This is a genomic window from Herbidospora solisilvae (assembly GCF_009901565.1).
GTDB classification, from domain to species: Bacteria; Actinomycetota; Actinomycetes; order Streptosporangiales; family Streptosporangiaceae; genus Herbidospora; species Herbidospora solisilvae.
The window spans coordinates 281655-509106 of record NZ_WXEW01000007.1; the positions used below are offsets into that span (position 1 = coordinate 281655).

The following is a 227452-nucleotide window of genomic DNA, read 5'->3' on the forward strand; positions in this document are numbered from 1 at the left end:
GTGAGGAGCGGGTTCTGCGCCTTCGCGTAGGGCACCGCCACCGCCCCGGCCGGCACGTCGGGCCGCCGCAGCAACCACCGGCCGACCGACACGAGCCCGTCGACCTCGAACCGCAACAGTCGCACGATCATCGGTTCCGCTCCCTCGCCATCGCCATGACCTGGTGGAAGACCGCCGCCTGGGCGGGGAGGATCTCGACTCCGAGCTCGCCGAGCCAGCGTTCCCCGCTCTCCTCGCCGAGCCCGCCCAGCATCGACGCGGGCAGGGCACGCAGCAGGTCGGCGGCCAGCGCGGCCACCCGGGGGTCGTCGGGCGCGGCGTCGTGGAGGGCGTCGAGACGGGCGTAGAGGTCGGCCGCGCCCTCGACCATGGGACCCAGTTCGGCCAGCACCTCGGGCGGGAGCAGCGACATCATCTCCCGGTCGAACTTGGCGAAGCCCTCGCCGGGCAGCGCGCGCAGCACGTCGGCCATCTCCGGAGAGACCACCGCGTCGGCGCTCAGATCACCCTCGATCGCCAGCAACCTGGACAGGCGCGCTCGTTTCGCCGCGATGGCCTGCTGCTCGCGGGCCAGGTCGGCGTCGAGCTCCAGCAGCACCTCGCGCAGCTCCCGGCCCTCGTCGTCGGCCAGCACGTCGCGGATCTCGTCGAGCGACAGGCCGAGCTCGGCCAGCCGCCGGATGCGGGCCAGCACGACCGCGTCGCGCAGGCGGTAGTCGCGGTAGCCGTTGGCCCGCCGGGTGGGCTCGGCCAGCAGGCCCGTGTGGTGGTAGTGCCGGATGGTCCGGGTGGAGACCCCGGCGATCTCGGCGAGTTCCCCGATCCGCATGCCTCCGATTAGAAACGTTGCCGCTACGTCATGGTCAACAGCGGCGTGATCGCGGTCGTCGCCGAGTGCTGGAAGACGACCAGGGTCCGGAAGCCGACCACCTCCTTGCGCTTGGCCAGGTGGTCGATGAGGAAGCCGTGCAGGCGCTCGTTGTCCTGGACGGCCACCCGGATCAGGAAGTCGTCGCCGCCCGCCACGACCAGCACCTCCAGCACCTCGGGCCGGGACGAGGCGAAGTCGTGGAAGCTGTTGATGACGGTCCGGCTCGACGGCCTGACCTGCGCCGCCACGATCGCCTGCACGCTCCGGCCGATCTTCGACAGGTCGAGCCGGGCGTGGTAGCCGGTGATGACGCCGCGCTCGTGGAGGCCGCGGACCCGCTCCAGGCAGGTCGAGGCGGCGATGCCGACCCGCCGGGCCAGTTCCCGGTTCGACTGCCGTGCGTCGAGCTGCAATTGGGCGATGATCGCCGAATCTATGTCGTCCAAATCCATGAATTGGACCCTAGCGCCGATCATACGTTCGGTTGGGACGCTTGAGCGCCAGATGAATGTCTAGAGTCGTCGGCGTTGACCACCCGATTGAACGGAGTTCACCGATGGAGACCAAACTTGTCATGGTGCTCCGCGACGACCTGCCCGCCGGCCTGGCCGTGAACGCCGCCGCCGTGCTGGCCCTCAGCCTCGGCGACGCGCTGACCGAATGGCTCGGCTCCGACGGCAAGGACGCCGACGGCAACGTCCACCCCGGCCTCAACACCCACCCGGTGCCGGTCCTGACGGCCTCCGGCGGCACGCTGCGCGAGCTGCACGACGCCGTGCCGGAGGAGGTGAGGGTGGTCGGCTTCACCGAGGTCGCCCGGCGGGCCCGCGAGTACGGCGAGTACCTGCGGATCCTGGCGGAGACCCCGGCGGCCGAGATCGACTACGTGGGCCTGGTCGTCTTCGGGCCGAAGGCGCCGGTCACGAAGCTGACCCGGCGCCTGGCCCTGATGCGTTAGTTCGGGTTCCTCGCGTGGGTCAGCGTCTCCCACGCCACGAACAGGTAGTTCGTGCCGGCCGGGCGCTGGCGCTCGGTCAGCGTCTGGGTGTTGGTCATCGCGATGCCCATGCGGGTGTTCAGCGCGTTGAAGCCGACCTCGGTCACCGGGCCGAGGCCCAGCTTGAGCGAGCCGCCGCAGAGCCAGGAGGGGACTGCGGCGCCGAGCTGATACTTGGCGTGCAGGCCCAGCGCGTGCCGGAGCCGGTCGGCGAGCTCGGGATAGAGGTCCTGGCCCTGGATGCGGCTGGTCTCGGCGACGTGGGAGATGGCGCTGATGCCGTAGCCGGTGTGGGTGAAGTCGCGGCAGGTCTCCTGGCTCAGGCCGTCGACGAAGGTGGTCTGGCCGTGCCAGAAGTTCACCAGCTCGGCGTAGGTGTCGACGCTCCCCACCGGCGGATACTTCGGCTGGGGGCCGTCGGCGGCGACGTACAGGAAGGCCGCCGCGCGGGCCCGGAAGCGGGCGACCGCGCGGTCGTAGACGGCCTTGTCCTCCAGGAAAACGGCGATGCCGATGGCCGCCTCCATCATCGACAACTCCCAGTTGCCGTTGCTGGAGGAGCCGTTGATCACCTCGGGCAGGTAGACATCGCGCAGCATGGTGGCGAACCGCTGCATGTTCGGCCATCCGCCGGTGTAGGTGTACCTGATGATCTCCGCGGCCCTCGGCCACGTGGAGGCGGCCCAGGCCGACTGGAGCGGGGCGTTGCTGTTGGTGTGGTCGCGTAGCACGGCCGACCAGGCGTCCATGATCGAGATGGCCTTGGTCGCGTAGCGCGCGTCACCGGTGATGTACCAGCGCAGCGCCAGCGTGTACGCGGCCAGCGCGTCCTGCCGCTCGTCGGTGCAGCCGATGTTCGGGTTGGAGTAGGAGCCGCACTCGACCACCGCGCGCGGCGTCGGGTTGCGGGTCAGCGAGGCGAACGGCGAGGCCGCCATCTGGTCGAACGCGGCCTTCCATGGCTGGGCGTTCGCCGCGACCCGGCCTTTGACGAAGTCGAGCTGGGCCCGGCTGACCATGACCCCCGGATGGGCGAACACGGCGGGGGCGGCCTGGGCGGGCGTGGCGACGAGGGCGGACAAGAGCACCAGGAGTGCGCATAACGAGCGTGCCATCGGCAGACTCCGTACAGAAAAGAGACGGGTGGGACGAGCGCGCTTGAGCGCTCATCAAACACAGTCCTGACTGTCCGGGTCAATATGGTTAGGAAAGTTTCCTAAGAAATCGAGGCATGAAGAAGGCCCCGGGAGGCGTCAGGCCTGCCCGGGGCCGGGTTGGAAGCGGGGCGTCCGCTTGCTCATCGTGGTGTCCTCCCTAGGCGAGCACCTTCGCGACGAAGTCGTCGAGGTTCAGGACCAGTCGGGCGACCCTGTCCTCCAGCGACAGCGTCTCGGAGCCCGACAGCCGGTCGGTGGCCTTCTTGCCCCGGACGTACAGGGAGCACGCCAGGTCGGAGCACAGGTAGGCGCCGACCGTGTTGCCCTGCCGTCCGGCCGCCCCGACGCGGGGCGCCACGAACAGCGCCACGCCGGTGCCGCCGTGGGAGGTCACGCAGACCGAGCAGACGGTCGTCTTGACGACACTGCGCTTGACGCCCTGCGGGAAGCGCATGACGATGCCCGTCAGCCTCCCGGCGTGCTCGGCGACCAGATAGCCCCGCTCGGGGGACTGCGGGTCGCGCCAGCCGAGGAAGTCGAGCGACTCCCAGTCGAGCTCACGCAGGTCGCGCGGGAGGTTGAGGCGGGAGGCCTCACCCTTGGAACAGTTCACGAACGAGGCACGTATCTCTCGTTCTACCAGCGGAATCACCCGGTGACGCTACCCCGCCCGCCGGGGTGTTTCACCTGGTTTTTCACCGCCGGACGACCTCGGTGTGCTCGGGCACGGTGATCCGGTAGCTGACCGAGCAGCCCATGCAGCCGCCGGAGTCGATGACCAGGGTCTGGCCGTCCCACGACTGCGACTGGTCGGGCCGGTCACGGGCCCACGTGGTCTCGCGCTCGATGATCACCCGGTCGCCCGCGCCGTGCTGGACGTGGATCGTGACGGCCGGGCCGCTGCGGTCGACCAGCACGAACCGCTGCGCGTAGAGGAGGTATTCGTCGCGGACGGTCTCGGTCGTGCGGGTGTCGACCAACGCCATCGGGACACCCGGCTCGTCGAGCGCGGCCGTGGCGAAGCCCGCCGCGCCGAACACCAGGATCGCGGTGGTCAGGACCCCGCCGGCGACCCGCCAGCGCAGCCGCGCCGCCGCGTTCACGAGACCCTCAGGAAACGGAGCACGGCCAGCACGCGCCGGTGGTCCTTGTCGTCGCCGGACAGGTCGAGCTTGGCGAAGATGTTGTTGATGTGCTTGCCCACGGCGCTCTCCGAGACCGACAGGGCCTCGGCGATGCCGGTGTTGGAGCGGCCTTCGGCGATCAAGGCCAGCACCTCCTTCTCTCGGCGGGTCAGACGGTCGAGCGGGTCGCTGTGGCGGCGGACCAGGAGCTGGGCGACGACCTCGGGGTCGAGGGCGGTGCCGCCCGCCGCGACCCGGCGCAGCGCGTCGAGGAACTCGGGCACGTCGGCCACCCGGTCTTTCAGCAGGTAGCCGACCCCGGTGGTGGTCGTGGACAACAAGGTGGTGGCGTAGCGCTCCTCGACGTACTGCGAGAGCACCACGATCGACAGGTCGGGCCACTGCCGCCGCAGCACCAGGGCGGCGCGCAGGCCCTCGTCGGTGTGGGACGGCGGCATGCGCACGTCGGTCACGACCAGGTCGGGCCGGTGTTCCTCGGCGGCGCGCAGCAGCCCCTCGGCGTCTTCGACGGCCGCCACGACCTCCATGCCGGCCGACCGGAACACCCAGACGAGGCCCTCGCGCAGCAGCACCGAGTCTTCGGCGAGCACTACCCGCACGGCAGATCGGCCCGGATCGTGGTCGGCCCGCCCTCGGGGCTGAGGATCGTGATCACCCCGTCGACGGAGCCGGCCCGCTGGATCAGGCCGCGCAGGCCCGAGCCCTCGGCGGGGTCGGCGCCGCCCCGGCCGTCGTCGAGCACCTCGACGATCAGCCGGTCGCCCTCTCGCCGCACGGTCACGAACGCCTCGTGGGCCTGGGCGTGTTTGGCGACGTTGGTCAGCGCCTCGGAGACCACGAAGAACGCCACCGCCTCGATCGTCGGCGACGGCCGCCGGTCGACGTCGACCGTCAGCCGCACCGGCACCGGAGAGCGCGCGGCCACCCCCGACAGCGCCGCGTCGAGGCCCTGCTCGTCGAGCACCGCCGGGTGGAGGCCGCGCACGAGGTCGCGCAGTTCCTTCAGCGCCAGCTTCGCCTCGTCGTGGGCCTGCGCGATCACCTGCCTGGCCGGTTCGGGCAGGTCGGTGAGGGTGGTGCGGGCCATGCCGAGGTTCATCGCCAGCCACACCAGCCGGCGCTGGGCGCCGTCGTGGAGGTCGCGCTCCATCCGGCGGCGCTCGGCGTCGGCGGCGTCGATCACCTCGGCGCGGCTCTCGCGCAGGCTCTCGACCCGTTCGGTCAGCACGTCGGCGGCGCTCGGGCCCAGCAGCGACACGGCTGCCACCTCGTCGACCGAGCAGATCAGCCGCGCCGCCCAGGGCCCGGCCACCGCCAGCGCCCCCGCGAGGATCAGCATCAGCCAGCCCTCGCCCTCGACGGTGCCCCGGTCGGTCCAGTAGCCGATGGCCACCGCGAGGGAGGCCAGCGCCCCCGACCAGGCCACGATCATGGCGAACAGCCCGACCCCGGTGATGAGGGGGGCGAGCAGGTGGTAGGCGAGCTGCCGCCAGGTGCGGGGGTCGCGGATCTCGGCGTAGAGGAACCTGATGGGGTTCCGGGTGCCCGGCCTGCGCCGGGCCGCCGGGATCTCGACCGACAGGAACGCCGCGAAGCGCCCGCGCTGCAGCCCCGTCAGCTTCGGCAGCAGCCAGAACATCAGCGGCAGCGCGATGAGCGGGACCACGATCGTCCAGATGAAGATGATCGAGACGGCCGCCAGGCCGCCGATCACGGCCAGCGCCAGCAGCGCGACCGGGGCGCCGGTCACCACGTGTGCGGTGCGCAGCCAGGCCGGGGCGGCCCAGTGGGACCGCAGCCGGTCCCAGGGGGTGAGCGTCTGGGTGAGGGCCATGGGGACAACCGTAGAGACCGGGCGGGGGTGGTCACCATCCACGAGGTATCCGGGAAAAAGGTGGTGCTGGCACCACCCCGGCGACGCCGATGTGGCGGGCGTCGGGGATGAGTGAAAGAGTGGGGAATGTGGAGGATCATCGTCGTGCCGCCGAGCGTGTCCGCCAGGACCAGCGGCAGCGCGCCGCCCACCCGGCCGAACGCCGCTACGCCGCCGCCCATCATCTGGCGCACCTGGCGGAGTGGAGCGGCGGGGTGGACCTCCGCGAGGCCGCGCGGGCCGTTCTGGAGAGAGAGCGCGAATTGACGGCGGAAGACGACGGCGAGCCCGGTCTGTCGGGCCGCACCTTCCAGGTGACCGCCCACCGGCGTGGGGGCGACGTGGTCATCGTGGTCCGGGGCGAGATCGACGCCCTGGCCGAACCGGCGTTCCACGACTACGTCCGGGAGCGGTCCGGCGAGCGGGTGGTCTTCGACCTCGCGGGCCTGACCTTCATCGACAGCGCGGGCCTCCAGGTCCTCCTCGACGCCCACCGCCGGGGGCCGGCCGCCTACTGCGGCCTGACCCCCCGGGTGGCCCGCCTGTTCGACCTCCTGGGCCTGCGCACCCGGCTGAAGGTCTACGACTCGGTCGACGACGCCTTCGCCCGGTAGCGGGCTCAGCTCTGCCGCAGCACCTCCTCAAGGGCGTCCCGGTAGCGTCGCGCGTCCCGTTCCGGCAGGCCCTTGTAGACGCGCAGCACGACGTTGCCCAACTGGTAGGTGTGCGCCGGGGCCTCCCCGGAGTGCTCGGCCGCCGCGGCCGTGTCCGCGAAGACCTGGACCAGCCCGCCGGTCGCGAGGTCGGCCGGGCCGCCGCCCGGACCCGTGGCGGCGATCGCGTCGGCCTGGAACGAGGCGCCGCTGACGCCCTCCTCCTGGTAGGTCGCGCCGAGGTGCGCCTCCACACCGTGTTCGGGCAGTTCCCTGACGATGTCCGCGGCACTCAGGCCGGTGTGGAGGGGGCTCGGAGGAGCGGTGGAGCCGCAGGCGGTGACGACGAGCGCGATGGCGGCGTAGCCGAGGAATCGGATCACGTCACAGGCATACAAGCCGGGCGCGTCCGCCGCAGTCGGATCGCCGCGTTCCGCCGCGAAGGGAAAAGCCCCGTGACCGCCGTCACGGGGCTTCTCCGGCCGGGTCACACCGGGCAGGTGCTGCGGTACTCCTCGATCGCCAGGCCGCTCGGGCCGGGGCAGATGAACTGGCTGTAGCGGGTGTCCTCGTCGACCCAGCGCTTGAGCCAGGCGACGAACTGCTTGGCGAACGGGGTGTTGGTGGTCTGCGGGAAGAAGTGGCTGGCGCCGTTCAGCTCCAGGTACGCCTTCTCCGTCTGGGAGATGCTGTTGTAGAACGGGCTGGCGTGCGACGTCGGGGAGGCGACGCTGTCGCTCTCGCCGGCCACGATCAGAGTCGGAACCCGGACCGAACCCCAGGTCTTGTCGAGGTTCCACGGCGCGATCGGCACGGCGGCCTTCAGCGACGGCCGGTCCTCGGCGGCGTGGAGGGTGCCGCCGCCACCCATCGAGTGGCCGGCCACCGCCAGGCGGTTGCGGTCGATGCGGCTGCGTACCGTGGTGGAGCTGCTGTTGACCAGGTAGTCGAGGGCGGCCAGGAGCTGGCTGCCGCGGCTGGCGGGCTGGTCGAGGGTCGAGTTGGTCTCGATGCCGATGACGACGAAGCCGTGCGAGGCGATGCGCGGGCCTAACCACTCCAGGCTCGACCACCGGGCGGTGTAGCCGGGGGAGATCGCGATCGCGCCGAAGGTGCCCTGGCTGGTGTCGGTGGGGTAGTAGATCGTGCCGCCGCCGAAGCCGGAGACGAGGGAGGAGACGCTCGTGGTGGCGACGGAGAACGGGCCGCGCGAGGCCTCCAGGATCGCGCTGGTCGGGTTCGGGCCGCGCTCGAACCCGGCGGCCTGCGCCGAGGGGGCGAGGGTGACGGCGGTCCCGGTCGCCAGGGTGAACGCGAGGGCGGCGGTGGCGAAGCGGGACAGTCGGGAGGAGAAGTGGGGTCGCAAGGGGGTGTCTCCCGGTTCTCGGAAGGGCCGCTGGTGTTGCGGGCACGTTTCCGGCTCCGCACGACGGCCCTGTCGGAATTGCTGACTGCGCCATAGTCAGGAGCGAACCGGGGGCCGCGCATCGGCGAAATCACCGGTCGGGCGACGCCGGATGCGGGCATGAAAAAAGGAGCTATCCTGGTGAGTCGCAGCCCTTGCGCCGCACAAATCACATAGCTCCGTTGGAGAGGATAGCACTCGCGTGGCCAATCGTCAAGTGCTCGAATTGGAGCAGAGCCGGATCACCCAGCTTTACGACCGGCTCGACACCGTCCGGCGCCGGACGGCCGAGGCGCTCAGGGCCGAATACGCCAAGGGCACCTCGGGCGGCACCCACCAGGCGCGGGTCGAGCGCGAGGTGTCGGCCAAGGAGCACGCCCGGCGGCTGGCGCAGCTCAACGCGGTCGAGCGCGGCCTGTGCTTCGGGCGCATCGACGACGTCCTGGAGGAAACCCTCTACATCGGCCGCGTCGGACTGCGCAACGACGACCACGAGACGATCCTGGTCGACTGGCGGGCCCCCGCCGCCCGGCCCTTCTACGCCGCCACCCCCTCCTACCCGGGCACGCTGGTGCGCCGCCGCCACCTGCGGACCAAGGGACGCACGGTGGTCGGCGTCGACGACGAGGTCTTCGACCTCGACCGCGAGGACGTCGAGGGCGGCTTCGTCGGCGAGGCCGCCCTGCTGGCCGCCCTCCGGCGCAGGCGCACCGGCCGGATGGGCGACGTCGTGGCCACCATCCAGACCGAGCAGGACCGGGTCATCCGGTCGGGCCTGCACGGCACCCTCGTCGTCGAGGGCGGCCCCGGCACCGGCAAGACCGTCGCCGCCCTCCACCGCGCCGCCTATCTCCTGTACGCCTACCGCGAGACCCTCGAACGCCGCGGCGTCCTGGTCGTCGGCCCCAACACGACCTTCCTGCGCTACATCAGCCAGGTGCTGCCCTCGCTGGGCGAGACCGACGTGGTGCTGGCCGGCGTCGGCGACCTGTTCCCCGGCGTCACCGCCACGGCCGACGACGAGCCGTTCCAGGCCGTCATCAAGGGCGACCTCGGCATGGTCGAGGCGGTCGCGTGGGCGGTGGCCGACCGGCAGCGGGTGCCGGAGGGCGACCTGGAGATCCACGTCGACGGCATGGACCTGGTGGTGCCGCACCACCTCTGCGTCCAGGCACGCGACCGGGCCCGCAGGTCGGGCCGGCCCCACAACGTGGCCCGCAAGCTGGTGGTCCTCGACCTGCTGCGCGCCCTGGCGATCGACGAGACGGCCAAGCTCGACCGGCCGGCCGACGACGACGAGCTGGCGTACATCAGGAAGGTCCTCTGGCACGAACCCCCGGTCAGGGCGGCCATCGACGCCCTGTGGCCGGTCGTCACCCCGCAGGAGCTCGTGCGGGGCATGCTCGGCAAGGCGCCCGGCGACCCGTGGACGATCGGCGACATCCCCCTTCTGGACGAGGCCGCCGAGCTGCTCGGCGAGGAGCCCGCCCCGGCGCGGCGCGACGACGACCGGGCCGAGCAGGAGCTGTTCGCCCGCGAGGTGCTCACCGTCACCGGGGTCGAGGAGGTCGAGGCGGCGCTGCTGGCCGACTGGAACGCCACCCCGGGCGAGGAGGTCACCACCGCCCAGCGGGCCGAGCGTGACCGCAAGTGGATCTACGGCCATGTGATCGTGGACGAGGCCCAGGAGCTCTCCGCGATGGCCTGGCGCATGATCATGCGGCGCATCCCGACCCGTTCGATGACCATCGTCGGCGACATCGGCCAGACCGGCTCCCCGGCCGGCGCGACGAGCTGGGGCGAGATGCTCGACCCCTACGTCTCCTGGCGCGGGGAGCGCCTCACCGTCAACTACCGCACCCCCAAGGACGTCATGGACGCCGCCGCCGAGGTCCTGAAGGAGGTCGCCCCCGACCAGGAACCCCCGATTTCGGTACGTCCCCCCGAGGAGCCGCCCCGCGTGGTCAAGGCCACCCGGGCCGGGCTGAACGACGTGCTCAGGGCGGAGATCGCCGCCGCGGCCGACGAGCTGCTCGCCGACGGGGAGGGCCGGCTGGCGATCATCACGTCCGGTGATCGCCATGCGGAAGTCGCGTCGCTGGTCCCGGAAGCCGTTACGCTCGATCCGCTGGACTCGCCGGTGGCGCTGCTGACCGTGACGACCTCAAAAGGGCTCGAATTCGACGGCGTCATCGTGGTGTGGCCCGAGGAACTGGCCGGTCGCGACCTCTACGTGGCGATGACCAGGGCGACCCGCCGCCTGGTGCTGATCCATGAGCGAGAGCTGCCGCCGCCGCTCGCGGGGCTCGATAAATAGGACTATCCTTGTAGGAAATACCGGGAGGCGACATGGGGCGGACGGAAGCCGACACGCCGGTCACCGCGGCGATCCACGCCGCCCGGTGGATCCGCGAAGCCGCCGTCGACGACGACCACGGCCACCACTGGCTCGCCAACCCCGACCCCGGCGGCCGTTCCGCCAACGCCGGCCACTCCGCCACGCTCTATTCGGGCGCCGCCGGGATCGTCCTGTTCTACCTGGAACTGGCCGCCGCGACCGGCGACCAGTCCTACCTCGACGACGCCCTCGCCGGGGCCGACCACCTGGTCACCGTCTCCGGCACGATCACCGACCCGACCTTCTACCACGGCCTGATGGGCCTGGTCTTCGCGCTGACCGAGTCCTACTGGGCCACCGGCGACGCGACCCACCAGGTGGCCGCCGAGCGCATCGCCGAGCGGGTGCTCGCCGCGCAGCGGCCGTCCAGAGAAGGGCTGACCTGGACCGGCGACGTGTCGCAGCGCGGCGACGGCGGCATCGCCCTCGGCCTCCTCCACATCGCCGGCATGCTCGGCCGCGACGACCTCGAAGAGGTCGCCGTCATGACCGGCCGCACCATCGCCGGGCAGGTCGTGCCCGGCCACCAGTTCGGCGGCGAGGGCGGCGACCTCCCGGTCGACGCGGTGACCCCCGGCTTCCTCTCCGGCACGGCCGGGTCGGGCTTCCTCATGGCCCGCCTCTACGGCGTGACCGGCGACGGCATGTTCCTCGCGGCGGCCCGCCGGGCGGCCGACTTCGTCCGGATGGTCAGCTCCGTCAGCGACAAGTGCGCCCTGGTGCCCCACCACGTGCCCCACGCGCGGGCGCTCAACTACCTGGGCTTCTGCTCCGGCTCGGCCGGGGTGGCGCGGCTGTTCCACGAGCTCTACCGGGTGACCGGCGACCCCGGCGACCTCGACTGGGTCGAGCGCCTGGCCCGCGGCGTCATCAACAGCGGCGTCCCCGAACGCCGCAGCGAGGGCTACTGGAACGTGGCATGCCAGTGTTGCGGCGCGGCCGGGCTGATCGAGTTCTTCGTCGGCCTGTGGGCCGCGACGGGCACCCGCGAGTACCTCGACGTGGCGAGCGACCTGGGCGACGACCTGATCGAGCGCGCCACCCGCGACGACGGGCGGGGAATGCGCTGGTATCAGGCCTACCGGCGGCTGCGGCCCCACGAGATCACGGCCGACACGGGCTACATGGTGGGGGCGGCGGGCATCGGCGCGGCGCTGCTGCACCTGGCGGCGGCCCGTGAGGGGCGGGACGCCCGGCGGGTGATCCTGCTGCCGGACAACCCGTTCCCGGCGATCCCGGTCCCGGCCGACTCCCTCTAGACACACGTTGACGCCCGGGGGGAGGGGCGTCCTCCCTCCTCCCGGGCGCCGGTCACGTGGTCCGAGCTAGGAGCCGTACACCTCGAACTCGGACAGTTGCGCCGCCGGCCAGCCGGTGTTGCCGGTGACGTTCAGGCGCAGGTAACGCTGACTGCTCGCGGTGAACGTGATGGTCACCGTGTTGCCGCTCGCGGGGTTGAAGACCCGTCCGGCCGAGGCCGAAAGGGTGTTCCACGTCGAGTTGTCCTGCGAGCCGAGGACCGACAGGGTCTGGGTGCGGGTCGCCCAGGCCGTCGCCGGGGGCAGCTTCAGGACGACGCGGCCGACCGTGCGGTTCTGGCCGAGGTCGACGGTGATCGTCTGGGGGAAGGCGTTGTTGGTGCTCTCCCAGTAGCTGTTGGCGTTGCCGTCGACCGCGTTGCCGGGGCCGTAGGTCTGGGCGACGCCGCTGGCGGTGGCCGGGCGGTTCAGCGCCAGGTTTCCGGTCGGCTGGGTGGGGGTGGGGCTCGGCGAGGGCGAGGGCGACGGCGACGGGTTCGTGCCCGGGGTGCCGAAGACCTCGACCGACGAGAGCTGCGCGGCCGGCCAGCCGGTGTTGCCCGTCACGACGACGCGCAGGTAGCGGACGGTCGCGGGGGTGGTGTTGATCGACACCGTGTTCCCCGTGGCCGGGTTGAAGGTCCGCCCCGCCGAGGCGGAGAGCGTCGTCCACGACGAGTTGTTGGCCGAGCCCTCGATCGCGATGGTCTGGGTGCGGGTGTTCCAGGCCGACGCGGGCGGCAGCTTCAGTTCCACACGCTGGACGTTGACCGGTGCGCACAGGTCGACGGTCAGCGTCTGCGGGAAGGCGTTGTTGGCGCTCTCCCAGTACGTGTCGGCGTTCCCGTCGATCGCGTTCTGCGGCGTGAAGGACTGGTTCTGGCTGGTCGCCGTGGCCGTCCTGGTACACGGCGACGGACTGGGCGACGGACTGGGCGACGGAGACGGCGACGGGCTGGTGGGGGGAGACGGGCTGGGCGAGGGGCTGGGGTTGCCTCCGCCGCCGCCCGGATAGATGTAGTTCGGGTTCGGCCACGTCCCGGTGCAGGTCGTGCTGCTCGGAGACCAGCCCGAGTTGCCGCCCAGGTCGGTCGCCACGAACGAGCCGCCCACGCAGTTGTGGATCGCCGTCCCGGCGCCGAGGTAGGACGCCCGCACGTTCTCGAACGTCGTCCGGGCGCCGGACTGGGCCTGGATCATGTACGTCCCGGTGCCGGCGATGTTGACGTTCTTGAAGTTGACCGTCTGGGTGCTGCCCTCGATGAAGTGGATGGCGGCGTACGAGCTGTCGATGATGTCGGTGTCGGTCACGTTGATCGTGGCGTTGACCGGCTCGTTGAGGCCGGAGAACCAGATCGCGCCGACGCCGAAGCGCCAGTTGTAGTCGTTGTTGCCGGTTCGGATCAGGGTGTTCCTGGCGACCGTGTGGGTGCCCGCGACGGCGGTGCCCTGTCCGGAGTTGACGCCCGGATAGCGGTTGGCGATGTGGATGCCGCCGCCGTTGGTCAGCGTGTCGGAGACCACGTTGTCGGTGATCTTGATGTCCCGGCCGCCGTAGGTGACGATGTTGTTGGCCAGGATCGGCGCGACCACCGTGTTGAAGCTGAAGGTGTTGTTGACGTTGGCCATCCGGTCGGGCCACATGGCCAGGCCGTCGTCGCCGCTGTTGCGGACGAAGGTGTTGGTCACCGTCGAGTTCGTCACGCCGGTGTGGAAGTTCACGCCGTCGGCGATCTGGTCGACGATCCGGCTGTTGCGGATGACGAAGTTGTTCATGGGGCCATCCATCCAGGCCCCGACCTTGGTGTTCTCCATCCAGACGTTGTCGACGACCGAGTCGGTCATCGCGCCGCCCATGGCGTTCACCTGGTCGTCGTCCACCCGCTCGCGGATGTCGCCGAGGATGTGCAGGTCGCGGACGACCACGTTGCGGCTCGGGCCACCGGCCTCGTGGGGGCGGATGCCGCCCTGGTAGCCGCCGCCGGAGACGTACTTGCCGTAGATGCCGACCGCGCGGTTGCGCTGGGTCGGGTGGCGGCCCGTCAGCTTGGTGTACCAGGGGCCGGCGCCGCGCAGCGTGACGCCGTCGACGACGACGTGGTCCCAGAGGGTGTACGTGCCCTCGGGGACGTACACCTCCTTGCCCTGCGCCCTGCCCGCGTCGACCGCGGCCTGGAAGGCGGCGGTGGAGTCGGTCGACGAGTTGCGGGCGGCGCCGAACTCGTCGACCGACAGCGAGCCGGCCGGCCTCTGGATCGCCCCGGGGGCGACCTCGAAGTCGGCCACGTCCACCGTGATGGGGATGTTCGACTGGGCCTGGACGCGGATCTTCGTGCCGGCCTGGTAGGTCTGGCCGAGAAGGGTCTGGGTCTCGTCGTAGAAGTGGTGGGGGTTGGTGTCACCCGGGTTGTTGTTGAACGGGTAGCCGCCGTAGAACCAGCTGTACACCGAGGTCAGGGAGATGTCCTTGAGCTTGGCGCCGCCGACGCGGATGTCGGCGTTGATGGTCTGGCCCTGGCCGCCGTTCGCGTCGGGGATGCTGTAGCGCACCGTCATCGCGTTGGCCGGCTTGGTCAGGGTGAACTCGACGTACTCGCCCGGGGAGTCGATCGTCACGGCCCGGCGGCCGGAGGCCTCGGAGGGGAGCGTCGTGTAGATGCGGCTGGGCCCGATGACGGTGCCGGTGTGGGCGACGTCCTCGGCCTCGAACTCGGTGAACGGCACGGTCGCGCCGCGGCCGGGGATGCCCCACACGGAGTCGGCGGAGGCGGCCGCGGCGGCGGTGCCGGAGAGGCTGGGAACGGCCACCACACCTGCCGCGATCAGGGCGGCACTCGCGAGGGCGGCGGACAGACGACGTGATCGGATTACCGATTCAGGCATCGGCGGACCCTTCTGTCAGGTGCGGGCCCGCGCCGCCGCCGGGGGGTCGGCGGACGGAACGAGCCTGAGGGGTGCCTCGCCACCTCCGTCGCGATCGGCGGTGCGAGATGAGCACACCATAGGATGGCGAACAGAAGTCCGCAATATTTCAACTTGATTTCGCAAAAGCACTCGTCGGGTGACGTCTGACACGACCTGACCCCTGCGGTCATGGGGTCCGGGGTGCCCCACGTGCCCGTGCTTGCTCTCCGACGGCGCCACTGAGCTGGCCTTTTGACTGCTCTGATAGGTCCGGTACGCAAACTTTCGCCCGGACGGTCAAAGGTCGGAGGTGTGTAACGTTCATGTGTCCCAGCCCCGGTGTAAGGAAAACGTAAGTGCGCGTATCTCCTCGCAAACGATCGTTTTCCGCTCACGACCTGGAGTGTTGGTCGGCGGGTGGGCATTCCATGATCCCGGGCCGATGGGTGGAAAACGCTCTCATGGCGAGTTGGCATCGGTGGAATGCAAGCAGGTTGCGTTCTCTGGGCGTATGATTTGCGCTGTGACACGTCGACTTGCAGAAGTGGCGAAGAAAGTCGGAGTCAGCGAGGCGACCGTCAGCCGCGTGCTGAACGGCAAGCCGGGCGTCTCCGACGCGACCCGCGCGGCCGTGCTGACCGCCCTTGACGTCCTCGGCTACGAGCGCCCGACGCAGCTCCGGGGGGAGCGCGCCCGCCTGGTCGGCCTGGTCCTGCCCGAACTCGGCAACCCCATATTCCCGGCCCTGGCCGAGGTCGTCGGCGGCGCCCTGGCGCAGCGCGGCTTCACCCCCGTGCTCTGCACCCGCACGGCGGGCGGGCTCTCCGAGGCCGACTACGTCGAGATGCTCCTGGAGCAGCAGGTCTCCGGAGTGGTCTTCGCGGGCGGCCACTACATGGAGGCCGACGCCCCCCACGAGCACTACCTCCGGCTGCTCGACATCGGCCTGCCGGTCGTGCTGGTGAACGCCGCGAGCGACAACCTCGACTTCCCGCGCGTGTCCACCGACGACGCGGTCGCGGTGGAACAGGCCTTCAGCCACCTGGTCTCGCTCGGCCACGAACGGCTGGGCATAGTGCTGGGCCCCGACGACCACATCCCCTCCCGCCGCAAGCTGGCGGCGATCAACGCCGCCGCCGAGAAGGCCGGCCTCGCCGACGTCGCGGTCGAGCACGCCATGTTCTCGCTCGAAGGCGGCCAGGCGGTGACCAACCGGCTGATCCGGCTCGGCGTCACCGGCATCATCTGCGCCTCCGACCCGCTGGCGCTTGGAGCGATCCGGGCCGTCCGCCGGATGGGCATGTCGGTGCCCGAAGACGTCTCGGTGGTCGGGTTCGACGACTCGAACTTCATGAACTGCACCAACCCGCCGCTGACCACGGTCCGCCAGCCGATCGAGGCGATCGGCCGCGCCGCCGTCACGCTGCTGGTGAACCAGATCGACGGAACGCCGGTCACGGCGGAGGAGCTCCTCTACGAACCGGAGCTCGTCGTCCGGGGCTCCACCGGCCCCGCCAAGATCGGTGTCGGCGTCGGAGTCGCGGTCTGACGTTCGCCGCACCACCACAGCCCGAAGCCCCGCCCTTCCTCGGAAGCGCGGGGCTTTTGCATGCCCGTGCGGCGAAAGCCGCGTCGTTCCGGTTCATCTGATCGTCGACTCCGTGCGTGCTGACAGGAGCTTGTTTGCGGCTGTTCCCCGGTGTTTGACTGGAACGGTCACGACCCTGTCAGGCGCCATCTCAAGCATGACAGCGCACCGAGAGCGACCATCGAGGCAGGTCATCTCTGTGACCTGCGAGTTCTTGTTTCGAGGGTGTTCGCTGCGTCGCACTGTCACTTTTTTGCATCTTGAGTACATGACTCTTGCTAGGCCTTGTTCGTCTCTGTATGTTTCTCGCAACCGGTAACACGAAGCGGACTCGTAACTCCACCTTCATCGATCGGGCCTTCGGGGGGCTCGTTCCGGAACTTGCCAGACGGACAGGTGCTCTCAAGGTGTCGTGGTTGGCCACGGCAGGAGGGAATCATTGATGCAATCCCGTAAAATCGCGACGTTGCTGGCCGTGGCGGGGCTCACCCTCGCCGCTGCGGCGTGTGGCACGGAGGAGACCCCGGCCCCGGCCGCGAACCCCTCTGCCGGTGGTTCGGCCCCGGCCGCCGCCGAGAACGCCCCCGTGACGATCAGCGTCGGCTGCCAGCCTCCGAAGACGAACCCGAAGGAGCGCGCGCAGTGGGACGCGGACGTCACCGCGTTCCAGGCGAAGTTCCCCTACATCACGATCGAGAGCAAGGACGCGTTCCCCTGCATCGTTCCTGAGACCTTCCAGGCCAAGCTCGCCGGCGGCCAGATGGAAGACCTGTTCTACGTCTACTACACCGACGCCGCCCGCATCATCGGGGCCGGCCAGGCCGCCGACATCACGCCCTACCTGAGCGAGGCCCCGCACTTCGCGGAGATCCGCCCCGACGTGAAGGGCGTATTCGAGTCGGGCGGCAAGACCTACGGCGTGCCGCGCACCAACTACGCCACCGGCCTGGTCTACAACCGCGCGCTGTTCACCCAGGCCGGCCTCAACCCGGACATGCCGCCCAAGACCTGGGCCGAGGTCCAGGACGCCGCCAAGAAGATCGCCGGGCTCGGCGCCGGCTACGTCGGCTTCGGCGAGTACTCCGCCGGCAACACCGGCGGCTGGCACTTCACCTCGTCGATCTACGCCCGCGGCGGCTCGATCGTGAGCGACGACGGCAAGACGGCCACCTTCAACAGCCCCGAGGGCAAGGCCGTGCTGGAGAACCTCCGCAAGATGCGGTGGGACGACAACAGCATGGGCACCAAGCAGCTGCACCGCTGGGAAGACCTGATGCGGCTGATGGGCTCCGGCAAGCTCGGCATGATGATCGGCGCACCCGACGTCGTCCAGGCCGTCAACAACGACTTCAAGGGCAAGTTCGAGGACTACGGCGTGACCGCCGTGCCCGAGTCGACCCAGTCGCTGTCCGGCGGCGACGGCTACATGTTCAACGCGAAGGCCACCCCCGACCAGATCAAGGCCGGTCTGAAGTGGCTGGAGTTCAAGTTCCTCACCCCGGGCCAGGGCCAGTTCGACTACGCCCGCAACAAGGCCGACGGCCTCCCCACCGGCCTGCCCCTCACCGACCTGTACGGCAGCGCCGCCCCCGGCGCCCAGATCCAGGCCGACCGCGAGGCCAACGCGAACGTCCCGACCGAGCACTTCGCCCCGTACGTCGAGGGCACCAAGTCGGTGACCTTCAAGCTGGAGCCGCCGAAGGCCCAGGAGATCTACGCCATCCTCGACACCCCGATGTCGGCGGTCCTGACGCGCAAGGACGCCAACATCGACGAGTTGCTGGCGGACGCGGAGGAGAAGGTCAACAAGCTGCTGGCAGCGGGCTGACCTGAAGTTCGGGGGCCGGTCTACGGGGCCGGCCCCCACTTTGAGATTGCGAGCGCAAACCGATGACGACACTCTCCGCGAAGGGCGCCCGGCGGCAACCCCCAGGGGCCCTGCGGCGCGCGGTCAGCCGGAACCTCACGGCCTACGGCTTCCTCTCCGGGGCGCTGATCTGCTTCGCGTTCTTCTCCTGGATCCCGATGGTCCGGGAGTTCATCCTGTCCTTCCAGAAGACCAACTTCGTGAACTCGACGGAGTGGGTCGGCCTGGAGAACTTCCGCACCGTCCTGGACGACCCGGCCTTCATCTCCGCCTGGGTCAACACCGCGATCTTCACCCTGCTGGCGCTGGTCTTCGGCTACATCGTGCCGTTCGTGTTCGCGGTCGTCCTGAACGAACTCCGGCACGCCCAGGGCTACCTCCGCCTGATCGTCTACCTGCCGGTCATGCTGCCGCCCGCCGTGGCGGTGCTGCTGTTCAAGTGGTTCTACGACCCGGGCGCCGGCCTGTTCAACCAGGCCCTCGGCGTGGTCGGCATCCCCCCGCTGAGCTGGCTCGACTCGACCACCACCGCCCTGCCCTCGCTCGTCATCGTCTCCACCTGGATGAACCTCGGGACCGGCACGCTGATCTACCTCGCGGCCCTCCAGAGCATCCCCAGCGAGTTGTACGAGGCGGCCGAGCTCGACGGCGCGGGCCTGTTCAAGCGCGTGTGGCACATCACGATCCCGCAGACGCGGCTGATCCTGCTGGTCATGCTGCTGCTCCAGATCGTGGCGACCATGCAGGTCTTCATCGAGCCCTTCCTGCTGACCGGCGGCGGCCCCGAGAACGCGACCGTGACCGTGGCCTACCTGATGTACCAGTACGCCTTCAGCTTCGGGAACTTCGGCGGCGGCGGCGCCCTCGGGCTGATGCTGATGCTCGTCCTCATCGTCTTCTCCGCCTTCTACCTGCGCGTCTCGCGCGACCGTACCTAGCCGAGACCGGCAGAGAGGAGGAACACCGATGTCGCAGAGCACCGTCCAGCGGCCCGTCCGGGCCGTGAAGGACACCCCGCCCCCGCCGAAGCACACGCGGCGGCGCCGGAAGACGAAGGAACGGCCGCAGCAGTTCCGCGGCCTGGTGTCGCCCCACACCTTGACCACCCGGCGGGGCAAGATCGTCTACTGGACCGTCCTGACGTTCGTCATCACCGGGTTCACGCTCGCCTTCGTGTTCCCGCTGTACTGGATGGTCACCGGCGCGATGAAGTCGCCCGACGAACTCGTCGCGGTGCCGCCGACCTTCTTCCCGAAGGAACTGAACTTCTCGGTGTACGCCGAGGCGTGGGAGCTGCTCGACCTCGGCACGTTCCTGAAGAACACCCTGATCTACGCCGCCGGCGCCTGGTTCTTCACGCTGACCTTCGACGTGGCCGCGGCCTACGCGCTGTCGAAGCTGCGGCCGGTGTTCGGCAAGGTGGTCCTGGCGCTCGTCCTGTCGACGCTGATGATCCCGCCGATGGTGATCCTGCTGCCCGCCTACCTGAGCGTGGTGGAGCTGCCGATATTCGGGTGGAACCTGCTGAACACCCCGTGGGCGATCTGGCTGCCCGCGGCGGCCAACGGGTTCTTCATCTTCCTGCTCAAGCGGTTCTTCGACTCGATCCCGCGTGAGCTGCTCGAAGCCGCCCAGATCGACGGCGCGTCGCCGATGCGTATCCTCTGGTCGGTGGTCCTTCCGGTGTCCCGGCCGATCCTCGGGGTGGTCTCCATCCTGGCGGTGGTCAACGTCTGGAAGGACTTCGTCTGGCCGCTGCTGGTCCTGCCGGACAGCGAGAAGATGTCGATCAGCGTCGGCATCTCCTCTCTGTCTGCCCAGATGCCGCAGAACGTCCTGATCGCGGCTCTCGTCATCGCGAGCATCCCGGCGATCCTGGTGTTCCTGGTGTTCCAGCGCAGCATCATGGCCGGTCTGACGGCGGGAAGCCTAAAAGGCTGACCCTGCCGCCCACTCTCCAATAAAGCCTAAGGAGTTGTTCCAGCATGCCCGAAACGTGGTGGCGGGGGGCCGCGATCTACCAGGTCTACCTGCGCAGCTTCGCCGATGGAAACGGCGACGGCATCGGCGACCTCGCCGGTCTGCGCAGCCGCCTGGCCTACCTGGCCGACCTCGGGATCAACGCCGTCTGGCTGAATCCCTGGTATCCGTCGCCGATGGCGGACGGCGGCTACGACGTGGCCGACTACCGGGCCATCGAGCCGTCGTTCGGTGACCTGGAAGAGGCCGAGAGGTTCATCGAGGAGGCCCACGAGCTGGGCATCAAGGTGATCATCGACGTCGTCCCGAACCACCACTCCGACCAGAGCGAATGGTTCAAGGCGGCGCTGGCGGCCGGGCCCGGCTCACCGGAGCGGGAGCGTTTCTGGTTCCGCGACGAGCCCGGCGACTGGAAGTCGATCTTCGGCGGCCCGGCGTGGACCCAGGTGCCCGACGGCCAGTGGTACCTGCACCTGTTCGCGCCCGAGCAGCCCGACTTCAACTGGACCAACCCGGAGGTCCACCAGGAGTTCCACGACGTCCTGCGGTTCTGGTTCGACCGCGGCGTCGACGGCATCCGGATCGACTCGGCGGCCGTGCTGGTCAAGAACTTCGAGGGCGGCGACCCCGACGGCTACACCGACCTGCCCGAGGTGCACGACGTGTACCGGAGCTGGCGGCGGCTGGCCGACACCGAGTACACCGACCGGATCTTCATCGGCGAGGTGTGGTTCCCCGACCAGGAGCGGTTCGCCCGCTACCTGCGCCCCGACGAGCTGCACACGGCGTTCAACTTCGACTTCCTCGCCTGCCCGTGGGAGCCGGCGGCGCTGCGCGCCTCGATCACCCAGACGCTGGCCACCCACCTGCCGCTGGGCGCGCCGCCCACGTGGGTGCTCTCGAACCACGACGTGACCCGCGTGGTGACCCGATACGGCCGCGAGATCACCTCATGGGACCACGGCGCCCGCCGTGACGGCTTCCCGTCGGACCTGGAGCTCGGCTACCGCCGGGCCAGGGCGGCGGCGCTGCTGGCCATGGCCCTGCCCGGTGGCGTGTACGTCTACCAGGGCGAGGAACTGGGCCTGCCGGAGGTCGACGACATCCCCGGCGAGCTGCGCCAGGACCCGATGTGGGTGCGTTCGGGCTACACCGTGCCCGGGCGTGACGGCTGCCGGGTGCCGCTGCCGTGGTCGGGCCAGGAGAAGCCGTTCGGGTTCGGCAGCGGCGAGCCGTGGCTCCCCCAGCCCGCCGACTGGAACAAGCTGACCGTCGAGGCGCAGAGCGAGGACCTCGGCTCGATGCTGAGCCTCTACCGTTCGGGCCTCAGGCTGCGCCGCGAACTGCTCGGCGACGGCACCCTGACCTGGTGCGAGTCGCGCGACGACGTGCTCGCCTTCCAGCGGGAGTCGGGCCTGGTCTGCGTCGTGAACCTGGGCTCCGAGCCCGCGCCGCTGCCCCCGCACACCGAGGTGCTGCTGGCCAGCGGTCCGCTGGAGGGCGACGAGCTGCCCTCCGACACAGCCGTCTGGCTGCGCTGAGAACTCGGGCCCGTGACCGCTCGTGGGAAGGCGGTCACGGGCCCGCGCCAACGGGGGTCTTGAACATGGCACTGATCGAGGCCGAAAGGCTGGAGAAGAGATACCCCGGGACCGACTTCACCGCCGTCGCGGGAATCGGGTTCCAGGTGGAGCGGGGGGAGGCCTTCGGCTTCCTCGGGCCGAACGGGGCCGGCAAGTCGTCGACGATGCGGATGCTGGCGTGCGTGTCGCAGCCCAGCGGCGGCAGCCTGCGCATCCTCGGCGAGAACCCCGTCACCCACGGCCGGGCGTTACGGGCCCGGCTCGGCGTGGTCCCGCAGGACGACGCGCTCGACCTGCAACTGACGGTCCGCGAGAACCTGATCGTGTACGGCCTCTACTTCGGCCTCTCCCTGAAGCACATGCGGGCCAAGAGCACCGAACTGCTGGAGTTCGCCCAGCTCGCCGACAAGGCGGGGGAGCGGGTCGAACACCTCTCCGGCGGCATGCGGCGCCGCCTCACCATCGCCCGCTCCCTGGTCAACGACCCCGAGATCCTGCTGCTCGACGAGCCGACCACCGGCCTCGACCCGCAGGCCCGCCACATCCTGTGGGACCGCCTGTTCCGCCTGAAGAGCGTCGGCGTCACCCTCATCCTCACCACTCACTACATGGACGAGGCCGAGCAGCTCTGCGACCGCCTGGTCATCATGGACAAGGGCCTGATCGCCGACGAGGGCACCCCCCGCGAGCTGATCGACCGCCACGTGACCCGCGAGGTCCTGGAACTGCGCTTCCCGCCCGGGGAGCAGGAACAGGCCGCCGAGAAACTGGGCGGCGACGTGGAGATCCTCCCCGACCGCCTCCTCTGCTACGCCGACGACGGCGACGCCGTCCTGGCCCGCGCGACCGAACTGGGCCTGCGCCCGCTGACCGCCCTGGTCCGCCGAGCCACGCTGGAGGACGTCTTCCTCCGCCTCACCGGCCGATCGCTGACCGACTGATGGTGAGCCGATGATCCGGGCCTTGGCCTATTGGCTGTTCCGCTATCGCCGGACCTGGCAGGGCACCGTCGTCGTCTCGGTGGCGAACCCGCTGCTGTTCCTGCTGGCCATCGGGGCCGGCCTCGGGTCGCTGGTGCGGGGCGACGTCGAAGGTGTGTCCTATCTGCAGTTCTTCGCGCCCGGGATGCTGGCCGCGGCGGCGTTCCAGAACGCGTTCATCGACGCGGGGTTCGGGGTGGCGTCGGCGCGGGGGCGGGAGCGGGTCTACCAGACCGCCGTCGCGACGCCGCTGTCGCCGGGCGAGGTGATGGGCGGGCACCTGCTGTTCGTCGCGCTGCGGGTGTTCGTGGGAGCGCTCGCCTTCGTGGTCGTGATGGCCCTCTTCGGGCTCGTCTCCTCGGCCGGCACGGCGCTGGCACTCCTGCTGGCCGCCACCCTGACCGGTGTCGCGCCGGCGGCGGCGGTGGCCGCCTGGGCGGTGACCGTGACCGACTTCCCGCGCCTGAACACGGTGTTCCGGTTCGTGGTCATGCCGATGTATCTGTTCTCCGGCACGTTCTTCTCCGTCGGACAACTGCCCGCCGCCCTCCAGACGATCATGTACGCCCTCCCGCTCTGGCACGGCGCCGACCTCTGCCGCTCCCTGGCCCTCGGCACCGCCACCCCCGGCATGACCCTGCTGCACGTCGCCTACCTGGGCGTGCTGGGGGCCGTCGGCGTCCTGATCGGGCGGGTCACCTTCCGGAAGGTGCTCCATGTCTAGGCTCCCGGCCGCCGGCGGCGCCCAACTGGTAGTGCTGCGCAACGTGTGGGTGCACAAGGGCGGCACCCCGTGGACGATGGCCCTGTTCTCCGTGTACGAGCCGGTCCTCTACCTCCTGGCGATGGGCGTCGGCGTGGGAGCGCTCGTCGGCGACGTCCCGGGGATCGACGTCCCGTACGCCGCCTTCGTCGCCCCCGCCCTGCTGGCCGCGGCCATGATGAACAGCGCCCTGGAGGAGACCACCAACACGGTCTACGGCAAGCTCAAATTCGACCGCTACTACCACTCGCTGCTGGTCACCCCGATCACCGTGCGCGGCATGGTCGCCGGGGAGCTCCTCTGGGCGGCGGCCCGCGCGCTGGTCACCGGCGTCGGCTTCCTGGCCGTGATCGCGGCCTTCGGCCTGGTCAGGTCGCCGTGGGCGGTGCTGGCGGTCCCGGCGGGCCTGCTGACCGCGTTCGCGTTCGGCGCGTTCGGCCTGGCGGCGGCTGGCTACGCGCGTGGCTGGCACAGCTTCCAGTACGTCCAGCTCGTGATGCTGCCCATGTTCCTGTTCGCGACGACCTTCTATCCCGTCACCGTCTACACCGAGTGGGTGCGGGCGCTGGTGGAAGCGCTCCCGCTGTACCACGCGATCGAGCTCTCCCGGGGGCTGGCGCTGGGCGAGCTGGGTCCTGGGCTGCTGCTGAACGCCGCCTACCTGCTCGTGTTCGGCGGCGTGATGCTGGCGGTGGCCCAGTCACGCTGGGCCACCCTGATGGCCAGGTGACGCCGGGGCGCCGACGTCCGAACAAACAGACCTTCTTAGAGTGACCTGACGGAACCCCTTCTGACCTGGGCATATAGGGCGCTTGCAGGGGCCTAACCGTGACCTGGCGCCTCGTCAGGTGGGCGAGTCCGGCAGCGCGCTGGGGTCTGGCTCGGCGTCTCTGGGCGGCTTCGCCGCGTGTGCCACTCCCGCTTGCTGCCCTCTCCTGGTCTATCAGGCGGAGGTCAGTCAAGGATGGCCTCGCGTGTACGTTGCCCGGTGACCTTCCAGGGTCACTGGTTGCCCTGCGTGCAGGGCCGTCCTTGACGGAACCCGGCTGACCCGGACAATGGGGCGGCGGGTGCAGCGCCTCTACCCGTGCCTGTGAGAGGACGGGTCTCGCCTGCGCATGGCACCTACGAGTCAGCCGAATTCGCCGTCTTTGACGCCACCGAGGAATGCCGACCATTCACTTGGGGTGAAGACGAGCGCTGGTCCGTGGGGGTTCTTGCTGTCGCGGACCGCGATGATTCCGGGAAGGTTGTCCGCGACTTCGACGCAGTCTCCGCCGTTGTTGCCGCTGCGGGAGCTCTTTCGCCAGACGGCCCCAGAGAGGTCTGCGCCCGTCAGGTCTGATGCGTCCATTGGTCCACAGCTTTCTTGATCATTCTTTCCGGCCGAGGTCTGGTTGTACGGCGGTGAGGGATGAGGGTGCTCGAGGCGGGCTGAGACGGCCGCCGGGCCGGCGGTCCCTCTCCCGGGTACTTGGCAGCGGATTGGTGGCAGCTCCTTAGCCGCTGTATAGGTCGGTTCTCGCGGATGTTTAGGAACTTGGAAGTAACGTCTATCCGCTCTTCTATCGGCTTGCCGACAAAGGGTCGCTCATCAGTGAGGGTGATTCGCCTCCTGAGGCTGGTCGGCGTCGTCGTCTCTATCGGTTGAGCGCTGATGGTCGGCGGTCGCGTTAAAGCTGCTGGCCCTATATAGGGCAGAGGTCTGATGGGTCCGGCCGGGGCAAATGTGTTCGGCAACCCGTGGCGGTCTTGTTGATCCCGTGCAGCTGCGGAAAGGGTGGCGCCATAGTTGATCATTTTCCCGGGCGCTCTGGTCGCCGTGGCGAGAGGGGGCCGGGGGTGTCTCCTTGGAGGAGTCGGCCGTTTGCGAACTCGGCTGTGATGGGGTGTTCGCTCCAATCGATCACTTCATCCCCCTCACGCAGTAGCCATGCTGTCTGTTGCTGGGCGAGGCGTTCCGTACCAGGGATCGGGGGGTGCAGGTATGCGAGATAGGAGGCGGCTCCTTGGAGGTCTTCTGTTGGGTCCTCTTTGGGGCGGTCCGGTCTCTCGGGTGTCGGCCGCCATCCCGCTTCCCTGGCTGCCGCGATGAGTCGTTCGGGATCGAAGACGTGGAGCTCTTGAAGGTGGACGATTCTGATTACATGCCCAGGTAGGTCGGCTCTGCGGGCGTCGTAGTCCATGGAGTCAGTATGGCTTTGGACCATGGCTGGTGGCCGGAATGGGTGGGCGGCGTTCTGCCGCCCGCGCGGGCGGCAGAACGCGCCTTGACATCTATAAGAACAATTCGGCGATGCGGCCGGGACTAGACATGTCCTGTCCCGGGACATGCTTGACACATCAGTCCCAGGACATGTTTGACAGGTGCCGTCGTCGGCCGATCCTTCGTGCGTCCTTTGCGGGTGGCGTGGCCATTCCGACGAGCTGGCCGCCCAACGCCGTGAACGCGCTCGTATCGGCAGGGGAGAAGGGGATCCGCTGGGGCGGACGCCCTGTCGCGCCGGCGGCTTGAGCAACGACTACCGAGCGGAGTCGGCATGGCAGTTGAGATCGTCTATGAGACCCATTCGCTCACCGAGGACAACGAGAACGGCGTCGCAACCGGCTGGCTGCCGGGCAAACTGTCCGAGCAGGGGCGACAACTTGCCGCCGAACTCGGTGCCCGGTATCGGGACGCCGGCCTGGCAGCGGTATTCGTCTCCGACTTGCATCGGGCGATCGAGACCGCACAGCTCGCCTTCGCCGATGCACCGGTCCTCATCCACCAGGACCGGCGACTGCGCGAGTGCGACTATGGCGAGCTCAACGGCTGCCCCGTCACCGTCTTGGCCGCTGAGCGTGCCAAGCACATCGACGATCCCTTTCCCGGCGGCCAGAGCTACCGCCAGGTCCTGGAAGCCACCAGCGATTTGCTGCGGGACCTTGCCACCGACTGGGACGGCAAACGCATTCTCGTGATCGCCCACTCGGCCAACAAATGGGCGCTCGATTGCCTGCTGACTGGAGCCTCGATCGAGGACCTGATCGACGTGCCTTTCAGATGGCAGGAAGGCTGGCACTACATCCTTCCCACCGGCTGGCCCGGGTACCAGTCCAGCCCTACCGCCAGCCAACCCGGTGCACCTTCCCGATCACAGCACTAGCCCACCTGTAAAGCAGGTGCTGGGACAGAAAGGTCCACCATCTCGTGGGACTAGACAAATGGAGGCGCTGGGACTGGACAGTGTGCCGGTCCTCTTCGCCGACCTGGGTTGCCTACGATAAGGACCTCGGCTGACCCTGTATGCGTATTCCCGCCGGCAGTGCAAGCAGGCAGCTGATCGAAGGAGTCGGCATGCGCGACGAGGTTACGTTGTCGGGGTGGCGGTTCTTCGTCGAGTCGTTTCCTTCGGGTCTTCTGCGTATGGGTTACGGACATGCTTTGTGGCCCGAGCTGACCAATGTCACGGATCTGGATGAGGCGGCTCAGCGTCGTGCTGCGGCTATTGGGGTGATGGGTTATCGTCGGCGCGCCCACCGCGACGGCCGGACTCGGTGGTCGCGTAGGACCTGGGTATGGGGACTCAACCCCGGGGACGTACATGTCGAGGTGGCGCGGTGGGTGAGTCGCCCCCAAGCCTTGATTGTTCACCGTCTCGGTTCGCAGTTTTGGGTGGCGGAAGCAGCGGGCCGATTCCGCCACCTGACGGTACGCGCCAGCGGTCTCCCTGAAGTTCGAGTCCCGGGGCGACGCTCGTCTTTGGCCCGCTCCCTCCGGCGAAGGAGAAACGGTGGTGAACCCTTAGCCCCGTTGCGTTAGAGCAGGTGGCGCGGTTCGCACGCGGGGCCTTTCGCCGTGGCGGGCATGGTGACAGCGGAACTGACGGAGCGCCGGGAGCGCCGCGGCCGTGGTCACGTGATCCGCCGGACGAAGTCGGCGGCCAGGTCGGCGATGGCGGCGGCCTCGTAGGCGTGCCGGTTGTAGATGAGCTGGCCGCGCAGCGTCCCGTCGTGCGCCTCGCTGATCAGGATCTCCGGCGGGTGCAGGTCGGGGTCGTCGTCGGGCAGCGTCCACTCCATGATCGGCCCGGCCGGGACGGCGAACTCCTCCGACGGCACCCCCGGCAGGTGGGCCGGATGCCCCCAGCTCTCGAACCGGAAGTACGCCGGGAACGGCACCGCCGCGTGCAGGCGGCCCCAGTCGTGGAACTGCCGCTCGGCGGCGGCGAGCGACTCCCGCCGGACGTGGTCGACCACGTCGGGCAGCGCCCCCGTCCCCGGGACGGTGATCAGGTTCCACCGGAACAGGCAGCCGACCGCGTTCTCGAACCCGGGCTTCGACCGCCCGCTGACCGGGGTGGCGACCACGAGTTCGGGGGCGCGGGCCCACGCGCCGAGGGTCAGCGCCCAGGCCGCCGCCAGCGTCATCGACACCGTGGCGCCCCGCGACCGGGCCAGCTCCCGCACGTCCGGGACGGCGAAGTGATGCGCGTCGGCCAGGTAGCGCCGGACGTCCCTGGCCCGGCCCGGGAGACGCTCCAGCGACGCCGGAGCGCCTTCCAGGGCGGCCTCCCACCACGCGCGGTGGCGGGTCCATTCGAGGCGTTCCCACGCCACCACGTCGCCGTAGGAGACCGCCGGGGGCAGCGGCGACGGCGCGCCGTGCCGGAAGGCGGAGTAGAGCACCCCGAGCTCGCGCAGCAGCACCGTGGCCGACCCGCCGTCGAAGACCAGATGGTGGACGGAGACGACCAGCACGCACCCTTCGGGCAGCTCGATCACCTCGACCCGCAGCAGCGGCCCGTTCTCGACGTCGAACGGCGCCCGCACCCGCTCGGCCGCCAGCGCGGCGGCCTCCTCGGCGGACGCGCATCGGCGCACGGCGACGGGGACGTGCATGGTCTCCAGCACCGGCCCCACCCCCGGATCGCGGAACACGGTCCGGAGGCTGTCGTGCCGCCGGACGAGCTCCGCCACCGCCCGGCCGAGCACGTCGAGGTCGAGCCCGCCCGGGACCCGCACCGCGACGTGCACCGGCGGCATGTGACGCCGCTCTCCGGAGGCGTGCATCCACCGCCACCAGTGGGCCTGCACTCCGGAGAGGGCGCCGTCCGCCGGAACCACGTGGTCGTCGCCCGCGGCGGTGGCGACGGCGTCGCGGATCTGGCCGGCCTGATGGCCCAGCACGGGCCGGTCGAAGGCGAACGTCCCTTCGACGGGCACCCCGAACCTCTCGGCGACCCGCGCGGCGAGCTGGGCGGCCCGCAGGGAGTCCCCGCCGAGAGCGAAGAAGTCGTCGTCCGCGCTGGCCGCGGGCACCCCGAGCACCCCGGTCCACAACCGGGCCAGGGCGCGCTCCTCGTCGGTCTCCAACGGCCGACCGGCCGGCTTGGCGACCGAGAACAACGCCCGCACCTCCGCCTTGACGACCTTGCCGAGCTCATTGCGCGGCAACGCGTCGACGAAGACGTAACGAGAAGGCACCTCATTGCGCGCGAGCCGCTGATGAAGAAAGGCCCGCAGCCGGTCAGCAGTGAGGACGTCGTCGCCTGTTCGGGCCGGTTTTCGGACGACCGCGGCGGCGATCATCTGGCCCATCGTGGCGTGCGGGAGCCCGACGACGGCCGCGTCGGTGACCGACGGGTGTTCGCGGATCGCCGTCTCGACCTGTGGGAGGGAGATCTTGAGGCCGCCCGACTTGACGACGTCGCTCTCCCGGCCGATCAGGTAGAGGTAGCCCTCGGCGTCCAGACGGCCCAGGTCGCCCATTCGGGTCCAGCCGTCCCTGAAGGTCCTGGCGCTGGTGCCCGGGTCGCCGTAGTAGGTGCGCTGGGCGGCGGGGGCCCGTAGCCAGACCTCGCCGACCTCGCCGGGGGCGACGGGCGTGCCGTCCTCGTCGGCGATCATCAGGTCGCCCCGGGTGGTCGCGCGGCCGACCGAGTCGGGGCGGCGGGGGTCGACGATCATCGTCGTGGAGGCGGGCACCGCCTCGGTCGAGGTGTAGTAGTTGACGATCGTGGCCTTCGGGAAGGCCTCCGGCAGGCCGGCCGCCACGCGGAGCGGCAGCGCGTCGGCCGAGGAGCTCAGCAGGACCACGCTCGACAGGTCGTGGCCGCGCCAGGCCCCGGAGTCGAGCAGTTCGGTCGCCATGGCGGGCACCACGAACACCGTCCCGGCGCGGAACTTCTCGATCAGCGCGCAGAAATCGTCCGCGTCGAAGCGGGCCGCCACGACCGCCGCGGGATGGGCCGTCAGGGTGTTGACCAGCATCATCTGCCCGGCGTTGGTGCCGATCGGGAACGCGTGCAGGAAGTGCTCCGAATGGGCGAACGCCCGGAAGGGCGGCTTGGCGGAGTGGCCCCAGGCCAGGTTGGCGTGGGTGGCCATGACGCCCTTCGGCGTCCCGGTCGTGCCCGAGGTGTAGAGGATCTGGGCCGGGTCGCCGGGGGAGAGGCCGACGTCGGGCACCCCCGCGCCCGACGGCGGCCCCTCCGGGACCTCGGTCAGCACCCACCGGGCCGCGCAGTCGTCGGTCATCACCTTCAGGGTGGCGGCCGACTGACGGGCGGAAAGTGGCACGGCGACGCCACCCGCCCGCAAAACAGCCATGCAGGCGACGGCGAAATCCACCCAACGATCGTTGTCGAAGAGCAGACCGACCCGGTCACCTCGTTGCAAGCCCTTGCCGAGCAGGGCGTGTGCCCCGGAGTCGGCGCCCGCGTCCCATTCGCCGAACGTCAGCTCCCTGCCGTCTGTGCTGATCAGGGCGGTTCTGTCCGGTTGTTCGACGGCCCTCGCTCGAAGTAAGTGGGGGAGGGTCGCGGTCATGGGCCCACCTCTTCCGCGTCCAGCAGGCGGTCGGAAGGGGAGTAAATCAGACCAGACGAATCCTCACAAGTATCTAGCAAGTGAATGCAATTTCTGGTCATACTCACGAAATAAGCGAAGCGTTGGGGCAGGCAATGTCACGAGTACCACTTTCGGTGCCGCAGAGCGGCATCTGGTTCAACGAACGTCTCGGCGGCGCGGGGGCCGTCCACCACATGCCTTTCGCGATCCGGTTCTCCGGGGATCTCGATGTGGACGCGCTGCGCCACGCCTGCGCGGGCGTGGTCACCCTGCACCCCGCCCTGCGAGCGGCGGTCCGCGAGGAGGCCGGCGCTCCCTACCAGGTCGAAGGGCCGCCGGTGCCCTTCGAGGTCGTCGAGATCGATCCCGGCCGATTAGCCGGGGCGCGGCGGGAGGCGATCCTGCGGCCCTTCGACCTGGCCGCCGGGCCGCTCACCCGGATCACGCTGTTCCGGCTCGGCCCGGCCGAGCACGAACTGCTGGTCGTCGCCCACCACCTGGTCTTCGACGGCCAGTCGACCGACGTCTTCGTCGCCGACCTGGCCCGCCTCTATGGGCAGGCCGTCCCGGTCAGCGCGCCGGAGCCGTTCGACCTCGCCGCCGAGGCCCGCCGGGTCGCCGAGGGGCTGCCGGCCGCGCGGGCCTACTGGTCGGGGCGGCCGACCGAGTTCCCCGACGTCGTGCTGCCCGGTCTCGACCGGCCCGACGACGCCGTGCAGCCGGGGGAGTCGGTCGAGTTCTTCCTGACCGAGCCGATCCTGGAGAAGGCCGCCGACCGGCTCGGGGTGACCCGGTTCGAGCTGGTCGTGGCCTCGGTGCACGCGCTGCTGTTCCGGTACGGCAACGCCCGGCCCGTCACCGCCCTCGACCTCGGCACCCGGCAGGCCGGGGCGGCCGAGCGCATCGGCGTCCACGTCAACGAACTGCCGTTCGCCTCGGACCCGCGGCCCGACCAGACGTTCGGCGACCACGCCCGGCAGGTCAGGGCCGGGCTGCGCGAGCTCTACCGGGTGCGCGAGGTACCCCTCGGCCGGGCCGCCCCCGGCACCCGGCCGGGCATCGCGCTGGCCCCCGTCTCCCTCACCTACCGGCGGCGGATCGCGCCCCCCGAGTTCCCCGGCCTGCGGACCGAGGTGAAGTGGGTCGAGTTCAACCACGTCGCCCGCAACGCCCTGCGGTTCCACCTGGTCGAGGGCCCCGACGGGCTCGGCGTGATGCTCCAGTTCCCGCCCGCGTCGATGCCCCGCCCGGACGCCGAACGCGTCGCCGCCCACCTGCTCGACGTGTTGCGCCACGTCACCGACGAACCGGCGACGCCGCTGAGCGCGCTGCCGGTGGCCGAGGAGCCGGCGGGCCTGTGGTCCACCCGGGCCTACCCGGAGGCCGCCGCCGTCCCCGACCTGGTGGCGGCCCAGGCCACCCGGAGCCCGGACGCCGTCGCGGTCGTCGGCGAGCACCGGCTGACCTACCGCGAGCTGGTCGAACGGGCCGACGCGGTGGCGGGCCGCCTCAGGCGGGCGGGGGTCCGTCCCGGCGACCTCGTGGCCATCTCGGCGGCCCGGTCGGAGCGGCTGGTCGCGGGCGTGCTGGGCATCTGGCGGGCGGGCGCGGCCTACCTGCCGCTCGACCCGGCCTACCCGACCGAACGGCTCGACTACGTGCTCGCCGACAGCGGCGCGAGCGCGCTGCTGGCCGACGCGGGCAGCGACCTGTCCGGGCCGGTCAGAGTGGCCCTCGACGGGTCCGCGAGCGGCGAGGAATCCGCACCCGCGTCCGGCCTGCTCGGGGAGCGGGCCTACGTCATCTACACCTCCGGGTCCACCGGCCGCCCCAAGGGGGTCGAGGTCGGGCACGCCGCGCTGACGAACCTGCTGCTGTCCATCCGGGACGAGACACGTTCGGGCCCCTCGGCCACGTGGCTGGCGGTCACCTCGTTGTCGTTCGACATCTCCGGGCTGGAACTGTGGTTGCCGCTGGTCACCGGCGGCCGGGTCGTCGTCGCGACCGAGGCCCAGGCCGCCGACGGGGGCGCGCTGCGGGCGCTCATCTCCGCCCACGGCGTCACCCACGTCCAGGCCACGCCCTCGACCTGGCGGCTGCTGGCCGACGCCGGGTTCGAGGCGCCGGTCACCGCCCTGGTCGGCGGCGAGGCGTTGCCGTTGCCGCTGGCGGCCCGGCTCCGGCCGAGGGTGGCCCGGCTGCTCAACGTCTACGGGCCGACCGAGACCACGATCTGGTCGACCGTTTATGAGGTGCCGCCCGACCCGGCGCGGATCTCGATCGGCGGGCCGCTGGCCGCGACCGGTCTGCTGGTGCTCGACGACGACCTGCGGCCGGTGCCGACCGGGGTGCCGGGGGAGTTGTACATCACCGGCGCCGGACTCGCCCGCGGCTACCTCGGCAGACCGGGGCTGACGGCCGAACGGTTCCTGCCGTGCCCGTTCGGCTCTCCGGGGGCCCGCATGTACCGGACCGGCGACCGGGTGCGTGTCAGGGACGGCGGGCTGGAGTTCCTCGGCCGGACCGACGACCAGGTCAAGGTGCGCGGGCACCGCATCGAGCTCGGGGAGATCGAGGCGGTGCTGCTCGGGCACGCGCAGGAGGCGGCGGTGGCCGTACACGAGGAGGAGCTCGTCGCCTACACGGTCGGCGCCGTCGGCGACCTGCGGCGGGAGGCGGCGCGGGTGCTGCCCGCCTACATGGTGCCCAGCGTGTTCGTGGCGCTGGACCGGATGCCGCTGACCCCCAACGGCAAGCTCGACCGGGCGGCGCTGCCCGCGCCCGACCTGACTCCCGCGGGCGAAGCCGGGACCGCCGCCGACGAGACGGTCGAGGTCGTGCGGGAGATCTGGGAGGAGGTTCTCGGGCTCGACCACATCGGCGACGACGAGAGCCTGTTCGAGCTCGGCGGCCACTCGCTGACCATCGCCAGGATCGCCGCGCGCGTGCACGACCGGCTCGGCGTCGACGTGCCGTTCTACGTGTTCTTCGACGTGCCGACCGTGGCCGGGATCGCCGCCGACGTGGCCGATCGCCGGGCCTCCCTGTGAGTGCGCTGTGACGTCGCTGTCGGCCGGGCAGCGGCGGCTCTGGTTCCTGCAGCGCCTCGACCCGGCCGACGCGTCGTACAACATGCCGGTGGCCCTGCGCATCCGGGGCCGCCTCGACGACGCGGCGCTGGAGGCCGCGCTCACCGCGATCACCCTGCGGCACGACGTGCTGCGCGGCCGGTACGCCGAGGACGACGACGGGAACCCGGTCCGGCTGGTCACCCCGGCCGGGCCCGTCCTGGAGCGCATCGAGACCGCCGACCCCCGGGCGGCCGTGGCCGAACGCGCCAACCGGCCGTTCGACCTGGCCGCCGGCCCGGTCGCCCGGTTCACCCTGATCAGGGCCGCCCCCGACGACCACGTGCTCTGCCTGGTCGTCCACCACATCGCCGCCGACGGCTGGTCGGTCGACGTGCTGCTGCGCGAGCTCGACGTCCTCTACCGGGGCGGCACGCTCCCGCCGCTGCCGATCACCTACGCCGACCACGTGGCACGCGGGGACCGCTCCCACCCCGGCTACTGGGCGGAGGAACTGCGCTGCCTGCCGGTCCTCGACCTGCCCGGCGACCGGCCGCGCGCGACCGGGGAGGGCGGACAGGTCTTCGCCACCCTGCCGCCGGAGCTGGTCGGCGGGCTGGAGGACCTCGCCCGGAAGGAGCGCGGCACCCTGTTCATGGTGCTGCTGGCCGCCTTCCAGGTGTTCCTGGCCCGGCACGCCGCCCAGCACGACGTCTGCGTCGCCGTCCCGACGCTGGGCCGCGACCGGGTCGACACCGAACCCCTGGTCGGCTACTTCACCGGCCTGGCGATGCTCCGCACCGACCTGGGCGACGACCCGCCGTTCACCGAGGCGCTGCGCCGGGCGCGCGGCGCCGTGCTGCGCTCCTTCGACCACGGCCCGGTGCCGGACGGGGTGCCGGACGGCGCGCGGTTCCAGGCGATGTTCCAGTACACCCGCACCACGACCGAACGCCCCCGGCTCGGCGACCTCGACGTCGAGATCTACGACTCGGGCCTCGCCTCGGCCAAGTGCGATCTGGCCCTGGACGTCTACCAGGGCCCCACCGAGACCGGGCTGGTCCTCACCTACGACAGGGGCCGCTTCGACCGGGCCACGGCGGAGCGGTTCGCGGCGCGGTTCCACGCCCTGCTGACCGACGTCACGCGGCGGCCCGGCGAGAGATGCGGCGACCTCGACCTGTTCTGCGCCCTCGACAGGCGTCTCCCGGACGTCGACCTCACGCCCGAAGCCGATCGGCCGCCCGAGATCGACCCCGGCTCCCCGGCCGTCGCCTGTGACGGGGTCGAGCTCACCTATCGGGAACTGGGCGAACGCGTCGCGCGGATGGCGTCGGGGCTGGCCGCGCGCGGGGTGCGGCCCGGTGACGTCGTGGGGGTGAGCCTTAAGCGGACCCTCGACCTGGTCCCGGTCCTCCTCGCCGTGTGGCGGGCCGGGGCCGCCTATCTGCCGGTCGATCCGGCCTTTCCCGCCGCCCGCGTCTCGGCCTTGATCAACGACGCCGGCGCGCGCATTCTGGTGGGCGACGCGGCCTTCGTCCAGGGAATCGCGGCGGTACGGCCGGGGGATTTGAGCGGGCCTTTCCTGACAGAAATCTCCGACAATTCCTTACCGGCATATGTGCTTTACACGTCGGGGTCAACCGGTCTGCCAAAAGGTGTCGTGATCGATCGCCAAAGCGTATCGGAACGCGTTTCCTGGATGCGCAAGGCCTATGACCTGCGGCCCGGCGACCGTGTGGCGCAGTTTTCCGAGCTGGGATTCGACGCCCACGTGGAAGAGATCTTCCCATCCTTGGAAGCGGGGGCTACGGTCGTGATGCTGCCCAATGGCGGGCGCACCCTGCCGGATTTCCTGACCACTTCCGAAGGGGCTCGAGTAACCGTGCTCGATTTGCCGACCTCCTTTTGGCATGCCCTCGTCGAGGAGATCGACGAGATCGCCTGGCCGCCGAGTCTTCGGCTCGTCATTCTCGGCGGCGACCCCGTCGCCGCCTCCGCGGTCAAGCGCTGGCGCAGCCGGTTCGGCGATCGGATCCGCCTGGTCAACACCTACGGCCCCACCGAGGCCACCGTGATCGCCACGGCCACCGACCTCGGCGACGGGAAACCGTCGATCGGCCGCCCGATCGCGGGCACCACGGTGACCGTCCTCGACTCCTCCGGCCGGGAGGTGCCGCCGGGTGTCCCCGGCGAGCTGGCCATCGGCGGCGCCGGTGTCGCGTGGGGATACCTGAACCGGCCGCGCCTGACCGCCGAACGCTTCGTCCCCGCCCCGAAGGGGCGCCGCTACCTCACCGGAGACCGCGCCCGCGTCCGGGCCGACGGGAACCTGGAGTTCCTGGGCCGCCTCGACGACCAGGTCAAGATCAGGGGTGTACGCATAGAGCCCGCCGAGGTCGAGGCCGCGCTGACCGCCTTCCCCTCGGTGCGGAGCGCCGCCGTGATCGCGCTCGACGGCTCCCTGGTCGCCTATGTGACGGGCGACCCGGACCGCGACGACCTCCGCGCCCACCTGCGGCGCACCCTGCCCGAGCACCTGGTGCCGGGCCACATCGTGCCGCTGCCCGAGCTGCCGCTGACCCGGAACGGCAAGCTCGACCGCGCGGCGCTGCCCGCCCCCGACGCGGCCGGAGAGGCGTACGTCGCCCCCCGGACCGACGCCGAGGAGCTGGTCGCACAGATATTCGGCGAAGTGCTCGGGGTGCCCCGCGTGGGGGCCGCCGACGACTTCTTCGCCCTCGGGGGGCATTCGCTGCTCGCCACCCGCGTGGTGGCGCGCATCCGCCGGGCCGTCGACCTGGTCGTCCCGGTGCGCACCCTGTTCGCCAGCCGTACGGTCGCCGAGTTCGCGGCCGCGGTCGACGAGATCCTGGAGGAGGCCGAGCGCTGATGCGCGACGACCTGAACATCCATTTCGCGGTGGTCGGTGCGGGGCTGGCAGGTTCCCTGCTGGCCGTGTACCTGGCCGGGCAGGGCCACCGCGTCGACGTCTACGAACGCCGGGCCGACCCGAGGGTCGCGCCGCCCGACGAGGGCCGTTCCATCAACCTGGGCCTGTCGGCCCGGGGCATCGGCGCCCTGCGCAAGGCCGGGTTGTGGGACGCGGTGCGCACCCACACCGTGCCGATGCGCGGCCGCTACGTGCACCCGAGGGAGGGCCGCCCCTTCTTCCACCCGTACGGGCGCGATCCCGGCGAGATCCTCTACTCGATCCGGCGCGACGCCCTCAGCCGGACCCTGGTCGAGCACGCGGAGAAGCTGGCGGGGGTGCGGTTCTTCTTCGGCACCCCGGTGACCGCGATCGACCGCGACGCCCCGTCGTTCCAGGCGGGCGGCGAGACGATCACCCCCGACGTGATCGTCGGCGCCGATGGAGCGTTCTCGGCGGTCCGTGCCGAACTCCTGCGCGGCTGGCCGGCCGACTTCCGGCAGGAGTTCCTGCCGTGGGGCTACAAGGAGCTGCACCTGCCGTACACCGAACGGCTGGAGGCGCTGCACGTCTGGCCCGGCGACCAGGGCCTGATGGTCGCCCACCCCAACGTCGACGGGTCGCTGACCTGCACGTTGTTCATGGACCACCACGATCTGGTCCGGCCCGACCTGGCAGCGTTCGTGAAGAGCGTGCTCCCCGCCGCCGACCTGCCCGACCTGGCGGGGCAGCTCGCCCGCAACCCGGTCGGCCACCTGGTGACCGTGCGGACCTCGAAGTGGCACGAGGACGGCCGGGCGGTGCTGATCGGCGACGCCTGCCACGCGGTCTACCCCTTCTACGGGCAGGGCATGAACTCGGCGTTCGAGGACTGCGTCGTCCTCGCCGAGTGCGTCGAGGCACGGCCCCACGATCTCGGCGCGGCGTTCGCCGCGTACCAGCGGCGCAGGAAACCGCACACCGACGTGCTGGCCGACCTGTCGGCCGACAACTTCCTCGAACTCCGCGACCGGCTGCGCTCCCCGCTCCACCTGGCCCGCAAGCAGGTGGACACCGTGCTCAACCGGCTGCTGCCCGACACGTGGCGACCGCTCTACACGATGGTCAGCCACACCACCATGCCGTACGGCGAGGCGCTACGGCGTGCGCGAACGCAGGACCGGATCGTCCGCGCGGGAGGGATGACGGCGGCCGTGGGGCTGGCGGCCGCGCTCCTCTGGCGCCGCGACAGGAGGCACCCGAAGTGATCACCCACCCCGACGAGCCGACCTTACGCCTCTTCGACGTCAAGGACGTCGAGAGCGGGCGCCCCCTCCACCCGCTGGGCGCCATGTACATCCGCCAGCTCCGCACCGTGACGACGTGGGCGCGCGAGTACCTGTGCCGTCCGCATCCCGAACTGGGCCGCCGCGGCCCGGTCTGCCCCTACGCCCAGGGTTCCATCGACCGCGGGCGGTTCCTGCTCGCCATCCGCCCCGGGCGGCCGGAGACGGTCGAGGAGGTGGTCGCCGCCGTGGAGCCGTACCGGCAGTGGTTCGGCGACCTGGCCCCCCGGTCGATCGCCGACTCGATGCACACCGCCGTGCTGGTGCTGTTCCCCGACGCCGGCCGGCGGCTCGACCTGATCGACGCCGCCCAGGAGATCCTCAAGGACCGGCACGTGCCCTCCGGGGTCATGGTCGGCGAGTTCCACGACGGTCCCCCGGACAAGGGCGGGCTCTGGAACCCGCTGCTGCGCCCGCTGGAGGCGCCGGTCCCGATGCTGGTCGTGCGGCACATGGTCAGCACCGACCTGCCGTTCCTGACCTCGCGCGAGCAGCACGTGTCGGCCTACCGCGCCATCTTCGGCGACCGCGTCCCGGCCCATCTGCGGGACGTGGTGCCCTCGTGAGCAGACTGTCCGAACGCATGGCGCGGGTCGCGGCCCAGCGGTCCGGCATCCCGCGCCGCCCGCCGGGGACCGACGCGCCGCTGGCCCCGTCGCAGGAACGGCTCTGGTTCCTCGACCAGGCGGGGTTCGACGGCGACCGCTACCTGTGCTGGGCGGCCCACGAGCTGACCGGCGACCTCGACGTGCCCCGGCTGCGCCGGGCGATCGACGCGCTGGTCGCCCGGCACGAGTCGTTGCGGACCGCGATCGTGGTCCGGGACGGGGTGCCGCACCAGCACGTCGTGCCGTCGGCGGAGGTGCCCTTCTTCACCGAGGGCACCATCGAGGAGTTCCTCGCGTACGGCTTCGACCTCGCCCGCGCCCCGCTGATGCGGACCCTGCTGATCCCGCACGGCAACGGGCACGTGCTGGCGATGTGCTGGCACCACATCGTGTGCGACGGGGAGACCACCGGCATCCTGTTCGACGAGCTCTACGCCCTCTACCGGGGGGAGCGCCTGCCGCCCGTACAGGTGCAGTACCCCGACTACGCGGCCTGGCTGGCGACCCGCGACACCGGCGCGGCCGACCGGGCGTTCTGGGCGCAGCGGCTCGACGGCGTCAGCGGGCTGCTCGACCTGCCCCTCGACCGGCCGCGCCCGGCCCGGCCGACCTTCGACGGCGAGCGCCGGTCGGTCGTCTACCCCGACGGGTTCGCCGGGGAGCTGCGGTCGTGGGCGCAGGCCAACCGGACGACCGTGTTCATGGTCGTGCTGGCCGCGCTGAACGTCGTGCTGGCCCGGATGGCCGACACCGACGACGTCGTGATCGGCACCCCGGTCAGCGACCGCGAACTGCCGGAGCTGGAGCGCACGGCCGGGATGTTCGTCAACACCGTGGCGCTGCGCACCCGCCTCACCGGGAACCCGACGCTGCGGGAGGTGGTCCGGCTCGCCCGCGAGACGACCATGACCGCGCTCGACCACCGCACGCTGCCGTTCGACTCGGTCGTCGAGCTGACCGGCGGGCGGCGCGACCTCAGCCACAACCCGATCTTCCAGGTCATGCTGGTGACCGGGGAGCCCGGCGGGGCGATCGAGGTCGCGCCGGGGCTGACCGGCCGGGCCTACGCGCTGTCCGCGCCGCCGGCCCGGTTCGACCTGACGCTCGTGGTCGAGGGCGACGGCGTGCACATCGACTACGCGACCGACCTGTTCGACCCCGCCTCCATCGACGCGATCGGCCACCACATGGTCGCCGTGCTGCGCGCGACCGTGGACGACGCCGACCGGGGCATCTGGGACGTCCCCCTCCAGACCCGTCCCCCCGGCGCCGTCTCCGGCGAAGCGCCGCCCTGGGAGATCAGGCCCTCCGACGAGCCCGCGGTGATCACCGACACCGAGACGATGACCTATCGCGAGCTGCTGCGGCGGGCGGCCGCCCTGGATCTGGCCGGCCTCACCCCGGGCAGTGTCGTCGGGGTACGTCTCCCGACCGGCCCCGACGCCGTCGCCGCCATCGTGGGCATCCTCCAGGCGGGCTGCGCCTACCTGCCCCTGGACCCCGGCCACCCGTCCGAACGGGTGGAAGGACTGCTGGAGGCGGCCAACGCCGTGGGCGTCGTGGACCACGAGGGTTTCCACCCACGCGCCCACGCCCCGGTGGAACCGAGCTCGCTGGCCTACGTCATCTTCACCTCGGGCTCGACCGGCACGCCCAAGGGCGTCGCCGTCGGCCACGACTCGCTGCGGAGGTTCACCAGGGCCTTCGTGGACGTCCACGGGTTCACGGCCGCCGACCGGGTGCTGATGATCCCGCCGCTGACCTTCGACGCGTCCGTCGGCGACCTGTTCCCGGTGCTCTCCACCGGCGGCGCGCTGGTCCTGCACGACGAACCGGCCCGCCTCGACGCCGACGCATTGCTCGCCTTCGTCGAGCGGCACGGGATCACCGCCGTCGACACGGCGGCCTCGCTCTGGCGTCGCTGGGCCGACGAGCTGGCCGGACGGAAGATCGACTGGCCGGTGAGGCTCATGATGGTCGGCGGCGAGTCGGTGCCGGGCTCCGCGCTGGAGACCTGGCTGGCCGCGACCGGCACCCCGCTGGTCAACCACTACGGCCCGACCGAGGCGACGGTGTGCGCGACCACGCACACCGCGACCGAGCCCGCCAACCTGCTGCACCTGCCCATCGGGACCGAGCTGCCGCACGTGCGGGCCTACGTCGTCGACAGCCACGGCGGGCTCGCCCCCGACAACGTCTACGGCGAGCTCTGCCTCGCGGGCGACTGCCTGGCCTGGGGCTACCTCGGGCAACCAGGGATGACGGCCGACCGGTTCGGGCCCGACCCGTTCTCCGGCACGCCGGGGGCGCGCATGTACCGGACCGGCGACCTGGTCCGGCGGCGTCTCGACGGCAGCTTCGAGTTCGCCGGGCGCAAGGACCGCCAGCTCAAGGTACGCGGCCACCGCATCGAGCCGGGCGAGGTCGAGGCGGCGCTGACCGCCCATCCCGGCGTGCGCGACGCCCACGTGACGTCGGCGGGCGACCGCCTGGTCGCGTTCGTCGCGGGAGAGTCCGACCTGCGCTCCTACCTGCGTGAACGGCTGCCCGACCACCTCGTGCCCGACGTGTTCGTGGCGCTGGAGACGGTGCCGCGCACCAGCCACGGCAAGGTCGACACGGCCGCCCTGCCCGAGGTCACGGTCACCGCCCCCTACGAGGCCCCGCGCACCCCCGCCGAACAGGCGGTCGCGGACGTCTGGTCGGTGGTCGTCGCGGGCGACCGGCGGGTCGGGCGGCGGGACAACTTCTTCGAGCTCGGCGGCCACTCCCTGCTCGCGGCCCGAGTGCTGGCGGCGCTGAAGGACCGGCTCGGCGTCGCCCTCCCGCTGCGCGCCCTGTTCGAGACCGCCGACCTGGCCGAACTCGCCGCCACGATCGAGGGCACCCACGCCACCTCGGACGAACCCGACCTGCTCGCGGAGGCGGTGCTGCCCGACGACATCCGGGTGACCGTCCCGAGGAACCGGTCGGGCGTGACGGTCCTGCTCACCGGCGCGACCGGCTTCCTGGGCGCGCATCTCGCCGCCCGGCTGGCCCCCGTCTCGGAACTGCTCTGTCTCGTCCGGGCCGGCGACCCCGGCGCCGCCGAGGCGCGGGTCCGGGCCGCGCTCGCCGCGCAGGGGCTGCCCGAGGCCCGGGTCGTCGGCGTCCCCGGCGATCTCGGCTCGCCCCGGCTGGGCCTGTCGGAGGAGGAGTTCGCCGCCCTCGCCGAACGGGTCGACGTGATCTGCCACAACGGCGGGCTGATCAACTTCGCGGAGCCGTACCACCGGCTGAAGGACGTCAACGTCGGCGGCACCCTGGAGGTGCTGCGGCTGTCGGCGCTCGGCGGGGGCGTCCCCGTCCACCACGTCTCGACGCTCGGGGTCCACCTCGGCAAGGCCTACCAGAGCCGCCGGATCACCGAGGCCGACGTGCCGGAGGACCCGACCGGCCTGGGCGGCGGCTACAACCAGACCAAATGGGTCGCCGACCGGCTCGCCGCGCAGGCGCGGGAGCGCGGCATCCCGGTCTCGATCCACCGCCCGGCCAGGATCGGCGGCGACAGCCGGACCGGATGGGGCAACGACGGCGACTACTTCAGCCGCCTGCTGGCCACGATGACGCGCCTCGGCATGGCCCCCGACATGCCCTTCGACGAGGACGTCTCCCCGGTCGACCACGTCGCCGACGCCATCGTCCACCACGTGCTGCACGGCGCGGGGGAGGACCACCACTACTTCAACGAGGCGACGATCAGCTACGCGGAGATCGCCGAGGCCCTCGGGGTGCGGCTGGTGGCGTGGCCGGAGTGGCGGGCGGCCGTCCACGACGGGCTGCCCGACCTGCCGCTCGCGGCGTTCGTCACCGAACTGCCCGAGGAGCGGCCGGTCTTCCCCCGGCCGTGGTTCGACTGCTCGCGCACCCGCAGGGTGCTGACCGCCGCCGGGATCACCTGCCCGCCCGCCGACCGGGCGCTCATCCGGCGTTACGTGGAGGCGATGTGCCTGACCTCGTGAGATTCGGCATCGTCTGGTTGTCCTCGCTGGTCTCCGGCGTCGGATCGAGCCTGACGGGCTTCGTGCTCGGCGTCTGGGTCTACCAGAACACCGAGTCGACCACCCTGTTCGCGCTGGTCATGCTGTCGGGGCTGCTGCCCGCCATCCTGGTCGGCCCGTTCGCCGGGGTGATCGTCGACCGGTTCGACCGACGCCGCGTCCTGATCATCAGCGACTGCGTCGTGGCGCTCAGCACCGGCGCGCAGGCGCTGCTGCTCTACAACGACGCGCTGCAGGTGTGGCACATCTGCCTGGGCTCGTTCGTGGGCGCGGTCTGCGGCACGCTGCACATGACGACCTACCAGGCGATGACCCCGCTGCTCATCCCCGAACGCCACCTCGCCCGCGCCAACGGCCTCATGCAGATCACCATGGCCACCCAGATCGCCGCGCCGCTGGCGGCCGGGGCGCTGCTGGCCGCGATCGGGATGACCGGCGTGCTGGTCCTCGACCTGGTGACCTTCGCCATCGCGGTGACGACGCTGCTGGTCGTGAAGCTGCCGGCGTCGGTGGTGAGGGCGCCCGGCGCGGGGTCGGCGAAGGCGCCGCTGAGCGACCTGTCGTACGGCTGGCACTACCTGCGGCGGCGCGGCGACCTGATGCGGCTGACGCTGACGTTCACCGCGTACAACTTCTGCTTCGCCGTGGCCGGGGTGCTGGTGCAGCCGCTGATCCTGTCGTTCGGCTCCCCGGCCGTGCTGGGCGCGCTCATGTTCGCCGGCGGGTCGGGGGTGTTCCTGGGCGGCATCGTGATGGGCCTGTGGGGCGGCCCGAAGAAGCGGGTCCGCGGCATGGGCGTGTTCATGCTGCTCGGCAGCGTGTTCCTGGTGCTGCACACCCTCCAGCCCAACCCGTGGCTGGTCGCCGGGGCGGCGGCCGCCTTCCTGTTCACGCTCCCGGTCGTTCAGGGCTCCGGCAACGCCGTGCTCCAGAGCCGGATCGAACCCGACAGCCTGGGCCGCGTGCTCGGCACCGTGCACACGATCGGCGGCATCGGCAGCCCGTTCGCCTACCTGCTGGCCGGGCCGCTGGCCGAGTTCGTCGCCGGTCCGCTGCTGCGGGACGGCGGCGCGCTGGCCGGGAACGTCGGCCGGCTGATCGGCACGGGGGAGGGGCGCGGCATCGCCCTCGTCATCCTCGTGGACGCGCTCATCCTGGCCGTCGTCGCCGTCACCGTGCTGCTGCGCAAGGAGCCCGCGCCCCGCGAGAAGGAGGAGGTGTCCGATGCCGTTGAACCCGCCACCGCATGAGACCCCGCCGATGCCGTTGCTCGACATCGTCGGCGCGATGTCGACCCACGCGGCGTCGGCGGCCGTGCGGCTCGGCGTCTTCGACGCGTTGCCCGGCACGGCCCCCGACCTGGCCAAGATGCTCGGCGCCGACGAGGAGGGCCTGACCCTCCTGCTCGACCTGCTCGTGACGACCGGCTACCTGACCCGCGACGACGACGTCTTCGCGGCCTCGCCCGGCTGGGTCTCCGCCGGATACGGCACTCCGCTGGTCCTGTGGTCGTCGATCCTCGGCGAGTTCTGGAAGGACCTCTTCGACGGCGTCTCCACCGGGCGGCCCCGGGCCGACTTCTACCGCTGGCTCTCCGGCCGCCCGGACGAACTGGCCGTCTTCCACCAGCTCCAGTCGGGCCTGGCGGGCTGGCTCGCCGAAGAGGTCGTCGGCCTGATCCCGATGACCCCCGGCCGGCTCGCCGACGTCGGCGGCGGCCACGGCGTCTTCGCCAAGGCCTTCGTGGACGCCACCCCCGGCCTGGACGCGGTCGTCGTCGACCTGCCTGGCACGCCCAGCGCGCTCCCGCTCGTGGAGGCCGACCTGTCGGAGCCGCTGACGCTGGAGGGCTACGACCACGTGCTGCTGTTCAACGTCGTCCACGGCTTCTCCCGCGAACGCGCCCGGGGGCTGGTGCGGGAGGCGGTGGCGTCGGGAGCCGACGTCCACATCCTGGAGACCACGACGACCCCGCGCGGCGGCGTGGCCGACCAGGCCTTCACCGAGGGCTTCGCCCTCAACCTGTGGCTCACCCAGGGCGGCCGCCTCTACACCGCCGACGAACTGGAGGCCTGGCTCCGCGAGGCGGGAGCCGCCGACGTCACCCGAACCGACCTGACCCGTTCCCCCACGCACACCCTCATCACCGCAAGGAGCACGTCGTGACCCACCTGGTCGTCCGCAACGACGAGGAGCAGTACTCCCTCTGGCCCGCAGGGCGGGAGATCCCCGACGGCTGGCACCCGGACGGTTTCGAAGGCACCCGCGAGGAGTGCCTGGCCCACATCGAGGAGGTCTGGACGGACATGCGCCCCAAGAGCGCCCGCCCGGCCTGACGAACCCCCGTCCGGGCGAGCCTGGCGCCGGCCCGCCCGGACGCGTTCCTCCTAGTGGGCCGAGTGGTCGTGGCAGTGGCCGGGACCACAGGCGGCCTCGGCGCCGCAGTCGAGCTCGTGCTCGTGGTCGGCGTCCTCGTGGTCGTGATGCGGGTGGTCGTTCATCGATGTCCCCTCCGTCTGAACGATGATGGTTACGGAGAGTTATCGACGGTTCGACCATCGATCAAACGTCTGAGCAAGTATTCACATGTCATGGGATCGGGCCGTGCCGCGCAGCACGCGGTGGTCGGACATCCAGGGCCGCCAGCCTCCGCCGCTGGCCGTGAAGCCGGAGAAGTGGTTGCTGAACAGGATGTAGTCGATCTTCAGGTCCTGTTCGGGGAAGGTCACCCGCGCCAGCGGGTCGATCTCGTGGAACCGGCGGTAGAGGTTGCGGATCGGCGCGGTTCCCGGGCTCAGGTTGAGGTCGCCGCCGATGACGAGCGGGCCCGTCCAGCCCCGGATGACCGTGTTGATGTAGTTGACGTGCATCTCCCGGTTGTGGCCCTTGTAGTCGACGTGCGTCGTGCAGAGGCGGGTCGGGCGGTAGGCGAGGACGGCGTCCACGCAGAGGAGGGCGCGGGGTTCGTCGTGGTGCGGGTTCGGCAGCGCCCAGACCCCGCGGGCGAAGACCGGTCCCTTGACGAAGACGGCGATGCCGAAACGGCGGTCGCCCCAATTCCGGCGGCACGCCTTGTTCTTGCGCACGGTCACCACGTAAGTGGCCTGGTATTCGCCGGAGAGCCGGTTCCGCAGGGCGTCGAATTGCCGGCCGCACAGTTCCTGGAGAAAGAAGGCGTCGGCGTCCTGGGTCTCGCGCACGAGGGACGACGTCCACCTCGCCAGGGAGAACGCGTTCTCGCACAGGCCTCCGCACACGTTGAAGGTGAGGAACTTGAGCGGTTCGGCGGCGGGCTCGGGGATGGGCGCCGGCGTGGTCACGGGCGTCGGCGCCGGAACCGGTGCCGGGGCCGGTGCGGGCGCTGCGGGCACCGGTGACGGCGGTGTCGGTGTCGACGCTGGAGTCGACAAAAGCCCCATTATGGTAATTACTCGCAATATCACGCTTTACCTCCCCCAAAGGCACTTCTAATGGTACAGAAGTGCCTTTTTGGGCTGGTGGGAAGGTGTGCCCGCGAAGGCGCATGATCTGCCAGAGTTGGAGTCTGAGGAGGTGGGCGTGCTCGAAGCGGCCAGTCTCGTCGAGCTGTCGATGAACCAGCTCCGCGAGGACATCCTGAGTGGCGCGCTCCAGCCGGGGGAGCGCCTGATCGAGGAGCAGCTCACGCGGCGTTTCGGCATCAGCCGGGCGCCGCTGCGCGAGGCCCTGCGGCTGCTCGACGAGCAGGGGCTCGTGGAGCACCTGCCGCGGCGCGGGGTCCGGGTGGCGCAGTTGTCCGAGCGCGACGTCGACGAGCTGTTCGGGCTGCGCGACGTGCTCGAACAGTACGCCGTCTCCCTCTTCACGCCCCTCGCCGAGGGAACCCACGTGGGCGACCTGGAAGACGCGCTGAAGGCCATGGACGTCGCCGCCCGCAAGGGCGACCTCCGCGAGGAGAACGACGCCCACTGCCGGTTCCACATCGCCATGGTCGCCCTGGCCGGGCAGCGCCACCTGCTGCTCGCCTACCGGCCCGTCATCCACAAGCTCCAGCTCTACATGGCCGCCAACCTGCGGCGCGAGGTCGAGCACGTCGGCGACCCGGGCGACGGCGTGCGCCGCCACCGCAAGCTGTTCGACGCGGTGGTCAGCCAGGACGCGCCGACCGTGCTGGCCGCACTGGCCTCCCACGGCGCCCGCACCTATATCGGGTAACCCGGCGTTAACGCGGCGCGGCGGCAGCGGATACATATTCTGTCGACAATCGACGAATAGACCGCCCGGCCGGTCCGGCGTCGGGGGACGTACCGGTTGTGGCTCGCGCTGTGAATCTGCCTCACATGACACAGAGGAGCCGGTCGTGCCCACTGTCGACGCGTCCCCCTATTCGTTCACGTTCGAGCCCGAGTCAACCGCGCTGCTGGTCATCGACATGCAGCGCGACTTCGTCGAACCCGGTGGTTTCGGAGAGACCCTCGGGAACGACGTCAGCAAGCTCCAGAAGGTCATCCCGCCGCTGGCCCGGCTGCTCGGCGCGGCCCGCGCGGCCGGGCTGCTGGTCGTCCACACGCGGGAGGGCCACCTGCCCGACCTGTCCGACTGCCCGCCCGCCAAGCTGAACCGCGGCGCGCCCTCGATGCGCATCGGGGATCCCGGCCCGAAGGGCCGGATCCTCATCAGGGGTGAGTACGGTCACGACATCGTCGACGACCTCAAGCCCCTCGGAGACGAGCCGGTCGTCGACAAACCCGGCAAGGGCTCGTTCTACGCCACGAACCTCGGCGAACTGCTGGCCGAGAAGGGCGTCACCTCGCTCGTCGTGACGGGTGTCACGACCGAGGTCTGCGTCCACACGACCGTGCGGGAGGCCAACGACCGGGGCTTCGAGTGCCTCGTCGTGTCCGACTGCGTCGGGTCGTACTTCGACGAGTTCCAGGAAGCGGGACTCGCCATGATCGCCGCGCAGGGCGGCATCTTCGGCTGGGTCGCCCCCTCCGAGAACCTGATCGAGGTGCTGTGATGACGACTCCCGCGGTGAAGGTGCCCTGGTGGGTGCCCGGCGACACCAACGCCTTCTTCGGCCTGGGCTTCAACGTCCTGGTCAACGTCCTGACCCTCACGGCCCTGTGCGTCGGCGTGGTGCACATCTCCGAGGGCGACGTGTACGGCGTGATCCTCCCGGCCCTCGGCATCCAGCTGCTGATCGGCAACGTCTACTACACCTACCTGGCCAGACGGCTGGCGAAGAAGGAGAACCGCCTCGACGTCTGCGCGATGCCGTACGGTCCGTCGGTCCCGCACATGTTCATCGTCGTGTTCGTGATCATGCTGCCGACGTACCTGGCCACGAACGACCCGATCGCCGCCTGGCAGGCCGGCCTGGCCTGGTGTTTCATCATCGGCTTGATCGTCCTGCTGGGCGCGTTCGTCGGCCCGGTGATCAGGAAGTACACCCCGCAGGCGGCCATGCTCGGCACGCTGGCGGGCATCTCGATCGCCTTCATCTCGATGCGCCCGGCCGCCCAGATGTGGGAGGCGCTCTGGATCGCGCTGCCGGTGCTGGTCATCATCCTGGTCGGCTTCTTCACCGACCTGAAGCTGCCCGGCAACATCCCGGTCGGCCTGGCCGCCCTGCTGGTCGGCTCGGCCATCGGCTGGATCGGCGGCTACATGGAGCCCGCCGCCGTCGGCGCGGCCATCAGCGACATCGCGGTGGGCCTGCCGACACTGAAGATCGACCTGCTGGTCAGCGGCCTGAGCGAGGTCGCGCCGCTACTGGCGACGGCGATCCCGCTGGGCATCTACAACTTCACCGAGGGCATGACCAACGTCGAGTCGGCCGCCGTGGCGGGCGACACCTACAACCTCCGCTCGGTCCTGCTCGCCGACGGCGCCGGCGCGGTGGTGGGCTCGGCCCTGGGCTCCCCGTTCCCGCCCGCGGTCTACATCGGCCACCCCGGCTGGAAGGAGGCGGGCGGCCGGGCCGGCTACTCGATGGCCAGCGGCGTCGTGATCGCCCTGTTCTGCTTCCTCGGCCTGTTCAGCGTCCTGGCGACCCTGCTGCCGACCCCCGCGATCGTGCCGATCCTGCTCTACATCGGCCTGCTCATCGGCGCCCAGGCCTTCCAGGCGGTGCCCCGCGTCCACGCGGTCGCGGTCGTGATGGCCATCATCCCCAACATCGCCGCCTGGGCGGCCGGCCAGATGAACAACGTCATCGCGGCCTCGGGCGTGGCCGTGACGAGCGAGCAGATCGCCGCGGCGGGCTCGGTCTACCACGGCACGGTCCTGCTGGGCGGCGGCGCGATCCTGGCCGGGCTCGTGCTGGGCGCGATCGTGGCGTTCATCATCGACCGGAACTTCTACTGGGCGGCCGGCTACGCCCTGTTCGGCGCGTTGTTGTCGTTCATCGGCCTGGTCCACGCGGAGAAGGTCGGCTGGAACGTCGGCGGCCAGATCGCCCTCGGCTACGTCTTCGCCGCACTGGTCCTGGCGGGCTTCGGCCTCTGGCGCGGCCGCTCCCCGGAACCGGCCGAGACCAAGGAGGAGACCCCGGTCGAGGCCTGACACACAAAGAAAGGGACCTCCCGCCGGCCGGTCGGGAGGTCCCTTTTCTTCGCCCTGGATCAGGTGCGGTGCCACCGGCTCTCGGCGAAGCAGTAGGCGGCGAAGAGGATCAGGCCGATCGCGACCGCCGCGAGGAGCCACGGGCCCATCGGGGTCTCCGACAAGGACTTGAGGGCGTCGTCGATGCCGGCCGCGCGGTCGGGGTCGTAGGTCAGGGCGGCCTGGCCGACCAGGACGCCGGCGGCGATGGCGACGATGCCGCGGGAGATGTAGCCGGCCTTGCCGAGGCGGACGACCGTCGTGCGGGCCTTCGGCTCGGTCACGTGCATGTCGCGCATGAACTTCTCGGTCCAGCCCTCGTGGATCCAGTACACGCCGAGGGCCATGAGGCCGAGCGCGAACAGGCCGACCAGGAACTGGCCGCCGGGCAGTTCGAACAGGGCGCGGGTGGCGTCCTGCGACTGGGAGTCGGTGCTGGAGGCCTCCTTGCCCTTCAGCAGGAGGCTCGTGATGGAGACCACCAGGGTCACGTACACGACCGCGCGGGCGATCGACTCGACGCGCTGGCGCATCTTCGGGTTGCCCCAGATCGCCTCGCCGATCTGCCAGACGGCCAGGCCGGCCAGGCCGACGGCCATGATCCACAGCAGCACCGAGCCGAACGGCTGCTCGGCCACCATGTGGATCGCGCCTGACTTGTCGGCCTCTTCCCCGCTGGACCCGCCGAAGGCGATCTGCAGCGCGACCAGTCCGATCAGCGCGTAGAGGACGCCTCTGGCGGCGAATCCGACCTTCGCCAGCTTGTCGAGCAGGGGGTGCTGTACGGCCCTGCGGGCGGCGCCGCCGACCGTCTCCGTGGTCGTCATGGGAGGTCCCTTCGTTGTGGCTGGACCCCCTCTTCCTTCAAGGACGATCAGTAAACCCCAGGCAAAGTTTTGTCAGGTTCTCTTATGGTTTGTCGTAAAAGGGGCCTAATGTCCGGTTACTCGCATGTGACCAAAGGAGATTCCCCCATTTCCCCCATCACCGACTCGCTGCTCGATGCGGCCCGGCAGGAGCTGGGTTACAGCGCGCAGGCGGGCAAGCAGAGCAAGTACGGCGCCTGGTACAGCGAAGGCAAAGACCCCGCCCTCGCCTCCGCCCCCTGGTGCGACACGTTCGTCTCGTACGCCGGCCAGTCGGCCGGAGTGCTGAAGCAGGTCGGCAGCTTCGCCGCCTCCGCCGACCACGCCGCCTGGTTCAGGTCGAAGGACGCCTGGACCACCGAGCCCCAGCCCGGCGCGATCGCCTTCCTCAAGCACCACGGCCAGGTCGGCGTGGTCGAGAAGACGGCCGACGGCAAGGTCACCACGATCGAGGCCCTCAACGGCTCGGTCCAGCGGGTGACCCGGCCCTCGTCCGATTTCTCCGGGTATGGCGTGCCGGACCTGGTCGTCCATCCCCTGTACGAAGGCTCGACCACCGCGTCCTACTTCTGGGACGACGGTTCGGGCCGCAACGGAGACACCGGCGCCCCCGCGTCGGGCGAGCCCATGCAGAAAGGACTGGCGGCCAGTCCGAGCTGGCCCATGGGCACCGAAGGTTACGTCATGCACGACGGCAAGAAGGCCCCCTTCTTCGTCGGCGACCGAGGGCCGGGCTCGCCGTCGAGCAACGGCGTCATGCTCGACCTCGACGGCAAGACCTTCGCCGAACTCACCGGCGGCACCTGGAACGAGGGCAGCCTCACCGTCGAGGGCGACGGCGGCGCCGGCCACATCGACGTCGACTACGTCATCACCAAGTGGGGTGACGGCCTGGGCAAGAAGGGCGCCCCCGAGCCCTTCTCGTCCGGTGCCTACAACTCCCGCGGCGGTTCCGGCGAGGCGCCGCCGGTCAGGTTCAAGGTGTCGGACGTCCAGGACGTCACCTGCACCCCCGACGAGGCGCCCATCGCCGCCCAGAAGATCGCCCCCGCCAAAGACCCGGCCAAGGAGACGGCCAAGGAAACGGCCAAGGCCGCCCCCCGGCCGAAGGCCACGACGACCCCCGTGAAGGAGAAGACCATCGCCATCCCGTCGGCGAGCCACGTGGCCGCCGACACCACGACACCACGGCCGGAGACGCCCGTGCCGGTCATCGCCTCCGGGCTGGTGGCCTGCGCGCTCGTCGCGGTCGGCATGCGCTTCCTGATCGTCCAGGCCAGGAAGGGCAGGCACGAGAAGACCGGGGCATAAGGAAGAAGCGGGCCCCGAACCGGCGATCCGCGCCCCTTCTCCCAGGGGGCGCGGATCGTCTCATGTGCGGCGCTGAATTCGCGGTGAATTTCGAGCGACTCGAAATCTTCGCGGCGATTTGCCTATTTCTGCCAATGGCGCGTTCCACCTCCTCGGCGGCCTTGCGTGCCGCTGATCGCCGGTTGAGGATGACCGGAGTAGCGGCAATTCCCCGCGCAGCCACAGGAAAGGCAACACCATGAAAGTTCTGAAAAGGGCGTTCGTCGGTCTCGCCATCGCCGGAGCGGTTTTCTCCATGTCGGGAACCGCCCACGCGGAAAGCAAGTTCTACGGCGGCTACCCCGACTCGGGTAACTGCAATTACTGGCGATCCGCCGTGAAGGCGGCCGGGTGGAATGTGTCGTCGTGCACCTACTCGACCGCGAACAAGTGGCACTTCACCGCGTGGCGGTAAATCCGCGTAAACGATAAGGGGTCCGGCCCGGAAGGGCTCGGACCCTTTTTCACGCGACCACTCCGGTCAGCCTTTCCGAGACGAGCCGGAGCCGTTCGGAGTCGCCCCGTACTCAACCTCTGTGGTCAGTACATCTAGCCCTTCTTGCGGCCGCGCAGCGCCGAGGAGACGCGGCGCAGCACCCGGTCCCAGTCGCTGCCGAACGGGTTCTCCGAGACCAGATAGGTCCACGTCGCCGACGGCCGCTTCAAGCCCTGTTCGGCCAGCGGGGAGGACAGGTCGAGGGCGTCGAAGCTCGCCGTCGAGCGCTTCTCGATCTCCTCCAGGAGTTTCCGGTAGGCGGGGAGCGCCTCCCGGTTGAACTCGTCGATCGGGCTGAGCCGTCCGAGCGCCCGCAGGTGGATGCCCTCGCGCAGGTCGGCGAAGTAGCCCAGGTGGTCGGTCCAGCAGCGGTCGAGGTGGAACAGCACGATCTGGCGGGCCGCTGTGGCCACGGCCTCCTCCGACGACTGCTCGACCAGTTCCCGGTAACGCTCGGGACGGGCCTCGCGGAGGGCCTCGGCGCCGGCGTCGCCGTAGAGGATGCGGTCGCGGTGGTCGAGCAGGCGGGCGCGCTGCTCCTCCAGGACGCGGGTGTAGCGCCAGGTGTTGCGGTGGATCTCGGTGTTGACGCCCTCGGCGATGCGCTGGGCGTGGCCGACCAGGTAGGCGGCCTGCTTGTCGCGGATCCGGCCGTCCTTGTCGGCCTTCGGCAGGGTCTCGTCGGGCAGGTAGGCCTTGAGCAGGTCGTCTTCGCCGCTGACGAAGAACACCGACCGGCCGGGGTCGCCCTGGCGGCCCGACCGGCCGCGCAACTGGTCGTCGAGGCGGCTGGACGGGTGGCGGCCGGTGCCGATGACCAGCAGGCCGCCCAGTTCGGCGACCTCGGGGGAGCCGAGGCGGATGTCGGTGCCGCGCCCGGCCATCTGGGTCGACACCGTCAGCGCGCCCAGCTCGCCCGCCCTGGCGATGATGGCCGCCTCCTCGGCGTCGTTCTTGGCGTTCAGCACGACCGGTTCGAGGCCCCGCGAGCGCAGCTCCTTGGCCAGGGATTCGGACTCGGCGACGTCGAGCGTGCCGATCAGGATCGGGCGGCCGGTGGCGTGCTGGGCGACGATCTCGTCGGCCAGGGCCAGTTCCTTGTCGATCAGCGACGGGTAGATGCGGTCGGGCTCGTCCTCCCGCACGCACGGGCGGTTCGGCGCGATCACGGCGACCTTGAGCTTGTAGAACTCGCGCAGGTTCTCGCCGACGGCGACGGCGGTGCCGGTCATGCCGCAGATCTCGGGGTAGCGCGTCAGCAGGCCCTGGATGGTGATCGAGTCGAGGATCTCGCCGGTGTCCGAGGGGGCCAGCTTCTCCTTGGCCTCCACCGCCGCCTGGAGGCCGTCGGGCCAGCGCTGGAGCTGGGCGACCCGGCCGCGCGAGGCGTTCACGAGCTGCACCCGGCCGTCGCGCACGATGTAGTCGACGTCGCGCACCAGCAGCGCGTGGGCGTGGAGGGCGAGGTTGACCTCGGTGACGGTGCCGGGGTGGTCGTACAGGGAGATGCCGAGGGCGCTCTCGACCGTGTCGGTGCCCTTGGCGGTCAGGAAGACGTTGCGGCCCTCGTCGTCGATCTCGAAGTGGTAGCCGCGGGACAGGCGGCGGACCAGCGCGGCGATCTCGGGCACCGCCGCGCCCGCGTCGGTGGCGCCGGCCAGCACGAGCGGCACGCGGGCCTCGTCGACGAGCACCGAGTCGGCCTCGTCGACCAGGGCGACCTGGGGGACCGGCTGGACGGTCGCCTCGGGGTCGGTGGCCAGGCGGTCGCGCAGCAGGTCGAAGCCGATCTCGCTGACGTTGGCGTAGGTGATGTCGCAGGCGTAGGCGGCGCGGCGCTCCTCGGGCGTGGACGCCTCGGCGATCCAGCCGACGGTCAGGTTCATGGCCGCGTAGAAGGGCGCCATCCACTCGGCGTCGCGGCGGGCCAGGTAGTCGTTGACCGACATGGCGTGCACCGACTTGCCGCGCAGCGCGAAGCCCGCGGCCGCCAGCGCGCCCGCGAGGGTCTTGCCCTCGCCGGTGGCCATCTCGACGACGTTCCCCGACAACATGGCGAGCGTGCCGACGAGCTGCACGTCGAACGGGCGCTCACCCAGGGTGCGGTCGGCGACCTCGCGGACCGCGGCGCAGAACTCGGCCGAGCCGACTCCTCCGGCGGCCATCTCGCGCAACTCCTCAAGGGAGAGGTCGCGCGCGCGGTCGGCGAGCGCCCCGGCGGCGGCGACGGTGCGCTCGAAGGGCGCGATGTCGACGCTGCCGGGCTTCTCCAGGAAACGCCGGATCATCTGGGATAGAGAGGCCACGCCCGCTCCAACGCGCCGCACGAGTAGGTCGTTCCAGGGCACCCCGTAGGAAAAACCCCGGAATGACCGATGCTAGACCCACGGGCGGCCCTTGCGCTTTGACTGGTTATCCAGTCAGTGTTGGTGAATGAACGAGATCGCCGCCCAGCTCGGGCGGGTGGGCCTCCCCGAACCCGTGAAAGACCTGGCGCGTCGCCGCTGGGACGTGGTGGTGGTCGGCGGCGGTCACAACGGCCTGACGTGCGCCGCCTACCTGGCACGGGCGGGCAAACGGGTGCTGGTGCTGGAGGCCCGCGAGCGCCTCGGCGGCGCGTGCACCCTGGAACGCCCGTTCGAGGATCCCCGGTATGTCGTGAGCCCCTGCGCCTACGTCGTCGGGTTGCTCGACGAGACCGTCATCCGTGAACTCGACCTGAAACGACGGGGCCTCGATTTCACGATCGCCGACCCCCAGCTCTGGATCCCCTACGACGACGGCACCGCCTTCGCCCAGTGGCTCGACCACGACCGGACCACCCGGGCGCTCCACGACCTCGGCCTGCCCCAGAAGGAGATCGACGGCTACTTCGCGTACGAGGACCTGTTCGACCGGATGCGGATCAAGCTCCGCAAGGGCGCCAGGGACACCTGGATCGGCGACTCGCCCAGCCGCGAGGAGCTCGGGGAGATCCTCGGCGACACCTATATGACCGACGTCCTCTTCCACGCCTCGATCGCCGACGTGATCGACGACTTCGTCACCGACCAGCGTCTGAAGGACGCCCTGTTCGGCCAGGGGATCATCGGCACCTACGCCGGCCCGCGCGACCCCGGCACCGCCGCCGTCAAGCTGATGCACTTCATCGGCGAGCTCGACGGCGTCGGCGCGGTCTGGGGCTACGTCAAGGGCGGCATGGGGATGGTGAGCTTCGCCATCGCCGACGCCGCCCGCGAGGCCGGGGCCGTGCTGGCCGCCGGGGCGCCGGTGGCGCGAGTGCTCCCGGGCGAGGGAGTCCGCCTCGACGACGGCACGTTCATCGCGGCCGGCAGGGTGGTCTCCAACGCCGACCCCAAGCGCCTGATGACCATGGTCGGCGACGCCCCGGACGACTACCGGCTGCGCGTCGCCGAATGGGACGTCCGCAGCCCCGTGGTCAAGTTCAACGCCGCCCTGCGCCGCCTGCCCTCCTGGACGGCCGCCCCCGGCCAGACCTTCATGGCCCGGGGTGTGGTCGACGTGACGACCGGCCTCGACGAGGCCCAGCGTGCCTTCGAACGGTGCCGGGCCGGCGAACCGGCGGTGGGGTTCGGGGAGATCTACGTACAGGACGGACTGATGAGCGTCTTCGGGCAGTACGCCCCCTACGCCCTGAAGGGCGGCTGGGAGGCCCGCCGCGACGAGGTGGCCCGCCAGTTCGTCGACCTCATCAGCCGGTACGCCCCCGACTTCGCCGACTGCCTGGCCCACTACGAGGTGCTCGGGCCACCCGACATCGAGGCGCGCGTCGGCCTGACCGGGGGGCACATCTTCCAGGGCGAGGTGCGGCCGGACCAGATGTGGGACCGGCGGCTGACGCCTCGCACCCCCATGGAAGGGGTCTATCTGTGTGGCGCGGCGACACACCCGGGCGGCAGTGTGATCGCCCTGAATGGGCGGAATGCCGCAATGGCCGTTCTGGTAGATATGGGAGACTCGACCCGGGGAACAGGAGATTGTCCCTAAGCTGAATCGGGTGACCCGCACCCACGAATTCTCCGGAGCATGCCCATGACCTGGCTGGGGTTCACCATCGCCCTGCTGGGCGCTCTCGGATACGCCCTGGGAGCGGCCCTTCAGCAGTTCGAGGCCGTCGCCCAGGGGGCCACCCTACGGCTCGTCCGCCGGCCGCGCTGGTGGATCGGCGGGGTCATCGGCTTCAGCGGCGCCTGCCTCCACGCCGTCGCGCTCAGTTTCGCGCCGCTCATCGTCGTCCAGCCGATCAGCGTCGCCACGCTCGTGTTCGCGGTGCCGCTCGCGGCCTGGCTGCACGGGCGCAGGGCCAAGCGGGCCGAGTACCTCGGCTCGCTGGCCGTCGCGGTCGGGTTGTTGTGGCTGATGCTGCTGGTCCCGGCGCACAACGTGAAGCCGTCGATGTCCACCGGCGAGGGCGTCGGCATGATCCTCGTGGTCGGCCTGATCGCCGCCGCCAGCTTCGTGTCGGCGCGGTTCTTCGCCGGGCCCGGCAAGGCCATCTGGATGTCGATCGGCGCCGGGGCGGTGACCGCGACCGTGTCGACGTTCGTGCGCGTCGTGGGCGCCAACTTCGACGGCGCGTGGGGCGGCTTACTGCACTGGTTCGCCTTCGCCATCCCCCTCCTGCTGATCGCGGCCGTGGTGCTGCTGCAGAAGTCCTACGAGGTCGGCTACTTCGGCATCGCCTACGCGACCGTGCAGATCGTCGACCCCATCACCTCCATCACCGCCGGGACCGTCCTGCTCGGCGAACCCCTGCCCGCCGGGGTCGGCCAGGTCGTCCCCGCCCTCGTCGCGACCGCGATCCTCGTCTGGGGCACCATCACGCTCAGCCGGCTGGCGCCCGACCACTCGCCCGTGGCGCAGGAGACCAAGCCCGAGCCCGTCACGGTCTGACGGGCGGTTCCCAGGCGAAGACCGAGTCCATCTGGCGCAGCGCCGCCGTGGTGCCGAGCCTGCCGACGAGGCTGATCATCGTGTTCCGCGCCGCCGTCGCGACCGGGTTGCGCCACGAGGTGATCCGGGCGATGGCCCGCGACCGCTTCACGATCGGCGCCGTGCGCGGCATCCGCGCCGCCGAGTAGCTCTCCAGATCGTTCGTGTACGCCAGCGTGACCGCGTCCTCGATCGCCTGGCAGGCCCCCTGACCGAGGTTGGGGGTCATGGCGTGGGCGGCGTCGCCGAGCAGGGCCACCCTGCCGGAGTGGAAGGCCGGGGGAGCGGTCTCCAGGCTGAAGATGTCGGTGCGGATGACCTTCGCCGGGTCGGTGCGGTCGAGCACGGCCGGGATGGGGTCGTGCCAGCCGGCGAACAGGCGCTTCAGGTCGCCGAGTTCGTCGGGAGACGATCCGCCGGGCGGGGCGGGGGCGGTCGCGTAGGCGTAGACCTGGTCGCCGGCGAGCGGCATCACGCCGAAGACCTGGCCGTCGCCCCACGACTCCGACGGTTGCGCCCCGGCGGTGGGGGTGATCAAGCGCCAGCTCGTCACGCCCGTGTAGACCGGGCCGGGCAGCGACGGGAAGAGTTGTCCCCGGATGCGTGACCGGAGGCCGTCGGCGGCCACCACCAGGTCGGCGCTGAGCTCGCCCTTCGCCGTGGTGACCACGCCGTCGGGGGTGACCGACTCCACGGTGGTGTTGAGCTCGATCTCGGGGGCCTGCGCGGCCAGCAGGTCGACCAGCACGGCCCGGTGCAGCAGCACGGTCGGGTCGCCGTAGCGCTCCTGGGCGGCCTCGGCGCTGGTGCGCGACAACCACTTCCCGGTCTTGGTCCTGATGCCGCCCGACCCCTGGAAGGCCGCCAGCTTCCGCACCTGGTCGCCCACCCCGATCACGTCGAGCGCGCGCAGCGCGTTGGGCGCCATCGCGAGCCCGGCGCCGACCGGTTCGATCGAGGCGGCCCGCTCCAGCACGGTCACCGCCCACCCCTGCTGCCTGAGCGCGGCTGCTGCGGTCAGCCCGCCGATTCCGGCGCCGACCACCACGGCGTGTCTCATGATGCCTCCTTGGGAAACTACATCTGTAGTATGCACTACATGTGTAGTCTGCGGAAGTGAGCACTGAGCGGGCGCGGATCATCGGGGACGCCGCGATCGAGATCCTCGCCGACCTGGGCATGCGCGGGCTGACCCACCGAGCGGTCGACGCGGCGGCCGGGTTGCCGTCCGGGTCGACGTCGAACCTGGCCCGCAGCCGCGCCGCGCTCCTGGAACTGGCCCTGGCCCGGCTCACGGAGCTGGAGGACGAGCACTTCGCCGAACTGCTCACCCGGCCGATGCCGGCCGACGGGCGGGAAGCCATGGTCGAGCTGCTGTCGGTGTCGACACACAAGATGATCGTGGTGGACCGCCGGCGCAGCATCGCGCGCTACGAACTGGCTCTGGAGGCCACCCGGCGTCCGGAGCTGCGGGCCGTCTACGACGACATCGGCCGCCGTTACCGCGACCAGGGCGTGGCCGTGTTCACCGCCGCGGGCACCGCCGACCCGGTGCGGCACGGGCGGCAGCTCGTCGCGTTCACCGAGGGCCTGCTGTTCGACGCCGTCGTCGGTGCCGGGGTGACCCCCACGCTCGACGACCTGCGGGCCGCCTTCGGCGAATACCTGTCGGCCTTGTTCAGGGACGGGTCACCGACTTGATGCGGCGGCCCGCCCCCGAGTCCTCGATGAGGGTGGCCAGGCGGCGCAGCCGGGTCTCCTCCCTCTTGGCGCTGATCACCCAGTAGATGGCCGTGCGGCGGTACCAGGGGGCCTGTCCCTCGAACCAGTCCCAGGCGGCCTTGTCCTCCTGGAAGCGGGCGGCGTACTCCTCGGGCAGTTCGGCGGCCTGGCGCTGCTCGTAGCTGTAGATCTCCGAACGGTCGGCGCTGCGGGCCTCGAAGGCGGCCAGGCCAGACGGGTGGACGGCCCCCAGCTCGATCAGCTCGCGGATGCGGTTGATGTTCACCGAGCTCCAGGTGCTGCGCGGCTTCCTGGGGGTGAAGCGGATGACGTAGGACTCGGGGCCGAGGCTCTTGCGCACGCCGTCGATCCAGCCGAAGCAGAGCGCCTGGTCGACCGACTCGGGCCAGGTGAGGCTCGGCCTGCCGGTGGAACGCTTGTGGAAGCCGACCCACAACTCCGTCTCGGTCGTGTGGTTGGCGGCCAGCCAGGCGTAGAACTCGTCGGGGGTTTCGAAGAACGTCGGTTCCATGGGCAATCACCTATGGTCGCGGGGGCGGGCCGGTCAAGACACCATGACCTGATGTATCCATGTCCTGATATATCCAGAAAAGTCCTCTCGGTTGCCTCTGTCACCCCCGGGTGTCGTCGACACTCATACCGGCTGGTCGGTATGCTCGCGAGCTGTGACAGTGCCCGGACTCGATCTCGACCGTCTCGCCGCCCGCCTCTCCGAGGCCGGTGTCACCGACGGCCCGCTGGCCGCCGAGCTGATCGAGGGCGGCAAGTCCAACCTCACCTACATCGTCCGCGACGGCGTCCGCACGGTCGTCGTGCGCCGCCCGCCGCTCGGCCACGTGCTGGCCACCGCCCACGACATGGGCCGGGAGTTCCGCGTGATGGGCGCGCTCCAGGACACCGACGTGCCGGTGCCGCGCATGTACCACTTCTGCGACGACGCCGAGGTGGTCGGCGCCCCCTTCTACGTCATGGAATACGTCGAGGGCACGCCCACCCGCCTCACCCCCGAGGTGGGGGAGCATCTGGCCGACGTGCTGGCGCGGCTGCACGTGATCGACCCGGCCGAGGTCGGGCTGGGCGACTTCGGGCGGCCCGAGGGCTTCCTCGACCGGCAGGTCAGGCGCTGGAAGCGGCAACTCGACGCCTCCCGCAGCCGCGAGGTCGCCGGGATCGACGAGTTGTACGCCCGGCTGGCCGAAGACCTGCCGGTGTCGGGGGCGCCGGCGATCGTCCACGGCGACTTCAAGCTCGGCAACACGCTGATCCGCGACGGCCGGGTCGCGGCGGTGCTCGACTGGGAGATGTCCACACTCGGCGACCCCCTCACCGACCTGGCCCTGTTCCTGCTGTACACCGACTTCGCCGACCTCGACGTCGGCGCGCCCGGCGGCGAGGTCGACGTGACCGCGCTGGCCGCCCACTACGCGGAGCGGTCGGGCCGGGACACCTCGCGGCTGGGCTGGTACGTCGGGCTGGCCTGCTTCAAGCTCGCGGTCATCACCGAGGGCATCCACTTCCGCTTCACCCAGGGGCTGACCGTCGGCGACGGGTTCGCCGGCATCGGGGACATCGTCGCGCCGCTGGTCGAGCGCGGCCTTCGGGAGGTCTGACAGATGGATTTCGCCTTCGACGCGACCACTCGTGAATATCGCGAGCGGCTTGAGGCCTTCATGGCCGAGCACGTCTACCCGGCCGAACCGGTCTTCGAGGAGCAGGCGCGGGAGAGCGGCTGGAGCGCCCCGCCGATCGTCGAGGAGCTGAAGGCCGAGGCCCGGCGACGCGGCCTGTGGAACCTGTTCCTGCCGGGCGAGGGCCTCACCAACCTCCAGTACGCCCCCCTCGCCGAGATCATGGGCCGGTCCCCGGCCATCGCCCCGGTCGCCACCAACTGCGCCGCCCCCGACACCGGGAACATGGAGGTGCTGCACCAGTTCGGCACCGACGACCAGCGCAAACGCTGGCTCGAACCGCTGCTGGACGGGGAGATCCGCTCGGCGTTCGCGATGACCGAACCCGACGTGGCCTCCTCCGACGCGACCAACATCGCCACCTCGATCGTCCGCGACGGCGACGAGTACGTGGTCAACGGCCGCAAGTGGTTCATCACCGGCGCGATGAACCCGAACTGCGCGGTCTTCATCGTCATGGGCAAGACCGACCCCGAGGCGCCCAAGCACCGGCAGCAGAGCCAGATCCTGGTGCCCCGCGACACCCCCGGCCTGACCGTGAAACGCGGCATGTCGGTCTTCGGCTACACCGACAACGACCACGGCGGCCACGCCGAGGTGATCTTCGAGGACGTCCGGGTCCCGGTCGCCAACCTGATCGGCGAGGAGGGCGGCGGCTTCGCCATCGCCCAGGCCCGTCTCGGGCCGGGCCGCATCCACCACTGCATGCGCCTCATCGGCATGGCCGAACGCGCCATCGAGATGATGTGCCGCCGCGCGCTGGCCCGCACGACCTTCGGCAAGCCGGTCGCCCAGCAGGGGGTGGTCCAGGACTGGATCGCCGAGTCGCGGGTCAGGGTCGAGCAGCTGCGGCTGCTGGTGCTGAAGACGGCCTGGCTGATGGACACCGTGGGCAACCAGGGCGCGCACACCGAGATCCAGGCCATCAAGATCGCCACGCCGGTCGCCGTCGAGTGGATCCTCGACAAGGCCATCCAGGTCCACGGCGCCGGCGGCGTCAGCCAGGACTTCCCGCTGGCCGCGCTCTGGGCGGGCGCCCGCAGCCTGCGCTTCGCCGACGGCCCCGACGAGGTCCACAAGCGCTCGCTGGCGTACCGGGAGCTGAAGAAGCACACGTGATTCCACCGATACCGGACCGAAGAGCGGGTGCGGTACGACTGCTTTTCCAAGGCAGATTCACGAGCGCGAGCCACGGCCGGCCTGCGGCCGTCCGCGTCTCGCTTGGCACGGCACCTAAGAACAGGGGAACCACGTGGTGGACGCGACGACGGTCAGGCAGCGCGCGGAGGCGTTCCTGGCCGGGCACGACCCTTCCGAGCTGAGCCCGCTCGACTGGCTGAGGGCCAGGTTCGACGCCGGGCTGGCCTGGGTGCACTTTCCCGAAGGGCTGGGCGGACTGGGCGCCCCGCGCGACCTCCAGGGGGTCGTCGACCAGCTCTTCCGGGGCACGCCCGACAACAATCCCGGCCGCATCGGCATCGGCCTCGGCATGGCCGCGCCCACGATCCTCGCCTACGGCACCGAGGAGCAGAAGAGACGTTTCCTGCGCCCGCTCTGGACGGGGGAGGAGGTCTGGTGCCAGCTCTTCTCCGAGCCCGGCGCCGGGTCCGACCTGGCCGGGCTGGCGACCCGGGCGGTCCGCGACGGCGACGACTGGGTGGTCGACGGGCAGAAGGTCTGGACGTCCAGCGCCCACCTTGCCCGCTGGGGCATCCTGGTCGCCCGGCACGACCCCGACCTGCCCAAACACCGGGGCCTGACCTACTTCGTCTGTGACATGGAGGCCCCCGGGGTCGAGGTCAGGCCGCTGCGCCAGATCACCGGCGAGGCCGAGTTCAACGAGGTCTTCCTGACCGGCGTCCGGCTCGGCGACGACCTGCGGCTCGGCGAGGTCGGCGACGGCTGGCGGGTGGCCCAGACGACGCTGATGAACGAGCGCGTCGCCATCGGGGCGTCGGGCTCGCCGCGCCGCACCATGATGAGCGTCTTCACCGAGGCCTGGCAGGCCCGCCCCGAGCTGCGCACCCACGACCTGCACCGGCGGGCGCTGGACCTGTGGGTGCAGGGCGAGGTGATGCGGCTGACCGGCCAGCGCCTGCGTGAGCAACTGCTCGCCGGGCACCCCGGCCCCGAGGGGTCGGGCATGAAGCTGCTGTTCGCCCGCCACCACCAGGAGGTCTCGGCTCTGGAGGTCGAGTTCCTGCGCGAAGACGGCCTGACCTACGACGACTGGACCTTCCGCCGCCCCGACGGGGTCGACTTCCTCGGCCGCGGGGCGGGCTACCGCTACCTGCGGGCCAAGGGCAACTCGATCGAGGGCGGCACCTCCGAGATCCTCCGCAACATCGTGGCCGAGCGGGTGCTCGGGCTGCCGGCGGAACCCCGAACCGACGTCGCCGCGCCCTGGAAGGACCTGCCTCGATGACGCTGCTCTACACGGAGGTCGAGGAGGAACTCCGGACCGCCGTCCGCGACCTCCTCGCCGACAAGGCCCCCGTCGCCGCCGAGGGCGAGAACGCCGCCGCCTGGCACGGCCTGGCCCGCGACATCGGCGTGGCGGGGCTGCTGGTGCCCGAAGACCTCGGCGGCGCGGGCGCGTCGGCTCGTGAAGCCGCGGTGGTGCTGGAGGAGCTGGGGCGCGCGGGCACGCCCGCGCCGTTCCTGACCTCGTCGGTGCTGGCGACCCGGGTGCTGCTCGACGCCGGCTATGCCGACATCTCGCGATTGGCGTCGGGGGAGGCGACGGCGGCGTTGTGCGTGTCGCTGGCCGCGTCGCCTTATCGGGACGTCCCGGTGGGAGTGCTTGAAGAAGGGGACGGCGGCTTGGTCGCGCCGGGTGGCCCGACGGTCGCGGCAGATGGCGCCGAGGCGGGTGTCGCGGGGAAGGGGCGCGGTCTCGGAGCCGGTGGCGCTGGAGGCGCGGCCGGTTCGCTGGCGGGTGTGGTCAGTGGGCGGTTCACCGGGGTCGCCGGGGCCGTCGGGGCTGATCTCCTCGTGGTGCCGCTCGACGGAGGCCGGGTCGCCGTGGTGGAGAGTGAGCGGGTTCCCGTCGAGCCGGTGGTCTCGCTCGATGTGACGCGTCCGCTGGCCACGGTCACGTTCGACCGTGCTCCGGCCGTGGTGCTCGACGGGGGGTCGGTGGACGAGGCGCTGCTCCTCGCGGCCGGGTTGCTCGCGTCCGAGCAGGTGGGGGTGGCCGAGTGGTGTCTCACCACGACGGTGGCCTACCTGAAGGAGCGGCGGCAGTTCGCGCGGCCGGTGGGGTCGTTCCAGGCGCTCAAGCACCGGCTCGCCGATCTCTGGCTGGAGGTCGCGGGGGCGCGGGCGGCCGCGCGCAACGCCGCCGATCAGCTCGCCTCGGGGGACGACGCCCGGGTGGCCGTGGCGGTCGCCGCCGCCCACTGCGGTGAGGTCGCGGTACGGGCCGCGGAGGAGGCCCTCCAGCTTCACGGAGGTATCGGGATGACCTGGGAGCATCCCATCCACCTCTACCTGAAGCGCGCCAAGGCCGACGCGATCGCCTTCGGCACCCCCGGCGACCATCGGAGCGCTCTCGCGCCCTTGGTAGGCCTTCCGGGGCCGGAGTAGTCGTCACGGCTAGGCGGGCTCGGCCCGAGGGGTCGCCGGGGCGGCTTGGCTTAAGGGAGGTCGTCACGGCCGAGGCGGCTCGGGTCCAGCGTGGTCGTCGGGGCCGGGTGGTTCGGCCCAGCGTGGTCGTCGCAGGCGGGGGCGGGCGCGGCCGGGTGGCGCCGGTTGCGGCCGCGGCGGGGGCGGCGGGCGGTGCCGGGGTGGGCGGAGCCGTAACGGAAGATCGGCTCTTAAGGGGTGAGGGAGCGGAGGAGGAGGTCGGCGAAGTAGCGGCCGACCTCGGTGCCCGTGAGGGGGCCGTCGGGGTGGTACCAGGTGCCGAGGTGGTGGACGGAGCCGAAGAAGAAGTCGACCACCATCTCGGCCGGGACGTCGTCGCGGAACACGCCCTGCTGCTGGCCCTCGATCACGAGGTCGCGGAAGCGTTCGTGGTAGCGGCGGCGTTCGGCGCGGACGATCTTGCGGGTGTCGGGGGCCAGCTGGTGGTTGGACCTGAAAAAGATCTTGGAATCGTCGAGGTTGTCGACTGTGGTGTTGATCACATCGGCGGCCGCGGCGTGCAGGCGCTCCGTGACGGTTCCCTCACCGTCGGCGAAACGTCGCAGGCGGTCCATCTGCATGCGGAGGACCCGTCCGTAGATCTCATGAAGAAGATCATCTTTCGAGTCGAAATAGTGGTACATCGCCCCTTTTGTGACGCCGGCGGCCGCTACGATTTCCTGGACGGAAGTGCTCTCGAAGCCCTTCTCGGCGAACAGGCGCGTCGCCGCCGACAGCAACCGCTGGCGTACCGGTTCTTCGACGGACGTGCCCAACCGCGCCATGTCGACCCCCTCTGATAGGCGACCAGCATACCGACTGGTCGGTCAAGACGAGGTTGTTATACCGGTGGTGGCGTAACCGTGCTAGTTCCCTCACCATCGGGAGCTGGGATTCCTGTTCGGGTACGCCTTAGGCAAAGCAGTCCTAACTTGCAGGGAGTGCAGGGTGCCCAACGGGTCCATCTACGTCCCGCGCGACGACAAGTTCACCGGTTCGTCGCCGCAGAACCTGTACTTGACCTTCTGGCTCGCCGGCCGGAAGAACCGCCTCCGGCTCCGGGCCGCCTACGCGGTCGCCGGTCTCATCGCCGGAAGCATCCTCGCCGGCAGATTCGGCTGGAACGTCGTCGTCACCGGGCTCCTCTTCGGAGCACTGGCCGGCGGCACCGACGCCTTCATCGCCTGGCGGTCCCACGAACGCACCGCCGTCTGGCGGGGCAAACGCCGGGGCGAGGTTCGCACCGGCCGCCTCCTCCGGGTGATGTTGCGCCGCCGCGGCTACCACGTGATGGACGGCCGCGCCGTGCCCGGCAAGGCCTCGGTCGACCATCTGATCATCGGGCCCGGCGGCCTGTGGATCGTCGACAACGAGGCCTACTCACCCGACACGATCGTGGCCAAGCACGGCAAGCGCCTGTTCTTCGACGAGAAGTACGGCACCAGCGTCGCCAAGGGCCTCATCGGGGCCGCGACCGACCTGGCCGAGGTCCTGTCGAAGGAGACCGGCATCCAGGTCACCATCAGCCCGGTGCTCGCGTTGCACGGGTGCACGATCGCCAACAGGGCAGGCGTGGTCAGCGGCGAGGGCTTGACCGTGGCCTACCCGAGGCGCATCCCCGGCTTCATCCGGCGCAACCCGACGGCCGAACTGACGGCCGATCAGGTCGAGCTACTCGGCCGCACGGCTGCGCGCATCCTCCGCCGGATGCGCTAGCAGTTCCTTCGCCAGCAGGGCGACCACGATCAGGGCCGTGACCAGCGCCGTCCACGGCCCGCCGATCACCGTCGCCAGCGGCGTGACCGCGAGCACGACCACCCCGGTGACGGCGAACACGACCGGCTTCAGGTCGCGCCTGCCGTTCGCCAGGGCGTCGATGGCGGCGTACGCGAACAGGAACACCGCGACCGGAGCGGTGAACGCCAGCGCGGCCCCCCACTCGGGCAGGTGCGCGCCGTGCCCGCCGACCGACCCGGCCACCACCGCGACGCCCGCCCCGCCGGCCGCGATGGCGGCGAGGATGAAGTAGTGGCCGTACGACCAGATGTAGGTCGTGCGCGGGTTGGTCGTCAGCGCCTTGTGGTCCATGTAGCCGAAGTAGAGCCACCAGACCGACAACGAGGTCAGCAGCGCCGCCACGGCGAGCACGATCAGTTCGGCGACGTGGCCCTCCGCCGCGAACGCCCCCTGGATGGCCAGCGTCGCCGCGGTGACCGACTCGCCGATGACGATCAGGGTGAACAGGCCGAACCGCTCGGCGATGTGGTGGGCGTGGTAGCCGCCCTGGTCGGCGTTCCAGCCCGCGAACCACGGCACCGACAGGTCGAGGAGGAACAGGGTGATGAACGCCAGGATCCGGTAGTCGTCGGGCAGCAGGAGCTGCAGCACCCACAGGACCTGCACGGCCGTGGTCCCCACCGCGAGCCTGACCGCCAGCCTCCGGACCGCCGGATGCTCCCGCCCGGCCCGCAACCACAACGCCACGTAACCGATCCGCATGATCACGTAGCCGAGGACGGTCCACCGGAAGTCGAGGTCGTTGAACGCCGCCGGCACCCCCGCCGCCAGCACGAGCGACCCGGCGATCTGGACGAACGCGAGGATGCGATAGGGCCCGTCGTCGGTGTCGAAGGCACTGGCGAACCACGTGAACGCGATCCAGGCCCACCAGATCGCCCCGAAGAGCATCAGGTAGCCGACGACGCCCTCGGCGGTGTGCCCTTCGAGGAGCGCGTGGTCGAGCTGCGCGGCGACCTGGGCGACCGCCGTCACGAAGACCAGGTCGAAGAGCAGTTCGAGGGGCGTGGCGGCGCGGTGCGGTTCGGACGGGTCGCGGGCGACCATCCCGGTCTTCCAGGGCATGCACCGCATCGTAGCCAGGGGCGGCACAGGCGGACCGTGCGGGCGCGGACTGGGCACGGCCGGTCGGGCGGTGGCGCCCGTGGCCCCTTTCCCGGTCGTCCGCGCCCGAGTCGCTCGTTGCGGTGGGGGCCTGCGCGGCCGGTCGGCGCCGGTTACGGCGGTCGCGCCCAGTGGGGGCGGTGCCGGGGTGGGCGGAGCCGTAACGGGATCAGACGACGTCTTCGATGAACGCCGCGAGCTGGTGGACGTTTCTGCACTCGTGCATCGGGATCACGGCGGCGTAGCCGCTCGCCACGGAATCGCCGGTGTCCCACTGGTTTCTCGGTTCGGGGTTGAGCCAGTAGGCGTGCCGCACCTTTTCGGTGAGGCGTTTCAGGGTCTCGGTGTTCGGCGGCTGGTAGTTGGATCGGGCGTCGCCGAGGATGAGCAGGCTCGTCTTCGGGGTGAGGACGCTCGCGTGGCGTTCCTCGAACGTTTTAAGCACGTGGCCGTAGTCGGTGCGGCCGAACCGTGAGATGTCGGCCTCGGTGGTCATGCGGGTGATGGCGTCGAGGACGTCGGCGCCCGGGGCGAAATACTTGGTGATCTCGTCGACGGTGTCGACGAAGGCGAACGCCCGGACCTTGGTGAACTGCTCGCGCAGCGCGAAGGTGAGCAGCAGGGTGAACTGCGCGAAGCCGGCGACCGAGTCGCTGGCGTCGGTGAGGACGACCAGCTCCGGTTTGTGCGGACGCCGGGGCTTCAGGTGGGTGATCAGCGGGACGCCGCCCGACTGGAGTGACGCGCGGACCGTCCGGCGGAAGTCGAGGCGGCCCCGGTCCCCCTTCTTGTGTTTCATCGAGAGACGGGTGGCCAGCCTCCTCGCCAGGGGATGGATCTCTCTGCGCATCTCGGCGAGTTCCGCCTTGGTGACGCGGAGGAAGTCGCGGCGGTCGATCGGCGGCCTGACGGCCGATCTGGTGATGCGTTCGCGTCCCTGTTCCTCGGCGATCCTGCGTCTGACGTCGGCGGCCACCTCGGCCTCGAAGGCGGCGATGTTCGTGGTGACACGCCGACGGGCGAGCTTTTCGGGGAGGCCGCCGCGTTCACCGAGGAGTCCGGCGATCAGGGTCTGCGGTGAGAGCGCGCGTATCACCGGATAGGAGAACCACGACTGCCGCCCCGGCCCCGCCTGCACCCGGCCGAAGCGCTCGACCATGGCCTGCGCGAAGGCGCTGAACTCGGGAGCGGCGGGATCTCCCCTGAGCAGTTCGGCCAGTTCCGATCTGAGGTCCTCGGGGTCGTCGTCGCGGTGCTTCGGCGGGCCCTGCGTCGTGGACGGGAACCAGAGGTCGAACAGGACGTCGAAGCCCTCCCGGTGCTGGGGCCGTTTCACGAGCGTCGCGGCGTAGGCCTCACGGAGGGTCCGCCGGTCGGCGAGGTCGATGTGCCGCAGGGCGTGGGCGGCGTCCAGCCCTTCGGCCAGGGAGACCGGAAGCCCGGTCTCCCTCAGGGCGTGGACGAAGCCGATGTGCCGGTCGATCACCGCAGACCCAGTTCCTTGGCCGCCCGCTGCTGGTCGGAGTGGTGTTTCAGCACGACCCCCAGCGTCTCGGCGACGGTCCGCTCGTCGAGCACCTCCCGGCCGAGGGCCAGCAGGGTGTGCGCCCAGTCGACGGTCTCGGCGATGCTCGGCGACTTCTTCAGCTCCAACGCGCGCAACGTGGCAGCCGTGCGCGCGAGCTGCTCGGCGACCGTCTCGGCGATGCCGGGGACCTGGGCGAGCACGATGTCGCGCTCGCGTTCGGGGGTCGGGTAGTCGAGGTGGAGGTAAAGGCAGCGGCGCTTGAGGGCCTCGCTGAGTTCCCTCGTGGCGTTCGAGGTCAGCACCACGAAGGGTCTCCTCGCGGCGGTGATGGTGCCGAGCTCGGGGATGGTGACCTGGAAGTCGGAGAGGATCTCCAGGAGAAGGCCCTCGACCTCGACGTCGGCCTTGTCGGTCTCGTCGATCAGCAGGACGGTGGGGCGATCTGACCTGATGGCCTTCAGGAGGGGTCTTTCCAGGAGGAACTCCTCGGCGAAGATGTCGTCCCAGGCGTCGTCGTCGGCCTGGATCCTGAGGAGCTGCTTCTTGTAGTTCCACTCGTAGAGGGCTCGCGCCTCGTCGAGGCCCTCGTAGCACTGGAGCCTGACCAGGTCCGACCCTGTCGCCTCGGCTATCGCCTTGGCGAGCTGAGTTTTCCCGACGCCCGCGGGGCCTTCCGCCAGGAGCGGTTTCTGCAGTACGCCGGCCAGGAAGACGGAGGTGGCGATGGCGTCGTCGGAGAGGTATCCGGTCTGGCGGAGACGGGTGACGGCTTCCGACGGTGAGGCGAACCAGGTCACGTGGGCTTCCCCTTGGGTGAACCGAATGATGTTCTACTGTAGCCCGATTTGGTGGGGGTTCGGAGTCGCGGTAACCTACAAGGGCTTCAAGCGCCGCTAGCTCAGTTGGTTAGAGCAGCTGACTCTTAATCAGCGGGTCCGGGGTTCGAGTCCCTGGCGGCGCACAGCGAGAATCCCAGGTCAGAGCTTTTCTGGCCTGGGATTTTTCTTTGTTGTCGGTGGTCTCCGATAGACGTGTGGCCATGGGAACCTGGGACATCGGGCCATTCGACAACGACTCCGCCGCCGACTGGTGCGGCGACCTGCACGACACCCCCGCCGCCGAACGGCCGGCGGCGCTCCGCGCGGCCCTCGCCGTGGCCGCCGACAACGACGACTATCTCGATGTCGACGACGCCGCCTCCGCGATCGCCGCGGCCGCCATCGTCGCCGCCCACCGGGGTGGCACGCCGATCACATCGGTCTACGCACCCGACTTCCTGCTCGAAGGCGGCCGGGTGCCGATCGGCGACGATCTGCCGGGCCTGGCCCTGAGAGCGCTCGACCGGGTCACCGCCGACGGGTCGGAGTGGCGGGAGTTGTGGGAGGAGGGGGGCCACTATCCCGACGCGGTCGGCGTGCTCGACGGTCTCCGCGTCCATCTGTCAGCCGTATGAGGCGATCTCGACGAGGTTGCACCGCCGGTGTCTTTCAGAAGCGGGCGCGTTCCCGCCACGACGTCCAGATCCCCGCGTCCCCGAAGATCTCCAGATCCCCCTCCCGCCGGTTCACCAGTGCCAGGAACAGGTCGGCCGCCGGCCCTCTCACCGCCAGGTCGCCCTTCCCGTGCCCGACCTCCCAGGCCACCCGGTCCTCCTCGCCGCGCAGCATCCACTCGCCCGGGACGTCGGTCGTGTGCAGGTGGACGGTCACCCCGGGGTCGAGGGTCGGGCGGGAGGAGGCGACGGTGTCGATCCACTCCTCGATGCCGTCGGCGGCGACGTCGGCCGACAGGTCGTAGGGCCGCCCGAGGGCGAAGGCAGCGTCGGCGCGGTGGACGGTCGCCTCGTGGAGGCGGCGGCGCACCCACCACTCGGCGGGGCGGGGGCCCAGGAACGTCCACACGTAGGTGTCCGGGCCGATCGAGTCGACGGCGTCCCGCAGGATGCGGGGGCCTTCGCGGAACCAGGCCAGCGCGCCTTCGGTGTCGGCTGGGGGCTTGCCGTCGCGGACCTGGCGTGGGTCGAGGTATTCGCCGACGCGGTCGCTGATGATCTGGGCCGACCAGCGGTCGCCCCGGCCGACGTGGCGGAAGAGTTGCTGCAGGGTCCAGCCGGGGCAGGTCGGCACCTCGGTCGCCGGGTCGGCGTCGCCGATGAGGTCAGCGAAGCGGGCGTTCTGGTCGATCAGGGCGGTCATGTGGTCCATGGGCACGATCATCCCTGGTCGGCTCGCCGTCCGACAGGAAGAGCAGGCCCGGACCCGGGTGGCGGAGCGTGGAGCGGATGCGGCGGGCGAGCGCGGCCTCGGTGAGGCCGGCGATCTCGTCGAGCGCGACGAACCGGACTTCGGCGATCTCCTCGTCGACGAACCGGATCTCCGCCACGTCGGCGGTGGTCAGGACGCCGCCGTCGAAGATGAAGTGCAACAGCGGGCGGCGGTCGGGGCGGGCGGGGCGGACGTCGATGCTGAGCAGTTCGCCCACGGGGCGGTCGAGGCCCAGTTCCTCTCTCAGTTCGCGGCGGGCCGCCGCTGCGGGGGTCTCGCCGCCGCCGACCTCGATCACCCCGCCGGGGATGTCCCAGTCGTTCTTGTACGTCGTCCGCACCAGCAGCACCCGGCCGTCTTCGTCGGTGAAGAGCACACCGGCGGCGGAGACGGCGACCGGGAGCGCGGCATACCACGCGGGGAGATTCACCGGCCGATGCTACAGCCGCCGCGGCGGGTGGACCGCGGCGTCCACGACGGTCCTGTCGCCCAGCGGGCGGGAGAGTTCGACGGTGAACGGTGTGCGTGGATTGCCCTGGCAGGTGACCGACCCGTCCACCGGCCGGACCGCCACGACGACCCGCACCTCCTGGTCGGTCTCCTCCAGGGCGGCGAGTTTGATCCGGCCGGTCGCCGGACGGCCGCTCGCGCAGTCTTTCTCGGTCACCCACAGATTCAGGCGGGTGCCCGTCGCCGAGGCGAAGGCGAGTGCGGCCTCGCCGTGGCCGGGCACGACCTGGCGCAGGTCGCAGCGGCCCGACATGCGGAGGTTCCAGGCGTCGTCCCGGCCATACCGTTCGATCAGCAGGTACTGGTGGGTCTGCAGGATGCTGCCGTGCTGGACCGGCGTGTCGAGTTCGCGGATCAGCGCCACCCGGTCGTCGGTCTCCTCGACGATGCGCCAGGCTTCCAGGTCGGCGGGCGCGCGGACCTCGCCTCCCTTGAGCGCCGCCTGCCCGTTCGGACCGAGCCGGGTCGTCGGGGGACCGTCGAGCCCGGTCAGCGCGACGGGTTCGCCGCCGCAGGCATAGGTGTGACTGGGAACAGGGGCCGTCGCGACGGGCGGCGGGTCGCCGCCGCAGGCGGCCGCGAGAAGCAGGACCGGCAGGATGCGTCTCATGTCGTTCAGGCGTATCCGGGATGGGCGCTGATCCGCTGCCAGACGCCGAGCGTGGGGGAGGGCACCCGGCCCCATTCCCGCGCGAACACCTCAGGCGGGGGAAAGTGCACGCATGCGCCCGGCAGATGGGCGAATCCGGTGGGGGAAATCAGAATTTCGGGCGGAGGTGAGGTTCGGACCGGAATTCCGCCGCACGAACAACCTTCTCCCACGACGAGGTCGCAGCGGTCACATCGAATTCTCGACATGTTCGCGATTATCTGACATGTGCCAATAGTCGCGGGTCGCGACGGCCAATCCCGCTGCATTGAACGTCACGAACACGCAGCCCGCCAGGTCTCCCTCCCTCGCGCGCACCCGGAACTCGATCGCCGCCGTGTCGCCGTCGACCAGCGGCTCGCCGAACCGCACGTCGAGCACGTGCTCCTCGGAGAACGACCACGTCAGGTACTCCCTGAGCGCGTCGAGACCCTGGTGCGGCTCGCGGAAGGGCATCGAGTGGTGGACGATGGCGGGGGCGTACAGAGAAAGAAGCAGGTCGACGTCGTGGGTGGCCCAGCCGGTCTGCCAGGTCCGGGCGAAGCGGCGGGCGATCTCCCTGGTGTTCACCCGCCGAAGCCTAGGCTGAGGGAATGTTGGTGGGGACGTCCGGCTGGCAGTACGCCGATTGGCGCGGGGTGCTCTATCCGCCCGGCCTGCCGCAGAAACGCTGGCTGGAACACTACGGCGAGGAGTTCGCCACCGTCGAGAACAACGGCGCCTTCTACCGGCTGCCCCGGCGGGAGACCTTCGAGGAATGGCACGACCGCACGCCCGGCCATTTCGTCATGGCGGTCAAGGCCAGCCGCTATCTGACCCACGTCAGACGCCTGAGAGACCCGAAGGAGCCGGTCGCGCGGCTGATGGGGGTGGCCGAGGGGCTGGGCGACAAACTCGGCCCGATTCTCATCCAGCTTCCGCCCAATCTCCCTTACGAAAGAGACGCCCTCGACGACTGCCTGAAATGTTTCCCCAAAGGCGTCGAGCTGGCCGTCGAACCCCGCCACGAATCGTGGTGGAACGACGACCTGCGGCGGACCCTCGAAAACCGGTCCGCCGCCCTCGTCTGGGCCGATCGGCTGGGCAGGATCCAGGGCCCGCTGTGGCGGACGACGACCTGGGCCTACCTGCGCTTCCACGAAGGAACATCGAGGAAGAACCCGCCCGAATACGGCGACCGCGCGATGAAGACCTGGCTCGAACGACTGCCCGGCGACGCCTACGTCTACTTCAACAACGACGCCACCGGCGCGGCGGTCAGAAATGCCCGCCGATTCCAGAAACTGGCGACAAAATAAGACGTATGCACATCGTCGGCCCGGGCCGCAGGAGGCTGCTGGGTCCGGCCGAGCTGGACGCCTCCTCGGTCGTCGCCAACAACGCCATGAACCGGGGCCGCCGCCTGCGCGGCTACTCGCGTGAGCTGGGGCTGAACCTCACCGCGACCCTCAGCGGCAAGACGTGGCTGGATCTGTGCTGCGGTGAGGGTCATGCGCTGGCCGAGGGCGTCATCGCGGGCGCCGACGTCACCGGAGTCGACCTCGTCGGCCACTTCGCCGTCCCCCCGGCGGCCAACCTGCGGCTGGTCGTCGCGTCGATTCCGGGCTGGCAGCCGGAAAGGGATTACGACCTGGTCACCGTCGTCCACGGCCTCCACTACCTCGGCGACAAACTCAGGGTCCTCACCGACATCGCCGGATGGCTCACCGAGCATGGCAGGTTCGTGGCCAACTTCGACATCGCCTCCGTCGAGGCCGGATCGCCCCGGAAGCTGCTGGCCGCGCTGCGGAGCCAGGGGTTCGGCTACGACCCCAGGAACAGACGCATCTCGCGGACCGGCCCCGCCGTGGTCGAGCTGCCCTACGAATACCTCGGCGCCGACGACACGGCCGGGCCCAACTACACCGGTCAGCCGGCCGTCGTCTCCCACTACCGGGCATAGACGAACCCGTACCGGATCAGGAGGTTCGCCTGCCGTGTCCCGGGCGACGCCTTACGGAGTGGAGGACCATAGGAGCGGTGTGCAGGCGGTCCTGGGCTCGCTCAGCCCGGCGGCCATCTTCATCGTGGCCACGATCAAGCCGACGGGTCACCAGGCGGTCAGGGACCTGGGCGAAGACCTCGCGGGGCTGCTGCGCACGGTCGGGTTCCGGTCGCTCGACCCGGGATTGTCGTGCGTGCTGGGGTTCGGGTCCCAGTTCTGGGACCGGCTCTACCCGGGGCTGCTGAAGCCGCAGGGGCTGCACCCGTTCCAGGAGATCCGGGGCGCCCACTACGCGCCCTCGACGCCGGGCGACCTGCTGATCCACATCCGGGCCAACCGCCACGACCTCTGCTTCGAGCTGGCCATGCTGATCATGAGCCGGATCCGGGACGCGGTCGCGAGCGCCGACGAGGTTCACGGCTTCCGCTACTTCGACGCCCGTGACCTGCTCGGCTTCGTCGACGGCACCGAGAACCCCACCGGCGACCTGGCGTCGGAGTCGGTGCTCATCGGCGACGAGGACCCCGACTACGCCGGCGGCTCCTATGTCCTGGTCCAGAAGTACGTCCACGACCTGGCCACCTGGAACGGGCTCGCCACCGAGGACCAGGAGAAGGTCATCGGCCGCCACAAGCTCTCCAACGTCGAGCTCGACGACGACGACAAGCCGCCGAACGCGCACAACGCGCTCACGGTCATCGAGGAGGACGGCAGGGAGCTGAAGATCCTGCGCGACAACATGCCGTTCGGCAACGCCTCGCAGGGCGAGTTCGGCACCTACTTCATCGGCTACGCGCGCAGCTCCGCGCTGCTGGAGCACATGCTGACCAACATGTTCATCGGGGACCCGCCCGGCAACTACGACCGGATCCTCGACTTCTCCACCGCGCTGACCGGTTCCCTCTACTTCGTTCCCTCAGGTGCCTTCCTGGAAGACCCGCCCGAGCCGGTGCGGTCGGGCCGGTTGATCATCGGAGACCTCAAGGGAGTGCCGCAGTCATGAACAACCTCCATCGGGAGCTGGCCCCGATCTCCGGCGCCGCCTGGGCGCAGATCGAGGAGGAGGCCGCCCGCACCTTCAAACGGCACATCGCCGGACGCCGGGTGGTTGACGTGCACGGCCCCGGGGGGACCGAACTGTCGGCCGTGTCGACCGGGCACACGACCCCGATCCAGCCGCCGGCGCACGGCGTGCAGGCCTGGCAGCGGGAGGTGGCGCGGCTGGTCGAGCTGCGCCGGCCGTTCGAGCTCGACCGGGAGGCGGTCGACGACGTCGAGCGCGGCTCCAACGACTCCGACTGGCAGCCGGTCAAGGACGCCGCCGCCGCGCTGGCCATCGCCGAGGACCGGGCCGTCTTCGAGGGGTACGCCCCCGGCCACATCTCGGGCGTCATCCCGCTCAGCGCCCACGCGCCGCTGGTGCTCCCTGCCGACGTGCGGGGCTACCCCGACGCCATCGCGCAGGCGCTCGGCATCCTGCGCATGGCCGGGGTCGACGGCCCCTATTCGGTGCTGCTGTCGGCTGACGCCTACACCGGGGTCGCCGAGACGGCCGACCACGGCTATCCCGTGCTGGAGCACATCCAGCGGCTCGTGTCGGGCGACATCATCTGGGCCCCCGCGATCAGCGGGGCGGTCGTGCTCACCACCCGGGGCGGCGACTTCGACCTGCACCTCGGGCAGGACGTCTCCATCGGATATCTGAGCCATACCGACTCCACGGTGACGCTCTATCTCCAGGAGTCGTTCACCTTCCTGCCGTACACGGCTGAGGCGGCCATTCATTTGACGAGTCCCTAATTGGTTCTTCGGCAATTATTGACAGGTCAACGGATACCCACCAGTATTGCCCGGCGGGGGCCACAGCTTTAAACACGGGGAGACATGCGGGTATTCGTCGTGGACGAAGATAGTCAGACGGCGGCCGAGATCGAGGCCGCGCTGGGGAAATCCGGTTATTCGGTCACGGTCGGTTCCGACCGGACGGCGACTCTCGGATATGACGTCGTCTTTCTCGGCGTGCGGGGCGACGAGGGGAGCGCGGCCTGCCGGGAGATCCGGCGGGTCAGCGACGTGCCGATCATCGTGTTGTCGGCCCGCGACGACCGGGCCGAACGGGTCCGCGGGCTGCGCGCCGGCGCCGATGACTACCTGGTGAAACCCCTCTGCATGGACGAGCTGGAGGCCCGCATGGAGGCGGTCCTGCGGCGCACCAGGGGCGGCAAGACCGACGTGCTCCAGGCGGGCGACATCCAGATCGACGCGCGGCGTTATCTGGTCTGGCGCGACGGCCGGAATGTGCCGCTCACGCCGAAGGAGTTCGCGTTACTCCGGCGGCTCGTGCAGACGCCCGGAGAGGTCGTCACCAAGCAGACCTTATTGCTGGAGAACTGGAAGGACCTGAGCCGGTCGGCGGCGCGAACTCTCGACGTCCACATCGCGCATCTGCGCGCCAAACTCGGCGAGCCGAATGTCGTGGAAACGGTGCGCGGAGTGGGGTACCGGTTGCTTCCCTGAGAATCCTGGCAGTTGTTGCCAGGAGCGTTCCAACGGCTTCTGGGGTGTGATGTGCCCATGAGAAAGAAGCCGTTCCGGCTGTTAAGCGCTCCACTGCTCGCCCTCACGATGGTCCTGTCCGTCATGAGCTCGCCCGCCAAGGCCGACTCCGACCCGCTGATCGCCCTCCAGTGGGAGCTGGCCCGCACCACGTACACCCTGGTCGAAGCCCTGAACCACCCCAACCCCGCCCTGGGCCGGGCCGCCCGGTCGCAGAGCATCTCGGTCGACATCGCCGCCCCGCGCGACCAGGTCTTCGCGATCTACTCGAACTTCGAGAACCACATCGGCGCCAACCCGCTGCTCCAGCGGGTGGTCGTCCACTGCGACACCACCGCCGGCGGGGTCCGGACCATCAACCAGACCGCGATCGAGAACACGCCGCTCCAGCCGGGGCTGCCCGCGACGCCGATCAACACCCACGCGCAGCAGCGCGTCAACGCGGCCGGCTACTTCTACGAGGTCGACTCGTGGACGCTGCCCAACGTCATCACCCACCAGACGATCACCTTCGAGGACCTCGACGCGGCCGGGACCCGGGTGACCGAGAACCTGAGGTTCGAGGCCAGCGTCCTGCTGATCGACTACACGGTGTCGCAGGGCGTCATGGCCCACCAGGGCATCCAGTCGGTGTTCAAGCAGCGCATCGAGAGCGGCTACTACGGCTAGTCCCGCGGGTGCACCGCCAGGGCGCCCGCCGCGTTGCGGATCGCGAACGTCACGCTGCCGGCCCGGTAGCGGTCGTCCGACCACTCCGCCGGGCGCCCTTCCCGCGTCGTGGTCACCCGCCGCTGCCGCAGCAGCGGCCCGCCCCGCCGTACTCCGAGCAGGCGGGCGTCCTCGGTCCCGGCCGCGACGGCGTCGATCAGATGCTCCCCGTACGCGAACACCAGGCCCTGCGACTCGTAGAGGGCCCGCGTGACCGAGTCGCAGTCGGCCGGTAACCGCTCGACCGACGGGGCGAGCCAGCCGGCGTACACGGTCCGTTCCAGCAGCACCGCGACGCCGTCGAGGCGGCGCAGCCGCAGCACCTGCAGCACCGGATCGCCGGCGGCCAGCCCGAGCCGGGCCGCCTCGGCGGCGCCGGCCGTCCGACGGCGCTGGCCGATGACCTGGCCCGTCACCTCGTGCCCGGCGGCCCGCGCCCACTCCGCGAAACTGTGCAGCACCGCGAAGTTCTGGCTGCGTTCGCGCCCCAGCACGATCCGTCTGGCACCCTGGCGGGAGCCCACCAGTCCCTCGGCGGTCAGCACCGCGACGGCCTGGCGGATCGTGCCCCGCGCGACCTTGTGCCGGGCGGCCAGCACGGTCTCCGAGGGCAGGGGCGCGCCGACCGGGAGCTCACCGCCGAGGATGGCCGCCCGGAGCTCGTCGGCGATGCGCGCGTAACGCGGATGCACAGGCGCTCCCCGCTGTGTGTGTACAGGTCCGGCTCAACCGTACGGTCGACGAATCGTCCGGAAAAGTAGGGGTTTAGCCATTTGACGAATGGTCTCCGACTGTTCACCGTCAGGACGGTGGCGGGCGATGTGGTGTCCCTAGCTTGTTTGGACAAGTTCTGTGCACATCGCTCCAGTGGGAGTTCACCGTGGTCTCTTCCCGAGTCCGTCTCACCGGCCTCACCGCCGGTCTGCTGATCGCCGTCGCGGCCTGTGGGTCCGCGCCCGGCACCGAGGCAACCTCCACCTCCTCCGCCGCCGCCCCGGGCGGCGCCGCCGCGGTCGACGCCCGCACCGCCACCTCCGCCGCCGACTTCGGCGGGATCGACAAGCTGTACGAGGCCGCCAAGGCCGAGGGCAAACTGCACGTCATCGCGCTGCCCCCGGACTGGGCCAACTACGGCGAGATCCTGGCCGCGTTCAAGGCCAAGTACCCCGGCATCGAGATCGAGGAGGAGACCCCCGACGCCTCCTCCGCCGACGAGATCAACGCGGTGAAGACGCGCAAGGGCCAGGACCGCGCCCCCGACGTCCTGGACATCGGCCAGTCGTTCGCGATCAGCGGCGCCGCCGAGGGCCTGTTCGCCCCGTACAAGGTGGCGAACTGGGACAAGATCCCCGAGGGCCAGAAGGAGCCGACCGGCCTCTGGTTCAACGACTACGGCGGCTACGTCTCCATCGGCTGCGACGCCAAGAAGATCGCGGCCTGCCCGCAGACCTTCGCCGACCTGCTCAAGCCCGAGTACAAGGGCAAGGTCGCGATGAACGGCAACCCGACCAAGTCGGGCTCGGCCTTCGCCGGCGTGTACGCCGCCGCGCTCGCCAACGGCGGCTCGTTCGACGACATCCAGCCCGGCATCGACTTCTTCAAGAAGCTCAAGGACGCCGGCAACTTCAACCCGGTCGAGACCACCCCGGCCACCATCGAGAAGGGCGAGACCCAGATCTCGATCGACTGGGACTACAACAACGCCGCCTACGCACCGATCATGGCCGGCAAGGGCCTCGACTGGAAGACCGTCGTCCCGAGCGACGGCAAGTACTTCCAGCTCTACGCCCAGGCCATCAACAAGGACGCCCCCCACCCGGCCGCCGCGCGGCTCTGGCAGGAGTTCCTCTACAGCACCGAGGGCCAGAACCTCTACCTGAAGGGCTTCGCCCGCCCGGTCCTGCTGCCCGCGATGATCGCCGACGGCTCGGTCGACCAGGCCGCCTCCGCCGCCCTCCCGCCGGTCGACGGCGAGCCGACCTTCCCGACGCCCGACCAGGTCACGAAGGCGAACGAAGCCGTCGCCTCCGGCTGGGGCGCCGCGGTCGCGGGCTGATGGCCGGTCTCACGAATTCCCGGCGCCGCGGTGGCGGCGCCGGGTGGCTGGCGGCGGCCCCCCTGCTGGTCGTCACCCTGATCGCGTTCGGCATCCCGACGGTCGTCCTGGTCGTCGGCGCGTTCTCGGTCAAGGGCGGCGGGTTCGGGTTCGAGAACCTGTCGGCGACGATGCGGGAGCCGTATCTCGGGGCGTTGTGGAACAGCGTCACGTTGTCGGCCGTCGTCGCGATCCTGGGCGCGGTCCTCGGGGCGTTCCTCGCGCAGGCGGTGCTGACCTCCCGGTCGGGGCTGCTGCGCGAGGCGGTGCTGACCGCGTCGGGGGTGCTGGCCAACTTCGGCGGCGTGCCGCTGGCCTTCATCTGGATCGCCACGCTGGGCAACTCCGGCGTGGTCACCGCCGCCCTCGGCCTCGGCTCGGGCGTGCTCTACAACTTCTGGGGCCTGGCCCTGGTGTACCTCTACTTCTCCGTACCGCTGATGGTGCTCGTCATCGCCCCCGCGCTCGACGGCCTCAAACCGCAGTGGCGGGAGGCCGCGCTCAACAACGGCGCGTCCACCTGGCAGTTCTGGCGGCACGTCGGCATCCCGGTGCTCGGGCCCGCGCTGCTCGGCGGGGCCGTGCTGCTGTTCGGCGGCGCGTTCGCCGCCTACGCGACCGCCGCCGCGATGGTCGGCGCGTCGGTGCCGCTGGTGACGCTGCAGATCGCCGACGCCCTCACGGGCAACGTGCTGATCGGGTACGAGAACATCGCCCTCGCGCTGTCCCTCGACATGATCGTGATCGCGCTGCTGGTGATGGCCGTCTACCTGCCGCTGCAGAAGAGGAGCTCACGATGGCTGGCGTGACGTGGCGGCGGCTGACGCTGGGCGTGGCGGCGGTCTACTTCCTGGTGCCGCTCGCCATCGCGGTCTGGTTCACCGTCTACAACGAGTCGCGCGGCTTCTCCCTCGGCGCCTACGGCCGGATCGTCTCGGCCCCCGGCTTCGGCGAGAGCCTCCTGAAGTCGCTGCTGCTGGGCGCCGCCGTGATCGTGCTGGTCCTGCTCCTGGCGCTGCCGGCCCTGCTGGCCGTACGTCTCGGGGCCCCCGGCCTGCGCCCCGTGCTGGAGACCATCACGACGCTGCCGCTGATCGTGCCCCCGATCACCTATGTGGTCGGCATCGCCAACGCCCTGCGCGGCGGCACCGACGCCCTGGCGGCCACGCCGTTCTGGCAGACCCTCATCTCCATCCAGGACGAGAACTTCCCCGTCGTCCTGGTGCTGGCGTACGTCATGCTCGCGCTGCCGTTCGCCTACCGTTCGCTGGACACCGGCCTGCGGGCCGTCGACGTGCGCACCCTCGTGGAGGCGGCCCGGAACCTGGGCGCCTCGTGGCCGTACGTGCTGTTCCGGGTGATCCTGCCGAACCTGCGCTCGGCCGTGGCCGGCGCCTCGTTCCTCAGCCTGGCGCTCGTCATGGGCGAGTACACGATCGCGGCCCTGATGGGCTACCGCACCTTCCCGGTGTGGATCGTCACCGTCTCCGGCAACGACGGCCAGCTCTCGGTGGCGCTGTCGGTGCTCAGCCTCGGCCTGATCTGGTTGCTGTTGCTCACCCTCTCGGGGGCGGGAAGGAAGTCGAAATGACCGTTGAACTCCGTGAGCTGCGCCGCTCGTTCGGCGGCACGGTCGCCCTCGACGGCCTCAGCCTGACCATCGAGCAGGGCGAGCTGATCGCCTTCCTCGGCCCGTCGGGCTGCGGGAAGACGACCGCGCTGCGCTGCGTGGCCGGGTTCGAACGCCCCGACACCGGCGCCGTGTTCATCGACGGCGCCGACGTCACCCGCGTGCCCGCCAACCGGCGCGACGCCGGGATGGTGTTCCAGAGCTACTCGTTGTTCCCCAACTTGAACGTGCGCGACAACGTGGCGTTCGGGCTCCGTGTCCGGCGGCGGTCTGCCGACGAACGCCACAGCCGCGCCGCCGAACTCCTGGAGCTCGTCGGCCTCGGCGGCTTCGGCGAGCGCTACCCCCACCAGCTCTCCGGCGGCCAGCAGCAGCGGGTGGCCCTGGCCCGAGCGTTGGCCCTCCAGCCGAAGGTGCTGCTGCTCGACGAGCCGCTGTCGGCGCTCGACGCCAAGGTGCGGGTGAACCTCCGTGAGGAGATCCGCCGCCTCCAGCTCGAACTCGGCATCACGACGATCTTCGTCACCCACGACCAGGAGGAGGCCCTGTCGGTCGCCGACCGGGTCGCGGTGCTGAAGTCGGGCAGGCTGGAGCAGGTGGCCCCACCGGCCGAGGTGTACGACCGCCCGGCGACCCCGTTCGTCGCCGAGTTCGTCGGCACGATGAACCACCTGCCGGGCCGCGTGTCGGGGGAGACCGTCGAGGTCTTCGGCCAGACCCTCCCGCTCGACGGCACCGCCCCCGGCGCGGAGGTCGACGTCCTGGTCCGGCCGGAGGCCGTGCGGGTCACCCCGTCGGGCGACGGGCGCGGGTTCATCCTCGCGTCGTCGTTCCGGGGCTCGATCGCGCGACTGCGCGTCCAGCTCGACGGCGGCGGCGAGGTGCTGGCCGACGTCCCGGGCCACGAGGCGGTGCGCCTCGCGCCCGGCCTGAAGGTCGACGTCACGCTGGTCGAACGCCCGGTCCTGACGGCCCCGCGCACCGCGGTGGCCGCCCCGGTGGAGCCGGTCGGCTGACCCCAAGAGGCCGATCGCCACCCCGGCGATCGGCCTCACTTGTGCACGACCCTCTTCAGCGAGCGGCCGGGGAACGTGACGATCAGGTGCTGCTCGGCACGCAGGCCCTCCACGGCCAGGTCGCGGGTGTAGATCCGCATCCGCTGCCCGTCCTCGCCGATCTCGTCCATGAAGTTCGGCTGCACCCCTCTCAACTGGACCGTGCCGTGGGAGCTCAGCGGCACCTCGACGACGCTCCGCCACCCGTTTGCCCGCAGGGGCGGCGGCTGCTTCAGCATCTTGTACGTCACGCACACGCCCTGAACGCCCTGCCCGACGGGGATCGGCTCCTCGTCGAGCCAGCCCGGTGGCTCCCCGCGCAGGCGGTTGGTGACCACCTGGTAGCCCTCGCCGGGCTTCTCCAGCAGGTAGGGCACAGTGGGGAAGCGCCCGCGCGACCGGACGCGCGGCCAGGGATCCCTGCACGCCGCGTGGATCGCGTCCACGACGGCCCGGCCGAGCAGCAGTCCGGGGTCCGCCGCGCCCGCCTTTTCGGGACAGAGGTAGACCAGTTTCTCCAGGGTGCCGCCGTAGAGCGTGTCGGCGGCGCAGAGGGCCCGGCCCTCCGCCAGCAGGGCGGCGTCGGACCGCTCGTCGTACTGACCGGCCAGGCACAGGTAGGCCTTCTCCCGCTCGTTGGGCGGGGTGGCGACGTACTCCTGCCCGAGCAGGGTCCAGGGCTCGCACCCGGCAGCGAAGTCCGGTGGGTCCTCTTCGCCGCTCGTCAGTTCGTTGACGACCAGCGTCTCCACCGGCGGACGCATCGCCGCCACGACCACCGTCCCCGCCACCACCGAGGCCAGCACCACCGCGCCCATCCGGAACGCGAGCGGCGCGGTCGTGTGGTCGCGGCTCAGGTCGGCGGCGGTGTGGGCCAGCCACAACGCCTGAACGACCGCGAAGGCGCTCAGCAGCAGGAACCACCGGCTCAGATCGACGAACGTCGTGAACTGACCCGGCAGCATGCTCATCACGCCGGCGTGTACGAGCGCGGCCAGTCCGAGCCACCGGGTGAGCGGGCTCCACCCGCAGAAGACCTGGAGCAGCACCACCGCGATCGGCCACCCGACCGCCGCCCCGGGCAGGTCCAGGACGACCGCCACGACGAGCGAGGCCACTCCCGCGACCGCGACGACCACCCGGACCGCCAAGGGCACCTGGCGGAACACCAGGGGCGTCATAACGACCACCGGAAGGGTCACCAGGAGGGCGGCGTATCCGGCGATCGGAACGGACAGGGCCACCACGACCAGGACGGCGTTCACGTAGAGCAGGACCCGCAGCACCCGCATCCACAGCGGACCCTCGAACGGCGGGCGGACCAGCACCGTCCAGATCAGCCAGCCGCGTAACCCGGCCGCGACCAGCTTCAGGAGGACCAGCGTCAGATCGGCGGGGTCATAACGCTCCCCGAGGGTCGCGAGGAAGAAGACGTGCCAATCCCCGGTGATTATCGCCCATGCGAGAGCACCCAGCATGGCGACGGCGTAAATCCCGACAATTACCGTCGCAATCCGAATTGTCACGTCATTCCCCGACTATTGACGGCAGGGCGACGATCGTAGCGCGAATACATCCAGACGAATGTTGCCGTTTGGCGCGCCTTGGAAATTAGGGCCGGCGATAACGACATGACCCATTTCGCTGCGCGCCGACGGCGATGATCCGGCGGCCACTGCTTCCGGACACGAGGGTGCCCGCGGGCCAACTGCGCCGGTGTCCCCGCGCGTCAGGTGTGGGGTGTCCCTGCGCGTCAGGTGTGGCGGTGTCCCCGCGCGTCAGATGTGGCGGTGTCCCCGCGCGTCAGGTGCGGTGTTGTCCTCCCACGTCAAGTGCGGCAGGGTCCCCGCCCGTCAGGCCGGTGCTGGTTCCGCCGGTCTGGCTCAGCGGCCGGGGAGGCGGGTGGTGATCTCCTGGAGGTACCAGCCGTTCCCGTCGGGGTCGTCGAAGGACAGGAACGAGCCGTAGCTGGCGCGGTCGGGCGCAGGACCGGGGAGCCGGGCCTTGCCGCCGCCGTGGTGGAAGACGCCTCCCTCGTCGTGGAACACCTCGCTCGGGTTCGCCCCCCGGTCGGCCAGTTCGGACCGGGCGGCCTCGATGTCGTCGACGACGAGGTGCAGGCCGCGTGCCGAGCCGGGTGGCGCCGAGGTCACCCCGGTGCCGAAGATGATCGAGCAGGGCGAGCCGGGCGGGGTGAACTGGACCACGCGGAAATCGTCTCCGGTGGCGAAGTCGGCGTCTTCGCGCCAGCCCAGCCCCGTGTAGAAGTTCTTCGCCCGGTCCACATCGGCCACGGGCAGGACGATGACTTCGAGCTTCATGTCCATTGTCGATGTCCCCTTCTCGATATCCCCCGAGAGGTCAGCGGACCCCTCTCACCCGGAACTGGATGCTGATCCGCGGGCCCAGCGCCTTCGCCGACTTCGGGATGGCGTGTTCCCACGTGCGCTGGCAGCTGCCGCCCATGACGATCAGGTCGCCGTGGCCCAGGTCGTGGCGGATGGTCGTGCCGCCGCCCTGGGGCCGCAGCAGCAGCGCCCGGGGCGTGCCGACCGAGACGATCGCGACCATCGTGTCCTCGGTCGAGCCGCGGCCGATGCGGTCGCCGTGCCAGGCGACGCTGTCGCGGCCGTCGCGGTAGAGGCACAGGCCGGCGGTGCGGAACGGCTCGCCGAGCTCCTCGCGGTAGTGGTCGTCGAGCATCGCCTTGGCCTGGTCGAGCAGCGGGTCGGGCAGGGGCTCGCCCTCGTCGTAGAAGGCCAGGAGGCGGGGGACGTCGACGACGTTGTCGTACATGCGGCGGCGTTCGGCGCGCCAGGGGACGGTGTCGGCGAGGCGGGTGAAGAGGGCGTCGGCCCCGGAGATCCAGCCGGGGCGGACGTCGATCCAGGCGCCGTCAGACAGAAGGGTGCGGTGGACGTGGCCGCCGAGCGGCCCCGGCCCTTCGTGGTCGGCCGTCGCGTCGAGCAGCGACGGCTGGAACACAACGCTCATAACTCGTCAGGCTATCAAACACCTGTTCGATCATGAGGAAAGCCCGCAGGTCGCGGCGATGTCCGCCGGGAGCGGGTAGGGGCGCTCCACCGGGAGTTCGGCCGCGCGGGAGCCGGGGTCGAGCGCGTGCAGCCGGTGGGCGAGGTCGGTCACGTCGTCGATCCCGACGATCCACTCGTCCACATACCGGTCCACCGCCTCGCGCGACAGGCCCATCTGGAGGGAGCGGTGCGGCAGCGCGTGCAGGGCGGGCGAGCGCTCCGGGTCCCACTGGACGCGGACCGGCCGGTGCCGGGTGGCCGTCCACTCCGCCCGGTCCCCGTGCACGGAGGAGTCGAAGTGGCTGAGCCCCGAATGGGCCAGCGCCCACTCGAAGCCCTCCCGGGTGATCCGGACGGCCAGCACCCGCTCCTGGCCGGGCTTGGTCGCCCAGCCGGAGCGGTACATCATCCACAGGAACGACGGCTTCACCCAGGTCATCCGGTTCCTGTTGTAGTCGGGCGCGAACCGGCCGTGGGTGGCGGCGTACTCGCCGATCTCGGGGTTGTAGGCCTGGTAGACGGTGATCGTGTGCTCGTCGTGGCGGGCCCGGATCTGCCGCAGCGGAGTCATGCGGGGAAGTTCTCAGATCGGGCGTTCCGCCCGCAACGCGAATTCGGCCAGCAGGCCCGCGTAGGGCTTCGGCGGGGGAGCGGCGTACTCGCCCTTCCTGCTGGTGGTGAGTCCGAGCCGGACCAGCGACTCGGCCAGGGTGACCGCGGCCTGGACCCCGTCGATCACCGGGGCGTCGATCCTGCGGGCGATCTCCTTCGTGTACGCCCCCATCCCGGCGCACCCGAGCACGATCGCCTCAGAACGGTCCTCCCGGAGAGCGGCCTCCGCGACCTCCGCGACGAGGTCGCACGCCTCGTCGTCGAGGTCGAGCACCGGGATCTCGCACGCGTGCACGCCCCGGCAGGCCGCCGCGCAGCCGTAGCGGTCGGCCAGGTCGCGGGCCCGCTGGACGGTCCGGCCCAGCGTGGTGACCACGCTGAAGCTCCGGCTGACCAGGGTGGCGACGTGCATCGCCGCCTCGGCGAGGCCGAGCACCGGGCCGTCGGCGACCTCGCGGGCGGCGTCCAGGCCCGGATCGCCGAAGCAGGCGATCACGTAGGCGTCGGCGCCGTGCAGTTCGCTCAGCACGCCCGGCACGGCCAGCGCCTCGTCGTAGTGGCTCTCGATCGAGGCCGGTCCCATGGCGGGGCTGACCGCGGTGACGTGGGCCGCCACCTCCCGGGCGCACGCGCCGATGGTCTCGGTCATGTCCCGGGAGGTGTTGGGGTTGATCACCTTGACGTGGATCACACGAGGATCCGGGGGTTGCGCCGCTCGAACACGATGAAGGCGGCGAAGCCGAGCCCGCACCCGATGAACCACGAGTAGTCGGCGATCCACAGGCCCGACCCGATCAGCTTCGGCACGACGACCGACAGGATCGCCGGGATCCCGCTGGCCAGCATCGCGTAGATCGCGTTGGGGTTGTAGCCGCCGCTGAAGTAGTAACGGCCGGTCGGCGACATGGTGAACATCGCGTCGACGTCGACGAACTGCTTGCTGATCACGTAGTAGCCGGCGATCAGGATGCCGAACAGCGGCCCGATCAGCGCGCCCAGCACGCCGAGCGTGTAGTGGATGGCGTCGGGGTTGCTGTACCAGTTCCACGGCGTCAGCAGCACCGACCCGACCGCGGCGATCATGCCGCCCATCCGCCACGAGATCTTCTGCGGCGACACGTTGGAGAAGTCGAACGCCGGCGAGATGAAGTTCGCCACGATGTTGATGCCGATCGTGGCGATCACGAAGGTCAGCCCGCCGAGCAGGATCGCGAACGGCGTGTCGATCCGCTCGACCGTGTGGATCGGGTCGGTGATCAGCTCCCCGAACACCGGCACCGTCGCCGAGGCGGTGATGACCGTCAGGATCGAGAAGAACAGGAAGTTCACCGGGAGCCCGAGCAGGTTGCCCCGCTTGACCGCCTCGAACGACCTGCCGTATCGGGAGAAGTCGCCGAAGTTCAGCATCGGCCCCGAGAAGTACGACACCACCAGCGCGATCGCGCCGAGCATGACCGGGATCGACTCGGCGAATCCGAGGCTCTCGCCCGCGCTCAGGTCGAGCGAGATGTTCTCCCATCCGGCCTCGCTCACCAGGTAGACCGCCAGGACGACCATGACGACGTACACGGCGGGACCGGCCCAGTCGATGAACCGGCGGATCGCCTCCATGCCCTTCCAGAACACCGCCGCCTGGGCGACCCAGAGGATGGCGTAGCAGATGTAGCCGAGGGGCGAGAGCCCCAGGAAGGTCGTCTCGTTGAGCGAGGCCGTCGACGGCCAGAACTTGAGGAAGATGATCAAGAGCGACTGCGAGGCGAGGTAGGTCTGCACGCCGTACCAGGCGATCGCGATGGCGCCCCGCACGATCGCCGGGATGTTCGCGCCGAGCACCCCGAAGATCGCCCGGTTGATGACCGGATAGGGCACGCCGGTGACCTGGCTGGGTTTGGCGACCAGGTTGCAGAAGACCTGGACGATGACGATGCCGACGAGCAGGGCCAGCAGCACCTGCCACGACGCCAGCCCGAGCGCGAACAGCGAGCCCGCGGTGACGTATCCGCCGACGCTGTGCACGTCGGACATCCAGAATGCGAAGATGTTGTAGGACGACCAGGTCTGGTTCTGCAGCGGAGCGAGGTCCTCGTTGGCGAGGCGGGGGTCGTAGCCGGGTTTGATGAGGCCTGTTCGGACGTCGGTCATCGCGGCTTCCTCGGGGGGTATGCTGGTGTTAAGCAATGACTTAACGCCCGCCCCGTTTCGGCGTCGTTAACCCGTTGTGACAATCGGTAAGGAGCCATGGACGCCGAGGCCCTCGGAACCGAACAGCTCGGGGCCCGGCTACGTGAGCTGCGCCGGCGGTCCGGGCTTTCCCTGCGCGCCGTCGCCAGGGCGCTCGACATCTCCCCGTCGGCCGTCTCGCAGATCGAACGCGGCCTCATGCGCCCGTCGGTCTCCCGCCTGATCGCCTACGTGACCGCCATCGGCGTGCCGCTCGCCGACGTGTTCGACCCCGCCGACGTGACGCCGGTGGCCTTCGCCGTACGGCGGGCCGGGGAGGTCGCGCCCATCCTGCTCAGCGGCGGCATCACCTTCCGCCGCCTGTCGCCGTCGCCCACGCCCGACGTCGAGTTCTTCGAGTCGACCTATCCGCCGCTGTCGATCTCCAACGCCCACGGCCAGTTCCTCAAGCACGACGGCTACGAGGTCGGCACGGTCACGGCCGGGGAGCTGACCGTCGAGTTCGAGTCGGAGACGGTCACCCTCGGCCCCGGCGACTCGGTGACCTTCCCGTGCGACCGCCCCCACCTGATCGGCAACCGGTCCGACCGGGTGACCGCCGTGGCGACGTGGCTGATCGTGCACCGCTGAGAACCTTTTCCCGGGCGGGCCGGTAGCAGGGGTATGACACGACGAATTCTGGCCGCCCTGGCGGTCGTCGCCGCCGTTCTCCTCCCGGCCGTTCCCGCGAACGCCGGCGCGTGGGCGGTGACGGAACTCGACACGTTCCCCCAGTCGATCGAACCCGGGGCGACGTACACGATCGGATACTGGGTGCTCCAGCACGGGACGCACCCCTTCGAGGGCCCCGAGTCCGACATGCGGACCGGCCTGCGGCTCACCCAGGGGTCGAAGGTGCTCGACTTCCCCGGGACGCCGCTGCCCGAGCCCGCCCACTTCGCCGCCACGATCCAGGTGCCCGAGGGCACGTGGAAGCTCGAAGGGGTGCAGGGCATCTTCGCGCCGTACAACCTCGGCCGGCTGACCGTGCCGGGCGGTCTGGAGGTCGCGCCCCCGCCGTTCCCCAGCCAGACCGGCGGGACGGTCACCGACCACTGGGGGCCGGTGAAGCCGCCGGGCTTCCCGTGGGACGCCAAGCACGTCGTGACGGCGGGCACCACCGCCACGGCCCCGGCTCCGGTCCCCTCGCAGTCGGCGGCGCCCGCCCCGGCCGCCGCATCCGCCCCGGCCCCGGCCGCCCGCGCCGACGACGGCCTGCCGTGGGGCTGGGCCGCCGGCGGCGCGGCCATGGGCGCGGTGGCGGTCTTCCTAGCAGGGCGGCTGCGCCGGCCCCGGCCGGTTCCGCCGGCCGGCGACCGGGAGGACACATACGTGATCTCCCGCGGCTGACCGGCGGCACCGGGGCGTGCCGCATCGCCTCCCCCGCCGTGACGGGGGAGGCGGCTCTCACGACGGTCGGCGTCGTCGAAGCGTCACGGCTTCACGGGCGACGCGGTGCCGACGGGCTTGGGGACCCCGCCGGCGTGCTTGTCACCGGGCTCGGTCGTGATCTGGTCCTGCGGCGGGGCCTCGACCGTCACGGCCGTGCCGAAGTCGCCGAACTCCATCACGTTGGTGTGGTTCTCGGCGGCGAAGGTCACCTCCAGGCGCCTGATCCGGTCCTGGTCGTCGACGTCGACCAGGCCGGAGACGCCGTCTGGCAGGGTGAAGGCGAACCGGGCGCCGGTCCACCCGTCGCCGGACGCCGGGCCCTGCTCGGTCACCTCGGTCGCCGCCCGCAGCCGGCTCAGCGCCGCCGGCGGGTCGAGCGGCATGAGCTTCACCAGCCCGACCGCGGCCGGCGCCTGCCGGAGCTCGTCGTCGAAGCGCGGCCCGGCGAACCACTTGGCGTCGCCGGGGTCCTTCCCGTACACCGTGTCCCCGACGAACCGGGTCTCGGCGCCGTCGTTCCTGACGATGACCCCCACCCGCCTCTCGGGGTCGAAGGCCCCGGTGAAGGTCTTCGCCCCGGACACCGTCTCGATCCGGTAGCTCTCCGACGACGTCGTGTCGACCGCCGCCATCACCTGCGCGTTGGCCGACGGCGTCGTCCCCGGCAGCACCAGGACCACCGCCGTCGCGGCCGCCGCCGCGGCGGCGGCGACCGGGAGCCACATCCGGCGCGGACGGGGGGCGACGGGCAGGATCCGCACGCCCGGCGGGCGGTCGGCGCTGGCCTCGGCCAGCAGGGTGCGCAGTTCGTTCTCCGGCATCAGAGCCTCCTCATGTCGATCGTTCACCGGAGCACACTCCCTTCGTCCTCGGTCCGGTTGACCAGCTTCCGCATCGCCTTCAGCCCTCTGTGCACGTGCGCCTTGACGCTGCCCACGGAGCACCCCATGAGCCCGGCCACCTCCGCCTCGGACAGGTCGGCGAAGAACCGCAGCACCAGCGCGGTCCGCTGCCGCGCCGGCAACCGCCGCAACGCCGCCCGCACCTCCTCGGCCACCACCCGCCCCTCCGACAGGTCGCCCGGCCCCGCCGTGTCGGGCAACTCGGCCCGGGGGATCTCCCGCCGCCACCGCGCCCGCCACCACGACCGATGCGTGTTGACCATGATCTTTCGCAGGTACGCGTCCGGCCCCGCCGTGGTGTCGAGCCGGTCCCACACCGCCAGGAGCTTCCCGAGCGAGGTCTGCACGAGATCCTCGGCCGCGTGCCAGTCGCCGGTGAGCAGCACGGCGGTCCTCAGGTGGTGGTCACCCCGGCGGCGGACGAAGTCCGCGAAATCCGCATCCACCCGCGCTCCCTTCGTTTGTCCGGTTGTCTGCCGCTCCCGGACACGCCGCGAGACCGCTCCCCGGTTGACAACCACACCGGAACCTTCCGGCCCGGACCCGGGTATCAGGGACATGATCCGAAGAATCGCCTGCCTGCTGGGCGTGCTCTCCCTGCTGTTCGTCCCGGTCCCGGCCGCCGCCGGAGGGTTCGCGTCCACCGAACTCGATCCGATCCCCGAGATCCGGCCCGGCGTCGCGTACACGATCGGCTACTGGGCGCTGGCCCTGGGCACCGAGCCCATCACGGACGAGGCCTTCGGCGAGACCACACTCCGCTTCAGCCGGAACGGGGAACGGTACGACTTCACGGGCACCCGCCTCGCCGAACCCTCCCACTACGCCACGTCGATCATCCTGCCCGCCGGCGAATGGAAGGTCGAGGCGCTGCTCGGCTACTACGGGCACGACGAGATCGGCACGCTGACCGTGCCGGGCGGCCTGACGCTCTCGCCGCCGGAGTACGACCCGATGCGGGTGGCGGACATGCCCGACCCGTGGGGCGCGGTCAAACCGCCGGGCCACCCGTGGGGGACGCCGTTCCGGCCCGTCCCGGGGGTGACCCCCATCCCGAAGGCGGCCCCGGCCGCCGTGCCGGAGACACCGGCCTGGCCCTACGCGCTGGGCGGGCTCGCGGTGGCCGGCGGCCTGGTGCTGCTGCTCAGAAGAAGGCCCGCCCGTCGCGAGCCGGAGGAGGTCTTCGTCATCCGCTGAACGTCAGGAGTCCTCCAGCGGCAGCAGCACCCGGAAGTTGGTGCGCCCCGGCCGCGACTCGACCCGGATGTCGCCGTGGTGCTTCTTCACCACGATCCGGTAGGAGATGTCGAGGCCCAGCCCGGTGCCCTCGCCGACCGCCTTGGTGGTGAAGAACGGCTCGAAGATGTGCGGCCGGACCTCCGGCGGGATGCCGTGCCCGGTGTCCTCTATGTCGACCGCCACGTTCTCGCCGTCGCGGCACGTCGAGATCGTCAGCGTCCCGGAGCCCTCCATGGCGCCGAGCGCGTTGTCGATCAGGTTCGTCCACACCTGGTTCAGCTCGGCCGCGTAGGCGGGGACGAGCGGCAGCGAGCGGTCGTAGTTCTTGACCAGCTTGACCCCCTCGGGGATCTTCGCCTGGAGCATGGTCAGCGTCGCGTCGAGCAGGTCGTGCACGTCGACGGTCTGGTGCGGGGCCCGGTCGAGCTGGGAGTACTGCTTGGCGGCCGAGACGAGGCCCGAGATGCGGGAGACGGCGTCGTCGATCTCGCACATGAGGAGCTCGGTGTCGATCGTGTACGTCAGCCACCGGATCGCCCCCTCCAGGTTCCCCTCGCCGACGCACGCCTCGACCGTCTCCAGCCACTCGGCGTCGATGCCCCCGGCGACCAGGGTGGGCGCGATGTCCCATGACCCGGCGATGTCGTGGTCGTCGAGCCAGTCCTCCAGGGCGCTCTCGGCGTCGGAGGTCTGGAGGGCGGTCAGCTCGGGCGCGGAGGCGGCCCGCTTGACCGCGATCTCCTGCAGTTCGACCAGCTTGTGCAGGCGGCTTCCGTCGATCTTCCCGTCGGCGATCATGCCGAGCTTGTGGCGCATGCCGGCCACCCGCTCGCGCAGGATCGACGTGGCCCGGACGGCCGCGGCGGCGGGGTTGTTCAGCTCGTGGGTGAGCCCGGCCGACAGGGCCCCGAGGGCGAGCAGGCGTTCCCGTTCCCCGACGGCGGTCTGGGTGGAGCGCATGCCGACGAAGAGGCCTTCGAGCAGGTGCATCGCCATCGGGAACCACGTGCGGGTCCACTCGGCGAAGGAGTCGGCGGGGATCTCGTAGACGGTCACGTCGGTGAGCGCGCGCATCGTGTTGTTGTAGGTGCGCTCGCTCTGGTCGTTCATGTAGGCCTGGGTCGCGCCGCCGTAGGCCCCGCGCTGGTCGCTGCGGATGAACTCGACGTCGTCGCCGCGCACGCGCCGGCTCAGGGTGATCGTGCCGTCGAGGAGGACGATGAAACAGGTCGCGGGCTGGCCCTCCTCGTACACGAGCGTGCCGGCCGCGTAGGGGATCACGCGGCCGCAGTCGGCGATCAGCCGGAGCTGGTCGTCGTTGAGGGACTCGAACAGGAACAGGCCACGGAGGTCGTCCGGGGTCAGAAGGCCGCTCATTGCGCCTCCAGGTAACGGTGGATGAGGGAGACGGCCATGGCGCCCTCGCCCACTGCGGAGGCGACGCGTTTGACCGATTCGGAGCGCACGTCGCCCGCCGCGAAGACGCCGGGCATGCTGCTCTCCAAGTGATAGGGGTCGCGTGGCAGGGTCCACCCGGCGGGGCGCTGACCGCCGCTCAGCAGGTCGGGCCCGGTCAGCACGAAACCGTGGTCGTCGCGTGCGACGACGGAGTCGAGCCAGGCCGTGCGGGGCTCGGCGCCGATGAAGATGAAGCACCACGTCGTGTCGGCGGTCCGGATCTGGCCGGTACGGGTGTCGCGCAGCGTCAGCCGTTCGAGGTGCTCGTCGCCCTCCGCCTGGCAGATCTCCGTGTTCGGGTGGACCTGGATCGTCGGATGGGAGGCGATCTGCTTGATCAGGTAGCTCGACATCGAGCGTTCGAGGTTGTCGCCGCGGATCAGGATGTGGACGCGGGCGGCGTACCGGGAGAAGTAGACCGCCGCCTGGCCGGCCGAGTTGGCGCCGCCGACGATGTAGACGTCCTGGTCGAGGCACGACGGCGCCTCGGTGGAGGCCGACCCGTAGAAGACGCCCCGGCCGGTGAAGCCGGCCAGGCCGGGGGCCTGGAGCATCCGGTAGGAGACGCCGGTCGCCAGCACCACGGTGTGGGCGGCGATCGAGGTGCCGTCGTCGAAGCGCAGCACCCGGGTCGAGCCGCCCGCCTCCAGCGCGACCGCCTCACGCGCGCTCAGCAGCTCGGTGCCGAACTTCAGGGCCTGCCTGCGGGCCCGCTCGGTGAGCTGCGCGCCGCTGACCCCGTCGGGGAAGCCCAGGTAGTTCTCGATGCGGCTGCTCTGCCCGGCCTGGCCGCCGGTCGCCCGCTGCTCGATCAGGACGGTACGCAGCCCCTCGGACGCCCCGTAGACCGCCGCGCCCAGCCCCGCCGGGCCCGCGCCGACGACCACCAGGTCGTAGAAGTCGCTGGCCGGCGTGGTCGTCAGGCCCACATGGGGGGCCAGGTCGATCTCCGACGGCTGCACCAGCGACTTGCCGTCGGGCGTCACCACCAGCGGCACGTCGTTCTCGGTCAGCCCGGCCGCGGTCAGCAGGCGGCGCCCCTCGGGGTCGTCGGCCAGCAGCCACCGGTAGGACACCAGGTTCCGGGCCAGGAAGTCACGGACGGCGTACGACTCCGCCGACCAGCGGTGCCCGACGACGCGGATCTCGGTGACCGGGCGGTCGGGGGTGGCGATCCAGGCGTCCAGCAGGGAGTCGATGACCGGGTAGAGCTTCTCCTCCGGCGGGTTCCACGGCTTCAGCAGGTAGTGGTCGACGTCGACCAGGTTGATCGCGTCGATCGCCGCCTCGGTGTCGGCATAGGCGGTCAAAAGAATCCGTCGGGCCAGGGGAAAGAGGTCCATGGCCGCTTCGAGGAACTGGATGCCGTTCATCTGCGGCATCCGGTAGTCGGCCACCAGGACGGCGACCTGCTCCCCGCGCAGCTTGATCTCCCGCAACGCCTCAAGGGCCGACTCGCCGGAGTCGGCCCGCACGATGCGGTAGCGGTCGCCGTAGCGCCGCCGCAGGTCACGGGAGACCGCGCGGGACACCGCGGGGTCGTCGTCCACCGTCAGGATCGCCGGATTCGCCATATGCCCCATAAAAACACGCTCGGAGGGTCATTGCTTCCAACGTACCTTCCAAGGCGTTTGGTAATGCCGCTGACCTGGGGATTCTTCGCGAATGGAGCGTGTGCTGAGATTCCCTGAGACGGCCCTGCCGGGTGAGGTCCACTTCGTCGTGGTCGGAGATCGACCGGCCGGGCAGACCGTGGGGGAGTTCCGGCCCACGGGGGAGATCCCCGTCCCTGAGGACGTCGAACTCGCCTACGTGGCCGCGACGACCGAACGGCTGGCCGAGGTGCCAGAGACGACCGGCCTGCGGCTGAGCGGCGTCTGCGACGACGACCTGCGGCTGATCGCCAAGCGGTTCGCGCTGCGCGACCTGGCGGTGACCGGGAAGTTCACCGACGAGGGGGTCCGCGCCATCCAGGGGCTCACCACGCTCGAAAGCCTGGAGTTGTGGTCGCCGAACATCACCGGCGACGTGCCGCTGCCCGAGAACAGCCCATTGATCAAGGTCAAGCTCGGCGGCGCCTCGATCACCGACGCCGCGTTCGGTCACATCGCCCGCACCTGGGCCGCGGTGGTCGGCGTCTCCGGGGGTGAGGTACGCGGCCACGGACTGGGCGCCCTCGGCGGCATGACCGGGCTGCGCTACCTGCGTCTGGGCACCGAGAACATGGAGCCGGGCTGCCTGTGGCGGCTCGGGTCGACCGAGTCGCTGACCATCCTGTCGCTGGCCGGGCCGGTCGACTGCGAGGCGGTGTTGTCGTTCGCGCCGCCGCTGAAGGAGATCGACCTCGACCAGGTCTCCCGGGCCGACTGCGCCCGCCTGCTGTTCCACGGCCTGGCCGTCAACGGCCTTTCGGGGCCGCCCCGGCTGGCGGACGCGTACGCCCGCATGCTCACCGGCCCCGACCGGCCGTCCCGGGCCGCGCCCCGGCGCCGGATCGTCACCGGGGAACGCGACCTCGCGTCACTGGTCATGGGGCCGGCTCCGGTGCTCCTCGCCTTCACCGGAACCGACTGCCTGGCCAGCGAGTGGATCATTCCCGTGATCGACCGCATCGTCGCCGAGTACGACGACGAGCTGATCGGCGCGATCGTCGACGTCGAGACCGCGATCGGCGCGGCCGCCTCGGTCGGCGTCGACCGGACCCCGACCGTGCTGCTCACCCGCAAGGGCGAGGAACTGCTGCGGCTGCCCGGCATCAGGTCGCACGCCGAGCTGATCCGCCGGGTGACCGACGTCCTCGGGCTGCCCATGCCGGGCGAGAAGCTGTTCCCGGCGACGGAGAACCGTGAGCCGCTCCTGGGCTCCGCCTGAGCGGCTCACGCCGGTACGCGATCAGATCTCCATCTTGTCCTCGATAGACCGCAGCTGGTGCCGGGCCATCGCCAGGTTGGCCCGGTTGCGGTCGAGGGCCAGGTAGAGGAACAGGCCCTTGCCGCCCCGGCCGGTGATCGGGCGGATGATGTGGTACTGGCCGGACAGCGTGATGAGGATGTCCTCGATCGCGTCCTTCAGGCCCAGGCTGTCCATCGTGCGGAGCTTGGCCTTCACGACCTCGGTGTTGCCGGCCCCGGCGATCTGCAGGTCGAGGTCCTTCGACCCGCCCAGCACGCCCAGGCTCATGCCGCTGTTGTAGTCGACCACGGCGGCGCCGATAGCGCCGTCGATCGCCATCATCTCCTTGAGGGAGATGTCCATGTTCGCCATGCCGAGTCTTCTCCTGTCATTCGCGTTCGACGATGGCGGCGATCTTCGCCGCCGTCTTCCTGCCCTCGATCCGCAGCAGCCCGAGGTTGGCCCCCGGGACGGCCAGCACGGTGAGGACGAGCTTGGGACCCGCGGCGTAGTGGGCGGTGAAGCCGCGGGTGGCGGAGATCAGGGTCTCCTCGAGTTCGCCGATCCTGGTCAGGTCGGTCATCCGGCGGCTCATCGAGAGCACGGCCGAGGTGAGCGCCGCGGTCTGGTCGACGTTCTCCGCCAGGTCGGCCGAGACGAGCATGCCGTCGACGGTGCAGGTGAGGACGCCGGTGATCTCGTTCGTGCGACCTCTGAGGAGCAGCATCTCCTCGTGGATTTCGCGGCGCAGATCCATCGGGATGCCCTTTCCGGCCCGCTTGAGCCACGGGCGCGTGATCACTGGAAGGCCTCCAGCGCGTTCCGCAGCCTGATGAGCAGATTCACGTCCGTCGGGTCTCCGCTGATCTCGGGATAGGACGACCGCGCCCGCCCGCCGGCTCCGGCCGCCGCCCGGGGGGCCGAACCGGCCACGCGCTTGGGCAGATCCGGCGGTTTCTCCGGAGGTGGCGGCTCCGGACACTCCAGCAGACCCGCCGCGGCCATCTCGCGCACCGCCAGGAGCGTCGTGTACGCCGGCCGCCCGATCCGCTTCGCCAGTTCGGCGGGCGTGGTCTCGGCGTCCGCGTTGAGCAGGATCTCCCACTGGAGCGCGGTCAGCACCACGTGCTGCGACCGGATGCGCCGCACCGGCACCACCGGGCGGCTGTCGAGTTCGGCCGATGGCCAGGCGCGGTCCAACCGGGCCCTCCTGCGGTGACATTCCCGGAAGAGGCCCGGCACGTCGAAGAACCAGTGGATCCCCAGCCAGTGCCGGTCGCCCTCGCGGAACTTGGGCTTCGGCACGTTCGCGCCGAACAGGAAGAAGGAGGCGTCCAGGGTCGCCCCGAGAACGCACAGCTGCAGCTCGCCCCGGCTGAGCACACCCCGCCGGACCAGCAGGTCGCCGCCGTCGGCGGTGGCCGCGGCGGTCTGCCGGGCCGTCCGCATCCCGCTGAGGGTGAGCCGGCCGGAGGCCGTCAGCAGTTCCTCGACGGTCGGCGTCCGCGCGCACTCCACGTAACAGACGCGGCCCCTGCTCAGGTAGACGGTGCCGCTCCGGCCCGCTTTCAGGGCGCCGGTCGCCCTGCTCTCCGCCAGCTCGGAGAGCACGTCGTCGATCGGCACCGGTCACGACGCGATCAGTTCGTGGGAGATGCTGTCGAGGCGCCGCCGCGCCAGGGCCAGGTTCGCCCGGTCGCGGTCGAGCCGCAGGCAGATGAGCAACGGGCCGTCCCACATCGTCTCCATCGGCTTGATGAGCTGGTAGCCGTGGTCGGTGGTGATGATCAGGTCGTCGATCCGGACCGTTCCATCGGGGGATGACAGGGCCAGCCCGTCGAGCGTGGCGCGGAAGGTCTCGCTCAGCCCGATCGCCGACCGCTCGGGGTCGGGCAGGCCCTCCATCGCGAGCGCCGTGCCGCTGGTGTGGTCGACCAGGATGGCGCCGAGCGCTCCCGGGATGGCCATCGCCTCGGACAGGCAGTCTTCGATGCCGATCACCCGCAACTCCTCATCCGGTTACCCCCGCCAAGTGGTGGGTGCAACCTTAGAGAAATCGGAGCATCACCCTCCGAAACATCATGTGTTCGCTTGTTTCCTGACATAGAGACTTCGTCAGCGGAAGAAGGAACCTGATACCCGGTGCAAACCGTGTTGCAAAATTGACAAGGTGGAACGAATTCTCGTCAGCGCCTGCCTGATGGGCCGCCGGGTGCGCTACGACGGCGGCGCCAAGACCAGCGACGACGCCGTCTTCGCAGCGTGGCGGGCCGAAGGACGGCTGGTCCCGTTCTGCCCCGAGGTCGAGGGCGGCCTCCCGGTGCCCCGCCCGCCGGCGGAGATCGAGGGCGGCGCGGGCGGCGCGGCGGTGCTCGCCGGAGCGGCCCGCGTCCTCACCCCTGACGGCCACGACGTGACCGCCCACTTCCTCGAAGGCGCCCGCCAGTGCCTCGCGGTCGCCCGCTCCTTCGGCGTCCGGATCGCCGTCCTGAAGGAGGGCAGCCCGTCGTGCGGCGTCCTGCGCGTCTACGACGGCACCTTCCGCGGCCGCAAGCTGCCCGGCGAGGGCGTGACGGCCGCCCTGCTGGTCGCCAACGGCATCGAGGTCTTCGGCGAAGACCGCATCGCCGAGGCGGCCGCCCGGCTCAGCGGATGAGCAACTCGATCACGCCGGTCGTGCCCTCGTCGGCGTGGCCCTCGGCGAGGCGGCGTTCCATCAGCGCCATGAACGGGATCAGCAGCTCGGCGCTGACCCGCTGCTCCTCGGCCGTGCGCAGCAGCGTCGAGTTGCCCTCGACCATCATCGCGAGGTTGGAGACCACACCCTCGGTGTAGTCGCCGCTCTCCAGCTGGCCGGCGATCTCGTACGCGGAGGGCGCCATGGCGGTGAGCCATTCGACGAGCAGCGGGGCGAAGTCCTTCGGCGCGAGGTCCTCGCCGCGGAGCAGCGCGAAGGCGTGGGAGACCCCGGCGAACATCCCGGTCATCGCGCTCAGCAGCGCCACGTCGTGGAGTGCGGCGAAGCCGGGGTCCGTGCCGACGTACCGGGTGCCGGCCGGGACGGCCAGCGCTTCGTGCCGGGCGTCGAAGAGGGCGCGGGACCCGCTGTAGAGGACGTAACCCCCCGATTCCGGCACGCCGATCATCGGCGGGACCGCCATGATCCCGCCGTCGAGGAAGCGGGCGCCCCGGCTCTCGGCCCATTCGGCGCGGGCGCGGGCCTGGGCGGGTGTGCCGGTGGTGAGGTTGACCAGGTCCTTGCCCGTCAGGTCGACGCCCGCCAGGGCCTCGCCGACCGAGGCGTCGTCAAGCAGGCAGACGACCACGAGGTCACCCGCGGCCACCGCCTCGGCGGCCGTCGCGGCGACGCGGGCGCCCTCGGACGCCAGCGGCTCGGCCCGGCCGGAGGTACGGTTCCAGACAGTCAGCGGATATCCGGCGGCGAGCCATGCGCGGGCGAGCGCGGTCCCCATGGCGCCGAGCCCGAGAAGTGTGAGTTCCATGCCGGTCAGACTTGTCGCCGGCCCCGGAACGCTCAAGTACGCACTTCACGGTGCGTGGTGACCTCGGGGTAAGTGAGCAGGCGGGAGGGTGGGGCGTGGTGGTCGCACGGAGGCCGGGGTCGTACGAATGCGGGATCGACGCGGCGATGGACGTGATCGGCGGCAAGTGGAAGGTGCTCATCCTCTGGGCACTCGACGAACGGGCCCGCCGCTTCGGCGAGTTGCGCAGGCTGCTGCCGGGGGTGACCGAGAAGGTGCTCGCCTCCCACCTGCGGGAGCTGGAGGCCGACGGCATCGTGCACCGCGAGGTGTTCGACGAGGTCCCGCCCCGCGTCGAATACTCGCTCACGCCCCTCGGCGCCTCGCTCAACGGGGCGCTGGAACCGCTCGGCGCCTGGGGCCGTGAACACGTCCTCGGCGCCGCGCCCCACGGGCTGAGAGCGGAGGTCAGAGCTCCGCGCCGATGATCGCCTTCTCGTCGGGGCGGTGGACCAGGACGTTGTCGATGTAGCTGCGGACCGCCGCCGTCAGGCCGACGTCCTTGCCGGCCGCCTCCGACAGGAACCAGCGGTGTTCCAGCACCTCGTGGAACAACTGGGCGCGTTCGAGCTTGCGGTGCAGCTCCGGCGGGATCGCGTTTATCACCGGCTGGTAGACCTCGGCCAGCCACCGGTGGGCCACGATCGCCTCGTCCTCGTGGCGCAGGCCGTGGGTGACGGTGAAGGAGTCGAGGTCGTTGAGCAGGCGGCGGGCCTGGTTCTCCTCGACGTCCAGGCCGGTCAGGCGCAGCAGGCGGCGCTGGTGGTGACCGGCGTCGACGACCTTGGGACGGACGATCAGGCGGCCGGTGCCGGCCTTGCGGCGGACCATCATCTCGGCGACGTCGAAGCCGAGGGTGTTGAGGCGGCGGATGCGCTGGTCGACCTTGTGCCAGTCGACCTCCTCGATGATCTCGTCGGAGTTCAGCTCGTCCCACAGGCGGTGGTAGCGCTCGACGATCTGCTCGGCGAAGACGAGCGGGTCGATCGACGGGTGCAGCAGGTCGCCGGCCTCCAGGTCGAGGAGTTCGCCGTAGATGTTGATGTGGGCGACCTCGATGTCGTGGTGGCGCTGGCCCTCGCTGATCATCGGGTGCAGCTCGCCGGTCTCGGCGTCGACCAGGTAGGCGGCGAAGGCGCCCGCGTCGCGGCGGAACAGCGTGTTCGACAACGAGCAGTCGCCCCAGTAGAAGCCGGTCAGGTGCAGCCGGACGAGCAGCACCGCCAGGGCGTCGAGCAGCCGCTCCAGCGTCTCCGGGCGCAGGGCGCCCGACAGGACCGCCCGGTACGGCAGGGAGTACTGCAGGTGGTTGGTGATGAGGGCCGAGTCGAGGCGTTCGCCGGTCTTGCTCTCGCGGCCGGTCACCACGGCCACCGGTTCGACCGAGGGGGTGTCGAGCCGGTTGAGGTCCCAGAGCAGGCGGTATTCGCGCTTGGCGTACCGCTCGCTGATCTCCTTGATGGCGTACACGGTGCCGTTGATGCGGGTGAACCGGACGACGTGGCGGGAGATGCCCCGGGGGAGGGCGACCAGGCGGTGCTCGGGCCACTCTTCGAGGGGGACGTCCCAGGGGAGCCGGATGAGATCGGGATCCGAAGGGGCACCGGTCATCTGAAGTGGCACCTGGTTGCTCCTACTTTGGGGGGACCTATGCGAATAAGTGTCGCGGATGTCGGTCATTTGTGGCGACCGGGGTCGGGGGTAGGGTCGCCGCATGACGCTGCTGGACGAGTTCGTCGACTGGTATCTCAAGGACAACCCGGTGCGGGCCACCCTGCTCGGGGCCCCCGGATTCGACCGCACTCTGGGCGACTTCAGCGAAGAGGGGTTCATCCGCCGCGAGCGCGCCGCCGAACTGTGGCTCGACCGGCTCTCCAACGCCGATCCCGGGACCTCGCTCGACGACCGGATCGACCACGAACTCGCCCTGTCCTACCTGCACGGCGAGGTGCTCACCGCCCGCTGGCCCGAGTGGCGGCGGGCTCCGGCGCCCTACCTCGACGCCATCTTCGCGGCCATGTTCACCCCGTTCCAGCAGCGGCTCTCCCCGGAACCCGAGCTCGTCGAGGCGGCCGTCGCGCGGCTCGGCGAGGTGCCCGCCGTGCTGGCCGCCTGCCGGGCCAACCTGTCGCCCGACCTCGCCGCCGAACTCCTGGTCACCCGGGGGCTCGGGCAGGCGCGTACCGGCCGGAGGTTCCTCACCGAGACGCTGCCCGCGCAGGTCGGCGACCCGGCGCTGCGCGCCCGCCTGGCGGCGGCGGCCGAACCCGCCGCGCGGGCCTTCGACGAGCTGGTCGCCTTCCTCGAGGGCTTCACCGCCCGCGGCACCTGGCGGATGGGCGAGGAGCTCTACTCGGGCCTGCTGCGCGAACGCGAGATGCTCGGCTACGGCGCGGCCGACCTCCACGCCAAGGGCGTCGCCGAGTGGGAGGCGCTGAACGCCCGCATGAACGAGGTGGCCGGCAAGCTCGGCTTCGACGCCTGGCGTCCCGCCATGGAGTCGCTGATGAACGACCACCCGCCCACCCTTGAGGCCATGCGCGCCGAGTACGAGGCCGAGACCGAACGCGCCCGCCAGTACGTGCGCGACCGCGACCTCGTCACGTTCCCGGCCGGGGAACACTGCCGGGTGCTGCCGTCGCCGGAGTTCCAGCGGCCCATCATCGCGGTCGCCAACTACCTGGCGCCCCCGCCGCTGAGCACCGCCCGCGAGGGGGTGTTCTTCGTGCCGTACACCCCCGACGACTTCACCGAGGAGCAGGTCAGGCAGCGGCTGCGCACCAACTCGCGGCCGCAGATGCCCTCGATCGCCGTCCACGAGGCCTACCCCGGGCACCACTGGCACCTGGCCCACATCGGCGAGAGCTCCCGCCGGATCCGCAAGGTGTTCCGCACGCCCTACTTCGTCGAGGGCTGGGGTCTCTACGTCGAGAAGCTCATGTGGGAGCAGGGCTACTACGACACCCCCGAGACCGAGCTGGCCCACCTCGACTGCCGCATCTGGCGGGCCGCCCGCATCGTCGTCGACACCGCCCTGCACTGCGGCGAGATGTCGATCGAGGAGGCCGAGACCCACATGGCCACCAAGGCGTCGTTGTCGCCCGGCACCGCCAAGGGCGAGGTGAACCGCTACTGCGCCTGGCCGACCCAGGCGCCCAGCTACCTGACCGGCGCGATCGAGATCGAGAAGATCAGAGACGAGTACACCGGCGACCTGAAGAGCTTCCACGACCGGCTCGCCGGGAGCGGCGGCCTGCCCCTCGGGCTGGCCCGCAAAGCCGTGCTCGGCTGAACGCCGCGACGGCGTGGCGCGTATTCTCCGGCGTGACAGCATCCGTGGACCTGGCGTTGCTGCGGAGCGACGCGCACAGCCCGTCCTACTTCGCCCTGCGGCGCGGGGCCGCAGGTGACGACCTGGTCGACTTCTGCATCCCGTGCAATCCGTACTTCCCGACCACGGCGATGTTCGACGACCTGCGGGCCAACCTGGTCGACGTGCTCAAGTACTACCCGAGCGACGCCGAGACGATCACCAAGGAGCTGTGCGACACCCTCGACCTGAACCCCTCCACGATCGCCATGGGCAACGGCTCGACCGAGCTGATCACCTGGCTCGACCACCTGCTGGTCCGCGAGAGCCTGGCCGTGCCGGTGCCCACCTTCGGCCGCTGGACCGACCAGCCGCTGGAGACCGGCAAACGTTGCGACATGTTCCCGCTGCTGGAGTCGCAGCGGTTCCGGCTCGACGTGGAGAGCTACATCCGGTTCGTCCGCGAACGCGGCTCGCGGGTGGCGGTGATCTGCAACCCGAACAACCCCGACGGCGGCTATCTGCCCCGCTACGAGGTCGTGCGCATGCTCGACCGGCTGACCGACCTCGACCTGATCGTGGTCGACGAGTCGTTCATCGAGTTCGTCGACGCCGAGCCGTCGGCCAGCGTGGCCGACGAGGCGGTCATCCGGCCCAACGTGGTGGTGCTGAAGAGCCTCGGCAAGAACTTCGGCCTGCACGGCGTCCGCTTCGGCTACCTGGTGGCCAACCCGCAGATCGCCGGGCTGGTCCGGCGCGTGTTGCCGAAGTGGAACCTCAACAGCTTCGCCGAGGTCGTGGTCTTCATGCTGAAGGCCCACATGAACGAGTACCGGCACAGCCTCCGCCTGGTCGCCCACGACCGGGAGATGATGATCCGTCAGCTCGCCTCGCTCACGGGCCTGACCGTCTTCCCGTCGCAGGGCAACTTCGTGTTGTGCAAGCTCCCGGAGGGCCGCGACGGCCGCGAGCTGCGCGACTACCTGATCCGCGAACACGGCGTCTACATCCGCGAGTGCGGCAACAAGCTGGGCTTCAACAGCCGCTTCCTGCGCCTGGTCGTGCGCCCGCACGCCGACGTGCAACGCCTCCTCGCCGGCATGTACGCCTACCTCTGCGCCGACGAGGCGCCCCCGCGCCGGGGCCGGAGACGTGCCCCGGAGATCGAGCCGGCCCCGATCTATCGGCTGCCGGGAAGCGTGGCGTGATCAGGCGATGCGCCCCGCGCCGGTGTGGGCCTGGCCCGTGTTGAAGGCCAGACCCCGGATCGGCCGCAGACCTAGTTGACGCAGCCCCGGACCGTGTTCGCCGGAGCGCAGTTGTCGGGGACGTTGTCGCGGACGCCCGTGCGGTGCAGGGTCACGGCGCCGCCGGGCAGGACCAGGATGCCGCCGCCCGCGCCGACCGACTTGTTCAGCCGGACCCAGGTGTTGTCGAGGGTCGTGGTGCCCGCGCTGGCGATGCCGCCGCCGGTCTGGGAGGCGCTCAGGTTGCTGTTGACGGCGCTCCGCACGATCCGCGTCACGCGGCCCGCGGCGGTGTAGACGCCGGCGCCCCGGGCGTTGAGGGCGTTGCCGGCCACCGTGCTGTCGGTCAGGTGCAGTTCGCCGTTGTTGTGGATGCCGGCGCCGTTGCCGGCCAGGGCCAGGTTGGTGGTGAACACGGAGTTCCGGATGGCGGCGCGGCCGGTGTTGGCCAGGCCCGCGCCGTTGCCGGTCTGGGCGACGTTGCCCACCACCGTGACGCGGCGCAGGGTGAGCCGGCCCGCGTTCCTGATCCCGGCCCCGTCGCCGGTGCCGGCCAGGCCGTTCATGACGAACACGTCCTCGACGGTCAGGTCGCCGGTGAGGCCGACGTCCAGGATGCGGAAGGGGACGGCCGAAAGGGCGCGCTTGATCGAGGTGTTGGCGCCCTTCAGGGTGATCCGGCCCGTGATGACCGGGAGCGGCGTGGTCAGGTTGTACGAGCAGCTCGGCGCCAGCCTCAGCACGGCCGCGTTCGTGTTGGCCGCGACGACGGCGTTGTGGAGTGCGCTGACACTGCACGGAACCCTGACCGTGTTGACCGGGTTCGGCGCGGCGGCCGCCGGAGCCTGCGCGGCCGAGACCGCCACCCCTGCGACGATCGCGGCTTTGACGAGCAACCTCATCGTGTCCCCCTATTGGCGAGAAGATCCCGAGCCATTCGACCAATGGGGATCCCGCCCAGCCGGGGCGACGATCAGGCGTTTCCCGAACCCTTACTCGCCCTTGCGATCACCGCGACCAGTTCGTCCTCGGTGAGCACACGCGGCGTGCCGACGCCGAGGGCCCGGACGTACACCTCGCACAACCACTCCAGCAGCCGGGTGGCCTCGAACGCCTCCTCCAGGGTGCGGCCGATCGACACGCTCCCGTGGTTGGCCATCAGCGCCGCCTGCTTCCCCGAAAGGGCGCGCACGACGTTGGCGGCGAGCTCGGGGGTGCCGTAGGTGGCGTACTCGGCGACCCGGACGGTGCCGCCCAGCAGCAGGGCGTTGTAGTGGATCGCCGGGAGTTCGGTCAGCGTGGAGGCGACCACGGTGCCGAACACGGAATGGGTATGGACCACCGCCCCCGCGCCGGTGGCCTTGTAGAGGGACAGGTGCATCGGGGTCTCCGACGACGGCGCGCGCGAGCCCGAGACGAGCTCGCCGTCGAGGGTCAGGACCGGGCAGTCGTCGGGGGTCAGGGCGTCGAGGGCGACGCCCGAGGGGGTGACCGTGACCAGGTCGCCGGCGCGCACGCTGAGGTTTCCCGAGGTGCCGATGACCAGGCCGAGGGAGGCGGCGCGGCGGCCGTAACGGCACACCTCCTCCTGGAGCTCCTTCATGGCGATCACATTATCTGGCAGCCGGTCTATACCAGTAGCCCCCATATAGGGCATAAGATGCGGTAAAGCTCGGGTGTAAAGAGGGGATCGTCCTATGTTTAATATCCCCCATAAGCAGGCAAAACGCCGCGATCGGCACACAGACCATCGCGGTCACGTCACAGGTTGGTCTAGACCGACCCCGACACCTTGACGATGCTTGGGCCTCGCTCGTACGTTCACGAACGTTTAGGAAACTTTCCTAATTGATCCCCCCGGTATCAGGAGAGTTGGATGACCATCACGCCCCGTGACATCACGCGCCGTCAGCTGCTGGCCCGCGTCGGACTGACCGCCCTCGTCGCCGGTCCCTTTCTGAGCGCCTGTGCCACCGGTGGCGGTGGCTCCCAGGAGGCCGCTCCCTCGGCCGCCGCCCCCTCGGCGGGCGGCGCGAGCGCCTCGGCGAACAACCCCTTCAACGTCAAGGCCGACGCCCCCCTCGAAGTCGTCATCTTCAAGGGCGGCTACAGCGACGAGTACGCGACCCAGTCGCACGAGCCCCTCTACAAGAAGGCGTTCCCGGGCGCGACGATCAAGCACCAGGGCATCCAGACGATCGGGCAGACCCTCACCCCGCGCTTCGCCGGCGGCGACGTGCCCGACGTGGTCAACAACTCCGGCACCGACAACCTCGACGGCGGCGCCCTGATCAACGCCGGGCAGCTCCTCGACCTCACCCCGCTGTTCGAGGCCCCGAGCGTCGACGACCCGTCGAAGAAGGTCAAGGACGTCATCGTGCCCGGCACGATCGAGTCGGGCCTGGGCGGCGACCCCGCCAAGCCGTACACGCTGAACTACGTCTACACCGCCTACGGCCTCTGGTACGACGCCAAGCTCTTCGAGAAGGAGGGCTGGACCCCGCCGAAGACCTTCGACGAGTTCAAGACCTTCGCCGAGGCCGCCAAGGCCAAGAACATCGTGCCGTTCGGCTACGCCGGCAAGAACGCGTCCTACTACGCCTACTGGATGATCCTGATCTCCGCCGCGAAGATCGGCGGCAACAAGATCCTCCTCGACATCGACAACCTGGCCGACAACGCCTGGAACAACGACGCCGTCAAGCAGGCCGCCGCCGCGTGGGCCGAGATCGGCAAGTACATGGACCCGGCGTACGAGGGCCTCATCCACACCGAGGTCCAGACCCAGCAGAACCAGGGCAAGATCGCGTTCTACCCGTCGGGCTCCTGGCTGGAGGCCGAGCAGGCCAAGGACACCCCCGAGGGCTTCGAGTACGCGATGGTGCCGACCCCCTCGGTCACCGCCGCCGACCAGATGCCCTACGAGGCGATCCGCGCCGCCGCGGCCGAGGGCTTCATCGTGCCGTCGAAGGCCAAGAACGCCGCCGGCGGCCTGGAGTACCTGCGCCAGATGCTCTCGAAGCAGGGCGCCCGCGACTTCACCGAGAAGACCAAGTCGCTGACCGTCGTCATCGGCGCCACCGAGGGCCTGACCCTGTCGCCCGGCCTGACCTCGGTCGCCGCCGCGCAGACCGCCGCCGGGACCAACGTGGTCACCTTCTCCTCCTTCGAGGGCTGGTACAAGGAGCTCGAGACCGAGCTGCGCAAGCAGACCAACGCCCTGATGTTCGGCCGCATCAGCGCCGAAGAGTTCGCCACCAAGATGCAGGAGGCGGCGGACAAGACCAAGGCGGACTCCTCGATCGTCAAGCAGACCCGGAACGTGTGACCCATGCGGCGTGGCCGGCTGACGCCGGGCGCGGTCAGGAAGTGGGGCTTCATCGTCTCCTTCCTGGCCGTGCCGCTGGCGATCTACATCATCTTCTTCGTGAGCCCCAACCTGCAGGCCCTGCAGCTCGCGTTGACGAACTCGCGCGGAATCTCCCCGGACTTCCAGTACGTCGGGCTGGAGAACTTCACCCGGCTGTTCGGGGACGACGTCTTCTGGGCCGCGGTCCGGCACCACGGGCTGATCCTGCTGGTCATGCCACTGGTCACGATCGCGATCGCGCTGTTCTTCGCGTTCCTGCTCAACCTCGGGGGCGGGCAGAAGAACGGGCAGCTCAGCGGCGTGTGGGGGTCGTCCTTCTACAAGGTCGTCTTCTTCTTCCCGCAGGTCCTCGCCGTCGTCATCGTCGGCGTTCTGTTCCAGGCGGTGCTGAACCCGCAGAAGTCGGGCATCCTCAACAGCGTCCTGGGCTGGTTCGGGGTCGACCCCGTCGGCTGGCTGATCAAGCCCGACCTCGCGCTCTGGACGATCATCGGCGTGATGGTCTGGCAGGGCGTCGGCTTCTACGTCGTGCTGTTCAGCGCCGGCATGGCCGGGGTGCCGAAGGAGATCTTCGAGGCGGCCGCCCTCGACGGCGCCAACCGGCTCACGCTGTTCTTCAAGATCACGCTGCCGCTGGTGTGGAACACCGTCCAGGTCGGCTGGGTCTACCTGGGCATCGCCGCCTTCGACGCGTTCGCGCTGGTCCAGGTGCTCTCCATCGACCGCGGTGGACCCGACAACGCCACCACCGTGCTGCCGCTGGAGATCTTCCGGCAGACCTTCACCTACTACCGGTTCGGCTACGCGTCCGCGATGGGCGTCGCGCTGGTCTTCCTGGTGCTCACGTTCGCGGCCCTCACCCTGCGGGTCACCCGGCGCGAGAGGATCGAGTACTGATGAAGACCGAGACCGCGCCCGCCGTCCCCCAGGTCCGGCGCGAGGTCCGTCCGACGGCCGGGAAGAAGTCCGCGGGACTGCTCGGCGGCGTTTCCCACCTCATGCTCGTGTTGTGGACGATCCTCACGGTGACGCCGATCGTCTACACGTTCCTCAACTCGTTCAAGACCAACACCGAGATCTTCGGCGACAGCCCGCTGGCGCTGCCCCGGCAGTGGGGCTGGGGCGCGTGGGGCCGCGCGTGGGAGACCTCCCGCATCGGCGAGTACCTGGTCAACACCGTCATCGTGGTGGCGTTCTCCACGTTCTTCACGATGCTGCTCGGCTCGATGGCGGCCTACGTGTTGTCGCGGTACGACTTCCGCGGCAACCGCCTCATCTACACCCTGTTCGTGGCCGGTCTGTCGATCCCGCCCTTCCTCGCGCTGTCGGCCCTCTACAAGGTCGTCGACAACGTCGGCCTGCTCGGCACCCACACGGGCGTCGTGCTGGTCTACGTCGCCTACTCGCTGCCGTTCACGGTGTTCTTCCTGGCGGCGTTCTTCAAGACGCTGCCGACGACGGTCGCCGAGGCCGCGATGATGGACGGCTGCGGGCACGCCCGCACCTTCTTCCAGATCATGTTGCCGATGGCCAGGCCCGGCCTGATCAGCATCACGATCTTCAACGTGATCGGCCAGTGGAACCAGTACCTGCTGCCGATCGCCCTGCTCCCGGGCGACAAGCAGGACAAGTGGCTGATCACCCAGGGCATCGCCAACATCTCGACCAGCGCCGGCTACGAGGCCGACTGGGCCGGCCTGTTCGCCGCCCTGTCGATGGCGATCATCCCGATCCTGATCGTGTATGTCATCTTCCAGCGCCAGATCCAGACCGGTCTGACGGCTGGAGTCGGCAAGTGAGACGCGGACGGCCGAAGGCCGGCTGTGGCTCGCTCCGGGAATCTGCCTGAAAGACAGGCTCATACGCCGAGCACGTTGGCGAGTGCCGTACGCGAGGAGACCCCGAGCTTGCGGTAGACGTGCGCGAGGTGGTCGTCGACCGTACGACTGCTCAGCATCAGGCGGGCGGCGATCTCCTTGCTGGTCAGGCCGGTCTTGGCCAGCTCGGCGATCTGCCGCTCCCGCTTGGTCAGCAGGTCGCCCCTCCGGGGGCCACGTGCGGCCAGGCGGCGCTGCTCGCGCTCGGCCTCCTCGGCCAGCACCCCGGCGCCGACCTCGACGGCGAGCGCCTTCGCCGTCGCCAGCGCCTTGTGGCCGTCGTCGCGGAAGGGGGCGGTCATGATCAGCGTACGGGCCATGTGGGGCCGGAACCCGGCGGCGCCGAACAGCTCCACCGACCGCGCCGCGGACTCCGCCGCCCCCGCGAGGTCGCCCTCGGCGGCCCGCACACACGCCAGCGCGCGGGACGCGAACGCGTGCTGGGCCGGGAGCGCGAGCGCCCCGGCGGCGGCCAGCGCCGCATTGGCGGCGGCGCTGGCCCAGGCCACCTCGTCGCAGCCGAGCAGGGCCTGCGTGAGGGTCTCCAGCCACATCGGCCGGTAGCCCGGCTGGCACTGCGGCATGCCGACGCCGCCGCCGATGCCGAGCAACATCCAGCGGGCCCGGTCGGGCTCCCCGGCGGACAGCAGCACCTGCGCCGACAGGCAGACCGTGCTGGCCGACCACCAGCCGTCGACCCCGGCCACCGAGTCGGCCGCCCACGTCGCGAGGCTGACCGCCCGCTCCACGTCGGTGTAGACGACCGACTCGGCCAGGATCGACCGCACCAGCGCCAGCAGGAGCGGGCTGCCCGACTGGCAGGCGACGTCCTCGGCCTCCTCGCCGAACCTGATCGCCTCCGCGAGCCGGCCGGTCCGGCCGCAGAGCTGGGTGAGCGCCATCAGCACGTCGGCCAGCAGGCCGCTGCGCGACAGGGAGCGGGCCAGCGTCAGCGCGCGCCGGGCGTGGCGTTCGGCGTCGGCCTGCCGTTCCAGGAACGACTCGGCCCAGACCAGCCGGGTCAGCGCGGTCAGCTCCCGGGTGGCGGCGGCGTCGTTGAGCGCGTCGGCGGCGTGCGCGGCCGCGTCGACGGCCTCGGCCGCCGGGCCGGGGGTTCCCTCGTAGGCGGCGGCGAAGGCGAGCAGCGAATGGCCGGCCGCCTCCTCCTCGGGGTTCCCGGCCGCCTCGACGGCCGCCGAGATGTCGGCCAGCGCGGCGGGCACGTCGCCCAGGTGCAGCCGCAGCGTGGCCAGCTCGCGATGCAGCCAGGCGCCCTTGCCGCCCTTGGCGGCCTCGTTGGTCAGCAGGGAGGCGGCCTCGGCGTACCGGCCGAGCAGGCGTTCCACCACGGCGCAGGCGGCGACGAGCTCGCTGCGGTGGCCGACCGGCAGGTGCGGGAGCAGCTCGTGGAGGGCCGCGCGGGCGTCCTCCAGGCGGCCGTCGTAGATGAGCGCCTGGGCCAGCAGCACGTGCAGCTGGACGGAGACCGGGTCGGTCAGGTCGCCGACCAGCGGCTGCGCCGCCCGCAGCCACTCGACCGCGGCGGCGGGCGCGATGTTGACGGCCTCGCGCGCCGCCGCCATCAGCGTCGGCAGGTCGCCGGGTTCGTGCCGGCTGGCGGTACGCGCGACGTGATGGGCCACCTCCCGGACCGGTGCTCCCAGCGCCGACAACTCCCGCGCCGCCAGCCGGTGGGCCAGCATGCGCCAGGCGGGGTCGGCGCCCTCGTACACGAGCTGCCGGAGGAGAGGGTGGCGGAACCGGAAGCGGCCGTCGCCGGTGTCGCGGATGAGGTCGCGGGCGGCGAGCTCGCCGAGCACGGCCGGGACCGGCCCGAGCATCGCCACGTCGTCGGGGGTGAAGGCGTCGCCGAGCACCGCCCCGGCCTGGGCCGCGCGTAACTCCATGTCGGACAGGCGGGCGAGCTCACCCGACAGCAGCCCGGTCAGCGTCGACCCGGCGGCCCCGCCCGCCAGGCCCTTCAGGTAGAGCGGGTTGCCGCCGCTCTCGTCGTGGAGGTCGCGCAGCTCCGGCCGGTCGCCGACCAGCTCGCGCGCCTCGCCCAGCGACAGCGGCCCCACCTTGATCCGGACGTGGGGGACCGCGGCCGGCCCGGCCTCGGCCAGCGCGCCGAGCAGCCGGTGGCCGGCCTGCCGGTCGCGGTAGGCGCAGACGAGCAGCAGCTCCTCGGCCGGCCGCCGCACCAGGGAGGCCAGCAGCTCGCACGAGGCCGGGTCGGCCCAGTGGAGGTCGTCGAGGATCAGCGCCACCCGGCCGAGCTCGGCGAGGTGCGCCCGGACGGTCCGGGCCAGCGCCAGCCGGTCACCGCCGTCGAGCGGGCCGAGGGCGTCTTCGAAGACCCGGTGGGGGAGGTCGCGCTCGTACTCGGTGGCCACCCCCCGGAACACCTTGACCCCCCGGCCGCCCGCCTCCCGGGCGAACCGGGTCAGCAGGTGGGTCTTGCCGATGCCGGGCTCCCCGGTCACCTCGGCGAGCCCGCCCGTCTCCAGGGCTCCGGCCAGCGCGGCTGACTCCGCTTCACGTCCCACGAACACGAAAGACAGTAAAACCCCGCAATCCTACGGATGCTAGGAGGTTGAACGGATGTCACGGTGGGACTCCGCCATCCGACAGCCCCCCTCCGGGAGTTTGTGTTGATGAACGAGTTTCCCTTCCCCTTCTTCGGGGCGGGAGAGGCGAAGTACTACATGTGGGCCGAGGTCCACGTGCGGTTCGAGCGCGAACCCTCGAGTTATCAGCGTTCGGCGATCGAGTCGAGCTGCCCTGGACCGCTCCAGGACACCATCGACTGGGCCGACGGCCGTCAGCTCATGGTGGCCTCCGGCCTGTTCCTGCACGGCGCGCTGGCCCGCGCCTACCCCGCCAAACCCGGCGACGACGACTACCTGGGCGACGACGGCTGGTTCTACGCCGCCCACTCGCGGGTGGAGCGGTTCAACTCGGCCATCGAGTCGTGGCTGGCCTACGCCCACGACCACTGCCCGGTCATGGTCGCCTACCGGCAGGAGGACGGCGACAGCGGCGGCACCCAGTTCTCCCGCTGGCACGAGTGGAGCGTCACCCAGCTCCCGCGCCTGATGCCCGACCTGGAGCCGATCCTGGCCAAGTCGATCGCCACCCGGCAGCAGACCCACGCCACCCACATGGTGCGCGGCATCATGTCGATGGCCCGCCGCGCCCGCGCCAAGGCCGCGCCGACCACGGGCGGCGGCTGGCCCCGCCTGTGAGACGGTGAGGTGTATGGCATGGACCAAAGACGGCGAGACGCTCCGGCGCTCCATCGAGGCCCCCGACTTCCCGACCGCGATCCTGATCGTCGACCGGGTGGCCGAGGAGGCCGAGAAGATGAACCACCATCCCGACATCGACATCCGCTGGCGAAAGCTCCACTTCACGCTCACGACACATGACGCGGGCGGCCTGACCGACCTCGACTACCGGCTGGCCGAGCGCATCGACGAGATCGCCCGCTCCCACGGGGCCTGAGCGGGATCGTCAACCGAAGACCGCGGGTGGCGGCACCGGCGCCGCCACCGGGTCTCCGTCGTGGATGGGCTTGGCCCCCGCGACGAACTTCACCAGGTCCTCACCCGCCACGCAGCGCGCCTGCGTGAGCCCGCCCGCGGCCGACCGCACGAGCCGGTCGAGCGGCAAATCCCGGTTGGAGGCGACCACGATCAGGTTGCCGAACCGGCGTCCGCGCAGCACGCCCGGTTCGGCCAGCAGGGTGACGTGCCGGAAGACGCCCTTCACGGTCGACAGCAGCCGCCGCGCGAACCGCAGCCCCTTGCCGTCGGCCACGTTGACCAGCAGCGTGCCGTGGGGCCGCAGGACGCGGGCCAGGTCGCCCATGTACTCGGCGGTGGCCAGCTCGATCGGCATGACCGCGCCCGAGAAGGCGTCGAGGATGACGAGGTCGGCCGAGGCGTCCTCCAGGGTGGCGACGCCCTCCCGTCCGCCGGTCGTCCGCACCTTGAGCCGGGGCACCGTCTTCAGCGCGAGCTGGTCCCTGACGAGTTGCACGAGCGCGTGGTCGGGCTCGATGACGATCTGGCGGGAGCCCGGCCGCGTCGCCGCGACGTAGCGGGGCAGCGTGAACCCGCCCCCGCCCACGTGGGTCACGTCGAGCGGTCCCTCCGGCAGGCAGTCGACCGCGATGCCCATGAGCTGGACGTACTCGAAGTCGAGATGGGTCGGGTCGGCGAGGTCGACGTACGACTGCGGCACCCCGTCCATCAGCAGCATCCACCCGGCCGGGTTGTCGAGGTCGCGCAGCAACTCGACCTCGCCGAACACGACGAGGTAGCGGCCCGGTACCGGGTTCGTGGACTTCGCCATCACAATCTCTCTGCCTGTCGTCTTCGCGTGGTATATCCAGGAGTGCACTCCGACCCCCAGGAGAACCTAATGCGCAGGCGGCCCCTGCTCGTTCTCGTCGCGGCGGTCGTCACCATGTTCGTCGCCGGGGTGTCCGGGCTCATCGTGAGCGGCCGGAGCGTGCCGCCCCCCGAACCGGTGACCACCGCGACGCCCGAAGGCGTGCCCGACGAAATGGTCGAGCCGGACAACCCCAACCGCAACACCCCCTGGGACGCCGGGAGCGCCTACCTGAAGGAGTGGGAGAAGGGCGATCTGACGGCGATGCGCGCGCTCGTCCACGACCCCCCGGAGGATTTCACCACGCTCCACCAGGCCGCCGACACCGCACTCCAGGCGGTCAGCCGGGTCTTCATCCCCCTTTCGGTGGACGAGATCGACGACGTCACCGCCGACCTGTCGTTCACGGGGGAGTGGACGATGGCCGACGGCCCCCCGATGAAGCTGACCTCGACGGTCCGGCTCATCGTGGTCAAGCGCGAGTGGATGGTCGACTGGACGCCCGAGACCATCCACCCCGACCTCGAACACGGCGACACCATCGAACGGCGCGACCTGCCCGGCGCCCCCTACCGGCTGGCCACCCGCGAGGGCGAGGCCCTGCCGCCCAACAGCTACGCCGACTCCTACGTCGGCGACCTGACCGCGCACGCACCCCCCAACCCCGAGACCGGCGGCTGGCGCGTGGTGATCGACAAGCCCTTCGACGACGAGGTGGAGGAGGTCTACCGCCACGAGCAACCGGTCAGCGAGGGCCCGGCCTTCGCCACGACGATCGACAAGTACGTGCAGATGGCCGCCGCCCGCGCCCTCGACCCGGTGGCCAAGCCGGCGGCGATCGTCGCGATCCGGCCCTCGACCGGCGAGGTGCTCGCGGTGGCCGACCGGCTCGGCGGCAAGGGCGCCTTCTCCACGGCCTTCCCGCCCGGGTCGACGTTCAAGATCGTCACCGCGGCGGCGCTGCTCGCGGCGGGGGTCACCCCCGACCAGCAGGTGAGCTGCCCGGCCACCTACCAGATCCCGTTCGGGCGCGTGATCAACAACTACCAGGCCCACGACTTCGGCACGCTGGCCTTCCGGCAGGCCTTCGCCGAGTCGTGCAACACGACCTTCGCCCAGCTCGCGGTCGAGCGTGTCCCGGCGGCGACGCTGACCGCCCAGGCGGCGGCCTTCGGCTTCGGCGCCACCCTGGCGACCGGCGCGGGCGGCTCCTGCGGCTCGCTGACCGAGCCGCACAACCACGACGCGCTGGCCGAGGCGTCGTTCGGCCAGGGCACCGTGGTGGCCACGCCGTTGTGCATGGCGAGCGTGGCGGCGGCCGTGCAGAGCGGGGTCTGGCGGGGGCCGAGACTGCTCGCCGACGCGTCCGGCCAGCCGGCCGAGACGCCGCTCGCGCCCGGGGTGGCCGAGGGCCTGCGCGCCATGATGTCGTCGGTGGTGTCGGAGGGCACCGCCGAGGGCACCGGCCTGCCCGCCGGGGTGAGCGGCAAGACCGGCACCGCCGAGGAGGCCGGCCAGGACGACCACGCCTGGTTCGTCGGCTTCCACGACGACCTGGCGTTCGCGGTGTTCGTCAAGAACGGCGGCACCGGCCGTGACGTGGCGATCCCGATCGCGGCCCGGTTCCTGAACGCCCTCTAATGCTTGGCCCACATATGGGCTGAAAGCGGGATATTTCTGGACATATACCTCCTGATGGAGGTGGGTCACATGCATGATCTGAACGCCGACCTGAACGCGGGCCTGCGCCCCGCCAGCCGGGACACCTGGTGGGTGCTGGCGGTCCGCGGCGTCCTGGCGGTGATATTCGGCGTCATCGCCCTGGCGTGGCCGGGCATCACCCTGCTCGCCCTCGTCTACGTCTTCGCCGCCTACGCCATCGTCAACGGCCTGTTCACCATCGCGGGCGCGTTCCGCGAGGTCAACAAGGGCAGCCGAGGATGGATGATCTTCTCCGGCGTCGTCGGCGTGATCGTCGGCATCGTCGTGGCCAGCTGGCCCGCGATCACCGCGATCGTGCTGCTGTGGCTGATCGGCGTCTGGTTCGTCGTCACCGGCCTGCTGGAGATCGTCGCCGCGGTGAACGCCCGCAGGCGGATCGACGGCGACTGGGGCCTGATGCTGGCCGGAGTCCTGTCGGTGATCTTCGGTGTGGTCCTGGTCATCTGGCCGGCCGCCGGCGCCCTGTCACTGGCCTGGCTGATCGGCACCCTGGCGATCATCCTCGGGCTCTCGCTCTTCTACCTGGCCTTCCGGGTGAAGAACATGCCTGCATAAGATTTTCCGCGTATGGCGTCATAAGTCGGGAATATCTTCGTCATGACGGTTCACGAGCGGCTCTCCCGGCACCTGCTCGTCGACGGCCTGCCGGTCGTCCTCGATCTGGTGCGCAGCTCGGGTTCCTGGCTCGTCGACGCCCGCGACGGCCGGAGACACCTCGACTTCTTCACCTCGTACGCGTCGTCGCCCCTGGGCTTCAACCCCTTCGACGACGACCCGGCCTTCCTCGCCCGCCTCGGGCGGCTGGCCGCCAACAAGCCCGCCAACTCCGACCTCTACACCGAGGAGCTGGCCGACTTCACCGACACCTTCACCCGCGTCCTCGGCGACCCCGAACTGCCCCACCTGTTCCTGGTGGAAGGCGGCGCGGCGGCCGTCGAGAACGCGCTGAAGGTCGCCTTCGACTGGAAGAGCCGCTGGAACGAGGCCAACGGCCGCCACCCCGGCCTGGGCACCCAGGTGCTCCACCTGAGCCGCGCCTTCCACGGCCGGGGCGGCTACACGCTCTCGCTCACCAACACCGAACCGGTCAAGACCGACCGGTTCCCCAAGTTCGGCTGGCCCCGCATCGACACGCCCGCGATCCACCTGGGTGACGTGGAGGCGGCCGAGAGCCACGCGCTCGGCCAGGCCGAGGAGGCGTTCCGCAAGTACCCCCACGACATCGCCTGCTTCATCGCCGAGCCCATCCAGTGCGAGGGGGGCGACAACCACCTGCGCCCGGAGTTCCTGCGCGCCATGCAGGACCTGTGCCACCGCCACCAGGCCCTGTTCGTGCTCGACGAGGTCCAGACCGGGGTGGGGGTGACCGGGTCGGCGTGGGCGTACCGGGGCTTGGGGCTGCAGCCCGACGTGGTGGCGTTCGCGAAGAAGATGCAGGTCGGCGGGGTGATGGCCGGGCGCAGGGTCGACCTGGTGCCCGACAACGTGTTCCGCGTCAGCGGCCGGATCAACTCCACGTGGGGCGGCGGCCTGACCGACATCGTGCGGGCCACCCGGATCCTGCAGATCATCGAGCGCGACGGCCTCATCGAGCACGCCGGCGTGCTGGGCGACAAACTGCTCGGCGCCCTCCGCGAGCTGGAGGCGGAGGGCCTGCTCCGGAACGCCCGTGGTCGCGGGTTGCTCGCCGCCTTCGACGTGCCCGACCGCGACGCGGTCGTCACCCGGTTGCGCGAGCGTGAGTCGCTGCTGGTCCTGCCCGCCTCAGAGGGGACTGTACGGCTCCGCCCACCCTTGAACGTCACTCCGGAGGAGATCGAAGTGGGGCTGTCCCGCCTAAGGCGAGGGCTCGCGTCCTGACCACAGGTCGATGGCGGTCCCCCGGGAGGCGACGCCCAGCTTGGCGTAGATCCGGTTGACGTGGTTCTTGACCGTCTTCTCGCTGAGGAACAGCCGCTGCGCGATCTGGTTGTTGGAATGACCGTTGGCGATCAGGTCCATGACCTCGGTCTCGCGCTTGCTGAGAGCCGTTCCGGTGGGATCGTCGACGCGCATCTGGCCTCCGTGGCAGAGATCCATTTGGCAGAGAGTTAAGTCGCCGAGGGCCCCCGCGTCCGGCGTAGCGGTTGTGAGCGAGTTTAACTCGCGTGAAAGCCCTGTGGGGGTTGCTTCGTGGGCAAATCGCACCGGAAGGCCGGAAGAAGGTGAGGAACGAGGAAGGGCCGGTCCCGAAGGACCGGCCCTTACGCTGGGTGAGTAATGGGACTTGAACCCACGACATCCAGGACCACAACCTGGCGCTCTGCCAACTGAGCTATACCCACCATGTGCGCGATCCCGCTCACCCGGTCTCGCGTACAAGCACGAGTGTAGCGGTATCGCGAGACAACTACGAACTACTAACGGCCTCCGCCGTGTCGCGTGCCGTCGCCGAGTCGGGACCGGGCTGCGGGACGAACACGGTCGCCCGGTAGTAGCGCAGTTCCCGGATGCTCTCGGTGATGTCGGCGAGGGCGCGGTGGCCGCCCTGCTTCTCGGGAGAGGCGAAGTAGACGCGCGGATACCAGCGGCGGGCCAGCTCCTTGATCGACGAGACGTCGATCATCCGGTAGTGGAGGTGGTTGTCGACCACGGGCATGTCGCGCGCCAGGAAGGAGCGGTCGGTGGCGATCGAGTTGCCGCACAGCGGAGCCTTCTTGGGCTCCGGGAGATGGCCCCGGATGTATTCCAGGACGATGGCCTCGGCCTCGGCGAGGGTCACGCCGCCCGCCAGGGCCTCGAGCAGGCCGGAGGCCGTGTGCATGGTGCGCACGATCTCCGACATCTGCTCCAGCGCCTCCGGCGGGGGCTTGATGACGACGTCGACCCCTTGGTCCAACTGGTTCAGCTCACCGTCGGTGACGACGCAGGCGACCTCCACCAGCGCGTCGCGCCCGAGGTCGAGCCCGGTCATTTCGCAGTCGATCCAGACCAGCAGGTCGTTCATGTCCTTAGCGTAGTGCTCCCGCTCAGTGCGTTTGGAGCGAGTCCAGGACATCACCGACCTGCTCGGACTTCAGGTTGTCGGGGATCGACACGTAGAAGAACGAGGGCCGCTTGCCCTCGCCCATGTCGACCAGCACGAACGCGCCCGACTCGGTCTTGAACTTGTACTTGTTCGCCTTGGCCTCGGCGCTGAAGTCCATCTTGTACTCGATGATCCAGGCGTCGCGGTCGCCGACCTTGATCGCCTCGTTGCGGAGGATCTGCCGCTCGTGGCGGATGGAGTAGAAGATCGGCTCGTACGCCGACAGCAGGGTCGTGGTGACCACTTCCAGGTCCTGCACGCCCCGGTAGGGGAGCATCTGGGGGAGCTGGGCGGCCGCGACCGTGCCCATCCAGTCGACGCCCTCCTGCCCGTTGAACCCCGGCTGGGAGACGGCGCCGTAGCCGCTCGTGAAGAGCGGGTAGGTCGGGTCGTTCGGGGCGTTCATGGTCTTCGGGTCGGAGACCTTCCACGGCTCGCCCAGAAACGCGTAGCTCAGCCCCGACACCGAGTCGTTGATGCGGCCGTCTTCGGGCTGCGGGAACGACGTGATCGACGGTTGCGGGGGCTGCTGCGGCTGCTGCTGGTCGGGGGTGGGCTCCTGCTCCTGCGGCGGCGCCTGCTCGGTCTGGGGCGGCGGCACCGGCTCGTTGGTCGCCGGCGGCCGGGCGATCGAGGGCTCCACGGAGTTCCGGTTCAGGAGCACGAACGCGCCGCCCACGACGAGCGCGATGACGAGCACGATGCCGACGCCGCCGAGCACCCACGGCAGCGGCGAGGGCGGCTTGGGCGGCGCACCGAACTGGGGCATCGGGAGCTGGCTCGTCGCGCCCCACGCCTGCGACGGGGCGGGCTGCGCCGAGGCCCACTGCGGCGGGGCCGGCGGGGGAGCGAACTGGGCGGTGGCGGCGGCCGGTGCGGCGGGGACGGCCGCCGGGGTCTCCTGTTCGGCGGGCTCCGGAGACTCCGGGGCGTTCTGGCCTTCCAGGGGATGGGTGGCGTCGGTCCACTGCGAACCGTCCCACCACCGCAGCTGCGGCGAGCCGTAGGGGTCCGGGTACCAGCCGGCGGGGGTCGTCGTCATGCCGTGCAGCCTAGTGAAGTCAGCATTTGTACGAGAAGCTCGCCTTGGCGGCTATGGGCTTCCCCTCGGGGGTGTGGTCGAGCACGCGCAGCGTGGCTGTGCCCTTGAACCGGCCCGGACCGCTCACCTGCCAGATGAGCGGAAGATCTACCGAAGTCGTACCCGATTCGACCCGCTGGGTGCCCTCGGTCACCCGGCCGTCGCTCTGCTCCCACTCGTACTTGAACGTGCCGCTCTCGCCGTTGGTGGTGACCACCGCCATGATCTTGGTCTTGGCGTCGCAGCCCTGCGTCTTCTTCGGCGCGGACACGCTGACCTTGGTCACCGACATCTCGGCGGGCGGGGCCATCCGCATGTAGAGGACGAACCCGGCGATCAGCAGGCAGACCACCAGCGAGCTGAGCAACGCGCCCCGGCGCTTCGGCCGGGCCCTGCGGCGGCTCTTGACCGCCGGATCGGCGTGCTGGGTGGCGCCCTGCCGCCAGATCTGGGCGGCCGAGGTGTCGGCGGGCACGCCCGGACCGAACCGCATGCCGCCCGACTCCGCCGGGGGAGGCCCGCCCGGGTGCCGCGCCGGGTCGAGCAGGGTGCGCAGCTCGCCGCTCTCGGGCAGCCGCGCGGGCGGCAGCGCGGCGGCCACCGGCGGCAGCGCCGACCAGGCGTGCAGGGTGCGCACCAGCGACTCGCGGGTGGTGAACCCGGCCGGGAGCAGGTCACGGCCGTTCGTCAGGACGTCGCGGGCCGCCGCCAGGCCGTGGGAGGCGGCCACCGCGGCGGCCTGGTCGAGCAGGTGCGCCGGCTGGCCGGTGGCCCAGCTCGCCGACAGGGTGCGGGCCAGGCCCTGCCAGGCGGCGATGTCGCGTTCCGGGGAGACCGGCTCGCTGCGCAGCGCCTCCAGCAGGCCGCGTTCGGCCAGCAGGGCCGAGCCGTCCTCGCCGATGACGACCGTGCCGGGGTGGACCGCGCCGTGGGCCAGGCCCGCGGCGTGCAGGCCGAGCAGGGTCTGGGCGGTCTCGATCAGGATCGTGGCGGCGCTGCCCGCGTCCGGGCCCCACCCGAGCTGGGTCCCGCCGGTGAGCAGGTCGGCCACGGTCGGCACGGCGCGGCGGCCGACGATCAGCCAGACCTCGCCGTGGGCCGCCACCAGGTCGGCGACCGGCAGCAGGCCGTACTGGCCCGACTGGGCCAGCCGCCGATCAGCGGAAATGGCCGCCACCAGGCGCTCACGCGCGCCCGGGGCGGCCAGGAGGTGATCGTTGAACCGGAGCAGCCCCGACGGCTCGCCGCCGGGGCCTTCCGCGTCGTGCCAGGTGCCGACCTCGCTGACCCGCGTCCTGCCGGTCAGCCGATGGCCCGCGACAGTGCCCCCGTCATGCATGACTACTTACGCCTCCGCCGGTGCCTTCCCGCCATCGATCGCTTCACGGCAAGTGTGGCGGGCACGAGGCCGGTCGTCATCAGGCCGAGGGCGAAGAATCCGGCGGCGGCCGTCTCTCCGGTGGTCGGCGCGACGGTCGGCACCTCGGGGTCACGGGTGGGCGACTCCTCCGTGGAGGGAGAGCCGGGGCCGCCGGGGGAACCGGAGTTCCGGGTGATGGTGGGGTCGGTCGACGGGCTCGAAGGCGGCGGCGACGAGGGTGAGGACGACGTGGTCGGGGACGACGACGTCGTGGGCGTCGGCGAGCTGGTCGTCGGGGTGGGCGACGGGCTCGGGGTCGGCGTCTCCTCGCCCGGCTCGCTGGAGGCCGTCGGGTCGCCCGGCTCCTCCAGGCCGCCACCGCCGCCGCCCGGCTTCTTGGTCGGCTTGGCGGTCGGCTTCTTGGTGGGCTTCTTCGTCGGCTTGGGCTTCGGCTGCTGCGTCGGCTTCGGCTGGACGTTCGAGGTCGGCTGGGTGACCGGGGGCTGGGTTCCGTCGGCCTCGGGCGACTCGGTGACCTCGGGAGACTCCTCGACCGGGACCTCCTGGATGAGGCCGTCGTCGACCTCCTCGACCAGCGGGTCGGGGGTCGTCGAGGTGTTCACCGGGCTCGGGGTGAGCGTGGTGGTCCCGGCCGACAGGGTCGCGCCGCTGATCGAGCCGACCAGCACGGCCGTGCCGCCCGCGATCACGGCCATGCCGACCACGGTCAGGCCGATCTTCACGAACGCCTTGCTGAAGAAGCCGCCCTTGCGCTCCTCCTCGCCGCCGAAGTCCTCGCCGCCGGCGGCGAGCTGGGTGTTGGCGAGCTGGGTGTTGGCCTCGGGCACCGACGCGGCGAGCGGGAAGAAGGCGGCCAGCAGGCCGGCCAGCGCCGCCAGGCGGCGGCGTCCGCGCTCCTCCCACTGCGGGCCGTAGGTCTCCAGCGCCACCGACTCCAGTTCCTGGAGGAAGGCGTGGGCCGAGGCGGGGCGCTCCTGCGGGTGCTTGGACATGCCGCGCTCGATGAGCCCGCGCAGCTGGGGCTGGATCTGGTCGAGCGGGACCGGGGCGGCCTGGTGCTGGTGGGCCAGCGCGGCCAGGTTGTTGGCCTGGAAGGGGCGCTGGCCGGTGAGGCACTCGAAGAACACCACGGTGGCGGCGTAGACGTCGGTCGTCGGACCGGCCGGGGCGCCCGCCCACTGCTCGGGGGCCATGTAGGACGGCGTGCCCGAGGCGGGCATGCCCTCGCCCGCGCGGGCGGCGATGCCGAAGTCGACGAGCTTGCTCTGGCCGTCGCCGTCGACCATGACGTTCTCGGGCTTGAAGTCCCGGTGCACCACGCCCATGTCGTGGGCGATGGCGAGGCCGATGAGGGAGCCCTTGAGCACCGCCAGGGCGGCCTCGGGTCCCGTGGGGCCTTCGGAGCGGATCATCGCGCGCAGCGAGACGCCGTCGACGAGCTCCATGACGATCGCGGCGCCGTGAGGCTGCTCGACGTACTCGTAGAAGCGGGCGGCGTGCGGGTTGCGGTCCATCAGCGCGAGGAGACGGGCCTCGTGCCGGAACCGGGCGATGAAGTTGAGGTCGGCTCGGAGTTCCTGGGAGAGATATTTGATCGCGACTAGGGTTCCATCGGCATCGTGCCTGGCCAGCACGACCTGTCCGGCTGCGCCGGTGCCGAGCTCGCGTAGCTCCGTATAGCCGGGAACCCGCCAGGCGCCGGTCTGGCCGTACATGCGGTCTCCTTCTGTGCCCGGGCCCCCACCATGACGACCACAGAGCCTAACGGCGGGTCTACTACGTGATGGGAAAAGTCATGAGATTGTAGTGACTCAGTGTCAAACGTGACTTTAGTGGTACAGGTGGGTGGGCCGGGGACGCCGGGATCCGGTCCCGAGGCGGGTGGCGGCGCCGTCCGGCCGGTTGACCAGGGCATATTGTGACACCGGCCGTTTCGGAACCAATACTGGGCGAGGTGCCGATCCATGCCCGGCGGGCATGCGATCCCGCGATCAGGTGACCGTGATCACAGCGGGGGACGCCTGCTCCGGATGCGGCCGGCCACTCCGGAGGCGTAACGGAGAAAGAAAAAAGGCGACCCGGCCGCCCATGCGAGTCCCTGCCGGGTACTCGATGGCCACATGGGCGCCGGTCGCCTCGTGCTGCGTTAAGAAGACGCCCGGACGGGCGGCGTGGTTGTCAAAGGTCATCTTCCGGAGATATGGGCGGGAACCGGAATGTCCCGGGTCATCTTGGGATCGGGCTCCGGCTCGCCCCACGTGGTGACGACGGGCAGCACCCCCGCCCAGATCGGCAGGTCGTAGTCCTCGTCGTCGTCGCTCGGGCCGGCCGCGCGCATCTTGACCGAGGCCTCCTCCAGCGACAGCGCCAGCACGGCCGTGGCGGCCATCTCCTTGCGGTTGGGCAGGCGCGCGTAGTCCCACTGGCCCGGGGCGAGCTGCTCGGTGATGGCGGCGAGGCCCGCCATGCGCTCCTCCTCGTCGGTGACCAGGCGCGGCACGCCGTAGATCATCGCCGAGCGGTAGTTGACCGAGTGGTGGAAGACCGACCGGGCCAGCACGATGCCGTCGAGGTGGGTCACGGTGACGCAGACCGTGTCGCCGGGTGCGGTGCGCAGGGACCGCGCGCCGGTGGAGCCGTGGACGTAGAGGGTGTCGCCGATGCGGCCGTATCCGGTCGGGATGACCATGGGGGAGCCGTCGACGATCACACCCAGGTGGCAGATCAGGCCGGCGTCGAGGACAGCGTGGAGCTCGGCGCGGTCGGTGCGGCCACGGGCCTTGGAGCGGCCGAGGACGGTACGAGGGGTGCTGGACAGCTCGGTCATACGGTTACCGTAGGAGCCGAGTGGCCTGGAGGAACACGTCCACTTTCGCGGTGTTGAGGGAGACCACTTTGCGGGAGCAGCAGGTCGAGCTGCCGGTGGCCGTCGACCGGTCCAGCCCGACGCCCCTGGTCGTCCAGGTCGGCGACCAACTGCGCGCGGCGATGCGCGACGGCGCGCTGCGGGCGGGGGAGCGGCTGCCCTCCAGCCGGGGCCTCGCCGGGCTGCTCGGCGTCAGCCGGACCGTGGTCACCGAGGCCTACCAGCAGCTCTACGCCGAGGGCTGGCTCGACGGGCGGCACGGCTCGGGCACCTACGTGGCCGACGTCCACGCCGTCGAGGCCGCAAGCCCGGCCGAGCCGGGGACCTCCGCCGACACCGACTTCTACCCGCCGCTGCACGCGCCCGACGCCGGGCTCGTCGACCTGCGCCCCGGCCGCCCCTGGGTGATGGCCTACGACACCGCCGCCTGGCGCCGGGCCTGGCGGGCCGCCGGAGACCTGCCGATGAGCGCCTGGCCCGACCTCTACGGCGACCCGATGTTGCGCGAGGCGCTGGCCGACCACCTGCGCCGGGCCCGCGCGGTGCCCGCCGGGCCGGGGAACGTGCTGATCACGCGCGGCACCGGCAACGGCCTGGACCTACTGGCCGCCACCCTGCTGAAGCCCGGCGACCGGGTCGGGGTGGAGGAGCCGGGCTACCGGTCGGCCCGGCGCATCTTCGCCTCGCGGGGGGCCGAGATCGTGCCCTGCCCGGTCGACGCCGACGGCCTGGTCGTCGACGACCTGCCCGCCGGCCTGCGCATGATCTACACGACCCCGGCGCACCAGTTCCCGACCGGCGGCCGCCTGCCCATCCCGCGCCGCGAACGCCTGCTCGCCTGGGCCCGCGCCACCGGCGCGCTCGTCGTCGAGGACGACTACGACGCCGAGTTCCGCTACGACGTCGCCCCGCTCCCCGCCCTCTACGGCCTCGGCCCCGAACAGGTCGTGCTGCTCGGCACGTTGTCGAAGTCGCTCAGCCCCGACGTCGGCGTCGGCTGGCTGGTGGCCGGAAGGCCGCTGCTCGACCAGATCGCGAGAACGCGGAAGGAACTGGCCGACCGCACGTCGGGCCCGGTCCAGCGCGCGGTCGCCGTGCTGCTCGACCGCGGTGACCTCGACCGGCACCTGAGGCGCATGCGCCTGGAGTACGCCCGGAGGCGGGAGGCCGTGGTGGCCGCCCTCGGCCCGTGGACCAAGGGCGACACGGCCGGTCTGCACGTCCTGGCGGAACTTCCGGAACACGTCGTGCCGGAAGTGGTCGCCGGAGCCCGTGAGCGGGGGGTCCTGGTCGACACGACCGTTCGCCACCACCACGGCCCGCCCCGCGTCCACGGCCTCGTCGTCGGGTACGGCTCGGCCGCACTCCACGACGTCCGCCACGGCTGCGGGATCGTCAGGAGCCTGCTAGACCACGCTCTCCAGGAGCCGCAGCTCCTCACGGGGACGGGGCACCTCTAAATGCGGCGCGCTGTCTCCGATGATGCGGGCGACGTCGATGGCCCCCGGATCCCCCTCGGCGGAACCCGGAACCTGCGAATGCCCGAAGTGCCCCCCACGGGCCCAGAGGCGGCGGTTGCCGTCCTGCACCAGCGAATGGGGCATGGGTAGGGGCGGCCCTGCCGGCCAGCGCCGGGGAACCTCCCACGAGTCGAGCCAGGCGAGGATCTCGTCCAGACCGTCGAGCTTGCTGTCGGTGAACGGTTCGTGCACCGACCCCAAGACCCGGATCTGGACGCACACCCGGCCCTGCCGGTTGAGGTCTCCGGTGAGGCCGCAGGCCGCGCGGGTGGGCGGCAACTGCTGGATGATCTGCCCCGTCACCGGGTTCCACACCAGGTGGGCGGGGCGGTTGAGCTGGACGAGCCGCTGGGCCACGGATTTGGCCGAGATCCCCTGGGGGTCCGTAGGCCAAATGAACCAGACCACCCTGGGCGCGCCCCCGATCATGGGGCCGGCGTCCTGGGGAGCGGGAATGCGACTGGCGACGGGTAGCCATGCCTGGGCCACTGTGCCCCCTCATGTCCTCGGTCGCCCTGTTTTCTCCCCTTATGCTCTTCGGGCGAAACGCGCGATTCCGTACCTGCCCCGGCGTACGACGGCATAGCCACGGGTCAGCGCGCGCTCCCGGAGGTAGACCAGCGGGAGCGCCCGGCCCTCCACGGCGCGGGCGAACCGGCCCGGCCCGGTGGTCCGGCTCACCGTCAGGCGGGGAACCGCCAGCATGTCGGGGGCGGGCAGGCCGGCCATGTCGTTGGCGACCGCGCACGCCGCCCAGAATCCGGCCCGCCGGGCCTCCCGGCGCACCCGCGCGCTGGAGTAGCCGTAGGGATAGGCCATCGTCGTCACCGGGAGCCCGAGTCTGTCCTCCAGGACCGCCTTGCCGCGCCGGAGTTCCTGCCGCAGTTCGGCGTCGGGCAACTGGTCGAGTTGCGGATGGCTGTGGCTGTGCCCGGCGATCTCGTGGCCCTGCGCGGCCGCCTCCCGGGCCTGCGACCAGCTCACCATGTGGTCGAGCGGCCGGCCCGCCGCCTCGCCGCCCGCGTCGGCCACCCAGCCCGTGGTCAGGAACAGGGTGGCCGGGAAGCCGAACCGGTCGAGGATCGGCATCGCCTCGGTGTGGAAGTCGGCGTAGCCGTCGTCGAAGGTGAGCACCACCGGCCGGGCCGGGAGGGTCGCGCCGGTGCCGTTCACGGCCGCGATCAGGCTCGCGAACGTCATCGGCGTGAACCCGTTGCCGGCCAGGTAGGCGAGCTGCTCGGCGAAGTCGCCCGGCCGCACCGCGAGCGGCCGGGTCTCGGCGTTGGGCCGGTCGGTGACCGAGTGGTACATCAGGATCGGCACCCGGTTCATCGCCGCGCCCTCCCGACCAGGTAACCCCAGGTCGTCCAGGCCAGCCCGACGACGATGGCGACGCTCTTCCCCCACCGGAGCGTGACCAGGCCCTTCAGCGCGCCGAGCGGCAGGGTCCTGAACGTGTACGACCGCTCGCTCGCCAGCCCGTCGCCGCTGCCCACGCTCCGGGTCACCAGGGCCTTCGACAGGCCCTCGGCGTAGCAGCGGGACCGGAAGTAGCGGAAGGTCTCCCGCGCGGCCGGGACCCGGTGGCCGATGCCCGCCGACGGCTCGAACAGCAGCACCGAGCCGGGCAGCCGCTGGGTGAGCCGGATGCAGAACTCGGTCTCCTCGCAGCCCAGCGGTCTGCTCTTGCCGCCCTCGACGCTGCGGCCGATGCCGGTGGAGAACCCGCCGACCGCGCCGATCACCTCGCGCCGGAAGATCGCGTTGCCGCCCATCACGTTGCGGATCGGCGCCCGGATCTCCGGCATGCCCTTGTAGGTGCAGCCGACCGTCCAGTCGAACTCCACCGGGAACCAGCGGGGCCGCCGGGTGGCCCACAGCGGGCGGGTGGCCCCGCCCGCGCCGACGACGCCCGGCTGCGCCATCGCCGACTCCAGGCCCTCGATCCAGCCCGGGTCGGCCACCGCGTCGTCGTCGAGGAACGCGACGTAGTCGCCGGCGGCCGCCTCGGCGCCGGTGTTCTTGCCGCCGGACAGGCCCTTCTCGTGCACGTTCTCCAGCACGATCGCGTCGGGGTGGGCGTGCTTGAGCCGCAGGTGGAGGTCGGGGTTGTGGTCGACGACCAGGATGAGCTCGCGCGCCGGGACCGTCTGCGCCCGCACCGAGGCGACCGCGGCGGCGATGTCGTCCCAGCGCTCCTCGGTGTACACGCAGATCACGACGGAGGTGTTCATGCCGCGCCCTGGTCGGCCGTGGCCGGCTGGGGCAGCGGCGCGGGGGCCGCGTTGCGGCGCCGCCACTCCCGCACGATGGTCCGCAGCACCCGCAGCCCGTCGCGGATCGCCCGCAGGTTCGACTCCCCGTGGATGCGGCAGCGTTCGTGACTGGGCACCTCGTGCACCCGCAGCCCCGCCCTGGCCGCCCGGATGTTCATCAGCGTCTCGACCTCGAAGCCCTCGCAGTCGAGGTCGAGCGCGGGCAGGTGGCGGGCCCAGAAGGCGTTGTAGCCGTAGCAGAGATCGGTGTAACGGGTGCGGTAGAGCGTGTTGACGATGGTGCGCAGCACGCTGTTGCCGGCCCGCCGGGTGACCGTGAGGTCGTCGCTGCCGCCGCCGGGGACGTACCGCGACCCCTTGGCGAAGTCGGCGCCGCTGACCAGGGCGCTGACGAAGTGGATGATCTCCCGGCCGTCGGTCGAGCCGTCGGCGTCGATCATCACGATGATGTCGCCGGTGCAGGCCGCGAACCCGGCGGCCAGGGCGTCGCCCTTGCCGCGCCCGGTCTGGTGGACGATGCGCAGGCCCGGCCGCAGCCGCCGGGCCACCTCGACGGTGTCGTCGGTCGAATGGCCGTCGACCAGCACGACCTCGTGCACCCAGGTGGGCAGTGTGGCGAACACGTGGGGCAGGTTCTCGGCCTCGTTCATCGCCGGCACGACGACGCTGACGGTCGGCGAGACGGCGAGGTGAGGGCCGAGGGGGGTGTAGCGCTCGACGTGCGGAAGCGGCCGCAAGCCGGTGATCTCGGGACTCATGGTGACGGAGATGTCCTTCCGGGCGGTCTGTCATGAGCGGAGACTGCCAGCGGACCGGCGCGACTGGACGAGATGGGGCACGGGCTCGTCCCGGTCGTGGGGCAGAGGGTGTGTGGGGTCGTCACCCGGAGTTCTGGGCGGGGGTGACGCGAGTGCGGGGGCGGTGAAGCTGGCGCAGGATCACCAGAAACGCGCTCACGACCGCGACGGTGGCCACGCCGGCACGCGGTGACCAGGCGTCGAAGAGGAGCATCGCCTCGGCGAGAAGAACGTTGACAGCCAGACTGGCCGCCAGTCCCACGGTTAGAGCCGATAGGGGGTCACGATCACGCAACAACCCGGCGATGGCCACGCCGGGCGCCAGGAGGAGGAACACCGGCGTCAAGATCAGCCTGGCGGGCGTCTGCACGTCGGCCAGCGCCAGCACGGCTCCCGCCGCGCACAACGCGCCGACCACACCGATCAGGACGGTCTTACTGGTCCCCATGTCACTCTCCCGGCTGGTGGAGGCACTTCATAGGATCAACCGGGGGCACGCGCGTCAATGGCGACGCTCTTCCGCGGCGCCCGGTTCACAAAGGACCAGGACTCTATCGGTAACGACTCGGCAACCGCCGGTGTTATGCCTGAGGTTGCTGGGGCCCCTCCGACACCTGGGTCGCCGGGGTCTCGCTGGGCGCGGAGGTCGGCTCGTCGGTCTTCGGGGGCGTCGGGGTCGGCCGGGGCGGGTTGGTCGGGTCGGGCACCCCGCCGCCGGGCGGGGAGTAGCCGTCGCCGCGCCAGCTGATCCGGCACGACGGGTTCCCGCCGGGCGAGGTGATCGAGATCGTGGTGCCGCCGGCCGACTTCGGGTCGACGATCGAGATCGTCATGCGCCCGCTCGCGCCCTTCTTCAGCACGCCCCGCGCCGGGGCGATCGAGACGTTGTCGCCGGCGCGGGCGCTCCACGCGATTGGAGCGTTCCTGGCGGTGAGGTAGAGCACTCCGCCGGTGGCCTCGCCGAGGTCGCCGGGGCAGGTCATCGACAGGGCGGCCCTGGCGGCGGCCGGGCGCTTGGTGGGCGCGGGGGTCTTCACCGGCTTCCGGCTCGGCTTCGGCCGCGCCGGCGGCTGCCCCGCCGCCGTGGGGACCGGCCCGGGAGCCTGCGTGGACGACGTCTCCTCGGCCTCCACGGGCGTGGGGCTCTCCTCCTCCACGGACGGCGGCGGCGGGGTCTCCTCCTCGGTGACCTCGTACTGCGGGGCCTGGACGGTGTCATCCGTGGGCTGCGGCATCGCCTCGATTCGGGTGGGCGCGCCCGCGCCGGCGCCGTTCAGCCAGAACACCCCGCCCCCCGCGATCAGGGCGACGCCGAGAGCGGCCACGGCGGGCGTCGCGCGCCGGGACTTCTTCTTCCCCGCCGCCCGCCGTGACACGCCCCCCGCCCGGCGGCCCCGCTTCACTCGGGGCCGCCGCTCGACCGGCACGGGGAATCCGTTCCGGTCGAAGTGATCCCCGTCCCGCACGATGAGGATCTTCGTTTCGTCTCGTTCCGGGTGGGCGCAGGCGTCCACGACCCGGCGTCGCAGCGACAGCGGCGGGAACGCCACCGGCACCATCTCCAGCAGCTTCGGCGCCGAGACGTGCCGCTGCCTGCCCTCGGCGCAGACCTCGCAGCCCGCGATGTGGCGGCTCAGCCGCCGGCGCAGCAGCGTGCTCAGCGGGCCGTCCCAGGAGTCGACCATCGCCGACAGGTCGGGGCAGTGGGCCCGGCCGGTCCGCGCCAGCACCACGGCGGCGGCCGAGTTCTCCAGGTGGTCGCGGGCCCGCTCCAGCCGCGTCGCCGCCTGGCGGGAGGTCAGCCCCAGCACGGCGCCCGCCTCGGCCGGGGTCAGGTCATGGCGCAGGGAGAGCTCCAGCACCTCCCGCTCGGGCCCGCTCAGCTCGCCCAGCGCCTCGTGGACCAGCATGGTCATCTCGGGGTCGGGGCTGTCGGCGAGGTCGATCGGCGTCGTCGCGGTGCCGGGCGTCCGCGACGCGCACTGGAAGCGCACCAGGGCGTAGAGCCAGGCGCGCAACCGCTGCGCCTCCGCCAGCCGGCCCACCGAGGCGACCGCGAGCACGAGCGCGTCGTGCACGGCGCTCGCCGCCAGGTCGAGGTCGCGCAGCCGGGCGAACGCGTAGTCGTTCAGCCGGTCGGCGTACGCGTCGTACAGGCTGGCTGGTGCGTGCGCGTCGTCGCGTCTGAGCGCGTCGAGCAGACGGTTGTCGTCGGCTCGCCCGACAGTCGGCCATCCGGGCAACGGATTCCTCCCCGAGAACAGGACCTCCCGGTCCCCACACGAGAAGGACGCCCCCTTCCGGCGCCGCGTTTACTGTCTTCCAGGCCATGCTCAAGTGGCATGACCTGGGAAAACAGCGACAGTTGTGACTGGCGTGAAGATTATTTCGCGCTGGGGCAGTTGGGCGCGCACAGCCGGCGGGCGATGCCCTGCAGGAAGATGTTCCTGATCTCCAGCACCGTCTCCGGGAAGTACGCCTGGCCGCCGGTGGCCTTCGCGATGTTCTCCATCTGGGTCCGGTTCGCGTCACCCTCGGTGTTGAACGAGATGATCAGGATCGAGACCGGCTTGGCCGGGTCGAACGAGGCTTTGAGGCGCTTGAGGATGCCCGCGTTGGTGATGCCGCCGCTCGGGTCGTCGTTGCCGACGCCGTCGGTGAACAGCAGGATCGTGTTGATCTTGTCGGCCTCGTACTCGTCGGTCATCTTCTGGTACGCCGCCCAGAGCGAGTCGTTGAGGCCGGTGTTCCCCGTGGGGATCGCCTTGATCTGGGTCATCTGCCGGGCGATGACCTCGCGCCGGGTCACCCCGTCGATCTGCTGGGCGAGCGGCCCGACCGGGACCGTCTCCTTCCAGTCGACCTTGGCGCCGTTGAGGTTGTCGGAGAAGATCCAGGTCCCGATCTCGGTCTTGTCCGGGAACAGCTTCAGGCCCTCGGTGCTGACCTGCGAGATCGCCTGCATGCGGGTGATGCCGGAGGAGTCGGCGGGCAGCGCCATCGTGCCCGAGACGTCCAGGAGCGAAAGCAACTTGGTGCCCAGGCCGACGCGCTTCCACGACTGCGCGAGCGTGACGACGGTCTTGGCGTCGGGGATCGGCAGGGCCGTCGGGGCCTCGGCGCGCATCCCGGTCTCGGGCGTCAGGACGGTGCCCTGGCCCTCGGGGGTGCGGAAGCCGTGGTTCTGGATGGTCTTGCGGGAGGCGGTCGAGGCCAGTTCGGTGGTGAACAACTTGGCGGCCTGGGCGCTCTCCGGGTCCTTCGCCGTGGTGATGATCGGGTAGTCGAGGTTGACGGTGCCCTCGGCCGGATAGAGCGCCACGGCCGCGTTCTTGTTGTCCTTGTTGAACGCCCACACCGACTGCTCGGAGGTCACCCCGATCGGCACCCGGCTGGCGGTCTTCGACAGGGTCGCGAACAGGTTGTCGGGCGAGGTCACCTTCGACTCCGACAGTTGCCGCAGCACGCCGACCAGCAGCTCCTCGGAGCCCTCGTCGCCGCTCTGCCGCAGGATCCCGGCCCCGGCCAGCAGCGCGCCGAGCCCGGCGGCGTTCTTGGCGGGGTCGAGCACGACCACGCGGACCTTGCTGGCGAGCCCGTCGGGGTTGGCGGCGTTGGCGGCCGACATCATGCCGGTCCAACTGGGCTCCAGCGACTCGGCCAGCTTCGCGGCGGCCGCCTTCGGCGCGGCCAGCACGATCGGCGAACTGGCCAGGTTGGCGCTCACCTTGGGCGCCGACTTGGCCGGCATCTGCGACAACCACAACGAGGAGTCGGGGATCCAGAGGTCCGGCGCGGAGCTCGCGCCGCCGGTCCCGGCCAGCGCGGCGGCGACCCCGTCGGAGTCGGCCCCCTTCACGGCCACGTCGACGCAGCTGCCGTCGACCGTCTTCTCGGCCTTCACGAACCGGTCGGCGATCTCGCTCACGGCCGGTTCGATGTCCTTGGCGACGGCCACGAACAGGGACACCTTCTCGCCGGAGCACCCGGCCGTGTCCTTGTTCACCACGACGTACGCGGCCACGCCCAGCAGTACCGCCAGGGCCACGGCCCCCGCCAGCGGGACGAGCACCTTGCCCGGCCCGGCCGACTTGCGCCGGGAGGGGGGCTGCTCGTACGCGGGGTAGCCGCCCTCGATCTCGTCAGTGCGGTGACGTCCCACGATGGCCTCTTCGTCAGTCGTTGCTCTCCCTGCCAGGCATATAGGGAGATTCTCCGTAATGCTTACGGAACCATAGTGGCAACCCTGAGACCGGCAAAACGGTCCTTTTACTGCGATGATGGGCATCGCGATACATCTTGACATCGGCATCTCGCGATGTATCGTGTTCGTTAAATCAGGCGATTCTGCACCCGGGGGCTGGGATGCGCGACGGAGATCTCCTCCTGCTGGAGTTCAACCGCCCCGGCCTGCCGCCCTCGGCCAGAGAGGCGATGCGGGCCCTGCCGGGGCTGCGCGCCGTCCATCTGACGGGCCGCCACGGACGGGTCTGGACGGTCCCGGGCGGCGCCTCCGAGGTGATCGAGGCCCTCCGCGGCGCCGGGATGGACGTCGCGGTGTTGTCGCTTCAGTGGTCGCAGACGTGCCCGCGCCAGGCCCTGCCGCCCTCGAAGACCGCGATCCCCGCGAGCGAGAGCGCCACCAGCGGGTCGGCCCACCACCAGCCGATCGAGCCCGCCGCGAACCCGGCGAGCACCCCGGCCGCGGTCAGCCCGCAGAGCACGTTCTGGGTGCCCTCCCCGGTCGTCGCCGCCGAGGCCAGGCGGGCCCCGACCCGCCGTTTGGCCCACCCGAGGACCGGCATGCTGACCAGGCTGATCGTGGTGACCAGAACACCGAGCACGGTGGGCGCGGCCCGCTGACCGTGCTCCAGGTCGTGCAGCACGTGCAGCACCAGATAGGGCGCCAGCAGCCAGAAGCTCACCGCGACCGCGCGGGTCGCGTGTGACTCGGCGACCGGCGACACCAGACGGGCGCCGGTGAAGCGCCACAGGACGATGAGGCTGGCCAGCGCCTCGACCAGGGCCGCCAGGCCCCAGCCGAGCAGCGCGACCGAGTCGGCGGCCCAGCCGGCGTACACGCCCACCAGGGATTCGGCGCCGAGCCAGCCGAGGGTCGCCACCGACAGCAGGCGCGCGCGGCGGGCGTCCCTCAGCCAGCTCTCGGCCGAAACGGCCGGGCGCGTGAGCGTCCGCTGGTCAGGCACCTTGACCCCCGATCGCCCTCGCACCGCCGGATACAGCGCTGAGTACTTTATCGGCCACGTTCCGTCACACCGGTTTGCCGTTGCCAAGGGGTGGCAAGGGTAGGCTTGCGTGATGGTCATCGAGCTCCACGACCCGGCTGACCCCCGCTTGACCGACTTCACCCACCTGCGTGACGTGGAGCTCCGCAAGAGCCTGGAGGCCGAACACGGCCTGTTCCTGGCCGAAGGCGAGAAGGTCATCCGCCGCGCCCTGCAGACCGGCCACCCCGCGCGGGCCTTCCTGACCACCCCGAAATGGCTCACCCACCTGGCCGACGTGCTGGAGAACCAGGTCGTGTACGTCGTGAGCGACGCCCTCATGGAGCAGGTGACCGGCTTCCCGGTCCACCGGGGCGCGCTGGCCTCGTTCGAGCGCCTGGAATTGCCCTCGGTCGCCACGCTGGCCCGGCGGTCGAAGCGCGTCATCGTCCTGGAAGACCTGGTCGACCATGCCAACGTCGGCGCGATCTTCCGGTCGGCGGCGGCGCTCGGCGTCGACGCCGTGATCCTGTCGCCGCGCTGCGCCGACCCCCTCTACCGCCGGTCGATCAAGGTCTCGATGGGCGCCGTCTTCGCCATCCCGTGGGCCCGCATGGACGACTGGCACGGCGGCCTGGCCGCCCTCGACGGCTACGACACCCTCGCGCTCACCCCCGACGCCTCGGCCGTGTCGATCGACGAGGTCCGGCTGGGCGAGAAGGCCGCGCTGCTGCTCGGCTCCGAGGGCGACGGCCTGTCGTCACGCTGGCTCGATCAGGCGACCGAGCGCGTCCGCATCCCGATGAGCCCGGCCGCCCTGAAGAACGGCGTCGACTCGCTCAACGTCGTGGCCGCCGCCGCTATCGCCTGTCACTCACTCGTTCGGCCCAGCTCAGCAGGTTCCGCGCCGTCGTGAACCGCCGCAGGTCACCCGTGTCGCCCAGGATCACCCCGAGATAGGTGCGCCCGTCCCGCCGCGCCGCGAACGCCAGGCAGTAGCCGGCCGCCCGGGTGAAACCCGTCTTCAGCCCGATGACGCCGGGCGTGGTGCCGAGCAGCTTGTTGGTGTTCGTCCAGGTGTGCCCGGAGGCCCGCGCGACCCGGGTGCGCGCGATCTGCGCGAGCACCCGGTCCTTCAGCACGACCCGGGTCAGCTCCAGCTGGTCGCGGGCGGTCGAGTACTGCCCCGCCGCTGGCAGCCCGTCGGCGTTCACGAACCGGGTGTCGTCGAGGTGGAGGGCCCGGGCGGCGGCGTTCATCCTGGCCACGAACCGGCGCTTGCCCGGCCCGTAGGCGCGCGCCAGCGCGTTGGAGGCGTCGGCGGCCGAGGGCAGCAGCAGCGCGTAGAGGAGCTGCCGGACGGTCAGCCGCTCCCCGGCCCGCAGCCCGGCATGGGTCGCGCCGCTGGAATGGGCGTGGTTCACGTCGGCGGCGGTGATGGTCACCAGGTCGTCGAGCTTGGCCTGCCGTCGCACGACATAAGCCGTCATCACCTTCGTGAGGCTCGCGACCGGCACCCGCCGGTTCTCGTGTTTGGCGTACGGGACCGTTCCCGACGTGAGATCCACGACGTAGACCTCGCTCGCGGTCACCCGCGGGTCGGCATGGGCGGGGGCCGAGAGGACGATCGCCCAGGTGAGGACGGTACTGACGAGAACGACGGCACGCATGCCCGCATGATCGCACGGGTAGGCATGCGACGGCCGGACGGCATTCGGGGGGAAGACATGGCGAGCAGATTCGTCATCAGCAGAGACGCGGCAGGGGCCTACCGGTTCCGGCTGGTCCTGGGCAACGGGCAGACCATCGCGGTCAGCGAGGCCTTCACCAGCCGCGCGGCCTGCGTGAACGGCATCGAGTCGGTACGCCGCACCGCGCCGGAGGCGGCACTCGACGACTCGGAGCTCTAGCCCGCCTGCGACGCCGCCGTAGTGTCGCGGCTGCGGCGGCGCCACAGGACGTACCCGACCAGCAGGGCCAGCACCACGACGGCGACGACGCCCGCGACCACGGGCGAGTCGGCGGCGAGCCCGAGCCAGGCCCAGATGACCGAATAGAGCCCGAACCACACCAGCGGCGCCCAGGTCAGGCAGCCCAGCGCGCTGGCCACCAGATACCAGCGGTAGTTGATCCGCAGCACCCCGGCCACCCAGGGCAGCGTGTGCCGCAGGCCCGGCACGAAGAAACACCCGTAGACGGCGAGCGCGCCCCATTTGCGGACGACGTTCTCGACCTTGATGATGCGCTCTTGCCCGATCCTGCGCCCGAGCCGCGACTCGTAGACGGCGTCGCCGACCTTGTGCCCCACCCAGTAGTAGACCTGGAAGGCGCCGAACAGCGCGACCGTGAGGATCGCCCCGACGAGCCAGTAGGGCAGCCCGAACAACGGGTCCCCGAACTCCACCGTGTGCCGCCTCTTCCCAGGAATTAGGACAGCCTTACCTTAAGCGACGCATCATGGACCGCGCCAGGCGGCGCACGTCCCTGCAAGCGGACGGCAACCACCGCTCAACCATGGCGTTCTACAAAAAAGGCATGAAATCCCGCAGTCTCGCTCCGGTCGTCGCGAGCGGCGGCGGAACCGCGCTGCGGCTCCTCGTCGCCACCCTCGCGGTCGCCGCAGCCTACCTGACCGGAACCGCCGTCACCGACGAACCGGCCCGCTCCGTCACCCTGTCGTCGGCCCAGTCGATCCCCGCCGAGAACACGCTCGCCGCCCCCCTGGCAAGCGGGCTGACCGTGGGCGAACTGCCCGACTGCTCCTACCGTGTCCGCGGCGCGGTCGGCTCGGGCGCCGTCTCCTACGAGTGGACGCTGCAGCGCTACAGCCCCGCCGCGAAGGCCTGGCAGGACTACCTGTCGAGCACCGGCGGCTTCGACGGCGCCGCCCGCACCGTCGACTGGCGGGTGCGCGTCCCCGGCAACCCCGGCCTCTACCGGGCGGTCCTGGACGTGGCGGACCACCGGACCATAAGCGAGAAGTTCCAGGTCAACTGCTGATTCATGGAACAGGATCTTCCTGGCGAGAGGCAGGGTGGTTCGGGTCAGGACCCCTTTTCGAGACCGGGAGCACCCATGTCCCACCACCTCGACTCACCCCTCGCCCGCCAGGACCCACGCCTGGACGTCTGCGACCTCTACGTCTTCCGCGGCGAACGCGGCACGGTCCTCGCCGCCGACCACAGCCACTCCTTCGCCGGTCCGGAAGCGCCGAAGGGCTTCCACCCGGAGGGCCGCTACGAGTTCAAGATCGACGGCGACGGCGACGCCGTCGAGGACGTGACCTTCCGCTTCACCTTCGGCGAGCGCGACGACGAGGGCGGCCAGACCTTCCGCCTCCACCGCGTCACCTCCGGCGACGAGAAACTGATCGCCGAGGGCCGCCTGGGCGAGACGACCGAACTCGACGGCGGCGGCCGCGTCTGGACCGGCCAGGCCGGCGACTCGTTCTGGATCGAACCCGACGTCCTGCACGCCGTCGGCCAGGCCTTCCAGCACGGCACGACCGTCGACCTGACCGGCTGGAACCCCGACAAGGCGGGCAACCTCTTCGCCGGCCACACGGTCTACTCGATCGTGCTGGAACTCCCCGACGACGAACTGCTCGCCATCGCCGGCCCCGACGGCCGCATCGGCGTCTGGGCCCAGACCAGCCTCGCCACCGACAGCGGCGGCTGGCGCCCGATCAACCGCTGCGGCCTGCCGATGATCCATCCGCTGTTCACCCAGTACGACGAGGACCTCGGCGACCGCCTCAACACCAACGACCCCGCCGACGACATCCGCGTCCACGGAGACCTGATCCGCTCGAAGGTCGCCGGCGTGGTCCGCGCCTACGGCACCGCCGCCGACCCGGAGGCCTACGCCCAGACGGTCATGGAGCGCATGCTGCCCAACATGCTGCCGTACCGCGTCGGCACCAAGGCCGCCTTCACCTTCGCGGGCTGGAACGGCCGCACCCTGACCGACAACGCCCCGGACGTGATGTTCTCCTTCGCGGCCAACACCCCGGTGACCCTGGGCATCGGGCGGGAGTCGGTCACCCCGAAGCCGAGGGGCGAGTTCCCGTACGTGCCGACGGTCGAGCACGACTGATCTTCACGTGGACCAGAGCCCGAGATGGCCCAGCAGCCTGCCGGTCGCCTCGATGATCGACCGGGCCTCCTCGACCGCCTGCCGGGCCTCGGCCTCTTCCACGATCTCGTCGGGGAACTGCGGATACTCCAGTTCGTTGCGCCGCCGCCGCATGCTGCCGAAGAAGGCGAACGCCGGGCCGAACTGGGCGAGCACGGCCTGCTGGACGGCGTAGTGGCCCCCCTTGGAGGTGGCGCGTAAGCCCTGCTGGGCGAGCGCGCCCACGCAGGCGAACCGCGCCGCGTCGTAGGCCAGCGTGTAGGCCGAGTTGGCGTCGGTGGCCGCTAGGTCGTCGGCGCTGCTCAGGGTGGTCCGCGCCTTGGTCAGCCAGCCGGAACCGTCGGTCGCCTCACCGCGCACCTGCTGGAGTTCGCCGGCGGCGAGCAGGCGTTCGACCTCGGCCTCGCCACGTTTCCACCGCGTCACGGCGTCTCCTCGGGGGCTATCAGGGTGATGACGGGGCCGGATCTGATCTGGCGGATGAGGGCGTCGGAGGTCTGGTCCCACCTCTTCGGCGAGGCGAGCACGGGGTTGACCGGCATGCCGAGACGTTCCTGACTGCGGTCGGCCGCCGCGTAGACCGCCTGGCGGTCGGTGTCGCCGACGATCAGCACGTCGACGTCGTTCGGCGGTGGCCCGGGCACGCCGTTCTGCCTGGCCGCCCAGGAGCCGAAGATCAGCAGGCGGTCGACGCCCGGCAGCCGGCCGAACTCCTCTTCGATCACCGACCTCGGACCGTACAGGTATCGGAGGATCTCGGTCAGTGGAGCGGCCAGGGGGTGGGCGGTGTCGGCCGCCAGCACCCGGGCCCGGCCGATCGTCGACGCCGTGAGCAGGCCGGAGTCCTCCAGCCGGTGGATCTCCGGGTGGAGCGTGGACGCCGAGACGCCCAGTTCGCGGGCCAGGTTCGCCAGCGTCCAGGTCTCGTCCGGGCGGAGGAACAGCAGGGCCAGCAGGCGGGCCTGGGTATCGGTCCGGAAGAACGGCGCCTGGCTGACCATTCGCATTCTCCGAAGATATCTTCGGGATCAGCGAATGGACAACCGTGTCAGGCGCGGTCGAGGGCGATCTCCGCGTCGTCCACCCATCTCTGCACGCCGACCCGCCGGGCCACCGCCAGCGCCTTCTCGTAGTGGGCCCGGGCGTCGGGGTGGCCGAGTTTAACCGCCAGGTCGCCCAGGGTCCGGGCGACCGGCCACAGGGCCACCACACCCGTTCCCGCTCCCGCGATGCGGTCGTGGAAGGGACGGAGGGCGGTGTAGGCCTCGTTCATGCGGTCGGCGTCGTCGAGGCGCAGGCCGGCCAGGGCCCGCCACGTCATCGCGAGTTCGTAGAGGAAGTCGCCGCGGACCGGCTCCCTGGTCACGGCCACCGCGCGGGCGTCGCGCAGGTGACCCGCCTCGGCCAGGGCGACCGCGTAGGCGTCGAGGGTCCACTTCGCGCCACGCGTGTGCGCCTCGCCCAGGGCGTCGGCCATCTCGTCGGCCTTGCCCTGCACCAGGTGCAGGCAGAAGGTCGCGATCAGCGGGAGGTCCTGGCGGCCCTCCAGCATGCCGGCGCGGGCCGTCAGGCGGGCGGCGTTGCGGTAGGCCGTCTCGGCGCCCGCGTAGTCGCCGGCGATCATCAGGCGCTGACCGGCGTACCAGGCGCCGACGGCCGCGGGGGCGGCCAGGCCGTACTGGCGGCCGAGCTGGTCGGCGCGGGCGAGCTGGCGGTCGGCCTCGGCGAAGTCGCCGCGGGCCGCCGCGCATTCGAGCAGCACCAGGTGGGCGAGGGTCTGCACGGAGATCTGGCCCGACTCGGCGCCGACCCGGAGCAGTTCGCGGCCGATGTCCTCGCGCTCGTCGACCTGGGCGAGCGTGTAGGACTGCCGCAGGCGGCCGCTCAGCGCCATCGCCAGCAGGTTGGGGTCGCCGCTGGCGCGGGCCAGCTCCTCGGCCTCCAGTGACGCCTGCTCGCCGCGCGGGGTGGCCGAGCCTTCGAGCTCCAGGGCCAGGGTGGCGAGGAGGCTGGCGCGCAGCGAGTGTTCGCTGGGCGGCAGCTCCAGCAGCGCCTTCTCGGTGACGTCGACGATCTCCCACGCCGTGCGGGTGAAGTCGCGGGCGATGCCCTTGTGGGGGACGGCCAAAGCCGCCGCCACCCGGGCGGTCAGTTCGAGGTCGCCGAGCGGCAGGGCCACGTCCATCGCGTCGCGGCGGTGGGCGCGGGCGGCGGTCATGTCGCCGGCCAGGGCCAGCGCGTGGATCGTGCGGACCTGGAGTTCGAGCCGGTCCTTTCCTGGACGTCCGCCCGCCCGGTCGTAGGCGTTGATCGCGCGTTCCCACTGCGAGGCGGCCTCGCGGTAGGCGTAGCGGCGTTCGGCCTGCTCGCCGGCGAGGCCCGCGTAGCGGACCGCCTTGGCGGCCGTGTCGGCGGTGCCGGCCAGGTCGTAGTGGTGGGCCAGGGCCGCCACGTCGCCCGGGTTGCGCGACTCGATGACCGAGGCGACCGCCGCATGGAGGCGTGAGCGGCGCAGCCGGGAGGCGTCGGAGTAGAGGGTGTCGCGCACCATCTCGTGGTCGAAGCGCAGCCGCCCCGCGCCCGGTTCGGTGACCAGGCCGGCCAGCAGCGCGGCCTCGACCGCGTCGACGACCGAATCCTCCTCGCCGGAGATGTCGACCAGCACGTCGACGTCGACGTCGCGGCCGATCACGGCGGCCTGCAGCAGGATCTGCTGGGCCCTCTCGGGCAGGCGTGCGATGCGGCGGCGCAGCACGTCGCGTACACCCGACGGCACCTGGGAGATGTCGGCCTCCGCCTCGAAGAGGCGGACCGTCTCCTTCACGTAGAACGGGTTGCCGCCGGTGCGTTCGACGATCGCGGCCACGACGTCGGGGTCGATCTCGCCGCGCACGGACGTCGCCCGGACGAGCTCGGCCGTCTGCGCCGGGTCGAGCCCGTCGAGCTCCACCCGGACCGGGCCGAGGCGGGCCAGGGCCGCCAGCACGTCTTGCTGCGGGTCGTTCAGCTCGCCCTCGCGGCAGGTGACCACGAGCAGCACCCGGCTGGCGGCCAGCAGGCTCGGCAGCGCGCGCAGCAGCGCGAGGGTCTGGTCGTCGGCCCAGTGGAGGTCTTCGAGGGTGATCAGCAGCGGCGCCTCGCGGGCCACGCCCGACAGGAACCCGCCGACCGCCCGGTGGAGCCGGAAGCCGCCGGAGGCGTCGTCGTCGTTGGGGACCGGCGCGTGGTCGTCGAGCAGCGGCGCGAGCAGCGCGCCGTACTCCCCGGCGCCGCGCCGGGCGATCAGCGCGCGCAGCACCTCGACCCAGGCCCAGCCGGGCGGGGTCGCCGCGCTGTCGGGGCAGCCGCCCCCGGCGATGATCCAGCCCTGCCCTTCGAGGCGCCCGGACAACTGGCGCAGCAGCGTCGTCTTGCCCGACCCGGGGTCGCCGCCGACGATCGCGATGGCCAGGCGGCCCGACTTGGCGTGGGGCGCGGCGGCCAGCAGCGCGGTCAGCTCGGAGTCGCGGCCGACGAACGGCTCGGGCTCCAGCGGCGGCAGCGGGCTCACCTCGACCGGGCGCGGCGGCCAGGTCGGGGTGGTCTCGGCCCGGCGCGGCAGCGGGGTCAGGTCGAGCCCCGGGTCCTGCGACAGGATGTCGCTCTCCAGCTTGCGCAGGGCCGGACCGGGGTCGATGCCGAGCTCGTCGTCGAGGATGGTGCGGGCGCGGCGCAGCGCGGCCAGCGCGTCGCCCTGCCGCCCGCAGCGGTAGAGGCCGAGCGACAGCAGCCGCCAGCCCTCCTCGCGCAGCGGGTGTTCGGTGGTCAGCGCCTCGAGGTCGGGCACGGTCTCGGCGTGGAGCCCGAGGCGCAGCCCCGCGTCGGCGTGGCGCTCCCGCGCCACCAGCCGCAGCTCGCTGAGGCGGGTCACCTCGGCCTCGGCCCAGGGCTGGTCCTGGAAGTCGCTGTACGGCGTGCCCTGCCACAACCCCAGCGCCGACTCGAGCCGCGCCCTGGCCGTCTGGGGGTTGTCGTCGAGCCGCTCGCCGGCGGCCCGGACGGTCGCCTCGAACCGGAGGGCGTCGATCTGCTCCGGCGCGGCCCGCAGGGCGTAGCCCGAGGCGACGGTCACCAGCAGCCGGTTGGGCCCGCCGCGGGGACGGTTGGGCTCCAGCACCCGCCGCAGCCGGGAGATGTACACCTGGAGGCCCGACTGCGCGCCCTTGGCGGCGTCGTCGGACCACAGGTCGAAGAGAAGGGTGTCGACGGGTACGACCTGGCCCCGGGCGACCAGAAGCCGGGCCAGGACGGCCCGCTGGCGGAGGCCGCCGAGATCGAGCTCGTTCTCGCCGTCGTACGCTTCGACCGGACCCAGGACCCGGAAGACCACCGTGCTCATGTCAGCCGCCACGCTATGCGCGCCGCCAAACGGTACACAAGACGTTCACCGGTCATCCTCACTTCGGGGAGAGTGAGGTCAATTGTCGCGCAAGATCATGATGCTTTCTCGCGCGTGACCGGTTCGGATTCCCGCCTCCCGTCGCGCCTGCGGAGAAGTGCCCAGCCCCCGAGGGCCAGACCGCCCCACGGAATCTCGATCGTGTACGTCCAGAATCCGAACAGAATCGCCGCCGCGGTGGCCTGGGCCTCGCCCGCGCCGAACCCGATCAGCGCGAGCGCGGTGCCGGCCTCCATGAAACCCGCGCCGCTGGGCGTGGCCAGCGCGCTCGTCAGCACCCGCGACAGCGCGAACACCGCGATCGACTGGGCCGTGCCGACCCACGAGCCGGTGCCCACCATGCACAGGGCCAGGACGAGCCACTGGAAGCCGAGGAAGAACACCATCCCGAGCGACATCTTCAGCCAGCCCGACCGGACCACTCCGGCCATGTCGGCGCGCAGCTTGTGGATGGCGCCGGAGGCCCACCGCTCGGCGGGCCGCATCCTCCGGGGCGACAGCGCCACGAGGCGGTCGGCGCCGTGCCCGATGACACGGGCCCCCCGATCCCAGAACAGCGCCGCCCCCACGATCACGACGAGCGCCAGCAGCGACCCGGAGGCGGCCCATCCGGCCTTGGTGACCGTCGGGGACAGCGGGGTCCCCGACAGCAGCAGGGCGAGGATGCCCACGGCGGGCAGCAGGAACCGGAAGATCATGTTCCAGACCCCGCTGACCAGCGTCGAGGCGACGATGGCCCCGACGGGGAAGCCCCACCCCTTGGTCATCGCCATGGTCAGCGCCACCCCGGCCGCCCCGCCGAACGGCAGCAGGTTGCTGACCGCGCTCCCGGCGGCGTTGAGGGTGAGCGCCTGGGTGTGCCCGAGGCCGGGCAGCGACCCGGTGAGCACGAAGGTGTAGGCGAGCAGGCTGGCCAGCCACACCACGGTCATCAGCGCGGCCAGCTGCCAGGAGACCGCGGCGAACAGGCCGCCGATCTGGCCCCATGACATCGTCGCCCCCGTGAGCGACCCGATGATCGAGGGCAGGTAGACGATCAGCCCCGCGGCCAGCGCCAGCGACGCGACCGACATGGCGACCCGCACCCACCTGTTCATGCGCCCAAGTCTGCCGGGCAGGCGGACCGCTTCGCTCATCCTCTGGGACGAACCAGGCAGGTCCCCAAGGTCGACGCCCGTTCGCCGGTCGTCACCCTTGCCCGCCTTATAACGTCCGTGTTATGGCTTGGGGAGAGGTGGAACTGGAGCCTGAGGTCGACGATTGGCTCGACTCGCTGAGCCAGGACGATCAGGAGACGGCGGTCTTCTACGTCGATCTCCTGGCGGAACGGGGTGTGTTGCTCGGCGAGCCGTACACCAGGCAGTTGCACGGAAAGCTCCGGGAACTCCGTTTCCATCTCTCTCGCGAGCGGTGCGGGTCACCTACTGGATCTCACGGTGTTCAAGAAACAGCGGATGCGCGAGGCCGGTGAGATCGAGCGGGCGGTGCGCGCCATGGAGCGCTGCATCGCCGAGGCGCACACGGCGGAGGAGAGTGCTGGTCATGGGTGAACGCAGGGCATGGGCCGACAAGCGTGCCGAGATCATGAGCCGTCCCGGCGCGGGAGCCGCCCACGAGGCCGCTCGTCTCAGGTTCGAGCTGGGAGAGGCCGTGCGCCGGCGCCGTGAGGAACTCGGCCTGACGCAGGCCGAACTGGCGCAGCGGGCCGGTCTCAAGCAGCCCGCCGTCGCCCGCTTCGAGGCGGGTGGCACCATGCCCACCATCCCCCTGCTGGAACGTCTCGCCGAGGCGCTCGAAGTGCGTCTCGACGTTCAGTTCCAGCCGCTCCGCGAGGCAGGCTGAGTCAGTCGTCGAAGGGATGGGTCATCTTCGTGCCGGGGGGCAGGTCGCGGCGGACGTACCACTCGGTGCCGAAGACGTAGCGGTAGACCGGAGCCGGGATCTTCAGCAGGGCGGCGAGGGTGCGGTCGCCGTCGCCGCCGCTGGCCTGGGTGGCGTGGGCGGCCATCGACTGGCGTTTCACCGACGTCCACTTCCGGACGTTGACCCGGTGGGTGATGTCGGCCGAGGCGGAGTAGGCGGTCTCGAAGGAGCGGATGTCGAGCTGGGGGTAGAACCTCGCGGCCAGCCGCACGCCCTTGAGCAGGGGGTCGCGGTTGACGGTGGCCTCCAGCAGGATCGGCGGGATCGCGGCCAGCTTCGCCGCCCGGGTGCCGACCCGGTAGACCTGCACGTGGTCGGGGTGGCCGTAGCCGCCCGACGGGTCGTAGATGGTCAGGAGTTCGGCCTTCTCCTCGTCGAGGATGGCGGCCAGGCGGGTGGCGGCCTCTTCGATGTCGGCGTCCATGAAGGCGTCGGCGGGGCGGTCTTCGGCGCCGCCGCCGGCCTCCAGGCCCGAGTCGGCGTAGCCGAGGCGCACCACGCGGGCGCAGCCGAGCCGGGCGGCCGAGTCGTAGAGCTCGTTCATGCGGGCTTCGCCGAGCTCGTCGCCGTGGGGTAGTTCGGCCAGGCCGTGTTCGCCCGCCGTGGCCACCACCAGGACCACGCGGTGGCCCTCGGCTGCGAGCATCGCCATGGTCCCGGCCGTCAGCAGCGCCTCGTCGTCGGGATGGGCGTGAAAGAACACCGCTGTCTTCACCCGACACATGATCCCACCCTCCGATCGCGCGTTTGAGCCGGGTCCGGACCTCTGAGAGGCTGATCGGGTGCGCATCCTTCACGTGAGCGACTGCTACCTGCCCCGGCTGGGCGGCATCGAGGTGCAGGTCGCCGACCTGATCAGGAGCCAGCGCGAGGCCGGGCACGACGTCGAGGTGGTGACCGCCACGCCGGGGGAGCCGCTGCCGGGCGTCCACCGGGTGACCGCGCGCATGCCGTTCGACCTGCCGGTCCACCCGCGCGGCACGGGCCGGCTGACCCGGATCATGACGCGGGGCAACCCCGACGTCGTCCACGTCCACACGGGCGCGGTGTCGCCGTTCGCGTGGATGGGGGTGCTGGCCGCCCACCGGGTGGGGCTGCCCGTGGTGGTGACCGTCCACAGCATGTGGGATCCGGTGACCGCCAACCTCTACCGGGTGCTCAACGTGGCGAACTGGAGCGATTGGGGGCTGGTCGGCACGGCCGTCTCCGAGGCGGCCGCCCGGCACATCCGGCGGGTGGCGGGGCCGAACGTGCCGGTCCACGTCGTGTCGAACGGGCTCGACCTGTCGGGCTGGCGGCCCGAGGGCCCGGCCCGGGTGCCCTCCGACGAGGTCCACGTGGTGGCCGTGGGGCGGCTGGCGCCGCGCAAGCAGCCCGTACGACTCCTGAAGCTCCTTGAGGCCGCCAAGGCCAGGACGCGCAAGGGCGTCACCCTGCGGGCCACGATCGTGGGCGACGGGCCCGCACGGGGCCAGATGGAGCGCCATCTGAAGTCGAAGCGGATCGACTGGGTCGACATGCCGGGCAGGTACACCCGGGACCAGATCAGGGGGCTGCTGGCGGAGGCCGACGTCTTCGTCGCCCCGGCGCCCCGGGAGTCGTTCGGTCTGGCCGCGCTGGAGGCGCGCGCGGCGGGGGTGCCGGTGGTGGCACGGTCGCAGAGCGGTGTGGCCGATTTCGTGAGCCCGGGCAAGGAAGGCCTGCTGGGGCGCACCTTCGACGAGCTGGCCGGTGCGGTGGCCCGGCTCGCGGGGGACCCTGCGCTACGAGGGGCGATCGCCGAGCACAATCGGTCGACGTCGCCGGTCAGATGCTCGTGGCCGGTGGTCCTTGAAGGATTCGAGCGCTGTTATGAACGGGCCGCCGACGCTTCGTCGGGCCGGCGGTAGACAAGGGCCGGGTCAAAAAGGGAGGACCCGCCCCGACGGAGTGCGCAGGTCGATGGGCAGCGGCTGCCGGGGCGGACGGGGGCGCTGGACGATCTGGACCCTTTTCACAAGAGGCTCTCCTCTCTCGTATTGGTCTCAGCCTTCCCAGTAATACGTAATGATCACGCCAACCGGGTCACTTCGACCTTTACTTCTTGTCTTCCCGCAGGTGGTCCTTGGTAAATACCTTTCAAAGGGGGTACGTCAGCGTAGTCTCTCCCGCGCGCTACCACTACATGTGTTTCGCCTACTTTTGAGCGATTTGTCGGGTCGAGCGCGTTCCACTCGCCCGACCAGTACTCCACCCAGGCGTGCGACTGCCCGGCGACGGGTTCGCCGATGACCGCGTCCGCCGCCGGATGGATGTAGCCGGAGACGTACCGGGCCGGCAGCCCGGCCGCCCGCATCAGCGCGACGGTCAGGTGCGCCATGTCCTGGCAGACGCCCTTCCCCTGGTCCCAGGCCTCCTGGGCGCTGGTGAGCACCCCCGTGGCACCGGGCACGTACTCGACCCGTTCGTGCACCGCCCACGCGATGGCCTCGGCGGTCTCATGGGGGTCGCGGCCGTGCGTCTGGGCGAGGCCGACCTCCCCACAGGTGATCGTGGTCCGCTCGGTGGGCCGCAGCAGCTCGGCGACCGGGCCGGACACGTTCCGCAGTAGGTCCCAGCTCAGCGGCCTGGCCAGCGGGCGGACCGGCGAGGTGTCGACCCGGGCCTCGGCCTCGATCGCGAGCGTCCGGTGGCCGCCCGTCACGTCGAAGACGCTGACGTGGGTGCCCCAGTAGTCGCGGTAGGTCCAGACCGGCGTCGCCGGCCGGACGACCAGGCTGCAGTCGAGCGTGGCCTGCCGGTGGTCGTCGACCGGGGTCATCCGCACCTCGTTGTACGACGACGCCGCCTCGCCCTCGTACTCCACGAACGTCGAGTGGCGGATCCTCACACGCCAGCCGGTTTCCACACCGCACCTCCCAGCGCCTGCACGCCCAGCTCCCAGCGCAACGTCGAGGCGTGCTGGAAGAACCGTTCCGTCAACCCCTCCGAGGCGATCACGCACGCCGCCTGGAGGGTGATCAGCAGCTCGGGGAGCTGCTCTTCGAGGCCTGCCGTGTCGGCGTACTCCAAAGCCATCCGGACCCGCCCGACCGCCGCCCGCGCCGGGTCGTTCATGCCCGCCCTGCCCTGGTTGGGGCTGAGTTCGGCCAGGCACTGCTCGGCCGTCGTGAGGGCGTGCATGACCGAGCGGGGGAAGAGCCGGTCGAGCAGGAGGAACTCCAGCACCCGCTTCGCGTCGCCCCGGTGGGTCCGGGTGAACGACTCGTCGGCCCCGCACGCCTCCAGCAGCGCCTTCCAGCCGGTCGACTCCGACGGCGGCGCGAACTCGCTGGGCAGCACCTCGGCGTGCACGGCCAGCAGGCGGGCGGTCATGTCGACCCGCTCCAGGCTGCGGCCCAGCACGATGAACAACCAGCCGTCGTCGCGGCTCATGGTCGCGTCGGTCAGGCCCGAGAACAGGGCGGCGCGCTCGCGGACGTACCGGAGATAGCCGTGCGGGCCGAGCCGTTCGGCCCCGATCTGGCGGATCGGCAGCTCGTTCCAGGTGACGTTGAGGCACTCCCAGACCTCGCTGGAGATGATCTCGCGCACCCCGCGCGCGTTCTCCCTGGCCGCCCTGACGCACCCGGCGATGGAGCTCGGCGTGGCCGAGTCGTAGGCCAGGCGCTGGATCATCGTCTCGGTCGTCGGGTTGTCGCCGCCCTCGTGGCCGAGGATGGCCAGCACCGTCGACCAGTCCTCGTCGTCGCCGAGGGTGCGGTGCAGGGAGACGTCGAGCAGGCGGGCGATGTCGTCGGAGCGTTCGACGTACCGGCCGATCCAGTACAGGGTCTCCGCGATGCGGCTCAGCAGCTCTCTCACTGTTCGCTCTCCCCGTCCCAGGCGGCGTTGCGGCTCGGTTGCCAGTGCGCCGGGGGCTGGTGCCCGCCGGCGGCGACGTGCGGGATGCGCGGCCCCGGCTCCGACAACACCCAGGTGTCCTTGGAGCCCCCGCCCTGGCTGGAGTTCACGACCAGCTCGCCCTCGGGCAGCGCCACCCGGGTCAGGCCGCCCGGCAGCAACCAGACGTCGTCGCCGTCGTTGACCGCGAACGGCCGCAGGTCGATGTGCCGGGGCCGGGGCAGGTCGCCGATGAGGGCGGGGGAGGTGGACAGGGCGACGGGCCGCTGCGCGATCCACTTCCTCGGATCCTTCTGTACGTTCTCCGTCAGCCCGGCGAGGGTCTCCCCGCTCGCCCGGGGGCCGATGACGATGCCCTTGCCCCCGGCTCCGTCGACCGGTTTCAGCACCAGGTCGCCGACGTTGGCCAGCACCCATTCGAGGGTGTCGGCGTCCTCCAGCCGGTAGGTCTCCACGTTGGAGATCAGCGGCGTCTCGCCGAGGTAGTACTTCATCAGGTCCGGCACGTACGTGTAGAGCAGCTTGTCGTCGGCCACGCCGTTGCCGACCGCGTTGGCGATGGCGACCGTGCCGGCGCGGGCGGCGTTCAGCAGCCCCGGGCAGCCGAGGGTCGAGTCGGGCCGGAAGTGCAGCGGGTCGAGGTAGTCGTCGTCGACCCGCCGGTAGATCACGTGGACCGGCCGCTTGCCGTGCGTGGTGACCATGTAGACCCGGTTGTTCTCGCAGACCAGGTCGCGTCCCTCGACGAGCTCCACGCCCATCAGCCGGGCGAGCAGGGCGTGCTCGAAGTAGGCGGCGTTGTAGACCCCGGGGGTCAGCACCACGACCGTCGGATCGTTGATCGCCGCCGGCGCGGCCCGCCGCAGGGCGGCCAGCAGCCGGGCCGGGTATTCGTCGACCGGCCGCACCCGCTGCTCGGTGAACAGCGCCGGGAGCGTGCGCATCATCGCCAGCCGGTTCTCCAGGACGTAGCTGACGCCGCTCGGGGTGCGGACGTTGTCCTCCAGCACCCGGAAGGCGCCCGTCTCGTCGCGGATGATGTCGATGCCCGCGATGTGCACGCGCACCCCGTTCGCGGGCCTGATCCCGTCGGCCGTCCGGTGGAAATGGGGGGAGCTGTGCAGGAGCCCCCACGGGACCACCCCGTCGTGGAAGATCTGGCGGCCGCCGTACACGTCGGCGAGGAAGGCCTCCAGCGTGCGCACCCGCTGCCGGACCGCGCGGGAGATCAGGTCCCATTCGGCGGCGTCGATGACACGCGGGATCAGGTCGAGCGGGAACGGGCGCTCCTCGCCCGCGTAGTCGAAGGTCACCCCCCGGTCGGTGAACACCCGGGCGAGCTGGTCGGCCCGGAACCGGAGCTCGTCGGCCCCGAGGGGTTGCAGGGCCGCGAACAGCCCCTGGTACGGCGGCCGGGGTGTGCCCGGCCGCTCGAACATCTCGTCCCATGCGTCGGCCAGGGCATATGAGTCGAATATGTCCGCCATGTCCGGAGCGTAGGAAACCGATGTTTCGCACGATGCCGCCGGATGTTACGGCCGCGCGTTCACGTAGGCCGGCCAGGAGCCGTAACCCGTGATGTCGGCGGCTCCGGCGGCCGCGTGGGCCTCGCAGAGGAACCCGGTGACGAGGCTCCCGTCGTCGAGCTCGACCGAGCCGAGCCCGAGCGGCGGCGCGATCTTCGTGAGCAGCTCGCCGAGTTCGGCCGTGCCGAGGTGGAAGAGCTCCACCTCGATGGACGCGCCGTCCGGCGTCCTGACCATGCCGGGGCGGTCGCCGAGGTCGTAGAGCCGGTAGGCCGCGGCCGTGCGGGCGACGCCCGCCGACGTCGCGCCGAGCGCCACCAGCTCCGGATGCAGCGGATGGCCGGTCCGGTGCGCCCCCACCACGGCCAGCGGCGTGCCTCTTCTCCTGATCCGGTACGGGGTGGCTCCCGCCATCCCCGTGTGGAACCGTTCGGCGGCGTCCGCGAGCGGACCGTCGGCGCCTGCGGGGGCAAGCAGGGTGACGCCGTGCGGTCCGCCCGCGGACGTGAAGCCGGCCGGGACGGCGATCCCGGCCAGATCGAGGAGGTTGGCGAAGGTCGTGTAGGTGCCCAGGACGGAGTTGCGGCCGATGGGATCCTCGGCCATCTCGGCGAGCGTGAACGTCCGGGGGACGGTCGGGACCGCGAGGGCGTCCACCTGGGCCCAGGTCCGGCGGGTTTCGGACATGAGCTCCCTGAGCCGGTGCAGGCCCCGGAAGGCGTCCGCCCCGGTGACGCCGGCCCCCGTGCCGAGCACTTTCGCGGTGACCGGGTGGAGCGATTCGGGGTGGCTCTCGACGAACGGCCCCAGCACGCTCCACCGCTCGGCCACCCACGGCCCCTCGTAGAGCAGCCGCCCGGCCGCGAGGAACGGCTCGATGTCGACGTCGACGAGCTCGTAGCCGAGGCCGGCCAGCCTGGCGAGGATTCCGGTCCAGTCGTCGTCGCCCCGGATGACGCCGATCCTCCGGATCGGCTCGTCGCGCCGGGGCAGCTCGCGCGACCAGGGGTCGTCCGGCTCGTACCCCTGGATGATCTCCAGGACGACCCGGGCGTCGGGGACGTTCAGCGCGAAGACGCTCGGGCAGTCGAGCGACGCGCACGCCGGAACCACGCCGAGGGTGCTGACCAGCCCCTTCGACGGCTTCAGCCCCACGGTCCCGGTCATCACCGCCGGCACCCGCCCCGAGCCCGCCGTGTCGGTCCCGATCGAGAAGCTCACCAACCCGGCGCTCACCGCCACCGCCGACCCCGACGACGATCCGCCCGAGATCAGCCCCTTGACCAGCGGCGACTCCACCGAGCCGTAGGGGCTTCGCGACCCGGAGAGCCCGGTGGCGAACTGGTCGAGGTTGTTCTTCCCGATCAGGATCGCGCCCGCGCCGATCAGCCGGTCGACGAGCGGCGCCGACCGGCCGGGCGCGTAGGCGAAGTCGGGACAGGCGACCGTCGTGGGCAGCCCGGCGACGTCGATGTTGTCCTTGACGGCGAAGGGGACGCCGTAGAGGGGCAGGCCGGGATCGTCGGGCAGCCCGGCGAGGACCTCCTCCTCCGGCCGGAGAGTGATCCACACACCGTCGTCACCCCGGGCCTTGATCCTGCGGTAGACCTCGGCGACGACCTCACGCGGGTGCAGTCCCTTCCTGTACGCCGCCCGCAACGCCGGAATCTGCAGATCCACGAGCCCTCCATAGCGTCGATTGTCGACAAAATATCGCGTGGTCGATCCGGTGCATACCGTCACGTGTTAAATCCAGGTAGCGATACACAGGCGTGCCGAAGATCGGCCGGACCGCGCCTCCGGCTGGAACCGGGACGACCGGCGCTGAACACCCGCACCCTGCCCGGCCGACGCCCACCACCTCCTCACGGAGGATCTGGCTAGGGAAGCCGGGCCGCCGCCTCGGCGAAGCTCTCCAGCGTGAGGTCCCAGAACCGCTTCACGTCGATCTTCCGGGCCACGTTCGCGTTGGGGACCCGCCCGCGCAGGTTGAAGTCGATCACCGTCATCCCCGACGTGAACCGGCCCGCCGTCTCGACGTCGACCACGCCGGGCGTGAACTCGAACAGGGTCGGGTCGGCGACGAAGGCGACCGCCAGCGCGTCGTGAACCGCCGGGCCGTCGTGGGCCGTCGTCATGCCGTAGAACTCCAGGCTGGGGATCAGCAGCTCGCCGCCGAGCCGTCCCAGGCCGCGCATGCGCTCCAAAATCGGGCCGTTGGCCAGGGCCGTCAGGCTGACGTCGAGGCCGATCTGGTTGACCGTCCACCCGGCCCCGAAGACGATCGCCGCCGCCTCGGGGTCTGCCGCGATGTTGAACTCGGCCGCGGGGGTGCGGTTCCCCCGGGTGTACGACCCGCCCAGGATGGTGAAGTCGCGCGCCCACTCCATGATGCGGGGTTCCCTGCGCACCGCCAGGGCGATGTTCGTGAGGGGGCCGACGGCGACCAGGGAGATCTCGCCGGGGGAGGCCGCGAGGGTGTCGACGATGAAGTCGACCGCGTGCCCGTCGCCGGCCGGCAGCCGGGGTTCCGGCAGCACCGCCGCGCCCAGCCCGCCGAACCCGTGAACCTCGGCCGCGTCGATCCGGCTGGCCACCAGCGCCCCGGGGGAGCCGGCGACCACGGGCACCGAGGGGAACCCGAGGAACTCGCGCAGCTTGAGGGCGTTGAGGGTGGTCAGCTCCAGGGAGACGTTCCCGCCGACCGTGGTGATCCCGACGAGGTCGAGCGCCGGGCAGCCGTGGGCGAGGGTGATGGCCAGTGCGTCGTCGATCCCGGGGTCGCAGTCAATGAGGATCTTCTTTGGTGCGGGCACGCCTCAGAGCGTAACCCGCTGGCGAATCTTGAGGGCGCTGTCGATCTGCCGATGCATGATCCTCGCCCGTTCGAACTCACCCCGCTCCGCGCTCGCCTCGGCGAGATTTCGCACCACGCCCAGCACGGCCCCCGCGACTTCCCGCAACTGCGTTTCCCTGGCCCAGTGCGCGCTCATCGGATCGAGGCCCAGCACGTCGAGCATCGCCCTTACCTCGGCGCATTTCCGCGCCGCCTTCTGAACGTCGCCGGAATCGAGGGCGGCGTTCCCCTCATTGACGGCCGCGTGAATGAGCGAAACCGCCTGAGGGAGGTTCAGGTCGTGGTCCATCGCCTCTCTGAACTGCGACGGAAGCGCGCCCGGCGCGTCCACGGCCACCCGGTGCACAAAACGTTCGATCCGCCGGTACGCCACCGCGCTCTCCTCCACCGCCCCCACCGAGAATTCCATCGGCGACCGATAATGGGCGGCGGCCAGATAGAACCGCAGTTCCTGTGGCCTGATCCGCCGCAGTAACGTGTGCACCGCCAGCGGGTTCTTCGCCGTCTTGCGAATCTTCTCGCCCCGGTGGGTGACCGGTCCGTTGTGAATCCAGAATCGCGCGAAACCGTCGCCGGCGGCGCGCGACTGGGCGATCTCGTTCTCGTGGTGCGGGAAAATGAGATTGGCTCCGCCGCCGTGGATGTCGAATTCGGCGCCCAGATATTTACGCGCCATCGCGGAACATTCCAGATGCCATCCGGGCCGGCCGTCTCCCCACGGCGCGTGCCAGACGGGTTCTCCTGGGCGGCCCCTTTTCCAGAGTGCGAAATCGCGGGGGTCGCGTTTGCCGTGGCCGGGTTCCTCGCCGTCGCGCATCTGGCTCGGGCGCTGCCCGGAGAGTTCGCCGTAATTCGGGAAGGAGGAGACCGAGAAATACACGTCGCCGTCGGCGGTGTAGGCGTTGCCGGAGGCGAGCAGCTGCTCGATCAGCTCCAGCATCTCGGGGATGTGGCCGGTCGCCCGGGGCTCCACGCTGGGCGGAAGGCACCCGAGGGCCTCGTAGGTGCTCTCGAACGACCGGTGGACCGGGTCGGTGATCCGCCACCAGTGCACGCCCTCGGAAAGCGAGCGGCTGATGATTTTGTCTTCGATGTCGGTGACGTTCCGGCAGAAGAGAACGCGATATCCGGAATGCAGGAGCCAGCGGTGCAGAATATCGAAGTTCACTTGCGAGCGTATCTGCCCGACATGGGGTGGGACGACGACGGTGGGACCGCAGAGATAAATCGATGCGATTCCCGGAATTCGGGGGGAGAAATCGCGGACCGACCGGCTGAAAGTATCGTATAGGCGAAGTCCCACCTAGCCGAGGGTAAGCCAGAAATCCGCGTCCTGTCGATAGAAACGGGCAGACGTGCGGTGCACATCATGAATGCCACATTGTGAGACAGGTCAAACGGGTTGACAGGGTAATGAACCACGCGTGCGGCTAAGAGATCGGCTATGGACAAATCGGTCGGGTGGAGGTACGGCCCGCGCCCCGGTGGGTGGGCGTGGGCGGCCGGCGACAGCTGGTCCGGTTCGGCTTGTGGGCCGCGCCCCTCTCTTTGACGAGAGGCGGAGCGCGGGTGCCGCCTGACAGCCGGCCGCCGGAGGCGCGGGCCGTACCGGCTAGGGGGTGTCCGAAACTATCGGCGGATCACGTGCAGAACCGAGGCGATGCGCTCGGCGGCGGTCACGACGTCGGAGGCGTGCCCGATGCGGCCCGCCCAAGAGAGCCAGTACCACCACTCTCCGTCGTTGGCGTTGGACGCCAGCACGTCCTCCGCCATGGCCGGAGCCATCGGGTTCACCACTCGAAGCCGGGGGTAGAGGCCGGCCGGCGCCGACAGGCGTACCTGGAACGAATGCGCCTCAAGTTGGGCGGCGAGCCGTTCGAGGTGGTCCATCGCCTCGCTGCGATCTGCCTTCATCGCCATGGTGGTCTCCAGGGGACGTTGCGACCTTTCTCCGGAAAGGGTGAACCTGGGATGACTGCCCGGCAATCGGGCGTACTAGCCGAATACGTGCAATAACCAGGGAACCCGCTGGTATTCAGTGGAACACCCACGGGTCCCGGGTCGCGAACCCATAACGACGCTGGCAGTTGGGTGCGTGTCGGTTAACCTCGGGGAAATATCCGTAATAGCCGATCACGGCGGGTCCGGGGCAGACTGGGACCGGCGGGGAAGTCAGCAGCGGAAGGGCAGGCGGGATGGCCCGAGGAGAGCACTCTCCGGCATGTGCTCGTCGCTGGCGCGAGCAGGCCGAGGCACGGCAGTGGTCGATGTGGCAGACGGTTCAGGCGATTCACGGCTGCTGCGGCGTCAGCATGCTGAAGGCCCACCGGCTCGGCCGGGGATGGTCCGCGCGCCAGGCGATCGAGGAGCTCGAACACCTCTGTGAGCAGCAGTCGCTCGGCCTGCCCAGGGCCAGCATCGACCTGCTCAACGCGTGGGAGAACAACCGGGCGCGGCCGCGCCCCCAGACGATCGACCTGCTGGCCCGGCTCTACAAGGCCAACGCGGTACGCCTCGGCCTCGCGGCCGACTACTGCGACGACCCGGGCGTGAGCCAGAAGGTCGTGGTCGTGGCCAACGGGTCCAGTGAGGACGCCGTCCACGTCGAGGACCTGGCCGACGACGACACCGACCGGCGGGCGCTGTTCCACCAGGCGATGCTGATGGGCACCCCCAACGGCAGGTTCTTCGCCGAGGTCGAGGGCACCCGGCACGATTTGGACCGGTCCCTGGCCACCACGACCGTCACCGAAGACCAGCTTGACCGGCTCGACGAGCAGGTGCTGCGCTACCGGCGCGAATACATGACCACCCCGCCCACGCCCATGTTGTGCCGGGTGATGCTGGAGCTGGCCGACGTACGCAAACTGACCGGCGCCCGCCAGCCCGCCGGCGTGCAGCGCCGACTGCTGACGGCCACCACGATGCTGGCCCTGCTGTCGGCCGACGCCCTGATGAAGCTCGGCGACACCCGCCAGGCCCACGCCTGGTACGGCACCGCCCGCACCTCCGCCGACGACGTCGGCGACCTGCGGTTACGCGCCCTGGTCAGGGCCAACCAGACGATGCTGCCCTACTACTACGGCGACCTCACCGAGACCGTCCGGCTGGCCCGCGAGGCCCGCATGCTGGCCGGTTCGGCCCCCAGCTCCCCGGCGGCCCTCGCCGCCGCCGCCGAGGCGCGCGCCCTGGCCCGGATGGGCGACCGCAAGGCCGCCCGCATCGCGCTCGCCGAGGCGGAGCAGATCTTCGCCCGCATGCGCGGCATGAGCCAGGACGACCTCGCCTTCGTTTTCACCGAGAAGCGCATGAGCTTCTACCGCACCGGCACCCTGATCGAGCTCGGCGACGACTCCCAGCTCCAGAACCTGGAGATGGACTCGGGGTTCCAGACGATCGACCCGGCGCTGATCCTGCTCGACCAGGCCACCCACCTGGCCCGCCACGGCGACTACGAGGAGGCCTGCCGCCTCGCCGCCCAGGCGCTCAGCCAGGTCCCGGCCGAGCACCGCACCTCGATCGTCATCACCCGGGCGAAGGCGCTGCTGAACGAGGCCGATCCGCGGCTCCCCGCCGTCCGCAACCTGAACCAGGTCCTGTCGGAGTCGTCCCTCCGGCTGGCCATATGAGCGCCTCACACGTGACGATCACGCACCTCACCCGCGCCACGGCCGCCCGTCCGCTCGCCGACGAGGCGTTCACGGTCCTGCGCGCGGTCTGCGACCGCATCGGGGTCGACGCCGGCGGGGCCAGGCTGATGCGGCTGCGCAGCAACGCCGTCTTCAAGCTGCGGGGCGACATGGTGGTGCGGATCGCCACCGCCCCCGACGCCCTCACCCGGCTCCCGGTCGTGCTGGCGGTGGCCCGCTGGCTGGCCGAGCGGGGCTTCCCGACGGTCCGGCCGGTCGACGAGATCCCCCACCAGCCCATCGTGCACGGCGGCCGGGCGGTCACCTTCTGGCGGTACGTCCGCTCCAACGGCTCCCCGACCACCACCGAGCTCGGCCACGTGCTGCGCGACCTCCACCGCGAACCGGTGCCGACGTCGATCCCGCTCCGGCGGCTCACCGACCCGCTCGCCGAGGTCCGCCACGCGGTCGAACACCGGGCCGAGGTGCTCACCCCCTACCAGCGCCGCTGGCTCGGCGACCGCATCGAAGAACTGACCGATCGCTGGCACACCCTCGACTCGGGCCCGCCGGTCCTCCTCCACGGCGACGCCTGGATCGACAACCTGCTCCGCTGCCGCGACGGCAACGCGATTCTTTGCGATTGGGACGGCGTGGCGGTGGGCCCCCGTGAGTGGGACCTGGTCCACACCTACCACGGCCAGCGCAGATTCGGCCTCTCGGCCGGCGACGTCGACGCCTTCGCCCACGCCTACGGCTCTGACCTGCGAGATTGGCCCGGCTACGCGACTCTGATGGAGATCAGGGACATGTACGCCGTCGGCATCCACATCCGCAACGCCCTCGGCGATCCCTTCTCCCGGCAGGAACTTCCACGCCGTTTGGACTCGCTGACCAGAGGCGATGGCCACGCGAGGTGGTACATGGCTGCCCCCGCGCTCGGGGTGCGCTAGGCTTGACGTGTTGCAGTGGTGTTTTGTAAAGAACGCCTCCGGCCTCACGGCCGGTAGCGGGCGTACTGCTTTTCCGACGTAGGCGGATGCAGGGCTGGTCCGCTAAGCAGCCCGTCTCGTTGACCTGACGAGACGGTGAGGCTCCGCATAAGGAGAAGCAGTTGTCTGAAGGCACCGTCAAGTGGTTCAACGCCGAAAAGGGCTTTGGTTTCATCGCCCCCGACGACGGCACCCCTGACGTGTTCGTGCACTACTCGGCGATCAACAGCGGTGGCTACCGCAGCCTGGACGAGAACCAGCGCGTCAGCTTCCAGACCGTGCAGGGCCAGAAGGGTCCGCAGGCCGAGAACGTGACGCCGATCTAAGTTCCATCCAGCATCAACCAGAAGCCGACCGATTGCCTCGTGCAACGGTCGGCTTTCTCGTGCCGGAAATGGGTAGGGGCGCTGCCCATGCGGCTGACCCAGACCTCCGAACTGTGGTGGAAGAACGCCATCGTCTACTGCCTGGACATCGAGACCTTCGCCGACGGGAACGGCGACGGGATCGGTGACTTCCGGGGCGCGATCCAGCATCTCGATCATCTCGACCGGATCGGCGTGACCTGCATCTGGCTCATGCCGTTCTTCCCCACCCCCGACCGCGACGACGGCTACGACATCGTCGACTTCTACAGCGTCGACCCCCGCCTCGGCACCCTGGGCGACTTCGTCGAGTTCATGCGGGTGGCCCGGGACCGGGGCATCCGGGTGATCGCCGACCTGGTCGTGAACCACACCTCCGACCAGCACCCCTGGTTCCAGGACGCCCGCTCCTCCCGGGACTCCAAGCACCGCGACTGGTACATCTGGTCGGACGAGCCCGAGCCCGACGACCCCAAGGGGGTCGTGTTCCCCGACCAGGAGGACAGCCTCTGGCAGTGGGACGCCCAGACCGAGCAGTACTACTTCCACCGTTTCTACAAGTTCCAGCCCGACCTCAACACCTCCAATCCCGAGGTGCGGGACGAGATCGCCCGCATCCTGGGATTCTGGATGGAGCTGGGCCTGTCGGGCTTCCGCGTCGACGCGGTGCCCTTCCTGGTCGAACGGGTGCTCGAACAGGACGACGCGCTGCCCGACCCCCACGAGTTCTTCGCCGACCTGCGGGCGTTCATGAACCGACGCGACGGGACGGCGATGCTGCTGGGGGAGGTGAACCTGCCGTACAAGGACCTGATGGCCTATTTCGGCCACACCCCGCTCGGCAACGAGATCACGATGTGCTTCGACTTCATCGGCATGCAGCGGATGTACCTGTCGCTGGCCCGCGAGGACGCCCGTCCGCTCGCCGAGGCCCTGCGGGAGCGTCCCGCGCCGCCCAAGGACAGCCAGTGGGCCTCGTTCGTCCGCAACCACGACGAACTGACCCTCGACAAGCTGACCGACGCCGAACGGGAGGAGGTCTTCGCCGCCTTCGCGCCCGAGGAGGACATGCGGATCTACAACCGCGGCATCCGGCGGCGGCTGCCCACCATGCTCGGCGGCGACCAGCGCCGGATCCGCATGGTCTACAGCCTCCTGTTCGCGCTGCCCGGCACCCCCGTGCTCTTCTACGGCGAGGAGATCGGGATGGGCGAGAACCTCGCCATCGAGGGCCGCCAGTCGGTCCGCACCCCGATGCAGTGGACCTCCGGCCGGCACGGCGGCTTCAGCACGGTCGAACCGGCGATCCCGATGCCCGTCGGCGACTACGGCCCCGACGAGATCAGCGTCAGCGCCCAGCGGCGCGACCCCGAGTCGTTGCTCTCGTGGATCGGACGGCTCGTCGAGCAGTACCGCGAGTCGCCGGAACTGGCGTGGGGCTCCTACGAGGTCCTGGACGGCGGAGACGACGCGGTCCTGGCGATCCGCAACGAGGGCGTCGTGACCGTGCACAACTTCGCCGGGCGGGTGGCGAAGGTGACCCTGGGCCTCGACGAGCAGGGGAAGGTCCTGGCCGACCTGTTCTCCGAGGACACGGTGGAGATCCAGGACGGCCGGGCTCTCGTGGAGGTGGAGGAGTACAGCTGCCGCTGGTTCCGCATCTCCGACCCGGCGACCGCGCCGTGACGATCGTCACGTGTGGCGGGCGGCCATGATCCGGGTGCGCAGGGCGTCGAGGAAGACGCTGCCCTCTTCGAGCGGCAGCAGGTAGGAACTCGGGTCGGCCCCGAACCACTGGGCGTGCACCCAGACGCCGCCGTCCGTCATGCGCAGGTCGGCCCCGGCCAGCCGGGCGCCCAGCCGGACCGATTCGCCGTCGGGGCGGACCAGCACGATCACGATCAGGGCCGGGGTGAGCACCCCCGCCGACAGGTTGGTGCCCCGGGTCTGGCAGCACATGACGACCCGGTCGGTCAGGTCGCCCAGAAGGTGCTGGTCGGCGTAACCGTCGACCAGCACCCGCAATCGGACGTCGAGGTCGTCGTACCGGATGATCGTCGTCTCCGTCATGCCGACACCCTAGGCGGCACGTGGACGTCGAAGTGGATCGAGGCCTGCCCCAGCACCGAATGGGGCTGCTGGCCCGGCTCGACCAGCTCCAGCTCCTCGAACACCCGGAACCGGGCGTGCGCGGCCTCCAGGAACACCGGCTCCATGACGGGATGCCACACGCTGTAGGTCCCGACCGACCGCCGCCCCCGGTACCAGCCCGTCGTGGGGTGGGTGAGCAGCGGCAACCAGTTGTCTCCCAGCCCATCAGGGGTGTACGGCCCCACGCCCGCCGCCCGGCACTCCGCGTCGTCGGCGTCGAGCTCCCAGCGGGGCTCCGGCCCCCAGTCGCCCGTGATCCTGATTCGGGTGCGCCGCCACGGCATGCCCCACAGGTGACGCGGCACGGCCACCAGGGGATGGTCGAGGGCGGTCCGGAAGAACCACACCCCCGGTTCGCCGTGGCGGGTGACGTAGGCGCGGTAGTTGATCTGGCCGCAGGCGATGGCGACGCGGGGGCAGAACCGGAAGTGGAAGTCGCGGTCGCGGAAGCCCACCGCCGACACCAGGGCTCCGGAGCCCCCGGCCGTCCAGTCGAACCGCACGGGGGCGAAACCGGGCGGCAGCAGGGCGGCCAGCCGCTCGGCGGGCACCCGGAAACTCACGATCACGAAGTCGTCGAGCTCGCTTTCGGCGTGGTGCCAGCGCGGGGCGGGGCGGGGGGTTCCGGCGAAGTCCACCCGGCCAGGCTAGGGGCGATCCTGTTTCAGCAGGTTCTTCAGCGCGTCCTCGATGCCCCGGTGGAAGGTCGGGTAGGCGTACATCATCGAGCGCAGGGTCATCACCGGCACCCGCGCGTGCACCGCCACCGCCAGCGCGCCCATCACCTCGCCGCCCGCCGGGCCGACCGCCGTCGCGCCGACCAGGACCTCGTCCGAGGCCACCAGCTTGATCAGGATGTCCTTCGTCCCGTGGATCCAGTCGCGCGCGCCCGCCGTGGTGATGCCGGTGGTCACCGACAGGCCCTCGTCGCGGGCCTGCCGCTCGGTCAGGCCGACCGCGCCGACCTCCGGGTCGGTGTAGGTCACGCGGGGGACCGCGCGGTAGTCGGCCCCGGCGACCTCCTCGCCCAGGATGTCGAGCGCCGCGATGCGCCCCTGGTAGTTGGCCACATGGGTGAAGCCTCCGTGGCCGGTCACGTCGCCGGCCGCCCAGACGCCGTCGGTCACGCGCATGTGGGGGTCGGTCGGGACGAATCTGGCGGTCTCGTCGACCCCGATGACCGACAGGCCGGTCAGGTCGGTCTTGCGGCCGGTCACCACGAGCAGGTTGGCCGCCTCGACGACCTCGTCGCCCACCGTCACCGCGAACCGGCCGTCGTAGGACACCCGGGAGGCGGACGCCCCTGTCAGCACGCGCATGCCCTCGTCGCGGAAGACCTTGGCGATCAGCTTCCCGGCCTCGGGCTCCTCGCCGGGCAGGAGAGTCGGAGCGGCCTCCAGAAGCGTGATCTCGGTGCCGAAGCGGGCGAAGACCTGGGCCAGTTCGAGGCCGATCGCCCCGCCGCCCAGCACGATCATCGACTCGGGCACGCTCTCGGTGGCGACGGCCTCGTGGTTGGTCCAATAGGGCGTGCCGGCCAGTCCGTCGATGTCCGGGATCGCCGGACGGGTCCCCGTGGAGATCAGCAGGCCGCGCCGGGCGCGCAGCACCCGGTCTCCCACGGTCACCTCGCGGGGGCCGGTGACGACGCCGTGGCCGCGTACGAGATGACCACCCTTCTTCTCGAAGCGGTCGGCGGCGGCCTGGTCGTTCCAGTCGTCGGTGGCCTCGGCGCGGATGCGGCGGGCCACCGGCATCCAGTCGGGGGAGACGGTCGCCGCTCCGGCCAGGCCGGAGACGCGCCGGGCCTCACCCAGGACGTGGGCGGCCCGGATCATCATCTTCGACGGTACGCAGCCCCAATAAGGACATTCGCCGCCGACCAGGTCTGCCTCGACCGCGGCCACACTCAGCCCGGCCTCGACGAGCCGGCCGGCGGCGTCCTCGCCACCCGGGCCCATGCCGAGCACGATCACGTCGAATTCATCCATGCCCGGCTACCTGCCCATATGGCGTCAGATCAGGCCGAGCTCCTTGACCGCGTCGCGCTCCTCCTGGAGCTCCTTGACCGAGGCGTCGATCTTGCCGCGGGAGAAGTCGTCGATGTCCAGGCCCTGGACGATCTCCCACTGGCCGTTCCGCGAGACCACAGGGAACGAGGAGATGATGCCCTCGGGCACGCCGTAGGAGCCGTCGGAGACGACCGCGGCGGAGGTCCAGTCGCCCTCGGGGGTGCCGTTCACCCACGAGTACACGTGGTCGATCGCGGCGTTGGCGGCCGACGCGGCGCTGGACGCGCCCCGGGCCTCGATGATCGCGGCGCCGCGCTTGGCGACCGTGGGGATGAAGGTGTCCTTCAGCCAGTCCTGGTCGACCAGCTCGGCGGCGATCTTGCCGCCGACCTCGGCGTGGTAGAGGTCGGGGTACTGCGTCGCGGAGTGGTTGCCCCAGATCGTCATCTTCTTGATGTCGGTGACCGGGACGCCCAGCTTCGACGAGAGCTGCGACAGGGCGCGGTTGTGGTCGAGCCGGGTCATGGCGGTGAACCGGTCGGCCGGGACGTCGGGCGCGTGCCGCTGCGCGATCAGCGCGTTGGTGTTGGCGGGGTTGCCCACGACCAGGACGCGCACGTCGTCGGCCGCGTGGTCGTTGATCGCCTGGCCCTGCGGGCCGAAGATCCCGCCGTTGGCCGACAGCAGGTCGCCGCGCTCCATGCCCGCCGTGCGGGGACGGGCGCCGACCAGCAGCGCGACGTTGGTCCCGTTGAACGCGTAGTTCGGGTCGTCGGTGATGTCGATGCCCTTGAGCAGCGGGAAGGCGCAGTCGTCGAGCTCCATCGCGGTGCCCTCGGCCGCCTTCAGCGCCGGAGTGATCTCCAGCAGGCTCAGCTGGACGGGCACGTCCGGCCCGAGCAGGTGCCCCGAGGCGATGCGGAAGAGCAGGGCGTAACCGATCTGGCCGGCCGCGCCGGTGACGGTCACTTTGACGGTCATGACGATTCCCCTTCGGGCGGTGTACGTGTCCTGCGGATGCTACTCGCCAGTCGAGCCCCACTTATGCTCAGGCCACGGGTTTGCGGCAATTCATGGATATGTACGCCGGGAACCCGGCCTGTTCACGAGGGCGCCGCGGAAGCGGTCGAGCACCAGGGAATCCCTCAGCACCTCGGTGGGCGGGCGCCGGTAGGCCTCGCCCATCCCGGAAAACCGGGCAAACATGGCGATAAAGCTGAAACTTTCAGGTTACAAACGAGGTTTTCGGCCGGTGACCGGGCGGCGTGTGTGCTGGTCGCCGCCGGTGCTGGTGTTTCGGGGCGAGCGAGAGGGAGGCTGGGGGTGGACGGTCTTCCTGTACGGCACGGGACCGCGCACCTAAGGTCCGTGGGAGCGCTCCCAGCGCGCAGTGAATCATCGCAGGAGGACCCCCGCAATGAGATCCACCCCCCGATCCGGAGCCGCGCGCTCCCGACTGCGCCGTGGCCTCGCCGCGTTCGCGGTGGCCGCGCTCGGATCCACCATGGCCGTCGTCACCGCAACGTCCGCGCAGGCAGCGGTCACGTGTGACGTGACGTACACGACCAACGACTGGACCACGAGCCCCGGCCAGGGCGGCTTCACCGCCAACCTGACGGTCCGCAACACCGGCGACGCGCTCTCGAGCTGGAACCTCGGTTTCACGTTCCCGAACTCGGGCCAGCGCGTGAGCCAGGGCTGGTCGGCCAACTGGACGCAGAGCGGCGCGAACGTGACCGCGGCGAGCATGCCGTGGAACGGCAGCCTGGCGAGCGGCGCGACCCTGAGCCTCGGCTTCAACGGCACGTGGAGCGGCAGCAACCCCAAGCCGACGTCCTTCACCGTGAACGGCGTGACCTGCGGCGGCGTGAACCCGTCTCCGTCGCCTTCGCCCTCGCCGTCCCCCTCGCCGAGCCCGTCGCCGTCGCCGTCGCCCAGCCCCTCGCCGTCGCCCAGCCCCTCGCCGTCGCCGAGCCCGTCGCCTTCGCCCTCGCCTTCTCCCTCCCCGTCCCCGTCTCCCTCGCCGTCGCCGAGCCCGTCGCCGTCTCCCTCCCCGCCCGGCCCCCGGGTGGACAACCCCTATGACGGCGCGACCGGTTACGTGAACCCCGACTGGTCGGCCAACGCCGCCTCCGAGCCGGGCGGCGCCGCCGTGGCGAACACCTCGACCGCCATCTGGCTGGACCGGATCGCCGCCATCACCAGTGGTTCGGCCGGCAACAACAGCAAGGGTCTGCGTGAGCACCTGGACCTGGCCGTCCAGCAGGACGCCGCCAACGGCGCCGCGCCGGTGGTCATCCAGGTCGTGATCTACAACCTGCCCAACCGCGACTGTTCGGCGCTGGCGTCGAACGGTGAGCTGAAGGTCGCGCAGAACGGCCTCAACCGGTACAAGACCGAGTACATCGATCCGATCGCCTCGATCATGTCGGACTCGAAGTACCGCAACCTGCGCATCGTGGCGATCGTGGAGATCGACTCGTTGCCGAACCTGGTGACGAACCTGAACCTGGCCGCCTGCCAGGAGGCCAAGAACTCGGGCGCCTACGAGCAGGGCGTGGCCTACGCCCTCAGCAAGCTCTACGCGATCCCGAACGTCTACAACTACGTGGACGCCGGTCACCACGGCTGGCTGGGCTGGGACACCAACTTCGGTCCGTCGGCCGACCTGTTCGGCTCGACCGCCGACCTGGCCACCGGCGGCAAGGCCACCGTGCACGGCTTCATCACCAACACCGCCAACTACTCGGCGCTGGTCGAGCCGCACTTCACCGTGAACGGCACCGTCAACGGCCAGATGATCCGCTCGTCGCGGTGGGTGGACTGGAACTTCTACATCGACGAGTTGTCCTTCGCCCAGGCCTTCCGTCAGCGGCTGATCCAGGAGGGCTTCTCCTCCAACATCGGCATGCTGATCGACACCTCGCGTAACGGGTGGGGCGGCCCGAACCGGCCGGCCGGTCCGAGCACCTCGACCGACCTGAACACCTTCGTGAACAACTCCAAGGTCGACCGTCGTATCCACGCCGGCAACTGGTGCAACCAGAGCGGCGCGGGTCTGGGTGAGCGTCCGCGGGCCAACCCGGCCACCGGTATCGACGCCTACGTGTGGGTCAAGCCTCCGGGTGAGTCCGACGGTTCCTCGACCGAGATCCCGAACAACGAGGGCAAGGGCTTCGACCGGATGTGTGACCCGACCTACGGCGGCAACGACCGTAACGGGAACAACCCCTCGGGGGCTCTGGCCAACGCTCCGCTATCGGGTCACTGGTTCTCGGCCCAGTTCCGTCAGCTGCTGGCCAACGCCTACCCGCCCATCAGCTAACACCTAGATGAAGTACGCGAGCCCCGGTGCCGACGGCGCCGGGGCTCTCGCGTTGCGGTGGGGGATGGGCTCTCGGCCCCGGTTCACGACCAGTCGGGCGACTTGCCCTTGCCGCTGGTCAGCTTCATGACCCCCATGACGGCCAGGCCGATGAGGCCGAGGATCAGAACCCACTTGAGGAGTCCGAAGACCAGCCCGATGAGCCAGCCGATGACGAAGAAGGCGGCGACCGCGATGACGGCGTACAGAAGAATGCGTCCCATAGGCTTCACGGTAAGTCTCATTTGCCGAGAAATCGCGGGTCAGGCGGCAACATCAGGGACAACTCAGGGGCGTCTCAGGGGCGGTCGTTGACCCTCACACGGTGTCAGCCGATAGACCCGGAGGCGTCATGTACAACATCGGAGACTTCGCCAGAATCGGCCGCGTGTCGGTGCGCATGTTGCGCCACTACGACGCGCTCGGCCTGCTCACCCCCGCCCGGGTCGACCCCCTGACGGGCTACCGCTCCTACGAGGCCGCCCAGCTCAGCCGCCTCAACCGGGTCGTGGCCCTGAAGGACCTCGGGTTCAGCCTCCAGCAGGTCCGCCAGATCCTCGACGAGAAGGTCGGCGTGGCCGAACTGCACGGGATGCTCCGGCTCCGCCGCGCCGACCTGGAAGCCCGGGTCGAGGCCGACCGGGCCCGGCTGCGGGGGGTCGAGGCGAGAATCCAGATCATCGAGAAGGAGGGCGTCTTGCCTGCCGACGTCGTCGTGAAGTCCGTCCCCGCCGTCCGGGTGGCCGAGTTGTCGGCCGTGGCCGAGAGCTACGAGAGCGAGCACATCGGGCCCGTCATCCAGCCGCTCTACCCCGAGCTGCACGCCCGGCTGACCAGGGCGGGGGTGGATCTGGCCGGGCCCGGGATCGCCTACTACGAGGAGGAGCCGTCCGGCGGAGTGCGGATCCACGCCGCCTTTCCGGTCAACGTCGCGCCGGACCCGGCGTACGACTTCGACATCGTGGACCTGCCGGCCATCGAGCGGGCGGCGACGATCATCCACCACGGGCTGATGGACGGCGTGGACGCGACCATCCAGGACCTCCACCGCTGGATCGAGGACCACGGGGAGCGGGGGGTGGGGTACAGCCGGGAGGTCTACCTGGAGTACGGGATGGGCGACCCGGAGAACTGGGTGACGGAGATCCAGGAACCGCTGGCCTGAGAACGATCGTCAGGAGGCAGCTTCTCCTCGTCTGCTGAGAGTGCGGGTCACCCACGCGATCGAGGCCCCGGCCACGAGCAGGGCGACGGAGCCGAACCGCATCTCCCACAGGCGGGCGGGGCAGTCGGGGTTGAGCTCGCCGCTGTAGGCCGGGGGGAAGAAGAAGGCCCCACCGCAGGTCAGCGTGCTGTGGCCGTCCCAGCCGTAGGGGTTGTCGTAGAACGCCGCGGCCAACCCACCGAGAAGCAACACCGCGGCCGCGAGCCGACCGATCCATAGCATGAGGCGATCTTGGAGCGACGGCCCGCGGATTGCAACGGGGCAGCGGGCGGCGGCGCAACAGCGGTTAAGCCGGGCCGGGGAATTGATGAGCTGGGAACTACGAGCCAGGAACCGACGGGTGGGGCATCGACGGATCGGGCACCACGGGCCGGAAGCATGAGCTGGGAGCCGACGTACCGGGAGCCGACAGACTCGAAACCATGGGCCAGGAACACCGGCCGGGCACCATGAGCCGGAACCATGAGCCGGGAGCCGACGGAGTCCGAACTACGCGCCGCGAACGACTGGCCGGGCGCCACGGGCCGGAAAACGACGGCCGCGAATGACGGCTCGGAGCGGACGAGCCGAAGGGCGGCGCCGGAGTGGCGCCGCCCTTTGCGTTAGTCGTTGGCGTGGAGGGCCGCGTTGAGTTCGACCTTGCCGCCCGTGCGGGCCTTGGCGACGACCGCGCCGGTCACCGAGTCGCGGAGGAAGAGCAGGCCGTTCTGGCCTGACAGGTCTTTGGCCTTGACGACGGTGCCGTCGGGCAGGGTCACCTTGGTGCCCGCGGTCACGTAGAGGCCCGCCTCCACGACGCAGTCGTCGCCCAGGGAGATGCCGATGCCGGCCTGGGCGCCGATGAGGCAGCGCTGCCCGACCTGGATGATCTCCTTGCCGCCGCCCGACAGGGTGCCCATGATCGACGCGCCGCCGCCGACGTCGGAGCCGTCGCCCACGACGACGCCGGCCGAGATGCGGCCTTCGACCATCGAGGTGCCCAGCGTGCCGGCGTTGAAGTTGACGAAGCCCTCGTGCATGACGGTCGTGCCGGACGCCAGGTGGGCGCCGAGCCGGACCCGGTCGGCGTCGCCGACGCGCACCCCGGTGGGGAGCACGTAGTCGACCATGCGGGGGAACTTGTCGACCGAGTAGACGGTCACCGGGCCGCGGGTCCGCAGCCGGGCGCGGACGTTCTCGAAGCCCTCGACCTGGCAGGGGCCGTGGTTGGTCCACACGACGTTGGCCAGCAGGCCGAAGATGCCGTCGAGGTTGGCCTGGTGGGGCTGGACCAGACGGTGGGACAGCAGGTGGAGGCGCAGGTAGACGTCATAGGTGTCGGCCGGCGGGTCGGACAGCTTGCCGATCCCGACCGCGACGGCCACGACCTCGACACCCCGCTCGGGGTCTTCCCTGACCAGGCTCGCCAGGTCGCCCACCTCGACCGCGGCCAGGCGCCGGACGCCCGGCTCGCCGGGGTCGCCGAGGGCGGGGTTGGGGAACCAGACGTCGAGGACCGTGCCGTCGGGGGTGACGGTCGCGAGCCCCACTCCGTGAGCACCGGATTCGATGAAAGTCACGGTTCAAGAACCTACCGCCCCCGCCCCGGCCCAAACGACGCGGGAACCGGCCTGTGGACAACCCCGTCCCGCGAACGGATATCCACAGGTGGCCACGTCGTGTTCGCCCTCCGTTCACCCGTGTGGTCACGTTGGGTGACGGGGTCCGGGCGCGGGCCGCCATCGGAATTCACACGGCGTCAACGGGAGTTCGCATGCGTCGGTTACGTTACTTCGACACCCTGCCGAAAAGATCGCTCACAGAGGGTGATTAGGTGGACAGGGGGAGATGCCGGGCAGAGGGGACATCTCGGGCATCGGGCGTTCACTGGAGGGTCGCGGGAATGTCGGAGGGCGTCGTTAGGCTCGGTGGGGTGACCGATTTTCCGCCCGATCCGGTGATCGTGGCCGGGCTGCGAAACGGCGACGAAGAGGTCTTCGCGCTGCTCCTCGACGAGTGGTCACGGGGAATGCTCCGCCTCGCCAGGTCATACGTGTCGACGGCGGCGTCGGCTGAGGAGGTCGTCCAGGACACCTGGCTCGCCGTGATCCGGGCCGTCGGCACCTTCGAGGGCCGGTCGTCGCTGCGCACGTGGGTCTACCGCATCCTGGTCAACACCGCGCGGAGACGGGGAGAGCGGGAGAGCCGTACCATCCCTGTGAGCAGCGTCGACGGCGAGCGTCCCGACGGCGTCCCGCCCGAGAGGGCCGAGGGCGGTCCCGAGGGGGCGGCGCTGGCCGGCGAGGTCAGGGAGCTGATCGACAAGGCGGTGGGAACCCTCCCGTCCCGGCAGCGCGCCGTGATCACGCTGCGCGACATGGAGGGCTACGGCTCCGACGAGGTCTGCGAGATCCTGTCGATCTCCCCGGCCAACCAGCGGGTGCTGCTCCACCGGGCCAGGGCGGCCGTCCGCGACCACCTGGCCGCCTATTACGACGGGAAAGGAGGGCCATGAACTGCGACGAGTTCGCCGAACTCGTGACCGCCTATCTCGACGACGCGCTCGACGACTCCTCCCGTCCCCTCTTCCTCGACCACATGGCGCGGTGCTCCGGCTGCACCGGCTACTACGGCCAGTTCACCACCACGATCACCGTCCTCGGTGAGCTCCCCGCCCCCGGCCTGTCGCCGAAGACGCGATCCCACCTGCTGACGGCCTTCCGGGAAGCGAGTTCAGAAAAGCCGGAGTGAGGTGTAACGCCGGGGCCGGTCGCGGATCTGAGTGTTCATGGCCGATGTGCTGGCATACGCGGAAGGCTGTTTCACGGGGAGCCCCGGCGATCAGGTCGGTGTCGAGCTGGAGTTCCTCGTCCACGATGTGTCCGACCCGGCGCTGACCGTCCCCATCGCGCGGACCACCGGCGCCCTCGGCGGGCTGACCCTCCCCGGCAAGAGCGTGATCACCTATGAACCCGGGGGGCAGGTCGAACTGTCCGCCCCACCGGGCCCCCTCCCGGCGGCCGTGGCCGCGCTCCAGGAAGACGTCGATCGGGTACGTTCCGCGCTCGCCGCCGCAGGCCTAACCCTCGGCCGGTCGGGGCTCGACGGCCATCGCCGCCCGCTGCGCCAGCTCCACACCCCGCGCTACGACGCCATGGCGGCCTGCCTGGGGGAGCCCTACGGGGCGCTGATGATGTGCTCGACCGCGTCGATCCAGGTCAACCTCGACTTCGGCGCCGACCCGTTCACCCGCTGGCGCCGCGCCCATCTGTTCGGCCCCGCGCTGGTGGCGGCGTTCGCCAACTCGCCGGGGCCGGTGCCGTGGTTCGGGTCGTGGTTGTCGGGGCGGCAGGCCGTCTGGCTGGCCCTCGACCCGTCGCGCACGGCACCCGTCGGGGCGGCACACCGGGCCGCCGGCGAATCGGGCGGCCAGGGGCATCCGGCCGCCGCCTGGGCCGACTACCTGCAGACCGCGAAGCTCATGCTCGTCAGGGAGACCGACGGGTCCTGCCGGCAGACGGCGGAAAGACATCGGTTTCGCGACTTCCGGCAGGCAGCGGGGCGGCCGCCGACGCTCGACGACCTCGCCTACCACGCCACCACGCTCTTCCCGCCCGTCCGGCCGCGCGGGTTCATGGAGATCCGCTACCTCGACGCCCTCGGGCCGGTCGAATGGCCGGTCGCGGTCGCCGTCTCCTACGCCCTGATCGTCGACGACGACGCGGCCGCCGCGGCGGCCGCAGACGCGTCGGCCGTGGCCGGGCAGTGGGCCGAGGCCGCCCGGTGCGGGCTCGCCGCCCCGGCCTTCCGCCAGGCCGCCGTCGCGGCCTTCCGGGCCGCCGCCGACGCGCTGCCCCGATGGGGCGCACCACCGAGCTTGATCGACCAGGTCACCGACTACGCCGTGCGGTTCGTCGAACCCGGCCGGTCCCCGGCCGCCGACCTCCTCTTGGAGACGCGATGAAGGAACAGATCGCCGCCCAGCTTCTCGCCGTGCGCGACCGATCGCTCAGCTACACCGACGCCGACGACCACCTCCTCGTCCGACAGCACTCCCCACTGATGTCACCGCTGGTCTGGGACCTCGCCCACGTCGGCAACTACGAGGAACTGTGGGTGCTGCGCGAGGTCGGCGGCATCACGCCGCTGCGGCCCGAGATCGACGACATCTACGACGCGTTCAAGACGCCCCGCCGCGACCGTCCGTCGCTGCCGATGCTGGGCCCGGCCGAGGCCCGCAAATACATCGAGGGTGTACGCGGCCGCGTGCTCGACGTCCTCGACAAGGTCGACTTCGACGACCCCAACCCGCTCAAGTCGGGCGGCTTCGTGTTCGGGCTCGTCATCCAGCACGAACACCAACACGACGAGACCATGCTGGCCACGCTCCAGTTGTCCCGCGAGCCCGGCCTCGTCAGCGACGGCGACCTGCCCGCCGGGCGGCCGGTGTCGGGTGAGGTGTTCGTCCCGGGCGGCCCGTTCACCATGGGCACCGACGTCAACCCATGGGCCTACGACAACGAACGCCCCGCCCACACGGTCGACGTGCCAGCCTTCTGGATCGACCGCGTGCCCGTCAGCAACGGCGACTATCTGGCCTTCGTCGAAGACGGCGGCTACCGCGATCCGCGCTGGTGGCACCCCGAGGGTTTCCGGCTGGGCCTCCAGGCGCCGCTGTTCTGGACCCGCGACGACGGCGGCAGCTGGTGGCGCACCCGCTTCGGCCGGGCCGAGCTGATCCCGCCGAACGAGCCGGTCCAGCATGTGAGCTGGTACGAAGCCGACGCCTACGCCCGCTGGGCGGGCAAGCGGCTGCCGACCGAGGCCGAATGGGAGAAGGCCTGCGCCTGGGATCCCGAAGAGGGCCGGTCCCGCCGCTACCCATGGGGCGAGGAACCGCCGGCACCGGGCCTGACCAACCTCGGCCACCGCGCCGCCCGCCCGGCGCCCGTGGGCGCCTACCCGGCGGGGGCGAGCGCCTACGGCGTCGAGCAGATGATCGGCGACGTCTGGGAGTGGACGTCGTCGACGTTCCAGCCCTATCCGGGCTTCCGCGCCTTCCCCTACCGCGAATACAGCGAGGTCTTCTTCGGCCCCGACTACCGCGTGCTGCGCGGCGGTTCATGGGCCGCCGACCCGGCGGCCGTCCGCGCCACCTTCCGCAACTGGGACTATCCGCAGCGCCGCCAGATCTTCTCCGGTTTCCGCTGCGCCCGCGACGCTTCGCCGGGGGAGGCCCGCTGATGTGCCGCCACGCCGCCTGGCTCGGCGAACCGCGCCCACTGTCGTCACTGATCCAGCAGCCCGACCACGGCCTGCTGAAACAGTCCTACGTACCGAGACGGCAACGCTGGGGCACCGTCAACGCCGATGGTTTCGGCATGGGCTGGTACGCCCACGACCGCGTCATCCGATATCGACGATCCATCCCGATGTGGGCAGACGCCAACCTCGAAGGCCTGGCCGCCTCGGCGATCTCCGGCTGCCTGATCGCGGCGGTCCGCTCCGCCACCGTCGGCATGCCGATAGAAGAGACCGCCACCGCCCCCTTCATGGAGGGGAAGTGGCTGTTCAGCCACAACGGCCGCGTCCCCGGCGAGGCGCTGACCGGCCTGAAGGCCCACGAGGCCGAGAGCACCTGCGACTCGGCCAAGCTCGCCGCCGGGGTGTTCGCCCTCGGGCGGCTGGGCTGGAGCCTCGGCGACGCCATCGCCGAGGTCACCACGACCGCCGGAGGCGCCGACGCCGAGGCGAGGGTCAATCTCCTCGCCACCGACGGCCAGACGATCGCGGCCACCACCTGGGGCGACACGCTCTTCGTGCGCTCACTCCCCGAGGGGGTGCTGGTGGCCAGCGAGCCGCTCGACGACCGCGACGACGGATGGGTCAGCGTGCCCGACCGGACTCTCGTGCTCGTCACGCCCGACGGAATCGACTGGAGGGACCTGTGAACCTGATCGACGCTGACTACCTGCGGCAGGCGCTGGAGAACGACGTCCGCGCGGGCCTCACGGCGGCGCCGAAGTGGCTGCCGCCCAAGTGGTTCTACGACGCCTGCGGGAGCGAGCTCTTCACCAAGATCACACGCCTGCCCGAGTACTACCCGACCCGGCGCGAGCTGGCCATCCTCAAGGCCCACGCCCGCGAGATCGCCACGGTCAGCGGCGCCGCCACCCTGGTCGAACTGGGCTCCGGCACCTCGGAGAAGACCGAACTGCTCCTCGACGCCCTGGCCTCGGCCGGGACGCTGCGCACCTACATGCCGGTCGACGTCGACTCGGTGACCCTGAAGGCCGCGGCCGACCGCCTGTCGGAGCGCTTCGAGGTGGTCGGCGTCTGCGCCGACTTCGAGAACCACCTGTCCCAGCTCCCGCAACGCCCCGACCGCATGGTCGCCTTCCTCGGCGGCACGATCGGCAACCTGGAGCCACCGGCCCGCGAGGTCTTCTTCAAGGAACTGCGCTCGACCCTGACCGACGGGGAGACCTTCCTCCTCGGCGCCGACCTGGTGAAAGACACCTCCCGGCTGATCGCCGCCTACGACGACTCGGCCGGGGTGACGGCGGCCTTCAACCGCAACGTCCTGCGCGTGATCAACCGCCGCCTCGACGCCGACTTCGTGCCGGCCGACTTCGCCCACGTGGCGATCTACGACACCGACCACGACTGGATCGAGATGCGCCTGCGCGCCACCAAGGACATGGTCGTCCACATCAGGGCCCTCGACCTGACGGTGATGTTCGCCGAGGGCGAGGAGATGCGCACCGAGATCAGCGCCAAGTTCCGCCGCGCGGGGCTGACCCGCGAACTGGCGATGGCGGGCTTCGAGGTGGAACGGTGGTACACCGACCCCGACGGCGACTTCGCGCTGGTGCTGTCACGCGCGGTACCGCGCTGACCCTTCAACCGCGGGCTCCTCAACGCGGCCGCCGGTATCCGTGGCCGGCCGCCGCGTGGCCCACATGACCTCTTGTTCAGTGGTACCGCGCTGAGCCTTTCGGGGCAGGCTTGGCAACGCTGCCTCGGCCGCCGTGTGTGGCCTACCAGGCCTCTTGTTCAGTGGTGCCGCGCTGAGCCTTTCGCGGCGGGCTCGGCAGCGCTGCCCCGGCCGCCGGTCATCTCACGGTCTGCCGCCGCGTGGCCTCACACTCACCGGAAGATGTGCCTGAGCCGCCGAATTCGCCTAAAGCCCGCGTGGGATGATTCGGCGGAGTATGACGAATACGAGTGGTGCGCATATCGGCGAACCAGAGCCTGGCTCGGAATTTGCACAAGTCAATCGGTGGGACGGGTCCGTCCCGGATCTGCGTGCCATTGTTGAGAAATTCGAGCACGGGCAGGTCTGCCGTGGAGTGGTCATGGCGATCATGCGCTTCGGCATCTTCGTGGACATCGGCGGGGTCGACGGGATGGTGTCGGCGGCGAACGCGTCGTCGCGACGGTTCGAGCGGTTCGAGGATCTCGTCCAGGTCGGGCAGGAGGTCACGGTGACCGTCCTGGACGTCGACCTCGATCGGCTACGGATATCCCTGTCGCTGATCGCGTGGGCGGGGTAGTCGTCAGGCCGGGCTCTCTGCGAGAGTCGGGGTCAGGCGGGTCCACGCGATCCGGGCCTCCGCCGTGTTCCCCCCGCGTGTTCCCATCACCCAGTGGCTCAGTTGGGGCGTCTCGCCGCTGTCCTGGATCACCCACGTCACCCCGGTGTCGGCGCCGTCGCGGAACAGGCGGGCCACGCCCGTGCTGTCGGTCACCACCTTCCACACCGCCGGCGCCGACGGTGCGGCGAAGACGCGTTCCCAGGTGGTCGAGCCCTTCCGCATGGTCCAGACGCCTCCCTTCTGCACCGTCAGCATGAGCCGCCGTGCCCCGTTGCACACCTTCGTCCCCAGGCAGACGCCTTGGCCGGTCGTGGGGTCGAGTGCGCTGTCGTCCACGACCTGGCCCTGGAACTCCACCGTGAAGTCGCACATCTCGGCGATCGTCTTCCGCGCCGTGACCGGTTTCGCGGTCGTGGAGCGCAACCGCAGGGCGCCGTCGGGGCCGACGGTCGCGCCCGGGTCCAGGGTCCAGCGGCCGGGGGCCAGGTCCTTGGGCAAGGGGGTGTTCAGGGTCAGGCGGGCGACCTTGATCTCGATCTGGTTGTGCTCCCAGACCACGGCCAGGACGCCGGGGGAGATCTCGGCGGCGCTCGGATAGACGTCCCAGCCGCGGGCGGTCGTCTTCGTCAGGCGGGGGCCGTCGGCGAACAGGCGGCCGGGCTGCCAGGGTCGGCCCGGGCCGGCGACCTTGTAGTGGAGGACCTCGCGGAAGCGGTCGGGGCGGGGTTCCCTGATCGGGCCGGCAAAGGTGTTGTAGAGGGCGATCTCCCGTCCGGCTGAGTCGATCATGTAGAAGGTCTTCACGTAGTAGTTCGGCAGGTCGGGGTGGAGCCGCATCGGCGCCCAGGTCAGGCCGCCGTCGGTGCTCGTGGTGGTCGCGCAGTGGGCGGCCGAGACGCGGTAGTACGGGTCGCGGTCCTCCGGGCGGGCGCGGCGGACGAGCGCCCGGGTCACCATCACCAGCGTGCCGTCCGGGCGCAGGCCGATCTGAGGTTCCTCGACGCCGATGCCGGGCGGGTTGGCGGCCAGTGCGCCGGCCTGCCACGTCTTCAGGTCGGTCGAGCGCAACACCGCCGCCTGGGACGCCCCGGCGCCCTGACGCCAGAACGGGACCGTCCACACGTCGCCGACCTTGACCGGTTTGCCGGCCACCACGACACCCCGGGTGTTGGGCGGGACGTCGACTGTGATCGGCTGGTCGACCCAGGTCGTGCCGCCGTCGGGGGAGCGCTTCATGGTCAGGTGGACGGGGAATCCATCGACGTCGGATTCCTCGCGGTCCTCGGCGACGGTGATGCGGCCGAGAAGGGCGTACACGAAGGAATCCTCGGTGAAGAGCATCGCGTAGTGGTAGCGGTGGGTGGCGGTCGCCGCCGCGAGGGTGCCCTTCTTCCAGGTGGCGCCGCCGTCGCCGGTCACGGCGAACTTGATGGCGCCCTGGTCGGTGGGGGTGCGGTCATGGGGGTCGGGTACGCCGGAACGCCAGCACACGATCCATCGGCGCGCGTCGAGGGCGACGATGTCCGGCACCCTGTTGCCCTCGCGGGCCAGTTCCCCCGCCGCGTCACGCACCACGGTCGCGTCGACGACGACCGGCCGGCTGACGCCCGCGCCCACCATTTCACTCATGGGACACCACCGAAGCGAACTGTTTGTCGGCTTTCAATAGACAGGAGATGAAATATGGGGCTTCGACCTGCTGATCAGTCGGGCGGCAAGCGCTCTGCAAGCGATGCCGAATACAACTAACTCACGCCAAACAACGCTTTATCGGGGGATATTGGCATGCGTACTACCCGGCTCACCCGGCGGCCGACCGACCACCTCGACGGCCCGCGCCGCGACGAGGAGTTCGACCGGACCGGCGAGTTCCGCCTCCCCATGACCGGCCTGCGGCCGCAGGGAAGTCGGCGCGTTCGCGATTGATCGTCGACGGCTCGGGAACTGGTCGGTCCCACGGTCAGTTCCCGTGCCGACGGCACGAGAACCAAACGGGTACAGGTATACCGTCCCGCCACCCGGCGGGTGGACGGGATCGTCGCGGATCTCGGCGAGTTTGGCGCACAGCTCGCCGAGATCCACCCGTTTCCAGGCCGTTCGTGGACGAATGATCCAAGGGCCGGCTCTCCGGAATGCGCCTCCACTCCGAAGCAGGTCCGTTGTCAGGCGCTTCAGCGCGCGATGGCCATGTCAGGCAGACGACGGCACAGTCGGCTCGATGTCTGAAGGCCTCAGTGCCGAGAGGCGCAGGGCGTCGATGGCCTGGCTCCTCTGATGCCGGCGGAGCGCCATCTTCTTTGGCGAATACCGCGTCCGGGAAAGCCGCCACGTCCGTCTTCAGAACGCCGAAGGACGGCCGGGTCGGTGACCCGGCCGTCCTCTCAGGCCGCACATCAGTGGTGTCCCGCCGGGATCGTGCCCAGCCGTCCCGCCTGGAAGTCCTCGAACGCCTGCTTGAGCTCCGCCTGCGTGTTCATCACGAACGGTCCGTAGTGTGCCACCGGCTCGCCGATCGGCTTGCCGCCCAGGATGATCACTTCCAGGTTCGGCGACCGCGTGTCCTGCGTCTTCGCCGCCGCCAGGGTGATCGTCTCGGCCTGGGTCGCGCCGAAGCCCTCGTACACGGCCAGTTGTCCCATCTCGATGGGCTGACCGTCGCTTCCCGCGGTGCCCCGGCCGGACAGCACGTACGCGAGCGCGTTGAAGTCGGACCGCCACGGGATGGACAACCGCGCCCCGGGGGTGATGCTCGCGTGGATGAGCGTGATGGGTGTGTGGGTGGCTCCGGGGCCGAGGTGCCCGGCCACGTCGCCGGCGATCACGCGCACGAGGGCGCCGCCGTCGTGGCTGCTCAGCAGGACCACATTGGATCGCCCGATGTCCTGATATTTCGGTGCGAGCATCTTCGACTTGGAGGGCAGGTTCACCCAGAGCTGGATGCCGTGGAACAGGCCGCCCTTCTGGACCAGCCACTCCGGCGGCGCCTCCTTGTGGAGCAGGCCCGAACCGGCCGTCATCCACTGCGTGTCGCCGTTGGTGATCGTGCCGCCGCCGCCGTGGGAGTCGGTGTGGTCGAAGACGCCGTCGATGATGTACGTCACCGTCTCGAAGCCCCGGTGCGGATGCCACGGGGTGCCCTTCGGCTCGCCCGGCGCGTAGTCCACCTCGCCCATCTGGTCCATCATGATGAACGGATCGAGATACTTTGGCTTGATCGTGGCCAGTGCTCTCCTGACCGGGAATCCCTCACCCTCGAAGCCCGAAGGCGCGGTGGTGACGGTCAGGACCTTGCGCTCGTGCACGGCCGCCACGGGCTCGGGCAGCCGGGGGAGGGTGAGCGGGTTGTCCACGGTTACGGCGGGCATCTGGGGCTCCTTCCTGTTTTCGAGGCAGGTTCGCCGGCGCGAGCCACAACCGGCCTCCGGCCGTCCGCGTCTCGCTCTGTCGACTATGCAGCCACAACTTGGTTGAGGATTCAACTATTCCGGAGGACGTTCCCGTATGACCCCTCACGAGGCACGGAGCAGGTTCCGGGCCGGGCTGAAGACGCCCACCGCAGGGTGGTGTCCCGGGTACGCCCAGGCCAACCTGCTCGCCGTGCCCGCCGACCTCGCCTACGACATGCTGCTCTTCGCGCAGCGCAATCCCAAGCCCTGTCCGGTCCTCGACGTCGGAGATCCCGGGGCCACCAGTCTGCCGATCTTCGCGGGGGACCTGCGCACCGATCTGCCGGGTTATGTCGTGTACGAGAACGGCGCCCCCGTCGCCGAGGTGACCGACGTGACCCGGTTCTGGCGGGACGATCTGGTGCCGTTCCTGATCGGGTGCAGTTTCACGTTCGAAGACGCCCTGGTCAGGGAGGACATTCCGGTCAGGCATCTGGAGACGGGCGGCAACGTGCCCATGTATCGCACCTCGGTGCCGTGCCGCCCGGCCGGGCGGTTGTCGGGGCCGCTGGTGGTGTCGATGCGGCCCGTCCCGGCCGGGCGGGTCGCCGACGCGGTCCGCGTCTCCGCGCGCTACCCGGCGGTCCACGGAGGGCCCGTCCACATCGGCGACCCGGCGGGCCTGGGGATCGACGACCTCGACGCGCCCGACTTCGGCGATCCGGTCGAGGTCCGGCCGGGGGAGGTGCCGGTGTTCTGGGCCTGCGGGGTGACCCCGCAGGCCGCGGTGATGGCGGCCGGGGTCCCGTTCGCGATCGGCCACGCGCCGGGGCACATGGCGATCACCGACGTCCGGGACTCGGCCTACCAGATGTGATCAGAGGCCGTAGGCCTCCAGCAGGCGCAACCACACCTCGCTCACCGTCGGGAACGACGGCACGGCGTGCCAGAGCTTGTCGAGCGGCACCTCGGCGGTGATCGCGATGGTGGCGGAGTGGAGCATGTCGGCCACCGCAGGGCCCACGAACGTCATCCCGACGAGCACCTTGCGGTCTTCGTCGACCACGGCCTTCGCGCGCCCGATGTAGTTCTCGGCCGCCAGGTAGGCGCCGGTGATGCCACTCATGTCGTACTCGACGGAACGGACGTTGAGCCCCCGCTCCCGCGCCATCTGCTCGGTCAGACCGACCGTGGCCACCTGCGGGTCGGTGAAGATGACCTGGGGCGGGCCGTGGTGGTCGCCCTGGTCGCGCATCGACGGCAGGTCGTCGGGGCGGCGGTTGGCGCGGGCGGCGATCACGTCGCCGCACAACCGGGCCTGGTACTTGCCCATGTGGGTGAGGAGCGCGCGGCCGTTGGCGTCGCCGACCGCGTAGAGCCAGTCGTGGGCGACCGAACGCATGCTGTCGTCGACCTCGATCGGGCGGGCGTCGGGCAGGCCGACTGTCTCCAGGCCGATGTCGGCGCCGATGGTGCGCCCGGCGGCGACCAGGATCTCGTCGGCGGTCAGCGTCGTGCCGTCGGAGAGCTGGGCCACGACCTCGCCGCCGGTCCGCTCGACCCGCTCGATCTGGGTGCCGAAGCGGATGTCGATGCCCCGGGCCACCAGCGCGTCGGCGACCATCGTGGCGGCGAAGCCGTCACACCTCTCGAGCACGCGGTGGCCGCGCACGACCATGGTGGTCTCGGTCGCGCCCAGGGCGTGCAGCGCCTGGGACATCTCGCACGCCACCACGCCGCCGCCCAGCACGATCAGCCGGCCCGGCACCTTCTTCACTCCGGTGGCCTCGCGGTTGGTCCACGGCTTCGACTCGGCCAGCCCCGGGATCGGCGGGATGGCCGCCAGGCTGCCCGTCGCCACCACGACCGCGTGCCGCGCGGTCAGCACCCGGCCGCCGACGTCGACCTTGCGCTCCCCGGCGAGCCGCGCCCGGCCCCTGATGTACGTGGAGGGCAGCGACTCCAGCCAGCGCGCCTGGCCGTTGTCGCTGTAGTCGTTCACCGCCCAGTCACGCCGCGCCAGCACCGCCGGCACGTCGATCGGCCCCACCGTCAGGCCCGGCGCCCGCTCGACCTCTCCGGCCAGGTCGACGGGGCGCAGCAGGGCCTTGCTCGGCACACAGGCCCAGTACGAACACTCGCCTCCGGCGAGTTCGGCCTCGATCACGGCCACCGACAGGCCGCCGCGCACGGCCCGGTCGACCACGTTCTCCCCGACCGGCCCCGCGCCCATAACGATCACGTCGAAGACGTCAGCCATCTCTTCCTCCCGTTGATCTCCGATCCGACCGTATCTCGCGGGCCGCTAGATCCGATCTAGCACGCCGCCTCGCGCCCAAAGGGCATGACAGACACCGCGATCGAGACGAACGGTCTCGTCAAGGTCTTCGGCGACAACCGCGCCGTCGACGGGCTCGACCTCACGGTCCCGGCCGGCGCCGTGTTCGGCGTGCTCGGCCCCAACGGCGCCGGCAAGACCACGGCCGTCCGGATGCTGGCCACGCTGCTGCGTCCCGACGGCGGCGCCGCCCGCGTCTTCGGCCACGACGTGGTCGCCGAGGCCGACGCCGTGCGCTCCCTGGTGGGGCTCACGGGTCAGTACGCCTCGCTCGACGAGGACATGACCGGCCGCGAGAACCTCGTCCTCATCGGCCGCCTGCTCGGCTTCCGCAAACCGGCCGCCCGCGCCCGCGCCGACGAGCTGCTGGAGGCCTTCGGCCTCACGGCGGCGGCGGAGCGGCAGGTCAAGAACTACTCCGGCGGCATGCGGCGGCGCCTCGACATCTCGGCGACGCTGCTGAACACGCCCCGGCTGCTGTTCCTCGACGAACCCACGACGGGCCTCGACCCGCGCAGCCGCAACCAGGTGTGGGACATCGTCAGGGCCGTCGTCTCCTACGGCACGACGGTCCTGCTGACCACGCAGTACCTCGACGAGGCCGACCAGCTCGCCTCCCGGATCGCCGTGATCGACCACGGGAGGCTGATCGCCGAGGGCACCCCCGGCGAACTGAAGTCGTCGGTCGGCGCGGGCACCGTCCACGTGCGGCTGCGCGACCCCGGCCGGCGGGCCGACGCCGAGAAGCTGCTCTCGGCCGCCCTGGGCGCCCCCGCCACACCCGACCCCGACCCCCGCCGGGTGGTGGTCCGGGTGCCCGGCCACGGCAGCGAACGCGGCGCGGCCGAGGACGCCGCCCGCGCGCTCTCCGAACTGGCCGCCGCCGGGATCGTCGTCGACGACTTCTCCCTCGGCCAGCCCTCCCTCGACGAGGTCTTCCTCGCCCTCACCGACCACCCCGCCACCTCTAAGGAGACCGCGGCATGACCACCACCACCGCGACCGAGACGGCCGAGCCGGTCTACGTCCCCGCCGCCGAGACCATCGGCGCGGTCCTCGACCCCCGCGAGCGCCCGGCCCGGCCGAGCGCGTTGTCGGCGTCGCTGACGTTCGGGTGGCGGGCCGTGCTCAAGATCAAGCACGTGCCCGAGCAGCTGTTCGACGTGACGGCCTTCCCGATCATGATGACCCTGATGTTCACCTACCTGTTCGGCGGCGCGCTGGCCGGGTCGACCGGGGAGTACCTGCAGTTCCTGCTGCCCGGGATCATGGTGCAGAGCGTCGTGATGACCACCATGTACAGCGGGCTGGCGGTGAACATCGACATCGCCAAGGGCGTGTTCGACCGGTTCAAGTCGCTGCCGATCTGGCGGCCCGCGGCCCTGGTGGGCAACCTGCTGGGCGACGTGCTGCGCTACGTGCTGGCCTCGCTGGTGATCACCGTGGTCGGGCTGATCCTGGGGTTCCGGCCCGGCGGCGGCGTGGTGGGCGTGGCGGCGGGCATCGGGCTGCTGGTCGTCTTCTCGTTCGCGTTCTCGTGGATCTGGACGATGTGCGGGCTCTACCTGCGCAGCGAGAAGTCGGTCATGGGGGTCAGCATGCTCGTGCTGTTCCCGCTGACCTTCCTGAGCAACATCTTCGTCGACCCGTCCACCATGCCGGGGTGGCTGCAGGCGTTCGTCGAGGTCAACCCGATCACCCGGCTGGTGGCGGCGGTCCGGTCGCTGATGTCGGGCAACCCCGACATGGGTGAGCTGACCTGGGTGTTCATCGCCACGGCGGCGCTGCTGGCCGTCTTCGGGCCGCTGACGATGCGGGCCTACAACCGCAAGTAGCCCGCTCAGAGCCGCCAGCGGACCGGCGACCCCGGCCGGTAGCCGCAGGAGGAACCGGTGCTGATCGACTCACGCAGATGGGAGGCGAGAGACGGATGGCGTTCGCCGAGCTTGCGCAGGGTGTCGCGGATGCGGGCGGTCACCGTCTTGCGGGCCCGCTCGGCCTCGTCGCCCAGCCGCCGGTCGCGCCCGGCCAGCCCGGCGGCGGCGCGCAGTTCGTCGAGCAGGGCCTGCCGCTCCCGGTCGAGGGCGGCGGCCCGATCGTCGTCGCCGAGCCCGGCCGCCCGGTCGATCTCGTCGTCGAGCCGGGCCAGGTGGCGGCGGTAGCGGGCCTTGGCCTCGCCGTCGAGCACGGCGTCGCCCCCGAAACCGCGGGCCGCGACCACCTCGTGCCCCCCTTCGGGGTTGAGCAGCCGGACCGCCGGGATGTCGGTGCCCGGCGCGCCCAGGAGAAGGTGGAGGTCGCGCAGTCCCTTGGCGTCGGGCATGCGGACCACCTGGTCGTCGTAGGCCAGTTCCCAGACGTCGCCGTCGCGGCGGAACGTGGGGGTGACCCGGGCGGGCCGCGCCGGACCGGCCGCCTGAGCGGGCCGGATCTCCTCGACCTTCCGGCGGATGTGACGCATGCCCAGCTCGGCCGCTTCGGCCGCCGCCTCGTCGAGCGTCACCCGGCCGCGCAGCGGCTCGCCGGCGGCCAGCAGCGCCCGGCCGAGCTCCACCCCCGCCTCGACGACCCACGGCCGGGCCTGGAACGCCACGGCGGAGGCGCGGGCGGCGGTGAAGCGGGCGATCGCGTCGTCCCACCGGCCACGCGAGGCGGCCAGCACGCCGAGCCAGTGGTCGACCGGCCCGGCGATGTCGCAGCCGCCGATGCTGACCAGCCAGCCGCCCGAATGGGGGGTCAGCGTCTCGGTCGCCCACGCCGTCAGCCGGGCGTCGCCCGACTCGGCCGCCGCGTGGGCCATGAACCGCAGCCCCAGCGGGGCGAAGCTGCGGGGATAGGCGTCGAGGCCGTTATCGGGCAGCACGCTCAGCGCGCCGGCCAGATCGCCGGCCTGGAGGGCGGTGATGCCCGCCAGCAGGTCGACCTGGTTGTGAGCCGTCGACCGGAGACGCTCCAGCACCGCCGGGATCTCGGCGAACCGGCCCTGGTGCAGCAGCACCGACCACAGGACGTGGTCGCTCATGAAGCCGAACATGTCGCGGCTGTCTTCGGCGATGACCTCCATCGCGCCGCGCAGGAACTCCTCGGCCTCCGCGAACCGGCCGGCCAGGGTCATGATGATCGACTGGTCGACGCGGGCGGCGAAGATCATGCGTTCGCCGCCGATCCGCAATGCGAAGGCGGTCGACTCGCTGAACTGGTCGAGATAGGCGGGATCGCCCGCCTCCAGCAGCGCCACCCAGCGCAGCGACGCGGCGAAGTGTTCGGTGTCGGGGTCGGAGGCGCGCCGGGCGACCGTCTCCATCTCGCTGGTCAGCTCGATGCGCTCGGCCGCCGTGCCCAGCCCGAACAGCACGTCGTGGCGGGCCGCCAGGCCGAAGGTCAGCGCCTCGTGGTCGTCGTCCGCGCGGGCCACCGCCGCGATGTGGACGGCGAGTTCGTCGGCCATCGCGTCGGGCGTGGTCGGGTCGCCCCCGATCAGCGCCTGGTAGGCGATCCGCACGACCTCGGAGCTGCGGCCACCGGAGAAACCGCCGATCATGCCGGGCCCTTCGATCCGGTAGTAGCTGATCGCCACCCGGGCCAGCAGGTCGGCGTCGCCCGTCTGCTGGGCGAAGGTCCAGGCCGATTCGAGGGTGGCGCGGACCTCCTCGGCGTCGTCGAGGTGGAACAGGCAGGAGCTGAGTTCCATCGCGATCATCGCCCGGCGGCGCGGTTCGAGGCCCTCGCCCCGGTCGGCGGCCCGCCGCAGGTGACCGATCGACTCGTCGATGGCCATGCGCCGCTGCGCTTCGCCGGCCGCCGACAGCAGTCGCTCGACCGCGACCGACGGCGGCAGCTCGCGGCCCGCCTGGTAGGCGTGGCGGGCCTGGTCGGCGGGCAGGAGGTGGGCCTTCAGCGCCGGGTCGGCGTCGAGGGCCGTGATGACCCGGGCGTGCCGCCCGGCCGCACGCTCGCCGAGGGATTCGTAGAGCGTCTCCCGGACGAGGTCGTGGGCGAACCCCAGCCGCCCCTCGGTGAGCTGGACGACCAGCCGCGCGGCCACGGCCTGCGCGAGCAGCCCGTCGACCCGGGCGGCCGGCAACCCGGCCAGCGCCGCCAGCACGTCGCGGTGGAACTCGCGCCCCAGCACCGACGCGTCGGTCAGCAACTCGGCCACCTGCGGCGGCAGCAGCGAGACACGTTTCTGCAGCGCGTCGCGCACCCCCGGCGCGATCGCGGTCACCGAGCCGCCGCCCTGCCAGAGCCGGGTGGTCTGCTCGACGAAGAACGGGTTGCCGCCGGTCCGCCGGTGGACCTCGTCGACCAGCGCCGGTTCGGGCGCCCGCCCGGCGGTGCGGGCCATCAGCGCGCCGACCTCGTCGCGCCCCAGCCCGGTCAACGAGATGCAGGTCGCCTTCGCCACCAGCGGCATGATCAGCGGCGCGAGCGGATGGTCGGGCGCCTCGGCCTCGACGTCGCGGTAGGTGCCGAGCAGCAGCAGCCGCTCGAACCAGGTGTGCTGCGCGGCGAACTCCAGCAACTTCAGCGACGCCGTGTCGGCCCAGTGGAGGTCGTCGAGCACCACCACGACCGGACGGCGCTGCGCCGCCGACACCAGCGCCGTGGTCACCGCGTCGTAGAGCCGGAACCCGTCGAGCACCTCCTTGCCGCCGCCCGACCGCTCACCCAGCAGGATGGCCAGCACCTCGGCGGCCTCGGCCCCCACCGACGACCACTCGCCGGCCCGGCGCAGCGCCCGGATGACCTGCACCCACGGCCAGTAGCCGGGCGCGCCGCCCGACTGCCAGCACGACCCCCCGAGCACGAGCGCGCCCGCCCGCCTGGCCTCTTCGACCCCGCGGGTGACCAGCGTGGTCTTGCCGATCCCGGCCTCGCCGGTGACCAGCACCAGGCCGCCGTGGCTGTCGAGGGCCCGGCCGATCTCGGCCCGCAGCAGCCCCGCGGGATGGTCGCGCCCGATGAGCTGAGAGTCCATCGGAGCCTCCTGACGGGGAGATCGGCAGCGGGCGGGCGGGAGAAACCGCCCCCTACCGGGAGCGGAGGAGTAGCTCCTCTACGCTATCGACCGGCGCCGACATTTTGCGTTGTGAAACCAGTACGGGGATCATGCAGAATGAGGCACTGAGCGCCCTTAGCTCAGCCGGATAGAGCAGTGGACTTCTAATCCACCGGTCGGGGGTTCGAATCCCTCAGGGCGCGCGCTTCTCCTAAGCCGACGATTCCTCCTCGGGCTCGTCGGCCGGTTCCTCCCGGCCGAACAGCAAGGCCAGCACCTTCATGGCCCTGGCGCTGTGTTTCTCGGAGAACGTCGCCGCCGAGGCCTCGACGACCAGCAATATCGCGAGCACGGCCGCCACGCCGAGCGCGACCGCGAGAAACAGGCCGGTGGAATCCTCCGGGGCCATCGCGAATGACCCCGCGGCTGCGGCGGCGCTCGATGTGGGCACGACCCACCTGGCGTTCACGGGAGAGACATTTCGTGTCCGGGTCCCTTCGCTCAGCAGTGACTCAAAAGATCAAGCCCTTGCTTGCCGCGAGCCTACCCGACGGTAGTCACGCTCCGTAGCAGGTCGTCGCCGGTTTTTCCAGTGCCTCGTGTCACGGGGGCGGATTCCGGCTACCCTCAAGCCGCATGTTCGTTGTGTCGCGGGCCGACGAAGTCCCGCTGTCCGGCGGCGACGTCACCGAGGGTGTGGTCCGGGTCGGTGACACGGTCCGCCGTCCCCTGAAGGCCACCTCGCCCGCCGTCCACACCCTGCTGCGTCATCTGGAGGCCGTCGGGTTCGACGGCGCGCCCCGTGTGCTGGGCATCGACGAGCTGGGGCGGGAGGTGCTGACCTTCGTGCCGGGCGACGTGCCGGGGCGGCCCTTTCCGGTGGGCGAGGACGTGCTCGCCGAACTCGCCCGGTTGCAGCGGCGCTACCACGACGCGGTGTCGGGGTTCCGGCCGAGGCCCGGCGCGGTCTGGGAGACCGGATCGGCCGACGACGCCGAGCCCGAGGTCGTGGGGCACTGTGACGTCACGCCCGAGAACGTCGTCTTCCGCGACGGGCTGCCGGTGGCGCTGATCGACTTCGACATGGCGCGGCCGGTGTCCCGGCTGTTCGACGTGGTGACCACGTTGCGGCACTGGGCGCCGATCGCCGATCCGGTCGACCGCGACCACGCCGATCTCGACGCCGGGCGGCGCATCCGGGTGTTCGCCGACGCCTACGGGCTGAGCGCCGCCGAGCGGCTGCGGCTATTGCCCACCGCGCGGTTGCGGCTCGATCGCTCGTACGTCGCCATGAAGCACAAGGCCGAGACCGAGGGCGGCGGGTGGGCGGTCATGTGGGAGTCGGGCATCGGGCAGCGTATCCGGCGGGCTGCCGCGTGGCTTGATGCGAATGAGGATGATCTGCACCGTTTCCTCCAATAGGAGAGAATGCGTGGGTGATGGGGGAGGAAGCGCGGGGAATCGCGCTCGGGGTGGTTTTGGATGCACTGGTCGGCGATCCCCGGCGGGGTCACCCGGTGGCGCTGTTCGGGACCGCCGCGACCGCGCTGGAACGGCGGGTCTATCGCGACTCGCGTACCCGAGGACTGATCTTCACCGCGGTGTGCGTCGGCTCGGTGACCGCGCTGGGCGCCCTGCTCCCCAGGAAGACGGCGATCACGGCCGCCGCCACGTGGGCGGTGCTCGGCGGCACGACGCTCGCCCGTGAGGGCGCGGCCATGGCGCGGCACCTGGCCGACGACGACCTCGACGCCGCCCGCCGCCGGTTACCGCACCTGTGCGGCCGCGATCCGAGCAACCTGGGCGAGCCCGAACTGGCCCGCGCGACCGTCGAGTCGCTCGCCGAGAACACTTCCGACGCCGTCGTCGCGCCGCTCTTCTGGGGCGCGGTCGCGGGTGTGCCCGGCCTGCTGGCCTACCGGGCGATCAACACGCTCGACGCCATGGTCGGCCACCGTTCGCCCCGCTACGAGCGGTTCGGCTGGGCGGCGGCCCGCCTCGACGACGCGGCCAACTACGTTCCGGCCCGTCTCACGGCGTTGCTCGCCGCGCTCTGCTCCGGCCGCCTCCGGCCCACGCTCAGAGCCGTCTTCCGGTACGGCTCCCGCCACCCCAGCCCCAACTCCGGCCAGTGCGAGGCGGCCTTCGCCGGAGCCCTGAACGTCACCCTGGGCGGCGTCAACGACTACGGCGGCCGCCTCGAACACCGCCCCGAGCTCGGCGACGGCCCCCGGCCCACGAAGCGGGACATCTCCCGGGCGGTGACGCTGGCCAGGCGGGTGGCCTGGGCGGCGGCGGCCCTGGCGGTGCTGGCGAGGCGGCGATGAAGGGCGCGCTGCTGGTCGCCGGGACCACCTCCGACGCCGGGAAGAGCGTCGTCACCGCGGGCATCTGCCGGTGGCTGGCCCGGCAGGGGGTGCGGGTCGCGCCGTTCAAGGCGCAGAACATGTCGCTCAACTCCTTCGTCACCGCCGACGGCGCCGAGATCGGGCGGGCGCAGGCCACCCAGGCCGCGGCCTGCGGCGTCGAGCCGACGGCCGACATGAACCCCGTCCTGCTCAAGCCGGGCAGCGACCGCCGCAGCCAGGTCGTGGTGAAGGGCCGGCCGCTCGCCGACGTCGACGCGCTGACGTACCCGAACCTGAAGCGGCACCTCAAGGCGGTCGCGCTGGAGTCGCTGGCCCGCTTGCGGGCCGAGTACGACGTCGTGGTGTGCGAGGGCGCGGGCAGCCCGGCCGAGATCAACCTGCGCGCGAACGACATCGCCAACATGGGCCTGGCACGGGCGGCCGGCCTGCCGGTGGTCGTCGTGGGCGACATCGACCGGGGCGGGGTGTTCGCCCACCTCTACGGCACCCTGGCGCTGCTGGAGCCCGAGGACCAGGCGCTCATTTCGGGGTTCGTGATCAACAAGTTCCGGGGCGCGGTCGAGTTGCTCGAACCGGGGCTCGACATGCTGCGCGGGCTCACCCACCGCGAGGTCTACGGGGTGCTGCCCTGGCTCGACGGGTTGTGGATGGACGTCGAGGACTCCCTCGCGCTCGACAACCGGCCGGAGACCGGCGACGGCCACGTCGACGTCGTCGTGGTGCGTTATCCGCGCATCTCCAACTTCACCGACCTCGACGCCCTCGCCGCCGAACCCGGGGTGAACGTCAGGTTCGTCACCTCGCCCCGCGAGATCGCCACGGCCGACCTGGTCGTGCTGCCCGGCTCGCGGGCCACGGTGAGCGACCTCGCCTGGCTCAGGGAACGCGGCATCGCCGACGCCCTGCTCCGCAGACGCGGGCCGGTCGTCGGGATCTGCGGCGGTTACCAGATGCTCGCCGAGACCATCCACGACGACGTCGAATCCCGGCAGGGCACCGTGCCCGGATTGGGCCTCCTTCCGGCCACAGTCCGGTTCGTACCGGAAAAAGTGCTGGCCAGGCCGACAGGTGAGGCATACGGTCACCGCGTGGCCGCGTATGAGATCCACCACGGCGTCGTCACCCCCGCCCCGGGTGCCGAACCGTTCCTCGACGGGTGCCGCCGTGGCGACGTCTGGGGCACGACTTGGCACGGGGCCTTCGAGAACGACGGGTTCCGCCGGGCCTTCCTGGCCGAGATCGGCCTGCCGGTCGAGAGCGCCGTCGACTTCGCCGGGCTGCGCGAGCGGCGTCTCGACGCCATCGGCGACCTGATCGAGCGCCACCTCGACACCGGCGCCCTCGTCGACCTGATCACGAAAGGACCGCGACCCGGAACGGCCGTCATCCCGCCGGGCGGCCCCCGATGGGCCTGATCGCGGTCACGGCCGCCTTCGCCGTCGTGGGCCTGGCGACGGGGATCGCCCTGCTGGCGACGGTCCGGCGGCACCACCGCCGCCGGCCGCCTCGCCCGTGACCGCTACGAGGCCTTCTGGGCGCTGATCCAGTTGTCGATGGCCGTCCACTGGTCGAAGAGCCAGGAGATCTGGGCCTCGCGTTCCCTCGGCACGTCCTCGGCCGCCCAGCGCCACCACTTCGCCGTGATGCGGGCCTCCTCGGGCAGGTGCCGCCACACGTCGCCGAGGGTGATCAGGTCGTCGAGGCCGGTGTGCGCGACGAAGATCACGTCGGCCTCCGGGCAGGCGGTCATCGCCGCGATGGCCCCGTTGGGCCGGGGCGGCAGCAGGTGGGCGAGGCGTTCGGCGCGGGCCGCCTCGGCGCGCAGGCCGCGTTCGCGCAGCCGCCTTATGGCCCGGAAACGGCGGCCCGGGGTGAAGTTGCCGCCCTCCGGGAAGATCACGAGGGCGTCGTCGGCGTCCATGTCGGAGGCCAGGCGGGAGATCTCCCCCACGATCCCGCTCTCGGCGATCTTCTTGGGCACGAACGCGTTGGGCAGCCGGTTGATCACCACGTCGACCGACGGGTCGAACTGCAGGGCCGCCTTCATCACGATGCGCGGACGCCGCTGGTAGCGGGCCAGCAGATGGTAGACGAGCAGGAACGAGTCGCCGGGACCGGCGTGCCGCGACAGGACGATGATCGGCCGGGTCAGCCGGCGCGCGGCCTCCTCGCCGGTCAGCGCGGGCTCGTCTATGGCGACCGACAACCGGAAGATGGCCACCGCCGCGCCGTAGACGTTGGTCAGCAGCCAGCGGATCAGGGCGTAGTGGCGTTCCTGGTGGGCGGCCTCGCTCAGGCGTCCCCCGAACCCCGACGCCACCCACAGTTCCAGGCTGGCGATCAGCGCCGCCGACTCCAGCGCCAGCCACACCACGGCGAACACCACCAGCCGCATGCCCCGGCGGCGCGGCGGCGGCAGGCGCAGGCCGACGATGAAGCCGAAGACGAGCCACACCGGCAGAGTGACGATGACGGCGACGGTCAGCACGATCACCAGCGGCGCGAAGACCAGCCGCCGGACGATCCGGGGAGGGAGCATGACCGGGCCTCCTTCAGCTCATAGTTCCGCCAGGTAGGCGGCGGAGGCCTCGTAGGCGCGGCCCGCGTGGCGGGCGATCCGGGAGGCGTCGCGGTAGCGGAGGTCGGACAGGCCCGGACGGCCTCCGAAGGCGGCCGGCATCACGTGGACCTCGATGTCGTCGGACAACGAGGCCATCTCCTCGGCGAAACGGTGGCGGCGGGCGATCTCGAAGGCGACCAGGCCGACCTCCCACGGTTTCGCGGGAGGTTCGAGCGGCCGCTCGATCCGGCCGACGTGCAGGACGAAGATGCGGGTCGCCCCCAGGGCCACCGCGCGGCCGACCGGGATGCTGTGCACCAGCCCCCCGTCGACGAAGTGCTCACCGTCGATGCGCACCGGCGGCAGCAACCCCGGCACCGCGCACGAGGCGAGCACCGCGTCGGCGAGCGGACCCTCGGTGAACCAGTGGGCGCGGGCCTTCTGGATCGACGCGGCGACGCACTGGAAGGGCACCTCCAGCTCCTCGAACGTGTCGGGCAGATGGCCCCCCAGCAGGCGGCGCAGCGGGTCGATCGGGTGGAGGTGGGTGCCGGTCCGGGCCAGGGTGGACAGGCGGGTCATCCACGAACCGGCGAACGCGGTCCGCACGATGTGGGTGCTCCACAACTCGCTGAGCCGGTCGACGGCGTCGGCGGGGTGGGCGGCCAGCACGACCCCGTTCAGCGCCCCCACCGAGGTGCCGACGATCAGGTCGGGCTTGATCCCGGCTTCGGCGAGGGCACGCAGCATGCCGACCTCGTGGGCGCCGAGCACCCCGCCGCCACCGAGCACGAACGCCGTCTGGTTCACGTCTTCCAACCTAGGTCAGGGGATGAGGAGCAATTTCCCGGTCGTCCGGCGGCCTTCCAGGTCGTCGTGGGCCCGGCGGGCCTCGGCCAGGGGGTAGCGGCCGTAGACCGCCACGTCGAGCGAGCCGTCGGCGACCCAGCCCAGCACGTCGCCGGCCCGTTCGAGCAGCTCGGCGCGGGTGGTCACGTAGTGGCCCAGGGTCGGGCGGGTGAGGAACAACGAGCCGGCCGCGTTCAGGCGCTGGGGGTCGAACGGCGGGACCGGGCCGCTGGCGGCGCCGTAGAGGGCCAGCAGGCCCCGGGGGCGCAGGGCCGCCAGGGAGTCTTCGAAGGTGGCGGCGCCGACGCCGTCGTACACGACATGACAACGTTTGCGGACGTTCGCGGCCACGTCGCCGTAGCGGAGCACCTCGTCGGCGCCGGCCCCGCGGGCGAGCTTCTCCTTGGCGCCGGAGGAGACGGTGGCGATCACGTGGGCGCCGCGCATCTTGGCCATCTGGGTGAGCAGCAGGCCCATGCCGCCGGCGGCGGCGTGGATCAGCACGACGTCGCCCTCGCGCACGTCGTGGGTCGAGCGGGTCAGGTAGTGGGCCGTCATGCCCTGGAGCAGCACCGCCGCCGCCAGGTCGAGGCCGAGCGCGTCGGGGACCGGCACCAGCCGGTCGGCCGGGACGATCTGCTTCTCGGCGTAGCTGCCGACGACGTTGGCCCAGGCCACCCGGTCGCCCACGGCCACCTGGGTGACGCCGGGGCCGGTGGCGCAGACCGTGCCGGCGCCCTCGGAGCCCGGGACGAACGGGGTCGGGAGAGGGTAGCGGCCCTCGCGGTGGTAGACGTCGATGAAGTTGACGCCGCTCGCGGCGACCTCGACCAGCGCCTCGCCCTCCCCGGGCACGGGGTCGGGCACCTCCGCGTAATCGAGAGCCGATGAACCGCCTGGCGTGGTGACGATGATCGCTCGCATGGGGCCTGTCCTACCCGTCCAGTTGTCCTCTGAGCACGAAGTTGTCGAAGGCCAGCCGCACCGACGACTCCCCGTCCGGCTGGACCCGGCCCAGGACGCCGACGTCGCCGGTGGGCAGGCCGTTGGTGTCGGTGGCCGACAACACCGGGTTGCCGTTCACCCACATCTGCAGCGCGACCGACCTACCCTCGCCGGGCTCGCAGGAGACGTACAGATTGAGCTTGTCGGTCAGTCCCTCGACGGCGCCGCTGGCGACGATCCCGCCGGAGCCCCCGGCGACGCGGCGGATGCGGGCCTCGCCGGAGCTGGTCAGCAGGAACTCGTAGCGGTTGTCCTTGTAGTTGTCCTTGGACGCGCGGCAGAAGAGGCCGTATTCGCCGCTGCCGACCAGGTCGGCGGTCTGGATGTCGGCGCCGATGAGCAGGTTCGCCGGGGTGACCGGGGTCGGCGAAGGGCCGGGGGTCGGCTCCTGCTCGGCGACGAACGGGATCGGCGCGGGGGTCACGTTCTCGGGGTTCTCGGAGTTCAGGTCGACCGCGTAGGTGCCCTGCGGGGTGTAGCCGTAGCCGTAACCCGACTCGGGGTCGTAGGTGCCGGGCCAGTCGCCGTTGGTGGTGAAGTCCTCCTGGTAGAGGGTGGCCAGGTTCACCGGCGGGCCGCCCGGCCCGGCCAGGGCGCGCACCCCGATGACGCCGGCCGTCACCGCGACCGCCGCCGCGATCGCGACCCCGGCGACCAGGCGGCTGCGGTTGACCGGGCGGCGGCGCAGCGGCGCGCTCTGCTTCCAGGTCTGGGCCACCGTGTGCTGGGCGATCTCCGGGGTGACCCGGCCGACCATGTTGTCGAGGAGCTGCTGCGCGGACGGGCGGTTGGCCGGGTCCTTGTCGAGCGCGGCCCGCACGAGCTGGCGCATCTGCGGTTCCAGGTTGTCGAGCACCGGCTCGGAGTTGAGCACCTGGAAGATCACGGCGGGCAGCGCCTCGCCGTTGAACGGGGCCCGCCCGCTGGCCGCGAACGCCACCAGGCAGCCCCACGAGAACACGTCGCACGCGGGCGAGATCGCCTCGCCGCGCAGCACCTCGGGCGCCATGTAACGGGGGGTGCCGACGAGCTCGCCGGTGTGGGTGACCCCGCCGAACGTGTCGAGCGCGCGGGCGATGCCGAAGTCGATCACGCGGGGGCCGACAGGGGACAGCAGCACGTTGGAGGGCTTGAGGTCGCGGTGGACGATGCCGGCGGCGTGGATGGCGGTGAGGGCGGTGGCCACGCCGACCGCCAGGGCCTCCAGGCTCGAGCCGGTCAGCGGCCCCGACGTCTCCACGGCCTGTTCGAGGTTGGGGCCCTCGACGTATTCGGTGACGACGTAGAGCTGCTCGCCGTCGAGGTCGGCGGCGAGCACGGCGGCGGTGCAGAAGCGGCGTACCCGCTGGGCCGACTCGGCCTCGCGGCGGAACCTCACCCGGAAGTTCTCGTTCTGGCTGTACTCGGTGTTGATCACCTTCACGGCGACCTTCCGGCCCGACTCGTCCTGGCCGAGGTAGACGGTGCCCATGCCGCCCCGGCCGAGACGGCCGGTGATGCGATAGGGCCCTATCTGCTGAGGTTCGTTCGCCACGACGACCAACCGTACAGAAACCAGCGGAAATGAACTACGTCATACCCTGACGTTCGAACTTGCGTTCAACGTGCTGAGAACATATGTTCGATACAGCACCGCCCGCCCCTTCCCCCGGGTGGCGATCACAGGCAACTGGGAGCCATCGGGAGAAGGTCCGTGAGCAGACTGTATGGCGATCCGATCGAGGTGTGGGTCCGAGACGGCCGGCCCGTCAGGTTCGTCTGGCGTGACCGGCTCTATGTGGTCCGGCAGATCCTCGACCACTGGGTGGTGGCCCGGGAATGGTGGAAGACCTCCGCCGCCGACCCCGGCGAACGCCGCTTCTGGCGGGTGGAGGCGCAGTCGGGCACTTACGAGCTGCGCTACGACACCGCCACCGACGCGTGGCTGCTGCTGCGGGCGTGGGATTGATGGGACCGTTCCAGCACCTCCACGTCGCCTCCGCCTATTCGTTGCGGTACGGCTCCGCCTTCCCGCAGGCCCTGGTGAGAAGGGCCGTCGAGCACGGCATGGACGCCCTCGCGCTGACCGACCGCGACGGCCTCTACGGCGCGATCAAGCACGTGAGGGCCTGTCACGAGGCCGGCATCGGCGCGGTCGTCGGCGTCGACCTCGCCCTGTCCGGCTCAGGGTCCGGCGAGGACGACCGGATCGTGGTCCTGGCCAGGCGCGACGGCTGGGCCGACCTGTGCCGCCTGGTCACCGCCGCCCACTACGCGGGCGAACGCGGCACGCCCCGGGTCACCATGGACCTCGTCGGCCGCCACGCCGCCGACGGCCGCCTGATCGTGCTGCTCGGCCCGCGTTCGGAGGTCGGCCGCGCGGTCGCCGCCCGCCGCGACCAGCAGGCCCGTGACCTGCTGCAACGCTGGCGCGCGGCAGTGCCGGGCACGGCCGTGGAGATCGTCGACCTCTACGGCTACCGCGACGTCAACACCGCCACCCACCTGCTCGCCCTGGCCGACTCCCTCGGCCTGCCCGCGATCCTCACCAACGCGGTCAGGCACCTCGACCCGGCCGACTACCAGGTGGGCAACGTGCTCGACGCGGCCAGGAAGCTCGTCCCGCTGCACGGACGGCACGTGGAGTCGTCGTCGCACGCCTACCTGAAGAACGCCGAGGAGATGGGCCGCGTCGCCCTGCGCGTGTGCGGCGGCGACCGGGCGCGGGCGACCCGGCTGCTCGGCGTGACCCGCCGGGCGGCCGAGGCGTGCGTGCTCGACCCGGTCGAGATCGTGCCGCTGATCGACGAGGCCGACCCCCGGCTGCACCTCCCGGAGATCGGGAGCGACCCCGTCCCGCTGCTGCGCCACCGCTGCGAGGACGGCCTGCTCGACCGGGGCCTCGGCCGGTCGCGGGAGGCGCGCGACCGCCTGGCCGCCGAACTGGCGATCATCGAGAAGAAGCGCCTGTCGGGCTACTTCGTCGCGGTCGCCGGGATCACCGACATGATCCGCGGCATGGGCGTGCGCTGCGCGATCCGGGGCTCGGGCGCGGGCAGCCTGGTCAACTACCTGATCAAGATCGGCGAGGTCAACCCGCTCGACCACGGCCTGCTGATGGAGCGTTTCCTGTCCGAGGGCCGCGTCGGGCTGCCCGACATCGACGTCGACGTCGAGTCGGCCCGCCGCCTCGACTGCTACCGGGCCATCCTCGACCGGTACGGGGAGTCGCGCGTCGCCTGCGTGTCGATGATGGAGACCTACCGGGCCCGCAGCGCCATCCGCGACGTGGGGGCCGCGATGGGCCTGCCGCCCCACGAGATCGACGCCATCGCCAAGGCGTTCCCGCACGTGCGCGCCAAGCAGATCCGGGCCGCCCTCGACGACCTGCCCGAACTGCGCGACAGCGGCCTCAACGACCGGGCGCTGGAGACGGTCTTCCGGCTGGCCGAACGCCTCGACGGCCTGCCCCGGCACATCGCCCTCCACCCGTGCGGCGTGCTGGTCGGGAACATGGGCCTGCGGGGCCGCACCCCGGTCGAACGCAGCCTGCTGGAGTTCCCCATGTCGCAGTTCGACAAGGACGACGTCGAGGACGCCGGCCTGCTGAAGCTCGACGTCCTGGGAGTGCGGATGCAGTCGGCGATGGCCTACGCGCTCACCGAGATCAAGCGGGTCGACGGGGTCGACGTGGCCCTCGACGAGGTCCCGCACGACGACGCGGCGACCTACGACATGGTGCGCGAGAGCCGCACCATCGGCTGCTTCCAGATCGAGTCGCCCGGCCAGCGCGAACTCGTCGCCAAGCTCGAACCCCGCACCATGCACGACCTGATCGTCGACATCTCGTTGTTCCGCCCCGGCCCGGTCAACTCCGACATGGTGACCCCCTACCTGGAGTCGCGGCACGGCTTCCGCCAGGCCCTCTACCCCCACGCGGAGCTGCGCCCGGCGCTGGCCGAGACCAACGGCGTGGTGGTCTTCCACGAACAGGTCCTGAGGGTCGTCGACGTCATGACCGGCTGCGGCCTGTCGGAGGCCGAGAGGATCCGCCGCTCGTTGTCGTCTCCCGACGGCCGCGCCCGGGTCCGGGCCTGGTGGGAGATGAACGTGCGCCCCGAGTTCGACGCCGCGACGGTCGAGGCCACCTGGCGCGTCCTCGACGCGTTCGGCGCCTTCGGCTTCTGCAAGGCCCACGCGGCGGCCTTCGCCCTGCCGACCTACCAGTCGGCCTGGCTGAAACGCCACCACACGGCCGCCTTCTTCGCCGGCGTCCTCACCCACGAACCGGGCATGTACCCCAACCGCGTCATCCTCGACGAAGCCCGCCAGTGCGGCGTGGAGGTCCTCCCCCTGGACGTCAACCGCTCCGCCCGCGACTGGCGCGTGGAGAAACTCGGCCCGGCGGCCGGCGACCCGCCGCTCTTCGGCCGGGGCTACGGCCTGCGTGTCCCCTTCTCCGCCATCAAGGGCATCAGCGAGGCCGAGGTCGACCGCATGATCGCCGGCCAGCCGTACGTGTCGATGGCCGACTTCTGGGAGCGCGCCCGCCCCTCCCGCCCGGTCGCCGAGCACGTCATCGAGGTCGGCGGCCTGGACGCCCTCCACGGCCTGCGCCCGGGAGAACCCCGCTGGCGCCCCGGCCGCCTGACCCGCCGCGACCTCATGGCGCAGGTGGGCGCCCTCGACCGGGCGGGCGGCCAGGGCTCGGGCCAGCTGCCGATGGGCTTCGCCGACCACGTGGTGCCCGGCGAACTCCCGGAGATGAGCGAGGCGGAGGCGGTCGAGGCGGAACTGAGCGTCCTCGGCATGGACGTGACCCGCCACGTGATCGCCTTCCACGACGACCTCCTCGACGCCCTGGGCGTGGTCCGAGCCCGCGACCTGCTGAAACAGCGCAACGGCGCGGAGATCCTGGTCGCCGGGGTGAAGGTGGCCACCCAGACCCCGGCGGTCCGGTCGGGCCAGCGGGTCATCTTCACGACCCTCGACGACTCGACGGGCCCGATCGACCTGACGTTCTTCGAGTCGGTCCAGGCCCACACGGCGGCGACGGTGTTCGGCTCGTGGCTGATGGTGGCGCGGGGGGTGATCCGGCGGACCGGCCGCCGGGGCGTCTCCATGCGGGCGCTGCACGCGTGGAACCTGCCGGACCTCGACCGGGTGTGGCGGACCAGAGGCATCGAGGCGGTCAGGGAGATCCTGGCCGACCGGCCGGAGGAGGGCCGCGGGGCCGTCGGCGGAAAGAAGATCACCTACGAGAACGGGTACGAACTGTCGCCCTACGCCGACCTGGGGGTCAAGGAGCCACAACGGGTGTTGTGGCACGCCAGCATGGGCAGCTCGGGCAAGGTCGCCTGATCTTTTCTGTAGCCGTCTGCCTACTTTCCGCACATGCCGGGCAAAGGCTGCATTACTCTGCTGCGGTCACCGGGGTGCGAGAGGTAGGACGTGGTGGTCGATCAGCGGAGCTGGGCGGGCCTGCTTCATGGTCGCCACGACGATTTCGAGACCCTCTCGGTGAAAGCCGTCGTCGGCTCCGGAAACGCCTCCTTCGCCGGCCCTTTCGAGGTCGTCGCTTCGGACAACCGCCGATACTTCGTCAAATGTCTCGGCGGCTGTCCTCCCCATGCTCAGGCCACGATCGCCATTGAACATGTCGTCTCGAAGGTCGGGCGGCTCATCGACGCACCGGTGTGCGACACCAGCCTGATCAGGATTCCCGAGGAACTCGCCGGGTGGCCGATGGCCTTCGGAAAGCTCCAGCCCGGCATCGCGCACGCGAGTGTGGCTCTCGGCCATGCCATCGAGTGCCGGCAAACCCTGTCGGACCGGGCGAAGGATGACAACACCCGTCGTCACGTGGGCGTCTACGCCCTCTGGGACTGGTGCTTCGGCGACGATCCCCAGTGGCTTCACGACCTCGATCACGATCACAGTTGCTACAGCCATGACCACGGTCTCTATCTGCCGCCCAACGATGGAACGATCCGTAGTCGCTATCTCGTCGAAGCCGTGAACGAGCCGAACCTGCTCCCGGATCCTCCTGACGGTCTGGATCCGGAAGCGGTCGAAAGGGTAGCAACTGCACTAGACGCAATAAGTCGCGATGCTCTCGTCACCGTTCTCTGTGGCGTGCCAGCATCGTGGCCAGTAAACGACAACGATCTGGAGACACTCGGCTGGTTCCTCGAACACAGGGCGCCGGCCGTCGCCGATCGCATTCGCAGGCTGATCTGAGGAGGTGGGTCCAATGAGTCGCTACGTCTACTCGATTGTGCGCTGTCTCCCCGATCCGCGCACCGGCGAATTCGTGAACGTGGCCGCCGTCGCAGGCGATCCCGTCGCCGGAGACTGGTCATACCGTCAGCTGAGCAACCTGGAGCGGGCCCAGCGGTTCGCCGGACGCACGGCTCTCGAACAGGTTCTGGGGTCTCTGCTCGACCTGGACGAGCAGATCCACCGGCACCGGGAGAGCCTGCTCGCGGATCACGGCCAATTGATCCCCGACGACTGGCTGGACCGGCTTCACCGCGATCACCGCAATGTCATGCAGTTCAGTCCTCCGGCGCCGATACTGGCCGACAGTGCGGAAGACGCGCTGGCCGTGATCTTCGATCACATGCTGATCGATCCGGTAGCGCCCGCCCGCCCGCCCTCGACCACCCGCTACGAGCTGCAACGCACCATGCGGCAGGCGTTTCATCGTGCGGAGATCCCAGAGGACTTCGTCCGTTCCCGCGTTCAAATCTATGTCGGGGAGAAGCTGCACTCCCCGGTCGACTTCGCCATCGCCAACGGGCGCGTCGTCCAGTTGAGCCAGGCGTGGTCGTTCCGTCTCGCACAGGTCGACGAGGTGCCGCTCAAGGTCATGGCCTGGGGATACGCGCTCCAGCGTCTCCGTAGCGGAGACGACGCGAAAGTGGTCGACGCCGCCGGACGCGTCAGTGAGATCAGCCGGAACGTCGACCTGCAGGTCATGATCGCCCCGCCGGAGACGAACGAGCAGGTCGCCGCTTTCGAGGAGGCGCAGCAGGTGTTCAAGGACGTCGACGCGGAGGTGCGCCTACCGGCCGCGGTGGACGACCTCGGTTCCAGAGCCGCTGAACTGGCCCGCACACTCCATCGTTTCTGAACAGGCCGACCGCGCGATCTGAGCGGGCTACTTCGACGACGGTGACATCGCGGCGATCACCTGACGGGGAAGGCGGAGTGTGCGCGGGGACGAGACCTCCCAGACCGTCGCCGCGCACAGCAGGGCCGTCACCCCCGCCGCCGTCAGTTCCCGCACGCCCACCCCCGTCAGGTTCGTGTGGGAGGCGTGGCTGTCGGCGAGCAGCCAGATCGTCGTCAGGCCGGCCACCCACCACGCGGTCAGCAGCACCAGCCAGCGCGCCCGTGACCCGTTGGCGCGTTCCCGCCAGGCCTGGTCGGCGAGCAGGACGGGCGCCACCAGGTTCACCAGCGGGACCAGCCACGCCGCCGTCGCGGTCAGCCTCCGGACGCCGGCCGCCGACGCGAGCCAGCTCAGGTAGGCCGCCGCCGCGAACACGGTCGTCACGACCAGGGCCATCACCAGGACGGCGAAGACGGTCACGTCGCCGATGACCGCTTCGGCTCCCGGGGCCTTCGGGTCGCCGCCGAAGGCGGCGATCTGCAGGGCGAGGTCCTGGCCGCGGAGTTCCTCGAAGGCCACCAAAGCCGCGAGGGAGATGATCTGGCTGGTCAGCGCGGCATAAACCCCGAACGCGGATCTCTGTGGCATGCGCACGGAACTCTCCCCCCGGTGTTACCTGACCCCTTCGTTTCCAGGGAGAACCTCCGCTAATCCGGTCAACTCACGACACCGGACTCCCACGCCCACGCGGCGACCTCGACGCGGTTCCGCAGGCCCAGTTTGGTCTGGACGCTGGCCATGTGGGTCTTGACCGTCGACAACGAGACGAACAGCTCGGCGGCGACCTCCTGGTTGGTCTTCCCGCGGGCGACCAGCCGCACCACGTCGAGCTCCCGGTCGGTGAGCGATTCGGGCGGGCTGACCGGCTGGCGTGGACGGGAGAGGTGGGCGAGGAGCCGTACCGTCACCGAGGGGGAGACCAGCGCGTCGCCCGCCGCCGCGGCGCGGACCGCCTCGATGAGCAGGGCGGGTCCGCTGTCCTTCAGCAGGAAGCCGCAGGCTCCGGCCCGCAGCGCGCCGTAGACGTAGTCGTCGAGGTCGAACGTGGTCACGATGACCACACGGAGAGGGTCGGGCACGCCCGGACCGGCCAGCAGGCGGGTGACCTCGATGCCGTCGAGCTTGGGCATGCGGATGTCGAGCAGGCACACGTCGGGGCGCAACCGCCGGGCCTCCGCGACGGCCGCCGCGCCGTCGGCCACGGTCGCCACCACCTCGATGTCGGGCTGCGCGTCGAGGATCATGCGGAAACCCGTGCGGACGAGCTCCTGGTCGTCGGCTATCAGCACCTTCACGCCCGAAATGATGTCATGTGTAATCCGGGCTCCACTGGCGGGACTACTGGGTGTGGACGATCCAGAGACACGATTCACCGACCTCTACGACCGGCACTACCGGGCCGTCCTCGGGTACGCCCTGCTGCGCGCCGAGCGGGCCGCGGCCGAGGACGTGGCAGGGGAGACCTTCCTGATCGCCTGGCGGCGGCTCGCCGACCTGCCGCCGGAGCCGCTGCCGTGGCTGCTCGGGGTGGCCAGGAACCTGCTCCGCAAACAGCGCGACTCGGGCATCCGGGCCGAACGGCTGCTCGCCTACCTGCCGGCCCGCGACGCCCCCGACGTCGCAGACCAGGTCACCGAACGCGAGGCGGCGCTCATCGTGCTCGCCGCGATGGCGGAGGCCGACGCCGAGGCGCTGATCCTCACCAGTTGGTACGGCCTGACGCCCCGCGAGGCCGCGAAGATCGCCGGTTGCGCCACCGGCACGTTCACCGTCCGCCTGCACCGTGCGCGCCGCCGCCTCACCGAGGCCCTGCGCCCCCGAACCCTCCAGGAGCAATCATGATCGACGACCTCGTGCGGAGCCTGCGGCCCGACGACGTGACCGAGGAGTCCTACCAGGCCAGACGTGCCGACGACCTGAGAAAGGCGTTCGCCGTGCGGCCCGAGCGCAGGCGCCGGACCCCGCTGCTCGCGGCGTCGGGCCTGCTCGCGGCGGCGGCGGCCGCGTTCGTGGTGTTCGCGCCGTCGACGACGGTGGCCCACCGGCCGGCTCCGGTCCCGGTGGACACGCCCGTGCTGACCGCGCGCAGCGTCCTGCTGGCGGGGGCCGAGACGCTGGAGAGGGCGCCGGCCGAGACCGGGACGTACTGGCACGAGAAGGTCCGCACCTTCACCTCGCCCCTGGACGGCGTGGTCGTCGCCTCGACCGGCGAGACCTGGTATGACGGCCGCGACGGGAAGATCGGCGCTACCCGCGACGTGCAGACCACCTTCGCCGACGAGCGGGCCGAGAAGGCCTGGCGCGCGAAGGGCAGGCCCGGCCTTCCGAAGACCGGCGCGGCGCGCTCGTTCACGGGCCTGGTGCTGGCCGTGGGGATCGGCACGAAGCAGGTCCGGCAGGACGACGTGAAGAAGCTCCCCGCCGACCGCGCCGCCCTCCAGAAGTGGCTCGACGAGGCCCGCCCGTCCGGCCAGGACGCGGGGTCGTTCACCTTCGCCGCCGCCCGCCACATCCTGACCTCGCCCGCCTCCAACACGACCCGCGCCACCCTCCTGCGCATCCTGGCCGACCAGCGTGGTCTCCGCCTGGATGAGAACGCGACGGACCCGATCGGCAGGCCGGGCCTGTCGATCACCGACGCGACGGGCGACCACACGCTCGTGGTCGACCCGGCGACGGCGAAGCTCCTGGCCTACGTCTACAACGGCGAGGACGAGCAGCCGGTCGACACCCCGCCGGGCACGATGATGATCCCGGCCCAGAAGGGCACCGCCTACGCCTACCTGGAGACGGGCTGGGCCGACCTGCCCCGTTAGCCGACGATCTCGCGGATCGTCCGCAGATCGTCCTCATCTCGGGGGCCCATGACGAGCAGAGACGTCACCGGGCTGTCGCGCCACGGTGCCAGGCGTTCCCTGATCCGGCCCGGCGGGCCGATCAGGGAGATGCCGTCGGCGAGGTCGTCGGGGATGGCGGCGAAGGCCTCGTCGCGGCGTCCGTCGAGGAAGAGGCCCTGGATGCGGGCGGCCTCCTCGGCGAACCCCATGCGGCCGATGATGTCGGCGTGGAAGTTCCGCTTGGACGATCCCATGCCGCCGATGTAGAGGCTCAGCATCATCTTGACCACGTCGAGCCCGGCCCTGACGTCGTCGGTGATCAAGGTCATGACCATGGCGGCGACGTCGAAGTCCGTCGCGCGGTCGGCGAGCGCCTCCCCGTACATGGACTCGATTTGGGACGGGACGGCGAACAGCGGCAGCCAGCCCTGCCCGATCTCGGCGGCCAGCGCGACGTTCTTCGGGCCCTCGGCGCCCAGGTAGACCGGGATGTCGGGGCGCAGCGGGTGGGTGATCAGCTTCAGCGGCTTGCCCTGGGGGAGCGGCAGCGGGTAGTGCGGCCCGTCGTTTGTAACAGGTTCCTGCCGTCGCCAGATCTTGCGCATGATCTCGACGTACTCGCGGGTGCGGGCCAGCGGGCGGGCGAACGGGACGCCGTACCAGCCCTCGACCACCTGGGGGCCCGACGCCCCGATCCCGAGCAGCAGCCGCCCGCCGGTGAGGTGGTCGAGCGTCATCGCGGTCATCGCGGTGGCGGCGGGAGTACGGGCGCTGAGCTGCACGACCGAGGTGCCCAGCTTGATGCGGGAGGTGCGGGCGCCATACCAGGCCAGGGGGGTGAAGGCGTCGCTGCCGTAGGCCTCGGCCGTCCACACCGAGTCGTAGCCGAGCCGTTCGGCGGCCTGCACGAGAGCGGTGGCGTCGGAGGGGGAGCGCTGCCAGTAACCGAGGTTCAGACCCAGCTTCATACCGCGAAACTAGAACACGTTATGACTCGGCGATAGCCCAGGATAGGCGCGGGCCAGGTGGGCGGTCACCGCCTCGACCGCCTCGGCGGCGTCGCCCGCCTCGATCGCCCGGTGGATGCGCCGGTGGTCGGCCTGGAGGTCGCCCGTGTGACCCAGTCTCCGCACCGCCTCGACCGCGTTCGACACCAGCGCGTCGCGCAGCGCCCGCAACACGGCCGACAGCAGCCGGTTGCCCGCCGCGTCGGTGAGGGCCACGTGGAAGGCGATGTCGTGGGTCACGAACTCCTCGGGCGAGGTGGCGGCGTCCATCGCCGACAGGGCCTCGGTCATCGCGGCGGGCGCGGCGGTCACCCGTGCGGCCGACCAGCGTTCGATCATCAGCCGGGTGTCGAGGACCTCGCGCGCCGACATCGTCGTCAGCCCCAGGTTCAGCCGCAGCAGGTCGGCCAGCGTCCCGTCGGGCCGCGAGATGAGCACGGCCCCCGCGTCGGGACCCCGCCCGACCTGCGACGACACCACGCCGAGTGTTTCGAGCACCCGCAGCGCCTCGCGTACCGACGAGCGGCTCACCCGCAGTTGCTCGGCCAGTTGCCGTTCGCCGGGCAGCCGGTCGCCGACCGTCAGACCGTCGGCCGCGATCCGCTGTTCGATCTGGGCGAGAACCGTCTCGAAGGTCCGCACCGTGTTCCTTCCGCCGGAAAGGTGTATGGTCTGACCATATTTGGTCTGACCATACCTGCGGGAGTCCCGGTGCGGGTCGCGCTCTTCATCACCTGTGTCAACGACACACTCTTCCCCGGCACGGGGAAGGCGGCCGTGGAGCTGCTGCGGCGGCTCGGGGTCGAGGTCGACTTCCCCCTCGCCCAGACGTGCTGCGGCCAGATGCACCTGAACACCGGCTACCGCGACGAGGCGGTCAGACTGGCCGATCGGTTCACGGCCACGTTCGCCGGTTATGACGCCGTCGTCGCGCCGAGCGGCTCGTGCGCCGCGATGGTCCGCGAGCAGTACCCCCACCTCGGCATCGAGAACATTCCGAAGGTGTACGACCTGTCGGAGTTCCTGGTCGACGTCCTGGGCGTCACCGACGTGGGCGCCTACTTCCCGCACAAGGTCACCTACCACCCGACCTGCCACTCCCTGCGCGGCCTGAAGGTCGGCGACAAGCCGTTCCGGCTGCTGGAGAACGTCAGGGGCCTGGAGCTGGTCCCGCTGCCGGGCGCCGAGGAGTGCTGCGGCTTCGGGGGCACCTTCGCCGTCAAGAACCGCGACGTCAGCGCGGCGATGTGCGCCGACAAGATCGGCAACGTGATGAAGACCGGCGCCGAGGTGCTCTGCGCCGCCGACAACTCGTGCCTGCTGCACATCGGCGGCACGCTCAAGCGCCAGAAGTCGGGGGTACGCGTGCTCCACCTCGCCGAGATCCTCGCGTCGACCGAGGAGAACGCCGGATGAGCGGCGTCTTCGTCGGCATGCCCGCGTTCCCGAAGAACGCCGCCAAGGCCGTGCAGAACAGCCAGCTCAGGTTCAACCTGCGCAAGGCCACCCACACGATCCGGGGCAAGCGCGCCGCCGTGGTGGGCGAGCTCGACGACTGGGCCGAGCTCCGCCAGGCCGGCAAGACCATCAAGGACCACACGCTGCGCAACCTCGACCGCTACCTGGTCGAGCTGGAGGAGAAGGTCACCGCGGCCGGGGGCGTCGTCCACTGGGCCCGCGACGCGGCCGAGGCCAACCGGATCGTCGCCCGCCTGGTCAAGGACACCGGCGAGACCGAGGTCGTGAAGGTCAAGTCGATGGCCACCATGGAGATCGGCCTCAACGAGGCGCTCGCCGAAGAGGGCATCGAGGCGTTCGAGACCGACCTCGCCGAGCTGATCGTGCAGCTCGGCGACGACTTCCCGTCCCACATCCTGGTCCCGGCGATCCACCGCAACCGGGCCGAGATCCGCGAGCTCTTCCTCAAGAAGATGGCCGGGGCCCCGAAGGACCTGACCGACGAGCCGCGCGCCCTCGCCGAGGCGGCCCGGCTCTACCTGCGCAAGCGCTTCCTGGAGGCCAAGGTCGCCATCTCGGGGGCCAACTTCATGATCGCCGAGACCGGCACGCTGGTGGTGCTGGAGTCGGAGGGCAACGGGCGAATGTGCCTCACGCTGCCCAAGACCCTGATCAGCGTGGTCGGCATCGAGAAGCTGCTGCCCACGTGGCAGGACCTGGAGGTGTTCCTCCAGCTGTTGCCGCGCAGCTCCACGGGGGAGCGCATGAACCCGTACACCTCGATGTGGACCGGCGCGACGGAAGGCCAGGAGTTCCATCTCGTGCTGCTCGACAACGGGCGCACCTCGGTGCTGGCCGACAAGGTGGGGCGCCAGGCGCTGCGGTGCATCCGCTGCTCGGCCTGCCTGAACGTCTGCCCGGTCTACGAGCGGGCCGGCGGGCACGCCTACGGCTCGGTCTATCCGGGGCCGATCGGGGCCATCCTGACGCCGCAGCTCAGAGGCATGGACAGCGAGCTCGACCGGTCGCTGCCCTACGCGTCGTCGCTCTGCGGCGCCTGTTACGAGGTCTGCCCGGTCGCCATCGACATCCCGTCGGTGCTGGTCGACCTGCGCGCGAAGGCGCGGCACCCCCGTACCGAGAGAGCGGGCATGGCCGCCGCCGGGTGGGTCTTCGAGCGGTCGAAGCGGCTGGCCAAGGCGCAGCGGTTCGGCGGCCGGATGCGCAGGCTGGTGCCCAAGCGGCTGCCCGGCCCGCTGTCGGCCTGGACCGACACCCGCGACATGCCGGAGATCCCCGCCGAGTCGTTCCGCGACTGGTGGATCAGAGAGGGAGGCACGGCCGGCCGAAGGCCGGCCGTGCCTCCCGATGGGAATCTGCCTCAGGAAAGCAGGAAGTCATGAGTGGGGCGGCACGCGAGGTCATCCTGCGGCGCATCCGGTCGGCCGTCGAAGGCGCGCCCGAGGCCGAGATCGTGCGCGGCTACCGGGGCGCGACCGGCGAACCGGGCGACGTGGAGCTGTTCGCCGAACGGGTGCGCGACTACAAGGCGATCGTGCACGTCGTGCCGCGCGCCGAGGTGGCCTCGACCCTGGCCCGGATCACCGAGGGCAGGGTGCTGGCCGTTCCGGCAGGGTTTCCTTCCGATATGTACGCCCCCTCGGAGGGCGAACCCGACGGAGTGGTCTCCACCTGCGCCGTCGCCATCGCGGAGACCGGCACGATCGTCCTCGACGCCGGGCCCGGCCAGGGCACCCGCGCGCAGACCCTCATCCCCGACTACCACCTGTGCGTGGTGCGCGACGACCAGATCGTGCCGAACGTGCCCGACGCGATCGCCCGCCTCGACGCCACCCGGCCGCTCACGTGGATCAGCGGCCCCTCGGCCACGAGCGACATCGAGCTGAACCGGGTCGAGGGCGTGCACGGGCCGCGCACGCTCGAGGTCGTCATCGCCATCGGGTAGTCGTACGGTATTGGGCGTGTTCGACGAGCGCCTGTCCATCGCCACCGACCGGCTCGTCCTGCGGAACTTCCGCCCCTCCGACCACGACCAGGTCCGGGCGATCGTGCAGGACGGCGCCCACCCGACCGCGCTGCCGCCGGGAGCCCCCGGCTACGCGGGCGGGATCGTGTCGTGGCTCGTCAACGGCGTCCACGAACTGCGCCGGTCGGGCCAGGGCATCCACCTGGCGATCGAGCGCCACGGCCGCATCGTCGGGGCGATCAGCCTGTTCAAGACCCATTGGGGCGCCGGCACGACCGAGGTCGGCTACGGCGTGCACCCCGATCACCGGGGCAACGGCTACGCCCCCGAGGCCCTCGGCGGGCTGGCCGCCTGGGCGCTCGGCCCGGCCCGGCTGCGGCGGGTCGAACTGCGCGCCATCGCGGGCAACGCCGCCTCGATCCGGGTCGCCGAGAAGGCCGGGTTCACCCGCGAGGGCCTGCTGCGCGGCGCCGGGTTCGAAGACGACGGGCCCCATGACGTGGTCGTGTTCGGCCTGCTGCGCGGCGACCGGCCGGGCGGCTTCCCCTCCCGGCTGGCGGGCGACCGGCTGGAGTTGCGGCCGTTCGCCAAACGCGACGCGTTCGACGTGCTGGCCGCCGTGCGCGACGACCCCGAGATCGTGCGCTGGATGCCGTGGGCGGTCGACTACACGCTGGAGAAGGCGCTCGACTGGACCACCCGCCAGGCCCACACCGACCGGCGGCAGACCGTGACCTACGCCCTCGAACCGGTCGAGGGCGGGCGGCTGGCCGGTGCGGTGTCGGTGGTTCGGGCCGACCGTGAACGCGGCGACGCCGAGATCGGCTACTGGATCTCGCCGTGGGCGCGGCGGCAGGGATACGCCGTCGAGGCGGTCCGTACCCTCACCGCGTTCCTGTTCGCCCAGGGGTACGCGCGGGTCCAGTTGATGATCGCCGTGGGCAACACGGCGAGCCGGAAAGTGGCCGAGAAGGCCGGTTTCGCCGAGGAAGGCGTTCTCCGCGGAGCCATCCCGATTCCGGGCGGCAGGGCCGACACGGTGGTTTACGGTCTCTTGATCGGTGAGCTCTGAGCTGGGCAAACCTAGGAAGAATGCCCCATTGCACGACAAGCTCGGCTATCTTTGCGGAGCAGGTCAAGCCAGGGGAGATCGTTGAGATGAGACCGCCGCTGCTGCTCATCGGGCACGGCACGCATGACGATACCGGCGTAGCCGAATTCGGCCGGTTCGTTCATCGGCTCCGTTGCCGCCTCGACGGCGACGTCGCGGACGTCTCCGGCGGCTTCGTCACCGGAGCCCGGCCGCCGCTCGCCGATTCCGTCGCCTCGCTCGTCGCGCGCGGCCACCACCACCTCGTCGCCCAGCCGCTGAGCCTCACCGGCGACCGCGCCGCGCTGGGCGACATCCCCGGCACGCTGGCGCTGGCCCAGGAGCTCCACCCGACGCTCGGTTACGACCTGGGCCGCCCGCTCGGCCCCGACCCGCGCATCCTGGAACTGCTGGCCGAACGCCTCGCCGACGCCGCGGCCGACATGCCCACGTTCGTGCGCGGCACCTTCGTCGAGGAGCCCGAGCCGATCGCGCTCAGCGAGACCGCGGTCGTCCTGGTGGGCCACGGCTCGCCGAGCACGTCGGCCAACGCCGAGGTCCACCGCGTGTCGCGGCTGTTCTGGGAGACCCACGCGGCCGACTACCTGACGGTCGAGACGGCCTACGTGTCCCACGCGCGGCCGGGCGTGCCCGGCGGCCTGGAGCGCTGCCGCCGCCTGGGCGCCAAGCGGGTCATCGTGCTGCCCTATGTGCTGTTCGCCGGTGGCGTGCTGGAGCGCATCTGGGCCCAGGCCCTCGCCTACGGCGCCAACCACGAGGGCCTCGACATCCGCTGCGCCGAGGTCATCGGCGACTGCGAGGGCTTGGCCGACGTGGTCATCGACCGCTACGAGGAGGCCCTGGCGGGAGCCGCCGCCACGACGGCCCGCCAGCGCTACGCCCAGGCCCTGGCCACCGAACGGCTCCAGGAGATCTTCCCGGTCCCGGCCCGCGTCTGATGCCGGTCGCGTCCGACGACCACGGGTCCACCGATCAGGAGCCCGATCAGGCCGGGCAGCGCAGGCATGTGGTCGACCACCACGGTCTCCGCCATCACGGTGACAGCGAGGTCGGCCCTGGCCTGGTGGATCTGGCGGTGAACGTCCGGCAGGGCATGCCGCCTACGTGGTTGCGGGAGATCCTCGTCTCCTCGATGTCGGAGATTTCGGCATATCCGAACGCGGAACGGGCGACCCGGGTCGTCGCCGAGTATCACGGCCGTGACCCTGACGAGGTCCTGCTCACGGTGGGCGCGGCCGAGGCGTTCACCCTGCTGGCACGCGTCCTCGCCACGGCCAGGCCGGTCGTGGTGCATCCTCAGTTCACCGAGCCTGAGGCGGCGTTGCGGGCCGTCGGGCTCGTGCCCGACCGGGTGGTGCTGCCCGACCCGTTCGTCCTGGACGCCTCGCTGATCCCCGGTGACGCCGATCTGGTGATGATCGGCAATCCGACCAACCCCACGTCCGTTCTGCACCCCGCCGCGACGATCGCCTCGCTCGCCCGGCCCGGCAGGTGTCTGGTCGTCGACGAGGCGTTCGCCGATTGTGTGCCCGGAGAGCCGGAATCGCTGGCCTCGGTCAGGTTGCCCGGTCTGGTGGTCGTCCGCAGCCTCACCAAGACCTGGGGCCTGGCCGGGCTCCGGATCGGTTACGTCATCGGCCCGCCGGAACTCGTCGCCGCGATGCGGGAGGCGCAGCCGCTCTGGGCGGTCTCCACGCCCGCGCTGGCCGCCGCCGAGGCGTGCGTCTCGCCGCGCGCGCAGGCCGAGGCCGCTCGATGGGCCGAGGAGATGGCGGGGAGGCGGCAGGTCCTCGCCGACGGCCTGGGAGCTCTGGGGGCCTACGTCGTGCCGGAGGCCCGGGGCTCCTTCGTCTGTGTACGCCTCCCGCACGCCCTCCGCCTCAGGACCCTCCTCCGGAAGAAGGGCTTCGCCGTCAGGCGGGCCGACACCTTCCCCGGCCTGGGCCCCGAGTGGCTGCGGGTGGCCGTGCGCGACGATGAGACGACGGCCGCCTTCCTGGCGGCCCTGAAGGAGGCCCGCGATGATCTCCCCGCTTGACCCCGCCGCCATGGCCGAGGCCAGAGCCCACCACGACCGCCTGACCAAGCCGAGGGGCGCGCTCGGCGCCCTTGAGGACGTGGCCGTGCGGCTGGCGGGCATCGCGGCGGTCTCGCCGCCGCCGCTTCCCGAGCCGGTGGCGCTGGCGATCTTCGCGGCGGATCACGGCGTACACGCGCAGGGGGTCTCTCCCTGGCCCCAAGAGGTGACCCAGCAGATGGTCGCCAACTTCCTGGCCGGCGGCGCGGTGGCGAACGCCTTCGCGGGCCAGGTCGGCGCGTCGGTGACCGTGGTGGACGTGGGCGTCAACGGCGACCTGCCGGACGCGCCCGGCCTGGTGTCGCGCAAGGTGAGAAGGGGCACCGCCGACCTGTCGCTGGGCCCCGCGATGACCGAGGCCGAGGCGCGGCAGGCCAGGGAGGCCGGCGCCGAGGTGGCCGAGCGGCTGGTGGCGCAGGGGGCCCGGTGCCTGGTCACCGGCGACATGGGCATCGCCAACACGACGGCCTCGGCGGCGCTGATCTGCGCGTACACGGGCAAGGAGCCGGGCGAGGTCACGGGACGCGGGACCGGGATCGACGACGCCATGCTCGCCCACAAGATCGCGGTGGTCACCCGGGCGCTGGAGGTCAACCGCGGCCTCGACCCGCTGGCCGCGCTGGGCGGACTGGAGCACGCCGCCATAGCCGGATATCTGCTGAAAGCCGCAGAGTTGCGGATCCCCGTCATCCTCGACGGCGTGATCGCCGGAGCGGCCGCGCTGGCCGCCGCCGCGATCGCGCCCGACGCGACCGGCTACTGGATCGCCGGCCACCGTTCCGCGGAGCCCGGCCACACCGCCGCGCTGGCCCATCTCGGGCTGCGCCCGCTCGTCGACCTGGAACTCCGCCTGGGCGAGGGCACGGGCGGTCTGCTCGCCCACCCGCTCGTCGTCGCCGCGGCCCGGGTGCTGCACGAGGTCGCCACCTTCGACGCCGCCGGAGTCACCGACAAGGAGGCCCTCGCATGACCCGATACGGCCCCATGTACGGCCCCGACATCACCTTCCTCGGCGTCGACCGCTGCGACCTGACCGACCCCGCCTCGTTCGAGGGCGCCGACGTCGTCATCCTGGGCGCCCCCTTCGACGGCGGCACCAGCCACCGCCCCGGCGCCCGGTTCGGCCCGACGGCCATGCGCCAGGCCTGCTACATGGCCCACGACGGCTCCCGCCCGAGTCTCGCCCTGCGGGTCGACGGGCTCAGGGACATCCGGGTCCTCGACGCCGGCGACGTCGAGTGCTTCTCGGGCGACCTGGAGAACTCGATCCGCGACATCGAGGCGGCCGTGCACACGATCGCCGCCTCCGGCGCCATCCCGGTCGTCCTCGGCGGCGACCACTCGATCGCCCTGCCCGACGCCCGGGGCGTGGCCCGCCACCACGGCTTCGGCCGTGTTTCGATGATCCACTTCGACGCCCACGCGGACACCGGCGACATCGAGTTCGGCCACCTCTACGGCCACGGCCAGCCGATGCGCCGCCTGATCGAGTCGGGCGCCATCCGGGGCGACCGGTTCCTCCAGATCGGCCTGCGCGGCTACTGGCCCGGCCCCGAGGTCCTGTCGTGGATGGCCGGGCAGAACATGCGCTCGTACGAGATGACGGAGATCGTCCACCGAGGCCTGTCCGAGTGCCTGACCGAGGCCTTCGCCATCGCCCTGGACGACTGCGACGGCATCTTCCTGTCGGTCGACATCGACGTCTGCGACCCGGGCCACGCCCCCGGCACCGGCACCCCCGAACCGGGGGGCCTGTCGGCCAGGGAGCTGCTCGACTCGGTGCGGCGCATCTGCTACGAACTGCCGGTCGTCGGCCTGGAGGTCGTGGAGGTCGCGCCGCCCTACGACCACGCCGACATCACCGCCCTGCTGGGCAACCGGGTCGTGCTGGAGGCCCTGTCGGCGATCGCCCGCAGACGGTCGGGCGAGCCGTGGGACCCCCGCCAACCCCTGCTCGACGGTCGCTGACCAGGCCGGTCTACCAGCCGCCGCCGTGCAGCTGGCCGCGCACCGCGCCGCCGGGGAACTCGCTGGTGTGCAGGTTGGTGTACCAGTTCTTCGGGTTCTTCTTGATGCCCTTGGCGACCGACGACGAGGCCGTCCCGGTGCCGGCGATGCCGTTCACGCCCGCAGGGAGGCCCGAGGGGGCCGAGAAGAAGTCGACGACGACCGGCCCGTTCTTGCCCTTGGGCGCCTTGTGGATGTGCGCGAGGGTCGGCTGCGCGATGTTCTTCCAGACCGTCGCGAAGTGGACCTTGGTGCCCTTCACCCAGACCAGCCAGACGGCCTTGCCGTTCTTGTCGCCGACCTTGGTCCCGGGCGCCGGGACCTCCTGCCGGCCGTCGGCGATCGCGGTGAGCGTCGAGCGCGAGCCGGTGGCCAGCACAGTGTCGAGGTGGACGGGCTTGATGCGGTGGAGCTGGGCCCGCACGGCGCCGCCGGGGAACTCGCCGGTGTGCAGGTTGGCGTACCAGCCGGCGGGGTTGTTGCGGATCCGGTTGAGCAGGGCGCCGTCGTTGACGGTCACGCTGCCCTTGACCGCGCTCAGCGTGCCCGGCAGGGCCGACCCCATGAAGAACCCGATCTTCACGTCGCCGTTCCTGCCCTTCACACCCTGGTGGATGTGGAAGGCGGTGGGGGCGGCGGTGCCCTGCCAGCGGACGGCGTACTCGACCTTGTTGCCGTGGATGCGGAACACCGCGAGCGCGATGCCGTCCTTGTCGCCGACCTTCGTGCCGGGGGCCTTGACCTCGTTCTTGCCGAGCAGCGTGGCCGCGAAGTAGGCGTCGGGAGCCTGCTGTACGGACTGGGCGGCGCCCTGCGCCGAGGAGGAGCCGTGGCCGGGGTGGGCGGCGGCGGGGGCGGCGGCGGTCGCGGCGGTGATCGCGGTGGCGGCGAGGGCGAGACCGGGGACGATGAGCTTGCGCAGCATTTCGGGCAACTCCTGTTTTGTCGCTTCTGGGTGCTTGCGGATGACAGTAGGAGTTGCGATAAGCCCCGTTCTGTGGTCAATTACCCACTCGACGGCAGTGTGACCGAGGTCACTACTTTGGGTGGGACAAGACCGATACCGGCGATCTCTTGAGTCGCGTCACAGGTCAGCCGGTAGGTTTACTGCCTAACGAAACCTGTGCCACAACGAGGGAGAAATGGCCCCCTATCTGCTCGGCCTGCGGCTCGACGGGCGGCGGGTGCTGGTCGTCGGTGGCGGCCGGGTCGCCCAGCGCCGCATCCCCGCCCTGCTCGACGCCGGCGCCGCGGTCACGCTGGTCTCGCCCAGTGCGACGCCCGCGCTCGACGACCTGATCGCCGACGGCCGCGTCACCTGGGAACGCCGCCGCTACCAGCCGGGCGACGTCGACGACGCCTGGCTGGTGCACGCCTGCACCAGCGACCGCGCCGCCAACGCCGCCATCGCCGAAGAGGCCGAGGCCAAGCGCATCTGGTGCGTCCGCGCCGACGACAAGGACGCTTCCGCGGCCTGGACCCCGGCCAGCGGCCGGGTCGACGAGATCGGCGTCGCGGTCACCGCCGGGGGAGACCCGCGCCGGGCGGCCGGCATCCGCGACGCGGTCGTCGACGCGATCCGCGACGGCGCCATCGACGCCCGCCGCCACCGTGACAAGCCCGTCGGCGTCGCCCTCGTCGGCGGCGGCCCCGGCGACCCTGGCCTGATCACCGTCCGGGGACGCCAGCTTCTCGCCCAGGCCGACGTCGTGATCGCCGACCGGCTCATCCCGCGTTCCCTGCTCGACGAGCTCTCCGCCGACGTCGAGCTCATCGACGCCGCCAAGGTCCCCTACGGCCGGTTCCTGCCCCAGGAGAAGATCAACGAGCTGCTCGTCTCGCGGGCCCTCGACGGGAAGTTCGTGGTCCGACTGAAGGGCGGCGACCCGTTCGTCTTCGGCCGGGGCGGCGAGGAGATGCTCGCCTGCGCCGAGGCCGGGGTGCCCGTGACGGTCGTACCTGGGATCACCAGTGCGGTCGCGGTGCCCGCCGCGGCGGGCGTGCCGGTCACCCATCGGGGCGTCAGCCAGGACTTCCACGTCGTCTCGGTGCACGTCGCCCCCGGACATCCCGCCTCGACCGTCGACTGGCGGCTATTGGCGGGATCAGAGGGAACCCTGATACTGCTGATGGCCGTGGAACGCATCGCGGAGATCGCCGACGCTTTGCTGCGTGAGGGACGTTCGCCGGAAACTCCCGTAATGGTGGTACAGGACGGTACTCTTCCCACCCAGCGGGCGGTGCGCGCCACCTTGCGCGACGTGGCTGAGCGCGTCACCTCCGCGGGCGTACGGCCACCGGCGATCGTCGTCGTCGGCGACGTCGTCAAGGTCGGTCAGGAGATCGAGATGGTGCGAGCGGAGCGAGCCCGATGAAGGCTGCCAACCAGACACCGCGGTCCGAACCCGCAGACGAGGCCGCCATGCCCGAGGAAGAACCCGAGTCGCCCGGCGAGCAGACACTGAACTTCCGGGCGATCAGAGACGACGAGCCCCCCGATGAGGCGGCTCCAGACGAAGACCAGAACGAGGACGACGACCTCTACGAAGAGGAGTTCGCCCTCCCGGAACAGGTGTCGGGCGCCCTCACCGACGCCCTCAGCCAGCTCCGCGAGGCCGTCACCGGCCTCCACCTCGGCCTCGACGTGCCCGGCGCCGACGAGGCCCGCAAGTCCCAGGCGGCCGTGCTGGCCCAGCTCGACGACTACGTCATCCCCCGCGTCCACATGAGCACCGCCCCCGCCCTGATCGTCGTCGCCGGATCGACGGGGGCCGGGAAGTCCACACTGGTCAACACCCTCGCCGCGCAGACCGTCAGCGCCACCGGCGTGCGCCGCCCCACCACCGGCACCCCCGTCCTGGTCTGCAACCCGGCCGACGAACGCTGGTTCACCAAGGGCACGCTGCTGAGCGGCCTCAACCGCGTCCGGGAACCCGGGGAGGGCCCGGGCGCCGACTCGATCGTGGTCAGCTCCACCAAGTGGCTGCCTCAGGGCGTCGCCCTGCTCGACACCCCCGACATCGACTCGGTCGTCGAGGAACACCACGACATCGCCCACCGCATGCTCGACGCCGCCGACCTGTGGGTCTTCGTCACCAGCGCGGCCCGCTACGCCGACGCCCCCTCGTGGGGCCTGCTCAAACTCGCCAAGGAGCGCGGCGCCCGCCTGGTGATCGTCCTGTCCCGCGTCCCGGTGCGCTCCCGCGAGGTCGTGGCCAAACACTTCACCCGCATGCTCGACGAGTACGGCCTCGGCGAGGTGGAGCGCTTCATCGTCAACGAGACCACCGTCACCGACGGCCGCCTCCCCGATGACGAGGTGGCCGACCTGCGCAGGTGGTTGTCGGAGTTGTCGGTCGACGAGCAGCGCCGGGCGCTGGCCGTCCAGGCGACCCTGAACGGCGTGCTCAACAGCTTCCGCGCCCGCGTCCCCGCGCTGGCCCGCCACCTGGAGACCCAGGTGGCCCTGCGGGCCGACCTGCGCTCGGACATCGACGCGGCGTTCTCCGGAGCCCTGGCCGAGATCGAGGAGTCGACCCGCGACGGCTCGCTGCTGCGCGGTGAGGTGCTGGCCCGCTGGCAGGACTTCGCCGGCTCCGGCGACCTGATGCGCACCCTCCAGATCCGCCGGGCCAAGAACCACGGCCCCGAACGCCTCGGCGCCCTGCGCGACGCCCTGCGCAGCGGCCTCGAATCGGTCATCAGCACGGCCGTCCACCGCGCCTCGGAAGAGGTCGTCACCCGCTGGCGCCAGCGCGCCGGAGCGGGCGACCGCCTGGCCGCCCTGCCCGGCCTGGGCCGCCCGGCCGACGACGTCGACCGTCGCACCGCCCGCATGGTCGCCTCGTGGCAGGACCACGTCACCGAGCTGGTCCGCACCGAGGGCGTCACGAAGCGCTCGGTCGCCCGCCTGGTCTCCTTCGACGTCGAGTCGCTCGCCCTGATCTTCACCGTCGGCCTGCTCGGCTACGGCACCGGCGACGCCCCCGGAGGCAACGGCGCCCTCCCGCAGCGGCTCCTGCGCGGCCTGCTCGGCGCCGAGTCGCTGCGCAGCATCAGCGCCAAGGCCCGCTCCGACCTGCGCGCCCGTGTCGGTTTACTGTTCGACGACGAGACGCTGCGCTACGTCGACGCCCTCGACGGAGCCGGGATCCCCGACGAGTCCGCGGCCACCCGGCTCTACCAGGCCACCTACAACCTCGAGGTCGCCCGATGACGATCACCGCCGAGCCGAGGCACGGCCTCGGCACGCGGCTGGCCGCCCTGACCAGGGTGGTCGATCTCGGCCAGGGCCGCGAAGACCCCGACCTGCTGACCGAGGCGACCCAGCTCATCATCCGCGCCGGCAACCGCCTCAAACTGTCCTCCGACCACACCGTCGTGGCCTTGGCGGGCGGCACGGGCAGCGGCAAGTCGTCCCTGTTCAACGCCATCTCGGGCCTCGACCTGTCACCCACGGGCGTCCGCCGCCCCACCACGGCCCGCACCCACGCGTGCGTGTGGGGCCTGGAGGGCGCCGCCCCCCTGCTCGACTGGCTCCAGATCCAGTGGCGCCACCGCTTCTCCCGGGCCAGCGCCCTCGACAAGGACGACGGCCAGCTCAACGGCCTGATCCTGCTCGACCTCCCCGACCACGACTCGATCCGCGCCCTGACCGACACCGAGGCCGACCGCCTCATCACGTCGGCCGACCTGATCGTCTGGGTCCTCGACCCCCAGAAGTACGCCGACGCCTCCACCCATCGCCGCTACGTGACCGAACTCGCCGGCCACGACGCCGTGACGGTCTTCGCCCTCAACCAGGCCGACCGCCTGACCCCGGAGGAGGTTGAGGAGTGCCTGGCCGACCTCCGCGACCTGCTGGCCCGCGAGGGCGTCGACAACCCCCGCGTGGTCGCCACCTCGGCCGTGACGGGCGGCGGCGTCGACGACCTGCGGGCGGAGCTGGCCGAGTCGGTCAGCGCCCGCCGGGCCGGCTACCTGCGCCTGGAGGCCGACCTCGACCGCCTGATGCTCCGCCTGGCCAAGGACATGCCGGCCATGCTCAAGGTCGACCCCACCGTCGACCCCGCCCGCCGGGCGGGCCTGACCGACGCCCTGTGCGACGCCGTCGGCGCCTCCGCCGTGGGCGAGGCCCTGGAGAACGTCTACGGAACCCGCTCGATCGACTGGGTCGGCTGGCCGTGGGGCCGCTGGGCCTCCCGTTTCCGCGGCGACCCCCTGAAGCACCTCAAGCTCGGCGACGTGAAAGACGAGATCCGCACCCTGGTCTCCGACTCCGTCCACGCCCAGCCGGCCGAGGTCGACAACGCCGTCCAGGCCCTGTCCGACGGCCTGACCCAGGGCATGCCCGAACCCTGGCAGGACGCGGTCCGCGACGCGGCCCGCTCACGGTCCGGCCAGCTCCCCAAGGTCCTGACCGACGAACTGGCCGAGATCGCGCCGCCTTTGGACCGGGTGCCGGGCTGGTGGCGGCTGGCGAAGGTGTGGCAACTCCTCCTCGTGCTGCTGTTCGTGGCGGGCCTCGGCCTGATCGGCTCGATCGTGGCCTACGGGGTCCTGAAGGTCGGCGAGCCTCCGGCGGAACTGCTGGGCGACGTGGCGGCACTGCCGTGGGTGGTCCTGATGATGGTCAGCGTGCTGGGAGTGGGCCTCCTGTCGGCCGTGGCCAGCCGCAACTTCGTGGTGATGGCCGCCGGGAAGGAACGCGACCGGCTGGAGAGGGACATGCGCCGCCGCGTGGCGGGCGTGGCCCAGGACCTGGTGATCGAACCGGTCGAACGCGAACTGACCCGCTACAACGACTACTTCGCAGCCCTGGACACCTCCCGCCGATGACACGCGCCCCTTCGACGACCCGGTCACAGCCCTGACGGGCCGGCCCGCTCCGGGGGAGTTGAGCGGACCGGCCCTCGACGGTGGTGGGGCCGCCGATCGTCAGGCGGCGGCCGGGACCGCCTCGTCGGGCCACGACTCGGTCTCCTCGGCCGGGTCGTCCTGGCCCGCGCCGCCCTCCAGGACCCGCAGGCCGGGAGTGTTGAGTTCCCAGTCGCGGGTGTCGTCCTCCATCGCGCGCAGGTCGTCGTCGGTCATGGAACCGCGGGAGGCGCCCCGGGCCGGACGTTCGAAGCTGGAGATGCCCCACTTCAGGTCGTGGCCGACGGAGGTCGCCTCCACCTCCACCCAGAAGCGCTGCTCCCCCTCACGCTCGAACTGCTTGACCCGGAGCTTGCCGACCACCACGACCGGGTGCCCCCGCCGGACCGACTGGGCGACGTGGTCGGCCAGCCCCCGGTAGGACCTGACGGTGTAGAAGGTCGTCTCGCCGTCGCGCCAGGTCTGCGTCTGGCGGTCGAGGATCCGGCGGTCGACGGCCACCCGCATGGAGGTGGCGCGGGACCCGTCGCCGAACGTGAACTGCTTGGGGTCGTCGGTGACGTTTCCGGTCAGCGTCACGTAGATCTCGCTCATTGTTCTCTGTCCTCCGTCTGCCCGGACCCTCGCCGGGCACGGGCACAACAGTGGCCCGGCCTCGACCCCGCCGACGGGCGTGGAGCCACGCCTGTGGATAACCCGGAGGCGAGCGCAGCGCCTGTGGACAAGCGAGGCTCGGCATAACCCGCGAACCCGCCGAACACACCAAAAACCAGACCTGGCGCTACTCGGCCAGATCTGGTTGGTGATCGTCAGGCCTCCGAAAAAAGTTGGAGGACCTGGTTCGCCGTCCCGGCTGGGGAGAGCCGGAGGCGGTCATCTAGTGGCTGGACATCTCGGGAACCGTCGCTGATGCGCGATGGAGGGGGCATCGGCCGTGCGCGGCCGATATCCCGCACGCTGTTTCACCAGCGTCGGGAGGACGGCCGATGGCGACTAAACGTGTCGCTGCGAGAGCACCAGACTGGTCAGGTCCAGACAACGCCCCGAGCCATGGCTGCTCCTTTCCGCGCGCGGCCCGCTCCGGGTGAGCGGTCAACCTCCGTGCCGGCCATCGGATCGTGATGGCCACCTCGCCCAAGGTAGCGGTTCCCGTCGCGCGTCGCACACTCCGCAACTATTGTGTTACACATCGTGAGACGCTGCGTTCAGCGGATGAGAAGGCGTTTGGGGGAGCGGATGACAGCGCCAAGTCAGACCTCGGCCAAACCAATCGGGGGGCCTCCGTCGCGGGCGGGCCGCTGGCCTTTGACGGCACAGCGACGCCCGTTGGTCGGCTATCTCTTTCTGATCGTCACCATCGATCTCGTCGCGATCGTCGGGTTGTCGCTGGTGACCGTGCCGTCGGTCGGCGATCTGCTGGTCTTCTGCTCGCTGATGGCCTGTGGCGCCGTGTGCATCGAGGCGACCCGGCGGCTCGGCATGCCCGCCGGGGTGTCGCGCGACCTGCTCTCGGCCTGGTGGTTGCCGGTGGCGTTGCTGCTGCCGCCGGTCTACGCGCTGCTGGCGCCCATTCCGTTGCAGATCCTCCTGCAGCTCCGGGTGCGGGCCACCGTCGTCTACCGGCGGGTGGTCACGTCGGCGGCCATCGGGCTGGCGGCGGGGGCCGCCTCGCTGGTGTTCCACTCGCAGGTCGACGACCCCGCCCGGCTGACCGAGGGCGTGGGATGGCCGATCGTGCTGGCCGTCGGCTGCGCGGCGCTGTTCACGATCCTCAACACGGCCCTGATCGCGGTCGCCGCGCACACCGCCGATCCCGACGTCCGCTGGCGCGACGTGTTGTGGGATCGGGAGAGCCTGCTGCTCGACGCCGTCGAGTTGTGCCTCGGGCTGATCGTCGCGATCATGTGCGGCCTCAACCTGCTGCTCCTGGTGCTCGCGCTGCCGCCGGTCATGCTGCTGCAGCGCAGTCTGATGCACGCCCAGTTGCAGGCCGCCGCCCGCACCGACCCGAAGACCGGGTTGCTGAACGCCGCCGCCTGGCAGCGCGAGGCCGACACGGAGATCGTCCGGGCCCACCGCACGGGTGAGATGCTGGCGCTGCTGATCGTCGACATCGACCACTTCAAGCGGGTGAACGACACCTACGGCCACCTCGTCGGCGACCAGGTGCTCATCGGGGTGGCCGCCACGTTGCGCAGCCAGCTGCGCGACTACGACGTGGTCGGGCGGTTCGGCGGCGAGGAGTTCGTGGTGCTGCTGCCACGGGCCGACCTGGCCGAGGCGCGCCGGGTGGCCGAGCGGCTGCGCAGCCGGGTCGGGCGCATGGCGGTGCCCGCCGACGACGCCATGATCACGGTCACCATCTCGCTCGGGGTCGCGATCATGAACGTACACGGGCATGATCTCATCGAGCTGTTGGCCGCCGCCGACCTGGCGCTTTACCGTGCCAAGGAGCTCGGGCGCGACCGGGTCTGCCTGCCGGCGCAGCAGATGCCGCCACCCGGCGGCAAGCCAGCAACCGCGTGCTGAGTTGCCACTAAGCTTGACGTCATGGCCGAGTACATCTACACGTTGCAGCGCGTGCGCAAAGCACACGGCGACAAGGTGATCCTTGACGACGTCACGCTGTCCTTCCTGCCCGGAGCGAAGATCGGGGTGCTTGGCCCGAACGGAACGGGCAAGTCCACCCTGCTGCGCATGATGGCCGGTCTCGAGCCGACCTCCAACGGCGAGGCCCGCCTGATGCCCGGTTACACCGTGGGCATGCTGCAGCAGGAGCCGCCGCTCAACGAGTCCAAGACCGTTCTCGGGAACGTCGAGGAGGGCGTCGCCGAGACCAAGGCGATGCTCGACCGCTTCAACGCCATCGCCGAGCAGATGGCCACCGACTACAGCGACGCGCTGCTCGAAGAGATGGGCAAGCTGCAGGACGAGCTCGACCACCGCAACGCGTGGGACCTCGACGCCCAGCTCGAACAGGCGATGGACGCACTGCGCTGCCCGCCCCCCGACGCCGACGTGACCACCCTCTCCGGTGGTGAGCGCCGCCGCGTCGCGCTGTGCAAGCTCCTCCTCGAGCAGCCCGACCTGCTGCTCCTCGACGAGCCCACCAACCACCTCGACGCCGAGAGTGTCAACTGGTTGGAGTCCCACCTGGAGAAGTACCCCGGCACCGTCCTGGCCGTCACCCACGACCGCTACTTCCTCGACAACGTGGCGACCTGGATCCTGGAGCTCGACCGCGGCCGCTGCTTCCCCTACGAGGGCAACTACTCGACCTACCTCGAGGCCAAGGCCGCCCGTCTGAAGGTCGAGGGCCAGAAAGACGCCAAGCGCAAGAAGCGCCTGGAAGAAGAGCTCCAGTGGGTCCGGTCGAACGCCCGCGCCCGCCAGACCAAGAGCAAGGCCCGTCTCCAGCGCTACGAGGAGATGGCCGCCGAGGCCGACAAGTTCCGCAAGCTCGACTTCGAGGAGATCCAGATCCCGCCGGGCCCGCGTCTGGGCACGACGGTCATCCGGGCCGAACACCTGACCAAGGGTTTCGAAGACCGCGTCCTGATGGACGACCTGACGTTCGACCTGCCGCGCAACGGCATCGTCGGCATCATCGGCCCCAACGGCGTCGGCAAGACGACCCTGTTCCGCATGATCACCGGCAGCGAGACCCCCGACAAGGGCGGGATCGTCATCGGCGACACCGTGAAGATCTCCTACGCCGACCAGTCGCGCGGGGGCATCGACCCGAACAAGAACGTGTGGGAGGTCGTGTCCGACGGGCTCGACTTCATCAAGGTCGGCAACGTCGAGATGCCGTCCCGCGCCTACATCGCGGCGTTCGGGTTCAAGGGGCCCGACCAGCAGAAGAAGGCCGGGGTGCTGTCGGGTGGCGAGCGCAACCGGCTCAACCTGGCGCTGACCCTCAAGCAGGGCGGCAACGTGCTGCTGCTCGACGAACCGACCAACGACCTCGACACCGAAACGTTGTCGTCGCTGGAGAACGCGCTGCTCGACTTCCCGGGCTGCGCCGTGATCACCTCCCACGACCGGTGGTTCCTCGACCGCATCGCGACCCACATCCTGGCCTGGGAAGAGGGTTCGAACTGGTTCTGGTTCGAGGGCAACTTCGCCGACTACGAGAAGAACAAGATCGAGCGCATGGGCGCCGAGGCGGCCCGTCCCCACCGCGTGACCTACCGGAAGCTCACCCGCGACTGACGTCCGCGACGGCGAAAGGCCACCCGCGATCATCGCGGGTGGCCTTTCTCATGTGGCAGAAGAGCACCGTGCCGGCGCCCCGCGGTAGCGGGGACACCGGCACGGGTGTCTCAACAGGAAAGTGCTACTTCTTCCAGCCCGGCGTGACGCCGCACTTGGCCTTCTGGTTGATGCAGATCTTCACGAGCGCGCTGAGGGTGTCCTGCTTCCAGGCGTTCATGAAGTCACCGTGGATCGACGACGCCATGCCCGACGACAGGGCGAGGCCGTCGCCGCCGAGGGAGTCGTAGCCGAGCATCATCGAGATGTTCGGGACGGCGACCGGGTACTTGCCGGTGCAGGTGCCGTTGACGGCGGGACCCATGTGCGACTTGTGGTCGGGGGAGTCGATGTGCTTGCCGTCCCAGCAGTCCTGGAAGGTGAGCTGGTAGATCAGGTTGCCGCCCGGGGCGCAGACGGGCCAGTTGCCGTCGGCGCTGCGGCCGGTCTCGGCGCTGCCGGCGCACCAGAACTGGCCGGAGGCACCCTTGGGGGTCGCGACCTGACGCTTGGCGTCACCCTGGACCACACGCAGACCCGGCGGGAACGGCTTGACCTCGGACGGGTCCTTGAGGCGCGAGCCGTAGTAGGCGCGGAAGTTCTTCATCGCGACCGGCTTGCCGTTCTTCAGCAGCGTCGGCGCCCAGTAGGCGCTGTTGTCGCCGGGGGCGTCACAGGTCGTGGTGCTCTTGAGCAGGTCCTCGGTCGTGGTCTTCGCGGAGACCTTCGGGCCGAAGAAGGTGTGCAGGTGCGAGGCGCCGACCAGGCCGGGCAGGACGATCGGGTCGTCCGCGGCCTCGTTGGCCACCGTGCAGTTGGTGTGGAACTCGGGCACCCGGACGATGTTGGCGGGAACCGTCTCGAACGGGATCTTTTCGTACGCGTCCAGCGTCCGCTTCCAGGCGGCCTCGTCCACGGGCACCCAGCCGGCGGCCGGGGTGGTGGGGTTGGTCGTCGGGTTGCCGGTCGGGGTGGTGCTGGGCGTCGGCTTCGTCGGCGTGGGGGTCGGCTGCGGGTTGGTGCCGCCGCCGGTGCCGAAGACCTGGAACTCCCAGAGGGAGACGCCGTACTGGCTGGAGCGCTTGGTGGCGTACAGGCGGACGAAACGGCCGGTCGTGGACAGGTCGATCGTCTGGACGCCGCCCTTGTTCGTGGTGGTGTTGTACACCGTCTTCCACGGGCCGCTGCTGGAGGCGGCGGTCTGGATCTGGAAGGCCGTGGCGTAGGCGCGCTCCCAGTTGATGACGATCTTGTCGATGGCGGTGGACGCGCCGAGGTCGACGGCGAGCCACTGCGGGTCGCTGAACTTGCTGGACCAGCGGGTGCCGGTCTTCCCGTCGAAAGCGGCCGCGGGCGACAGGTCACCGCGCTCCGACGACGAGGCGATGGCGGTACGGCCCTGAGAGACGGGCGCTTCGGCTGCGATGGCCGGGGAGGTGACGCTCACCACGGAGGTGCCCAGGAGGCCGACGAGGGCACCGGCCAGCGCCAGGCTGCGGACCTGACGTGCACCGGACTGGCGTCCGGCTCGGATGCCGCGCGAGGCGGGTGTGCTCATGGTGGATGAAGTCCTTGTCCTGTTGAGGAGACGTGGAGGGGGCGCTCACTACGCGCCGCCACCTAGGAGACCCGCAGGTCGCAGGGGGATAACAAAAACCTGTGAGAAGTCGCGAAGTTTTTTCCGGACGGGGAACGACGCTCGGGTGAGAGTGGTCACCTTCGACGGCGACGAGACGTTGTGGGACTTCGAGGGGGCGATGCGGCGGGCCCTCGCCCTGGCGGCGGGACTCTTCGACCCGCCGGTCACGGCGGAGTGGCTGAGCCGGGTCCGCGACGACGTGGCGGCCCGGCCCGAGTTCGCCGGCGCGCCGATGGAGGACATCCGCCGGACGGCCTTCGCCGAGTGCGCCCGGCTGACCGGCGCGGCCGAGGGCTTCGCCGATCGGGTACACGCCGAATACATGCGCGCCCGGCACGCCGGCGTGGCGCTCTACCCCGACACGCTGCCATGCCTGCGGGAACTGCGGTCGCGAGGCCACCGCCTGGCGCTGATCACCAACGGGAACTCCCGCCCCGACCTGGTGGGAGTGGCGGACTTCCTGGCCTGTACGGTCGTCGCGGCGGAATGCGGGCATCGCAAGCCCGACCCGGAGATCTACCGCCACGCGGCGTCCCGGCTGGGCGTGCCGCCGGGGGAGTGCGTCCACGTGGGCGACCATCCGGTCGAAGACGTGGACGCGTCGGCGGAAGCGGGCATGCGCGCCGTCTGGCTCGACCGCGTGAGGAGCCCGGAGAGACCAAGGCGAGCCTGGCGAAGAATCGACAGCCTCGCGGAGCTTCCCGGCCTCCTGTGATCAATTCAAGACCGCAGAGCCGTCTCCGTTACGGCTCCGCCCGCCCCGACCCCGACCGCCGCGCCCGGACCCCTCCCGTAACCGGCGCCACTCACCCGCTCCCGCCCCACGCCGCAACGGCGAAGTGACTTTGCTCCAGAGGTGAAGATTTCTCCTCCGGAGGAGGAACTCCCCGGGGGAAACGAAGAGGTGGAATTCTTTCCCCCTCCGGACATACACCGACCGGCCGCATCCGGCTCAGGCCAGCAACCAGGCCCCGCCGTCGGCCGGCAGCAGGTCGTCGATCAGTGGCGTCGTCGCCAACACCAGCTCTTTGTGCTCCGGCAAAGGAACCGCGACGTCGCCGCAGTTCACCACGCAGATCACCGACCCCCGCCGGAAGAACAGCGTGTCCGGAGGCCCGGCCAGCCACTCGATCTCGTCGCCGGACATGATCCGCTTCCGCCACGCCAGCGCCGCCTTGTAGAAGGACAACGTCGAAGCCGGGTCGCCGGCCTGCCGCTCGGCGCTCAGCAGTGCCCAGCTCGACGGCTGGGGCAGCCACGGCTCGCCCGTGCCGAACCCGTAAGGACTGGCGGACCCCGACCACGGCAGCGGAACCCGGCACCCGTCGCGCCCCGGCAGTTCCCCGTTCGTCTGGAAGAAGGTGGGGTCCTGCCGCTTGTCCGGAGGAATTTCCTGTACCTCGGGGAGGCCGAGTTCTTCCCCCTGGTAGAGGTAAGCCGACCCGGGAAGGGCCAGCATGGCCAGGAGCGCGGCTTTCGCCCGGTCTATCCCACCCGACGGCGTCAGGGAGCCCTCCCCATACCGCGTCACGTGCCGGACCACGTCGTGGTTCGACAACACCCACGTCGGCGCCGCGATCTCGGTCAGGGTCTTGTCGATCACCGCGCGGAACGCGTCGGCCGACCACGGAGCCTTCAGCCAGGCGAAGTTGAAGCTCTGGTGGAGTTCGTCCGGACGTACATAGAGAGCGAGGTCCTCCGGAGTGTCGGTCCAGACCTCGCCGACGAAGGCACGCTCGCCGGGGTAGGTGTCGATGAGCGCCCGCCACTCCCGGTAGACCCCGTGGACCTCGGGCCGGCTCGACATGGGGCTGCCGGACACGAAGCCGGCGGTGGTGTCGGGCAGGTCTTCGGCCTTGTAGAGGCCGTTGGCGACGTCGATGCGGAAGCCGTCGACGCCCCGGTCGAGCCAGAAGCGCAGCACGTCGAGGAACTCCGCGTGGACCTCGGGGTTGCGCCAGTTGAAGTCGGGTTGCTCGGGGGCGAACAGGTGGAGGTAGTAGGAGCCGTCGGCGACGCGGGTCCAGGCCGGGCCGCCGAACACCGACTGCCAGTTGTTGGTCTCGGTGCGGAACAGGTAGCGGTCGCGCTTGACGCCGCGCAGCGCCTCCTGGAACCAGGGATGCTCGATCGAGCTGTGGTTCGGGACGATGTCGATCATGACCCGCAGGCCCAGTTCTTGGGCCTTCGCCACGAGGGCGTCGAAGTCGGCGAGGGTGCCGAACGTGGGGTCGACGTCGCGGTAGTCGGCCACGTCGTATCCGCCGTCGGCCATCGGCGAGGTGTAGAAGGGCGTCAGCCAGACGGCGTCGACGCCGAGGTCGGCGAGGTAGGGGAGCCGGCTGGTCACCCCGGGTAGATCGCCGACGCCGTCACCCGAGGCGTCGGCGAAGCTGCGGACGTAGATCTCGTAGACGACGGCGTCACGCCACCAGGGGGAGGTCATCTCATGCGTTTACCAGGCTGTGGGCGGCGTAAACCAGGTATTGCCACAGCTTGCTCTCCTGCTCGGCGGGGAGCTGGAGCTCGTTGACGGCGTCGCCCATGTGCTTCAGCCAGGCGTCGCGCTCGGCCTCGCCGATCACGAACGGGGCGTGGCGCATGCGCAGCCGGGGGTGGCCACGCTCCTGGCTGTAGGTGTTGGGGCCACCCCAGTACTGCTTGAGGAACATCCGCAGCCGGTCTTCGGCCCCCTCGAAGTCGTCTTCGGGGTAGAGGGGTTTGAGCACCGGGTCTTCACGGACGCCTTCGTAGAACCGCCTCACCAGCCGGTCGAAGGTCTCCTCGCCGCCGACGAGGTCGTAAAACGTCTGCTCGCTGCTCACCTTCTCAGGTTAAAACAGCTCCCGAGTGCCGGTGTCACGCGATCGTGGCGATGGCCAGGCCGCGCTCGTCGAAGGCCCTCTTGATGCGGGTACGCAGCTCCCGCGCCACCTCGTGCTGCTTGCCCGGGGCGGTCTTGGCGACGACGCGGAAGACGATGGCCGTGCCGGAGATCTGCTCCATGCCGAAGACCTGGGGCTCCTCGACGATGATGCTGTCGCGGTAGGCCTGGTCCTCCCACATCTCGGTCGTCACCTTCACGAGGATGTCGCGGGTCTGGGCCACGTCGGAGTCGTAGGCGACGGGGATGTCCACGAGGGCACGCGACCAGCCCTGCGACTCGTTGGCGACGCGGGTGATGGTGCCGTTGCGGACGTACCAGACCTTGCCGTCGGCGTCGCGGAGCCGCGTTATGCGCAGGCTGACCGCCTCGACGGTGCCCGTGGTGACGCCGACGTCGACCACGTCGCCGACGCCGTACTGGTCTTCCATCAGCATGAACATGCCGGCGATGAAGTCCTTGACCAGCTCCTGGGCGCCGAACCCTATGGCGACGCCCAGGATGCCGACGCTGGTCAGCAGGGGCGCCAGGTCGAGGCCGAGGCGGGAGATGATCATCAACAGGGCGGTGCCGAGGATCACTATCGAGGTGACGTGCCGCAGAACCGAGCCCAGGGTCTCCGACCGCTGGCGGCGGCGTTCGGCGAGGATCGCGTCGAGGCCCTCCTGCGGGCCGCCGAAGCGGGACCGCAGCCGCTCCGGCATGGACACGGAGGAGGCGCGGGTGGAGATGCGCTTGATCAGGCGGTGCACGATCGCCCGCAGGATGACGGCGACCACCAGGATCAGCACGATCGCGATGCCCGCGCTGAGCAGGCCCGCGACGATCTTCGCCCAGTCCGCGTTCCCTATCAGGCCGCTCACCAGATTGCAGATCCCGAAGTCGTCACTGCTGCACAGTGCGCTCGCCGCCGCCTTCGGGTCGGGCATGAAGCCGCTCGGGGTGGGAGTGGGAGACGGGGAAGGGCTCGGGGAGAGCAGGAACACGGAGTGGATCCCCCTCGGATCGGCTCGGTCGGTTCGGGCAGGCCTGCACCCATATTGCCGATCGAACCGGCTGTCGTCACATTCACGCCGGGGGACGTGAGCACCGTCTCACCGGGCCGCGGAGGGCGGCGGGACCGGTGCTCCTGTGGCGGTCAGCGGGGCGGAGACACGCACCCGGAAGCGTGTCTCGTGCCTTTCTCCGAGAGGGGGATCCCCCCCAATGCCACCCGCGCCGGCGGGCGGCAGATCAGGGAAATCGTGGTGTTCGGAGCCGGCGGGCCGGCCACAACGTCCCCTCGGGAACGTTCCGCACCGGGCCGCCCGCCGGCTCCGTGAGGCCGCGGCGGTGACGCCGGGCTCAGGGTGACTGCGCTTCACCCGGCCCGTCGCCGTTTCGATCTACTCGCCCACCGCGGCGAGCACACGGGCGACCTTCGTGGCGGCTCCGGCCGGATCATCGGCTCGATGCATCCGCTCCCCCCAGGACCACCAGTAGTCGGCCGACTTGCAGACGACGTTCTCGGTGAGACTCGTCGCCTTCGGGTTGATCACTCGCACGAAGGCCCGACCCGATTGGGTGGTTACGACCCGTGCGAGGAGTCCCCGCGAGTCGAGCTCCGAAGCGAGTCGCTCCAGGTGCCCGAAATCGTCCTCCCCCACCGTTCGTCCTCCTCCTCCCGCGATCCGAACCCTGCGTTCGTTGCCGGTTGGCCCAAGATGACTCACCGGGCCGGATGGGTCAACGAGGCCATAAGTGGGCGTTGGATGCGGTTACCACCAAGTGGGTTGAAGAATGTCGCCCGCCGGTGGACGATCCTCTATCAGCACGTTCTATTGCAGGTCCGGGCCACACCAAATCTGGTCCATTATTTCTCCTGGGCGTAGTGCAACCCCGAGGTTACGCTGTGTCAACGAAATGTGGACCGGTCGGGACATGTGGACGGCGCGTACGGCCGGCCACGGAGAGGGGCCGGTATGTCCGGCAGGCAGCACAAGGAAACGGAGACCGCCCGGCGGGTGCGGGCCAGGGGCCTGGCCGCGGGGCGGAGTCTGGCGAGCATCGCTGAGGAGATCTTCGAAGCGTGCTCGGTTCAGTTCGGTACGTCCCGGATCAAATGCCACCGCCTCTCGCACGGCATAGCACTCGCCGACGTCATCGAACAGGTACGCGCTCTCTTCGAGCGAGACGGCAAGAACCCTCCGGGGATCGGGGAGACCCTCCTGTCGGCGTACGAGTCCGGGCTCAAACGGCCCGGGCCCGAATACCTCCACTACCTGTGCACCGTCTACCGGGTTGAACCGGTCGCCCTCGGATACGAGGGCCCGTGCATCTGTGGCCACGGCCACCGCATGCCGGGCGTCGTACGCGGCGGCGACCCACAAGAGGCAAGACCCGACGTTTCCCCGATCCCGCGCGAGCTGCTGCTCCAACCGGACAGCGGTGACACCGCGCAGGGCGGGGGCGAGGAGGACGAGAACGTGCTACGGAGGACGCTGCTGAAGCTCCTCGCCGGTGGAGCCGGAGGATCGGCCATCGGGCTCGACGCCCCGGTCCTGGCTGCCACGGAGAACATCCGGCGCAAGCTGGACGAGGTCATGGTGTCGGCCACGGTTTCCCCGGCGATGCTCGACCAGTGGGAAGAGGCCACCATCGGCTTCGGCCGGCAGTACATGAACACCCCGCCCTTACGCTTACTCTGCGACGTGC

The 227452-nt window shown here is 70.7% G+C and carries 212 protein-coding genes, 3 tRNA genes and 1 pseudogene (2 of these 216 only partly in view); 113 read left to right on the forward strand and 103 right to left on the reverse strand.

From position 1 onward, the window contains the following. The 3 genes in view from GT755_RS24485 to GT755_RS24495 are tightly spaced (at most 23 nt apart) and all read right to left on the reverse strand, a layout consistent with a single transcriptional unit that may run on beyond the window. On the reverse strand, positions 1-131 hold the 5' end (the start) of the coding sequence (locus GT755_RS24485) for a hypothetical protein (protein ID WP_161481972.1). Its footprint begins 454 nt before the window's first position; the window shows 131 of its 585 coding nt (coding positions 1-131); the start codon lies at positions 129-131; its stop codon lies off the left edge, out of view. Beyond that, entirely contained in the window at positions 128-829 is a 702-nt protein-coding gene (locus GT755_RS24490; RefSeq protein ID WP_161481973.1) for a helix-turn-helix domain-containing protein, read from the reverse strand. Before GT755_RS24490 ends, GT755_RS24485 begins: the two co-directional genes overlap by 4 nt. Positions 830-852: 23 nt before the next feature. Beyond that, a complete protein-coding gene (locus GT755_RS24495; RefSeq protein ID WP_202610461.1) occupies positions 853-1323 on the reverse strand; it encodes an Lrp/AsnC family transcriptional regulator in 471 nt (156 codons plus the stop codon). Between the two features lie 104 nt (positions 1324-1427). On the opposite strand from GT755_RS24495, the gene GT755_RS24500 reads away from it, so the two are divergent. Continuing rightward, a complete protein-coding gene (locus GT755_RS24500) occupies positions 1428-1829 on the forward strand; it encodes a DUF2000 domain-containing protein (protein ID WP_161481974.1) in 402 nt (133 codons plus the stop codon). On the opposite strand, the gene GT755_RS24505 is transcribed toward GT755_RS24500, so the two are convergent. The 5 genes from GT755_RS24505 to GT755_RS24525 form a co-directional block, all read right to left on the reverse strand. Then, positions 1826-2983 carry an alginate lyase family protein gene (locus GT755_RS24505; protein WP_161481975.1) on the reverse strand — a complete coding sequence of 386 codons (1158 nt, stop codon included), beginning with the start codon at positions 2981-2983 and terminating at the stop codon, positions 1826-1828. The genes GT755_RS24500 and GT755_RS24505 overlap by 4 nt on opposite strands. 199 nt (positions 2984-3182) lie before the next feature. Then, entirely contained in the window at positions 3183-3677 is a 495-nt protein-coding gene (locus GT755_RS24510) for an FBP domain-containing protein (RefSeq protein ID WP_161481976.1), read from the reverse strand. Positions 3678-3720: 43 nt separating this feature from the next. Beyond that, a complete protein-coding gene (locus GT755_RS24515; protein WP_161481977.1) occupies positions 3721-4128 on the reverse strand; it encodes a hypothetical protein in 408 nt (135 codons plus the stop codon). Continuing rightward, complete coding sequence (locus GT755_RS24520; RefSeq protein ID WP_161481978.1) at positions 4125-4769, reverse strand: response regulator; 645 nt, start codon at positions 4767-4769, stop codon at positions 4125-4127. The genes GT755_RS24515 and GT755_RS24520 overlap by 4 nt, the downstream gene beginning before the upstream one ends. Continuing rightward, positions 4760-6004 (reverse strand): sensor histidine kinase, encoded by a 1245-nt coding sequence (locus GT755_RS24525; RefSeq protein WP_161481979.1) that lies wholly within the window; start codon positions 6002-6004, stop codon positions 4760-4762. The genes GT755_RS24520 and GT755_RS24525 overlap by 10 nt, the downstream gene beginning before the upstream one ends. Positions 6005-6132: 128 nt before the next feature. Here GT755_RS24525 and GT755_RS24530 point away from each other — a divergent pair, with 128 nt between their 5' ends. Further along, positions 6133-6657 (forward strand): STAS domain-containing protein, encoded by a 525-nt coding sequence (locus GT755_RS24530; protein ID WP_161481980.1) that lies wholly within the window; start codon positions 6133-6135, stop codon positions 6655-6657. A 5-nt stretch (positions 6658-6662) separates the two neighbouring features. Here GT755_RS24530 and GT755_RS24535 read toward each other — a convergent pair whose 3' ends face one another. After that, complete coding sequence (locus tag GT755_RS24535) at positions 6663-7079, reverse strand: hypothetical protein (RefSeq protein WP_161481981.1); 417 nt, start codon at positions 7077-7079, stop codon at positions 6663-6665. Positions 7080-7183: 104 nt separating this feature from the next. Beyond that, complete coding sequence (locus GT755_RS24540; protein ID WP_407929418.1) at positions 7184-8062, reverse strand: alpha/beta hydrolase family protein; 879 nt, start codon at positions 8060-8062, stop codon at positions 7184-7186. Positions 8063-8303: 241 nt separating this feature from the next. On the opposite strand from GT755_RS24540, the gene GT755_RS24545 reads away from it, so the two are divergent. Together GT755_RS24545 and GT755_RS24550 are read left to right on the forward strand one after the other, a co-directional pair. Then, a complete protein-coding gene (locus tag GT755_RS24545; RefSeq protein ID WP_161481982.1) occupies positions 8304-10418 on the forward strand; it encodes a HelD family protein in 2115 nt (704 codons plus the stop codon). A 32-nt stretch (positions 10419-10450) separates the two neighbouring features. Further along, a complete protein-coding gene (locus GT755_RS24550; RefSeq protein WP_161481983.1) occupies positions 10451-11758 on the forward strand; it encodes a lanthionine synthetase LanC family protein in 1308 nt (435 codons plus the stop codon). A gap of 66 nt (positions 11759-11824) precedes the next feature. Here the strand turns inward: GT755_RS24550 and GT755_RS24555 are convergent, their stop codons facing one another. Continuing rightward, positions 11825-14680 carry a discoidin domain-containing protein gene (locus tag GT755_RS24555; protein ID WP_161481984.1) on the reverse strand — a complete coding sequence of 952 codons (2856 nt, stop codon included), beginning with the start codon at positions 14678-14680 and terminating at the stop codon, positions 11825-11827. A 565-nt stretch (positions 14681-15245) separates the two neighbouring features. On the opposite strand from GT755_RS24555, the gene GT755_RS24560 reads away from it, so the two are divergent. The 8 genes from GT755_RS24560 (at position 15246) to GT755_RS24595 (ending at position 24192) form a co-directional block, all read left to right on the forward strand. Beyond that, complete coding sequence (locus GT755_RS24560) at positions 15246-16250, forward strand: LacI family DNA-binding transcriptional regulator (protein ID WP_456319073.1); 1005 nt, start codon at positions 15246-15248, stop codon at positions 16248-16250. Positions 16251-16731: 481 nt separating this feature from the next. Next, a complete protein-coding gene (locus tag GT755_RS24565) occupies positions 16732-18117 on the forward strand; it encodes an ABC transporter substrate-binding protein (protein ID WP_161481986.1) in 1386 nt (461 codons plus the stop codon). A gap of 62 nt (positions 18118-18179) precedes the next feature. Continuing rightward, complete coding sequence (locus GT755_RS24570; RefSeq protein WP_030456020.1) at positions 18180-19094, forward strand: carbohydrate ABC transporter permease; 915 nt, start codon at positions 18180-18182, stop codon at positions 19092-19094. Between the two features lie 28 nt (positions 19095-19122). Beyond that, positions 19123-20097: a carbohydrate ABC transporter permease gene (locus tag GT755_RS24575; protein WP_081898842.1), complete on the forward strand. Its 975-nt coding sequence runs from the start codon at positions 19123-19125 to the stop codon at positions 20095-20097. Positions 20098-20141: 44 nt separating this feature from the next. Next, on the forward strand, positions 20142-21677 hold the full coding sequence (locus GT755_RS24580; protein WP_161481987.1) for a glycoside hydrolase family 13 protein: 1536 nt from the start codon (positions 20142-20144) through the stop codon (positions 21675-21677). Positions 21678-21742: 65 nt separating this feature from the next. Continuing rightward, positions 21743-22660, forward strand: a complete 918-nt coding sequence (locus GT755_RS24585) for an ABC transporter ATP-binding protein (RefSeq protein WP_161481988.1) — start codon at positions 21743-21745, stop codon at positions 22658-22660. Between the two features lie 10 nt (positions 22661-22670). Then, on the forward strand, positions 22671-23423 hold the full coding sequence (locus GT755_RS24590; RefSeq protein WP_161481989.1) for an ABC transporter permease: 753 nt from the start codon (positions 22671-22673) through the stop codon (positions 23421-23423). After that, positions 23416-24192 (forward strand): ABC transporter permease, encoded by a 777-nt coding sequence (locus GT755_RS24595; RefSeq protein WP_161481990.1) that lies wholly within the window; start codon positions 23416-23418, stop codon positions 24190-24192. Before GT755_RS24590 ends, GT755_RS24595 begins: the two co-directional genes overlap by 8 nt. A 402-nt stretch (positions 24193-24594) precedes the next feature. Here the strand turns inward: GT755_RS24595 and GT755_RS24600 are convergent, their stop codons facing one another. Beyond that, positions 24595-24816 carry a DUF397 domain-containing protein gene (locus tag GT755_RS24600; protein ID WP_161481991.1) on the reverse strand — a complete coding sequence of 74 codons (222 nt, stop codon included), beginning with the start codon at positions 24814-24816 and terminating at the stop codon, positions 24595-24597. Positions 24817-25022: 206 nt separating this feature from the next. On the opposite strand from GT755_RS24600, the pseudogene GT755_RS41610 reads away from it, so the two are divergent. Then, positions 25023-25139: pseudogene (locus GT755_RS41610) on the forward strand (hypothetical protein); the annotation flags it as partial. A gap of 863 nt (positions 25140-26002) precedes the next feature. Beyond that, positions 26003-26608, forward strand: coding sequence for a histidine phosphatase family protein (locus GT755_RS24610; RefSeq protein ID WP_161481992.1), 606 nt, complete (start codon positions 26003-26005; stop codon positions 26606-26608). Positions 26609-27356: 748 nt separating this feature from the next. Here the strand turns inward: GT755_RS24610 and GT755_RS24615 are convergent. After that, positions 27357-30272 (reverse strand): AMP-binding protein, encoded by a 2916-nt coding sequence (locus GT755_RS24615; protein WP_161481993.1) that lies wholly within the window; start codon positions 30270-30272, stop codon positions 27357-27359. Positions 30273-30406: 134 nt separating this feature from the next. Between GT755_RS24615 and GT755_RS24620 the strand changes: the two genes are divergently transcribed. Genes GT755_RS24620 through GT755_RS24655 form a run of 8 tightly spaced genes read left to right on the forward strand, consistent with a single transcriptional unit; the run spans position 30407 to position 44602 of the window. Beyond that, positions 30407-33343 carry a non-ribosomal peptide synthetase gene (locus GT755_RS24620; RefSeq protein ID WP_161481994.1) on the forward strand — a complete coding sequence of 979 codons (2937 nt, stop codon included), beginning with the start codon at positions 30407-30409 and terminating at the stop codon, positions 33341-33343. Positions 33344-33350: 7 nt separating this feature from the next. Beyond that, the gene (locus GT755_RS24625; protein WP_161481995.1) at positions 33351-36254 is read left to right on the forward strand and encodes a non-ribosomal peptide synthetase; all 2904 of its coding nucleotides are present in this window, start codon (positions 33351-33353) and stop codon (positions 36252-36254) included. After that, positions 36254-37540, forward strand: coding sequence for an FAD-dependent oxidoreductase (locus GT755_RS24630; RefSeq protein WP_161481996.1), 1287 nt, complete (start codon positions 36254-36256; stop codon positions 37538-37540). Before GT755_RS24625 ends, GT755_RS24630 begins: the two co-directional genes overlap by 1 nt. Beyond that, on the forward strand, positions 37537-38184 hold the full coding sequence (locus GT755_RS24635; protein WP_161481997.1) for a DUF6875 domain-containing protein: 648 nt from the start codon (positions 37537-37539) through the stop codon (positions 38182-38184). Before GT755_RS24630 ends, GT755_RS24635 begins: the two co-directional genes overlap by 4 nt. Continuing rightward, the gene (locus GT755_RS24640) at positions 38181-42227 is read left to right on the forward strand and encodes a non-ribosomal peptide synthetase (protein ID WP_161481998.1); all 4047 of its coding nucleotides are present in this window, start codon (positions 38181-38183) and stop codon (positions 42225-42227) included. Before GT755_RS24635 ends, GT755_RS24640 begins: the two co-directional genes overlap by 4 nt. Beyond that, a complete protein-coding gene (locus tag GT755_RS24645; RefSeq protein WP_161481999.1) occupies positions 42212-43516 on the forward strand; it encodes an MFS transporter in 1305 nt (434 codons plus the stop codon). The genes GT755_RS24640 and GT755_RS24645 overlap by 16 nt, the downstream gene beginning before the upstream one ends. Further along, positions 43491-44432 (forward strand): methyltransferase family protein, encoded by a 942-nt coding sequence (locus tag GT755_RS24650; RefSeq protein WP_161482000.1) that lies wholly within the window; start codon positions 43491-43493, stop codon positions 44430-44432. Before GT755_RS24645 ends, GT755_RS24650 begins: the two co-directional genes overlap by 26 nt. Then, positions 44429-44602 (forward strand): MbtH family protein, encoded by a 174-nt coding sequence (locus GT755_RS24655; protein ID WP_062341273.1) that lies wholly within the window; start codon positions 44429-44431, stop codon positions 44600-44602. The genes GT755_RS24650 and GT755_RS24655 overlap by 4 nt, the downstream gene beginning before the upstream one ends. A 246-nt stretch (positions 44603-44848) precedes the next feature. Here the strand turns inward: GT755_RS24655 and GT755_RS24660 are convergent, their stop codons facing one another. Next, positions 44849-45586, reverse strand: coding sequence for an endonuclease/exonuclease/phosphatase family protein (locus tag GT755_RS24660; RefSeq protein WP_202610463.1), 738 nt, complete (start codon positions 45584-45586; stop codon positions 44849-44851). 238 nt (positions 45587-45824) lie between these two features. Here GT755_RS24660 and GT755_RS24665 point away from each other — a divergent pair, with 238 nt between their 5' ends. The 3 genes from GT755_RS24665 (at position 45825) to GT755_RS24675 (ending at position 48812) form a co-directional block, all read left to right on the forward strand. Next, on the forward strand, positions 45825-46460 hold the full coding sequence (locus GT755_RS24665) for a GntR family transcriptional regulator (RefSeq protein ID WP_202610464.1): 636 nt from the start codon (positions 45825-45827) through the stop codon (positions 46458-46460). Between the two features lie 145 nt (positions 46461-46605). Next, entirely contained in the window at positions 46606-47265 is a 660-nt protein-coding gene (locus tag GT755_RS24670; protein WP_161482002.1) for a cysteine hydrolase family protein, read from the forward strand. Beyond that, complete coding sequence (locus tag GT755_RS24675) at positions 47265-48812, forward strand: regulator (RefSeq protein ID WP_161482003.1); 1548 nt, start codon at positions 47265-47267, stop codon at positions 48810-48812. Before GT755_RS24670 ends, GT755_RS24675 begins: the two co-directional genes overlap by 1 nt. 59 nt (positions 48813-48871) lie before the next feature. Here the strand turns inward: GT755_RS24675 and GT755_RS24680 are convergent, their stop codons facing one another. Then, positions 48872-49678 (reverse strand): DUF1206 domain-containing protein, encoded by an 807-nt coding sequence (locus GT755_RS24680; RefSeq protein WP_161482004.1) that lies wholly within the window; start codon positions 49676-49678, stop codon positions 48872-48874. A gap of 126 nt (positions 49679-49804) precedes the next feature. Here GT755_RS24680 and GT755_RS41615 point away from each other — a divergent pair, with 126 nt between their 5' ends. After that, positions 49805-51028 (forward strand): CHAP domain-containing protein, encoded by a 1224-nt coding sequence (locus GT755_RS41615; RefSeq protein ID WP_407929419.1) that lies wholly within the window; start codon positions 49805-49807, stop codon positions 51026-51028. A gap of 238 nt (positions 51029-51266) precedes the next feature. Continuing rightward, on the forward strand, positions 51267-51482 hold the full coding sequence (locus GT755_RS24690) for a hypothetical protein (protein ID WP_030455996.1): 216 nt from the start codon (positions 51267-51269) through the stop codon (positions 51480-51482). A gap of 134 nt (positions 51483-51616) precedes the next feature. On the opposite strand, the gene secA2 is transcribed toward GT755_RS24690, so the two are convergent. Beyond that, positions 51617-53851, reverse strand: a complete 2235-nt coding sequence (gene secA2, locus GT755_RS24695) for an accessory Sec system translocase SecA2 (protein ID WP_161482217.1) — start codon at positions 53849-53851, stop codon at positions 51617-51619. A 145-nt stretch (positions 53852-53996) separates the two neighbouring features. Between secA2 and GT755_RS24700 the strand changes: the two genes are divergently transcribed. Together GT755_RS24700 and GT755_RS24705 are read left to right on the forward strand one after the other, a co-directional pair. Further along, the gene (locus tag GT755_RS24700; RefSeq protein ID WP_161482005.1) at positions 53997-55571 is read left to right on the forward strand and encodes a phytoene desaturase family protein; all 1575 of its coding nucleotides are present in this window, start codon (positions 53997-53999) and stop codon (positions 55569-55571) included. A gap of 39 nt (positions 55572-55610) precedes the next feature. Then, the gene (locus tag GT755_RS24705) at positions 55611-56477 is read left to right on the forward strand and encodes a DMT family transporter (protein WP_235967228.1); all 867 of its coding nucleotides are present in this window, start codon (positions 55611-55613) and stop codon (positions 56475-56477) included. Here GT755_RS24705 and GT755_RS24710 read toward each other — a convergent pair. Then, positions 56467-57576, reverse strand: coding sequence for an FAD-dependent monooxygenase (locus GT755_RS24710; protein ID WP_161482006.1), 1110 nt, complete (start codon positions 57574-57576; stop codon positions 56467-56469). The two genes, GT755_RS24705 and GT755_RS24710, sit on opposite strands and share 11 nt — an antisense overlap. Before the next feature lie 56 nt (positions 57577-57632). Between GT755_RS24710 and GT755_RS24715 the strand changes: the two genes are divergently transcribed. Continuing rightward, entirely contained in the window at positions 57633-58217 is a 585-nt protein-coding gene (locus tag GT755_RS24715; protein ID WP_328794482.1) for a TetR/AcrR family transcriptional regulator, read from the forward strand. On the opposite strand, the gene GT755_RS24720 is transcribed toward GT755_RS24715, so the two are convergent. Beyond that, the gene (locus tag GT755_RS24720; protein WP_161482007.1) at positions 58195-58770 is read right to left on the reverse strand and encodes a YdeI/OmpD-associated family protein; all 576 of its coding nucleotides are present in this window, start codon (positions 58768-58770) and stop codon (positions 58195-58197) included. The two genes, GT755_RS24715 and GT755_RS24720, sit on opposite strands and share 23 nt — an antisense overlap. 154 nt (positions 58771-58924) lie before the next feature. Between GT755_RS24720 and GT755_RS24725 the strand changes: the two genes are divergently transcribed. From GT755_RS24725 to GT755_RS24740, 4 genes are all read left to right on the forward strand, one after another. Beyond that, positions 58925-59869 carry a phosphotransferase family protein gene (locus tag GT755_RS24725; RefSeq protein WP_161482008.1) on the forward strand — a complete coding sequence of 315 codons (945 nt, stop codon included), beginning with the start codon at positions 58925-58927 and terminating at the stop codon, positions 59867-59869. Positions 59870-59872: 3 nt separating this feature from the next. Next, positions 59873-61066 carry an acyl-CoA dehydrogenase family protein gene (locus tag GT755_RS24730; protein WP_161482009.1) on the forward strand — a complete coding sequence of 398 codons (1194 nt, stop codon included), beginning with the start codon at positions 59873-59875 and terminating at the stop codon, positions 61064-61066. 136 nt (positions 61067-61202) lie between these two features. Then, positions 61203-62372: an acyl-CoA dehydrogenase family protein gene (locus GT755_RS24735; RefSeq protein WP_328794483.1), complete on the forward strand. Its 1170-nt coding sequence runs from the start codon at positions 61203-61205 to the stop codon at positions 62370-62372. Further along, complete coding sequence (locus tag GT755_RS24740) at positions 62369-63535, forward strand: acyl-CoA dehydrogenase family protein (RefSeq protein WP_161482011.1); 1167 nt, start codon at positions 62369-62371, stop codon at positions 63533-63535. Before GT755_RS24735 ends, GT755_RS24740 begins: the two co-directional genes overlap by 4 nt. 230 nt (positions 63536-63765) lie before the next feature. Here GT755_RS24740 and GT755_RS24745 read toward each other — a convergent pair whose 3' ends face one another. Further along, positions 63766-64359 (reverse strand): TetR/AcrR family transcriptional regulator, encoded by a 594-nt coding sequence (locus tag GT755_RS24745; RefSeq protein ID WP_161482012.1) that lies wholly within the window; start codon positions 64357-64359, stop codon positions 63766-63768. Positions 64360-64522: 163 nt separating this feature from the next. Between GT755_RS24745 and GT755_RS40685 the strand changes: the two genes are divergently transcribed. Further along, complete coding sequence (locus tag GT755_RS40685; RefSeq protein WP_161482013.1) at positions 64523-65290, forward strand: nuclease-related domain-containing protein; 768 nt, start codon at positions 64523-64525, stop codon at positions 65288-65290. Here the strand turns inward: GT755_RS40685 and GT755_RS24755 are convergent. The 3 genes from GT755_RS24755 to GT755_RS24765 form a co-directional block, all read right to left on the reverse strand. Continuing rightward, complete coding sequence (locus GT755_RS24755) at positions 65246-66436, reverse strand: low temperature requirement protein A (RefSeq protein WP_235967230.1); 1191 nt, start codon at positions 66434-66436, stop codon at positions 65246-65248. The two genes, GT755_RS40685 and GT755_RS24755, sit on opposite strands and share 45 nt — an antisense overlap. Positions 66437-66644: 208 nt before the next feature. Continuing rightward, positions 66645-67961 (reverse strand): vWA domain-containing protein, encoded by a 1317-nt coding sequence (locus GT755_RS24760; protein ID WP_161482014.1) that lies wholly within the window; start codon positions 67959-67961, stop codon positions 66645-66647. Continuing rightward, positions 67958-68800 carry an AAA family ATPase gene (locus GT755_RS24765; RefSeq protein ID WP_161482015.1) on the reverse strand — a complete coding sequence of 281 codons (843 nt, stop codon included), beginning with the start codon at positions 68798-68800 and terminating at the stop codon, positions 67958-67960. Before GT755_RS24765 ends, GT755_RS24760 begins: the two co-directional genes overlap by 4 nt. 90 nt (positions 68801-68890) lie before the next feature. On the opposite strand from GT755_RS24765, the gene GT755_RS24770 reads away from it, so the two are divergent. Next, positions 68891-68964: transfer RNA gene (locus GT755_RS24770), tRNA-Lys, on the forward strand. Between the two features lie 78 nt (positions 68965-69042). Next, positions 69043-69456 carry a DUF4259 domain-containing protein gene (locus tag GT755_RS24775; RefSeq protein ID WP_161482016.1) on the forward strand — a complete coding sequence of 138 codons (414 nt, stop codon included), beginning with the start codon at positions 69043-69045 and terminating at the stop codon, positions 69454-69456. 34 nt (positions 69457-69490) lie between these two features. On the opposite strand, the gene GT755_RS24780 is transcribed toward GT755_RS24775, so the two are convergent. From GT755_RS24780 to GT755_RS24795, 4 genes are all read right to left on the reverse strand, one after another. After that, on the reverse strand, positions 69491-70207 hold the full coding sequence (locus tag GT755_RS24780) for a maleylpyruvate isomerase family mycothiol-dependent enzyme (protein WP_161482017.1): 717 nt from the start codon (positions 70205-70207) through the stop codon (positions 69491-69493). Next, on the reverse strand, positions 70161-70697 hold the full coding sequence (locus GT755_RS24785) for an NUDIX domain-containing protein (protein ID WP_161482018.1): 537 nt from the start codon (positions 70695-70697) through the stop codon (positions 70161-70163). Before GT755_RS24785 ends, GT755_RS24780 begins: the two co-directional genes overlap by 47 nt. Positions 70698-70706: 9 nt before the next feature. Beyond that, positions 70707-71387, reverse strand: a complete 681-nt coding sequence (locus GT755_RS24790; RefSeq protein ID WP_161482019.1) for a hypothetical protein — start codon at positions 71385-71387, stop codon at positions 70707-70709. Between the two features lie 228 nt (positions 71388-71615). Beyond that, positions 71616-71996: a nuclear transport factor 2 family protein gene (locus GT755_RS24795; RefSeq protein ID WP_161482020.1), complete on the reverse strand. Its 381-nt coding sequence runs from the start codon at positions 71994-71996 to the stop codon at positions 71616-71618. Between the two features lie 23 nt (positions 71997-72019). Here GT755_RS24795 and GT755_RS24800 point away from each other — a divergent pair, with 23 nt between their 5' ends. The 6 genes from GT755_RS24800 (at position 72020) to GT755_RS24825 (ending at position 76635) form a co-directional block, all read left to right on the forward strand. After that, on the forward strand, positions 72020-72724 hold the full coding sequence (locus GT755_RS24800; RefSeq protein WP_161482021.1) for a DUF72 domain-containing protein: 705 nt from the start codon (positions 72020-72022) through the stop codon (positions 72722-72724). A 5-nt stretch (positions 72725-72729) separates the two neighbouring features. Next, entirely contained in the window at positions 72730-73368 is a 639-nt protein-coding gene (locus tag GT755_RS24805) for a class I SAM-dependent methyltransferase (RefSeq protein ID WP_161482022.1), read from the forward strand. Between the two features lie 79 nt (positions 73369-73447). Continuing rightward, positions 73448-74413, forward strand: coding sequence for a Dyp-type peroxidase (locus GT755_RS24810; protein WP_161482023.1), 966 nt, complete (start codon positions 73448-73450; stop codon positions 74411-74413). Next, positions 74410-75210, forward strand: a complete 801-nt coding sequence (locus GT755_RS24815) for a family 1 encapsulin nanocompartment shell protein (RefSeq protein WP_161482024.1) — start codon at positions 74410-74412, stop codon at positions 75208-75210. The genes GT755_RS24810 and GT755_RS24815 overlap by 4 nt, the downstream gene beginning before the upstream one ends. An 84-nt stretch (positions 75211-75294) precedes the next feature. Beyond that, a complete protein-coding gene (locus tag GT755_RS24820) occupies positions 75295-75927 on the forward strand; it encodes a response regulator transcription factor (RefSeq protein WP_161482025.1) in 633 nt (210 codons plus the stop codon). 57 nt (positions 75928-75984) lie between these two features. Continuing rightward, positions 75985-76635, forward strand: coding sequence for an SRPBCC family protein (locus tag GT755_RS24825; RefSeq protein WP_161482026.1), 651 nt, complete (start codon positions 75985-75987; stop codon positions 76633-76635). On the opposite strand, the gene GT755_RS24830 is transcribed toward GT755_RS24825, so the two are convergent. Beyond that, positions 76632-77366 carry a GntR family transcriptional regulator gene (locus GT755_RS24830; RefSeq protein ID WP_161482027.1) on the reverse strand — a complete coding sequence of 245 codons (735 nt, stop codon included), beginning with the start codon at positions 77364-77366 and terminating at the stop codon, positions 76632-76634. The two genes, GT755_RS24825 and GT755_RS24830, sit on opposite strands and share 4 nt — an antisense overlap. Positions 77367-77554: 188 nt before the next feature. Between GT755_RS24830 and GT755_RS24835 the strand changes: the two genes are divergently transcribed. Genes GT755_RS24835 through GT755_RS24850 form a run of 4 tightly spaced genes read left to right on the forward strand, consistent with a single transcriptional unit; the run spans position 77555 to position 81415 of the window. Continuing rightward, positions 77555-78730 carry an ABC transporter substrate-binding protein gene (locus GT755_RS24835; protein ID WP_161482028.1) on the forward strand — a complete coding sequence of 392 codons (1176 nt, stop codon included), beginning with the start codon at positions 77555-77557 and terminating at the stop codon, positions 78728-78730. Next, positions 78730-79578, forward strand: a complete 849-nt coding sequence (locus GT755_RS24840; RefSeq protein WP_161482029.1) for an ABC transporter permease — start codon at positions 78730-78732, stop codon at positions 79576-79578. The genes GT755_RS24835 and GT755_RS24840 overlap by 1 nt, the downstream gene beginning before the upstream one ends. After that, the gene (locus GT755_RS24845) at positions 79566-80360 is read left to right on the forward strand and encodes an ABC transporter permease (protein WP_161482030.1); all 795 of its coding nucleotides are present in this window, start codon (positions 79566-79568) and stop codon (positions 80358-80360) included. Before GT755_RS24840 ends, GT755_RS24845 begins: the two co-directional genes overlap by 13 nt. Further along, the gene (locus tag GT755_RS24850; RefSeq protein ID WP_161482031.1) at positions 80357-81415 is read left to right on the forward strand and encodes an ABC transporter ATP-binding protein; all 1059 of its coding nucleotides are present in this window, start codon (positions 80357-80359) and stop codon (positions 81413-81415) included. The genes GT755_RS24845 and GT755_RS24850 overlap by 4 nt, the downstream gene beginning before the upstream one ends. A 35-nt stretch (positions 81416-81450) precedes the next feature. Here the strand turns inward: GT755_RS24850 and GT755_RS24855 are convergent, their stop codons facing one another. The 6 genes from GT755_RS24855 to GT755_RS24880 form a co-directional block, all read right to left on the reverse strand. After that, positions 81451-82932, reverse strand: a complete 1482-nt coding sequence (locus tag GT755_RS24855; protein WP_161482032.1) for a hypothetical protein — start codon at positions 82930-82932, stop codon at positions 81451-81453. A gap of 405 nt (positions 82933-83337) precedes the next feature. Continuing rightward, positions 83338-83775, reverse strand: a complete 438-nt coding sequence (locus tag GT755_RS24860) for a VOC family protein (RefSeq protein ID WP_235967234.1) — start codon at positions 83773-83775, stop codon at positions 83338-83340. Positions 83776-83815: 40 nt separating this feature from the next. Next, the gene (locus GT755_RS24865; RefSeq protein WP_161482034.1) at positions 83816-84448 is read right to left on the reverse strand and encodes an alpha-ketoglutarate-dependent dioxygenase AlkB; all 633 of its coding nucleotides are present in this window, start codon (positions 84446-84448) and stop codon (positions 83816-83818) included. 30 nt (positions 84449-84478) lie between these two features. Beyond that, positions 84479-85060, reverse strand: a complete 582-nt coding sequence (locus GT755_RS24870) for a DUF4291 domain-containing protein (RefSeq protein ID WP_161482035.1) — start codon at positions 85058-85060, stop codon at positions 84479-84481. 12 nt (positions 85061-85072) lie between these two features. Then, positions 85073-85792 carry an aspartate/glutamate racemase family protein gene (locus GT755_RS24875; RefSeq protein WP_328794484.1) on the reverse strand — a complete coding sequence of 240 codons (720 nt, stop codon included), beginning with the start codon at positions 85790-85792 and terminating at the stop codon, positions 85073-85075. Then, positions 85789-87243, reverse strand: a complete 1455-nt coding sequence (locus tag GT755_RS24880; protein ID WP_161482036.1) for an NCS1 family nucleobase:cation symporter-1 — start codon at positions 87241-87243, stop codon at positions 85789-85791. Before GT755_RS24880 ends, GT755_RS24875 begins: the two co-directional genes overlap by 4 nt. A gap of 96 nt (positions 87244-87339) precedes the next feature. Between GT755_RS24880 and GT755_RS24885 the strand changes: the two genes are divergently transcribed. Beyond that, positions 87340-87912: a helix-turn-helix domain-containing protein gene (locus GT755_RS24885; protein WP_161482037.1), complete on the forward strand. Its 573-nt coding sequence runs from the start codon at positions 87340-87342 to the stop codon at positions 87910-87912. A 33-nt stretch (positions 87913-87945) separates the two neighbouring features. Continuing rightward, the gene (locus GT755_RS24890) at positions 87946-88671 is read left to right on the forward strand and encodes a hypothetical protein (protein ID WP_161482038.1); all 726 of its coding nucleotides are present in this window, start codon (positions 87946-87948) and stop codon (positions 88669-88671) included. Positions 88672-88754: 83 nt separating this feature from the next. Here the strand turns inward: GT755_RS24890 and GT755_RS24895 are convergent, their stop codons facing one another. Together GT755_RS24895 and GT755_RS24900 are read right to left on the reverse strand one after the other, a co-directional pair. Further along, on the reverse strand, positions 88755-89534 hold the full coding sequence (locus GT755_RS24895; protein WP_161482039.1) for a hypothetical protein: 780 nt from the start codon (positions 89532-89534) through the stop codon (positions 88755-88757). A gap of 23 nt (positions 89535-89557) precedes the next feature. Beyond that, positions 89558-90061: a SigE family RNA polymerase sigma factor gene (locus GT755_RS24900; RefSeq protein ID WP_161482040.1), complete on the reverse strand. Its 504-nt coding sequence runs from the start codon at positions 90059-90061 to the stop codon at positions 89558-89560. A gap of 112 nt (positions 90062-90173) precedes the next feature. Here GT755_RS24900 and GT755_RS24905 point away from each other — a divergent pair, with 112 nt between their 5' ends. Next, a complete protein-coding gene (locus tag GT755_RS24905) occupies positions 90174-90812 on the forward strand; it encodes a hypothetical protein (RefSeq protein WP_161482041.1) in 639 nt (212 codons plus the stop codon). A gap of 3 nt (positions 90813-90815) precedes the next feature. On the opposite strand, the gene GT755_RS24910 is transcribed toward GT755_RS24905, so the two are convergent. Then, entirely contained in the window at positions 90816-92231 is a 1416-nt protein-coding gene (locus GT755_RS24910) for an ATP-binding protein (protein ID WP_161482042.1), read from the reverse strand. After that, complete coding sequence (locus GT755_RS24915; RefSeq protein ID WP_161482043.1) at positions 92228-93886, reverse strand: FAD-dependent oxidoreductase; 1659 nt, start codon at positions 93884-93886, stop codon at positions 92228-92230. Before GT755_RS24915 ends, GT755_RS24910 begins: the two co-directional genes overlap by 4 nt. Positions 93887-93986: 100 nt before the next feature. On the opposite strand from GT755_RS24915, the gene GT755_RS24920 reads away from it, so the two are divergent. Then, entirely contained in the window at positions 93987-95183 is a 1197-nt protein-coding gene (locus GT755_RS24920) for a thioredoxin family protein (protein ID WP_161482044.1), read from the forward strand. A 21-nt stretch (positions 95184-95204) separates the two neighbouring features. On the opposite strand, the gene GT755_RS24925 is transcribed toward GT755_RS24920, so the two are convergent. Genes GT755_RS24925 through GT755_RS24940 form a run of 4 tightly spaced genes read right to left on the reverse strand, consistent with a single transcriptional unit; the run spans position 95205 to position 97205 of the window. Beyond that, a complete protein-coding gene (locus GT755_RS24925) occupies positions 95205-95576 on the reverse strand; it encodes a hypothetical protein (protein WP_161482045.1) in 372 nt (123 codons plus the stop codon). 16 nt (positions 95577-95592) lie between these two features. After that, positions 95593-96006, reverse strand: coding sequence for a roadblock/LC7 domain-containing protein (locus tag GT755_RS24930; protein WP_231515635.1), 414 nt, complete (start codon positions 96004-96006; stop codon positions 95593-95595). After that, a complete protein-coding gene (locus GT755_RS24935) occupies positions 96003-96830 on the reverse strand; it encodes a transcriptional regulator (protein WP_161482046.1) in 828 nt (275 codons plus the stop codon). The genes GT755_RS24930 and GT755_RS24935 overlap by 4 nt, the downstream gene beginning before the upstream one ends. Before the next feature lie 3 nt (positions 96831-96833). Further along, positions 96834-97205: a hypothetical protein gene (locus GT755_RS24940; RefSeq protein ID WP_030455945.1), complete on the reverse strand. Its 372-nt coding sequence runs from the start codon at positions 97203-97205 to the stop codon at positions 96834-96836. A 169-nt stretch (positions 97206-97374) separates the two neighbouring features. Between GT755_RS24940 and GT755_RS24945 the strand changes: the two genes are divergently transcribed. After that, entirely contained in the window at positions 97375-97860 is a 486-nt protein-coding gene (locus GT755_RS24945; protein ID WP_161482047.1) for a DUF523 domain-containing protein, read from the forward strand. Here GT755_RS24945 and GT755_RS24950 read toward each other — a convergent pair. Beyond that, positions 97850-98707 (reverse strand): NAD(P)-dependent oxidoreductase, encoded by an 858-nt coding sequence (locus GT755_RS24950; RefSeq protein WP_161482048.1) that lies wholly within the window; start codon positions 98705-98707, stop codon positions 97850-97852. The two genes, GT755_RS24945 and GT755_RS24950, sit on opposite strands and share 11 nt — an antisense overlap. A 95-nt stretch (positions 98708-98802) precedes the next feature. On the opposite strand from GT755_RS24950, the gene GT755_RS24955 reads away from it, so the two are divergent. Next, on the forward strand, positions 98803-99174 hold the full coding sequence (locus GT755_RS24955) for a winged helix-turn-helix transcriptional regulator (RefSeq protein ID WP_328794485.1): 372 nt from the start codon (positions 98803-98805) through the stop codon (positions 99172-99174). Here GT755_RS24955 and GT755_RS24960 read toward each other — a convergent pair. After that, positions 99155-100357, reverse strand: a complete 1203-nt coding sequence (locus GT755_RS24960) for a DUF4032 domain-containing protein (RefSeq protein WP_235967236.1) — start codon at positions 100355-100357, stop codon at positions 99155-99157. The two genes, GT755_RS24955 and GT755_RS24960, sit on opposite strands and share 20 nt — an antisense overlap. A 103-nt stretch (positions 100358-100460) precedes the next feature. Here GT755_RS24960 and GT755_RS24965 point away from each other — a divergent pair, with 103 nt between their 5' ends. Both GT755_RS24965 and GT755_RS24970 read left to right on the forward strand, forming a co-directional pair. Next, positions 100461-102038, forward strand: a complete 1578-nt coding sequence (locus GT755_RS24965; protein WP_161482050.1) for a DUF885 domain-containing protein — start codon at positions 100461-100463, stop codon at positions 102036-102038. A gap of 32 nt (positions 102039-102070) precedes the next feature. Then, the gene (locus tag GT755_RS24970) at positions 102071-103264 is read left to right on the forward strand and encodes a pyridoxal phosphate-dependent aminotransferase (protein ID WP_161482051.1); all 1194 of its coding nucleotides are present in this window, start codon (positions 102071-102073) and stop codon (positions 103262-103264) included. A gap of 71 nt (positions 103265-103335) precedes the next feature. Here the strand turns inward: GT755_RS24970 and GT755_RS24975 are convergent, their stop codons facing one another. Both GT755_RS24975 and GT755_RS24980 read right to left on the reverse strand, forming a co-directional pair. Then, the gene (locus GT755_RS24975) at positions 103336-104205 is read right to left on the reverse strand and encodes a hypothetical protein (protein WP_161482052.1); all 870 of its coding nucleotides are present in this window, start codon (positions 104203-104205) and stop codon (positions 103336-103338) included. Positions 104206-104276: 71 nt separating this feature from the next. Further along, positions 104277-104906, reverse strand: a complete 630-nt coding sequence (locus GT755_RS24980) for a class II aldolase/adducin family protein (protein WP_161482053.1) — start codon at positions 104904-104906, stop codon at positions 104277-104279. A gap of 273 nt (positions 104907-105179) precedes the next feature. Between GT755_RS24980 and ngcE the strand changes: the two genes are divergently transcribed. Genes ngcE through GT755_RS24995 form a run of 3 tightly spaced genes read left to right on the forward strand, consistent with a single transcriptional unit; the run spans position 105180 to position 108472 of the window. Further along, on the forward strand, positions 105180-106631 hold the full coding sequence (gene ngcE / locus GT755_RS24985) for an N-acetylglucosamine/diacetylchitobiose ABC transporter substrate-binding protein (protein ID WP_161482054.1): 1452 nt from the start codon (positions 105180-105182) through the stop codon (positions 106629-106631). Between the two features lie 3 nt (positions 106632-106634). After that, a complete protein-coding gene (locus tag GT755_RS24990) occupies positions 106635-107570 on the forward strand; it encodes a carbohydrate ABC transporter permease (protein WP_161482055.1) in 936 nt (311 codons plus the stop codon). Continuing rightward, positions 107570-108472, forward strand: a complete 903-nt coding sequence (locus tag GT755_RS24995; protein WP_161482056.1) for a carbohydrate ABC transporter permease — start codon at positions 107570-107572, stop codon at positions 108470-108472. The genes GT755_RS24990 and GT755_RS24995 overlap by 1 nt, the downstream gene beginning before the upstream one ends. A 59-nt stretch (positions 108473-108531) precedes the next feature. Here GT755_RS24995 and GT755_RS25000 read toward each other — a convergent pair whose 3' ends face one another. Beyond that, positions 108532-111105 carry an ATP-binding protein gene (locus GT755_RS25000; protein WP_161482057.1) on the reverse strand — a complete coding sequence of 858 codons (2574 nt, stop codon included), beginning with the start codon at positions 111103-111105 and terminating at the stop codon, positions 108532-108534. A 102-nt stretch (positions 111106-111207) separates the two neighbouring features. Between GT755_RS25000 and GT755_RS25005 the strand changes: the two genes are divergently transcribed. Beyond that, complete coding sequence (locus GT755_RS25005; RefSeq protein WP_161482058.1) at positions 111208-111798, forward strand: hypothetical protein; 591 nt, start codon at positions 111208-111210, stop codon at positions 111796-111798. A 13-nt stretch (positions 111799-111811) separates the two neighbouring features. Further along, positions 111812-112057 (forward strand): 4a-hydroxytetrahydrobiopterin dehydratase, encoded by a 246-nt coding sequence (locus GT755_RS25010; RefSeq protein ID WP_161482059.1) that lies wholly within the window; start codon positions 111812-111814, stop codon positions 112055-112057. A 9-nt stretch (positions 112058-112066) separates the two neighbouring features. Here the strand turns inward: GT755_RS25010 and GT755_RS25015 are convergent, their stop codons facing one another. Continuing rightward, positions 112067-112909: a spermidine synthase gene (locus GT755_RS25015; RefSeq protein WP_161482060.1), complete on the reverse strand. Its 843-nt coding sequence runs from the start codon at positions 112907-112909 to the stop codon at positions 112067-112069. Positions 112910-112978: 69 nt separating this feature from the next. Here GT755_RS25015 and GT755_RS25020 point away from each other — a divergent pair, with 69 nt between their 5' ends. The 3 genes from GT755_RS25020 (at position 112979) to lat (ending at position 116530) form a co-directional block, all read left to right on the forward strand. After that, positions 112979-114589: a penicillin-binding transpeptidase domain-containing protein gene (locus tag GT755_RS25020; protein WP_161482061.1), complete on the forward strand. Its 1611-nt coding sequence runs from the start codon at positions 112979-112981 to the stop codon at positions 114587-114589. Positions 114590-114658: 69 nt separating this feature from the next. Beyond that, positions 114659-115225, forward strand: a complete 567-nt coding sequence (locus tag GT755_RS25025; RefSeq protein ID WP_235967238.1) for an HdeD family acid-resistance protein — start codon at positions 114659-114661, stop codon at positions 115223-115225. A gap of 42 nt (positions 115226-115267) precedes the next feature. Then, positions 115268-116530: an L-lysine 6-transaminase gene (lat, locus tag GT755_RS25030; protein WP_161482062.1), complete on the forward strand. Its 1263-nt coding sequence runs from the start codon at positions 115268-115270 to the stop codon at positions 116528-116530. Here the strand turns inward: lat and GT755_RS25035 are convergent. The 7 genes from GT755_RS25035 to GT755_RS25065 form a co-directional block, all read right to left on the reverse strand. After that, entirely contained in the window at positions 116507-116725 is a 219-nt protein-coding gene (locus GT755_RS25035) for a response regulator transcription factor (RefSeq protein ID WP_030455926.1), read from the reverse strand. The two genes, lat and GT755_RS25035, sit on opposite strands and share 24 nt — an antisense overlap. 196 nt (positions 116726-116921) lie before the next feature. Continuing rightward, a tRNA-His gene (locus GT755_RS25040) sits at positions 116922-116994 on the reverse strand. 65 nt (positions 116995-117059) lie between these two features. Continuing rightward, positions 117060-117656 carry an oligoribonuclease gene (orn, locus tag GT755_RS25045; RefSeq protein WP_030455925.1) on the reverse strand — a complete coding sequence of 199 codons (597 nt, stop codon included), beginning with the start codon at positions 117654-117656 and terminating at the stop codon, positions 117060-117062. 22 nt (positions 117657-117678) lie between these two features. Then, positions 117679-118779, reverse strand: coding sequence for a DUF2510 domain-containing protein (locus tag GT755_RS38705; protein ID WP_202610466.1), 1101 nt, complete (start codon positions 118777-118779; stop codon positions 117679-117681). Between the two features lie 19 nt (positions 118780-118798). Further along, a complete protein-coding gene (locus GT755_RS25055; protein WP_161482063.1) occupies positions 118799-120157 on the reverse strand; it encodes a protein kinase family protein in 1359 nt (452 codons plus the stop codon). A gap of 2 nt (positions 120158-120159) precedes the next feature. Next, positions 120160-121914 carry a serine/threonine-protein kinase gene (locus GT755_RS25060; protein ID WP_161482064.1) on the reverse strand — a complete coding sequence of 585 codons (1755 nt, stop codon included), beginning with the start codon at positions 121912-121914 and terminating at the stop codon, positions 120160-120162. Positions 121915-122384: 470 nt separating this feature from the next. Beyond that, positions 122385-123026 carry a pyridoxamine 5'-phosphate oxidase family protein gene (locus GT755_RS25065; protein ID WP_161482065.1) on the reverse strand — a complete coding sequence of 214 codons (642 nt, stop codon included), beginning with the start codon at positions 123024-123026 and terminating at the stop codon, positions 122385-122387. A gap of 50 nt (positions 123027-123076) precedes the next feature. Between GT755_RS25065 and pdxR the strand changes: the two genes are divergently transcribed. Continuing rightward, positions 123077-124525 (forward strand): MocR-like pyridoxine biosynthesis transcription factor PdxR, encoded by a 1449-nt coding sequence (gene pdxR, locus GT755_RS25070; protein WP_328794486.1) that lies wholly within the window; start codon positions 123077-123079, stop codon positions 124523-124525. On the opposite strand, the gene GT755_RS25075 is transcribed toward pdxR, so the two are convergent. From GT755_RS25075 to GT755_RS25110, 8 genes are all read right to left on the reverse strand, one after another. Beyond that, positions 124472-124942, reverse strand: a complete 471-nt coding sequence (locus GT755_RS25075) for a hypothetical protein (RefSeq protein ID WP_202610467.1) — start codon at positions 124940-124942, stop codon at positions 124472-124474. The genes pdxR and GT755_RS25075 overlap by 54 nt on opposite strands. A gap of 171 nt (positions 124943-125113) precedes the next feature. Continuing rightward, entirely contained in the window at positions 125114-125917 is an 804-nt protein-coding gene (locus GT755_RS25080; protein ID WP_161482067.1) for a polysaccharide deacetylase family protein, read from the reverse strand. Continuing rightward, entirely contained in the window at positions 125914-126819 is a 906-nt protein-coding gene (locus GT755_RS25085) for a glycosyltransferase family 2 protein (protein ID WP_161482068.1), read from the reverse strand. The genes GT755_RS25080 and GT755_RS25085 overlap by 4 nt, the downstream gene beginning before the upstream one ends. Continuing rightward, positions 126816-127619: a glycosyltransferase family 2 protein gene (locus tag GT755_RS25090; RefSeq protein ID WP_161482069.1), complete on the reverse strand. Its 804-nt coding sequence runs from the start codon at positions 127617-127619 to the stop codon at positions 126816-126818. Before GT755_RS25090 ends, GT755_RS25085 begins: the two co-directional genes overlap by 4 nt. A 121-nt stretch (positions 127620-127740) precedes the next feature. Beyond that, entirely contained in the window at positions 127741-128106 is a 366-nt protein-coding gene (locus GT755_RS25095; RefSeq protein ID WP_161482070.1) for a hypothetical protein, read from the reverse strand. A gap of 133 nt (positions 128107-128239) precedes the next feature. After that, positions 128240-129901: a sigma factor-like helix-turn-helix DNA-binding protein gene (locus tag GT755_RS25100; protein WP_161482071.1), complete on the reverse strand. Its 1662-nt coding sequence runs from the start codon at positions 129899-129901 to the stop codon at positions 128240-128242. 140 nt (positions 129902-130041) lie between these two features. Beyond that, positions 130042-131820 carry a substrate-binding domain-containing protein gene (locus tag GT755_RS25105; protein ID WP_328794487.1) on the reverse strand — a complete coding sequence of 593 codons (1779 nt, stop codon included), beginning with the start codon at positions 131818-131820 and terminating at the stop codon, positions 130042-130044. A 406-nt stretch (positions 131821-132226) separates the two neighbouring features. After that, a complete protein-coding gene (locus GT755_RS25110; protein WP_328794488.1) occupies positions 132227-132865 on the reverse strand; it encodes a cation transporter in 639 nt (212 codons plus the stop codon). Positions 132866-132977: 112 nt separating this feature from the next. On the opposite strand from GT755_RS25110, the gene GT755_RS25115 reads away from it, so the two are divergent. Then, positions 132978-133799: a TrmH family RNA methyltransferase gene (locus GT755_RS25115; protein WP_161482073.1), complete on the forward strand. Its 822-nt coding sequence runs from the start codon at positions 132978-132980 to the stop codon at positions 133797-133799. On the opposite strand, the gene GT755_RS25120 is transcribed toward GT755_RS25115, so the two are convergent. Then, complete coding sequence (locus tag GT755_RS25120) at positions 133744-134553, reverse strand: D-alanyl-D-alanine carboxypeptidase family protein (protein WP_161482074.1); 810 nt, start codon at positions 134551-134553, stop codon at positions 133744-133746. The two genes, GT755_RS25115 and GT755_RS25120, sit on opposite strands and share 56 nt — an antisense overlap. A gap of 57 nt (positions 134554-134610) precedes the next feature. Between GT755_RS25120 and GT755_RS25125 the strand changes: the two genes are divergently transcribed. Continuing rightward, positions 134611-134793: a YegP family protein gene (locus GT755_RS25125; RefSeq protein ID WP_161482075.1), complete on the forward strand. Its 183-nt coding sequence runs from the start codon at positions 134611-134613 to the stop codon at positions 134791-134793. Here GT755_RS25125 and GT755_RS25130 read toward each other — a convergent pair. Continuing rightward, positions 134790-135287, reverse strand: a complete 498-nt coding sequence (locus GT755_RS25130; RefSeq protein WP_328794489.1) for a DedA family protein — start codon at positions 135285-135287, stop codon at positions 134790-134792. The genes GT755_RS25125 and GT755_RS25130 overlap by 4 nt on opposite strands. A gap of 131 nt (positions 135288-135418) precedes the next feature. Between GT755_RS25130 and GT755_RS25135 the strand changes: the two genes are divergently transcribed. Together GT755_RS25135 and GT755_RS25140 are read left to right on the forward strand one after the other, a co-directional pair. Next, positions 135419-135883 carry a hypothetical protein gene (locus tag GT755_RS25135; protein WP_161482076.1) on the forward strand — a complete coding sequence of 155 codons (465 nt, stop codon included), beginning with the start codon at positions 135419-135421 and terminating at the stop codon, positions 135881-135883. A 75-nt stretch (positions 135884-135958) separates the two neighbouring features. Continuing rightward, positions 135959-136978 (forward strand): DUF4331 family protein, encoded by a 1020-nt coding sequence (locus tag GT755_RS25140; protein WP_161482077.1) that lies wholly within the window; start codon positions 135959-135961, stop codon positions 136976-136978. 3 nt (positions 136979-136981) lie between these two features. Here the strand turns inward: GT755_RS25140 and GT755_RS25145 are convergent, their stop codons facing one another. From GT755_RS25145 to GT755_RS25160, 4 genes are all read right to left on the reverse strand, one after another. Further along, entirely contained in the window at positions 136982-137443 is a 462-nt protein-coding gene (locus tag GT755_RS25145; protein ID WP_161482078.1) for a hypothetical protein, read from the reverse strand. Then, positions 137440-138024, reverse strand: a complete 585-nt coding sequence (locus GT755_RS25150; protein WP_161482079.1) for a helix-turn-helix domain-containing protein — start codon at positions 138022-138024, stop codon at positions 137440-137442. Before GT755_RS25150 ends, GT755_RS25145 begins: the two co-directional genes overlap by 4 nt. Positions 138025-138065: 41 nt before the next feature. Continuing rightward, entirely contained in the window at positions 138066-141395 is a 3330-nt protein-coding gene (locus GT755_RS25155) for an AfsR/SARP family transcriptional regulator (protein ID WP_161482080.1), read from the reverse strand. 95 nt (positions 141396-141490) lie between these two features. Beyond that, on the reverse strand, positions 141491-142552 hold the full coding sequence (locus GT755_RS25160; protein WP_161482081.1) for a lysylphosphatidylglycerol synthase domain-containing protein: 1062 nt from the start codon (positions 142550-142552) through the stop codon (positions 141491-141493). A 122-nt stretch (positions 142553-142674) separates the two neighbouring features. On the opposite strand from GT755_RS25160, the gene GT755_RS25165 reads away from it, so the two are divergent. Beyond that, on the forward strand, positions 142675-142926 hold the full coding sequence (locus tag GT755_RS25165; protein ID WP_235967240.1) for a type II toxin-antitoxin system RelE/ParE family toxin: 252 nt from the start codon (positions 142675-142677) through the stop codon (positions 142924-142926). Between the two features lie 71 nt (positions 142927-142997). After that, a complete protein-coding gene (locus GT755_RS25170; RefSeq protein ID WP_161482082.1) occupies positions 142998-143297 on the forward strand; it encodes a helix-turn-helix domain-containing protein in 300 nt (99 codons plus the stop codon). Between the two features lies 1 nt (position 143298). On the opposite strand, the gene GT755_RS25175 is transcribed toward GT755_RS25170, so the two are convergent. Continuing rightward, positions 143299-144102 carry a PIG-L family deacetylase gene (locus GT755_RS25175; protein ID WP_062349819.1) on the reverse strand — a complete coding sequence of 268 codons (804 nt, stop codon included), beginning with the start codon at positions 144100-144102 and terminating at the stop codon, positions 143299-143301. A 58-nt stretch (positions 144103-144160) separates the two neighbouring features. Between GT755_RS25175 and GT755_RS25180 the strand changes: the two genes are divergently transcribed. Then, on the forward strand, positions 144161-145267 hold the full coding sequence (locus tag GT755_RS25180; protein ID WP_161482083.1) for a glycosyltransferase family 4 protein: 1107 nt from the start codon (positions 144161-144163) through the stop codon (positions 145265-145267). 161 nt (positions 145268-145428) lie between these two features. On the opposite strand, the gene GT755_RS25185 is transcribed toward GT755_RS25180, so the two are convergent. The 7 genes from GT755_RS25185 to GT755_RS25215 form a co-directional block, all read right to left on the reverse strand. Further along, positions 145429-146247, reverse strand: coding sequence for a transglutaminase family protein (locus GT755_RS25185; RefSeq protein WP_285588591.1), 819 nt, complete (start codon positions 146245-146247; stop codon positions 145429-145431). Continuing rightward, complete coding sequence (locus GT755_RS25190; RefSeq protein WP_202610469.1) at positions 146244-147221, reverse strand: alpha-E domain-containing protein; 978 nt, start codon at positions 147219-147221, stop codon at positions 146244-146246. The genes GT755_RS25185 and GT755_RS25190 overlap by 4 nt, the downstream gene beginning before the upstream one ends. Then, the gene (locus GT755_RS25195) at positions 147218-148747 is read right to left on the reverse strand and encodes a circularly permuted type 2 ATP-grasp protein (protein ID WP_161482084.1); all 1530 of its coding nucleotides are present in this window, start codon (positions 148745-148747) and stop codon (positions 147218-147220) included. Before GT755_RS25195 ends, GT755_RS25190 begins: the two co-directional genes overlap by 4 nt. A 45-nt stretch (positions 148748-148792) precedes the next feature. Continuing rightward, entirely contained in the window at positions 148793-150466 is a 1674-nt protein-coding gene (atzF, locus tag GT755_RS25200) for an allophanate hydrolase (RefSeq protein ID WP_161482085.1), read from the reverse strand. Positions 150467-150666: 200 nt separating this feature from the next. Continuing rightward, positions 150667-151602: a nucleoside hydrolase gene (locus GT755_RS25205; protein WP_161482086.1), complete on the reverse strand. Its 936-nt coding sequence runs from the start codon at positions 151600-151602 to the stop codon at positions 150667-150669. Between the two features lie 3 nt (positions 151603-151605). Next, on the reverse strand, positions 151606-152946 hold the full coding sequence (cysS, locus tag GT755_RS25210) for a cysteine--tRNA ligase (RefSeq protein ID WP_161482087.1): 1341 nt from the start codon (positions 152944-152946) through the stop codon (positions 151606-151608). 326 nt (positions 152947-153272) lie between these two features. Further along, positions 153273-153563 carry a hypothetical protein gene (locus tag GT755_RS25215; protein WP_231515630.1) on the reverse strand — a complete coding sequence of 97 codons (291 nt, stop codon included), beginning with the start codon at positions 153561-153563 and terminating at the stop codon, positions 153273-153275. Between the two features lie 392 nt (positions 153564-153955). Between GT755_RS25215 and GT755_RS25220 the strand changes: the two genes are divergently transcribed. The 4 genes from GT755_RS25220 (at position 153956) to GT755_RS25235 (ending at position 158315) form a co-directional block, all read left to right on the forward strand. Next, positions 153956-155272, forward strand: coding sequence for an XRE family transcriptional regulator (locus tag GT755_RS25220; protein WP_235967242.1), 1317 nt, complete (start codon positions 153956-153958; stop codon positions 155270-155272). Between the two features lie 11 nt (positions 155273-155283). Further along, positions 155284-156225 carry a phosphotransferase family protein gene (locus GT755_RS25225; RefSeq protein ID WP_328794490.1) on the forward strand — a complete coding sequence of 314 codons (942 nt, stop codon included), beginning with the start codon at positions 155284-155286 and terminating at the stop codon, positions 156223-156225. A gap of 161 nt (positions 156226-156386) precedes the next feature. Next, positions 156387-156590, forward strand: coding sequence for a cold-shock protein (locus GT755_RS25230; protein ID WP_030455889.1), 204 nt, complete (start codon positions 156387-156389; stop codon positions 156588-156590). Positions 156591-156677: 87 nt separating this feature from the next. Continuing rightward, a complete protein-coding gene (locus GT755_RS25235) occupies positions 156678-158315 on the forward strand; it encodes an alpha-amylase family protein (protein WP_161482090.1) in 1638 nt (545 codons plus the stop codon). A 6-nt stretch (positions 158316-158321) separates the two neighbouring features. Here GT755_RS25235 and GT755_RS25240 read toward each other — a convergent pair whose 3' ends face one another. The 4 genes from GT755_RS25240 to GT755_RS25255 are packed head-to-tail and all read right to left on the reverse strand — an operon-like array spanning position 158322 to position 161773. Then, positions 158322-158699 (reverse strand): hypothetical protein, encoded by a 378-nt coding sequence (locus GT755_RS25240; protein WP_161482091.1) that lies wholly within the window; start codon positions 158697-158699, stop codon positions 158322-158324. Further along, the gene (locus GT755_RS25245; protein ID WP_161482092.1) at positions 158696-159418 is read right to left on the reverse strand and encodes a DUF2071 domain-containing protein; all 723 of its coding nucleotides are present in this window, start codon (positions 159416-159418) and stop codon (positions 158696-158698) included. Before GT755_RS25245 ends, GT755_RS25240 begins: the two co-directional genes overlap by 4 nt. Before the next feature lie 9 nt (positions 159419-159427). After that, the gene (locus GT755_RS25250; protein WP_161482093.1) at positions 159428-160771 is read right to left on the reverse strand and encodes a dihydrolipoyl dehydrogenase family protein; all 1344 of its coding nucleotides are present in this window, start codon (positions 160769-160771) and stop codon (positions 159428-159430) included. Between the two features lie 24 nt (positions 160772-160795). Further along, positions 160796-161773 (reverse strand): malate dehydrogenase, encoded by a 978-nt coding sequence (locus tag GT755_RS25255; RefSeq protein ID WP_161482094.1) that lies wholly within the window; start codon positions 161771-161773, stop codon positions 160796-160798. A gap of 436 nt (positions 161774-162209) precedes the next feature. On the opposite strand from GT755_RS25255, the gene GT755_RS25260 reads away from it, so the two are divergent. Continuing rightward, a complete protein-coding gene (locus GT755_RS25260) occupies positions 162210-164117 on the forward strand; it encodes a glycoside hydrolase family 6 protein (RefSeq protein WP_161482095.1) in 1908 nt (635 codons plus the stop codon). 83 nt (positions 164118-164200) lie between these two features. Here GT755_RS25260 and GT755_RS25265 read toward each other — a convergent pair whose 3' ends face one another. Next, the gene (locus GT755_RS25265) at positions 164201-164380 is read right to left on the reverse strand and encodes a hypothetical protein (RefSeq protein WP_161482096.1); all 180 of its coding nucleotides are present in this window, start codon (positions 164378-164380) and stop codon (positions 164201-164203) included. Between the two features lie 128 nt (positions 164381-164508). Between GT755_RS25265 and GT755_RS25270 the strand changes: the two genes are divergently transcribed. Continuing rightward, positions 164509-165321, forward strand: coding sequence for a MerR family transcriptional regulator (locus GT755_RS25270; RefSeq protein WP_161482097.1), 813 nt, complete (start codon positions 164509-164511; stop codon positions 165319-165321). 9 nt (positions 165322-165330) lie between these two features. On the opposite strand, the gene GT755_RS25275 is transcribed toward GT755_RS25270, so the two are convergent. Then, positions 165331-165603: a hypothetical protein gene (locus GT755_RS25275; protein ID WP_161482098.1), complete on the reverse strand. Its 273-nt coding sequence runs from the start codon at positions 165601-165603 to the stop codon at positions 165331-165333. Positions 165604-165983: 380 nt separating this feature from the next. Then, positions 165984-166940, reverse strand: a complete 957-nt coding sequence (gene dapD / locus GT755_RS25280) for a 2,3,4,5-tetrahydropyridine-2,6-dicarboxylate N-succinyltransferase (protein ID WP_328794491.1) — start codon at positions 166938-166940, stop codon at positions 165984-165986. Between the two features lie 353 nt (positions 166941-167293). Here dapD and GT755_RS25285 point away from each other — a divergent pair, with 353 nt between their 5' ends. The 7 genes from GT755_RS25285 (at position 167294) to GT755_RS40695 (ending at position 172916) form a co-directional block, all read left to right on the forward strand. Beyond that, positions 167294-167875 (forward strand): RNA polymerase sigma factor, encoded by a 582-nt coding sequence (locus GT755_RS25285; protein ID WP_285588632.1) that lies wholly within the window; start codon positions 167294-167296, stop codon positions 167873-167875. Further along, complete coding sequence (locus GT755_RS25290) at positions 167872-168111, forward strand: anti-sigma factor family protein (RefSeq protein WP_161482100.1); 240 nt, start codon at positions 167872-167874, stop codon at positions 168109-168111. Before GT755_RS25285 ends, GT755_RS25290 begins: the two co-directional genes overlap by 4 nt. Positions 168112-168148: 37 nt before the next feature. Continuing rightward, positions 168149-169324 (forward strand): glutamate-cysteine ligase family protein, encoded by a 1176-nt coding sequence (locus GT755_RS25295; RefSeq protein ID WP_161482101.1) that lies wholly within the window; start codon positions 168149-168151, stop codon positions 169322-169324. Further along, the gene (gene egtB / locus GT755_RS25300; RefSeq protein WP_161482102.1) at positions 169321-170604 is read left to right on the forward strand and encodes an ergothioneine biosynthesis protein EgtB; all 1284 of its coding nucleotides are present in this window, start codon (positions 169321-169323) and stop codon (positions 170602-170604) included. Before GT755_RS25295 ends, egtB begins: the two co-directional genes overlap by 4 nt. After that, complete coding sequence (gene egtC / locus GT755_RS25305) at positions 170604-171311, forward strand: ergothioneine biosynthesis protein EgtC (RefSeq protein WP_030456713.1); 708 nt, start codon at positions 170604-170606, stop codon at positions 171309-171311. Before egtB ends, egtC begins: the two co-directional genes overlap by 1 nt. Beyond that, positions 171308-172258: an L-histidine N(alpha)-methyltransferase gene (gene egtD / locus GT755_RS25310; RefSeq protein ID WP_285588641.1), complete on the forward strand. Its 951-nt coding sequence runs from the start codon at positions 171308-171310 to the stop codon at positions 172256-172258. Before egtC ends, egtD begins: the two co-directional genes overlap by 4 nt. A 316-nt stretch (positions 172259-172574) precedes the next feature. Further along, a complete protein-coding gene (locus GT755_RS40695; protein ID WP_268903503.1) occupies positions 172575-172916 on the forward strand; it encodes a S1 RNA-binding domain-containing protein in 342 nt (113 codons plus the stop codon). A 3-nt stretch (positions 172917-172919) separates the two neighbouring features. Here GT755_RS40695 and GT755_RS25320 read toward each other — a convergent pair whose 3' ends face one another. Next, the gene (locus tag GT755_RS25320) at positions 172920-174587 is read right to left on the reverse strand and encodes a sialidase family protein (RefSeq protein WP_161482105.1); all 1668 of its coding nucleotides are present in this window, start codon (positions 174585-174587) and stop codon (positions 172920-172922) included. 156 nt (positions 174588-174743) lie between these two features. Between GT755_RS25320 and GT755_RS25325 the strand changes: the two genes are divergently transcribed. After that, on the forward strand, positions 174744-174884 hold the full coding sequence (locus GT755_RS25325) for a hypothetical protein (protein WP_161482106.1): 141 nt from the start codon (positions 174744-174746) through the stop codon (positions 174882-174884). Positions 174885-175351: 467 nt separating this feature from the next. Here the strand turns inward: GT755_RS25325 and GT755_RS25330 are convergent, their stop codons facing one another. Next, positions 175352-176323 carry a pirin family protein gene (locus GT755_RS25330; protein ID WP_161482107.1) on the reverse strand — a complete coding sequence of 324 codons (972 nt, stop codon included), beginning with the start codon at positions 176321-176323 and terminating at the stop codon, positions 175352-175354. A 136-nt stretch (positions 176324-176459) separates the two neighbouring features. Between GT755_RS25330 and GT755_RS25335 the strand changes: the two genes are divergently transcribed. Further along, complete coding sequence (locus tag GT755_RS25335; protein WP_161482108.1) at positions 176460-177221, forward strand: putative hydro-lyase; 762 nt, start codon at positions 176460-176462, stop codon at positions 177219-177221. On the opposite strand, the gene GT755_RS25340 is transcribed toward GT755_RS25335, so the two are convergent. Further along, entirely contained in the window at positions 177222-178604 is a 1383-nt protein-coding gene (locus GT755_RS25340) for a dihydrolipoyl dehydrogenase family protein (RefSeq protein WP_161482109.1), read from the reverse strand. A gap of 84 nt (positions 178605-178688) precedes the next feature. On the opposite strand from GT755_RS25340, the gene GT755_RS25345 reads away from it, so the two are divergent. Both GT755_RS25345 and GT755_RS25350 read left to right on the forward strand, forming a co-directional pair. Continuing rightward, the gene (locus tag GT755_RS25345; protein ID WP_161482110.1) at positions 178689-179669 is read left to right on the forward strand and encodes an ATP-binding cassette domain-containing protein; all 981 of its coding nucleotides are present in this window, start codon (positions 178689-178691) and stop codon (positions 179667-179669) included. Then, complete coding sequence (locus GT755_RS25350; protein ID WP_161482111.1) at positions 179666-180517, forward strand: ABC transporter permease; 852 nt, start codon at positions 179666-179668, stop codon at positions 180515-180517. The genes GT755_RS25345 and GT755_RS25350 overlap by 4 nt, the downstream gene beginning before the upstream one ends. A 5-nt stretch (positions 180518-180522) precedes the next feature. Here GT755_RS25350 and GT755_RS25355 read toward each other — a convergent pair whose 3' ends face one another. Next, positions 180523-183660 (reverse strand): ATP-binding protein, encoded by a 3138-nt coding sequence (locus GT755_RS25355; protein ID WP_161482112.1) that lies wholly within the window; start codon positions 183658-183660, stop codon positions 180523-180525. A 150-nt stretch (positions 183661-183810) separates the two neighbouring features. Here GT755_RS25355 and GT755_RS25360 point away from each other — a divergent pair. After that, positions 183811-183884: transfer RNA gene (locus GT755_RS25360), tRNA-Arg, on the forward strand. Positions 183885-183892: 8 nt separating this feature from the next. Here the strand turns inward: GT755_RS25360 and GT755_RS25365 are convergent. Then, a complete protein-coding gene (locus GT755_RS25365; RefSeq protein WP_161482113.1) occupies positions 183893-184132 on the reverse strand; it encodes a hypothetical protein in 240 nt (79 codons plus the stop codon). A gap of 185 nt (positions 184133-184317) precedes the next feature. Between GT755_RS25365 and GT755_RS25370 the strand changes: the two genes are divergently transcribed. From GT755_RS25370 to GT755_RS25380, 3 genes are read left to right on the forward strand one after another with little or no spacing between them, the layout of a single operon-like run. Further along, the gene (locus tag GT755_RS25370; protein WP_161482114.1) at positions 184318-185103 is read left to right on the forward strand and encodes a phosphotransferase; all 786 of its coding nucleotides are present in this window, start codon (positions 184318-184320) and stop codon (positions 185101-185103) included. Between the two features lie 17 nt (positions 185104-185120). Next, entirely contained in the window at positions 185121-186008 is an 888-nt protein-coding gene (locus GT755_RS25375) for a cobalamin biosynthesis protein (RefSeq protein WP_161482115.1), read from the forward strand. After that, positions 186005-187465, forward strand: a complete 1461-nt coding sequence (locus tag GT755_RS25380; RefSeq protein ID WP_161482116.1) for a cobyric acid synthase — start codon at positions 186005-186007, stop codon at positions 187463-187465. Before GT755_RS25375 ends, GT755_RS25380 begins: the two co-directional genes overlap by 4 nt. Positions 187466-187569: 104 nt before the next feature. Here the strand turns inward: GT755_RS25380 and GT755_RS25385 are convergent, their stop codons facing one another. Genes GT755_RS25385 through GT755_RS25400 form a run of 4 tightly spaced genes read right to left on the reverse strand, consistent with a single transcriptional unit; the run spans position 187570 to position 191998 of the window. After that, on the reverse strand, positions 187570-188589 hold the full coding sequence (locus tag GT755_RS25385) for a 1-acyl-sn-glycerol-3-phosphate acyltransferase (protein WP_161482117.1): 1020 nt from the start codon (positions 188587-188589) through the stop codon (positions 187570-187572). Positions 188590-188607: 18 nt separating this feature from the next. Then, positions 188608-189420, reverse strand: coding sequence for a patatin-like phospholipase family protein (locus tag GT755_RS25390; RefSeq protein ID WP_161482118.1), 813 nt, complete (start codon positions 189418-189420; stop codon positions 188608-188610). Positions 189421-189435: 15 nt separating this feature from the next. After that, the gene (locus GT755_RS25395; protein WP_161482119.1) at positions 189436-190383 is read right to left on the reverse strand and encodes a quinone oxidoreductase family protein; all 948 of its coding nucleotides are present in this window, start codon (positions 190381-190383) and stop codon (positions 189436-189438) included. Positions 190384-190393: 10 nt separating this feature from the next. Next, a complete protein-coding gene (locus GT755_RS25400) occupies positions 190394-191998 on the reverse strand; it encodes a serine/threonine-protein kinase (RefSeq protein WP_328794492.1) in 1605 nt (534 codons plus the stop codon). A gap of 159 nt (positions 191999-192157) precedes the next feature. Here GT755_RS25400 and GT755_RS25405 point away from each other — a divergent pair, with 159 nt between their 5' ends. From GT755_RS25405 to GT755_RS25420, 4 genes are all read left to right on the forward strand, one after another. Beyond that, positions 192158-192412, forward strand: coding sequence for a DUF6504 family protein (locus GT755_RS25405; RefSeq protein ID WP_161482120.1), 255 nt, complete (start codon positions 192158-192160; stop codon positions 192410-192412). Further along, the gene (locus GT755_RS25410; RefSeq protein WP_161482121.1) at positions 192412-195804 is read left to right on the forward strand and encodes a DNA polymerase III subunit alpha; all 3393 of its coding nucleotides are present in this window, start codon (positions 192412-192414) and stop codon (positions 195802-195804) included. Before GT755_RS25405 ends, GT755_RS25410 begins: the two co-directional genes overlap by 1 nt. Positions 195805-195894: 90 nt before the next feature. Beyond that, complete coding sequence (locus tag GT755_RS25415; RefSeq protein WP_161482122.1) at positions 195895-196683, forward strand: HipA family kinase; 789 nt, start codon at positions 195895-195897, stop codon at positions 196681-196683. 13 nt (positions 196684-196696) lie between these two features. Continuing rightward, on the forward strand, positions 196697-197578 hold the full coding sequence (locus GT755_RS25420) for a DUF3037 domain-containing protein (RefSeq protein WP_161482123.1): 882 nt from the start codon (positions 196697-196699) through the stop codon (positions 197576-197578). Positions 197579-197605: 27 nt separating this feature from the next. On the opposite strand, the gene GT755_RS25425 is transcribed toward GT755_RS25420, so the two are convergent. Next, positions 197606-198208, reverse strand: coding sequence for a hypothetical protein (locus GT755_RS25425; RefSeq protein WP_161482124.1), 603 nt, complete (start codon positions 198206-198208; stop codon positions 197606-197608). Between the two features lie 68 nt (positions 198209-198276). After that, positions 198277-198909 (reverse strand): response regulator, encoded by a 633-nt coding sequence (locus GT755_RS25430; RefSeq protein WP_030456734.1) that lies wholly within the window; start codon positions 198907-198909, stop codon positions 198277-198279. Between the two features lie 58 nt (positions 198910-198967). Here GT755_RS25430 and GT755_RS25435 point away from each other — a divergent pair, with 58 nt between their 5' ends. Together GT755_RS25435 and GT755_RS25440 are read left to right on the forward strand one after the other, a co-directional pair. Next, positions 198968-199462 (forward strand): RNA polymerase sigma factor, encoded by a 495-nt coding sequence (locus tag GT755_RS25435; RefSeq protein ID WP_030456735.1) that lies wholly within the window; start codon positions 198968-198970, stop codon positions 199460-199462. Next, positions 199459-200436: a hypothetical protein gene (locus tag GT755_RS25440; RefSeq protein WP_161482126.1), complete on the forward strand. Its 978-nt coding sequence runs from the start codon at positions 199459-199461 to the stop codon at positions 200434-200436. The genes GT755_RS25435 and GT755_RS25440 overlap by 4 nt, the downstream gene beginning before the upstream one ends. On the opposite strand, the gene GT755_RS25445 is transcribed toward GT755_RS25440, so the two are convergent. After that, a complete protein-coding gene (locus tag GT755_RS25445) occupies positions 200433-201425 on the reverse strand; it encodes an LLM class F420-dependent oxidoreductase (protein WP_161482127.1) in 993 nt (330 codons plus the stop codon). The genes GT755_RS25440 and GT755_RS25445 overlap by 4 nt on opposite strands. Positions 201426-201434: 9 nt before the next feature. Beyond that, entirely contained in the window at positions 201435-202106 is a 672-nt protein-coding gene (locus GT755_RS25450; protein ID WP_285588687.1) for a FadR/GntR family transcriptional regulator, read from the reverse strand. A 69-nt stretch (positions 202107-202175) separates the two neighbouring features. Between GT755_RS25450 and GT755_RS25455 the strand changes: the two genes are divergently transcribed. From GT755_RS25455 to speB, 8 genes are all read left to right on the forward strand, one after another. Further along, positions 202176-202880 (forward strand): (Fe-S)-binding protein, encoded by a 705-nt coding sequence (locus GT755_RS25455; protein WP_161482128.1) that lies wholly within the window; start codon positions 202176-202178, stop codon positions 202878-202880. Beyond that, on the forward strand, positions 202877-204325 hold the full coding sequence (locus tag GT755_RS25460; protein WP_161482129.1) for a lactate utilization protein B: 1449 nt from the start codon (positions 202877-202879) through the stop codon (positions 204323-204325). The genes GT755_RS25455 and GT755_RS25460 overlap by 4 nt, the downstream gene beginning before the upstream one ends. Further along, complete coding sequence (locus GT755_RS25465) at positions 204322-204888, forward strand: LutC/YkgG family protein (RefSeq protein WP_161482130.1); 567 nt, start codon at positions 204322-204324, stop codon at positions 204886-204888. The genes GT755_RS25460 and GT755_RS25465 overlap by 4 nt, the downstream gene beginning before the upstream one ends. A 16-nt stretch (positions 204889-204904) precedes the next feature. Continuing rightward, the gene (locus tag GT755_RS25470; protein ID WP_161482131.1) at positions 204905-205981 is read left to right on the forward strand and encodes a GNAT family N-acetyltransferase; all 1077 of its coding nucleotides are present in this window, start codon (positions 204905-204907) and stop codon (positions 205979-205981) included. Positions 205982-206067: 86 nt separating this feature from the next. Beyond that, positions 206068-206958, forward strand: a complete 891-nt coding sequence (locus tag GT755_RS25475) for a sirohydrochlorin chelatase (protein WP_081898935.1) — start codon at positions 206068-206070, stop codon at positions 206956-206958. Next, positions 206958-208058, forward strand: a complete 1101-nt coding sequence (gene cobC, locus GT755_RS25480; RefSeq protein ID WP_161482132.1) for an Rv2231c family pyridoxal phosphate-dependent protein CobC — start codon at positions 206958-206960, stop codon at positions 208056-208058. Before GT755_RS25475 ends, cobC begins: the two co-directional genes overlap by 1 nt. Beyond that, positions 208042-209067, forward strand: coding sequence for a nicotinate-nucleotide--dimethylbenzimidazole phosphoribosyltransferase (gene cobT, locus GT755_RS25485; protein WP_161482133.1), 1026 nt, complete (start codon positions 208042-208044; stop codon positions 209065-209067). Before cobC ends, cobT begins: the two co-directional genes overlap by 17 nt. Continuing rightward, complete coding sequence (gene speB, locus GT755_RS25490; protein WP_161482134.1) at positions 209064-210065, forward strand: agmatinase; 1002 nt, start codon at positions 209064-209066, stop codon at positions 210063-210065. The genes cobT and speB overlap by 4 nt, the downstream gene beginning before the upstream one ends. 10 nt (positions 210066-210075) lie before the next feature. On the opposite strand, the gene GT755_RS25495 is transcribed toward speB, so the two are convergent. Then, a complete protein-coding gene (locus tag GT755_RS25495) occupies positions 210076-211029 on the reverse strand; it encodes a CHRD domain-containing protein (protein WP_161482135.1) in 954 nt (317 codons plus the stop codon). Positions 211030-211246: 217 nt separating this feature from the next. Between GT755_RS25495 and cobA the strand changes: the two genes are divergently transcribed. Genes cobA through GT755_RS25510 form a run of 3 tightly spaced genes read left to right on the forward strand, consistent with a single transcriptional unit; the run spans position 211247 to position 215942 of the window. Further along, positions 211247-212479, forward strand: a complete 1233-nt coding sequence (gene cobA, locus GT755_RS25500; RefSeq protein WP_161482136.1) for a uroporphyrinogen-III C-methyltransferase — start codon at positions 211247-211249, stop codon at positions 212477-212479. A gap of 47 nt (positions 212480-212526) precedes the next feature. Further along, a complete protein-coding gene (locus tag GT755_RS25505) occupies positions 212527-214320 on the forward strand; it encodes a dynamin family protein (RefSeq protein ID WP_161482137.1) in 1794 nt (597 codons plus the stop codon). Continuing rightward, complete coding sequence (locus GT755_RS25510; protein ID WP_161482138.1) at positions 214317-215942, forward strand: GTPase family protein; 1626 nt, start codon at positions 214317-214319, stop codon at positions 215940-215942. The genes GT755_RS25505 and GT755_RS25510 overlap by 4 nt, the downstream gene beginning before the upstream one ends. Before the next feature lie 99 nt (positions 215943-216041). On the opposite strand, the gene ssb is transcribed toward GT755_RS25510, so the two are convergent. Further along, positions 216042-216575 (reverse strand): single-stranded DNA-binding protein, encoded by a 534-nt coding sequence (gene ssb, locus GT755_RS25515; RefSeq protein WP_161482139.1) that lies wholly within the window; start codon positions 216573-216575, stop codon positions 216042-216044. Between the two features lie 732 nt (positions 216576-217307). On the opposite strand from ssb, the gene GT755_RS25520 reads away from it, so the two are divergent. Together GT755_RS25520 and ettA are read left to right on the forward strand one after the other, a co-directional pair. After that, positions 217308-218510 (forward strand): GGDEF domain-containing protein, encoded by a 1203-nt coding sequence (locus GT755_RS25520; protein ID WP_235967244.1) that lies wholly within the window; start codon positions 217308-217310, stop codon positions 218508-218510. Between the two features lie 21 nt (positions 218511-218531). Further along, on the forward strand, positions 218532-220196 hold the full coding sequence (gene ettA, locus GT755_RS25525) for an energy-dependent translational throttle protein EttA (RefSeq protein WP_030456753.1): 1665 nt from the start codon (positions 218532-218534) through the stop codon (positions 220194-220196). 124 nt (positions 220197-220320) lie between these two features. Here the strand turns inward: ettA and GT755_RS25530 are convergent, their stop codons facing one another. Beyond that, positions 220321-221793 carry a DUF1996 domain-containing protein gene (locus GT755_RS25530; RefSeq protein WP_202610470.1) on the reverse strand — a complete coding sequence of 491 codons (1473 nt, stop codon included), beginning with the start codon at positions 221791-221793 and terminating at the stop codon, positions 220321-220323. A 145-nt stretch (positions 221794-221938) separates the two neighbouring features. On the opposite strand from GT755_RS25530, the gene GT755_RS25535 reads away from it, so the two are divergent. After that, complete coding sequence (locus GT755_RS25535; RefSeq protein ID WP_161482141.1) at positions 221939-222589, forward strand: HAD family hydrolase; 651 nt, start codon at positions 221939-221941, stop codon at positions 222587-222589. 237 nt (positions 222590-222826) lie between these two features. Here GT755_RS25535 and GT755_RS25540 read toward each other — a convergent pair whose 3' ends face one another. The 4 genes from GT755_RS25540 to GT755_RS25555 form a co-directional block, all read right to left on the reverse strand. Further along, positions 222827-224320, reverse strand: coding sequence for a glycoside hydrolase family 13 protein (locus tag GT755_RS25540; RefSeq protein WP_161482142.1), 1494 nt, complete (start codon positions 224318-224320; stop codon positions 222827-222829). Position 224321: 1 nt separating this feature from the next. Further along, complete coding sequence (locus GT755_RS25545; RefSeq protein WP_062354566.1) at positions 224322-224699, reverse strand: globin; 378 nt, start codon at positions 224697-224699, stop codon at positions 224322-224324. 34 nt (positions 224700-224733) lie between these two features. Next, a complete protein-coding gene (locus tag GT755_RS25550; protein ID WP_328794493.1) occupies positions 224734-225744 on the reverse strand; it encodes a mechanosensitive ion channel family protein in 1011 nt (336 codons plus the stop codon). 399 nt (positions 225745-226143) lie between these two features. Beyond that, positions 226144-226302, reverse strand: coding sequence for a hypothetical protein (locus GT755_RS25555; RefSeq protein WP_232327638.1), 159 nt, complete (start codon positions 226300-226302; stop codon positions 226144-226146). 417 nt (positions 226303-226719) lie between these two features. On the opposite strand from GT755_RS25555, the gene GT755_RS25560 reads away from it, so the two are divergent. After that, a protein-coding gene (locus tag GT755_RS25560; RefSeq protein ID WP_161482143.1) for a tetratricopeptide repeat protein crosses the window boundary here: on the forward strand, positions 226720-227452 show its start. 851 nt of this gene lie beyond the right edge of the window; the window shows 733 of its 1584 coding nt (coding positions 1-733); it begins with the start codon at positions 226720-226722; its stop codon lies beyond the right edge, outside the window.

Excerpts from the sequence above, each read along its gene's own strand:
- GT755_RS24860 (WP_235967234.1), bottom strand. The coding sequence starts at position 83,775 with ATGAAGCTCGAAGTCATCGTCCTGCCCGTGGCCGATGTGGACCGGGCG.
- GT755_RS25375 (WP_161482115.1), top strand. The coding sequence starts at position 185,121 with ATGGGGGAGGAAGCGCGGGGAATCGCGCTCGGGGTGGTTTTGGATGCA.
- GT755_RS25090 (WP_161482069.1), bottom strand. The coding sequence starts at position 127,619 with ATGAGTCCCGAGATCACCGGCTTGCGGCCGCTTCCGCACGTCGAGCGC.
- GT755_RS25275 (WP_161482098.1), bottom strand. The coding sequence starts at position 165,603 with ATGCTATGGATCGGTCGGCTCGCGGCCGCGGTGTTGCTTCTCGGTGGG.
- GT755_RS24755 (WP_235967230.1), bottom strand. The coding sequence starts at position 66,436 with ATGCCCTGGAAGACCGGGATGGTCGCCCGCGACCCGTCCGAACCGCAC.
- GT755_RS24495 (WP_202610461.1), bottom strand. The coding sequence starts at position 1,323 with ATGGATTTGGACGACATAGATTCGGCGATCATCGCCCAATTGCAGCTC.
- GT755_RS24570 (WP_030456020.1), top strand. The coding sequence starts at position 18,180 with ATGACGACACTCTCCGCGAAGGGCGCCCGGCGGCAACCCCCAGGGGCC.
- GT755_RS25005 (WP_161482058.1), top strand. The coding sequence starts at position 111,208 with ATGAACGAGTTTCCCTTCCCCTTCTTCGGGGCGGGAGAGGCGAAGTAC.
- GT755_RS25085 (WP_161482068.1), bottom strand. The coding sequence starts at position 126,819 with ATGAACACCTCCGTCGTGATCTGCGTGTACACCGAGGAGCGCTGGGAC.
- GT755_RS24680 (WP_161482004.1), bottom strand. The coding sequence starts at position 49,678 with ATGACGACCACGGAGACGGTCGGCGGCGCCGCCCGCAGGGCCGTACAG.
- ssb (WP_161482139.1), bottom strand. The coding sequence starts at position 216,575 with ATGAGCGAGATCTACGTGACGCTGACCGGAAACGTCACCGACGACCCC.
- GT755_RS24870 (WP_161482035.1), bottom strand. The coding sequence starts at position 85,060 with ATGACTCCGCTGCGGCAGATCCGGGCCCGCCACGACGAGCACACGATC.
- GT755_RS24995 (WP_161482056.1), top strand. The coding sequence starts at position 107,570 with ATGAAGACCGAGACCGCGCCCGCCGTCCCCCAGGTCCGGCGCGAGGTC.
- GT755_RS25150 (WP_161482079.1), bottom strand. The coding sequence starts at position 138,024 with ATGCGAATGGTCAGCCAGGCGCCGTTCTTCCGGACCGATACCCAGGCC.
- GT755_RS24505 (WP_161481975.1), bottom strand. The coding sequence starts at position 2,983 with ATGGCACGCTCGTTATGCGCACTCCTGGTGCTCTTGTCCGCCCTCGTC.
- GT755_RS25510 (WP_161482138.1), top strand. The coding sequence starts at position 214,317 with ATGACGATCACCGCCGAGCCGAGGCACGGCCTCGGCACGCGGCTGGCC.
- egtC (WP_030456713.1), top strand. The coding sequence starts at position 170,604 with ATGTGCCGCCACGCCGCCTGGCTCGGCGAACCGCGCCCACTGTCGTCA.
- GT755_RS24585 (WP_161481988.1), top strand. The coding sequence starts at position 21,743 with ATGGCACTGATCGAGGCCGAAAGGCTGGAGAAGAGATACCCCGGGACC.
- GT755_RS40695 (WP_268903503.1), top strand. The coding sequence starts at position 172,575 with ATGACGAATACGAGTGGTGCGCATATCGGCGAACCAGAGCCTGGCTCG.
- GT755_RS24800 (WP_161482021.1), top strand. The coding sequence starts at position 72,020 with ATGTTGGTGGGGACGTCCGGCTGGCAGTACGCCGATTGGCGCGGGGTG.
- GT755_RS25170 (WP_161482082.1), top strand. The coding sequence starts at position 142,998 with ATGGGTGAACGCAGGGCATGGGCCGACAAGCGTGCCGAGATCATGAGC.
- GT755_RS25335 (WP_161482108.1), top strand. The coding sequence starts at position 176,460 with ATGACCCCTCACGAGGCACGGAGCAGGTTCCGGGCCGGGCTGAAGACG.
- GT755_RS24840 (WP_161482029.1), top strand. The coding sequence starts at position 78,730 with ATGGCCGGTCTCACGAATTCCCGGCGCCGCGGTGGCGGCGCCGGGTGG.
- GT755_RS25530 (WP_202610470.1), bottom strand. The coding sequence starts at position 221,793 with ATGAGCACACCCGCCTCGCGCGGCATCCGAGCCGGACGCCAGTCCGGT.
- GT755_RS24525 (WP_161481979.1), bottom strand. The coding sequence starts at position 6,004 with ATGGCCCTCACCCAGACGCTCACCCCCTGGGACCGGCTGCGGTCCCAC.
- GT755_RS24720 (WP_161482007.1), bottom strand. The coding sequence starts at position 58,770 with ATGGAACCGACGTTCTTCGAAACCCCCGACGAGTTCTACGCCTGGCTG.
- GT755_RS24615 (WP_161481993.1), bottom strand. The coding sequence starts at position 30,272 with ATGACCGCGACCCTCCCCCACTTACTTCGAGCGAGGGCCGTCGAACAA.
- GT755_RS24675 (WP_161482003.1), top strand. The coding sequence starts at position 47,265 with ATGACGACTCCCGCGGTGAAGGTGCCCTGGTGGGTGCCCGGCGACACC.
- GT755_RS25495 (WP_161482135.1), bottom strand. The coding sequence starts at position 211,029 with ATGCTGCGCAAGCTCATCGTCCCCGGTCTCGCCCTCGCCGCCACCGCG.
- GT755_RS24850 (WP_161482031.1), top strand. The coding sequence starts at position 80,357 with ATGACCGTTGAACTCCGTGAGCTGCGCCGCTCGTTCGGCGGCACGGTC.
- GT755_RS24600 (WP_161481991.1), bottom strand. The coding sequence starts at position 24,816 with ATGGACGCATCAGACCTGACGGGCGCAGACCTCTCTGGGGCCGTCTGG.
- GT755_RS25255 (WP_161482094.1), bottom strand. The coding sequence starts at position 161,773 with ATGACCGTCAAAGTGACCGTCACCGGCGCGGCCGGCCAGATCGGTTAC.
- GT755_RS24745 (WP_161482012.1), bottom strand. The coding sequence starts at position 64,359 with ATGGCGCGGTTGGGCACGTCCGTCGAAGAACCGGTACGCCAGCGGTTG.
- GT755_RS24950 (WP_161482048.1), bottom strand. The coding sequence starts at position 98,707 with ATGGAACTCACACTTCTCGGGCTCGGCGCCATGGGGACCGCGCTCGCC.
- GT755_RS25385 (WP_161482117.1), bottom strand. The coding sequence starts at position 188,589 with ATGCTCCCTCCCCGGATCGTCCGGCGGCTGGTCTTCGCGCCGCTGGTG.
- cobC (WP_161482132.1), top strand. The coding sequence starts at position 206,958 with ATGCCGGTCGCGTCCGACGACCACGGGTCCACCGATCAGGAGCCCGAT.
- GT755_RS25410 (WP_161482121.1), top strand. The coding sequence starts at position 192,412 with ATGGGACCGTTCCAGCACCTCCACGTCGCCTCCGCCTATTCGTTGCGG.
- GT755_RS25015 (WP_161482060.1), bottom strand. The coding sequence starts at position 112,909 with ATGGCGAAGTCCACGAACCCGGTACCGGGCCGCTACCTCGTCGTGTTC.
- GT755_RS25025 (WP_235967238.1), top strand. The coding sequence starts at position 114,659 with ATGCATGATCTGAACGCCGACCTGAACGCGGGCCTGCGCCCCGCCAGC.
- GT755_RS25160 (WP_161482081.1), bottom strand. The coding sequence starts at position 142,552 with ATGAACAGGTGGGTGCGGGTCGCCATGTCGGTCGCGTCGCTGGCGCTG.
- GT755_RS24595 (WP_161481990.1), top strand. The coding sequence starts at position 23,416 with ATGTCTAGGCTCCCGGCCGCCGGCGGCGCCCAACTGGTAGTGCTGCGC.
- orn (WP_030455925.1), bottom strand. The coding sequence starts at position 117,656 with ATGAACGACCTGCTGGTCTGGATCGACTGCGAAATGACCGGGCTCGAC.
- GT755_RS25540 (WP_161482142.1), bottom strand. The coding sequence starts at position 224,320 with ATGACCTCCCCCTGGTGGCGTGACGCCGTCGTCTACGAGATCTACGTC.
- GT755_RS25260 (WP_161482095.1), top strand. The coding sequence starts at position 162,210 with ATGAGATCCACCCCCCGATCCGGAGCCGCGCGCTCCCGACTGCGCCGT.
- ngcE (WP_161482054.1), top strand. The coding sequence starts at position 105,180 with ATGACCATCACGCCCCGTGACATCACGCGCCGTCAGCTGCTGGCCCGC.
- GT755_RS25395 (WP_161482119.1), bottom strand. The coding sequence starts at position 190,383 with ATGCGAGCGATCATCGTCACCACGCCAGGCGGTTCATCGGCTCTCGAT.
- GT755_RS25420 (WP_161482123.1), top strand. The coding sequence starts at position 196,697 with ATGAGTCGCTACGTCTACTCGATTGTGCGCTGTCTCCCCGATCCGCGC.
- GT755_RS25340 (WP_161482109.1), bottom strand. The coding sequence starts at position 178,604 with ATGGCTGACGTCTTCGACGTGATCGTTATGGGCGCGGGGCCGGTCGGG.
- GT755_RS24865 (WP_161482034.1), bottom strand. The coding sequence starts at position 84,448 with ATGAGCGTTGTGTTCCAGCCGTCGCTGCTCGACGCGACGGCCGACCAC.
- GT755_RS25325 (WP_161482106.1), top strand. The coding sequence starts at position 174,744 with ATGCGTACTACCCGGCTCACCCGGCGGCCGACCGACCACCTCGACGGC.
- GT755_RS24880 (WP_161482036.1), bottom strand. The coding sequence starts at position 87,243 with ATGACCGACGTCCGAACAGGCCTCATCAAACCCGGCTACGACCCCCGC.
- GT755_RS38705 (WP_202610466.1), bottom strand. The coding sequence starts at position 118,779 with ATGACGACGACCCCCGCCGGCTGGTACCCGGACCCCTACGGCTCGCCG.
- GT755_RS24555 (WP_161481984.1), bottom strand. The coding sequence starts at position 14,680 with ATGCCTGAATCGGTAATCCGATCACGTCGTCTGTCCGCCGCCCTCGCG.
- cobT (WP_161482133.1), top strand. The coding sequence starts at position 208,042 with ATGATCTCCCCGCTTGACCCCGCCGCCATGGCCGAGGCCAGAGCCCAC.
- GT755_RS25220 (WP_235967242.1), top strand. The coding sequence starts at position 153,956 with ATGCTGAAGGCCCACCGGCTCGGCCGGGGATGGTCCGCGCGCCAGGCG.
- GT755_RS24975 (WP_161482052.1), bottom strand. The coding sequence starts at position 104,205 with ATGAGGTTGCTCGTCAAAGCCGCGATCGTCGCAGGGGTGGCGGTCTCG.
- GT755_RS24910 (WP_161482042.1), bottom strand. The coding sequence starts at position 92,231 with ATGAGCGGCCTTCTGACCCCGGACGACCTCCGTGGCCTGTTCCTGTTC.
- GT755_RS25330 (WP_161482107.1), bottom strand. The coding sequence starts at position 176,323 with ATGCCCGCCGTAACCGTGGACAACCCGCTCACCCTCCCCCGGCTGCCC.
- GT755_RS24805 (WP_161482022.1), top strand. The coding sequence starts at position 72,730 with ATGCACATCGTCGGCCCGGGCCGCAGGAGGCTGCTGGGTCCGGCCGAG.
- GT755_RS24890 (WP_161482038.1), top strand. The coding sequence starts at position 87,946 with ATGACACGACGAATTCTGGCCGCCCTGGCGGTCGTCGCCGCCGTTCTC.
- GT755_RS25115 (WP_161482073.1), top strand. The coding sequence starts at position 132,978 with ATGGTCATCGAGCTCCACGACCCGGCTGACCCCCGCTTGACCGACTTC.
- GT755_RS24915 (WP_161482043.1), bottom strand. The coding sequence starts at position 93,886 with ATGGCGAATCCGGCGATCCTGACGGTGGACGACGACCCCGCGGTGTCC.
- cobA (WP_161482136.1), top strand. The coding sequence starts at position 211,247 with ATGGCCCCCTATCTGCTCGGCCTGCGGCTCGACGGGCGGCGGGTGCTG.
- GT755_RS25345 (WP_161482110.1), top strand. The coding sequence starts at position 178,689 with ATGACAGACACCGCGATCGAGACGAACGGTCTCGTCAAGGTCTTCGGC.
- GT755_RS24815 (WP_161482024.1), top strand. The coding sequence starts at position 74,410 with ATGAACAACCTCCATCGGGAGCTGGCCCCGATCTCCGGCGCCGCCTGG.
- GT755_RS24925 (WP_161482045.1), bottom strand. The coding sequence starts at position 95,576 with ATGGCGAACATGGACATCTCCCTCAAGGAGATGATGGCGATCGACGGC.
- GT755_RS24705 (WP_235967228.1), top strand. The coding sequence starts at position 55,611 with ATGCCCATGACCTGGCTGGGGTTCACCATCGCCCTGCTGGGCGCTCTC.
- secA2 (WP_161482217.1), bottom strand. The coding sequence starts at position 53,851 with ATGATCCGGCGTTTCCTGGAGAAGCCCGGCAGCGTCGACATCGCGCCC.
- GT755_RS24980 (WP_161482053.1), bottom strand. The coding sequence starts at position 104,906 with ATGAAGGAGCTCCAGGAGGAGGTGTGCCGTTACGGCCGCCGCGCCGCC.
- GT755_RS25465 (WP_161482130.1), top strand. The coding sequence starts at position 204,322 with ATGAGTGGGGCGGCACGCGAGGTCATCCTGCGGCGCATCCGGTCGGCC.
- GT755_RS25165 (WP_235967240.1), top strand. The coding sequence starts at position 142,675 with ATGGCTTGGGGAGAGGTGGAACTGGAGCCTGAGGTCGACGATTGGCTC.
- GT755_RS25440 (WP_161482126.1), top strand. The coding sequence starts at position 199,459 with ATGATCGACGACCTCGTGCGGAGCCTGCGGCCCGACGACGTGACCGAG.
- GT755_RS24575 (WP_081898842.1), top strand. The coding sequence starts at position 19,123 with ATGTCGCAGAGCACCGTCCAGCGGCCCGTCCGGGCCGTGAAGGACACC.
- GT755_RS25080 (WP_161482067.1), bottom strand. The coding sequence starts at position 125,917 with ATGAACCGGGTGCCGATCCTGATGTACCACTCGGTCACCGACCGGCCC.
- GT755_RS25055 (WP_161482063.1), bottom strand. The coding sequence starts at position 120,157 with ATGCATGACGGGGGCACTGTCGCGGGCCATCGGCTGACCGGCAGGACG.
- GT755_RS25265 (WP_161482096.1), bottom strand. The coding sequence starts at position 164,380 with ATGGGACGCATTCTTCTGTACGCCGTCATCGCGGTCGCCGCCTTCTTC.
- GT755_RS25445 (WP_161482127.1), bottom strand. The coding sequence starts at position 201,425 with ATGAAGCTGGGTCTGAACCTCGGTTACTGGCAGCGCTCCCCCTCCGAC.
- GT755_RS24740 (WP_161482011.1), top strand. The coding sequence starts at position 62,369 with ATGACGCTGCTCTACACGGAGGTCGAGGAGGAACTCCGGACCGCCGTC.
- GT755_RS25295 (WP_161482101.1), top strand. The coding sequence starts at position 168,149 with ATGGCCGATGTGCTGGCATACGCGGAAGGCTGTTTCACGGGGAGCCCC.
- GT755_RS25120 (WP_161482074.1), bottom strand. The coding sequence starts at position 134,553 with ATGCGTGCCGTCGTTCTCGTCAGTACCGTCCTCACCTGGGCGATCGTC.
- GT755_RS24490 (WP_161481973.1), bottom strand. The coding sequence starts at position 829 with ATGCGGATCGGGGAACTCGCCGAGATCGCCGGGGTCTCCACCCGGACC.
- GT755_RS24620 (WP_161481994.1), top strand. The coding sequence starts at position 30,407 with ATGTCACGAGTACCACTTTCGGTGCCGCAGAGCGGCATCTGGTTCAAC.
- GT755_RS25235 (WP_161482090.1), top strand. The coding sequence starts at position 156,678 with ATGCGGCTGACCCAGACCTCCGAACTGTGGTGGAAGAACGCCATCGTC.
- GT755_RS25065 (WP_161482065.1), bottom strand. The coding sequence starts at position 123,026 with ATGACCGAGCTGTCCAGCACCCCTCGTACCGTCCTCGGCCGCTCCAAG.
- GT755_RS24580 (WP_161481987.1), top strand. The coding sequence starts at position 20,142 with ATGCCCGAAACGTGGTGGCGGGGGGCCGCGATCTACCAGGTCTACCTG.
- GT755_RS24895 (WP_161482039.1), bottom strand. The coding sequence starts at position 89,534 with ATGCCGGAGAACGAACTGCGCACCCTGCTGGCCGAGGCCAGCGCCGAC.
- GT755_RS24845 (WP_161482030.1), top strand. The coding sequence starts at position 79,566 with ATGGCTGGCGTGACGTGGCGGCGGCTGACGCTGGGCGTGGCGGCGGTC.
- GT755_RS25175 (WP_062349819.1), bottom strand. The coding sequence starts at position 144,102 with ATGTGTCGGGTGAAGACAGCGGTGTTCTTTCACGCCCATCCCGACGAC.
- GT755_RS24500 (WP_161481974.1), top strand. The coding sequence starts at position 1,428 with ATGGAGACCAAACTTGTCATGGTGCTCCGCGACGACCTGCCCGCCGGC.
- GT755_RS25215 (WP_231515630.1), bottom strand. The coding sequence starts at position 153,563 with ATGGCGATGAAGGCAGATCGCAGCGAGGCGATGGACCACCTCGAACGG.
- GT755_RS25135 (WP_161482076.1), top strand. The coding sequence starts at position 135,419 with ATGAAATCCCGCAGTCTCGCTCCGGTCGTCGCGAGCGGCGGCGGAACC.
- lat (WP_161482062.1), top strand. The coding sequence starts at position 115,268 with ATGACGGTTCACGAGCGGCTCTCCCGGCACCTGCTCGTCGACGGCCTG.
- GT755_RS24565 (WP_161481986.1), top strand. The coding sequence starts at position 16,732 with ATGCAATCCCGTAAAATCGCGACGTTGCTGGCCGTGGCGGGGCTCACC.
- egtB (WP_161482102.1), top strand. The coding sequence starts at position 169,321 with ATGAAGGAACAGATCGCCGCCCAGCTTCTCGCCGTGCGCGACCGATCG.
- GT755_RS25320 (WP_161482105.1), bottom strand. The coding sequence starts at position 174,587 with ATGAGTGAAATGGTGGGCGCGGGCGTCAGCCGGCCGGTCGTCGTCGAC.
- GT755_RS24885 (WP_161482037.1), top strand. The coding sequence starts at position 87,340 with ATGGACGCCGAGGCCCTCGGAACCGAACAGCTCGGGGCCCGGCTACGT.
- GT755_RS24780 (WP_161482017.1), bottom strand. The coding sequence starts at position 70,207 with ATGGACCACATGACCGCCCTGATCGACCAGAACGCCCGCTTCGCTGAC.
- GT755_RS25060 (WP_161482064.1), bottom strand. The coding sequence starts at position 121,914 with ATGTACGGCCAGACCGGCGCCTGGCGGGTTCCCGGCTATACGGAGCTA.
- GT755_RS25505 (WP_161482137.1), top strand. The coding sequence starts at position 212,527 with ATGCCCGAGGAAGAACCCGAGTCGCCCGGCGAGCAGACACTGAACTTC.
- GT755_RS25240 (WP_161482091.1), bottom strand. The coding sequence starts at position 158,699 with ATGACGGAGACGACGATCATCCGGTACGACGACCTCGACGTCCGATTG.
- GT755_RS24630 (WP_161481996.1), top strand. The coding sequence starts at position 36,254 with ATGCGCGACGACCTGAACATCCATTTCGCGGTGGTCGGTGCGGGGCTG.
- GT755_RS24820 (WP_161482025.1), top strand. The coding sequence starts at position 75,295 with ATGCGGGTATTCGTCGTGGACGAAGATAGTCAGACGGCGGCCGAGATC.
- GT755_RS25195 (WP_161482084.1), bottom strand. The coding sequence starts at position 148,747 with ATGGCGGACATATTCGACTCATATGCCCTGGCCGACGCATGGGACGAG.
- GT755_RS25035 (WP_030455926.1), bottom strand. The coding sequence starts at position 116,725 with ATGCGCGTCGACGATCCCACCGGAACGGCTCTCAGCAAGCGCGAGACC.
- GT755_RS25460 (WP_161482129.1), top strand. The coding sequence starts at position 202,877 with ATGAGCGGCGTCTTCGTCGGCATGCCCGCGTTCCCGAAGAACGCCGCC.
- GT755_RS24960 (WP_235967236.1), bottom strand. The coding sequence starts at position 100,357 with ATGACCGGTGCCCCTTCGGATCCCGATCTCATCCGGCTCCCCTGGGAC.
- GT755_RS25155 (WP_161482080.1), bottom strand. The coding sequence starts at position 141,395 with ATGAGCACGGTGGTCTTCCGGGTCCTGGGTCCGGTCGAAGCGTACGAC.
- GT755_RS24710 (WP_161482006.1), bottom strand. The coding sequence starts at position 57,576 with ATGAGACACGCCGTGGTGGTCGGCGCCGGAATCGGCGGGCTGACCGCA.
- GT755_RS24990 (WP_161482055.1), top strand. The coding sequence starts at position 106,635 with ATGCGGCGTGGCCGGCTGACGCCGGGCGCGGTCAGGAAGTGGGGCTTC.
- GT755_RS25290 (WP_161482100.1), top strand. The coding sequence starts at position 167,872 with ATGAACTGCGACGAGTTCGCCGAACTCGTGACCGCCTATCTCGACGAC.
- GT755_RS25140 (WP_161482077.1), top strand. The coding sequence starts at position 135,959 with ATGTCCCACCACCTCGACTCACCCCTCGCCCGCCAGGACCCACGCCTG.
- GT755_RS24855 (WP_161482032.1), bottom strand. The coding sequence starts at position 82,932 with ATGCTGGGTGCTCTCGCATGGGCGATAATCACCGGGGATTGGCACGTC.
- GT755_RS25020 (WP_161482061.1), top strand. The coding sequence starts at position 112,979 with ATGCGCAGGCGGCCCCTGCTCGTTCTCGTCGCGGCGGTCGTCACCATG.
- GT755_RS25355 (WP_161482112.1), bottom strand. The coding sequence starts at position 183,660 with ATGGACTCTCAGCTCATCGGGCGCGACCATCCCGCGGGGCTGCTGCGG.
- ettA (WP_030456753.1), top strand. The coding sequence starts at position 218,532 with ATGGCCGAGTACATCTACACGTTGCAGCGCGTGCGCAAAGCACACGGC.
- GT755_RS24790 (WP_161482019.1), bottom strand. The coding sequence starts at position 71,387 with ATGAGACGCATCCTGCCGGTCCTGCTTCTCGCGGCCGCCTGCGGCGGC.
- GT755_RS24905 (WP_161482041.1), top strand. The coding sequence starts at position 90,174 with ATGATCCGAAGAATCGCCTGCCTGCTGGGCGTGCTCTCCCTGCTGTTC.
- GT755_RS24700 (WP_161482005.1), top strand. The coding sequence starts at position 53,997 with ATGAACGAGATCGCCGCCCAGCTCGGGCGGGTGGGCCTCCCCGAACCC.
- GT755_RS24590 (WP_161481989.1), top strand. The coding sequence starts at position 22,671 with ATGATCCGGGCCTTGGCCTATTGGCTGTTCCGCTATCGCCGGACCTGG.
- GT755_RS25010 (WP_161482059.1), top strand. The coding sequence starts at position 111,812 with ATGGCATGGACCAAAGACGGCGAGACGCTCCGGCGCTCCATCGAGGCC.
- GT755_RS25095 (WP_161482070.1), bottom strand. The coding sequence starts at position 128,106 with ATGGGGACCAGTAAGACCGTCCTGATCGGTGTGGTCGGCGCGTTGTGC.
- GT755_RS24610 (WP_161481992.1), top strand. The coding sequence starts at position 26,003 with ATGGCAGTTGAGATCGTCTATGAGACCCATTCGCTCACCGAGGACAAC.
- GT755_RS24550 (WP_161481983.1), top strand. The coding sequence starts at position 10,451 with ATGGGGCGGACGGAAGCCGACACGCCGGTCACCGCGGCGATCCACGCC.
- GT755_RS25380 (WP_161482116.1), top strand. The coding sequence starts at position 186,005 with ATGAAGGGCGCGCTGCTGGTCGCCGGGACCACCTCCGACGCCGGGAAG.
- GT755_RS25350 (WP_161482111.1), top strand. The coding sequence starts at position 179,666 with ATGACCACCACCACCGCGACCGAGACGGCCGAGCCGGTCTACGTCCCC.
- GT755_RS25125 (WP_161482075.1), top strand. The coding sequence starts at position 134,611 with ATGGCGAGCAGATTCGTCATCAGCAGAGACGCGGCAGGGGCCTACCGG.
- GT755_RS25475 (WP_081898935.1), top strand. The coding sequence starts at position 206,068 with ATGAGACCGCCGCTGCTGCTCATCGGGCACGGCACGCATGACGATACC.
- GT755_RS24775 (WP_161482016.1), top strand. The coding sequence starts at position 69,043 with ATGGGAACCTGGGACATCGGGCCATTCGACAACGACTCCGCCGCCGAC.
- GT755_RS24965 (WP_161482050.1), top strand. The coding sequence starts at position 100,461 with ATGACGCTGCTGGACGAGTTCGTCGACTGGTATCTCAAGGACAACCCG.
- GT755_RS25270 (WP_161482097.1), top strand. The coding sequence starts at position 164,509 with ATGTACAACATCGGAGACTTCGCCAGAATCGGCCGCGTGTCGGTGCGC.
- GT755_RS24690 (WP_030455996.1), top strand. The coding sequence starts at position 51,267 with ATGAAAGTTCTGAAAAGGGCGTTCGTCGGTCTCGCCATCGCCGGAGCG.
- GT755_RS24825 (WP_161482026.1), top strand. The coding sequence starts at position 75,985 with ATGAGAAAGAAGCCGTTCCGGCTGTTAAGCGCTCCACTGCTCGCCCTC.
- speB (WP_161482134.1), top strand. The coding sequence starts at position 209,064 with ATGACCCGATACGGCCCCATGTACGGCCCCGACATCACCTTCCTCGGC.
- GT755_RS25425 (WP_161482124.1), bottom strand. The coding sequence starts at position 198,208 with ATGCCACAGAGATCCGCGTTCGGGGTTTATGCCGCGCTGACCAGCCAG.
- GT755_RS24730 (WP_161482009.1), top strand. The coding sequence starts at position 59,873 with ATGGATTTCGCCTTCGACGCGACCACTCGTGAATATCGCGAGCGGCTT.
- GT755_RS24650 (WP_161482000.1), top strand. The coding sequence starts at position 43,491 with ATGCCGTTGAACCCGCCACCGCATGAGACCCCGCCGATGCCGTTGCTC.
- GT755_RS25250 (WP_161482093.1), bottom strand. The coding sequence starts at position 160,771 with ATGGATGAATTCGACGTGATCGTGCTCGGCATGGGCCCGGGTGGCGAG.
- GT755_RS25370 (WP_161482114.1), top strand. The coding sequence starts at position 184,318 with ATGTTCGTTGTGTCGCGGGCCGACGAAGTCCCGCTGTCCGGCGGCGAC.